At 64.8% G+C, this 173,550-nt stretch carries 146 protein-coding genes, 7 tRNA genes, 1 rRNA gene, 1 other RNA gene and 1 pseudogene; 55 read left to right on the forward strand and 101 right to left on the reverse strand.

Annotated elements, in window-relative coordinates:
- From QCE62_RS08395 to QCE62_RS08410, 4 genes and pseudogenes are all read right to left on the reverse strand, one after another.
- Window positions 1-186 (reverse strand): annotated as a pseudogene (locus tag QCE62_RS08395) (acetyl-CoA C-acetyltransferase); the annotation flags it as partial.
- 92 nt (window positions 187-278) lie between these two features.
- Entirely contained in the window at window positions 279-2,342 is a 2,064-nt protein-coding gene (phaC, locus tag QCE62_RS08400) for a class I poly(R)-hydroxyalkanoic acid synthase (protein WP_309916523.1), read from the reverse strand.
- 330 nt (window positions 2,343-2,672) lie between these two features.
- Complete coding sequence (gene pgeF, locus QCE62_RS08405) at window positions 2,673-3,506, reverse strand: peptidoglycan editing factor PgeF (protein WP_309916524.1); 834 nt, start codon at window positions 3,504-3,506, stop codon at window positions 2,673-2,675.
- Complete coding sequence (locus QCE62_RS08410; protein WP_309916528.1) at window positions 3,503-4,699, reverse strand: RluA family pseudouridine synthase; 1,197 nt, start codon at window positions 4,697-4,699, stop codon at window positions 3,503-3,505. Before QCE62_RS08410 ends, pgeF begins: the two co-directional genes overlap by 4 nt.
- Before the next feature lie 162 nt (window positions 4,700-4,861).
- Between QCE62_RS08410 and QCE62_RS08415 the strand changes: the two genes are divergently transcribed.
- A complete protein-coding gene (locus tag QCE62_RS08415; protein WP_309916531.1) occupies window positions 4,862-5,698 on the forward strand; it encodes an outer membrane protein assembly factor BamD in 837 nt (278 codons plus the stop codon).
- A 96-nt stretch (window positions 5,699-5,794) separates the two neighbouring features.
- Here QCE62_RS08415 and QCE62_RS08420 read toward each other — a convergent pair whose 3' ends face one another.
- From QCE62_RS08420 to QCE62_RS08440, 5 genes are all read right to left on the reverse strand, one after another.
- Window positions 5,795-6,289: a hypothetical protein gene (locus tag QCE62_RS08420; protein ID WP_309916534.1), complete on the reverse strand. Its 495-nt coding sequence runs from the start codon at window positions 6,287-6,289 to the stop codon at window positions 5,795-5,797.
- A gap of 12 nt (window positions 6,290-6,301) precedes the next feature.
- Entirely contained in the window at window positions 6,302-7,051 is a 750-nt protein-coding gene (locus QCE62_RS08425; RefSeq protein WP_309916537.1) for a hypothetical protein, read from the reverse strand.
- Window positions 7,052-7,255: 204 nt separating this feature from the next.
- Window positions 7,256-9,484, reverse strand: a complete 2,229-nt coding sequence (locus QCE62_RS08430; protein ID WP_309916539.1) for an ATP-dependent DNA helicase — start codon at window positions 9,482-9,484, stop codon at window positions 7,256-7,258.
- 90 nt (window positions 9,485-9,574) lie between these two features.
- Entirely contained in the window at window positions 9,575-9,760 is a 186-nt protein-coding gene (locus tag QCE62_RS08435; RefSeq protein ID WP_309811527.1) for a DUF465 domain-containing protein, read from the reverse strand.
- Window positions 9,761-9,873: 113 nt separating this feature from the next.
- Complete coding sequence (locus QCE62_RS08440) at window positions 9,874-10,689, reverse strand: colicin transporter (RefSeq protein ID WP_309916542.1); 816 nt, start codon at window positions 10,687-10,689, stop codon at window positions 9,874-9,876.
- Between the two features lie 328 nt (window positions 10,690-11,017).
- On the opposite strand from QCE62_RS08440, the gene QCE62_RS08445 reads away from it, so the two are divergent.
- Complete coding sequence (locus QCE62_RS08445) at window positions 11,018-13,357, forward strand: Tex family protein (RefSeq protein WP_309916545.1); 2,340 nt, start codon at window positions 11,018-11,020, stop codon at window positions 13,355-13,357.
- Window positions 13,358-13,430: 73 nt separating this feature from the next.
- On the opposite strand, the gene QCE62_RS08450 is transcribed toward QCE62_RS08445, so the two are convergent.
- From QCE62_RS08450 to ndk, 17 genes are all read right to left on the reverse strand, one after another.
- On the reverse strand, window positions 13,431-15,323 hold the full coding sequence (locus QCE62_RS08450) for a potassium transporter Kup (protein ID WP_309916548.1): 1,893 nt from the start codon (window positions 15,321-15,323) through the stop codon (window positions 13,431-13,433).
- A gap of 280 nt (window positions 15,324-15,603) precedes the next feature.
- Complete coding sequence (locus QCE62_RS08455; RefSeq protein ID WP_309916550.1) at window positions 15,604-16,164, reverse strand: phosphoribosyltransferase; 561 nt, start codon at window positions 16,162-16,164, stop codon at window positions 15,604-15,606.
- Window positions 16,165-16,266: 102 nt separating this feature from the next.
- Window positions 16,267-17,613: an adenylosuccinate synthase gene (locus QCE62_RS08460; protein ID WP_309916553.1), complete on the reverse strand. Its 1,347-nt coding sequence runs from the start codon at window positions 17,611-17,613 to the stop codon at window positions 16,267-16,269.
- 166 nt (window positions 17,614-17,779) lie between these two features.
- On the reverse strand, window positions 17,780-18,931 hold the full coding sequence (locus QCE62_RS08465) for an ATP phosphoribosyltransferase regulatory subunit (protein ID WP_309916557.1): 1,152 nt from the start codon (window positions 18,929-18,931) through the stop codon (window positions 17,780-17,782).
- A gap of 120 nt (window positions 18,932-19,051) precedes the next feature.
- A complete protein-coding gene (locus QCE62_RS08470) occupies window positions 19,052-19,243 on the reverse strand; it encodes a DUF2065 domain-containing protein (RefSeq protein ID WP_309811530.1) in 192 nt (63 codons plus the stop codon).
- A gap of 54 nt (window positions 19,244-19,297) precedes the next feature.
- A complete protein-coding gene (gene hflC, locus QCE62_RS08475; protein WP_309916561.1) occupies window positions 19,298-20,200 on the reverse strand; it encodes a protease modulator HflC in 903 nt (300 codons plus the stop codon).
- Window positions 20,201-20,211: 11 nt separating this feature from the next.
- Window positions 20,212-21,603 carry an FtsH protease activity modulator HflK gene (hflK, locus tag QCE62_RS08480; RefSeq protein WP_309916564.1) on the reverse strand — a complete coding sequence of 464 codons (1,392 nt, stop codon included), beginning with the start codon at window positions 21,601-21,603 and terminating at the stop codon, window positions 20,212-20,214.
- A gap of 59 nt (window positions 21,604-21,662) precedes the next feature.
- Window positions 21,663-22,991: a GTPase HflX gene (gene hflX / locus QCE62_RS08485; protein WP_309916567.1), complete on the reverse strand. Its 1,329-nt coding sequence runs from the start codon at window positions 22,989-22,991 to the stop codon at window positions 21,663-21,665.
- 84 nt (window positions 22,992-23,075) lie between these two features.
- A complete protein-coding gene (gene hfq / locus QCE62_RS08490) occupies window positions 23,076-23,312 on the reverse strand; it encodes an RNA chaperone Hfq (RefSeq protein ID WP_035930711.1) in 237 nt (78 codons plus the stop codon).
- Window positions 23,313-23,545: 233 nt separating this feature from the next.
- On the reverse strand, window positions 23,546-24,886 hold the full coding sequence (der, locus tag QCE62_RS08495; protein WP_309916570.1) for a ribosome biogenesis GTPase Der: 1,341 nt from the start codon (window positions 24,884-24,886) through the stop codon (window positions 23,546-23,548).
- A 392-nt stretch (window positions 24,887-25,278) separates the two neighbouring features.
- Window positions 25,279-26,424, reverse strand: coding sequence for an outer membrane protein assembly factor BamB (gene bamB, locus QCE62_RS08500; protein ID WP_309916572.1), 1,146 nt, complete (start codon window positions 26,422-26,424; stop codon window positions 25,279-25,281).
- A gap of 123 nt (window positions 26,425-26,547) precedes the next feature.
- A complete protein-coding gene (locus QCE62_RS08505; protein WP_309916575.1) occupies window positions 26,548-27,177 on the reverse strand; it encodes a tetratricopeptide repeat protein in 630 nt (209 codons plus the stop codon).
- Window positions 27,178-27,292: 115 nt separating this feature from the next.
- Window positions 27,293-28,642, reverse strand: coding sequence for a histidine--tRNA ligase (gene hisS / locus QCE62_RS08510; protein WP_309808494.1), 1,350 nt, complete (start codon window positions 28,640-28,642; stop codon window positions 27,293-27,295).
- A 6-nt stretch (window positions 28,643-28,648) separates the two neighbouring features.
- Window positions 28,649-29,977 (reverse strand): flavodoxin-dependent (E)-4-hydroxy-3-methylbut-2-enyl-diphosphate synthase, encoded by a 1,329-nt coding sequence (gene ispG, locus QCE62_RS08515; protein WP_309916578.1) that lies wholly within the window; start codon window positions 29,975-29,977, stop codon window positions 28,649-28,651.
- Between the two features lie 145 nt (window positions 29,978-30,122).
- Window positions 30,123-31,238 (reverse strand): helix-turn-helix domain-containing protein, encoded by a 1,116-nt coding sequence (locus QCE62_RS08520; RefSeq protein ID WP_309916581.1) that lies wholly within the window; start codon window positions 31,236-31,238, stop codon window positions 30,123-30,125.
- 171 nt (window positions 31,239-31,409) lie between these two features.
- On the reverse strand, window positions 31,410-32,549 hold the full coding sequence (gene rlmN / locus QCE62_RS08525; RefSeq protein WP_309808498.1) for a 23S rRNA (adenine(2503)-C(2))-methyltransferase RlmN: 1,140 nt from the start codon (window positions 32,547-32,549) through the stop codon (window positions 31,410-31,412).
- A 151-nt stretch (window positions 32,550-32,700) separates the two neighbouring features.
- Window positions 32,701-33,126 (reverse strand): nucleoside-diphosphate kinase, encoded by a 426-nt coding sequence (ndk, locus tag QCE62_RS08530; protein ID WP_309808499.1) that lies wholly within the window; start codon window positions 33,124-33,126, stop codon window positions 32,701-32,703.
- A gap of 343 nt (window positions 33,127-33,469) precedes the next feature.
- Between ndk and QCE62_RS08535 the strand changes: the two genes are divergently transcribed.
- Window positions 33,470-34,168: a Bax inhibitor-1/YccA family protein gene (locus QCE62_RS08535; protein ID WP_309808500.1), complete on the forward strand. Its 699-nt coding sequence runs from the start codon at window positions 33,470-33,472 to the stop codon at window positions 34,166-34,168.
- Window positions 34,169-34,249: 81 nt separating this feature from the next.
- On the opposite strand, the gene rlmD is transcribed toward QCE62_RS08535, so the two are convergent.
- The 6 genes from rlmD to surE (QCE62_RS08565) form a co-directional block, all read right to left on the reverse strand.
- On the reverse strand, window positions 34,250-35,575 hold the full coding sequence (gene rlmD, locus QCE62_RS08540) for a 23S rRNA (uracil(1939)-C(5))-methyltransferase RlmD (RefSeq protein WP_409017848.1): 1,326 nt from the start codon (window positions 35,573-35,575) through the stop codon (window positions 34,250-34,252).
- A gap of 150 nt (window positions 35,576-35,725) precedes the next feature.
- Complete coding sequence (locus QCE62_RS08545; RefSeq protein ID WP_309916586.1) at window positions 35,726-36,502, reverse strand: 3'-5' exonuclease; 777 nt, start codon at window positions 36,500-36,502, stop codon at window positions 35,726-35,728.
- A gap of 42 nt (window positions 36,503-36,544) precedes the next feature.
- Window positions 36,545-37,654, reverse strand: coding sequence for an RNA polymerase sigma factor RpoS (rpoS, locus tag QCE62_RS08550; protein ID WP_309916589.1), 1,110 nt, complete (start codon window positions 37,652-37,654; stop codon window positions 36,545-36,547).
- 12 nt (window positions 37,655-37,666) lie between these two features.
- A complete protein-coding gene (locus tag QCE62_RS08555; protein WP_309919730.1) occupies window positions 37,667-38,635 on the reverse strand; it encodes a peptidoglycan DD-metalloendopeptidase family protein in 969 nt (322 codons plus the stop codon).
- 5 nt (window positions 38,636-38,640) lie between these two features.
- Window positions 38,641-39,741: a protein-L-isoaspartate(D-aspartate) O-methyltransferase gene (locus tag QCE62_RS08560; protein ID WP_409017812.1), complete on the reverse strand. Its 1,101-nt coding sequence runs from the start codon at window positions 39,739-39,741 to the stop codon at window positions 38,641-38,643.
- Window positions 39,711-40,469 carry a 5'/3'-nucleotidase SurE gene (gene surE / locus QCE62_RS08565; RefSeq protein ID WP_309916596.1) on the reverse strand — a complete coding sequence of 253 codons (759 nt, stop codon included), beginning with the start codon at window positions 40,467-40,469 and terminating at the stop codon, window positions 39,711-39,713. The genes QCE62_RS08560 and surE (QCE62_RS08565) overlap by 31 nt, the downstream gene beginning before the upstream one ends.
- Window positions 40,470-40,571: 102 nt before the next feature.
- On the opposite strand from surE (QCE62_RS08565), the gene QCE62_RS08570 reads away from it, so the two are divergent.
- Window positions 40,572-41,546, forward strand: a complete 975-nt coding sequence (locus tag QCE62_RS08570) for an NADPH:quinone oxidoreductase family protein (protein ID WP_309916599.1) — start codon at window positions 40,572-40,574, stop codon at window positions 41,544-41,546.
- 19 nt (window positions 41,547-41,565) lie between these two features.
- Here the strand turns inward: QCE62_RS08570 and QCE62_RS08575 are convergent, their stop codons facing one another.
- The 10 genes from QCE62_RS08575 to ffs all read right to left on the reverse strand — a co-directional run bounded on the left by QCE62_RS08575 (window position 41,566) and on the right by ffs (window position 50,734).
- A complete protein-coding gene (locus QCE62_RS08575) occupies window positions 41,566-42,537 on the reverse strand; it encodes a glycosyltransferase family 9 protein (protein WP_309916602.1) in 972 nt (323 codons plus the stop codon).
- A 287-nt stretch (window positions 42,538-42,824) separates the two neighbouring features.
- Window positions 42,825-43,649: an ABC transporter permease gene (locus QCE62_RS08580; protein WP_309808509.1), complete on the reverse strand. Its 825-nt coding sequence runs from the start codon at window positions 43,647-43,649 to the stop codon at window positions 42,825-42,827.
- Between the two features lie 12 nt (window positions 43,650-43,661).
- Complete coding sequence (locus QCE62_RS08585) at window positions 43,662-44,492, reverse strand: ABC transporter ATP-binding protein (RefSeq protein WP_309916605.1); 831 nt, start codon at window positions 44,490-44,492, stop codon at window positions 43,662-43,664.
- Window positions 44,493-44,495: 3 nt separating this feature from the next.
- Window positions 44,496-45,533, reverse strand: a complete 1,038-nt coding sequence (locus tag QCE62_RS08590) for an ABC transporter substrate-binding protein (protein ID WP_309916608.1) — start codon at window positions 45,531-45,533, stop codon at window positions 44,496-44,498.
- Window positions 45,534-45,594: 61 nt separating this feature from the next.
- On the reverse strand, window positions 45,595-46,800 hold the full coding sequence (locus tag QCE62_RS08595; protein ID WP_309916611.1) for a CaiB/BaiF CoA-transferase family protein: 1,206 nt from the start codon (window positions 46,798-46,800) through the stop codon (window positions 45,595-45,597).
- A gap of 32 nt (window positions 46,801-46,832) precedes the next feature.
- Window positions 46,833-47,057: a DUF1653 domain-containing protein gene (locus tag QCE62_RS08600; protein WP_309916615.1), complete on the reverse strand. Its 225-nt coding sequence runs from the start codon at window positions 47,055-47,057 to the stop codon at window positions 46,833-46,835.
- A 13-nt stretch (window positions 47,058-47,070) separates the two neighbouring features.
- Window positions 47,071-47,667: a recombination mediator RecR gene (gene recR, locus QCE62_RS08605; RefSeq protein WP_309916617.1), complete on the reverse strand. Its 597-nt coding sequence runs from the start codon at window positions 47,665-47,667 to the stop codon at window positions 47,071-47,073.
- Between the two features lie 41 nt (window positions 47,668-47,708).
- Window positions 47,709-48,035, reverse strand: a complete 327-nt coding sequence (locus QCE62_RS08610; RefSeq protein WP_014191628.1) for a YbaB/EbfC family nucleoid-associated protein — start codon at window positions 48,033-48,035, stop codon at window positions 47,709-47,711.
- A 90-nt stretch (window positions 48,036-48,125) separates the two neighbouring features.
- On the reverse strand, window positions 48,126-50,471 hold the full coding sequence (gene dnaX / locus QCE62_RS08615) for a DNA polymerase III subunit gamma/tau (protein ID WP_309916620.1): 2,346 nt from the start codon (window positions 50,469-50,471) through the stop codon (window positions 48,126-48,128).
- Window positions 50,472-50,635: 164 nt separating this feature from the next.
- Window positions 50,636-50,734, reverse strand: an RNA gene (gene ffs / locus QCE62_RS08620) — signal recognition particle sRNA small type.
- 354 nt (window positions 50,735-51,088) lie between these two features.
- Here ffs and trxA point away from each other — a divergent pair.
- The 10 genes from trxA (at window position 51,089) to QCE62_RS08670 (ending at window position 67,429) form a co-directional block, all read left to right on the forward strand.
- A complete protein-coding gene (gene trxA / locus QCE62_RS08625) occupies window positions 51,089-51,415 on the forward strand; it encodes a thioredoxin TrxA (protein ID WP_008349330.1) in 327 nt (108 codons plus the stop codon).
- 258 nt (window positions 51,416-51,673) lie between these two features.
- On the forward strand, window positions 51,674-52,939 hold the full coding sequence (rho, locus tag QCE62_RS08630) for a transcription termination factor Rho (protein WP_309808516.1): 1,266 nt from the start codon (window positions 51,674-51,676) through the stop codon (window positions 52,937-52,939).
- A gap of 122 nt (window positions 52,940-53,061) precedes the next feature.
- Entirely contained in the window at window positions 53,062-53,898 is an 837-nt protein-coding gene (locus QCE62_RS08635; RefSeq protein WP_309916623.1) for a zinc-dependent peptidase, read from the forward strand.
- A 148-nt stretch (window positions 53,899-54,046) separates the two neighbouring features.
- Entirely contained in the window at window positions 54,047-54,301 is a 255-nt protein-coding gene (locus tag QCE62_RS08640; RefSeq protein ID WP_050452857.1) for a type B 50S ribosomal protein L31, read from the forward strand.
- Window positions 54,302-54,563: 262 nt separating this feature from the next.
- Window positions 54,564-56,327 (forward strand): glycosyltransferase family 39 protein, encoded by a 1,764-nt coding sequence (locus QCE62_RS08645; RefSeq protein WP_309916625.1) that lies wholly within the window; start codon window positions 54,564-54,566, stop codon window positions 56,325-56,327.
- 40 nt (window positions 56,328-56,367) lie between these two features.
- Window positions 56,368-57,729 (forward strand): MATE family efflux transporter, encoded by a 1,362-nt coding sequence (locus tag QCE62_RS08650; RefSeq protein WP_309919733.1) that lies wholly within the window; start codon window positions 56,368-56,370, stop codon window positions 57,727-57,729.
- Window positions 57,730-57,830: 101 nt separating this feature from the next.
- Window positions 57,831-63,806, forward strand: a complete 5,976-nt coding sequence (locus tag QCE62_RS08655; RefSeq protein ID WP_309916627.1) for an MG2 domain-containing protein — start codon at window positions 57,831-57,833, stop codon at window positions 63,804-63,806.
- Complete coding sequence (gene pbpC / locus QCE62_RS08660) at window positions 63,769-66,057, forward strand: penicillin-binding protein 1C (protein WP_409017813.1); 2,289 nt, start codon at window positions 63,769-63,771, stop codon at window positions 66,055-66,057. Before QCE62_RS08655 ends, pbpC begins: the two co-directional genes overlap by 38 nt.
- Window positions 66,058-66,202: 145 nt before the next feature.
- Window positions 66,203-66,772 (forward strand): helix-hairpin-helix domain-containing protein, encoded by a 570-nt coding sequence (locus tag QCE62_RS08665; RefSeq protein WP_309916632.1) that lies wholly within the window; start codon window positions 66,203-66,205, stop codon window positions 66,770-66,772.
- A 180-nt stretch (window positions 66,773-66,952) separates the two neighbouring features.
- Window positions 66,953-67,429: a YidB family protein gene (locus QCE62_RS08670; protein WP_309916635.1), complete on the forward strand. Its 477-nt coding sequence runs from the start codon at window positions 66,953-66,955 to the stop codon at window positions 67,427-67,429.
- A gap of 33 nt (window positions 67,430-67,462) precedes the next feature.
- Here QCE62_RS08670 and QCE62_RS08675 read toward each other — a convergent pair whose 3' ends face one another.
- The 4 genes from QCE62_RS08675 to QCE62_RS08690 all read right to left on the reverse strand — a co-directional run bounded on the left by QCE62_RS08675 (window position 67,463) and on the right by QCE62_RS08690 (window position 72,587).
- The gene (locus QCE62_RS08675; RefSeq protein WP_309916638.1) at window positions 67,463-68,821 is read right to left on the reverse strand and encodes a HipA domain-containing protein; all 1,359 of its coding nucleotides are present in this window, start codon (window positions 68,819-68,821) and stop codon (window positions 67,463-67,465) included.
- Window positions 68,811-69,116: a helix-turn-helix domain-containing protein gene (locus QCE62_RS08680; RefSeq protein ID WP_309916641.1), complete on the reverse strand. Its 306-nt coding sequence runs from the start codon at window positions 69,114-69,116 to the stop codon at window positions 68,811-68,813. Before QCE62_RS08680 ends, QCE62_RS08675 begins: the two co-directional genes overlap by 11 nt.
- A 214-nt stretch (window positions 69,117-69,330) precedes the next feature.
- Window positions 69,331-71,928 carry an ATP-dependent chaperone ClpB gene (gene clpB, locus QCE62_RS08685; protein WP_309916643.1) on the reverse strand — a complete coding sequence of 866 codons (2,598 nt, stop codon included), beginning with the start codon at window positions 71,926-71,928 and terminating at the stop codon, window positions 69,331-69,333.
- 143 nt (window positions 71,929-72,071) lie between these two features.
- Window positions 72,072-72,587 (reverse strand): Rrf2 family transcriptional regulator, encoded by a 516-nt coding sequence (locus QCE62_RS08690; protein WP_309916646.1) that lies wholly within the window; start codon window positions 72,585-72,587, stop codon window positions 72,072-72,074.
- Window positions 72,588-72,890: 303 nt separating this feature from the next.
- On the opposite strand from QCE62_RS08690, the gene QCE62_RS08695 reads away from it, so the two are divergent.
- Window positions 72,891-73,460 carry a group III truncated hemoglobin gene (locus QCE62_RS08695; RefSeq protein WP_309916648.1) on the forward strand — a complete coding sequence of 190 codons (570 nt, stop codon included), beginning with the start codon at window positions 72,891-72,893 and terminating at the stop codon, window positions 73,458-73,460.
- A gap of 15 nt (window positions 73,461-73,475) precedes the next feature.
- Here the strand turns inward: QCE62_RS08695 and moaE are convergent, their stop codons facing one another.
- The 3 genes from moaE to glp are packed head-to-tail and all read right to left on the reverse strand — an operon-like array spanning window position 73,476 to window position 75,461.
- Window positions 73,476-73,940, reverse strand: coding sequence for a molybdopterin synthase catalytic subunit MoaE (gene moaE, locus QCE62_RS08700; protein WP_309916652.1), 465 nt, complete (start codon window positions 73,938-73,940; stop codon window positions 73,476-73,478).
- 1 nt (window position 73,941) lies between these two features.
- Window positions 73,942-74,199, reverse strand: coding sequence for a molybdopterin converting factor subunit 1 (moaD, locus tag QCE62_RS08705; RefSeq protein ID WP_309808528.1), 258 nt, complete (start codon window positions 74,197-74,199; stop codon window positions 73,942-73,944).
- Window positions 74,200-74,213: 14 nt separating this feature from the next.
- The gene (gene glp / locus QCE62_RS08710) at window positions 74,214-75,461 is read right to left on the reverse strand and encodes a gephyrin-like molybdotransferase Glp (protein ID WP_404987356.1); all 1,248 of its coding nucleotides are present in this window, start codon (window positions 75,459-75,461) and stop codon (window positions 74,214-74,216) included.
- A gap of 283 nt (window positions 75,462-75,744) precedes the next feature.
- Between glp and QCE62_RS08715 the strand changes: the two genes are divergently transcribed.
- The 6 genes from QCE62_RS08715 (at window position 75,745) to QCE62_RS08740 (ending at window position 80,892) form a co-directional block, all read left to right on the forward strand.
- On the forward strand, window positions 75,745-76,290 hold the full coding sequence (locus tag QCE62_RS08715; protein WP_309808529.1) for an NUDIX hydrolase: 546 nt from the start codon (window positions 75,745-75,747) through the stop codon (window positions 76,288-76,290).
- A gap of 50 nt (window positions 76,291-76,340) precedes the next feature.
- On the forward strand, window positions 76,341-77,072 hold the full coding sequence (gene aat / locus QCE62_RS08720; protein WP_309916659.1) for a leucyl/phenylalanyl-tRNA--protein transferase: 732 nt from the start codon (window positions 76,341-76,343) through the stop codon (window positions 77,070-77,072).
- Between the two features lie 147 nt (window positions 77,073-77,219).
- On the forward strand, window positions 77,220-78,047 hold the full coding sequence (locus QCE62_RS08725; RefSeq protein ID WP_309808531.1) for an arginyltransferase: 828 nt from the start codon (window positions 77,220-77,222) through the stop codon (window positions 78,045-78,047).
- Between the two features lie 78 nt (window positions 78,048-78,125).
- Window positions 78,126-79,148: a quinone-dependent dihydroorotate dehydrogenase gene (locus QCE62_RS08730; protein WP_309916662.1), complete on the forward strand. Its 1,023-nt coding sequence runs from the start codon at window positions 78,126-78,128 to the stop codon at window positions 79,146-79,148.
- 125 nt (window positions 79,149-79,273) lie between these two features.
- Window positions 79,274-80,074, forward strand: a complete 801-nt coding sequence (locus tag QCE62_RS08735) for a cystine ABC transporter substrate-binding protein (RefSeq protein WP_309916666.1) — start codon at window positions 79,274-79,276, stop codon at window positions 80,072-80,074.
- Window positions 80,075-80,232: 158 nt separating this feature from the next.
- The gene (locus tag QCE62_RS08740) at window positions 80,233-80,892 is read left to right on the forward strand and encodes an amino acid ABC transporter permease (protein WP_309808535.1); all 660 of its coding nucleotides are present in this window, start codon (window positions 80,233-80,235) and stop codon (window positions 80,890-80,892) included.
- Window positions 80,893-80,910: 18 nt separating this feature from the next.
- Here the strand turns inward: QCE62_RS08740 and QCE62_RS08745 are convergent, their stop codons facing one another.
- The 4 genes from QCE62_RS08745 to QCE62_RS08760 all read right to left on the reverse strand — a co-directional run bounded on the left by QCE62_RS08745 (window position 80,911) and on the right by QCE62_RS08760 (window position 85,239).
- Window positions 80,911-81,900 carry a Gfo/Idh/MocA family oxidoreductase gene (locus tag QCE62_RS08745; protein ID WP_309919736.1) on the reverse strand — a complete coding sequence of 330 codons (990 nt, stop codon included), beginning with the start codon at window positions 81,898-81,900 and terminating at the stop codon, window positions 80,911-80,913.
- Between the two features lie 161 nt (window positions 81,901-82,061).
- Complete coding sequence (locus tag QCE62_RS08750; RefSeq protein WP_309916668.1) at window positions 82,062-82,823, reverse strand: FCD domain-containing protein; 762 nt, start codon at window positions 82,821-82,823, stop codon at window positions 82,062-82,064.
- 504 nt (window positions 82,824-83,327) lie between these two features.
- Window positions 83,328-84,479 (reverse strand): glycosyltransferase family 4 protein, encoded by a 1,152-nt coding sequence (locus QCE62_RS08755; RefSeq protein ID WP_309916671.1) that lies wholly within the window; start codon window positions 84,477-84,479, stop codon window positions 83,328-83,330.
- Between the two features lie 223 nt (window positions 84,480-84,702).
- Complete coding sequence (locus QCE62_RS08760; RefSeq protein ID WP_309808539.1) at window positions 84,703-85,239, reverse strand: GNAT family N-acetyltransferase; 537 nt, start codon at window positions 85,237-85,239, stop codon at window positions 84,703-84,705.
- A gap of 374 nt (window positions 85,240-85,613) precedes the next feature.
- Here QCE62_RS08760 and QCE62_RS08765 point away from each other — a divergent pair, with 374 nt between their 5' ends.
- From QCE62_RS08765 to QCE62_RS08775, 3 genes are all read left to right on the forward strand, one after another.
- The gene (locus QCE62_RS08765) at window positions 85,614-86,639 is read left to right on the forward strand and encodes a DUF1839 family protein (RefSeq protein ID WP_309916675.1); all 1,026 of its coding nucleotides are present in this window, start codon (window positions 85,614-85,616) and stop codon (window positions 86,637-86,639) included.
- Window positions 86,640-87,651: 1,012 nt separating this feature from the next.
- A complete protein-coding gene (locus QCE62_RS08770; RefSeq protein ID WP_014191659.1) occupies window positions 87,652-88,398 on the forward strand; it encodes a Crp/Fnr family transcriptional regulator in 747 nt (248 codons plus the stop codon).
- Window positions 88,399-88,429: 31 nt separating this feature from the next.
- Window positions 88,430-89,845, forward strand: a complete 1,416-nt coding sequence (locus QCE62_RS08775; protein WP_309916678.1) for an undecaprenyl-phosphate glucose phosphotransferase — start codon at window positions 88,430-88,432, stop codon at window positions 89,843-89,845.
- A gap of 83 nt (window positions 89,846-89,928) precedes the next feature.
- Here QCE62_RS08775 and rpiA read toward each other — a convergent pair whose 3' ends face one another.
- The 6 genes from rpiA to rnr all read right to left on the reverse strand — a co-directional run bounded on the left by rpiA (window position 89,929) and on the right by rnr (window position 96,582).
- Window positions 89,929-90,618 carry a ribose-5-phosphate isomerase RpiA gene (rpiA, locus tag QCE62_RS08780; RefSeq protein WP_309916681.1) on the reverse strand — a complete coding sequence of 230 codons (690 nt, stop codon included), beginning with the start codon at window positions 90,616-90,618 and terminating at the stop codon, window positions 89,929-89,931.
- Window positions 90,619-90,682: 64 nt separating this feature from the next.
- Window positions 90,683-91,078, reverse strand: coding sequence for a SirB2 family protein (locus tag QCE62_RS08785; RefSeq protein ID WP_309916683.1), 396 nt, complete (start codon window positions 91,076-91,078; stop codon window positions 90,683-90,685).
- Between the two features lie 21 nt (window positions 91,079-91,099).
- Entirely contained in the window at window positions 91,100-91,930 is an 831-nt protein-coding gene (locus tag QCE62_RS08790; RefSeq protein ID WP_309919739.1) for an N-acetylmuramoyl-L-alanine amidase, read from the reverse strand.
- 8 nt (window positions 91,931-91,938) lie between these two features.
- A complete protein-coding gene (locus QCE62_RS08795; protein ID WP_309916686.1) occupies window positions 91,939-93,147 on the reverse strand; it encodes an HNH endonuclease signature motif containing protein in 1,209 nt (402 codons plus the stop codon).
- 12 nt (window positions 93,148-93,159) lie between these two features.
- Window positions 93,160-93,903: a 23S rRNA (guanosine(2251)-2'-O)-methyltransferase RlmB gene (rlmB, locus tag QCE62_RS08800; protein WP_309916689.1), complete on the reverse strand. Its 744-nt coding sequence runs from the start codon at window positions 93,901-93,903 to the stop codon at window positions 93,160-93,162.
- Between the two features lie 114 nt (window positions 93,904-94,017).
- Entirely contained in the window at window positions 94,018-96,582 is a 2,565-nt protein-coding gene (rnr, locus tag QCE62_RS08805) for a ribonuclease R (protein ID WP_404987310.1), read from the reverse strand.
- 215 nt (window positions 96,583-96,797) lie between these two features.
- Between rnr and QCE62_RS08810 the strand changes: the two genes are divergently transcribed.
- From QCE62_RS08810 to QCE62_RS08840, 7 genes are all read left to right on the forward strand, one after another.
- Window positions 96,798-96,884: transfer RNA gene (locus QCE62_RS08810), tRNA-Leu, on the forward strand.
- A 172-nt stretch (window positions 96,885-97,056) separates the two neighbouring features.
- A tRNA-Leu gene (locus tag QCE62_RS08815) sits at window positions 97,057-97,143 on the forward strand.
- A gap of 607 nt (window positions 97,144-97,750) precedes the next feature.
- Complete coding sequence (locus tag QCE62_RS08820) at window positions 97,751-99,682, forward strand: DUF2957 domain-containing protein (protein ID WP_309916691.1); 1,932 nt, start codon at window positions 97,751-97,753, stop codon at window positions 99,680-99,682.
- Between the two features lie 42 nt (window positions 99,683-99,724).
- Window positions 99,725-100,966, forward strand: a complete 1,242-nt coding sequence (locus tag QCE62_RS08825; RefSeq protein WP_309916692.1) for a DUF2957 domain-containing protein — start codon at window positions 99,725-99,727, stop codon at window positions 100,964-100,966.
- Between the two features lie 19 nt (window positions 100,967-100,985).
- Window positions 100,986-101,816, forward strand: coding sequence for an OmpW family outer membrane protein (locus tag QCE62_RS08830; protein WP_309916696.1), 831 nt, complete (start codon window positions 100,986-100,988; stop codon window positions 101,814-101,816).
- Window positions 101,817-101,833: 17 nt separating this feature from the next.
- Window positions 101,834-104,293, forward strand: coding sequence for a DUF6351 family protein (locus QCE62_RS08835; RefSeq protein WP_309916699.1), 2,460 nt, complete (start codon window positions 101,834-101,836; stop codon window positions 104,291-104,293).
- A gap of 319 nt (window positions 104,294-104,612) precedes the next feature.
- Window positions 104,613-105,839, forward strand: a complete 1,227-nt coding sequence (locus QCE62_RS08840; RefSeq protein ID WP_309916702.1) for an MFS transporter — start codon at window positions 104,613-104,615, stop codon at window positions 105,837-105,839.
- 73 nt (window positions 105,840-105,912) lie between these two features.
- Here the strand turns inward: QCE62_RS08840 and QCE62_RS08845 are convergent, their stop codons facing one another.
- On the reverse strand, window positions 105,913-106,263 hold the full coding sequence (locus tag QCE62_RS08845) for a hypothetical protein (RefSeq protein WP_309916705.1): 351 nt from the start codon (window positions 106,261-106,263) through the stop codon (window positions 105,913-105,915).
- A 497-nt stretch (window positions 106,264-106,760) separates the two neighbouring features.
- Between QCE62_RS08845 and QCE62_RS08850 the strand changes: the two genes are divergently transcribed.
- The 9 genes from QCE62_RS08850 (at window position 106,761) to QCE62_RS08890 (ending at window position 117,655) form a co-directional block, all read left to right on the forward strand.
- Window positions 106,761-109,265, forward strand: coding sequence for an acyl-CoA dehydrogenase (locus QCE62_RS08850; protein ID WP_409017814.1), 2,505 nt, complete (start codon window positions 106,761-106,763; stop codon window positions 109,263-109,265).
- Between the two features lie 66 nt (window positions 109,266-109,331).
- Complete coding sequence (locus QCE62_RS08855; RefSeq protein WP_309916708.1) at window positions 109,332-110,768, forward strand: 3-oxoacyl-ACP reductase; 1,437 nt, start codon at window positions 109,332-109,334, stop codon at window positions 110,766-110,768.
- A 14-nt stretch (window positions 110,769-110,782) separates the two neighbouring features.
- Window positions 110,783-111,682: a MaoC/PaaZ C-terminal domain-containing protein gene (locus tag QCE62_RS08860; RefSeq protein ID WP_309916712.1), complete on the forward strand. Its 900-nt coding sequence runs from the start codon at window positions 110,783-110,785 to the stop codon at window positions 111,680-111,682.
- Window positions 111,679-112,974: an acetyl-CoA C-acetyltransferase gene (locus tag QCE62_RS08865; RefSeq protein WP_309916715.1), complete on the forward strand. Its 1,296-nt coding sequence runs from the start codon at window positions 111,679-111,681 to the stop codon at window positions 112,972-112,974. The genes QCE62_RS08860 and QCE62_RS08865 overlap by 4 nt, the downstream gene beginning before the upstream one ends.
- Before the next feature lie 75 nt (window positions 112,975-113,049).
- The gene (locus QCE62_RS08870; protein WP_309916718.1) at window positions 113,050-114,798 is read left to right on the forward strand and encodes an AMP-binding protein; all 1,749 of its coding nucleotides are present in this window, start codon (window positions 113,050-113,052) and stop codon (window positions 114,796-114,798) included.
- Between the two features lie 17 nt (window positions 114,799-114,815).
- Window positions 114,816-115,727 (forward strand): DUF1571 domain-containing protein, encoded by a 912-nt coding sequence (locus tag QCE62_RS08875; protein WP_309916721.1) that lies wholly within the window; start codon window positions 114,816-114,818, stop codon window positions 115,725-115,727.
- A gap of 208 nt (window positions 115,728-115,935) precedes the next feature.
- Window positions 115,936-116,178 (forward strand): hypothetical protein, encoded by a 243-nt coding sequence (locus tag QCE62_RS08880; RefSeq protein ID WP_309916724.1) that lies wholly within the window; start codon window positions 115,936-115,938, stop codon window positions 116,176-116,178.
- 90 nt (window positions 116,179-116,268) lie between these two features.
- A complete protein-coding gene (surE, locus tag QCE62_RS08885) occupies window positions 116,269-117,057 on the forward strand; it encodes a 5'/3'-nucleotidase SurE (protein WP_309916727.1) in 789 nt (262 codons plus the stop codon).
- Window positions 117,058-117,235: 178 nt separating this feature from the next.
- Window positions 117,236-117,655: a DUF2147 domain-containing protein gene (locus QCE62_RS08890; protein ID WP_309919746.1), complete on the forward strand. Its 420-nt coding sequence runs from the start codon at window positions 117,236-117,238 to the stop codon at window positions 117,653-117,655.
- Between the two features lie 18 nt (window positions 117,656-117,673).
- On the opposite strand, the gene QCE62_RS08895 is transcribed toward QCE62_RS08890, so the two are convergent.
- From QCE62_RS08895 to QCE62_RS08915, 5 genes are all read right to left on the reverse strand, one after another.
- Entirely contained in the window at window positions 117,674-118,063 is a 390-nt protein-coding gene (locus QCE62_RS08895) for a transposase (protein WP_309916730.1), read from the reverse strand.
- A gap of 141 nt (window positions 118,064-118,204) precedes the next feature.
- Entirely contained in the window at window positions 118,205-119,302 is a 1,098-nt protein-coding gene (gene zapE, locus QCE62_RS08900) for a cell division protein ZapE (protein WP_309916733.1), read from the reverse strand.
- Between the two features lie 104 nt (window positions 119,303-119,406).
- A complete protein-coding gene (lpdA, locus tag QCE62_RS08905; protein ID WP_309916736.1) occupies window positions 119,407-120,837 on the reverse strand; it encodes a dihydrolipoyl dehydrogenase in 1,431 nt (476 codons plus the stop codon).
- A 90-nt stretch (window positions 120,838-120,927) separates the two neighbouring features.
- Window positions 120,928-122,229, reverse strand: a complete 1,302-nt coding sequence (gene odhB / locus QCE62_RS08910; protein ID WP_309916739.1) for a 2-oxoglutarate dehydrogenase complex dihydrolipoyllysine-residue succinyltransferase — start codon at window positions 122,227-122,229, stop codon at window positions 120,928-120,930.
- An 84-nt stretch (window positions 122,230-122,313) separates the two neighbouring features.
- A complete protein-coding gene (locus QCE62_RS08915) occupies window positions 122,314-125,178 on the reverse strand; it encodes a 2-oxoglutarate dehydrogenase E1 component (RefSeq protein WP_309916743.1) in 2,865 nt (954 codons plus the stop codon).
- A 428-nt stretch (window positions 125,179-125,606) separates the two neighbouring features.
- Here QCE62_RS08915 and QCE62_RS08920 point away from each other — a divergent pair, with 428 nt between their 5' ends.
- Window positions 125,607-126,146 carry a hypothetical protein gene (locus QCE62_RS08920; protein WP_309916746.1) on the forward strand — a complete coding sequence of 180 codons (540 nt, stop codon included), beginning with the start codon at window positions 125,607-125,609 and terminating at the stop codon, window positions 126,144-126,146.
- A 134-nt stretch (window positions 126,147-126,280) separates the two neighbouring features.
- Here QCE62_RS08920 and typA read toward each other — a convergent pair whose 3' ends face one another.
- Entirely contained in the window at window positions 126,281-128,107 is a 1,827-nt protein-coding gene (gene typA / locus QCE62_RS08925) for a translational GTPase TypA (RefSeq protein ID WP_309808573.1), read from the reverse strand.
- Between the two features lie 407 nt (window positions 128,108-128,514).
- On the opposite strand from typA, the gene QCE62_RS08930 reads away from it, so the two are divergent.
- The 4 genes from QCE62_RS08930 (at window position 128,515) to QCE62_RS08945 (ending at window position 133,525) form a co-directional block, all read left to right on the forward strand.
- Window positions 128,515-129,030 carry a MarR family transcriptional regulator gene (locus QCE62_RS08930; RefSeq protein WP_309808575.1) on the forward strand — a complete coding sequence of 172 codons (516 nt, stop codon included), beginning with the start codon at window positions 128,515-128,517 and terminating at the stop codon, window positions 129,028-129,030.
- Between the two features lie 75 nt (window positions 129,031-129,105).
- Entirely contained in the window at window positions 129,106-130,635 is a 1,530-nt protein-coding gene (locus tag QCE62_RS08935) for an efflux transporter outer membrane subunit (protein WP_309916748.1), read from the forward strand.
- A gap of 54 nt (window positions 130,636-130,689) precedes the next feature.
- Window positions 130,690-131,952, forward strand: a complete 1,263-nt coding sequence (locus QCE62_RS08940; RefSeq protein ID WP_309916751.1) for an EmrA/EmrK family multidrug efflux transporter periplasmic adaptor subunit — start codon at window positions 130,690-130,692, stop codon at window positions 131,950-131,952.
- 13 nt (window positions 131,953-131,965) lie between these two features.
- Complete coding sequence (locus QCE62_RS08945) at window positions 131,966-133,525, forward strand: DHA2 family efflux MFS transporter permease subunit (RefSeq protein ID WP_309916754.1); 1,560 nt, start codon at window positions 131,966-131,968, stop codon at window positions 133,523-133,525.
- Between the two features lie 65 nt (window positions 133,526-133,590).
- On the opposite strand, the gene truB is transcribed toward QCE62_RS08945, so the two are convergent.
- The 9 genes from truB to QCE62_RS08990 form a co-directional block, all read right to left on the reverse strand.
- Window positions 133,591-134,529: a tRNA pseudouridine(55) synthase TruB gene (truB, locus tag QCE62_RS08950; protein WP_309916757.1), complete on the reverse strand. Its 939-nt coding sequence runs from the start codon at window positions 134,527-134,529 to the stop codon at window positions 133,591-133,593.
- Between the two features lie 3 nt (window positions 134,530-134,532).
- On the reverse strand, window positions 134,533-134,919 hold the full coding sequence (rbfA, locus tag QCE62_RS08955) for a 30S ribosome-binding factor RbfA (protein WP_309808585.1): 387 nt from the start codon (window positions 134,917-134,919) through the stop codon (window positions 134,533-134,535).
- A 95-nt stretch (window positions 134,920-135,014) separates the two neighbouring features.
- Entirely contained in the window at window positions 135,015-138,014 is a 3,000-nt protein-coding gene (gene infB / locus QCE62_RS08960; protein WP_309916759.1) for a translation initiation factor IF-2, read from the reverse strand.
- A 93-nt stretch (window positions 138,015-138,107) separates the two neighbouring features.
- Complete coding sequence (gene nusA, locus QCE62_RS08965; RefSeq protein WP_309808590.1) at window positions 138,108-139,583, reverse strand: transcription termination factor NusA; 1,476 nt, start codon at window positions 139,581-139,583, stop codon at window positions 138,108-138,110.
- Window positions 139,580-140,038 (reverse strand): ribosome maturation factor RimP, encoded by a 459-nt coding sequence (gene rimP / locus QCE62_RS08970; RefSeq protein WP_309916762.1) that lies wholly within the window; start codon window positions 140,036-140,038, stop codon window positions 139,580-139,582. The genes nusA and rimP overlap by 4 nt, the downstream gene beginning before the upstream one ends.
- Window positions 140,039-140,397: 359 nt before the next feature.
- Window positions 140,398-142,305, reverse strand: coding sequence for a 23S rRNA pseudouridine(2605) synthase RluB (gene rluB / locus QCE62_RS08975; protein ID WP_309916765.1), 1,908 nt, complete (start codon window positions 142,303-142,305; stop codon window positions 140,398-140,400).
- Window positions 142,306-142,436: 131 nt separating this feature from the next.
- Complete coding sequence (scpB, locus tag QCE62_RS08980) at window positions 142,437-143,405, reverse strand: SMC-Scp complex subunit ScpB (RefSeq protein WP_309916768.1); 969 nt, start codon at window positions 143,403-143,405, stop codon at window positions 142,437-142,439.
- Between the two features lie 335 nt (window positions 143,406-143,740).
- Window positions 143,741-144,976, reverse strand: coding sequence for a pyridoxal phosphate-dependent aminotransferase (locus QCE62_RS08985; RefSeq protein ID WP_309916771.1), 1,236 nt, complete (start codon window positions 144,974-144,976; stop codon window positions 143,741-143,743).
- An 85-nt stretch (window positions 144,977-145,061) separates the two neighbouring features.
- Window positions 145,062-145,964 carry a LysR substrate-binding domain-containing protein gene (locus QCE62_RS08990; RefSeq protein WP_309919749.1) on the reverse strand — a complete coding sequence of 301 codons (903 nt, stop codon included), beginning with the start codon at window positions 145,962-145,964 and terminating at the stop codon, window positions 145,062-145,064.
- A gap of 427 nt (window positions 145,965-146,391) precedes the next feature.
- Here QCE62_RS08990 and QCE62_RS08995 point away from each other — a divergent pair, with 427 nt between their 5' ends.
- Window positions 146,392-146,793 (forward strand): transposase, encoded by a 402-nt coding sequence (locus QCE62_RS08995; protein WP_309808600.1) that lies wholly within the window; start codon window positions 146,392-146,394, stop codon window positions 146,791-146,793.
- A gap of 247 nt (window positions 146,794-147,040) precedes the next feature.
- Window positions 147,041-147,298, forward strand: a complete 258-nt coding sequence (locus QCE62_RS09000; RefSeq protein WP_309916774.1) for a hypothetical protein — start codon at window positions 147,041-147,043, stop codon at window positions 147,296-147,298.
- A gap of 299 nt (window positions 147,299-147,597) precedes the next feature.
- Here the strand turns inward: QCE62_RS09000 and QCE62_RS09005 are convergent, their stop codons facing one another.
- Entirely contained in the window at window positions 147,598-147,909 is a 312-nt protein-coding gene (locus QCE62_RS09005; protein WP_309916776.1) for a hypothetical protein, read from the reverse strand.
- A 337-nt stretch (window positions 147,910-148,246) separates the two neighbouring features.
- Here QCE62_RS09005 and QCE62_RS09010 point away from each other — a divergent pair, with 337 nt between their 5' ends.
- Both QCE62_RS09010 and QCE62_RS09015 read left to right on the forward strand, forming a co-directional pair.
- Entirely contained in the window at window positions 148,247-148,900 is a 654-nt protein-coding gene (locus tag QCE62_RS09010) for a YdcF family protein (protein ID WP_309916778.1), read from the forward strand.
- Window positions 148,901-149,216: 316 nt separating this feature from the next.
- Window positions 149,217-149,462 carry a hypothetical protein gene (locus tag QCE62_RS09015; RefSeq protein ID WP_309916781.1) on the forward strand — a complete coding sequence of 82 codons (246 nt, stop codon included), beginning with the start codon at window positions 149,217-149,219 and terminating at the stop codon, window positions 149,460-149,462.
- A 111-nt stretch (window positions 149,463-149,573) separates the two neighbouring features.
- Here the strand turns inward: QCE62_RS09015 and QCE62_RS09020 are convergent, their stop codons facing one another.
- Window positions 149,574-149,993 (reverse strand): gamma-glutamylcyclotransferase family protein, encoded by a 420-nt coding sequence (locus QCE62_RS09020; RefSeq protein WP_309916784.1) that lies wholly within the window; start codon window positions 149,991-149,993, stop codon window positions 149,574-149,576.
- 161 nt (window positions 149,994-150,154) lie between these two features.
- On the opposite strand from QCE62_RS09020, the gene QCE62_RS09025 reads away from it, so the two are divergent.
- The gene (locus tag QCE62_RS09025) at window positions 150,155-151,006 is read left to right on the forward strand and encodes a helix-turn-helix transcriptional regulator (protein WP_309916787.1); all 852 of its coding nucleotides are present in this window, start codon (window positions 150,155-150,157) and stop codon (window positions 151,004-151,006) included.
- A 7-nt stretch (window positions 151,007-151,013) separates the two neighbouring features.
- On the opposite strand, the gene QCE62_RS09030 is transcribed toward QCE62_RS09025, so the two are convergent.
- The 7 genes from QCE62_RS09030 to gltX form a co-directional block, all read right to left on the reverse strand.
- Window positions 151,014-151,478, reverse strand: a complete 465-nt coding sequence (locus QCE62_RS09030) for a GNAT family N-acetyltransferase (RefSeq protein ID WP_309808616.1) — start codon at window positions 151,476-151,478, stop codon at window positions 151,014-151,016.
- A gap of 175 nt (window positions 151,479-151,653) precedes the next feature.
- Window positions 151,654-151,730, reverse strand: a tRNA-Asp gene (locus QCE62_RS09035).
- A 77-nt stretch (window positions 151,731-151,807) separates the two neighbouring features.
- Window positions 151,808-151,883 (reverse strand) — tRNA-Glu (locus QCE62_RS09040).
- An 83-nt stretch (window positions 151,884-151,966) separates the two neighbouring features.
- Window positions 151,967-152,043 (reverse strand) — tRNA-Asp (locus QCE62_RS09045).
- Between the two features lie 69 nt (window positions 152,044-152,112).
- Window positions 152,113-152,188, reverse strand: a tRNA-Glu gene (locus tag QCE62_RS09050).
- A gap of 164 nt (window positions 152,189-152,352) precedes the next feature.
- A tRNA-Ala gene (locus QCE62_RS09055) sits at window positions 152,353-152,428 on the reverse strand.
- A 151-nt stretch (window positions 152,429-152,579) separates the two neighbouring features.
- The gene (gene gltX, locus QCE62_RS09060) at window positions 152,580-153,989 is read right to left on the reverse strand and encodes a glutamate--tRNA ligase (protein ID WP_309916790.1); all 1,410 of its coding nucleotides are present in this window, start codon (window positions 153,987-153,989) and stop codon (window positions 152,580-152,582) included.
- A 310-nt stretch (window positions 153,990-154,299) separates the two neighbouring features.
- On the opposite strand from gltX, the gene QCE62_RS09065 reads away from it, so the two are divergent.
- Entirely contained in the window at window positions 154,300-155,232 is a 933-nt protein-coding gene (locus QCE62_RS09065) for a patatin-like phospholipase family protein (RefSeq protein ID WP_309916793.1), read from the forward strand.
- Window positions 155,233-155,325: 93 nt separating this feature from the next.
- On the opposite strand, the gene iscX is transcribed toward QCE62_RS09065, so the two are convergent.
- The 10 genes from iscX to QCE62_RS09115 form a co-directional block, all read right to left on the reverse strand.
- Entirely contained in the window at window positions 155,326-155,523 is a 198-nt protein-coding gene (iscX, locus tag QCE62_RS09070) for a Fe-S cluster assembly protein IscX (protein WP_309808622.1), read from the reverse strand.
- 14 nt (window positions 155,524-155,537) lie between these two features.
- On the reverse strand, window positions 155,538-155,879 hold the full coding sequence (fdx, locus tag QCE62_RS09075; protein WP_061138726.1) for an ISC system 2Fe-2S type ferredoxin: 342 nt from the start codon (window positions 155,877-155,879) through the stop codon (window positions 155,538-155,540).
- Between the two features lie 27 nt (window positions 155,880-155,906).
- The gene (gene hscA / locus QCE62_RS09080; protein ID WP_309916795.1) at window positions 155,907-157,772 is read right to left on the reverse strand and encodes a Fe-S protein assembly chaperone HscA; all 1,866 of its coding nucleotides are present in this window, start codon (window positions 157,770-157,772) and stop codon (window positions 155,907-155,909) included.
- Between the two features lie 36 nt (window positions 157,773-157,808).
- The gene (gene hscB / locus QCE62_RS09085; RefSeq protein WP_309916799.1) at window positions 157,809-158,339 is read right to left on the reverse strand and encodes a Fe-S protein assembly co-chaperone HscB; all 531 of its coding nucleotides are present in this window, start codon (window positions 158,337-158,339) and stop codon (window positions 157,809-157,811) included.
- Between the two features lie 83 nt (window positions 158,340-158,422).
- Window positions 158,423-158,746 (reverse strand): iron-sulfur cluster assembly protein IscA, encoded by a 324-nt coding sequence (gene iscA / locus QCE62_RS09090; protein ID WP_309808632.1) that lies wholly within the window; start codon window positions 158,744-158,746, stop codon window positions 158,423-158,425.
- A gap of 81 nt (window positions 158,747-158,827) precedes the next feature.
- A complete protein-coding gene (gene iscU / locus QCE62_RS09095; RefSeq protein ID WP_309901630.1) occupies window positions 158,828-159,256 on the reverse strand; it encodes a Fe-S cluster assembly scaffold IscU in 429 nt (142 codons plus the stop codon).
- A gap of 45 nt (window positions 159,257-159,301) precedes the next feature.
- The gene (locus QCE62_RS09100; RefSeq protein ID WP_309916802.1) at window positions 159,302-160,525 is read right to left on the reverse strand and encodes an IscS subfamily cysteine desulfurase; all 1,224 of its coding nucleotides are present in this window, start codon (window positions 160,523-160,525) and stop codon (window positions 159,302-159,304) included.
- Between the two features lie 88 nt (window positions 160,526-160,613).
- Entirely contained in the window at window positions 160,614-161,141 is a 528-nt protein-coding gene (gene iscR / locus QCE62_RS09105) for a Fe-S cluster assembly transcriptional regulator IscR (RefSeq protein ID WP_309916804.1), read from the reverse strand.
- A 129-nt stretch (window positions 161,142-161,270) separates the two neighbouring features.
- Complete coding sequence (locus tag QCE62_RS09110; protein ID WP_309916807.1) at window positions 161,271-161,753, reverse strand: low molecular weight protein-tyrosine-phosphatase; 483 nt, start codon at window positions 161,751-161,753, stop codon at window positions 161,271-161,273.
- Window positions 161,754-161,873: 120 nt separating this feature from the next.
- Complete coding sequence (locus tag QCE62_RS09115) at window positions 161,874-163,094, reverse strand: patatin-like phospholipase family protein (protein ID WP_309916809.1); 1,221 nt, start codon at window positions 163,092-163,094, stop codon at window positions 161,874-161,876.
- 325 nt (window positions 163,095-163,419) lie between these two features.
- Between QCE62_RS09115 and QCE62_RS09120 the strand changes: the two genes are divergently transcribed.
- Entirely contained in the window at window positions 163,420-164,265 is an 846-nt protein-coding gene (locus QCE62_RS09120) for a 23S rRNA (adenine(2030)-N(6))-methyltransferase RlmJ (RefSeq protein ID WP_309916812.1), read from the forward strand.
- A 20-nt stretch (window positions 164,266-164,285) separates the two neighbouring features.
- Here QCE62_RS09120 and QCE62_RS09125 read toward each other — a convergent pair whose 3' ends face one another.
- Window positions 164,286-164,657 carry a hypothetical protein gene (locus QCE62_RS09125; protein WP_309916814.1) on the reverse strand — a complete coding sequence of 124 codons (372 nt, stop codon included), beginning with the start codon at window positions 164,655-164,657 and terminating at the stop codon, window positions 164,286-164,288.
- Window positions 164,658-164,779: 122 nt separating this feature from the next.
- On the opposite strand from QCE62_RS09125, the gene QCE62_RS09130 reads away from it, so the two are divergent.
- A complete protein-coding gene (locus tag QCE62_RS09130; RefSeq protein ID WP_309916816.1) occupies window positions 164,780-165,178 on the forward strand; it encodes a DUF305 domain-containing protein in 399 nt (132 codons plus the stop codon).
- 101 nt (window positions 165,179-165,279) lie between these two features.
- On the opposite strand, the gene QCE62_RS09135 is transcribed toward QCE62_RS09130, so the two are convergent.
- Both QCE62_RS09135 and cueR read right to left on the reverse strand, forming a co-directional pair.
- Window positions 165,280-165,426: a DUF3563 family protein gene (locus tag QCE62_RS09135; RefSeq protein ID WP_309808650.1), complete on the reverse strand. Its 147-nt coding sequence runs from the start codon at window positions 165,424-165,426 to the stop codon at window positions 165,280-165,282.
- Window positions 165,427-165,656: 230 nt separating this feature from the next.
- On the reverse strand, window positions 165,657-166,043 hold the full coding sequence (gene cueR / locus QCE62_RS09140; protein ID WP_309916818.1) for a Cu(I)-responsive transcriptional regulator: 387 nt from the start codon (window positions 166,041-166,043) through the stop codon (window positions 165,657-165,659).
- Between the two features lie 99 nt (window positions 166,044-166,142).
- Here cueR and QCE62_RS09145 point away from each other — a divergent pair, with 99 nt between their 5' ends.
- Together QCE62_RS09145 and QCE62_RS09150 are read left to right on the forward strand one after the other, a co-directional pair.
- Window positions 166,143-166,349, forward strand: a complete 207-nt coding sequence (locus tag QCE62_RS09145) for a cation transporter (protein ID WP_309916821.1) — start codon at window positions 166,143-166,145, stop codon at window positions 166,347-166,349.
- The gene (locus QCE62_RS09150) at window positions 166,346-167,284 is read left to right on the forward strand and encodes an SDR family oxidoreductase (RefSeq protein WP_309916823.1); all 939 of its coding nucleotides are present in this window, start codon (window positions 166,346-166,348) and stop codon (window positions 167,282-167,284) included. The genes QCE62_RS09145 and QCE62_RS09150 overlap by 4 nt, the downstream gene beginning before the upstream one ends.
- Here the strand turns inward: QCE62_RS09150 and QCE62_RS09155 are convergent.
- The 4 genes from QCE62_RS09155 to rrf form a co-directional block, all read right to left on the reverse strand.
- Window positions 167,278-170,682: an error-prone DNA polymerase gene (locus tag QCE62_RS09155; protein WP_309919751.1), complete on the reverse strand. Its 3,405-nt coding sequence runs from the start codon at window positions 170,680-170,682 to the stop codon at window positions 167,278-167,280. The two genes, QCE62_RS09150 and QCE62_RS09155, sit on opposite strands and share 7 nt — an antisense overlap.
- A gap of 106 nt (window positions 170,683-170,788) precedes the next feature.
- Complete coding sequence (locus QCE62_RS09160) at window positions 170,789-172,363, reverse strand: DNA polymerase Y family protein (RefSeq protein ID WP_309916825.1); 1,575 nt, start codon at window positions 172,361-172,363, stop codon at window positions 170,789-170,791.
- Window positions 172,311-173,171 (reverse strand): translesion DNA synthesis-associated protein ImuA, encoded by an 861-nt coding sequence (gene imuA, locus QCE62_RS09165; RefSeq protein WP_309808659.1) that lies wholly within the window; start codon window positions 173,169-173,171, stop codon window positions 172,311-172,313. Before imuA ends, QCE62_RS09160 begins: the two co-directional genes overlap by 53 nt.
- A gap of 252 nt (window positions 173,172-173,423) precedes the next feature.
- A 5S ribosomal RNA gene (gene rrf, locus QCE62_RS09170) occupies window positions 173,424-173,536 on the reverse strand.
- Window positions 173,537-173,550: the final 14 nt, after the last annotated feature.

A 173,550-nucleotide genomic window follows, 5' to 3' on the forward strand; every position in this document is an offset into this window, starting at 1 on the left:
TCCCGAGCCCGCGGCCAGCACCTGGCCGAGAATGACTTCGCTCACCTGATCCGGCTTCACGCCTGCGCGTTCGAGCACGGCCTTGATGACCGTTGCGCCGAGTTCCGGCGCCGCGATCTTCGCGAGCGAGCCGCCGAATTTGCCCACCGCCGTACGCGCGGCCGATACGATCACTACGTCAGTCATTTCAGTTTCCTTTGGCATCGATTGTTAATGCATTGGCCCGGGCATGATCCGCGCGCCCATGAGCGCCACGGCGCGCCACTCAGAACTCACACTCAGGCATCGCGCTCCAGCACGTAGCGGCCCGGGGCGGCCTCGATCACCGGGTACGCCTTCGAACCCTGCGCCGCCGCCGGCTTGACCTGCTCGCCCGCGTTCGCCGCGAGCCAGGCGGACCACGTGGGCCACCAGCTGCCGGGATGCTCCGCCGCGGCGTCGAACCAGGCGTCCGCGGATTCGGGCAGCGCACCGGTGTCGCCGTCGACCATCCAGAAGCTGCGCTTGTTCTTCGACGGCGGATTGATCACGCCCGCAATATGTCCCGACGCGCCCAGCACGAAGGTCCGCGGACCGCTGAGAATGGGCGTCGAAGCATACGCCGACTTCCACGGCACGATGTGATCCTCGCGGGAGCCGTAGATAAACGTGGGCAACGCGAGCCGCGAGAGATCGATCTTCTCGCCGCATACCGTCAACGCATTCGGTTCCTTCAGCGCGTTTTCCAGATACGTGTTGCGCAGGTACCAGACGCACATCGGCCCGGGCAGGTTGGTCGAGTCGCTGTTCCAGAACAGCAGGTCGAACGCCTGGGGCGTGCGTCCTTTGAGATAGTTATCGACGACGTAGTTCCACACCAGATCGTTCGGGCGCAGATACGAGAACGTGTTGGCGAACTCGACGCCGCGCATCAACCCCGCCGGCGCGCCGTTCTTGCCGCCGATCGCCTGCTCGCGCAAGCGCACGTGCGACTCGTCGACGAACACATCCAGCACGCCCGTGTCGGAGAAGTCGAGCATCGAGGTGAGCAGCGTCATCGAGGCCGCCGGCTCCTCGCCACGGGCCGAGGCCACCGCGAGCGCGGTGGCGAGAATGGTCCCGCCGATGCAGAAGCCGAGCGTATTGATCTGTTCCTCGCCGGTGATCGCCTGCACGACGCCGATGGTCTCGAGCACGCCCTGTTCGACATAGTCGTCCCAGGTCTTGTGCGCGATCGACTGGTCCGCGTTGCGCCACGACAGGATGAACACCTGATGGCCTTCATCGAGCCCATAGCGCACGAGCGAGCTTTCGGGCGAGAGATCGAGGATGTAGAACTTGTTGATGCACGGCGGCACGATCAGCAGCGGCCGCGCATAGACCTTCGGGGCGCGCGGCTTGTACTGGATCAGCTGTACGAGTTCGTTCTCGTACACGACCGAGCCTTCGGTCGACGCAATGTTCTTGCCGACCGCGAAACCCGATTCGTCCGATTGCGAGATCTTGCCGCGCTGCATGTCGGCGAGCAGGTTCAGCATGCCCTGGCGCAGGCTCTCGCCCTTGCTTTCGATGAGCGTCTTCTGCGCATCGGGATTCAGCGCGAAATAGTTGCTCGGCGATGCTGCCGCGGCCCATTGCTGCACGGTGAAACGAATTCGCTCGCGGGTCTTCGGGTCGCTCTGCACGGCATCCGCGAGTTCTTGCAGATAGCGCGCGTTCAGCAGGTACCACGCGGCGGTGAACGCATACGCGGGCGTGGTCTGCCACGAGGTATCCGTGAAGCGGCGGTCCTTCAGCGCGCCCGGGTCGATGTGCTGTTCGCCTGCCTGCCGGAGCAGTTCGGACGCATCGCGCGAATAGTTGCTTTGCAGCTGCTGGAGACGCTCGGGTGGAATCGCCGCGGTGGGGATCTTCGGCAGTGTCGGCAAGCCCTGCATCGCGGCGCCGAAGCCGGGCATGCTGCTCGCCAGTTTGGCGAACTCGGCCATGCCGTTCATCTTCGTAAAGTCGGGCATCTGCGGCATCGCGCCCGGCGCCGGAAATGCGCCTTGGAACGCGGCCGGAAAACCTTGTGGGAAGCCACCGGGGAACGCATTGGGAAATGCATTCGGGAATGCATTGGCGAAGGCGCCGAACGCCGCGAACGGCGAGGCCTCCGCAGCGGCTCCCGCCCCGGCCGCATCAGGTGCGGCATTCGTCTGCTGAGTCAGCTTCGCCCATTGCGCGGGATCGGCAACGGTACGCCAGGCGTTCAGCCATTGATCGAACGCCTGCTGTACGCCAGTCGATTCGGCCGATGCTTGAGCCGAAGTGCTGTCGGCGGTACGGGAGCGGGAAGATGAGGAAGATGTTTTGGAAGCCATACCCGCCATTGACCTGTGAGTCTCGCAAGACTGGATTGCTGATGCAGGCATCGCCGGGCTTTCCTCGACCAGCGCGCAAGTGTTGATGCGCCCTATGCGCGCCGCAAGAAACCGCCTTGCTACGCCGTGCCCGATTGATTGAATTCCGGGAACATTCTTGCTCCAGGCTATCGGGCATGTCAATGCTTCGTCCCGATTTTGCCGCAGTGCGATAAATTTTTAATTATCGTTTTCCCCCATCCGAAATATTGTATTCACAAGGGGTTTCGTCACGCCCGGGAAACGTTCGCGTGGCAGGCTGGGAGACAGGTCTGGCGGGAGTAACAGGCCTCAGTCGTTCAGCCAGATCATCGCCGCCATGCGTCCCGTCACCCGATCCCGCCGATACGAATAAAAGCGCCTCTGCTCCGTCACCGTGCAATGCGTGCCGCCGTCGATGCGCGCGTCATCGACGCCCAGTTCCGCGAGCCGCTGCCGCGCCAGTGCATAGATGTCCGCGAAGTACTTGGCCGGCGCACCGCCCGCGGGCCGGAAGGCGGCCGTGGTGGCGTCGCGCCGGGCGGCCGGCGCCGCGCTGGCGAACGCCTCGAGCACGTCCTCGCCCACCTCGAACGCCGACGGTCCGATCGCCGGCCCGAGATACGCATGCAGCCCGGCAGGCGACACGCCCGCGAGCGTCGCCACGCGTTCAGCCGTCCGTTCGATGACGCCGCCCGCCAGACCACGCCAGCCCGCATGCGCCGCGCCGACCGCGCGGCCCGCGTCGTCGCAGAACAGCACCGGCAGGCAGTCCGCCGTCATCACGACGCACACGACGCCCGCGCGATCCGTCACGCTCGCATCCGCGCGCGAGCGTTCGCCGAACACGAGGCGGTCGACCACCGCATGCGCGTCCTCGACCTGCGCGCCGTGGATCTGCTCGAGCCATGCGGCGTGCCGCGAAGGCGTCAGCGCCAGCGCGCGGCGCCGGTTCTCCGCGACGGCCTCAGGCGCGTCGCCCGTCGAGAAGCCCAGGTTGAGGCCGCCCGCGCCGGAGCCGTCGTCGAACGGCGCGGCGCTCACACCGCCCGCGCGCGTCGTGACGAACGCGCGCACGCGCGGCGACACCTTCCATTGCGGCCACAGACAAGCGCCGTGATCCAGTGCGGCAACGTGATGCTTCATGCTTCGTCGTCCTCGTAATCGTCGTCGTCCCAGTCTTCGTCGTCTTCGCCGATGACATAGACTTGCGCGAACTCCGGATCCTCGTCGGAGTCGATCTCCTCGTCCTCCCCGAAGCCGAGCGCGGCGGAGAGCGTCTCCATGTCCTCGGGCACATCGGCGCGCCAGTGCACCGGCTTGCCGGTCGCCGGATGAATCAGGCCGAGGCGCCACGCATGCAGCGCCTGACGGGCGAAGCCGTCCGGCAGCGGCGTGACGGAACGCTTGCCGCGCACGTGCCCGTACAGCGGATCGCCCAGCAGCGGATGACCCGCAGCCGCGCAATGCACGCGGATCTGATGCGTGCGGCCGGTTTCGAGATCGCAATGGATCGCGCTCACCGGCTGGTTGTGCCACAGGGTTCGCTGGATGGTCTTGAAGTGCGTGCGCGCCGGCTTGCCCGCGGCGCTCTGCACGACCGCCATGCGCTTGCGTTCGCGCGGATCGCGGCCGATCGGCGCGTCGATCGTGCCTTCGTCGCGCATGTTGCCCCACACGAAGGCCACGTATCGGCGCTTCACCGTGCGCGCCTGCAACTGACGCACGAGGTCGGTCTGCGCTTCGAGCGTGCGCGCGACCACCATCAGTCCCGAGGTTTCCTTGTCCAGCCGATGCACGATGCCCGCGCGCGGCAAGCCGGCCGCCGCCGCGCCATAGCGATGCAGCAGACCGTTCAGCAGCGTGCCGCTCCAGTTGCCCGCAGCCGGGTGCACGACCATGCCGGCGGGCTTGTTGATGACCACGAGCGACTCGTCTTCGTAGACGACATCGAGCGGCACCGGTTCGGGCGTGAACGCGAGTTGTTCGGGCAGGAGGTCCGGCACGAGCGTGATGGTCGCGCCGAGCGGCACGGGCTGGCGCACTTTCGCACCGGCGCCGTCGACCTGCACGCGCCCTTCTTCGATCCACCCCTGCAGCCGGCTGCGCGAGAATTCCGGAAAGAGTTTCGCGAGCACCTTGTCGAGGCGGTCGCCGGCGAGTTCGTCGGGCACGTGCGCGACGCGCGGCGGTTCTGCGTCCGTGCCCGTCGTGCCTGTCGTGCCCGTTGCGCGGGGTGCGTCAGGGTTTGCATCGGGCCGCGCTGCGTCGTCGCCGGTGGCGCTTGGGCTATAATCTTTGAGTCGGTCTTTGGTACGACGGGTACTTGAGCGGGTCATTTGAACAAGATTCGGCAGGACTTGCCGTAGAAAACCGCGCATGGAAACGCGCGTAAGGATCCACGCAAACGCCGCACGCGAAAACCGCGAGACATTGCGCGAGCGGCGGCGCCGGACACACAGCTGGACACAGCGAGAATCAGCCAGGAACACCAAGCACTGATGCGAGCCTTCAACACCATTCATCAATCGATGCGTCAAACGATCAAGTATCTTGCGCTGGCCGCCAGCGTCGCGATCGTCGCAGCCTGTCACGGCCTGCCGGAGAAGACCGACGAAACCGCGCTGTGGAACAACAACAAATTATATACGGAGGCCCAGGACGCGCTTTCCGGCAGCGACTGGGGCAAGTGCGCGAAGTACTTCGAGGCGCTCGAAGGCCGTGACCCGTTCGGCCACTTCGCGCAGCAGGCGCAGATCAACGTCGCGTATTGCAACTGGAAGGACGGCGAAACCGCCAACGCCGACCAGGCCATCGACCGCTTCATCAAGCTGCATCCGGATCATCCCGATATCTCGTATGCCTACTACCTGAAGGGCATGATCCACTTCAACGACGACCTGGGCCTGTTCGGCCGCTTCTCGGGTCAGGACATGAGCGAGCGCGATCCGAAGTCGCTGCGCGAGTCCTATGACGCGTTCAAGGTGGTCGTCGACAAGTACCCGCAAAGCAAGTACGCGCCGGACGCCGCGCAGCGCATGCGCTATATCGTCAACGCGCTGGCGTCGCACGAGGTGCATGCGGCGGACTATTACTATCGGCGCGGCGCGTATGTCGCGGCCATTAACCGCGCGCAGCTCGCCATTCGCGAGTACAAGAACGCGCCGGCCACCGAAGACGCGCTGCACATCATGATGCTGTCCTACGGCAAGCTCGATCAGCCGCAACTCGCCGACGACACCAAGCGCGTGCTCGCCGCTACGTTCCCGGACAGCCCGTACGTGACCGGCAAGCGTCGTCAGGGCACGGACGACAAGCCGTGGTACCAGATCTGGTAAGCGGCGCATGAAAGCAGGACATCGGTCCTGCACGCTTCCCGGAAACGGCGCGCGATCGATGATCGCGCGCCGTTTTGTTTATGCGCCGGCCGCTGGCTAACTTACGAAGTTCCACATGAGGCGGCCACTGCGCGAACGCAGCCAGACGTCATAGCGGGAGACGAAGTCCTTGTAACTGGCGTGACAGGTTTCGGACAACCGCAGCAGCCAGACGGCATACGAGAAGTTATCTGCGTTGGCTATCTTGTCCACGGGCGGCAGACGCGCGAGGTCGGCGACGTCCATGCCGATTGGTCCAGGGACCATCGCTGCGTACTTCTGGTCCGTCGACGTATGCGCCATCGCATGACGCCACTCGTGCGTGAAGACCTGCGACATCCGTGACTTCAGGCTCGACGGCGGAACAGATTCGGCCAGCGTCTTGATGCCCTCGTCATAAACGGTGAGCTGGACGTCCTCCAGCGCATCATCCACCTGTGCGATCCCCCCGGCCGCGCGCGCAGGCGTATGCGTCGTCATGACCGTCGAGGGACTGGTCGCGCCGTCCGCCTTGGTCAGGACGCTCCTGAAGTCGAGGTGCGAATAGTTCAATCGTGCCGGGTACTATTGCGTGCGCTCGACCAGCTTGAGGAAGTTCTGCCTGTCCGCGGTCCGCGCGCGGCCCCAGAAGATCTGCAGCACCTTGTCGACCCTCGCCAGATCGCTCGCTGTGGTGCTCTTCACCATTCTCCGGGCCACCGCGAGACTCGCTTCGGCGCAGTCCGCGCCGTCGAACAGCAGCACTCGCAGTTCGCGAGCCCTTGCAATCGGCATCCCGTGGACGCGGTCAAGCGGAATCGACGCTCCCCGATAGCGCCTCCACAGGTTTCTGAAGCCGGTGCCGTGCCGTCCGCCCGAAGCGAACACCAGTGACCAGCGGGAATCGACCCATTGCACGGGCGCACCGTACGACACCAGATTGCCCGCGGTCGGATTCGCGAGCCGGTAACTGCCGTAGTTCGCATCCCAGTCGACCTGATAGACCGCTTCGACGTCCTGGAAAGCGGCAGCGGCATGGTGATAGCGGTTGAAAAGACTCTCGGCGATTCGCGTTGCCATTCTGGGAACGACTTCGCGCGTGACCGCTAAAAAATCGAAGTGATCGTTCCGTTGAAGCGCTTCTTCCAATTCTTCCGGACATGCTTCTTCCGTTTCGCTTTCCTCGGTCTCTTCGGTGTCGAAAGTCGCGTCGTGCAACGCTCTCTCCCAGGCCGGATCTACCGGGCCATGGGTCGAGGAATTCGTTGCAGAAGGATGAGCCTGATTGCCGCGAGGACGGCGCAATCTCAGTTCGCTTTCCGAAGCAAATGGCATTGACCGACTCTCCCGGGAATCTGATCCCGCAGACAATGCCTTGGCCAACGAGGTCTGGCAGGAACAGAAAATCGGTCGTCTAAACGGCGAATCGAAGGATCGGAAATGCGTGTTCCGCAAAACAAACGCAGCAAGAAATGGAGATCTTCAGAGGCAGCATTCTCCGGCGTGAGTGCAATGACGGGATAGCTGCCGTTCAAAACACTACTCGGCCAGCTCCGTCTTCCACTTTGCCGCATCGCTGAAAAATTCACGCACCACGTCCAGTTCACGCGTGCGCTTGAACGGCGGCAGGCTTTGCCAGATGCGCCGGCCATACGGTTTCTCGACGAGACGCGTATCGCAGATCATCAGCACGCCGCGATCGGTCTCCGCGCGAATCAGCCGCCCCGCGCCCTGCTTGAGCGTGATGACCGCCTGCGGCAGCTGATGCACCGCGAACGGACTCAAACCCTTCTTCGAGAGCGCGTCCAGCCGGGCCGCGAGCACGGGATCGTCGGGCGGCGCGAACGGCAGCTTGTCGATGACCACCAGCGACAGCGCATCGCCGCGCACGTCCACGCCTTCCCAGAAACTCTGGCTGCCGACCAGGATCGCATTGCCGTAGGCGCGGAAGCGGTCGAGCAACTCGGTCCGGCTGGCATCGCCCTGTACGAGCAGCGGATTGTCCCAGCCACGGCGCTCGATCACCTCGCGCAGCCGCGTGGCAATGCGGTCGACCGCGCGCAGCGTCGTACACAGCACGAACGCGCCGCCGCCCGCCGCCTCGATCACCGGCAGCGCGGCTTCGAACACGGCATCGGTGAACTGCGGCGACGACGGCTGCGGCAGATTGCGCGGCACGTACAACAAGCCTTGCGACGGATAGTCGAACGGGCTCGGCAGGGTCATCGAGCGGCGCGAGTTGAGGCCCATCTGCGCCGCGTAATGCGTGAAGTCGCCGCGCACCGAGAGCGTCGCCGACGTGAAGATCCACGCGCGCGGCACGCCCGCGCGCTGCTTGGCGAAAATCGGCGCGACCGACAACGGCGTCTCGTGCAGCTGCACCGTGTGCGAGAACACTTCGATCCAGCGCACCATCTCGTTCGGCTCTTCCTTCGCGGCTGCGACGGCGGTCTGTTCGTCCGCGACGACCGCGCGTTCGAGCGAGGTCGGCGGCGTGGTCCAGCCGGCCAGCAGGTCCTGCAGTTCGCGCGCGCGGCGCACCAGCGCCTGCAGCGATTCGGCGCGCTCCGCATGCGACGACAATGCCGCCGCCAACGCCGCAAGATGCGTTTCGAGCGTGTCGAGCGCCTCGAACAGCGCATGACCGTCGGGCAACTGGCCGAGCGACAGGCGCACCGAATCTTCCTTGAACACCAGCCGCAAGTCGCGCGCTGCGCGTTCGAGCGCGGCGCCGAGCTTGGTCCAGTCGGCGGCGTCGCGGGCGTGCGAGAGACCTTCGGCGACCGTATCTCGGGCGAGTTCGAGCAGCTGCGTGGTGGACAGCGTGTCGCCGAAGAACAGCGTGGCCGTTTCCGGCAACTGATGCGCCTCGTCGAAGATGATCGTGTTGGCCATCGGCAGGAGTTCGGCCATGCCGGTGTCGCGCAGCATCACGTCCGCGAAGAACAGATGGTGATTCACCACGACGATGTCCGCCTGCTGCGCTTCCTTGCGCGCCTGCATGACGAAGCATTCCTTGTAGTGCGGACAATCCTGGCCGAGACAGTTGTCGCGCGTGGAGGTGACCATCGGCCAGACCGGCGAATTCTCCGGCACGCTCGCGAGTTCGGCCTTGTCGCCGGTGCGCGTGATCTTCGCGAACCGCACGATCTCCTGCAAATGCGACGTGTCCTGACGCGTTGGCAGACGGCCGTTGTCGGCCGTGCGCTCGAGATAGTAGTGGCACAGGTAGTTTGCGCGGCCCTTCAGCATCGCCACCGACACCGGCACCGCCAGCGCGTCGCGCACGGTGGGGATATCGCGCTGGAACAGCTGGTCCTGCAGATGTTTCGTGCCGGTCGAGACGATCACCTTGCCGCCCCACAGCATGGCCGGCACGAGATACGCATAGGTCTTGCCCGTGCCCGTCCCGGCTTCGACGATCAGCGTGTTCTCGCCGCCGTCGATGGCCGTCTTCGCCGTTGCGATGCCCAGGTCTTCCGCCGGGGGCGCGTCGGGGTCATGCGGCTTGTCCGACGGTCCGAGCCTGCGCGCGGGGCGGCGCTGCGCCTCGAACATCGCGGGCTCGGGCATCGCGCGGCCGGAGGCCTCCATGGCGGCGGCGACCGAGCGCGCCATTTCGATCTGCGAGGCACGCGGCCGATAACCGTCGATGGCGCGCGCAAGCAGTCCCTGCGCCGCGAAGATGGCGTCGAGTTCGACGGCGCGCTTGTCCGTGAGCGCGTGCGGCGCGGGGACGTCGTCGCGAGAGGGTGTGGGTGCGTTCAAGGCGTGCTCAATCCTGCGGGGTTCCGGCGGCGGGTGCGGGAGGCGCCGCCGCCGGCATGCATGGGCATGCGCCGCCGGCGGCGCGCGGCGTCAGTGCGCGTCCGGGTCCAGCTGCAATTGCAGCAGGAGAATGGTGTCCTTCACCTTGAGCTTGCGCTTCTTCAAGCGTCTCAACTCGAGGTCTTCGATGCCCGACATCTTGTCGATCAGGATGTCCAGGCTGTGATGCTCTTCCTGCAACTGCGCGATGCGATCGCGCAGCAATGCGGCATCCATGGTGGGTTGTCGGGGTGCGTTCAAGCGCTGCTGCATGCTCGCCTCCTTTCATCCGCTCTTGCATCCGCTTCTTGATCTGCTTCGCGCGTGCCCGCAACACGGACACGCATGCGCTACTTGCCCTGCTGCTGTTGCTGCTGTTGCTGCTGTTGTTGCTGGCGCTGCTGGTCTTCAGCGGCCTGCTGCGCCTTTTCCTGCTGCTTCCTTGCTGCTTCCTTCTGACGCGCCTCGACTTCGGCGCGATGCTGCGCGGCTTCCTGCTGCTTCTGTTCGTAACGCTGCGCCTTCAGATCCCGGTCCTGCGCGTCCTGCACGCCGCGTGCGCGCGCATCGTCGAGTTGCTTCTGGTAGTCCGCCTGCTTGCGATCGTACGCCGCCTGATTGGCCGCGCGCTGCGGCGCCTCGGCCTGGCGCTGGGCGGCTGCCAGCGCGTTCTGGCGCTGCTTCTCATCGAACGATTGCTGGCTCGCACGTTCGTTGGCCGCGCGCTGCGGCGCTTGAGCGTCGTACTGCGCCTGCTTGATCGCGGTCTGCTGGTCGCGCTGGCGGGCGCGCTCGGTGCGCTGTTCGTCGTCGAGCGCGAGCTGGTCCTGACGGATCTCCTGGCGCGTCTCGCGCATCTCGTTGCGCGCATTGTCGAGGCAATGGTTGACGAAGAAATTGCTGTAGCAGTCGTGCCGCTTCACGCCAAAGCGATAGTCGTTTTCCTCGGTGCGCTTGTTCAACGCTTGCTGCCGTTGCGTGAATTGGGCCTTGAGCACGGCGTCGGGGTCTTGCGTGTCGCTGGAATTGCTGGAGGATGAGTCGTCGAGTGGACGGGTGCTGACGGCGGTATCGGGAGAAATGGGCTTCGGCGTCTGCGCACGCGCATGATCCGGCACGAAGGCGGCAAACAGCATGACTGCCGTGGCGAACCTGACCACCGTCATGGTCGAGGCAGTCGACGCGGCGCGTGCGCCTTCAGCTGCGCCGGCGTGGCCTGCAGCCGAGCCGGAATGGGCGGCGCGAAAAAAGCGTAATGTGGGCAAAGGAATGAACGGCAACGTGATCAGGAATCAGATGCGAAGCGGCTTGGGCGATGCCCAAATTCTATCACCGCACGCCGGAGGGCTCTGCCATTTATGGCAAAATGCCCCGCTCCAGCAACCCGGTCCGAACCGGCTCGTCACGCGGTCACGTGCCCGCCGCGCCTCGCTCACAGCAGGCTCGTGCGTGCGGCGCGATGCCTGCCGGCGAGCCCGAGAACAGCGCAGACACATGACGGAAACCGTAGCACTCAAGATCGTACAGCGCATCGCCACCGAACTCACCGTGCAGCCGCGCCAGGTCGCCGCCGCCGTGCAGCTTCTCGATGAAGGCTCGACTGTCCCGTTCATCGCCCGGTATCGCAAGGAAGTCACCGGCAATCTCGACGATACGCAACTGCGCACGCTCGAAGAGCGCCTGATCTACCTGCGCGAACTCGAAGAGCGCCGCGCCACGATCCTGTCGAGCATCGACGAGCAAGGCAAGCTCAGCGACGAATTGCGCGGCGCCATCGAAGGCGCGGACAGCAAGCAGGTGCTCGAAGATCTCTACCTGCCCTACAAGCCGAAGCGCCGCACGCGCGCGCAGATCGCCCGCGAAGCCGGTCTCGAACCGCTCGCACAGGCGCTGCTCGCTGATCCGACACTCGACCCGCAAGCCGAAGCCGCAAAATTCGTCGATGCCGAAAAAGGCGTCGCCGACACCAAGGCCGCCCTCGACGGCGCACGCGACATTCTCTCGGAACAGTTCGGCGAAACGGCCGGCGTCCTCGGCAAGCTGCGCGACCATCTGTTCAATCAGGGGCTCGTGATGTCGAGCGTGGTCGACGGCAAGCAGAACGAGGAAGGCGAGAAGTTCCGCGATTACTACGACTACAGCGAAACGGTCCGCACCGTGCCCTCGCACCGCGCGCTCGCGCTGTTTCGCGGCCGCAATGCGGGCGTGCTGAGCGTCAAGCTCGGCCTCGGCGAGGAGCTCGACGCGCAGGTTCCGCATCCTTGCGAGGCGATGATCGCGCAGCAGGTGGGCATCGCCAACCGCGGCCGCGCCGCCGACAAATGGCTGTCGGACGTCTGCCGCTGGTGCTGGCGCGTGAAGGTGCAGCCGCACATCGAAACCGAGCTGCTCACGCAACTGCGCGAGCAGGCCGAGCACGAAGCCATCCGCGTGTTCGCGCGCAACCTGAAGGATCTGCTGCTGGCCGCGCCGGCGGGCCCGAAGGCCGTGATCGGACTCGATCCGGGCCTGCGCACGGGCGTGAAGGTCGCGGTCGTCGATCGCACCGGCAAGCTGCTCGCAACAGACACCATTTATCCGCACGAGCCGCGCCGCGACTGGGATGGCTCGCTCGCGAAACTCGCCCGCATCGCGCAAGCGACGCAGGCCGAACTGGTGTCGATCGGCAACGGCACGGCCTCGCGCGAAACCGACAAGCTCGCAAGCGAACTGATCGCGAAGCATCCGGAATTCAAGTTGCAGAAGATCGTGGTGTCGGAAGCGGGGGCGTCGGTGTATTCGGCGTCGGAACTCGCGGCAAAGGAATTCCCGGAACTCGATGTCTCGCTGCGCGGCGCCGTGTCCATCGCGCGCCGTCTGCAGGATCCGCTCGCGGAACTCGTCAAGATCGAGCCGAAGGCGATCGGCGTCGGCCAGTATCAGCACGACGTCAATCAGCGTGAACTGGCGCGCTCGCTCGATGCCGTCGTCGAGGACTGCGTGAATGCCGTCGGCGTCGATGCCAACACGGCGTCCATCGCCCTGCTCGCCCGCGTGTCGGGACTCAATGCAACGCTCGCGCGCAATATCGTCGAGTTTCGCGACGCCAACGGGCCGTTCCCTTCGCGCGAGCATCTGAAGAAGGTGCCGCGCCTCGGCGACAAGACCTTCGAACAGGCCGCGGGCTTCCTGCGCATCAACAATGGCGACAACCCGCTGGACCGGTCGTCGGTGCACCCGGAAGCGTATCCGGTCGTCGAACGCATGCTCGCCAAGATCAAGAAGCAGCTCGGCGACGTGCTCGGCAAGCGCGAGGCGCTGACCGGGCTGTCGCCGGCCGAGTTCGTCGATGAGCGCTTCGGCCTGCCCACCGTGCGCGACATCCTCGCGGAACTCGAGAAGCCCGGCCGCGATCCGCGCCCCGAGTTCAAGACGGCGACCTTCAAGGACGGCATCGAGAAAATCTCCGATCTCGTGCCGGGCATGATCCTCGAAGGCGTCGTGACGAACGTGGCCGCGTTTGGCGCGTTCGTCGATATCGGCGTGCATCAGGATGGCCTCGTGCACGTGTCGTCGATGTCCACGAAGTTCATCAAGGATCCGCACGAGGTCGTGAAGGCCGGTCAGGTCGTCAAGGTGAAGGTGCTGGAGACGGATGTGAAACGCCAGCGCATTTCACTGACGATGCGTCTCGATGATGATTTCCCGTCTGCGTCCGCCGGCAGCGGTTCGGGTGCGCAGTCGCGCGGCGGACAGGATCGTCAGGACCGACGCTCGGGCCAGCGTCCGCAGCAGCGTCGCGAGCCGGAGGCGGCAGGCGCGATGGCCGCGGCGTTCGCGAAGCTGAAGCGCTGAGGGCTTCGGCGCCAAACGAAAACCCCACGTTCGCACGTGGGGTTTTTGCTTTCTTACGCGAAAAGAATCCGCGTCAAATTTCGATTTTGGTACCCAACTCCACCACCCGGTTCGCCGGAATGCTGAAGAAATCCGTAGGCTTCGCGGCGTTCTGATGCATCCACGCGAACACCCGCTCGCGCCACACCGACATGCCCGGCAGTTCCGTCGGCACCACGGTTTCGCGCGCCATGAAGAACGACGTGTCCATCAGCTCGAAGATCATCGCGTGCGTGCGCGTGATCTGTTCGAGCACCGCCTTCACATCGGGCGTTTCGTTGAAGCCATAGGCCGCCTTCACGAGAAACAGTCCGCCGCCGATGTCCTTCACTTCGAGCCGGTGCGCGTCGTCCACATAGGGAATGTCGCGCGTCTGGAAGTTCATGAATAGCGTGCGCTCGTGCAGCACCTTGTTGTGCTTCAGATTGTGCAGCAGGCTCACAGGCACCAGCGAGTCGCTGCCGGTGAGATAGATGGCCGTGCCCGACACGCGATGCGGCGGATGCGCGAGCAGACCCTGGAGGAAAGGCATCAGCGGGATACCGTCGGCGGCCGTGCGGTCCTTGACGATCATGCGGCCCTTGTACCAGGTCATCAGCAGGAAGAACAGCGCGCCGCCGATGCACAGCGGCAGCCAGCCGCCCTGCTCGATCTTCAGCAGGCTCGCGCCGAAGAATCCGATGTCGATGGCAAGGAACACCGCGATCATCGCGCCGACCAGCCAGCGGCTCCAGCCCCACAGGTTCACCATCACGACCGACACGAGGATGGTGGTGGTCAGCATGGTCGCGGTGACGGCGAGGCCGTAGGCCGCCGCCAGGTTCTCCGAGCTCTTGAAGCCGACCACGATGCACAGGATGATGAACAGCAGCATCCAGTTCACGAGCGGGATATAGATCTGCCCGATCGCCAGTTCGGACGTATGCAGGATCTTCATGCGCGGCACGTAGCCCAGCTGGATGGCCTGGCTCGTCAGCGAATACGCGCCCGAGATGACCGCCTGCGAAGCGATCACGGTGGCAACAGTGGAGAGGATCACGAGCGGCAGCAGCGCCCAGTCGGGTGCGAGCAGGAAGAACGGGCTTTCGATGGCCTTCGGGTCGTGCATCAGCAACGCGCCCTGGCCGAAGTAGTTGAGCAGCAGCGACGGCATCACCAGCATGTACCAGCCGCAGCGGATCGGCTTGGCGCCGAAGTGGCCCATGTCGGCATACAGCGCTTCCGCGCCGGTCAGCACGAGCACGACCGAGCCGAGGACGATATATGCCTGCAGCACGTGTTGCGCCATGAAGGAGAACGCGTAATAGGGATTCAGCGCGGCGATGATGCGCGGTTCCTTCACGATATGCGCCGCGCCGAGCACGGCGAGCGTGACGAACCACACAAGCATGATCGGGCCGAACAGCCTGCCGACCACCGCCGTGCCGTGCCGCTGGATCCAGAACAGCGCGATCAGGATGGCGATGGTGATGGGCAGCACATAGGGCGACAGCTTGGGCGCGGCGATCTCGAGGCCTTCGACCGCGGAGATCACCGACATGGCCGGCGTGATGACGGCGTCGCCGTAGAACATGCACGCGCCGAAGATGCCGAGCATCATCAGCACGCCCGAGATCTTGCCGGATTCCTTCACGCTGCGCAGCGCGAGCGTGGTCATGGCGAACACGCCGCCTTCGCCGTTGTTGTCGGCGCGCATGACGAACAGCACGTATTTGACGGCCACCACCATGATGATGGCCCAGAACAGCAGGGAGATGACGCCGAGAATGGAGGCCTCGGACAAGCCGATGCCATGCGACGGGCTGAACGCCTCTTTCAGTGAATACAGCGGGCTGGTGCCGATGTCGCCGAAGACGATGCCAATGGCCGCGACCGTAAGCGAGGGCAATGACTGTTTATGCTCGTGCGCGTGAGTCGTTGTGGTCATAAAAGCGGGATATCCGTCCAGGGCGGAAAAAACGAACGCCATTCTATCGAACGCGGCATGCCGGAACATCTTGGCTGACCGCGCTGGGCGCGCCGGCGCAGACGCGAGTGAGAGTTTAGCATCGTGCCCCGTGCGCGTTGGCGCGGGCGCGCGTGACCTTTCGTGACGCCTGCGGCCCAGCGCGCATGCCAAAACGCCGTTGCATCCCGGCATCGAGCCCGGACGAACGGCGTTGTTTCATGCATGCGCGGCAATCAGGCGCTGAATGCAGCGCGGAGCGTCATTCGCGCCCGTTCTGCAGGCCGCGCTTAATCCACGCACCCAGATTGTGCGGACGCACCGTGTCCCACTCCTCGAACGGCTGATGAATCCACGGGTTCGTTTCGAGAAACTGCACGTGATAGTCGGGCTTCACCTTCGAGCACGCCTTGTACCACAGCACCGCCGAGCGCACCGCCGTGATGTCCGGATAGCGCTCCTTCAGATGCTCCTGCACGCGCGCCAGCGTGACGCCCGAATCGACCAGGTCGTCGACCAGCAGCACATTGCCGGAGAGGTCGCCGCGCGTCATCGTGATGTACTGCGCGATGTCGAGCGCGCCCTGCTCCGTGCCGGCGGCTTCGCGGTACGAACTCGTCGCGAGAATGGCGAGCGGCAGGTCATAGATGCGCGAGAGCTGGTCGCCGACGCGCAAGCCGCCGCGCGCGAGGCACAGGATCTTGTCGAACTTCCAGCCCGATTCGTGCACCTTCAGCGCGAGCAGTTCGATCAGCCGGTGGTATTCGTCCCAGCCGACCCAGAGGTTCTTGTCGTCGTTGCGCGGATCCGTCATCGCGATCATGGTGAGGCTCTTCAAATTCAAGTGTTATATGCAAAATGTGGCCGCAGAGGCGGCCACATTCTTTACAGCGTCCGTTCAGGGAAGCCTAAGCTCGCGTGGAGCTCAGACCTTGAACGGGTGACGCAGCAGGATGGTTTCGTCGCGGTCCGGACCGGTCGAGACCATGTCGATCGGCACGCCCGCCACTTCCTGCACGCGCGTCAGGTACTTGCGCGCGTTTTCCGGCAGGCTGTCCCATTGCGTGATGCCGATCGTGCTTTCCTTCCAGCCGCCGAAGGTTTCGTACACCGGCTCGCAACGCGCCACTTCCGACGCGCCGCGCGGCAGGATGTCGACCTGCTTGCCGTCGAGCGTGTAGCCCGTGCAGAGCTTCACTTCGTCGAGTCCGTCCAGCACGTCGAGCTTGGTGATGCACAGGCCCGAAATGCCGTTGATCTGGATGGAGCGGCGCAGCGCGGCCGCGTCCAGCCAGCCGGTGCGGCGCGGACGGCCCGTGACGGAGCCGAATTCCTTGCCGACGGTGGCGAGCGTCAGACCGACCTGTTCCTGGCGCGCGGCGTTGTCGGCGTCGTACAGTTCGCTCGGGAACGGGCCCGAACCGACGCGCGTGCAATACGCCTTCGTGATGCCCAGGATGTAGTTCAGGCGCTGCGGCCCGATGCCCGCGCCCGCCGTGGCCGCGCCCGCAACGCAGTTGCTCGACGTGACATACGGATAAGTGCCGTGGTCGATGTCGAGCAGCGTGCCTTGCGCGCCTTCGAACAACAGGTTGCGGCCGGCGTGGTTCTCGTCGTAGAGACGGCGGGAGACGTCGGTGACCATCGGCGCGAGACGGTCGGCGTAGCCGAGCATGGTCTCGAGGGTTTCCTGGAAGTCGACGGCCTTCGCGCCGAGATACTGCGTCAGCACGAAGTTGTGGAAGTCGAGTGCTTCACGCAGGCGCTCTTCGAACACGGTGCGGTCGAACAGGTCCTGCACGCGCAGGCCGCGGCGCGCGACCTTGTCTTCGTAGGCCGGGCCGATGCCGCGACCGGTCGTGCCGATCTTGCCGGCGCCGCGCTTGGCTTCGCGCGCCTGGTCGATGGCGACGTGATACGGGAGGACGAGCGTGGCGGCTTCGGAAATGAACAGACGCTTCGACACGTCGATGCCGGCGACTTCCAGTTCGTCGATTTCCTTGAACAGCGCTTCCGGCGACAACACGACGCCATTGCCGATGTAGCAGGCCGTGCCCGCGCGCATGATGCCCGAAGGAATGAGGCGCAAGATGGTTTTCTTGCCGCCGATGATGAGCGTGTGGCCGGCGTTATGACCGCCCTGGAAACGGACGACGCCCTGGGCGTGGTCCGTCAGCCAGTCGACGATCTTGCCCTTGCCCTCATCACCCCACTGGGTGCCCACCACGACGACGTTGCGCCCCGGGTTCACATTCACTGCACTGGCAGACATGTTGATTCGTTAGCTGGTTAAAAACGCATTTTACCTATGTTCGCGAAAGGTTCCGAGTTTTTCGGGATGCGATTCGCGATTCCTTCACGCACGCGCCATTGGAATGTGCTACCAAAAACCCTTGCCGATCAAGCGATTGTATTCATCGCCGGTTCCGGGCAAACGTTCAGGACCGCGCTTCCACCGTCCACGCGCCGTCGCGCTCGACCAGCACGCGATCGAAGGCGAATTCGTCCAGATCGTGTTCATGGCCGGGCAGCGCCTGGATCACCACCTCGCCCGCGTCGCGCAGCGCGGCAATGGCTACGCGCAGCGGTTCGTCGTGCCTCCACGGCGCCAGGATCGCGCTGCCGCGGGCATCGACGGGAGAAATGCGCGCCACTTCCCGCAGGTCGAGCGAGAAACCCGTCGCGGGCCGCGCACGGCCGTACGCGAGACCCACATCGTCGTACCGGCCGCCGCGCGCAACCGCGTTCGGCACGCCATCCACGTACGCCGAGAACATCACGCCGCTGTGGTACGCGTAGCCGCGCAGGTCGGCGAGATCGATCATCAGTTCCGCGCCTTCCACCTGGCTCGCGAGGAACGCGAGGTCGTCGAGGGCGCGGGAGATCACCGGCAGGTTCGGCAGGCGGCCCCGCGCAATCTGCAGCACCGACGCATCGCCGTACAGCGAAGGCAGCGCCCGCAAAGCGTCGCGCGGCACCGGGCCGAGATGCGCGGTGAGCTCGTTCAGGCGCGGCACGTCCTTGGTGGCCAGCGCGTCATAGAGCGCCTCGCCGAGCGATACCGCTGCCGGCTCCAGTTCGAGCAGCGCCGCCAGCACGCCCGCGTGGCACAGGTCCAGCCGCACCTTGCGCAGTCCGGCCAGATGCAGCGAATCGAGCATCAGCTGCTGGATTTCGAGATCCGCTTCCAGTCCGGCGTGGCCGTAGATTTCCGCGCCGATCTGGATCTGCTCGCGGGTCGCGTGCAGGCCGCGCGGACGCGTGTGCAGCACGACGCCCGCATAGCAGAGACGCGTGACGCCCTGCCGGTTCAGCAGATGCGCGTCGATGCGCGACACCTGCGGCGTGATGTCGGCGCGCAGGCCGAGCGTGCGCCCGGACAATTGATCGACGAGCTTGAAGGTGCGCAGATTCAGGTCGCTGCCGCCGCTCGTCAGCAGCGATTCGAGGTATTCGAGCATCGGCGGCATGACGAGCTCGTAACCGTACGAGCGGAACCGGTCGAGCAGGCGGCGGCGCAGCTCTTCGATCTTGCGGGCTTCCGACGGCAGGACGTCGGCAATATTCTCGGGAAGCAACCAGGTGGACATCGATACGTTTCCTACGGGACGCAAGGTATTGCGCTCAGTGCGCGGGCTTGCGGACAACAACGGTCAGGGACGGAAGATCAAGGACAAGACAGGTCAAAAGCCGGCGTGGCGCCGCGTGCTTCACGTGGCGATCAGCAGCAGGATGAGCCCGAGCACCATCGCGATCAGCCCGCCGATGCGGATGTGGTTCACCGGCCGCTCCGCGATGCGGCGAAACGTGTCGCGCCAGGCGGTCGGAAACACGAAGGGAAACATGCCTTCGATGATGAGCATCAGCGCAACAGCGAGCAGTAACGTCTCGGCCATGTCCAGGAAATCGAAGATGCAGCGCGACCGCGGATAACCGGTCGCGCCGCGCGGGCAGGATCAGCGCTTCGCCGTGGCGGGCGCGGACGTGTCCGGAAGGCCGCCGGTCGGGCTCTTCATGAAGCGGAAGAAGTCGCTGTTCGGATCGACGATCATCACGTCGCCCGGCTTGAACGTCTTCTTATACGCTTCGAGGCTCTGATAGAACTGGTAGAACTGCGGATCGCGCCCGTAGGCGTCGGCCGCTATGCCCGCCGCCTTGCTGTCTCCTTCGCCCTTGATCGACTGCGCCTGGCTATAGGCATCGGCGAGAATCTGCTGCTGTTCGCGCTCCGCGTCCGCCTTGATCTTGTCAGCATCCGCCGTGCCCTTCGCACGCTCGTTCGCCGCCGCCTGCTGGCGCGCCGCGATCATGCGCTTGTAGACCGAATCCGCCACCGCCGACGGAAAGTCGATGCGCGTCATCTGCAGATCCACGAGCTGCACGCCGAACGCCGCAGCCGCGGCTTCCACGCTCTTCTGGGCATCGCTGGCCAGGGTTTGCTGGTTGCCGAGCGCGTCGGTGAGCGAGCGCTTCGCGAAGCCGCTCGCGAGCGCCGTGCGCGCCAGCGCCGTGATGCGCTCCTGCGCCGTCTGCGTGTTCTTCTCGTTGCTTTCGAACAGCTTGAGCGGATCGGCGACACGGTACTTGATCACCGTGTTGACCATCACTTCGTTCTTGTCGGCGGTGGTGAAGCGGTCGGCGCCGGATTCGTCGATGGTGAGCGTGCGCGTGTCGATCAGCGTGAGCGTCTGGAACGGCGGCGGCAGCTTGAAGTGCAGGCCCGGGCCCGCGACGCGCGGATTGCCTTCGCCATGCGCGGCTACGACGCCGGCATGCCGTTCGTCGACGGTAAAGATCATCGACGAGCCGATGAACAGCACGATGACGACCGCGACCACGAGCGCAATGATTCGGTTCATGTTCGCGCTCCTTACTGCAGGTCTTCGGAACGGCTGCGCGAGCGGAACGCATCGCGCGAGCGCAGCGGGTCGCTCGCGCTTGCGCCGCTGGCCGCGCTGGCCGCACTGGCCACGCTCCCGGGCGCGGCAGCGGCCGGCGCCGATGCGGGCGTTGCGCTCTGCGCGCGCGCCTGCTGTCCATCGGCGGCAGCGTTGGCCGCAGCCGGGGCGCTGGCGCCGTCGGCCGCGTCCTTCGCCTGCTGGCGATTCGCTTCAACGAGCTTGTCGAGCGGCAGATACACCACGTTGTTGCCTGCCTTGCTGTCTACGAAAACCTTCGTGGTGCGCGAATAGATCTGCTGCATCGTGTCCAGGTACATGCGTTGGCGGATGACCGCGGGCGCCTTCGAATATTCGGCGTAGACCTCCTTGAAGCGCTCGGCGTCGCCCTGGGCCTGCGTGACTTCGCGATTGCTGTAGGCGGTGGCTTCGTCGACCATCTTCGCCGCGTCGGCCTTCGCGCGCGGCAGGAGTTGATCGGCGTAGGCTTGCGCGGTGTCGCGCGCGCGTTCGTTGTCCTGGCGCACGCGCGACGCTTCCTCGAACGCCGACTGCACCTGCTGCGGCACCTGCACGCTCTGCACCGCGACGCCGGTGACCTGCAGGCCGGTGCGGTAGGCGTCGAGCGAACGCTGGATGGCGTCCATCAGCCGCGTGCGCAAGGCCTCGCGATCCTTGTAGAGCATGTCGTCGGTGCTGAGGCCGCCTGCAATCTCGCGGATCGCCGCCTGTGCGGCCTGCACGACGCTCTGGTCGGGATCGAGATTGCGGTAGAGGAAGTCGGTGGCCGAGCGGATCTGGTACTGCACGGCAAAGCGCACGTCGACGATGTCCGCGTCGCGGGTCAGCAGCGAGGCATCGCGCACGTTGCCCTGCGACAGCGCGGTGCCGCGGCCCACTTCCACCGAGCGGATCTGCGAGGTATCGACGATTTCGTTCGACTGGAACGGATACGGCAGACGCCAGTGAATGCCCTGCTGAACCGTCTGGCGATACTGGCCGAACTGCGACACGACGCCGACATGACCGTCCTGCACGACGAACACGCCGCTGCCGAGATAGATGGCGATCAGCACGCCGATGACGATACCCAGCCCGATCTTGCTGCCGCGGCCGTTCTCGCGCGGCGCGCCGCCGTTGCCGGGCTTGCGGCCGAACAGGCCGGCCAGGCGCCGGTTGAAGTCGCGCCACATTTCGTCGAGGTCGGGCGGACCGTCGTCCTTGCCGTTCGGACGCTTGCTGTCCTGCGGACGCTTCGTGTCGTTCTTCACGCCATTGCCGTCGCCCCGCCCCCAGCGCGGATCGTTGATCGAAAAGACGGCAGGGTTGGCTTGCCGGTTAGTCCGCTCGTTGTAGTCGTTCACTCAGTGATTCACCATTAGACAGCCGGGTCGATTCCGGGCCGGTTCCATTCCGATGCGGATCACTGTCCGTGTTCGGGAACCGTGTGGTCGTCACGTTGATCGGCAGGCCGCTGGTCGCCGGGCTGCGCGTTCGTGTCGTGTGTGGCGTTTGACCCGGACTGCGTGGATTGCGTTGCTTCGGACTTTGCTGCGGACCTGGCTTCAGACGCCGCCTTGAAGTTCGCACCGGATTCCGCTTCGGATTCTTCCTGCGCGTCCGGGAATTCCGCGAGCACACTGGGAAGGCCCGCTTCCGTTTCCCCGGTCTCCGCGGCGGCAATTTCCGCGATTGCGGCGCGCAGTGCATCGAGTCCCTGACCCGTGCGCGCACTCAAGAAAACGCGCGAAATATTACCATACTCGTCCCTTTCGACCGCCTCGCCGCGGGCCGCAAGCTCCGGCACGGCGTCGATCTTGTTGAAGACGAGAATCTGGCGGATTTCGTCCGCGCCGATGCCGCGCAGCACTTCGTTGACCTGGTCGATCTGATCGAGCCGCACCGCGCTCGAGGCATCGACGACATGCAGCAGCAAGTCTGCGTGAATGGTTTCCTCGAGCGTCGCGCGGAACGCCGCGACCAGTTGGTGAGGCAACTCGCGGATGAAGCCGACCGTGTCCGACACGACCACGTGCCCCGCTTCCTCGCCGAGATACACGCGGCGCGACGTGGTGTCGAGCGTGGCGAAGAGCTGGTCGGCGGCGTAGGCCTGGGCCTTCGTGAGCGCGTTGAAGAGCGTGGACTTGCCCGCGTTGGTATAGCCGACGAGCGACACCGACATGGTCCGGTTGCGCACGCGCTGGCGACGCTGCGTGCCGTGCTGGCGACGCAGTTTCTCGAGCCGCGCCTTGAGCGCCTTGATGCGCTCGCCGATCAGGCGGCGGTCGGTTTCGAGCTGGGTTTCGCCGGGGCCGCGCAGGCCGATACCGCCTTTCTGGCGCTCTAGGTGAGTCCAGGCGCGAATCAGGCGCGTGGACAAATACTGGAGTTGCGCGAGTTCGACCTGCAGCTTGCCTTCATGGCTGCGGGCGCGTTGCGCGAAGATATCGAGAATGAGGCTGGTACGGTCCACCACGCGGCGGTTCAGCGCGACTTCGAGATTGCGTTGCTGCGCGGGCGCGAGGGCGTGATTGAAAATGACGAGTTCGACGTCGTTCGCTTCGCACTGCAGACGCAGTTCCTCGACCTTGCCGCTGCCGATGAACATCTTGGCATCGGGACTCGAACGGCGGCCGGTGAGCGTGACGGCGGGATGAGCGCCCGCACTTTGTGCGAGCAGGCTGAGTTCTTCAAGACTGGCTTCGAAATCGATTTTGCCGAAGTCGATGCCGACAAGCGCTGCGTTGATCAAATTGATATGTTTAATTTTTGAAGCGACCGGCGAGTTGCTTAATATTGCTATTCAAATGGCATTAAGCGCCGGTCGCAACATGGTTTAGGACGTTTCGGCGTCCGGGTGGAAATTCACCGGGCGGGCCGGCACGACCGTGGAAATGGCGTGCTTGTAGACCATCTGGGTGACCGTATTTCGGAGCAACACGACATACTGGTCGAAGGATTCGATGTTGCCTTGGAGCTTGATGCCGTTCACCAGATAGATGGAAACCGGCACATGCTCTTTACGCAGTGCGTTCAAAAACGGGTCTTGTAACAATTGCCCTTTGTTGCTCATAGCAAACTCCGTATATTTTTTTGCAGGTTGGAAGTATTGTGGACGAAGAAAAAGAGATCCGCCGACAATCGCTACACTATAGCTGATTTTCACTGATTGACGTTTCGGCGCCAGTCGGCCAAAAGGCCAGCAGCGCACCGCGCAGCGGGCCTTTCAACGGGGTTCGCGGCGGCCCCAACAGCAGCCTTGAAGCCCCTTCGCCGACGCCGGAACGCCGGACTTTCACGCGGTTCTCACTCCTTGTCCGCGTAAGGGTTTCGACTTGATCGAAACTCTATGCGAAGTGGAGTGCCCACCAGCCCGAAAGTTTCCCGGAAGCGCCCTTCCAGATAACGTTTATAGGTATCCGTGATCGCGTCGAGCGCGTTGCCGTGCACGACGATGATCGGCGGATTCTGTCCGCCCTGATGCGCATAGCGCAGCTTGGGACGGACCGGGCCGCGCCGGCGCGGTTGCTGGAATTCCACTGCGTCGATGAGGGCGCGCGTGAGCTTCGGTGTCGGCAGCTTCGCCATTGCCGCGGCATAGGCTTCGTCGACCGATTTCAGCAGCCCGCCGATGCCGGTCTTCTCCAGCGCCGAAACGTAATGGAATTTAGCAAAGTCCAGAAACTTGAGCTTGCGCGTCAGGTCGGCCTTGGTGCGCTCGCGCACATGTGAATCCAGCCCGTCCCACTTGTTCACGCCCACCACCAGCGCGCGGCCCTGCTCCACCACGAAGCCCGCGATGTGCGCGTCCTGCTCGGAGATATCCTGCTGCGCATCGAGCAGCAGGATCACGACGTTCGCATCCGAGATGGATTGCAAGGTCTTCACGACCGAGAACTTCTCGATGGCCTCGAACACCTTGCCGCGCCGGCGCAGGCCTGCCGTGTCGATCAGCGTGTACTTGCGGCCCTGGCGCTCGAAATCGACGTAGATCGAATCGCGCGTCGTGCCGGGCATGTCGAAGGCAATGACGCGCTCCTCGCCAATCAGCGTATTCACGAGCGTCGACTTGCCGACGTTCGGACGCCCGACGATCGCAATCTTGACGCCGTGCTGCGCCTTCTCCGCTTCGGTTTCTTCCGGCTGGTCGGCATAGGCGATGTCGAGCGCGTCGTTGATCATCTCGGTCACGCCGTCGCCGTGCGCCGCCGAAATCGCGCGCGGGTCGCCGAGGCCCAGTTCGTAGAAATCAGCCGCGACCGCCGAGTACTTCATGCCCTCGGCCTTGTTCACGACCAGGAAGAGCGGCCGGCCGGTCTTGCGCAGATAATCGGCGATGGCCTTGTCCTGCGGCGCGAGCCCGTTGCGCCCGTCGACGATGAACACCACGATGTCCGCTTCCTCGACCGCCTGGCGCGTCTGGCGCGCCATCTCGTGCAGGATGCCGTCCTTCGCGACGGGCTCGAAGCCGCCGGTATCGACCACGAGGTACGGGCGCTCGCCGCCCACGCGGCCCTCGCCGTAGTGGCGGTCGCGCGTCAGGCCCGGCAGGTCGGCGACGAGTGCGTCGCGCGAGCGCGTGAGCCGGTTGAAGAGAGTCGATTTCCCCACATTGGGGCGCCCGACGAGGGCAATCACGGGTTTCATCTGATGTTGTTCAAGGTTGAACGCTAGGCGGACACGGTACGCGCGGCAAAAAGATGTCGTGCGTGCTTCTGTGCCCCTGCGTTGCTACGCCGCGCAGTGGCTGCGCCTGTCGAAAATTAGCATGGTTTCGGCTTGCCGCACGCACGTCGCGCCGGCCGTTCCGAACTCCGGCGTTCATAAATGCCGGTCGCCTCCCGGGAGGCTTTCTCCGTCGCTGCTGGACGCGCGGCGGGTGCGCGCGCCTCGTTGCAGTCGTCCCGCTCTTGCGTGCGGGTTGTATCGCGGTGCGCGCATGGCGCACCGCTTGTTTCTCGTGCGGCCCGTCGTGGCGGGCCTGCCGCGCCGCGTGAGCGGCGCGCGTACAGCGTGTTGGCCGGAACGAAGTCTCGCGCTTAGTTGCTCGGACGGAAACCGTAGATGTCGCCGTCGTGCGTCTGCACCACGAGCGTTTCGCCGGCCAGCACGGGCGCCGCGGTGATCGCGCTGCCGTCGGTCGACGCGCGGCCGATCATCGTGCCATCGTCCGTGTTCAGGAAGTGCACGAAGCCCTTGTAGTCCCCCACCACGACCGCGCGGCCCAGGATGTACGGCACGCTGACGCTGCGGTTCTTCAGCACGTCGGACTTCCACAGTTGCGAGCCGTCCGACGCGCGGAAGGCGTTGACCACCGACCAGTCGTCGCCCGCCGCGACCACCTGCTCGCTCTGCGCGAGGCCGCTGTCGCTCGAGAAGTTCTTCTCCCACACCGGCTGGCCCGAGTTGGCATCGAAACAGCCGATACGGCCCTGGAAGGTCACCGCGCAGGTTTGCGCACCGACCAGTCCCGGCGCGCCGGTCACGTCGTTGATGCGCTCGACTTCGGTCACGCCCTTCGGGTAGGACACGGGCGCCTGCCAGTAGGCGTCGCCCGTCTGCAGGTTGATGGCCGCGAAGGTGCCGCCCGGAAAGCCCGCCAGCACCGCCTGGTTGCCCGCGAAGGTCATGCCGGCCGCGACGCGCAGGTTGAGCGGCACGGCGCGCAACTGGAACACCCACTTCTGCTCGCCGGTTTGCGCGTTGAAGGCGATCACCTTGCCGTCGATCGTGCGCACGATCACGAGATCATTGCCGACCAGCGGCGGGGACACGATTTCGCCCGGCGCCGTGGCGGTCCACAGCTGCTTGCCGTCGGGACCGAGCACGTCGACCTGGCCTTTCAGGCCGCCGACCGCCGTCAGGTTGCCGTCGCTGCCCACACCCGCCGACAGGTCGTCCTTGAGCTTGATGCGCCAGACGTCCTGACCGGTCTTCGCATCGATCTTCGCGACCGAACCGTTGGCGCCCGCCGCGTACACGTAGTCGCCCACCGCGACCGGCGAGAACAGATAGCGGCCCGCCTTGCCGACGCTCGCCTTCCACGCCTGGTTGACGGTCAGCACCGGCTTGAAGTCCGCGAGCGGCACCGGTTCGCGGCGTTCATCCTTGGTCGACGAACAAGCGGTCAACAAGACAGTCATCGCGCAGGCGAGCGGTACGGCGTAGCGTTTCAAAAGAGTCATCAGTGGACGCAATGTGGAAAGTTGAACGGGTTGGTCGGTGTGCGCGCCGCGCCGCGCGTGCGGCGTTCGGACGCGGCGGCCTGCACACGCGGCCGATGCTTGAGGGACGAACCGGCGCGAACCTTAGCCGCCCAGCGCATCGAGCTTGAACTGGACCAGCTGACGCGCGGACGTGTCGTTCGCGGGCAGCGCGTCGAGCGCGACCTTGTAGGACGCGCGCGCATCGTCGCGCTTGCCCTGGGCCGCCAGCAGGTCGCCGCGGCGATCCGCGATGACGCCCTTGAACGCGTCGAGCGGAGCATCCGCGAGCAGCTTCAGGCCGGCGTTATAGTTCTTCTCGTCGAGCAGCACGAGCGCCAGGCGCAGCTTCGCGATCTGCTTGTACTCGTCGTCCTTCGCGTGGTCGATGACCCATTGCAGCTGGGTCTTCGCGCCGGCCGCATTGCCCGCCGCGTACAGCGACTTCGCCGCCGCGAGCGCGCCCATTTGCGCGTAGGCCGTGCCGCCGAACTTGTCTTCCATGTCCGACGCCATCCGTGCGACCAGCGCCTGGTCGGGGCCGTTCACGGCCTGCTGCAGATGGTCGTATAGCACGGAGGCCTCGGCTGCCTGGCGGCGCTGCCAGAAATTCCAGCCGTTGTAGCCGGCGGCCACGATGAGCACCGCAAGCACGATCCAGGTCGTGGCGTTACCCCATTTGGCCCACCAGGCTTTTACGCTTTCAATCGATTCTTGTTCGTCGTGATAGCTCATCGTCCAGCTGATCCTTACTGCGTTTCATGACCCGCAACGAGTGCCGCGCGCGATGCCGGCGCGGCGCGCCCCGGCGGATGCGTACGGCTGACTGACTCCAAACTTTGCCTAAAATTTAGGCAGCGTCGTCATCGGCGGTTGCAACCATCGCATTGATTAGGTATTCGGTCAAGTCTTCGGCCGGCACGTTGACCTGCGCGTTCTTTTGACCGTCGGCGCTCTCCGCGCCCGAGCGGCGCAGCGGCTTCACACCGATCAGACCCTGCGCCAGTTCGTCCTCGCCGAGCACCACGGCAAACGCCGCGCCGCTCGCGTCGGCCTTCTTCATCTGCGACTTGAAGCTCGCGGACGCGCCGTCCGGGCTGCAGTGAAGGATCACGTCGAGGCCCGTGTCGCGCAGACGTTCGGCGACGATGAACGCCTGCTCCGCCGCCTGTTCGCCCTGATGCACGACGTACACGTCCGTGCCGTCGTCTTCCGGCACGAGCTGCTCTTCCTTCAGCAATTCGAGGATGCGCTCGACGCCCATTGCCCAGCCGCACGCGGCCGTCGGCTTGCCGCCGAGCTGCTCGATCAGCGGGTCATAGCGGCCGCCGCCCGCGACGGTGCCCTGTGCGCCGAGCTTGTCGGTGACCCATTCGAACACGGTCAGGTTGTAGTAATCGAGACCGCGCACGAGACGCGGATTGACCGTGAACGGAATGTTGTTCGCCTTGAGCAAACGCTGCACGCCGTCGAAATGCTTGCGCGATTCCTCGCCGAGGAAATCGACGAGCTTCGGCGCGTTCTGCGCGATCTCCTGCAACGCCGGATTCTTCGTGTCGAGCACGCGCAGCGGGTTCGTGTAGAGACGGCGCTTCGCCTCCTCGTCGAGGACGTCGACGTGCTGTTCGAGATAGGCGATCAGTTCCTTGCGATGCGCCGCGCGCTCGTCCGCCTGGCCGAGCGAGTTGAGCTCGAGGCGGATGCCGGTTAGCCCGAGGTCGTCCCACAGGCGCTGGCACATCATGATGATTTCGGCGTCCGTGTCCGGACCCGCGAAGCCGAGCGCTTCCACGCCGACCTGATGGAACTGCCGATAACGCCCGCGCTGCGGACGCTCGTGACGGAACATCGGGCCGATGTACCACAGGCGCTTCGGGCCGTCGTACAGCAGGTTGTGCTCGATGGACGCGCGCACGACCGCGGCGGTGTTTTCCGGGCGCATCGTCAGATGCTCGCCGTTGAGGGCGTCGGTGAAGCTGTACATCTCCTTCTCGACGATGTCCGTCACCTCGCCGATACCGCGCGTGAACAACTGCGTATGCTCGATGATCGGCGTGCGGATGTTCTGATAGCCGTATGCGCGCAGCATCGACTTGACGGTGGTTTCGAAGAAATCCCACAGCGCGGCATCCTGCGGGAGGATGTCGTTCATGCCCTTCACGCCCGTCAGTTTCTCGAGCCGCTTCTTCTGTTCAGTCATCTGTCTTTAGAGTGATGCCGTGGACGTCTCTTCGCGCGCGCCGGCCTTCTGGCCATACGTGCGCTCGACGTAGTCGCTGACGATTTGCTGGAATTCCTCGGCGATGCGCTCGCCGCGCAGCGTCTTCACCTTCACGCCGTCGACGAAGACGGGCGCCGCCGGATTCTCGCCCGAGCCCGGCAGGCTGATGCCGATGTTCGCGTGCTTCGATTCGCCCGGCCCGTTGACGATGCAGCCCATCACCGCGACGTGCATCTTCTCGACGCCGGCGTATTTCTCGCGCCAGTCGGGCATCGAGCGGCGCAGGTAGTTCTGGATCTGCGACGCGAGTTCCTGGAACAGCGTGCTGGTGGTGCGTCCGCAGCCGGGGCAGGCGATGACCATCGGCGTGAAGGAACGCAGGCCCATGGTCTGGAGGATTTCCTGGCCGACGACGACTTCGCCCGTGCGCGCGCCGCCCGGCTCGGGCGTCAGCGAAATGCGGATGGTGTCGCCGATGCCTTCCTGCAGCAGCACCGACAGCGCCGCCGTCGACGCGACGATGCCCTTCGAGCCCATGCCCGCCTCGGTCAGCCCGAGGTGCAGCGCGAAGCTGCAGCGCTGCGCGAGTTCACGATACACGGCGATCAGGTCCTGCACGCCGCTCACCTTGCACGACAGGATGATCTTGTCGCGGCCGAGGCCCAGTTCGACGGCGCGTTCCGCCGAGCCGATGGCCGACTGGATCAGCGCTTCGTACATCACGCTCTGGAGTTCCCAGGGCGTGGTGCGCGCGGCGTTCTCGTCCATCATGCGCGCGAGCAGGTCCTGGTCGAGGCTGCCCCAGTTCACGCCGATGCGCACCGGCTTGTCGTACTGGATCGCGGCTTCGATCATCTGTGCGAACTGCGTGTCGCGCTTGGCGCCCTGGCCGACGTTGCCCGGATTGATCCGGTATTTCGACAACGCTTCCGCGCACGCGGGATGATCGCGCAGCAGCAGATGGCCGTTGTAATGAAAGTCGCCGACGAGCGGCACGCTGACGCCCATCCGGTCCAGCTGGTCGCGCACGTGGGGCACGGCCGCGGCGGCTTCGGGCGTATTGACCGTGATGCGGACCAGCTCCGAACCCGCCTGCGCGAGTTCCTTGATCTGGATCGCGGTGCCGATGGCGTCGGCGGTGTCGGTATTGGTCATCGACTGCACGCGCACCGGCGAATCGCCGCCGATGGTGACCAGTTGGCCGCCCCAGCGCACGTCGACCGCGTGCGACGCGCGGCGCCGCAACGGACCGCCGAACACGGGTTCGGCCGAACAGATCTTGCTGCTGATCAGGGATTGAGCTTCGGATTGCATCGCATGACCCTTTGGAAACCTTGCCGCCCGTTGCGGCATCCGGTTACGTCTGTGGAACCTTGAACGGGCGGCGCGGCTTGCGTCGCGACACCCCTGTTTCGTTTGTTGCTTGCGCTTGTTGCCTGCTTTTGTTGCGTGTGCGTGCTCAGGGCAATGAAAGACGCGCGACGTTGCCGCGTGCGGCGCTGTAGCGCTTGGCGTCGACGGGCTCGTCGTCCACCGACAGCGACTCCACGCCCTTCACGTTGCCGACGGTCACCTTGAACGGCGGCTCGCCCTGCACCCGCTGCGTGTTGCCGGCGCGCACGAGTCCGGAGTACAGCTCCTTCCCGTCCTTGCCGCGCACGCTGAACCAGCTGTCTTCCTTGACCTTCAGTTCGACCGCGCCCGAGCCGCTGCCGGCCACCGCCGGTGCGGAACTGGCCACGGCCGCCGCGGGCGCTGCCGTCTTCGGCGCCGACGCAGCCTGATTGGCCTGGCCCTGCACCGCTGACAGCGCCGACGACGACGCCGGCAACGCGTTCGTGCCGAGCGGACGCGGCATCGGCTGCTCGCCGGGTGCGGCGGCGACTTCCGGCAGCGAGGCTTCGCCCGTGTTGGCGGCGGCGGCTTCGTCCGGCGTGGCTGCCGACGACGATGCCGCATGGTCCGCCGAATCCGCGCCCGCCGAGGCGCCGACGCCCGTGGCCGACTTGAGGCGCGCGAGCCAGTTGCTCGACTCGCCGCCGGTATGCCAGGTGACGAGCGCGGCGAGCACGACGAGGACGGCCAGAATGCCCCACATCCACGAGCGCTTGCGGCCTGTCGAATTGCCGAGGGGCACCGAGACGCGGCCGCGCGGCATGTCCGCGCCCGCCGAGACCGGTACTTTCAGATTTTGCCCGACCACGCCGGCGTCGCGCCGGAAAGCCTGCGTGAACGGCGCGGGATCGGCGCCAAGGATTTTCGCGTAGCTGCGCACGATGCCCGCCGCGAAGGTGCGGTCGGGCAAATGGCTGATGTCGCCGGCTTCGAGCGCGAGCAGTTTCGGTGTCGAGACCTTGAGGCGCGCGGACACGTCATCGATCGACCAGCCCTTCGCCTGCCTGAGCTGCGCGAGACGCGCGCCGACTGCCGGAATGGAGTCCAGCGCCCCCGCCTGGCCCGCATTCGATGCCGCGCCTTCCGCTCCGGGTTGTCCGTCGCGCGGATCATTGCGCTGCACGTCGGACGAACTGCCGGAATGGCTGCTGAAAGGCGTCGGATGTTGCGGCTCACTCATGCCAAATTCCTCGCATCGATTCTTTTATATAGCGCCGCGGTGATGTGCGTTTCGAAATACGTGAACGATACAACCCGGGCGTCATGGCAGACCGCTTTATAACAAAATGTTCGGCTTCGCGTGGTCCGGCGTCCGGTTTCGGCGCGCCGGCTTCGCGCCGCATCGGACACATCAGACAGCCCGTACCTCGATGACCTTGCCCTGCGCCCGGCTCGTGCGCTCCGCCAGCCGCGTCCGGTCCTGCACCGCGCCCGCGAGCTGGCCGCATGCCGCGTCGATGTCGTCGCCGCGCGTCTTGCGCACCGTCGTCACCACGCCGGCATCCATCAGGACCTGCGCGAAGCGCTTGATCTGCTCGTTCTTCGAACGCGTCAGACCCGACTCCGGGAATGGATTGAAGGGGATCAGGTTGAACTTGCACGGCACGTCGCGCGTGACGGCGAGCAGTTCACGGGCATGCGCTTCGGTGTCGTTGACGCCGTCGAGCATGCAGTATTCGAACGTGATGAAATCGCGCGGCGCCACCTTCAGATAACGCTGGCACGCGGCCATCAATTCGCGCAGCGGGTACTTCTTGTTCAGCGGGACCAGCATGTCGCGCAGCGGATCGTTCGGCGCATGCAGCGACACCGCGAGCGCCACCGGCAGGTCGGCCGCGAGCCGGTCCATCATCGGCACGACGCCCGAGGTGGACAGCGTCACGCGACGGCGCGACAGGCCGTAGGCGTTGTCGTCGAGCATCAGGCGCATGGCCGGCACGACGGCGTCGTAGTTCAGCATCGGCTCGCCCATACCCATCATCACGACGTTCGTGACGACGCGCTCGCCCTTGCCCGGGCCGCCCACGTCACGGCCGAGCGACTTGCGCAGCGCGAATTCCGCCATGCGCAGCTGGCCGATGATTTCGCCGGTGGTGAGGTTGCGGGAAAAGCCCTGCTTGCCGGTGGAACAGAACCGGCAGTTGACCGCGCAGCCCGCCTGCGACGACACGCACAGCGTGCCGCGCGTTTCTTCGGGAATGAACACGGTTTCGACCGCGTTGCCATTGCCGACGTCGATCAGCCACTTGCGGGTGCCGTCGGCGGAAACGTGGTCTTGAATGATGTCGGGCATCGCCATGTTGGCGCGGCCCTTGAGTTTTTCGCGCAGCGATTTGGCCAGGTCCGTCATGCCGTCGAAGTCGTCGGCACCGTATTGATGGATCCAGCGCTGCAATTGCTTGGCGCGAAACGGCTTCTCGCCCAGGCTGTCGCAGTAGGCGACGAGTCCGGCGGCGTCGAGATCGAGAAGGTTGACGGTGTTGCTCGTCATGTCGAGATATGCCATTTCAGATTGCGAAGCCCGGGCGGCTTCTTCGAAGTTTGGCCCGGGACCGTTCGCGCCAGTTCCTGCGGTATTACGACTTCAGTGCGTCGCGGCGCGATGCCGCGCCCCTTGACCGGCGCGGCGACGTACGCAGCGATTAACGCGAGTAGACGTTCACTTCCGGGAAGAAGAAGGCGATTTCCTGACGCGCGGTTTCAGCGGCGTCCGAACCGTGCACGGCGTTCGCGTCGATGCTGTCGGCGAAGTCAGCGCGGATCGTGCCCTTGTCGGCCTTCTTCGGGTCCGTTGCGCCCATCAGGTCGCGGTTCTTGGCGATGGCGTTTTCGCCTTCGAGCGCCTGGATCATGACCGGGCCCGAAACCATGAACTCGACCAGATCCTTGAAGAACGGACGTGCAGCGTGCACGGCGTAGAACTTTTCCGCGTCGGCGCGCGACAGATGAACCATGCGCGACGCAATGATCTTGAGGCCCGCGTTTTCGAAACGGCTGTAGATCTGGCCGATAACGTTCTTTGCCACTGCGTCCGGCTTGATAATCGACAGGGTGCGCTCGATCGCCATGAAAAACTCCAAAAAATGAACGGTTTACGAATTAAAACGAATCGACAATTGTAGCACGAAGCAAGGTATGATTGCGATTGAAACCTTACGGCGCCGTAAGCATCAAACCCCGGACGGCCTGAACGGCGGCATTGCCCCGCCTTGGCCATCCGGGCTATTGAAATCGTTGCGCTGCGGGGCCATATTGGAGCGAAGCGCCGCATTGCAACAGGGGCATGGCAACCTCTGCCCCACGCCCGCAGCGCCGCGTCCTAATGCAGGTTTAAGTCCGCGCACCTTATCATTGGTGTGTGACGGATGTGGCGGGAAACCGAATCACAGACAATTGGAGCAAGGAGAAACCATGAACGAATCCCCCTACGGCTTCGGCCGCAACGGCAGCATCACTTCGGTTGAGACGCGCAACCGGGTGCTGCGCAACACGTACTGGCTGCTCGCGCTCTCCATGGTGCCGACCGTGCTGGGCGCCTGGGTCGGCGTCGCAACGGGCTTCTCGCTGTTCGCGGCGTCCAGCCCGGCCATGAGCTTCATCGCGTTCCTGGCCATCGCCTTCGGTTTCATGTTCGCCATCGAGAAGACGAAGAACAGCGGCGTGGGCGTCGCGGTGCTGCTCGGGTTCACGTTCTTCATGGGTCTGATGCTCTCGCGCCTGCTGAGCTTCATCCTCGGTTTCTCGAACGGCCCGCAGCTGATCATGATGGCCTTCGGCGGCACCGGCGTGATCTTCGCCGCCATGGCGACCATCGCCACGGTCAGCAAGCGCGACTTCTCGGGCCTCGGCAAATTCCTGTTCATGGGCGTGATCGTCATCCTGCTGGCGGCCTTCGCGAACGTGTTCCTGCAATTGCCCGCGCTGATGATGACCATCTCGGTGCTCGCCATCGTGATCTTCTCGGCGTACATGCTGTTCGACGTGCAGCGCGTGGTGAACGGCGGCGAGACCAACTACATCAGCGCCACGCTCGCGATCTATCTCGATCTGTACAACGTGTTCACGAACCTGCTGGCGCTGCTCGGCATCTTCGGCGGCAACCGCAACTGATCGGCTAGCGGCGATACAAGAGAAAACGGCCTGCGATTCAAATTCGCAGGCCGTTTTTTTACGTCTGAGCGAATCGCTCAATCAGTCCCGCTCGAACAACGCGATCGATTCGACGTGCGACGTATGCGGGAACATGTTCACCACCCCGGCGCCCTTCATCCGGTAGCCGCCTTCGTGCACGAGCAGGCCGGCATCGCGCGCGAGTGTCGCCGGATTGCACGACACATAAACAATGCGCTTGGGCAACGGCCCGTCGCCGCTCTGCGCGATGTCCGCGAGCGCCTTCGACACCGCCAGGGCACCTTCACGCGGCGGATCGATCAGGAACTTGTCGAAGTGGCCGAGCGCGCGCAGGTCCTCGGCGGTGACTTCGAACAGGTTGCGGCACGCGAACGAAGTATGGCCGTCGACGCCATTCGCCTTCGCATTCTCGAGCGCGCGCGTGGTCAGCGCCTCGCTGCCTTCGATGCCCACCACTTCCCGCGACACCCGCGCCAGCGGCAGCGTGAAATTGCCGATGCCGCAGAACAGGTCGAGCACCCGGTCCGAGCGCTCCGGCGCCAGCAGCGACAGCGCCCGCGCCACCAGCACGCGATTGATCTGGTGATTCACCTGCGTGAAGTCGGTCGGCTTGAACGGCATGCGGATCGCGAACTCCGGCAGCGTGTACGCCAGTTCCTGATCGAGCGGATAGAACGGCACCACCGTGTCCGGGCCTTTGGGCTGGAGCCACCACTGGACGCCGTGCTCGTCGGCGAAGGTGCGCAGCAGCACTTCGTCGGCCTCGGTCAGCGGCTCGAGAATGCGCAGCACCAGCGCCGTGACATCCGTGCCCACCGCCAGCTCGATCTGCGGCATGCGATCGCGGATCGACAGCGACGCCACCAGGTGACGCAGCGGCACGAGCATCGCGGAGACGTGCGGCGGCAGCACTTCGCAGCTCGTCATGTCGGCGACATAGCTGCTCTTGCGTTCATGGAAACCGACCAGCACGCCGCCCTTCTTCTCGACGTGCCGCACGGTCAGGCGCGCGCGATAGCGATAACCCCACGACGGTCCGTGGATCGGCCGGAACATGGTTTCCGCGCGCAGTTTCGACAGGTGTTCTAGATTGTCCTCGAGGACGCGCTGCTTGACGGCGATCTGCGCGCGCACATCGAGATGCTGCATCGAGCAGCCGCCGCAGATGCCGAAGAACGTGCATTTCGGCCGCGTGCGGATCACGCTTTCGCGCAACACCTTGACCACCTGCGCCTGCTCGAAGCTGGGCTTCTTGCGGTAGCTCGAATAGCTCACCCGTTCGCCCGGCAGCGCGCCTTCGACAAAGATCACCTTGCCCGGCTCGCCGTCCTCGGTCACGGTGCGGCCGACGCCGCGCGCTTCCGCGTCGAGAGAAACGATCTCGATCTCGGGCGCGACGAAGTTCGGATCGGGGGTGACGGATTTCGCCGGCGCGGCGCGGCGGCGATGCGAAGTTTTTCGAGCGGTTTCAGACACCTGCGTACTTCCTGACTGAACGAGTGAGCAAAGGCGGGATTGTAGACGAACGCCGCGCGCTCACTTCGCAAACGCCGCCAGATATTCCTGCCAGTGCGGCGACGTCTCCTTCGCGAGCGCGGCTTTCACGAGGCCGATTTCGTCCGCATACTCGTCCGCCGTCAGGCCGCCGCGCATCAGCTGGAAGCGGCAGTACATCAGGTAGGTATTGACGACGTCGGTCTCGCAGTAGTTGCGGATGTCCTCGATCTGCCCGTCACAGTACGCATCCCACACCTTGCCGCCGTCCATGCCGAGCTTGCCGGGGAAACCACACAGCTTCGCGAGCGCGTCGAGCGGCGCGTTGGCGCGCGCCTGATACATCGCGAGCACGTCCATCAGGTCGGTGTGCCGTGCGTGATAGCGGCTGATGTAGTTGTTGAACTTGAATTCCCGGTCGTCCTGGCCCAGGTCCCAATAACGCGGCGCCGCGATGCCATGCACCAGCGCCCGGTAATGGAGCACCGGCAGGTCGAAACCGCCGCCGTTCCACGACACGAGCTGCGGCGTGTACTTCTCGATCACGCGATAGAACGACTGGATCAGCGCGGCCTCGCCGTCGTCGGTCGTGCCGAGCGAGCGCACGCGAAAGCCGTGGTCGTCGCGAAACACGCAGGAGATGGCGGCCACGCGCTGCAGATGATGCGGCAGGAAGTCGTTGCCGACGCGCTCGCGACGCGCTTCGAACGCATGTTCGGCGACTTCGCGGTCGGACAGGTCGTCGGGCAGGTCTTCGAGGCGGCGAATGCCGTCGACATCGGGGATCGTCTCGATGTCGAATACGAGAATCGGTGTCATTGAATCCTGGAACGCGGCGCCCCTTGGACGCCGCCTTGAGCGTTAAAGCACGGCGTCCTTGCGAACGCCGTTGGAAGCGAAAAAGCGCTTGAGCCGCACGAGCGCCTCTTGCTGGATCTGGCGCACGCGTTCGCGCGTCAGGCCCATTTCGTCGGCGAGCTCTTCGAGCGTCGCGGGCTCGATATGGTTGAGCCCGAAGCGCCTTTCTATCACATGACGATGCTTGTCGGACAGCCGCGACAGCCACAGCCGCGTCAGCGATTCGAGTTCGCGGTGCTGCACTTCGGCATCCGGCGACTGGCTCTGGTCGTCCGACAGCAAGTCCAGCAGGCTGCTGCCCGGATCGAGGTCGAGCGGTGCGTCGAGCGACGCGGTGTGTTCGTTGAGCGCGAGGATATCAGTGACTTCCTCGGGCGTCTTGCCGGTGAGGTAGGCGATGTCGTCGATGCTCGCGTCGCGGCGTTCCGGCGCGACCGCATCGTTCGAATTGGCCGAATTCCTCTCCAGATGACGTTTCGCGCGCAGCACCTGGTTCAGTTCGCGGATCACGTGCACCGGCAGACGCACCGTGCGCGCCTGATTCATGATCGCGCGTTCGATACTCTGGCGGATCCACCAGGTGGCATAGGTCGAAAAGCGAAAACCGCGTGTCGGGTCGAATTTCTCGATGGCGTGCATCAAACCCAGATTGCCTTCCTCGATCAGATCGAGCAGCGGCACGCCGCGATTCAGATAACCCTTTGCAATACTCACGACGAGCCGCAAGTTGCGCTCGATCATGACTTGCCGCGCGTCGAATTCACCGGCCTTGGCGAGACGCGAATAGCGCTGCTCTTCTTCCACGGTGAGCAGCGGCTTCACGCTGATGCGATTCAGATAATGCTGAATGGTGTCGGCCGTGAGTTCGGCCTGCATCAGCGAGCGGAAGTCGTCGGGGTCGGGCGCGGAATCGTTTGCGCCCTCGGCCGCTTCTTCGCCGCGCTTGCCGCGGCTCGAGCCTTCTTCCTCGGAATCGGATTCTGAGTCGACTTCGACGTCGACATTGTCGGCGTCGTCGTCAGTATTCGAAGCACCGTCTTCCACCGACACTTGCAAAGGTCGGCTGATCGTCTCAGTCTCGGCTTGCGGCAGGCGGCGCTTCGTTTTTGGCATGATGATTTCGCTCTATTGCGGCGGCAAATACTTCAGTGGGTCAACAGGTTTACCCTGCCGGCGAACTTCGAAATGCAACATCACGCGATCCGAATCACTGTTCCCCATCTCAGCGATTTTCTGCCCTTTAGTGACCGCGTCTCCCTCTTTTACCATCAAAGCGCGGTTATGTGCATACGCGGTGAGAAAAGTTGCATCGTGCTTGATGATAATGAGGTTGCCGTAGCCGCGCAGCCCATTTCCGGAATACACCACCCGGCCATCCGCCGACGCATTGACCGGATCGCCCGCCGCGCCGCCGATGTTCAAGCCCTTGTTGCTCGCCTCGCTGAACGTGTTGAGGATCGGGCCCCGCGCCGGCCAGATGAAGGCCGGCTGACCCGCCGGCGCCGTCGCGCCCGCATCGGCGCCCGGAACGCCCGGCGTCGAGCCTGCCAGCGCACCCGCGACCGTACCTGCTGCCGTTCCCGGCGCCGCGCCCATGCCCGAATTCGGACCGTAGTACGGCGGCTGCGCCGTGGCACCCGGCTGGGGCGTCGTGGCATAGCTGTTGGCGCCGTTGAGCGGCTGCGCCTGCACGCCGCCGCCGGTGATCGGCGCGGTCGCTACACCCGGCGTCGCGGCGGCGAGATTCGCGCCCGGCGGCGCCACGCGCACCAGCTGGCCGACTTCGATCTGGTTCGGGTTGGTCAGGTTGTTCCACGTCGCGATGTCGTGATAATTCTGACCGTTTTCGAGTGCGATCCGATATAGGGTGTCGCCCGGCTTCACACGGTAGAAGCCCGGCGGCGGCGGACCGTTGTCCGGCGTCTGCGCCGCCGTCGTGCTGAGGGGCGCGCCCGTTTTGTCGACGACCGGCGCCATGTCCATGCGTGTCGAACACGCCGCCAGCACGGACAACGCCAGCACGCATACGCCGCGCTGCGCCGCGCTCACGCGTTGGTCTGCCGTTCCTTCTCGCAAAGCACGCAAGATACTCATCGGTGTCAAATCACTCCGGATTTTAAGGGTACAAAGAAAACGCGATCGAGCTGCTCTTCTCGCCATTGTGTGGCCGAGACGCGGGTGACGAGCGTCAGCACCTGCGACTGCGCGGCCTGCGATCCGACCGGCGCGACGAGCCTGCCGCCCACCGCCAGTTGATCGAGCAAGGCCTGGGGCACATCGAGGCCCGCGCAGGCGATCACGATGGCGTCGAACGGCGCGGCGGCGGCGAGTCCCAGCCGGCCGTCGCCGTAATGCAGCCGGATGTTCGGCACGCGCAGCGGCCGCAGATTGAGCTTGGCACGCTCGGACAGCGGACGCACGCGCTCGATCGAATACACCTCCGCCGCCACCTGCGACAGCACCGCCGCCTGATAGCCGCAGCCCGTGCCGATTTCCAGCACCTTGCTCAGGCTGCGTCCGGTCGCGACGAGTTCGATCATGCGCGCGACGACCGACGGCTTCGAAATAGTCTGGTGATGACCGATGGGCAGCGCGGCGTCTTCATACGCCTGCGCGGCAAGGCCGGGATCGACGAACATGTGGCGCGGCACCACGGCCATCGCGTTGAGCACGCGCGGGTCGGTCACGCCGTTTGCGCGCAGCCGTTCGACCATGCGCGCCCGCACCCGTTCCGACGTGAGCGTCTGCGTGCTGGCCAGCGCGACGTTGGGCGCGCCTTTCTTCGTGCCCGGCGACGCGGCGTTCAGGTCGCGGCCGGATGCGCGCGGCGCGTGTGCTCCATGTGCCGCGTGGGCCGCGTGGTGCGTGTGTGCCGCCGGATGCGTCTTCGCCGCGCTGCGCCCCGCGCCCGTTGCAGACGGCGCACCGCCACGCGCGGGAAACACCGACGTGGCCGGCTTCGCGGACGCTGCTGCCGTCGCGGGGTTTTTCATCGTCGCGTTCGCGGTGCGCGCGGGCGCCGGCTTCGGCTGTGCGGCGGGCTTGAGCGTGGCCGGCTTGGGCGTGGCGGCGGGTTTCGCACGCGCATCGGCGGCGCGGTTCGCGGGCTTGCGCGGCTCGCGAACCAGATCCGCGAGCGCCAGCGGAAAGCGCTTGGCGCGCTCGTCGCTCATGTGCGGCCGCTCCCGGCACGCGCCCATTCGCGCGTCTCGGCCAGGAGTTTCGTATGCGTGAGATCGAGTTGCAGCGGCGTGATGGACACGAAGCCATTCGCCACCGCGTGGAAATCGGTGCCTTCACTGGCGTCGAGCGCGTCGCCCGACGGACCGATCCAGTAGATCGGATTGCCGCGCGGATCTTCCTGGCGGATGACCGGCTGCGACGGATGGCGCTTGCCGAGCCGAGTGACCTTCCATTCGCCGAGCTGATCGTACGGCAGGCTCGGGATGTTCACGTTGAGCAGCGGATGGCCGGGCATCGGATGCTCGAGAAAATGCGCGACAATCTCCGCCGCCACGCGCGCCGCGTCTTCGAGATGCAGCCAGTCGCGGCCGACCAGCGAGAACGCAATGGCCGGAATGCCGAACATGAAGCCTTCGGTGGCGGCGGCGACCGTGCCGGAATACAGCGTGTCCTCGCCGACGTTCTGCCCGTTGTTGATGCCCGACACCACCAGGTCCGGCTGCTGCTCGAGCATGCCGGTCAGCGCGATATGCACCGAATCAGTGGGCGTGCCGTTGACGAAATTGAAACCGTTGGGCGCCTGATGGATGCTCAGGGGCCGCGACAGCGTCAGCGAGTTGGACGAGCCGCTGCAGTTCTGCTCCGGCGCCATCACGGTGACTTCGCCGAGCGGCTGCAACACGTCGTGCAGCACGTTGATGCCGCGCGCCAGATAACCGTCGTCGTTGCTGAGTAGGATTCGCATCCGGCGATTGTAACCGAGGAACCTTGGCGCGACGACGCCCTCCGGACTCGCTCCGGGCGCCGTCCCTGCCCTACACTGAAGCCTCTTCAACGAGGAGATGCCATGCGCGCCGTACGCTGCAACGAACACGGATTGCCCGCCACGCTCGCCATCGAGACGCTGCCTGACCTGCATCCGGAAGCAGGCGAACTCGTCATCGACGTGAAAGCCGCCAGCGTGAACTTCCCCGACGTGCTCATCATCCAGAACAAGTACCAGTTCAAGCCGCCGCTGCCCTTTACGCCGGGCGCCGAGTTTGCGGGCGTCGTGCGTGCAGTGGGCGCCGGTGTCGCCGGCTTCGCGCCGGGCATGCGGGTGGCCGCCTACACGGCGCATGGCGCGTTCGCCGAACAGGCGCGCGTCAACGCGGCGGACGTGATCGCGCTTCCCGACAATCTCGATTTTTCCGCCGCCGCCGCGTTCATGCTTGCCTACGGCACGTCGTATCACGCGCTGGTCGATCGCGGCGCATTGCAGCCCGGCGACACGCTGCTCGTCCTCGGCGCGGCGGGCGGCGTCGGGCTCGCGGCGATCCAGATCGGCAAGCTGGTCGGCGCGCGGGTGATCGCGGCGGCGTCGAGCGCCGAGAAACTCGCGTTCTGCCGAGAGCACGGCGCCGACGAGGTCATCGACTATGCGCACGAAGACTTGCGTGAACGCATCAAGACACTCACCGGCGGCAACGGTCCGGATGTGATCTTCGACCCCGTCGGCGGCGCGTATGCCGAACCGGCGTTTCGCAGCATCGGCTGGCGCGGGCGTTATCTCGTCGTGGGCTTCGCCAACGGCGAGATTCCGAAGCTGCCGCTCAACCTTGCATTGCTGAAGGGCGCGAGCGTGGTCGGCGTGTTCTGGGGGCATCACATGAAGCATGAGCACGCACTCGCCGAACAAGAGTTCGCCGCATTGATCGAGTGGATCAAGACCGGCAAGCTGCGTCCGGTCATCACGAAGCGCTATACGCTCGACCAGACGCCGCAGGCGCTCGACGACATGATGAACCGTCGCGTGACGGGGAAGATCGTGATCGAGATGTGAGCGTGGTGGAACGAAGACGCTAAGCGTCCGGGAGGATGCGCGCGTGGGCGCGGTCGACGTCACGCCGCATGTAAAGCGGGTAATCGGCGGGACGCAGATGAGCGCCCTGCAGATCGCTGAAGGCCGACATCACGCGATGCACCGTCAGCAACTGTTTCCACAAGCGTTCCTTCAGGGCCGCGAACGGCACCACCGAGGGCGGCAGCACCACCGCGCCCGGTCCCCAGCCGGGCCGCCAGGAGCGCGCGAGGCCGCGCCGCATGAACAACGTGAGCGTCGGCACGCCGATGGCCGACGCAAGATGCCCGAGCCCGGAATCGTTGCCGATGAACCAGCCCGATTCGGCGATCCACGTGGCGACATCGCCCAGGCGCGTGAGCGCGTTGAGTTCGTGGCCTTCGCGCGGAAGGTCGTCCCAGCCGGCCAGCTCGGCGGGCGCGACCAAGAAGCTCGGCAGCAACTGACGGCGAGAGAGCGCGCGTGACAACGCCAGGAATTTGTGACGCGTCCACATCTTTTCTGGATGACTGCCGGTGGGATGGATGACCACGCGATGCGCGACCCGTCCGCGCACGACGCCGGGCGGCACGACGAGCCCGTTGGAGCGCGTGACGTCGCGCAGCTGCAGCACGTTGACGCCGATATCGACGACGCGGTCCACCATGTGCTTCGAGCCGCCGTACTCGGGCAGCTCGGACAGGCACAGAGTGCGTCCGGTGCGGCTCAACGCGGAACCGTAGCTGGTAGGCTGCAGCTCGATGACCGTATCGAATGCGCCGAGATGCACAGCGGGACAGGCCTCGGCCTGCGTCCCTGCCCGTCCGACCTTTACATGAGGCAGCCAGTCCGCGAGTTGCTCTGCGACCCAGCCGAACACCACCGGACGATAGCCATTGCGGACGAGATTATTGACGAGAACGAGCCCGATCAGGCTGTCTCCGATCGGCTGTGGCAAGGCCACGGCAACCGTGATGTCGGCTGGCAATCTCATGCTGGACGGGCGCAAACACGTGAGTGAACGCCGCGCCAGCGGATGACACGCTGCGCTCAGGAATGCGGCAGGCGTGGGTCGCTTCATGGCGCGGTAAGTGAGCCGAACCTTGCAGCGATGCGCCGGACGTATGCAGCCTCGCCGCCGATTCAGTCTCCCTCAACGACCATAACCGAATTGCGCCAGGCAAACTGACATGTTTTGTCGCGCCCGTCGGCAGATAGGGCGACCGCGGCAACATCGCGGCCGCTATCTGACCATCCCAATGTGACACGCGGCATCACGGCCTAGAGTTTTTCCGTGTCGCCGCTCTTGGGCTGCCACTTCATGAGGCGCCGCTCGGCCAGCGCGACGAGGCCGTCGAGCACGAGCGCGAACGCCGTCAGCACGAGGATGCCGGCGAACACCGTGTTGATGTCGAAGGTGCCTTCAGCCTGCAGGATCAGATAGCCGACGCCGCGCGCCGAGCCGAGATACTCGCCGACCACCGAGCCGACGAACGCCAGCCCCACCGAGGTATGCAGGCTGGAGAACACCCAGCTCGTCGCGCTCGGCAGATAGACGTGCCGCAACAGCTGCTTGCGGTTCGCGCCGAGCATGCGGGCGTTGGCGAGCACGACCGGGCTCACTTCCTTCACGCCCTGATAGACGTTGAAGAAGACGATGAAGAACACCAGCGTGACGCCGAGCGCCACTTTCGACCAGATGCCCAGGCCGAACCACACCGCGAAGATGGGCGCGAGAATCACGCGCGGCATCGAGTTGGCGGCCTTGATGTAGGGATCGAGGAGCGCACTGGTCAGCGGCGCGAGCGCGAGCCACAAGCCGACGCCGAGACCGGACACCGTGCCGATCACGAACGCCAGCACGGTCTCGATCAGCGTCACCCACAGGTGCACGTAGATTTCGCCGCTGGTGAACCACTCCCAGATGCGCACCAGCACCTTCTGCGGCTCGCCGAAGAAGAACGCGGCCTTGGAGGCGTCGTCGAAATAGAAAGGCGGCAGGAGCGTCGGGCTCGTCAGCACGTACCAGAGCACGAAGCAGGCAAGCAGCAACAGCCATTGCCACACGATGAGATTCCCGCGATTCGGGCGCAGCTTGTTCCACATGGTCGTTTGGTCTTATTCGGCGGCGGCGGGCTTCAGCTGCTGCTGGTAGCCCTTCAACACTTCCTCCCGCAGCACGCCCCAGATCTGCGCGTGCAGTTCGACGAAGCGCGGATGCGAGCGGATCTCGGCGACATCGCGCGGACGCGGCAGGTCGATCCTGAACTCGCCGATCGGATGCGTCCCCGGCCCCGCCGCCAGCACGACGACGCGGTCCGACATCGAGATCGCTTCGTCGAGATCGTGCGTGATGAACAGCACGGCCTTGCGCTTGGCGGCCCACAGGTCGAGCAACTCGTTCTCCATCAGCTGGCGCGTCTGGATGTCCAGCGCGGAGAACGGCTCGTCCATCAGGATGATGTCGGGATCGAGGATCAGCGTCTGCGCCATCGCGACGCGCTTGCGCATGCCGCCCGACAGCTGATGCGGATAACGGTCGCCGAAACCGCCCAGGCCGACGCGCTTGAGCCATTTCTCGCCGCGCGCGTCGGCGTCGCGCTTCGACATGCCGCGGAACACGAGGCCCGCCGTCACGTTGTCGAGCGCGGAGCGCCACGGCATCAGGCCGTCGGCCTGGAACATGTAGCCCGCGCGCCGGTTGATGCCGTCGAGCGGCTCGCCGAACACCTTCACGGCGCCCGTCGAAGGCGCGAGCAGTCCCGCAGACACGTTCAGCAAGGTCGACTTGCCGCAGCCGGTCGGCCCGACGACGGAAACGAATTCGCCCGGCGCAATCGCGAGGCTGGTATCGCGGACCGCGGTATAGCGGTCCTTGCGGCTCGCGCGCGACACGAACGTGCAGGTGACGTCGGCCAGTTCGAGCGCGGGTGTGGAAGACGAGGACATCGGTCAGGCCTTGACGTTGGCAAGCGCCTTCTTGACGAAGTCGTTGGTCCAGGTCTTCGAGAGATCGATCGGCTTGCCCTTCACGGTTTCGTCGAAGGCCTGCAGGGTCTTGAGCGAGGTCGCGGGGCCGTCGGCGGGCATCAGCCCGTCCGGCGAAAGCGCTTCCTTCACGTGCTGCCACGAATCGAGATAGAGCGCACGATCGCCGAGCAGATAGCTTTCCGGCACCGTCGCGATCAGGTCCTTGCCCGATGCGCTCTGCAGCCACTTGAGCGCGCGCACCATCGCGTTGGTCAGGGCCTGCGTGGTGTTCGGATTCTTCGTGATGAAGCTCTGCGACGCATACAGGCAGCCGGCCGGCATGTTGCCGCCGAACACCTTGACCGTGTCCGCGAGCGTGCGCGTGTCCGAGACGATGCGGATCTCGCCCGCGCGTTCGAGCTTGGTCATGACCGGATCGAGGTTGGCGATGGCGTCGATCTGCCCCGACTCCAGCGCGGCGATCGCGCCCGCGCCCGCGCCGACGCCGATGAACGCGACGTCGCTGGCCTTGAGGCCGGCCTGCGCGAGCACGAAGCTCGCCATGATCGAGGTGGACGAACCCGGCGCCGTCACGCCGATCTTCTTGCCCTTCAGGTCCGCGACCGACTTGTAGTTTGGCATCGTCTTCTTCGAGACGGCGAGCACGATCTGCGGCGCGCGTCCTTGCAGCACGAATTCGCGGAAATACTGGTTCTTGGCCTGCAGCAACAGCGTGTGTTCGAACGCGCCGGACACGACGTCCGCGCTGCCGCCGACCGCCGCCTGCAATGCCTTCGCGCCGCCGGCGAAGTCGGAGATTTCGACTTCGAGCCCTTCGTCCTTGAAGTAGTTGCGACGCTCGGCGATGGTGAGCGGCAGGTAGTAGAACAGGTTCTTGCCGCCGACGGCGATCGACACCTTGCTCTGTTCGGGTTTGGCCTGGGCGAAGGCGAGCGGCATGTTCGAGAGTGCGCCACCCGCGAGCACCGCGCCGCTCGCGAGGAAGGTTCTGCGTTTCATCGTTCTAGTCTCCTGGACTTTGTTGTTGTCTCTCGCGTGCGAGAACGCGTTGAGGCCGGGTTCAGATCACCTTGGCCGCGCGCAGCCGCGCAATATCGTCGGCATGATACCCGAGCGTATGCAGGACTTCATCCGTATGTTCGCCGAGCTGCGGTCCGAGCCAGCGGGTTTCGCCCGGCGTCTCGGAGAGCTTCGGCGTGACGTTCGGCAGCGTGATCTCGCGGCCGTCCTGCCACGGAAAGCGTTGCAGCATCTGGCGCGCAATGTACTGCGGATCGGTGAACATGTCGGCGACGCTGTAGATGCGGCCCGCCGGCACCTCGGCCGCGTTGAGCACGGCGAGCGCCTCGTCGATGCTGCGCGTCGAGAGCCATGCGGCAATCGCCGCGTCGATTTCCTGCGTGCGCGGCACGCGGCCGTCGTTCGAGGCGAGCGTCGGGTCGTCGGCGAGATCGGCGCGCTCGATGGCGTTCATCAGGCGCTTGAAAATCGGGTCGCTGTTGCCGCCGATCACGATGCTGCCGTCGCGGCACGGATACGTATTCGACGGCACGATGCCCGGCAGCGACGCGCCGGTGCGCTCGCGCACCATGCCGTACACGCCGTATTCCGGCACCACGCTTTCCATCATGTTGAAGACGGCCTCGTACAGCGCGACATCGACGACCTGCCCCTTGCCGCCGTTCACCTGCTTGTGATGCAGCGCCATCAGCGCGCCGATCACGCCGTGCAGCGCCGCGATCGAATCGCCGATCGAAATGCCGATGCGCGGCGGCGGCAGATCCGGATAGCCGGTGATGTGGCGCAGGCCGCCCATGGATTCGGCGATCGCGCCGAAGCCCGGCCGGTCGCGATACGGGCCGGTCTGGCCGTAGCCCGAAAGCCGCACCATCACGAGCCCGGGGTTCTCGGCCGAGAGCGTCTCGTAGCCGAGCCCGAGCTTTTCCAGCAGGCCGGGACGGAAGTTCTCGATGACGACGTCGGCTTCCTTCGCGAGCCGCCGCACGATCTCCTTGCCCTCTTCGGCCTTGAGATTCACCGTGACGGATTTCTTGTTGCGCGCCTGCACCGCCCACCACAGCGACGTGCCGCCGACTTCCGGATAGAGCTTGCGCCATTTGCGCAAGGGATCGCCGCCGTTCGGGTCTTCGATCTTGATGACCTCGGCGCCGAACTCGCCCATGAAGCGCGCGGCGAACGGGCCGGCGATCAGCGTGCCGAGTTCCAGCACTTTGACGCCGGCAAGCGGTCCGGACGTGGTGCTCATGACGTGTCTCCTTCGATTGTTCTTGTGCGGGCTCAGAGCGGCATGTCGAGCGGCTTGAAGCGCGGGGCGCCGTCGGCGAGGGTTTCGTTGAACATCGCCGCGGGGCGCACCCACAGGCCGCGTTCATGCGGCCACAGATGCTCGTAGACGATCATCGCTTCCTCGGTTTCCGAGTGCCGCGCGACGCCGATCACGCGATACAGCCCGCCCTTGTAATGCCGATGGGTGGCGAGCGCGAGGGCTTCGGTTTCAGTCATCGGATCAGGTCCTTCATACGGAGCGCCGATCGAGCATCGCACGCGCGATGGTGCCCGCATCGACATATTCGAGTTCGCCGCCCACCGGCACGCCGCGGGCGAGGCGCGTCACTTTCAGGCCGCGCGCCTTGAGCGTCTGCGCGAGATAGTGCGCGGTGGCCTCGCCTTCGTTCGTGAAGTTGGTCGCGAGCACGACTTCCTGCACGATGCCGTCGAGCGCGCGGCCGATCAGACGTTCAAAGTGGATTTCCTTCGGTCCGATGCCGTCGAGCGGACTCAGCCGTCCCATCAGCACGAAATACAGGCCCTTATAAGTGAGGGTCTGCTCGAGCATGATCTGGTCGGCGGGCGTTTCGACCACGCACAGGAACGTGGAGTCGCGCTCTTCGTCGCTGCAGACTTCGCAGATCTCGGCTTCGGTGAAGGTGTTGCACTTCGCGCAGTGCTTGAGATGCTCGGTCGCGAACAGCAACGACGCGCCGAGTTTCTCGGCGCCGGCGCGGTCATGCTGCATCAGGTGATACGCCATGCGCTGCGCCGATTTCGGGCCGACGCCGGGCAGCGCGCGCAGCGCCTCGACCAGCGCCGCCAGGGCGGAAGGTTGTTTCATGTGTCCTCGTGACGCGCCGGCCAGACGTCCGGCGCGCGGGTTCAGAACGGCAGCTTGAAGCCGGGCGGCATGGGCATGCCGGCCGTCATGCCGCTCATCTTTTCCTGCGTGGTGGCCTCGGCCTTGCGCACGGCGTCGTTGAACGCGGCGGCGACCAGGTCTTCGAGCATGTCCTTGTCGTCGGCGAGCAGGCTCGGGTCGATCGAGACGCGCTTGACGTCGTTCTTGCAGGTCATCGTCACCTTGACGAGACCGGCGCCCGACTGGCCCTCGACCTCGATCAGCGCGAGCTGGTCCTGCATCTTCTTCATGTTTTCCTGCATCTGCTGGGCCTGTTTCATCAGCCCGGCGAGTTGATTCTTCATCATGGTTCGGCTCCTTCCTGGAAAACGTGTGGCGGACGGGTGCGCGCGCGATCACGGCGCCCGGTATTCAATGCGGCTGCACGGCGTGCTTCGTCAAGACGGATTCGCGCCCGTCGCGGCGATCGGCTTGATCGATCCCTGCACGATGCTCGCGCCAAAATCGCGGATCAGCGACTGCACGAACGGATCCTGCGTGATTTCCTGCTCGGCTTCCTGCTGGCGCCGGGCGCGCGCGGCGGCATCGAGCGCGGCGGCGGTGCGGCGTGCGGGCCCGACGTTGACGTTGACTTCGAGCGCACGGCCGAGTTTCTCGGCGAGCGCGGCCTTGAGCTTCGCGACGTGCGCGGCGTCGGTGTACATCTGCACCGGCACCGCGAGCGTGAGCGATGAGGCGTCGCAGGCGGTGAGTTCGCTGTTGAACGCGAGCTGGTACGCCACGCCCTTCAGCGGCAGATCGACGGCGAGCGCGGCCCACTCGAGCGTCAGGCCGAGCGCATCGAGCGGGACGGCGGGCGGCAGCGGCGTCGTGTCAATCTTCGGTTGCGGCGCCGACCGCACGGACGGCTCGCCGCCGAAGTGCAGGTCGTCGGGACCGCTGTCGAACGCGGGCACGAAGCCGTCGTCGGGCGCCATGAAGTATTCGTCTTCCGAGCCCGGCGGCGGGTAGTCGTCGGACGGCATGTCTTCCCACGGCGGGACGACTTTCGACTTGCCGGCGGGGGCGGCTTCTGGCTTGGCTTCGGGCTGCGCGGGCTGCCCGGTTGCTGCGACGGCATCGCGGCGCGCGGCGGGAGCCGGCACGGGTACGGCGGGCTTGGGTGCGGCCTTCGGCGCAGGCTTCGGCGTGTTTTCCGCCGCAGCGGCCCCACGCGTACCGCGATCCGATGAAAGGCGCATGCCCGCGCTGCGCAGCACTTCGAGCGCCGCGCTCGCACCGCCCGCCGCACGCGGCGCGGCGGGTTCGGCGCGCGAGGCGCGAGCGGCAGCAGGCGCCGCTTCCTCAATGGCTTGCCGCGCCGCTTCGGGCATGGGCTTGTTGGCGACGGGCACCGCTTCGGGTTCAGGTTCAGTCGCAACCGGCACCGCTTCGCGTGCTTCAGCGGCTTCCGGCTGTACTGTCGGCGCCTTGGCCGGCGCGGCTACCTTCGGTTCAACCGCCGGTTGCTGGGACTCCACAACAGGCGCCTCGGCTTCGGCAACCGGCGCCGCCGCCTTTGTCTCGACAGACACCGCAGGCTTCGGAACCGGCGCCGGGCTGACCGCGCGCTCGGCCATCGCGCCGGCCAGCGCCGCGCCGCGAACCGGCCTGGCAGGCGCGGGCGCGCTCACCGCGACACCGCCGCCGCCTGGACCGCCGGCGGGCTCGAACGCGAGCATGCGCAGCAGCGTCATCGTGAAGCCGGCGTATTCGTCCGGCGCGAGACCGAGTTCGCCGCGGCCTACCGTTGCGATCTGATAGAAGAGCTGCACCTGTTCGGCGGACAGCATCTCGGCGAAGCGGCGGATGTCGGCGGCTTCCGGCCATTCGTCCAGCACCGACGACGGCGCGAACTGCGCCCACGCCACGCGATGCAGCAGGCTCGCCAGATCCTGCAGCGCGGTGGAGAACGACAGGCTGCGCAGCGCCATTTCGTCGGCGATGTCGAGCACGAGCGCGCCGTCGCCGGCGGCGAGCGCGTCGAGCAGACGGATCAGATAGCTCTGATCCAGTGCGCCGAGCATGCCGCGCACGGCTTCTTCCGTCACCTGATTGGCCGAATAGGCGATGGCCTGATCGGTCAGCGAGAGTGCATCGCGCATGCTGCCGTCCGCCGCGCGCGACAACAGCCGCAGCGCCTGCTGCTCGAACGCGATGCCCTCTTCCTTGAGGATGTTCTCCAGATGCCCGACGATATGCCCGGCTGGCATCTGCTTCAGGTTGAACTGAAGACAGCGCGACAGCACTGTGACCGGAATCTTCTGCGGATCGGTGGTGGCGAGGATGAACTTGACATGCGGAGGCGGTTCTTCCAGCGTCTTCAACATGGCGTTGAAGGCGTGGTTCGTGAGCATGTGCACTTCGTCGATCATGTAGACCTTGAAGCGGGCATCGACGGGGGCGTACACGGCGCGTTCGAGCAGCGCCGCCATCTCATCGACGCCGCGATTGCTCGCCGCATCCATTTCCACATAATCGACGAAGCGCCCTTCGTCGATTTCCCGGCACGCGCGGCATACGCCGCACGGCTTCGAGGTCACGCCGGTTTCGCAGTTGAGCGCCTTCGCGAAGATCCGCGAGAGCGTCGTCTTGCCGACGCCGCGCGTGCCCGTGAAGAGATAGGCGTGATGCAGGCGGCCGCCGTCGAGCGCGTGCGTGAGCGCACGGACGACGTGCTCCTGGCCGACGAGCGACTCGAACGATTTCGGCCGCCATTTGCGTGCGAGAACTTGATAGGTCATGCGCGAAATTGTATCAGCAACGACCTGGCGCAACGCCCGTTCCGACAGGGCCCGCGCGGGCGCAAGCATGCCGCTCGCAGACGCGACAATGCCGCATTCGTTGCCGCACGAGCAAGAGCCTGAAAACGCGAGGGGATGAGAAAACGAGGGGAGATAAAGCGGAAGGTGACGAGCCTGACCCTCGGCACTGGTGGAAAGCGGCTGTGGCTGCTTCGTTCCCGACCTGACCAGGTTGACCACGCCACCATGCGAGGAGGCCCGTCACATCGAATTGTATCATGCAACGTCGAGCGCCCGGAAGGCTTGACGCGAAACGCATGCATCCGACGCAATGTTCAGAACGCCTCTTGTACTTGGGGATTTCACCCTCAGATCATCGCTATCGGCACCCGGCAACGGATAGCAAAGTAGGCTAAGATGATGAGTGAATCATCCACAGGCGGCACGCATTGGTGCATCGCGGCCCTCTGATGGAACATTTGCCGCCGTTCGCCCTCGGTTTCGGCGCACGGCGAGCCGGTTTAGTCGCGCTCAGCGGCGACGTGGTCTCCTTAAGTTTTGATCTATCGTGGCGAGCATTCAAACGCGGGCCTCGAATCAATAGAGGTATTCAGACAATGAGCGAATCAATCAAGCACATCAGCGACGCTTCTTTCGAACAGGATGTCGTCAAGTCCGATAAACCTGTCCTGCTCGATTTCTGGGCCGAGTGGTGCGGTCCGTGCAAGATGATTGCCCCGATCCTCGACGAAGTCGCGAAGGATTACGGCGATCGCCTGCAGATCGCGAAGATCAATGTGGACGAACATCAGTCGACGCCGGTCAAGTTCGGCGTGCGTGGCATCCCCACGCTGATCCTGTTCAAGAACGGTGCAGTCGCCGCGCAAAAGGTCGGCGCATTGTCGAAGTCGCAACTTACCGCGTTCCTCGACAGCAACCTGTAACAGCGCCATCGGCGGGCCCGGTCTGACACAGCGCCCGCCATGCCACCCGCGCCTTTACCAGCGCGCGTTCGTGGTACAGCCGATGTTGTCGCACGACAACATCGGCCGAAAAGCCCCGCCCAACGCCCACCCGAGGCTCAAGCGGCGTGTGCTATGCTAGAATCACAAGAGTTCAAGAAGTATTAAGTCTCGAGCGGTTCCGCTCACCTCTTCTCCCAAATCTTTCGTCGCACCTCTTCTCCCTGGCGGGAAATCCGTATGCATTTATCCGAGCTCAAGTCTCAGCACGTATCGGCACTGATCGAGATGGCCAATGGCCTCGAGATCGAAAATGCGAACCGCCTGCGCAAGCAGGAATTGATGTTCGCAATTCTTAAAAAGCGCGCCAAGGGCGGCGACACGATTTTCGGCGACGGCACGCTCGAAGTGCTGCCCGACGGCTTCGGCTTCCTGCGTTCGCCCGAGACTTCTTATCTTGCGAGCACGGACGATATTTATATCAGCCCGTCGCAAATCCGCCGTTTCAATCTGCACACCGGCGACACGATCGAAGGGGAAGTGCGCACGCCGAAGGACGGCGAGCGGTATTTCGCGCTGGTGAAGGTCGACAAAGTCAACGGGCAGCCGCCCGAGGCCTCGAAACATAAGATCATGTTCGAGAACCTCACGCCGCTGCACCCGAACAAGCCGCTGCCGCTCGAACGCGAAATGCGCGGCGAGGAAAACGTCACGGGCCGGATCATCGACATGATCTCGCCGATCGGCAAGGGCCAGCGCGGCCTGCTGGTCGCATCGCCGAAGTCGGGCAAGACCGTGATGCTCCAGCACATCGCGCACGCCATCAAGCAGAACCATCCGGACATCGTGCTGTTCGTGCTGCTCATCGACGAACGTCCTGAAGAAGTCACGGAAATGCAGCGCTCGGTGAAGGGCGAAGTGATCGCCTCCACCTTCGACGAACCCGCCGCGCGTCACGTGCAGGTCGCCGAAATGGTCATCGAGAAAGCCAAGCGCCTGGTCGAGATGAAGCACGACGTCGTGATCCTGCTCGACTCCATCACGCGTCTCGCGCGCGCCTACAACACCGTCGTGCCGGCTTCGGGCAAGGTGCTGACGGGCGGTGTCGACGCCAACGCGCTGCAACGGCCGAAGCGCTTTTTCGGTGCGGCGCGCAATATCGAGGAAGGCGGTTCGCTGACCATCATCGGCACGGCGCTGATCGAGACCGGCAGCCGCATGGACGACGTCATCTACGAAGAGTTCAAGGGCACCGGCAACATGGAAGTGCACCTCGAGCGCCGTCTCGCGGAAAAGCGCGTCTATCCGTCGATCAACCTGAACAAGTCGGGCACGCGTCGCGAAGAACTGCTCATCAAGCCGGACCTGCTGCAGAAGGTCTGGGTGCTGCGCAAGTTCATCCACGACATGGACGAAGTCGAAGCCATGGAATTCCTGCTCGACAAGATTCGCCAGACGAAGAACAACGCCGAGTTCTTCGACATGATGCGCCGCGGCGGCAGTTGATCCACCGCGCTGCGCACTTCAGAGAAAACCGCCTGCCCGCCAGGCGGTTTTTTTACGCCCGACGCCGGCCGGCCTCCGTACACTCCGTACAATCCGGTCTGTCGAAGCCAACCGCTCATCCGATGGCCAACCTCCTTTCCCGCTGGTTCGGCGCGCAACGCCGCGAGCGCGCGCTGCGCAAGTACGCGATCGACGACACCCTGTGGCAACGCACGCTCGACACCTATCCGTGCTTCGGCCATCTGGACGACGCGGATCTCGGCCGCCTGCGTGAAACCGCGAGCCTGTTCATCGCGCAGAAGGAATTCTCCACCGCGCACGATCTCGAACTGACCGACGCGATGATCGTCTCCATCGCCGCGCAGGCCTGCCTGCCGGTGCTGAATCTCGATCTCGACCTGTATCGCGGCTGGGTGGGCGTGATCGTGTATCCGGGCGAGTTCGTCATCCGCAAGACGGTGGAGGATCAGGACGGCGTGGTCCATGAGATCGAGCACGATGCGAGCGGCGAGGCCTGGGAAGGCGGTCCGGTCGTGCTGTCATGGGAAGACGCGCAGATGGCCGATGGCTCGGACGCCTACAACGTGGTGATCCACGAGTTCGCGCACAAGCTCGACATGGTGACGGGCGAAGCCGACGGCCATCCGCCGCTGTTCCGCCGCTGGCATGCGCCGCTCGACACCGCCGCCTTCGCCGATATCTTCGACAACGCCTACGACCAGTTCTGCGCGCGCGTGGACGCGGTGCCGGAGCGGCGCTGGAGCCGCTTCGAGCGCGAATCGCTGATCGACCCTTACGCGGCGGACCATCCGTCCGAATTTTTCGCGGTATGCAGCGAGGCGCTGTTCGTCACGCCGCGGGCCTTCGAGGCGGAGTATCCCGAGCTCTACCGGCTGCTGGCGCGCTATTACCGGCAGGACCCGGCGGGCACGGGCGCGCTTGACTCCGCCCGCGCCTGACGAAAAACCTCGCGAAGAAGTGTCAACCAACTGATTTTCTGGCATAATCGCCGTTTTTCGACCCTAGGCAAGTGACTCGCGCCGGACGCTTCAGGGCGTTTTCAGACAAGCGCAGCGGGTTGGCTACCGCCAGATACCAGGAAAGACCATGAAAGAAGGCATTCACCCGAATTACCGCGAAGTCCTGTTCATCGACATGTCGAACGACTTCAAGTTTGTGACCCGTTCGACCATCCAGACGCGCGAAACCGCCGAATTCGAAGGCAAGACCTACCCGCTCGCGAAGATCGAAGTGTCGTCGGAATCGCATCCGTTTTACACCGGCCAGCAGAAGATCATGGACACGGCCGGCCGCGTCGAAAAGTTCAACAACAAGTTCGCACGCTTCTCCACCAAGAAGTAAGTCGGGCTTCACGGACTCAGCAAAAAGGGCAGCTCTCGCTGCCCTTTTTTGTCGCCGGACGCTTTGTGTTCCGGTCTGCATCGGCACTGCGCGCGGCATCGTCCTTGCTCGGACAGCACGATTGCATCACCCCGTTACGGCAAATTCCATCGACGCGCCGGTAATGCCGCCGCGCGACTACAATGCCGGTTGCTCGAGCCCCGCTGCACCTGCGGCCGAAGCCAGCGCCGCCACCGGGACCGTTTTCCATACAGCCTATCGCATGCGATCCGTCGTTCGTCTGACTGCCTCCGCCACCAGCGCCCTGCCGCGCTGGCTGTTGCTTGCCATCTGCATCGTCTATGCGTCGTTCGGGCTGTTCGGGCGCGATCCGTGGAAGAACGAGGACGCGGCCGGCTTCGGCGTGATGTGGACCATGGCCAACGGCGATGCCCGCGACTGGCTGCTGCCGAATCTCGTCGGCAAGGCGCCCACCGCCGATGGCCCGCTGATGTACTGGCTCGGCGCGTCCGCCATCCGCCTGCTGAGCCCGTGGGTCGATGCGAGCAACGCCTCGCGCGTGGTCACGGGCCTGCTCTTCTGTCTCGCCTGCGCCTTCGTGTGGTACTCGGCCTATCTGCTCGGCCGCCGCGACGAAGCCCAGCCGTTCAAATACGCGTTCGGCGGCGAACCCGAGCCGCGCGACTACGGCCGCACGCTCGCCGACGGCGCCCTCCTGATCCTGCTCGCCTGCTTCGGTCTCGCCGAGCGCGGCCACGAAACCACCGCACAGCTCGCGCAGTTCGCCGGCACCGCGATGCTGCTCTACGGCCTCGTGCGCAGCCTCGACAAGCCTGTTCAAGGCGGCCTCGTATGGGGCGCGGCGCTGGGCGTGGTGGCGCTGTCGAGTTCGCCGGTACTGGTGTTCGCGCTGCTGCTCTGCACCCTCGCGATGACGATCATCGTCAAGCAGGTGCGCGCCCGGCCGCTGATCGTCTACGGCCTGCCGGTCGCGGTGCTGCTGATCGCTGCCTGGGTGCTCCCCGCTCTGCACTTCTACCCCGACGACGGCGAATGGTGGCTGCGCCAGTGGTGGCGCAACAGCTTCTCCTTCTTCTCCGGCACGCCCGGTTCCATCTTCGGCTACGCGATCAAGAACCTGCCGCTCTTCACCTGGCCGGCCTGGCCGCTCGCGCTGTGGGCCTTCGTCAGCTGGGGCGGCATGCGGCGCTCGCCGCACGTGGGCGTACCGCTCTCGATCATCGGACCGTTGCTCGTGCTGGTCGTGCTGCAGGCGCATGAAACCAACCGCCTCTTCATGCTGCTGCTGCCGCCGCTCTCGGTGCTCGCGACCTTCGCGCTGCCTACGCTTAAGCGCGGCGCGATCAATGCCATCGACTGGTTCGCGATGTTGAGCTTCACCGTCATCGGCACGCTGGTCTGGCTCGTGTGGACGGCCGGCATTTTCGGCTTCCCGGCGTCGATGGCCCGCAATCTCGCGCGTCTCGTGCCCGGCTTCCATCCCGAGTTCAAGCTCCTTTCCTTCGTCTGCGCCGTGGCCGTGACGGTCTGCTGGTTCCTGCTCGCCCGCTGGCGTCTCGCGCGGCATCCGAAGGTGCTGTGGCGCAGTGTCGTGCTGTCCAGTGCAGGCACCACGCTGATGTGGGTATTGCTCATGACTTTGTGGTTGCCCGTGGTCAACTACAGTCGGACGTATCGCGATGTCGCGGAGCAGATCGCGGATCATCTGCCGCCGGATTACACGTGTATCTCGCCGGTGCGTCTCGGCGACGCGCAGATCGCGACCTTCGCCTATTTCGGCGGCATGCATTTCGCGTTCGACGAGGATTGCGACGTGATCCTGCGCCAGGACCGCGCGGATTACGGCGAACCGTCGTCGCTGTCGGCATTCGAGTGGAAGCTGGTGTGGGAAGGCCGGCGCGTCGCCGACCGGGACGAGCGCTTCCGCCTGTACGTGCGCATCGAGCGTCCGACGCCGCCGCCGCCAAAGCCGCTGCGTCCGAGAAGCCTGCGCCGGAAGCAGTGACGCGATGCCCCTGCTGACGCCCCCGGCCAGCACGACCGGCATGCTGAGCGACGTGCGCAGGATCGCCGCGCTGGCGTGGCCGGTGCTGATCGGCCAGCTGGCCATCATCGCGTTCGGCGTGATCGACACCGCGATGGTCGGCCGCTTCTCCGCCACCGATCTCGCCGCGCTCGGCCTCGGCGGCTCGATCTATATCTCCGTGTATATCGGCCTGACGGGCATCCTGGTGGCCTTGCAGCCGATCGCCGGCCAGCTCTTCGGCGCGGGCCGCGAGAGTGAGATCGGCGAGGAGACGCGTCAGGCGCTGTGGCTTGCCGCCGCGCTCGCCGTGATCGGCTTCGTGCTGCTCTATCACCCCGAACCGCTGCTCTCGCTCGCGAAAGCGCCGCCCGCGCTGCACGACCGCACGGTCGACTATCTGCGCATCCTGTCGTTCGGCCTGCCCGCGAGCCTGGCGTTTCGCGTCTACAGCTCGCTCACCAATGCCGTCGGCAAGCCGCGCCTCGTGATGTTCCTGCAAGTTGGCGGGCTGCTGCTCAAGTTTCCGCTCAACAGCTGGTTCATCTTCGGCGGTGCGGGCGTGCCGGCGCTCGGCGGTCCCGGCTGCGCGCTCGCGAGCACGTTCATCAACTGGGCGCTGGCGATCGTCGGCATGACGGTGCTCGTGCGCTTCGAGTTCTTCCGCCCGTTCGGCATCTTCTCGCAGTTCTGCTGGCCGGTCTGGCGGCGTCAGCTCGCGCTGCTGCGCCTCGGCATTCCGATGGGTCTCTCCTATCTCATCGAGGTGACCTCGTACACCTTCATGGCGCTGTTCATCTCACGCTTCGGCACGACCACGCTCGCCGGCCATCAGATCGCGGGCAATCTCGGCGCGGTGCTGTACATGACGCCGCTGTCGATCGGCATTGCGTCGTCGACGCTCGTATCGCAGGCGCTCGGCGCCGGCCGCTATGACGACGCGCGCTCGATCTCGCGCCACGGCATCGGCGTGGCGTGCGTGCTGGCGCTGGTCTATGGCGTGATTCTGGTCGCGGCGCGCCCGCTGATCATCGCCGCCTACACGCCGGATGCGCACGTCATCGCGGCCGCCATGCCGCTCGTGCTGATCATCTTCTTCTATCACCTGTGCGACGCGCTCCAGGTCACGACCGCGTTCGTCCTGCGTGCCTACAAGGTGACGCTCGTGCCGACGCTGATCTATGCGGTCGCGCTGTGGGGCATCGGGCTGGGCGGCGGCTACCTGCTCGGCTTCGACATCGGCGGCGGCGTGCCGGAGTGGCTGCAGGGCGCGCGCGGCTTCTGGATCGCCAACTCGGCGAGCCTGGGCGTCGCGGGCATCGGCCTGTTTCTCTACTGGCGGCGCGTCAGCCTGCGGCGCGTCGCGCGAGTCGATGCGGACTGACGCAGCCGGAGCGTCATAAAACACAACCGGGATCGATTGGTAGAAAGAATGACGTAAGCGTCCAGTAGAATTTCGCGTCGAGAGCATCTCGGAGCGAGTGGATGAGCCGCATAACAACGTCACAAAAAAAGTGGATTCTGGCTGCAACCGGGTTGATCGCCGCGCTCGGTTTCGGCGCGTCGATGCATCGGGCCGATGCCGCGCGCATCGCGAGCGTGTCGCCGCAGGGCAAGGTCGCGCAGGTGCGCCAGGTCGTCGCGAAGTTCGATGAACCGATGATCGCCTTCGGCAATGCAGCCGCCGCCGCACCGGGCAAGCTGGTATGCAGCGGCGCGGCCACGGCCGGCTCGGGCCGCTGGATCGACGCCCGCACCTGGGCCTTCGACTTCGAGAACGACCTGCCGCCGGGCGTGCGCTGCACGCTCGATCTCGCCGACACCCTCAAGTCCGTCGCGGGCAATGCGCTGTCCGGCCCGCGCCACTTCGCCTTCCAGACCGGTGGTCCGTTCGTCACGCGGGTCTTGCCGGGATATGGCGACATCGAAGAGAACCAGGCTTTCGTGCTGCGCCTGAACGGCCCGGCCACGCCGGCTTCGGTACGCGAACACGTGTGGTGCGAATCCAGTGCGCTCGGCAACCGCATTCCAGTGCGCCTGCTCGACGATGCCACCCGCACCGCCCTGCTCAAGCATTTCCGGCTGGAGAAGGAAGCCGGCAACGTGCTGACGCTCGCCTGCCAGCAAACCCTGCCCTCGGCAGCCAAGATGCAACTGGTCTACGGCGCGGGCGTGACCGGTCCGAGCGGCATGGCCAACGAAGTCGAGAAGCGCTTCGACTTCACCGTGCGCGAGCCCTTCACCGCGAGCTTTTCGTGCGAGCGGGAAAACGCGCAGGCGCCCTGCACCCCGCTGCGGCCGCTGCGTCTGAACTTCAGCGCGCCGATATCGCGGGCGGACGCGCAGAAGTTCGTGCTGCGCGGGCCGAAGGAAACGGCTGCGCCTCATTTCGACGACACCGACAAGGACGCGGAAGTGAGCGCCGTCGAGTTCACGGCGCCTTTGCCCGAGCACGCCGATCTCACCATCGACGCCCCCGCGAATCTCAAGGACGTCAGCGGCCGCGCGCTCGCCAACGCCGACCTGTTCCCGCTCAAGACCGCGACCGCGCCGATGCCGCCGCTCGCCAAGTTTTCGTCGGGCGCGTTCGGCATCATCGAGCGCTTTGCCGAGCCCGGCATGCCCGCGATGCTGCCCGTCACGCTGCGGCATGTCGAAGCAGATCTGCATGTGCAGGGCCTGAATTCCGGCACCGCGCAGATCACGAAGCTCAAGCTCGATGCCGACCGCGACATCCGCCAATGGATGCGCGCCGTCGATCAGTTCGACGGCATCTCCATGCCGCGTTCGATGATCGAGGAACGCATGCCGGAGATGCTTCGCAACGGCATCCGTCCGGTCGTGATTCCGAACAGCGACGGCACGGTGTCGAAGGATCCGCAGATCGACGTGCGTTCGCTGTCGATGCTTGCCGGCCGCGCGGGCGTCGAGACCTTGACGCTGCCCGCCGCCGATCCCAAGGCGCTGCGGCCCTTCGAGGTAGTCGGCATTCCGCTCACCAAACCGGGCTTCTATGTCGTCGAACTGCATTCGCCGGCATTGGGCGCGTCGCTGCTCGGCAAGCCGCAGCCGATGTACGTGCGCACCTCGGTGCTCGTCACCAATCTCGGCGTGCACTTCAAGCAGGGCCGCGAGAACAGCCTGGTGTGGGTGACGTCGCTGGATCACGGCAAGCCCGTCGCCAACGCCGATGTGCGCGTGACCGACTGCAACGGCGATGAAATCGCCACCGCGAAGACGGACGCGCAAGGCATCGCTAAGGTCGATAAGACGCTGGCCGCCGCGCGTGAATGCAACGAGAACAGTCTCGCGTGGAGCGGCTTTTTCGTCTCGGCGCGCGTGAACGACCCGGTCACGGGACCGGACATGGCGTTCGTGCTGTCCGACTGGAATCGCGGCATCGAGTCATGGCGCTTCAACGTGCCGACCGACATGAGCACCACGCGCAGCGTGCGCGCGCATACCGTGTTCGACCGCACGCTGCTGCGTGCCGGCGAGACGGTGTCGATGAAGCATCTGCTGCGCGTCGAGACGCTCAACGGCTTCGCGTTTGCGCCCGACAATCCGGGCCGCGTGACGATCCGGCACACCGGCAGCGGCCAGACCTGGCACATGCCGCTCACATGGGCGGCGGACCACAGCGCCGATTCCGCCTTCACCGTGCCGGTCGCGGCCAAGCTCGGCGAATACACGGTGACGCTGGACAACGGCGCCATCGCCGCGCCCGGACAAAAGAACGGAGACGACAACGACGCCGACGACAGCGGCGTCACGCAGTCGTATGAATCGGGCAGTTTCCGGGTGGAGGAATTCCGCCTGCCGGTCTTCAAAGGCTCGATCACCGCCGGCGACGGCGCATCGCCCGGACTGGTCGCCGCGCAGGACGCACCGGTCGCGGTGCGGATGGAATACGTGCAGGGCGGACCGGCATCGAATCTGCCGGTGCAGGTGTCGGCGCTGGTGCGCGACGTCGCGCCGCCGTTCGCCGCGCAGTACGACGCGTACAGCTTCGCGCCGTGGCGCAAGCCGTCCGGCGACGGCGCGAGCGCGCCCGCCGAGGACGGAGACAGCGAGCAGCAAGCCGACGCCACAACGAAGCTCATCGCCGACAAGCTGCGCGTGACGCTCGATCGCGACGGCGCCGGCAAGCTCACCATCAAGCCGCTGCCCGCGGTGGAAGCGCCAAAACGCCTCGCGCTCGAAGCGAGCTTCGCCGATCCGAACGGCGAGATCCAGACCATCAGCGGCGGCACGACGCTGTGGCCCGCCGCCGTGGCGGTCGGCGTGAAGGCGGGCCATTGGGTGTCGGTCGGCGGCAAGCTGCCGGTGCAGGCGCTGGCGCTCGATCTGCAAGGCAAGCCGCGCGCGGGCGTCGCCGTGGAAATCAAGGCCGTGGCGCGCATCATGTCGAGTTCGCGCAAGCGCATGGTCGGCGGCTTCTATGCGTATGACAACCACACCGAAATCAAGGATCTCGGCGCGCTGTGCAACGGCAAGAGCGACGATCACGGCATCGTCTCGTGCGACGTCGCCATCAAGGAGCCCGGCAATGTCGATCTGATCGCCATCGCGAAAGACAGCGACGGCCGCGCGGCCAACGCCAGCACCTCCGTGTGGGTCACGCGCGCGGACGAACTGTGGTTCGGCGGCGAGAACACGGACCGCATCGACGTCCTGCCCGAGAAAACCAGCTACGAGCCCGGCGAGACGGCGCGCTTCCAGGTGCGCATGCCGTTCCGCTCGGCCACGGCGCTCGTCGCGGTGGAGCGCGAGGGCATCGTCGAGACACGGGTGGTCGAACTGAACGGCCGCGACCCGACGGTCGAACTGAAGGTCGGGGAATCGTGGGGGCCGAACGTGTACGTGTCGGTGCTCGCGATTCGCGGACGCATCCGCGACGTGCCGTGGTACTCGTTCTTCACGTGGGGCTGGAAAGCGCCGCTCGACTGGGCCCGCGCGTTCTGGTACGAAGGCCGCCAGTATCAGGCGCCGACGCCGCTCGTCGATCTGTCGAAGCCCGCGTTCCGCTACGGACTCGCGTCGATCAAGGTCGGCACGGCGTCGCACCGGCTCGCGGTCAGCGTGACACCGGACGCAAAGTCCTACACGGTGCGCGGCAAGGCGCACGTGCAGGTCAAGGTGGCGCTGCCCGACGGCAAGCCCGCGCCCGCGGGCACGCAGATCGCCGTCGCGGCCGTGGACGAAGCGCTGCTGGAACTGATGCCGAATCAAAGCTGGGACGTGCTCGACGCGATGCTCCAGCAACGCGCATACGGCGTCGAAACGGCGACGGCGCAGATGGAAATCATCGGGCGGCGTCACTTCGGACGCAAGGCGGTGCCGGCGGGCGGCGGCGGCGGTCATGCCGCCACGCGCGAGCTGTTCGACACGCTCCTGCTGTGGAACCCGCGCGTCACGCTCGATGCGCAAGGCGAAGCCACGGTCGACGTGCCGCTCAACGATGCGCTGACGCGCTTTCGCATCGTCGCGGTCGCGGCGGTGGGCGCGGGGCGCTTCGGCACCGGCAGCGCGTCGATCCAGAGCACGCAGGATCTGCAGCTCATCTCGGGATTGCCGCCGCTGATCCGCGTCGGCGATGCGTTCCGCGCGCAGTTCACGCTGCGCAACACCACGCCGCGCGCGATGCGGGTCGTCGTCACGCCGCACGCCGGAGCGCTGGCGCTCGACGCGCGCACCGTGGAACTCGCCGCGAACGCGTCGCAGGACGTGGCGTGGGACGTCACGATGCCCGACATCCCGGGTGTCGCGCCATCCGCGAGTCTCGCGTGGGAGGTCAGCGCGGCCGAACAGGCCGGCCCCAAGGCAAGCGACGCCGTGAAGATCACGCAGCGCGTTGTCCCGGCCGTTCCTGTCACCGTGCAGCAGGCGACCCTCGCGCAAGTGGAAGGCTCGCTCACGCTGCCGGTCGCGCCGCCCGCCGATGCCATCCTCTCGGGCGACGGCGCGGTACGCGGCGGCATCGCGGTGTCCTTGCAGCCGAAGCTCGCCGACGGCCTGCCGGGCGTGCGCCGCTGGTTCGAGCGCTATCCGTACAACTGCCTGGAGCAGCAGACCTCGCGCGCGCTCGGTCTGATGGACGCGGCGCAGTGGCAGGCGGTGCTCGCGAAGATGCCGACCTATCTGGACCGCGACGGCCTCGCGAACTACTTCCCGCCCGCCGATGACGAGCGTCCCACCGGCAGTCCCGCGCTCACCGCGTACCTGCTGGCCGTATCGGACGAAGCGGCGCGGCTGGACAGCCGCTTCGCCCTGCCCGCCGACCTGCGCGGACAGATGGCCGCGGGCCTGGCGAATTTCGTCGAAGGCAGGATCACGCGCACGTTCTGGGCGCCGCGCAACGATCTCGACTACGAGAGACTCGCGGCCATCGAAGCGCTTTCGCGCTACGGACTGGCGCAGCCGCGCATGCTCGGCTCCATCACGGTCGCGCCGGATCAATGGCCAACCTCCGCCGTGCTCGACTACTACGCGATCCTGTCGCGCGTCGACGGCATCCCCGAGCGCGACGCGAAACGCGCTCAAGCCGAGCAGATCACTCGCGCACGGCTCACGTATCAGGGCACGCGCGTCGGCTTTTCGACCGAGCGCGACGACGATCTCTGGTGGCTCATGACCGGCACCGAAACCAATGCCGCGCGTACGGCGCTGCTCTTCGCCGACGCGCCGGGCTGGAAGGAGGAGATGCCGCGCATCGTCGCGGGGCTGCTCGCGCTGCAGAAGAACGGCGCGTGGCAGACCACCACGTCGAACCTGTGGGGCACGCTGGCCGTGAGCCGGTTCTCGCAGTTGTTCGAGAGCACGCCCGTCACCGGACACACGTCGATCAAGCTGGGCACGGCCGCGCAGGACATCGGGTGGAACGGCCCGGTCAAGCCCGAGAAGGCGCGCAGCGTGCTGCTGCCGTGGACCACCAGCTCGCTCGCGCTGACGCAGGACGGGACCGGCAAACCCTGGGCAACCGTCGAAAGCCTGGCGGCGGTCGCGCTGAAAGCGCCGTTCGCAGCGGGCTACCGCATCTCGAAGACGCTGACGCCCGTTGATCCCGCAGTGAAAGGCAAGCTCTCGCGCGGGGACATCGTGCGTGTGCATCTCGACATCGACGCGCAAAGCGACATGACCTGGGTCGTCGTCAACGATCCGGTGCCCGCCGGCGCGACGATCCTCGGCTCCGGGCTCGGCCGCGATTCGGCTGCCGCGACCTCGGGCGAGAAAACGGCGGGCGGCGCGTGGCCGACGTTCGTCGAGCGCGGCTTCGAGGGCTATCGCGCGTATTACGACTATCTGCCTAAGGGGAAGATCCAGGTTGAATACACGATGCGGCTGAACAATCCCGGCACCTTCGGCGTGCCGCCGACGCGCGTCGAAGCGCTCTACGCGCCCTCGGCGTTCGGCGCGCTGCCGAATGCGCCGATGGTGGTCGAGCCGCTCGCCGCGAAGTAGACGCATGAGACGCGCCGCGCTCCTTGCCCTCTTCACGCTGCTGAGCGCAGCGGCGCATGCGGCGCCGCGCTTCGACGAAGTGCGCGCGGCATGGCGCAGTTCCGACTGGGTCCTGCTCGCCCGCGACGGCACGCCGCTGCAGCGCACCCGGATCGACACGCGCGCGCGGCGCGGCGACTGGGTCGCGCTCGCGGATGTGTCGCCGGCCCTGCGCGAGGCGATCGTGGTATCGGAGGACAAGCGCTTCTACGAACACGCCGGCGTCGACTGGCGCGGCGCGGCGGCAGCGGCGTGGGGCAATCTCTGGAACACGCGCACGCGCGGCGCATCGACGGTGACGATGCAACTCACCGGCCTCATCGACGACAACGGCAAGCCGGCCGGACGGCGCTCAATCGGCGAGAAGGCCGAGCAGACCATCGGCGCGCTGTGGCTCGAACGCAGCTGGCGCAAGGACCAGATTCTCGAGGCCTATCTCAACCTCGTGCCGTTTCGTGGCGAGATCGTCGGCCTGGCGGCGCTGTCGCAGACGCTGTTCGGCAAGGCGCCCTCGGGGCTCGACGAGCGCGAGTCCGCCCTCACCGCCGCGCTGATCCGCGCGCCCAATGCGTCCTACGTGAAGGTCGCGGCGCGCGCCTGCGTGATCCTGCGCGACATGCAGGCGCTGCACGGCGCAGGCAAAACCGCTTCCGCCGATCCGTGCATCAATCTCCCGGCCTACGTGCAGCTGGCGCTGAGCCGCACGGCCTCCGCGCCCGCATTCGCACAGGGCGACGATGCCCTCGCGCCGCATCTCGCGCGGCGCATCGCGAGCGAAACGCATCCGGCGGCAGGGGCGCGCGTGCGCTCGACGCTCGATGCGCGCCTGCAGCGCTTTACCCGCGCCACGCTTCAGCGCACGCTCGCCGAGCTGAATGCGCGCGCGCGTCCGCGCAACGTGCATGACGCGGCGGCGGTCGTGATCGACAACCAGTCGGGCGACGTGCTGGCGTGGGTCGGATCGGCGGGCGCGCTGTCGAACGCACCCGAAGTCGATGCGGCGCTGGCCGCGCGTCAGGCCGGCTCCACGCTGAAGCCGTTTCTCTATGCGCAGGCGATCGACGAGAAGCGGGTCACCGCCGCGACGCTGCTCGACGATGCCCCGCTCGATCTCGCCACCGGCGGCGGCCTGTATATCCCGCAGAACTACGATCACGACTTCAAGGGATGGGTGAGCGTGCGCACGGCGCTCGGTTCGTCGCTGAACGTGCCGGCGGTCCGCACGCTCGTGATGGTGACGCCGCACCGGTTCGCGAAGACGCTGGTCGCACTCGGCCTGCCGCTCACGCAGGCCGGCGACTACTACGGCTTCAGTCTCGCGCTCGGCAGCGCGGACGTGACGCTGGCTTCGCTCGTCAACGCGTATCGCACGCTGGCGAACGGCGGCGTCGCGCAGCCTTTCTTCGATGTCGCCGACCACGCGCCCGCGCCTGCCGGCACGCGCGTGTTCAGCGCGGATGCAAGCTACATCGTCACCGACATCCTCGCCGACAACAACGCGCGCACCCGCACCTTCGGCTTCGACAGCGTGCTCGCGACACGAAGCTTCAGCGCGGTGAAGACCGGCACGAGCAAGGACATGCGCGACAACTGGACGGTGGGCTTCACATCGCGCTACACCGTGGGCGTGTGGGTCGGCAATGCCGACGGCCAGCCGATGTGGGACGTGTCGGGCGTGACCGGCGCGGCGCCGATCTGGAACGGGATCGTCAATTATCTGAACCGGCGTTCCGCGAGCCGTGCGCCACAGGCTCCGGCGGGCGTGGTGCGGACTACGGTCAGCTATCAGGACGATGTCGAACCGACGCGTGGCGAATGGTTCGTGCGCGGCACGCAGATGAGCAGCATCGCGCTCTCGGCTAGTGCGCTGCAAAGCGGGCAAGGCACGGGTAGCGGCGTGGATGCGCAGGCCGCACGCATCGGCGCGCCGACCAACGGCACCATTTTTGCGCTCGATCCGGACATTCCGCCCGCGCGCCAGCGCGTCTGGTTCGAACGGAGCGCGAGCAGCGCACGGCTCGCGTGGCGTCTCGACGGCAAGCCGTATGGCCAGGGCGCGCGCGCGGCGTGGCTGCCGTGGCCCGGACGGCACGTGCTGGAACTCGTGGATGGGCATGGACAGCCGGTCGACACGGTCGCCTTCGAAGTGCGCGGCGCGTTCGCGCGGGCGCAGGAACCGCCGCGTCATCCGTCGGGCAGCGCGCCGCGTTAAGGCACATGCGGGAACGTGCGGCAGGACGTGGGCCGTGCGAGCCGTCATCGTTCGGGACGGATTTGCCCTATTCTTAACGGCATCCTCTTCTCCGGCCCGGACCTATCGATTCGTCATCTGTTTCTCTCAAGCCTGGAGTGCCGTCATGCTGAAAAAGCTGCTGATGTTGTGCTTTGCGTTCATGCTGTCGATCGGAGCGGCCTTCGCCGCAGTCGACGTCAATACCGCCGATCAGGCCGCGCTGGAATCGGTGAAAGGACTCGGGCCGGTGAAGTCGAAGGCGATCGTCGATGAACGCACCAAGAACGGTCCCTTCAAGGACGCCGACGATCTCGCGACGCGCGTCAAGGGGCTCGGCACCAAGTCGGTGGCCAATCTCGAGCAGAATGGCCTGACGATCGGCGGATCCTCGCTTCCGCCGTCCGGCAAGACTGCCAGGCCGACCACGACCCAGGGCGGCAGCGCCGCGCCGAACTCGACGGTGAAGTCCTCGACGGCGGCCACCGCCGCAACCTCGCCCGCCGCGACCACCGCGCAGACGCCGGCCGCCGCGCCTGCTTCGGGCACGAAGGCATCGAAGAAGTCGAAGAAGGACAGCGCAGCGGCGGCAGCGGCGGCATCGGGTCCGGCCATGGCGGCCAGCGAAGCGAAACCCGCCAAAGCGAAACGCAGCAAGAAGGACAAGGCCGCCAGCGCCGCGGCTGCCAGTCAGTAAGAGTAAGGTCGTGCCGGGAACCTTGGCGAAGGCAGTCTGCCTCTGTCCATGTAGCCCGGGTGATCGTCGTCGCGCGGCCCGGAAGGACAGGGGCCGCCGCCCGCGCCGCCGCGGACCCGTTTCTTTCGGGACACGGCGGCACGGTCGAATCCCTCCCTCAACCCCTTCAGTGAGACCGTCATGAGCCTGTTCGATATCCTCGCCTCCTCCCTCGGCAATTCAGCGCAACCGAACGGTCAACCCGGCCAACCTGGCCAACCCGGCCAGACTGGACAAGCCGCGCTGATCGCGGCGGCCCTCGAATTCGTCAACAGCCAGCCGGGCGGCATCATGGGGCTGATTCAGCGCTTCCACGAGCACGGTGCGGGCGATATCGTCCAGTCGTGGATCGGCACCGGCGAAAATCAGCCGATCAGCCCCGACACGCTCAACAACGTGCTGGGCCACGACAATGTCGGCGCGCTGGCGCAGAAGGCCGGCGTGTCCGGCGATCAGCTCTCGGGCATGCTGGCGGCCGTGCTGCCGCATGTCGTCGATCGCGCAACGCCGAACGGCGAAGTGCCTCCCGAAGGCAAGCTGGACCTGACCGGCGTGCTCGGCTCGCTCGGCGGGCTGGCAGGCCTGTTCGGCAAGAGCGAAGAACCGAAGCAAGGCTGAAGCGGGCCTGCTTCGCGCCGTCCGCGCATGGCTTCAGCGCGCGGACAGCCTGCGCGTCATGTCCGCGATGATCGTATGGCGGATCACGCGCAGACAGGTCAATTCTCCGCCGAGCGTCGCGGCCAGCGCTGGCCGTTCGGCCAGCAGCGCCGCGTTTTCCTGCTCGACGCGCGCGTACAGCCCAGCGGCGGCGCTGGTTATGGCGTTCGTCAGCGCGTCCAGCAAGCGCTGGGCGGTCTTGCCCGCGATGCCCAACACCTCGCCCGCCCGCAACAGCAGCGCGCGATCAAAATCCTCGTAGTGACGCGCGCCGAGTATGTCCCAGGCAAACGTGGCGCGCTTCGGCCAGTCGGTCTTCTGATAGGACGGCGTGGCATACGCTGCGACGCTCAGCAAGTCGTAGAACGGCGCAAGCTGGATGCCCTCGCTCGACACGAGGAAGCTCAGGTTCTTCAAATGCGCGTCCGAATTGCCGACCAGCACGTTGAACACCAGCCATGAAAACAAGCGGGTCCGCGCCGCCGCCTGGTTGCGGCAACGCGCGGCGAGCGTCGCGAGCTGCTCGACGCTGCCCTGCTCGTACTTGAAGGTGCGCGCGAGATCGAGCAACTGGCATGCGTCGATGCTATGCAGCCGGCGCCATGCGCCCGCGCGTGACTCGCGGTCGAAGCGGTCGATCAGATACACGGGCGACGGCACATAGCGCCGGTGGACCTTCGGTACGCCGAGCCGAAGCATGTCGGCGAGCGTCATCACGAACCATTCGTTGATGACCGAATGGGGATAATCATCGGCATCCTGATGATTCGGCTTCAGGATGTGCGTCGACGGCGTGCTTCCGGCGGGTTCATGCAGCGCGCCGTCGCGCAGCATGACGGCCAGCTTGTGCTGCGCACCCGCGAGCGACATGCGCTTGATGGCGCCATGCGTAAGCGGCACGCGCGGCAAGGCGTCGATGCGGGCCTGAAGGGCTGCGTCGGGCAGCGGGCGCGCCGTTGCCTCGCTCGTCTCGCGCGCGCCCGGAGGCATGAGCGTGACCGACCCCGCCGATTCCGCGCCATAGTGCGCAAGCAGTGCGAACGCGTCGGCTTCGTTGCGGATCGAGGCGTCGCGTGCCAGCAGCGTACGCTGACCTTCCTCCGGCAGCAGATTGTCAAAGTACCACTGCACCGCGCGGCGCGTGCTGCCGTCGCGCAGCGTCTTGGCCTGCAACGGCAGCGCCGGACTCAACGGATAACTCCCCACATGGTCGCGCCATGAAGGCAGATAGGTGAACGACCAGATGTCGTCGTCGGCATTGAGCAGGCCGACTTCCATGTCATTGATGCTCGCGATCAGGCTGCGGCGGGTTTCGGACGGCGCGTTATCCGGCGCTTCGGCTTCAGGACTCATCGTTGTCCTCGCGCGCGCGCCGCCGTTGTTCACGTCCATGGCGTTTGATCGCTTCGCCGGCAAACAGCGCGCCGGCTTCGTCGGGGATATCGACCGTCAGGCGCACGCCCAGGCCTTCCAGCACCTGGAACAGCTTGCCCCATTGCACGCTTTCGGCGCCGCTCTCGATCTTGCCGAGAAAGCTCTCGCTCACGCCGATGCTGCCGGCAGCGTCATCCTGACGCAGCCGCTGGGCCTTGCGGGCCGACCGCACCGCCACGCCGATGTCATGTGGATTTCGGATCTCGATCTTCATAAAAATCCTTTCGATCGACGAGATTATACTGGCAAACGCCTGGTCTTCTCGAAAATCCAGTCGATCGACGAGATTTCATGATTTTTGCATTCCCTATGACGAAAATCCTTTCGATCACATGGATTTAAGCCGAAATAAAAAAGGCAACGAACTGCTTCGTTGCCTTTTTTCTTCGTTTCGCAGGGACCGTCCCGCAAGACGGTCCCGCCTGTCGTCAGTGAATCACGCGGTCGAACACGAACTTGCCCTCGCGCACATCCACCGGAATGACGTCCTTTGGACCGAAACGTCCGGCGAGGATAAGCTTGGCGACCGGATTCTCGATCTCCTGCTGGATGGCGCGCTTCAACGGCCGTGCGCCGAACAGCGGGTCGTAGCCCACCTTGCCGATCTGCTCGAGCGCCACATCGGACACTTCCAGCTGCATGTCCAGCTTCGCAAGACGCTCCTGCAAGCGCTGCAACTGAATCTTCGCAATCGATTCGATGTTGCTGCGATCGAGCGCATGGAACACGACGACGTCGTCGATCCGGTTCAGGAACTCCGGCCGGAAGTGCAGCTTCACTTCTTCCCAGACGGCGTCCTTCACCTTCTCCTGCGGCTCGCCGACCATGCCCTGGATGACTTGTGAACCGAGGTTCGAGGTCATCACGATCACCGTGTTCTTGAAGTCGACGGTGCGGCCCTGGCCGTCGGTCATGCGGCCATCGTCGAGCACCTGGAGCAGCACGTTGAAGACGTCCGGGTGCGCCTTCTCGATTTCATCGAGCAGGATCACGCTGTACGGCTTGCGACGCACGGCTTCGGTCAGGTAACCGCCTTCCTCGTAACCGACGTATCCCGGCGGCGCGCCGATCAGCCGCGCGACGCTGTGCTTCTCCATGAACTCGCTCATGTCGATGCGGATCAGATGGTCTTCCGAATCGAACAGGAACGACGCGAGCGCCTTGCACAGTTCAGTCTTGCCGACGCCCGTCGGCCCGAGGAACAGGAACGACCCATACGGCCGGTTCGGATCCGAGAGCCCCGCGCGCGAGCGGCGAATGGCGTCCGCCACCGCGCCGATGGCCTCGTCCTGGCCGATCACGCGTTCATGCAGCTTGGACTCGATCTGCAAGAGCTTCTCGCGTTCGCCCTGCATCATGCGCGCCACCGGAATGCCGGTGGAACGCGACACGACTTCCGCGATTTCCTCCGCGCCGACCTGCGTGCGCAGCAGGCGCGGCCGGGTCGGATTGTTCTGCTCCTGCGACTCGGCTTGCGTCACCTGCTTGAGCCGCGCCTCGAGTTCCGGCAGCTTGCCGTATTGCAGCTCGGCGACCTTCTCCAGCTTGCCTTCGCGCTGCAGACGGGTGATGTCGGCGCGCACCTTCTCGATCTCTTCCTTCAGTTGCGCGCTGCCCTGCACCGCGGCCTTTTCCGCCGTCCAGATTTCCTCGAGGTCCGAATACTCGCGGTTGAGCCGCTCGATTTCTTCCTCGATCAGTTGCAGGCGCTTCTGTGACGCTTCGTCCTTCTCCTTCTTCACCGCTTCACGTTCGATCTTCAACTGGATGAGACGACGGTCCAGCTTGTCCATCTCTTCGGGCTTCGAATCGATTTCCATCTTGATGCGGGACGCGGCCTCGTCGATCAGGTCGATGGCCTTGTCCGGCAGGAAGCGGTCAGTGATATAGCGATGCGACAGCTCCGCCGCCGCGACGATGGCCGGGTCGGTGATTTCCACGCCGTGATGCAGTTCGTACTTCTCCTGCAGCCCGCGCAGGATGGCGATGGTCGCCTCCACCGACGGTTCGTCGACGAGCACCTTCTGGAAACGACGCTCCAGCGCCGCGTCCTTCTCGATGTACTTGCGGTATTCGTCGAGCGTCGTGGCGCCGATGCAATGCAGTTCGCCGCGCGACAAGGCCGGCTTCAGCATGTTGCCCGCATCCATGGCGCCTTCGGCCTTGCCGGCGCCGACCATGGTGTGGATTTCATCGATGAAGACGATGGTCTGGCCTTCGTCTTTCGCGATGTCGTTGAGCACGGACTTGAGACGTTCCTCGAACTCGCCGCGATACTTCGCGCCGGCGAGCAGCGCCGCCATGTCGAGCGACAGCACGCGCTTGCCCTTGAGCGTCTCCGGCACTTCGCCATTGACGATGCGCTGCGCCAGCCCTTCCACGATGGCCGTCTTGCCGACGCCCGGCTCGCCGATCAGCACCGGGTTGTTCTTGGTGCGGCGCTGGAGGATCTGGATGGAGCGGCGGATTTCGTCGTCGCGGCCGATGACCGGATCCAGCTTGCCCGCACGGGCGCGTTCCGTCAGGTCGACGGTGTATTTCTTGAGCGCCTCGCGCTGGCTTTCGGCGTCCTGGCTGTCGACCTGCGCGCCGCCGCGCACCGCGTTGATCGCCGCTTCGAGCGCCCGGCGCGTGAGGCCGTGCTGTTTCGCGAGGCGGCCCGCTTCGCCACGGTCGTCCGCGACGGCGATCAGGAACATCTCGCTCGCGATATACGTGTCGTTGAGCTTCTGCGCTTCCTTGTCGGCGGTGTTGAGCAGGCCGGCCAGGTCGCGGCTCACTTGCACGTTGCCGTCGGTGCCCTGCACCTGCGGAAGGCGCGTAATGGCGTCATTGAGGGCGGTCTGCAGCGCTTGCACCTGCACGCCCGCGTGCGACAGCAACGAACGCGCGGAACCGTCCTGCTGCGCGAGCAATGCCGACAGCAGATGAACCGGCTCGATGTACTGGTTGTCGTGGCCGACCGCCAGGCTTTGCGCGTCCGAGAGCGCTTCCTGGAATTTGGTGGTGAGTTTGTCGATTCTCATTGGGTTGAAGCTCCGATTCTGAATACTTCCAAAATGAGGCGCTTCGGGCCGGTTTCAAGCACGAATTCGCTCGTTGACGGCGTTTTTTTGTGTTTTCTACGATCGACGGCGGGCCCGCTCGCAATGAGAGAAGACTGCGGCGTTCAGGTTTCATTCAGCGAAGAATCGCGAATCGGAATGAATTCACCCGCCGGCAAGGGCGCCAGATTCGGAATGTTCAGCAGCCGCGCGAGTTCGTTGGACGGATGGGCGAGTTCGCCGATCGTGTGCTTGTCCAGTTCGGCGAGGAAAGCGTCGCGAGCGGCCGCGAATACACCCTGCAAACGACAGTGCGACTGGATCACGCAGCCCTTATGACCCGTCTGGCCTTCGTCCGCCGGTCCGAAGCAGCCGACGATCGCAAAGTCATTCTCCGTCTTGCGCACGATCTCGCCCACCGTCAGCGCGCCCGAGTGTTCCGCCAGCCGCAGCCCGCCGTTGCGGCCTCGTACCGTTTCCACCCAGCCCAGTTCGCCCAGTTGCTGGACGATCTTCATCAGATGGTTTTTAGAGATGCCGTAGGCGTCGGAGATTTCCTGGATCGTCGAGAGACCGGCGGGACGGACGGACAGATACAGCAGGACTCGCAATGCATAATCGGTGTAATCGGTCAGTCGCATGTTCGCGCGAAGTGGGTGGCGCCCAAGGGCGCGTCGGTTGTTCGAGGCCACGCTTGGCCGGAAGTCCGCATGAGGACAAGGGCGATGCCTTGCAGCAAGGTTTTGGGCCTTAATATCGGCACGCGGCGCCCAGATGGGCCGAGCCTGGCAAGAGTGACGCAAAAGCACGCCAAACAAACACCAGGCATGCAATTCGGACACTTTCGGATGCACGAAACCGTCAAGACGAAAGCGTCATTCTGCTTCATCTTGAAATAGTTCGTCAGAAAATTCTCTTTACCGAACCAATCGACCCATCCCACGATGGAACCGCTGCCCACATCACCAATGACCGATTTCCCGACTCCCGCACAAACCGTCCCGCGCGAACGCGAGCCCAGTGCAGACAATGTGCGCGCCCTCGTGGAGGCGTTTTATCGCCGCGTCGACGACGATCCACTGCTCGGCCCGATCTTCTCGAACGCGCTCGAAGGCCGCTGGGACGAACATCTCAGCAAGATGACGAGTTTCTGGTCGAGCCTCGTGCTCGGCACGAAGGACTATCGCGGCAACGTGCAGGAGGCGCACCGGCCGCTCGACGGCATCGAGCCGCGTCATTTCGCGCGCTGGCTGTCGCTCTTCCTGAACACGGTCGAGGCGCGCTACGAACCCGGCGCCGCCGTGCAGTTCATGGAACCGGCGCTGCGCATCGCGCAGAGCCTGCAATTGAGCAAGTTCGGCTGGGACTATCAGGTTCCTGCCGAGCAGCAGGATTTGCTCGCGGCGCTCAAACGGCGACGCAGCGGCGACCAACCGGAGCCGCGTTTCCCCGAGCGTCCCGGCGCCGAGGCGTTTCCGGCGCGCTTCGTCGGCAAGCCCGTGGACCGCTCCTGACGCCCCTCGGTCCGCTCAGGTCTGCCAGCGGGTGAGCGCGCGATCGTCGGACTCGCGTGCATCCACCCAGCGCTCGCCGGCTTCAGTCTTTTCCTTCTTCCAGAACGGCGCTTGCGTCTTCAGATAGTCCATCACGAACGCGCACGATTCGAACGCGTCCGCCCGATGCATCGCGGTGGTCGCGACGAGCACGATCTGATCGAGCGGCTTCAGCTTTCCCACGCGGTGCACGATCAGCACGTCCGAACCCTGCCAGCGCTCGCGCGCCTGGGCCGCGATGGCTTCCAGCGACTTCTCCGTCATGCCGGGATAGTGTTCGAGCTCCATGGTTTCGACGACGCTGCCTTCGTTCAGGTCGCGCACCGTGCCGACGAAGCAGGCGACCGCGCCCACCTTGGGATTGTCGGCACGCAGGGCGGCCACTTCGGCGCTGATGTCGAAATCGCCTTCCTGTATGCGGATTCGAGAGGTGCTCGTCATGTCAGCCGCCCGTGACCGGGGGAAAGAACGCCACCTCGCAGCCTTCGGTGATGCGCTGCGACGGATCCGTCATCACGTGATTGCATGCCATGCGCAACGCGCGGCCCTCGGCCAGCGTGTCCGCCCACGCGCCGCCGCGCAAACGCAGCCAGGTGCGCACGTCGCCGACATTGACCACGGATTCCGGCACCGTCACCGTTTCGTTGGCGACGCCCAGCGCCTCGCGCACACTCGCAAAAAATCTCAGTTCGACTTTCATGTCCAGCCTGATCCTTACCGCATGAGTTCTGAAAACGGGATGAAGCGCACGCTCTCGCCGGCGCGGATGGCGTGGTCCGGCGGGTTGTCGATGAGGCCGTCGCCCCAGACGGTCGAGGTCAGCACGGCCGAGCTCTGATTGGGAAAGAGATCGAGGCCGCCCGCTTCGTTCACGCGCGCGCGCAAAAATTCGTTACGGCGATCGCCCTTCTTCTGGCTGAAGTCGGCGCGCATCGAATAGACCCGCGGCGCGACGTCGGTCACCCCCGCGAGCCGCAGCAGGAACGGACGCACGAACAGCAGGAAGGTGCAGAAACTCGACACCGGATTGCCCGGCAAACCGATAAAAAACGCTTCGCCGCCGCGCTCCGCCGCGGCGCCTTCGCGCCGCACCGCGCCGAAGGCGAGCGGCTTGCCCGGCTTCATGGCGATCTGCCACATCGAGATATGGCCTTCAGCCTCGACCGCGGGTTTCACATGATCCTCCTCGCCGACCGACACGCCGCCGCACGTCAGGATGAGATCGTGACCGGCGGCCGCGCGCCGCAGCGTCTCGCGCGTGGTGTCGAGCTGGTCCGCGACGATGCCGAAATCGGTCACTTCGCAGCCCAGCCGGCCGAGCAGCGCGCGCAGCGTGAAGCGATTCGAGTTGTAGATCGCGCCGGGTTCGAGCGGTTCGCCGGGCATGCGCAGTTCGTCGCCGGTGAAGAAGATCGCGACACGCACCGGCCGCACCACGTCCAGTTGCGCGCAGCCCACCGACGCAGCCAGACCGAGCGCCTGCGGCGTCAGGCGCGTGCCCGCCCGCAGGATGACCGAGCCGCGCTCGATATCGGCGCCCTGCCGCGTGATCCATTCGCCCGCCTTCGGCGTCTGCGTGAAAGTGGCGCGGCTGCCGGTTCCGGTCTGCGTCGCCTGCACCATCTCCTGCATCACGATGGCGTCCGCGCCGGGCGGCACCGTCGCGCCCGTGAAAATGCGCGCCGCGGTGCCCGCCGCGAGCGGCTCGGCGGCCTGTCCCGCCGGAAGGCGCTGCGAGACCTCGAGCGTCACGGGCGCGCCGTCGGCCGCGCGGGCGAGGTCGGCGGCGCGGACCGCGTAGCCGTCCATCGAACTGGTGTGCATCGGCGGGACGTCGAGCGGCGAGATCACATCGGCCGCGAGCACGCGATGGGCGGCGTCGAGCGTATCGATCCGTTCATGGCCGTCCACGCGGCGCGCGGCATCGAGCAGGCGGCCGAGTGCGGCGGCGGTGGCGAGCATCGGAGGACGGGATGAAGCGGCAGGCGTGGATGACATGGAGATCGCTCCGGGCGCGCGACGCCCGCGTGAAGGTCGGGCGGCCGGCGCCCGCATGGATGAATGGATGAGTGGAAGCACTGATTCTGGTCAACTATTGTAACGACAAGCCCGGCCACCCGGCAGGCGCAAGCGCTTCCGCATCAAGCCTGCCGGGCCGATGCCGCACTCGCGCGCCGCCGCGACCCGTGCCTTGAACGCCCCGGTGCGGTGATACACTCGCACCACACTTTCCACCGCCATTTCCATGAAATTCTGCTCCGTCTGCGGCCACGAAGTCGGCCTCGCCATTCCGCCCGGCGACAACCGCGAGCGTTACGTCTGCGAGCACTGCGGCACGATTCACTATCAGAACCCGCGCAACGTCGTGGGCACGGTGCCGGTGTGGGACGACAAGGTGCTGCTGTGCCGCCGCGCGATCGAACCGCGCTACGGTTACTGGACGCTGCCGGCCGGCTTCATGGAGATGGAAGAGACGACGAGCGAAGGCGCGTCGCGCGAAACGCTGGAGGAAGCCGGCGCGCGCGTCGAGATCCAGAGCCTGTTCTCGCTGCTCAACGTGCCGCACGTGCATCAGGTGCATCTGTTCTATCTCGCGCGCCTGCTCGACCTGGACCTCGACCCCGGCGAAGAAAGCCTGGAAGTGAAACTGTTCGCGGAGAGCGAGATTCCCTGGGACGAGATCGCTTTTCCGACTGTCGGCCAGACGCTGCGTTTCTTCTTCGCCGACCGCGCCGCCGGCAATTTCACGCTGCATACCGGCGACATCTTCCGCACGCTGCGCGACGGCTGATCTTCACTTCATAGCGACCTCGCTCCCGCCCGCCGCCTCCTTTCGAGAACATGGTTCCCTGGCTCGTTGACGACGATCCCTTTCCGCCTGTCGAACGTGCGCTCGGCGCGTCGAGCGGCGCGCCCGGCTTGCTTGCCGCAAGCGCGGACCTGCTGCCGTCGCGGCTGATCGATGCCTATGGACGCGGTATCTTCCCGTGGTATTCGGATGGCCAGCCGGTGCTGTGGTGGAGCCCCGATCCGCGCATGGTGCTGTATCCGGCGGAGTTCAAGGTGTCGGATTCGCTGCGCAAGACGCTCAAGCGCGTGCTCCGCGATCCGCTCTGGGAAGTGCGCGTGGACCACGATTTCGCCGCGGTGATGCGCGCCTGCGCCGACACGCCCCGCGACGGCCAGCGCGGCACCTGGATCACCAGCGATATCGTGGATGCCTACACGACGCTGCACCGCGCGGGCAGCGCGCACAGCATCGAAACCTGGCACGACGGCGTGCGCGTGGGCGGGCTTTACGGGGTGTCGTTCGGGCGCATGTTCTTCGGCGAATCAATGTTCGCGCACCGTACCGATGCCTCGAAAATCGCGCTTGCGGCACTCGTCGGACACTTGCGTCGTCACCAGATTGTGATGATAGACTGCCAGCAGAACACGTCGCATCTGGCGTCGCTCGGGGGCCGTGAGATTGCCCGCCGTGCGTTCGTCACGCATCTGAGGCGCGCGGCGGCGGAACCGGCCATCGGCTGGCGCTTCGACAAATCCGTCTTGCTCGAAGTGCTGGCACGCTGAATGCCTCCAGCGTGATGACCCGGTCATGCCTGGGTTTTTCCTTGAGCAATCACCGAAACGCAATCACCGAAACGCCGTCACCGCACGCGCGCCGCAGCGCGCGTAACGGCTGGCCAAGACGAGACGACGCCTGCGAGAGCCGCTAACGTGACACATCCGAACGAGCTGCCGCTGTCACCGCTTTCCGCGCTGCAATTCTATGCAACAGCGCCTTACCCGTGCAGTTATCTGGACGGGCGCGTCGCACGCTCGCAGGTCGCCACGCCGAGCCATCTCATCAACTCCGACGTCTACACCGAACTCGTCAAGGCCGGCTTCCGGCGCTCCGGCGTGTTCACCTATCGTCCTTATTGCGACGGCTGCCGCGCCTGCGTGCCGGTGCGCGTGCCGGTCGCGCGCTTCGTGCCGAACCGGGCGCAGAAACGCGTATGGAAGCTGCACGGCAACCTGATTGCGAGCGTCGCGCCGCTGCACTACGACGAGGAACATTACGCGCTCTACATGCGCTATCAATCGGCGCGGCATGCCGGCGGCGGCATGGACCGCGACAGCCGTGACCAGTACGAGCAGTTCCTGCTGCAAAGCCGGATCAATTCGCGCCTGGTCGAATTCCGCGAGCCGGCGCATCCGGGCCATCCCGACGAACCCGGCGAGCTGCGCATGATCAGCATGATCGACATCCTCGGCGACGGGCTCTCGTCCGTGTACACCTTCTTCGAGCCGGACCAGCCGAAGACCAGCTACGGCACCTTCAACATCCTGTGGCAGATCGAGCAGGCGCGCAGCCTCGACCTGCCGCACGTCTATCTCGGCTACTGGATCCGCGAAAGCGAGAAGATGGCCTACAAGGCCAATTTCCGCCCGCTCGAAGGCCTGATCGACGGCGCCTGGAGCCTGCTCGATCCGCTCAACACGCAGTCCGCCGGCACCTTGCCGATGCCCGGGCGCATCCACGCTCCGGGGCAGCCCCGCTAGGCGTTGAAAAAAACCACCGGAAGAAGCCGCTAAAATAGCGGCCTCAAACAATAATTCGCCCTCGCCGGCGTTCCTTTCGTGTTCAGTTCCCTTTATCCGCTCGCGCGTTCGCATCTGTTCAAGATGGACGCGGAAGACGCACATCACCTGACCCTGCGCATGCTGGGCGCGGCCGGCCGCACCGGCCTCGCCAGCGTACTCGCCACCCGTGGCGCCGATTCGCCCCGCACCGTCATGGGCATCACGTTCCGCAATCCGGTCGGGCTCGCGGCCGGCCTCGACAAGGACGGCGCCTGCATCGACGGGCTCGCCGCGCTCGGCTTCGGCTTCATCGAAGTGGGCACCGTGACGCCGCGCGCGCAGCCCGGCAATCCGCGTCCGCGCATCTTCCGCCTGCCGGAAGCCGGTGCGCTCATCAACCGGATGGGCTTCAACAACGGCGGCGTCGACCAGTTCGTCGCCAACGTGCAGGCCGCGCGCTATCGCGGCGTGCTGGGTCTCAACATCGGCAAGAACGCCGATACGCCCATCGAGCGCGCCGCCGACGACTATCTCTACTGCCTCGAACGCGTGTATCCGTTCGCGAGCTACGTGACCATCAACATCTCCTCGCCGAACACGAAGAACCTGCGTCAGCTGCAAGGCGCGGGCGAACTCGATGCCCTGCTCGGCGCGCTCAAGGACAAGCAGCAGCGCCTGTCCGACCTGCACGGCAAGCTCGTGCCGCTCGCGCTGAAGATCGCGCCCGATCTCGACGACGAACAGATCCAGTCGATCGCGGGCACGTTGCTGGCTCACGGGATCGACGGCGTGATCGCCACCAACACCACGCTGTCGCGCACCGCCGTCACCGGCATGCCCAACGGCGAAGAAGCCGGCGGCCTGTCCGGACGGCCGGTTTTCGACGCATCCAACGAAGTGATCCGCAAGCTGCGTGCGGAAGTCGGCACGGAGGTGCCGATCATCGGCGTAGGCGGGATTTTCTCGGGCGCGGATGCACGCGCCAAACTCGCCGCGGGCGCGTCGCTCGTGCAGGTCTATACCGGGCTCATCTATCGCGGCCCGGCGCTCGTCAAGGAATGCGTCGAAGCCCTCGCGTGAGGAATATAGAAATGAACAAACGATCTGACACGGCGATTGCATTTTCACTATGATCGCCGCACTTGTCGTTGCATGAAGGGAGGGGCTCGACGCCCTCGCCCTGGCCACCAGAGGAGAACAACACAATGAAACTGTCCACGCTCAGGAAACTCGTTGCCGCCAGCCTGATCGGCGCGGCCTTCACCGCCGTCACCAGCGCCGCGCACGCGGAAGACCTGCTCGATCAGGTCAAGCAGCGCGGCACGCTGCGCATCGGCCTGGAAGGCACCTTCCCGCCGTTCAACTCGAAGGCGACCAACGGCGAACTGGTCGGTTACGACGTCGACATCGCCAAGGCCGTCGCCGCCAAGCTCGGCGTCAAGCCGGAATTCGTCACGACCGAATGGAGCGGCATCATCGCCGGCCTGCAGGCGGGCAAGTTCGACGTGATCGTGAACCAGGTTGGCATCACCGATGCGCGCAAGCAGACGCTCGATTTCTCGCCGGCCTACACGTATTCGAACGCGCAGCTGATCCAGCGCAACGACGACAAGCGCGAGTTCAAGTCGCTCGATGAACTGAAGGGCAAGAAGCTCGGCGTCGGTCTCGGCACGAACTACATGGACATGGCGAAGTCGGTGCCGGGCATCGACGTGAAGACCTATCCGGGCGCGCCCGAGTATCTGCGCGACCTCGCCGCCGGCCGCCTCGACGCCGCGCTGAACGACCGCCTGATGCTCGCCTACCTGCTGAAGAACTCGCAGTTGCCGCTGCGCACCGGCGCGAATGTGGGCCCGGGCAATCCGTCGGGCATTCCGTTCAAGAAGGGCAATCCGAAGTTCGCCAAGGCGATCGACGACGCGATGACCCAGCTCGAAGCCGACGGCACCTTCACGAAGATCTCGGACAAGTGGTTCGGCATCGACGTGACGAAACCGGCCAGGTAAGCCGCATTTTGCAGGGGCGCTTGAGGGCGGCATCGGCGACGGTGCCGCCCTTGCCTTTTGCCGCGACGGTTTAAGATGGGCCCTTCGTGCGCGCCGCCAAGGCCGGTTGCGCTCGAACGCGATGCCAGTTGCACCCTTTCCTCACTGCATTCCCGTTCATGTCCACGACTTCCCTGCTCGTCCAATCGGCGCCCGTCCTGGCGCAAGGCGCGGTACTGACGATCAAGTTCGCGCTCTACTCGATGTTCTTCGGCCTCATCGCGGCCGTCGTGCTGGCGTTGATGGGCATCAGCACCAACCGCACGCTGGTCGCGCTCGGGCGATGCTATGTGAGCGTCATGCGCGGCACGCCGCTGCTCGTGCAGATCTTCGTGATCTATTACGGCCTGCCGAGCCTCGGCATCTCGCTCGAGCCGACGCCCGCCGGCGTGATCGCGCTGTCGGCGAACGTGGCCGCGTATCTGTCGGAAAGCATGCGCGGCGCGATCCTCGGGATCAACAGCGGCCAGTGGCTGGCTGCTTATAGCCTCGGCTTGTCGCGCACGCAGACGCTGCGCTTCGTGATCGGGCCGCAGGCGCTGCGCATCGCGGTGCCGAGCCTGTCGAACAGCCTGATCAGCCTCATCAAGGACACGTCGCTGGTGTCGGTCATCACCGTGACCGAACTCCTGCGCAGCGCCCAGGAAGTGATCGCGGCGACCTACCAGCCGCTGCCGCTCTATCTCGCGGCCGCCTTCGTCTACTGGGTGCTGTGCAGCGTGCTGGAATTCGTGCAGCGGCGCTTCGAGCGGCGTCTCGCGCTGCCCGGGCGTCATTGAACGCGCACGCCGCCGGTTTCAGTCGGTTTCGAAGGGAAAGCGCAGGTTCAGGTCGCGCCGCGCGGCATCGATGATGGCGATCATGCGCATCGAGGTCGCGTGGGACATGATCGGGCTTTCGGTTGCGCCTGCGCGCAGCAGCTCGCAGAAATGGGCGGTTTCGTAGTTGAGGCCGCCACCGCTGAAGGGCTCGTCCAGCTCGACCTTGCGGCCATCCGTGTAGGCGATGGTCGCGCGCACCGGATTCCACCAGTTTTCATGGATGGTCACGGTGCCGCGCGTGCCGCCGATCAGCGCATCGCCGCGGCCTTGCAGATCCAGACCGCAGAACAGCTGCGCGATGCCGCGCTCGTGGCGCACGTTCAGGCTCGCGAAGACATCGACGCCCGTCTCCCCCAGCCGGCCGATGGTCTGCACGTCGAGTGCCTCGCCGAGCCAGTCGACCGCGAGAAATGCCTCGTAGACGCCGATATCCAGCAGCGCGCCGCCGCCTGCCTCGAGCGAGAACGACGGATGATCGGACGGCACGTTGGCGATCGAGCAGCCCGCGCGCACCAGCCCGATCTCGCCGATGCCGTCCGCCTGCAAGTGCGCGCGCAGGCGCTGATAGAGCGGATAGAACGGCGGCTTCATCGCTTCCATGAAGAGCAGCTTCGTGGCGCGGGCCGCGTCGATCATCTGCTGCAGCGCGCGCGCATTCACGGCAGCGGGCTTCTCGCACAGCACCGGCTTGCCCGCCGCGAAGGCGCGCAACGCATAGTGCGGATGGCTGTCCTGCAGCGTCGCGATGTAGAGCGCGTCGATGTTGTCGAGCAGCGCGTCGAAGCTTTCGCGGGCCTGTGCGCCGCAGCGGCCGGCGAGCGCACGCGCCGGCTCCTCGCGGCGCGACCAGACGCCCGCGAGACGCGCGCCCGGCACGTGCGCGAGACTGTCGGCGAAGCGCTGCGCAATGCGTCCTGCGCCGACGATGCCCCAGCGCACCTCGCGCGTGCCGCTGTCGATAGTGATCTCCGGCAAAACTCCCTCCTTGTGCGATGTTCGTCGTGCGACGCAGTGTGCCTGATTGCATGGCATGGCGATTTCACGAAAGGCGCAGACGACAAAAAGCCGGGACGTGTCCCGGCTCTCTGCTCGGCGAGCGCTTTGCTCAGGCGCTGTCTATCGACCCTTCACGCCGCCCCGGCCGACGCATTCACGTTCGGCGTGGCGGGCGCGGGCTGGCTGTTGACGCGCTCCAGCGAGAACGCACGGCCCACTTCCTCGGCCGCCAGGTCCACCAGCGCTCGCGTCGCGGCCTCGGCGGCGCCCGGATCCTTCGCCTCGATCGCCTCGACCACGCTGCGCTGCGCGGCGAGCGTCGCTTCGCGCACGGACTCGATACCGTCGACGATCGGGTTCACCGTCACGAGCGCGCCGCGCACGATGGCCGTCATCTGGCGGAAGAACTGGTTGCCGCTCGCGGCCACGATGCGCGTGTGCAGCACCTCGTCGGCCGCCTGGTACTCAGGCTCGCCGACCTGCATGCCCGACAGCGCATCGAAGGCATCGCGGATGCCCGCGATCTCGTCGGGCGTCGCGCGCGCCGCCGCCAGCGCCGCTGCGCGCGGCTCGATCAGCATCCGGAATTCGATTACATCGCGCAGAAAGGTTTGATCCGGCTTCGCGCGAAAGCGCCAGCTGACCACGTCCTCATCGATCAGGCGCCAGTCGCTCATTGGACGGATGCGCGTGCCCGTCTTGGGCCGCACATCCAGCATATGCCGCGCCAGCAGCATCGAGAGCGCCTCTCGCATGACGGTGCGGCTGACGTCGAACTCTTTCGAGAGGATGTCTTGCGGCGGCAATATCGCGCCGTATTTCTGCTCGACGATCCCGGAGACGAGTCCGTCCATCACCTTTGCCACCAGCGATCGCTCTTTGTTTTCATCCATCTCGCTTCTCCCCTTCTCGCCTGATCCGTAGCCGTGTGTGTGGGCGCATCACTTTCGCTTTCCCCGGACTGCGAAAGGCACGACGAACGACCCTCAGTCAATTCGTCATGCTTGATACGTTGCGTCTTCGTTGCTTCGAATGCCAGTTAGGAAATTCCTGACAGGGTAATCCCTTTGGCTTCGACGTCGACGTTGGTGTGTCGTTCTTACCGCTTCACGCCGCCGTGGCACGTGTCCGTCCTGCGCTTGCGCCGCGCGCGCGCCGGCATTCGTCAGGGAAACTGAAGAATGGCGGCGTCGCAGCGCGGCGCAAGCGGTCGATCTGGCGGCCCGGACGACGGTCGGACCGTTCATGCACTCATTTGAGCAAGCATCTCGTAGGCTTTCTGTGCGAACGCGAACGCTCCTCTGTTGGCATGTGTCTTTTGTATGATCCGCCGCTTGCGCCAGGCGGATGTTCAGCCGGTGTTTTGTGCCGCTTTTGCCGATTCGCCGGGTTTCCGCTCATACGGCGCCATCGGGTGCGCGAGCGCGGCGCGCGTCCATCGCGCCCTGGCGGCGGCGCAGCGATTCGCGCTCAGCGAGCGTGTGCTGATAGATCGCCATGTATTCGCCGCTCACCCGTTCCACCGAAAGCTGCTGCAGGTTTTGCCGCGCGCGCGCCGCGTACTGGCCGCGCGCCTGGCCGTCGATCAGCAGCCAGTGCAGCTTCGCCGCCGCCTGTGCGGGCTCGCCCGGCGGCACCAGCACGCCCGCGGCGCCGCCGTCCAGCATTTCCGGAATGCCGCCCACGCGGGTCGCGACGATCGCGCAGCCGGCCTCGCGCGCCTCGGCGATCACCAGCGGCGACGGATCCTGATGCGACAGCAGCGCGAACACGTCGGCGCTGGCGAGATACGGCCGCGCATCGGCGACGAAGCCCGTGAAATGCACCGCTTCCGCGATGCCGAGCTCGGCCGCGAGCGCTTCCATGGAGCCGCGATCGGGACCGTCGCCGACGAGGTAGAGATGCGGCTCCGGCAGGAATTCGGTCTGGCCGGCGGCCTGCTCATGCACATGCGCAAATGCCTGCAGCAGATCCGCGATGCCCTTGCGCCGATACATCCCGGCCACGCACACGATGTTCGGGTGCCGCAACCTCACCGGCCGGGCGGCGGGCCGCAGGACGAGGCGCGGCGCGCCGACCGCGCCGTTGAGGACGATCGACAGGCGTCCGGCGCCGATGCCGCGCGCCTCGAGATCGTCCGCCACGGCCTGGCTGACGGCGACCATGCGATCGCCGGCACGGACCAGCGCTGCGCTCTTCTGCAACTCGTGATGCACCGTGGTGACGAGCGCGAAGCGCCGCCGCATGCTGCCGAAGCGCGAGATGAGCGCGCCGGTCATCATGTGCGCGTGCACGATGTCCGGATCGAAGCGGTCGATGAGGCGATTGAAGCCCGCGATCATCGACGGCACGCGCCAGGGCTGGCGCGACTGCTGCAAGGGAATGTGCGTGATGCCGTGGCGCCGCAACAGCGGCTCGAATCCGCCTCCCGACGATGCCACCACGACCTCCTGGCCCATGCGCGCCTGCACGCAGGCAAGGTCGACCATCATGTTGACGGTGCCGTTGCCTATCGTCTGCGCATGGTTGGCGAGATGGACTATTCGCATGAAAGTGTCGTTTGCACGCGCGCCGGCTTGCGCCGGCGGCGTTGTTCTTATTGTGGTCGAGGCGTGTTTCGGAGCGGCGCTTGCCGCCCTGTGTGGTTGTTCTTGCCTCGATGCCCGACAGGCTCTCGCCCGTGATGCCGCCGGTGTTTCGGCCATGCCGTGCGCTTGCCCGGCGGCCGCTGCCCTTACTTACCTATGTTGCTGAACCTTTCCTTGCGGACTGCTACAGCAATTCGAACGTGCTCGTGTAGTCGACGGGCCCCGCGAACTGCACGCGGGACGGGCTCGCCGTTTCGCGCGACTGCCGGCTCTTGCGCGTGAGACCGATGAACGGCATGCCGTGTTCGAGGAACGGTCCTTCGGTCTTGCGAAAGCCGAAGGCTTCATAGAAGCCGCGCAGACTCACCGGCGCCGTCAGGCGCACGCCGCGGCCCGGCCAGCGTTCGGCGGCCACGGCCAGCACGCGCTCGATCAGCGCATGCGCGGTGCCGTCGCCGCGGCGCAGCGGGCTCGTCAGGATCTTGTCGACCACGACTTCAGGTTCTTCCGCATCGCCTCCGTGAATGCGCGCATAGGCGAGCACCGGCATCGAGCGGCTCATGTCTTCCGCCGCGAACACATGCAGGCCGGTTTCATCGCGTCCATCGGGATCAAGATGCACATGCGACTGTTCGACGACGAACACCGCACTGCGCGCGCGCAAAATCAAATAAAGCTCACGCGCAGTGAGTTGTTCGAAATCCAGCGTTTTCCAGTTCATTGATTATCTCCAGGCGAGACCGGGATTAACCGGCGTTGCGACGATTCAACCTTACGTCCCGGCCCCTCGTGGCACAGTGCGCCATCGCACCGACCCGAAACGCCGCGCCGCTTCAAATAGGGCCGACCACACGCAAAAGAGGCGTCCGGGGAAACAAAGACGCCAGCTCGACCAACATGGCCTCACGCGACTGTCCTTCATCGGTCAGCCGCGTGCGCGCGCATGCGTCGATAGCACTCGCGTCATCCGGCACCTTCATGGGAAAATCAAAATGCATACCGCCATCGAACGCGACAAAGACGCACAACCACAAGCCCGCCCGCTTTGCGCGCCCGCGGTATCGGACGCCGGTTTTCCCGGTCCGAGGTAACGGCATGAGCGCGTTCCATACGAGCGGTGTGACGGGATCGAACGCGGGACGTTCCCGCGTCGTGTCACTCGACCCTCTGCGCCTGCGTGCACGGCGTCATCATGCGCATGCGCTGCATCGCGGTGAGCGCATCTGGCGTGAAGGCATGGCGCCCGTGGACCTGTGGATCGAACTGCTGCACGGCAACGGCTTCGAACCGCGCGCGGCGCTCGCATTCAGCGTCACTCAGGACTTCGAAGACGACCAGTTCACACTCGGCAAACTTCCTCCCGACGATATCGAAAAGCTCTATGGCCTGCAGGTGCAGGAACTCGCGGTATTCGACTCGCTCGAAGAACGCGCGCTCGTGCAGACACGCCGCGCCAACATCGTCCTGCTCGAGACGGATGCCTTCTTTCTGCCCGATACCCGTGCCGATGCCTATCATCGCGAACATGCGCGCACGACCATCGGCGTCGATGTGATCGATCCCGGTGCGCGCCGCCTGGGCTACTTTCATCACACCGGTTATCACCTGCTCGACGGCGCCGACTATGACGGCATCCTGCGCCCCGCCGCGACATCCGCGGCGCTGTTTCCCCATGTCGAATTCGTCAAACATGTGAGAGATGCACTGACGGGCACACCACTCGCGGAGACCTCGGCCGACCTGCTGTGCATGCATCTGCTGCGCCGCCCGCTGCATAACCCGATCTCGCGCTGGCGCCAAGCGTTTCCCGCACACGTCGAAACCATGCTCGAACGCGGCGAAGCGTATGCGCGTCACTATGCGTTCAACGTGATGCAGCAGCTCGGCGCGAACTTCGAATTGCTGGCGCACTACCTGCAATGGATGCGCGAGCAGGGCTTCGACATTCCGTTGTCGGCGCATGCGGGCGCACGCAAGATCGCCAGCGAGACGATGGTGTTGCAATGCCGTCTTGCACGTGCGTTGTCGCGTGGCCGAGAGGACCTTTGCGATGCTTCGTTCGACATCATCGAAGAGGCCTACGCACGAGTCGTTCCTCCACTTGCCGATATCGTCTGTTGATCATTCAAAACGCATTCGACAAGGCAATCGGACTCGAGATGAGTCGTGTTTTGAAGCATTCGCTTTAAAACACGTTTGAGCCTATGTTTCAAGGGCTTTTTCAATCGCTTACCTGATACGGCTCAAGCGTGAAAACATGACGCCGTGATGTCGGCCAAGCATCTTTTGCGCTTGTCGAATGACACAGCGCCAGCATTGTCCTCGATGAAACATTTCGGTGCATCGGAGCAATGTGCGTTCATGCTCGCCGCATGGCTTTGATCCGACGATCGCAGAGCAAACGTTTTACGATCGCCAAGGCAATCCGTGTTGCGGTCGTGCCTTCATGCAAGCGGCGTGTGGGCCGTCATTCAACTGCGGAACCGTCGAATGCATGCCCTGGTCAAGTTCTGCTTCCCGACACTTTTCATCACGTGCAACGCACGCAACGTTTCCGCGCGATGCGCATTTTCATGGCTGCTTTCCTGGTGCGAGCGCAAAGCCTTACCCATCAACGACTCCACAGGAATCAACAGGCGCCTTTCGTACAACGTGATCGCTGCCCCACTCAAGCCATGGAACACGGATGAATCATTTTTCTTTGACCCTACGAAAGAAGGAGTGATGTTCAGGCTCTGTCGAGTGACGATGCTTGTTGCGTGGTCCTCTGGCCTGTCTTTCCCTCCTTCGGAAGGGATTGGACTGATGAAACGAATCGGGGCGCACACGGATTCCTAAGACCACCCATGTTCAATACTGAAACAAAAACGGTGCGCTGCGGTGCATCAAGAAATTGTCCCGTGCAACGAGGCCCCGCCAGCATTGCGATTGCCCACACTGGCACAGTCCTCGCTATAAAGCTCTCGCGGTCCGAAAGGCGGCCAGAACAAAAACAGAACGCCGTCGACGGATTGCTACGGGGCTGGGATGAAGCGTTTTCGATCAAGGCCGCACGAGCGATCGATTCAGAGAACGGTCACACCAGTAAATAAAAATGTGAAGCGCAACGCGCGAAGTTACGAGAGAACCAATCATGCTGACCCTCCAGTCCGACCTGCACGGCAATCACCTGCTTGGCGCACTTCCGGCCCACGAATGGCAGGCACTGACTCCGCATCTCGAACTCGTCCAGCTGCGCACCGAACAACTGCTGTGCGATTCTGGCCAACGCATCCACCACGTCTATTTCCCGACCACGGCGATCATCTCGCTGCTCCATACGATGGAAGACGGTGGCTCGGTCGAGATCGCCGCGGTGGGCCGCGAGGGCATGACGGGCGTGCCGGTGCTGACGGGCGGTGAAACCATGCCGACGCGCGTTCAAGTGCAGTGCCCCGGTTTCGCGTATCGCATGAGCGCGCAAGCGCTGCGCGAGCAGTTCGGCCGTTCCGACTTCCTGCGCCGCCTGATGCTGCTCTACATGCAGGCGCTGCTGACCCAGGTCGCGCAGACTGCTGCATGCAACCGTCACCACTCGCTCAACAAGCAGCTGTGCCGCTGGCTGCTGATCGAGATCGACCGCACCGCGTCGAACGAACTCCAGGTGACGCAGCAACTGATCGCCGACATGCTCGGCGTACGTCGCGAAGGCGTGACCGAAGCGGCCGGCAAACTGCATGACGCGGGCCTGATCCATCACAGCCGCGGCTGCATCAAGGTCGTCGATCGCGAAGGCCTCGAAGCCCGCGCCTGCGAGTGCTACGGCCTCGTGAAGCGTGAATTCGACCGGCTGCTGCCGCGTCTCCGTGCCACCGAGGCAGCATCGGCCTCCAGCGTTTAATGGTTCAATGATGCAAGCTAAAAATCAAAACATGTTTGCGTGGTCGGCACGCTGCCTGGACGTATCGCTGATCGTGGCCGGCGGCCTGATCGCGCATTCGATGCGCTTCGCCACCCTCGACATCAGCGACATCGAACGGCTGCTGACTGCTTTCAACTGCGTTCTCGCGCTGCTGCTGTTCCCCGCGTTCGGCGTGTACGACACCTGGCGCGGCAAGCCCCTGCCGGTCATGCTGGCGCGCGTGACGCTCGCCTGGATGGCCGTGGTGGCCGCGGGCCTGCTGCTGGCCTTCACGCTGCACCGGATGGATTCGGTATCGCGGCTTTGGTTCGCCTATTCGACGGTCATTACCGGCGCATTGATCATCGGCATCAAGTGCGCGGTGTACAGCAGCCTGCGTGCGATGCGCGGACGCGGCCTGAATCAGCGCAGCGTCGCCATTGTCGGCGCGCAGGGTTTCGCCCGCACGTTGCTCGCGCATCTGAGCAGCACGCCGGAACAGGGCTTCACGCCGGTCTGCCTGCTCGACACCACCGGCGACGAGGAACTGCACGCCACCGGCGTCAGGCACGCGCCGACGAGTGCGATCGGCACAGGCGGTTCGCGCCTGCCGGTGCTGAACGACTTCGACGAACTCGTCGCCAAGGTGCGCGCCGAGGAAATCAACGAAGTGTGGCTCGCGTTGCCGCTCTCGCAGGAACATACGATCTATCGCTTCGTGCACGCGTTGCGGCATGACTTCGTGAACCTGCGGCTGATTCCCGATACGCGCAGCATCTCGCTGTTCAACCATTCGATGACGGATGTCGCGGGCCTGGCGACCATCAACCTGACGACCTCGCCGGTCAGCACGCTGCGCATGTGGCCGAAGCTCCTGTTCGACAGGCTGTTCGCGGCGACCGCCCTGCTCGCGCTCTCGCCTCTGCTGATCGGGATCGCGATTGCGGTGAAGTCGACCTCGAAGGGACCGGTGTTCTTCACGCAGAAGCGTAAAGGCGCGGACGGACGGCCCTTCCCGATCTACAAGTTCCGCTCGATGGCGGTGCACAAGGAAACCACCGGACACGTCACGCAGGCGACGCGCAACGATCCGCGCGTGACCAAGGTCGGCGCGTTCCTGCGGCGCACGAGTCTCGACGAGCTGCCGCAGTTCCTCAACGTGCTGTTCGGCCATATGTCCGTCGTGGGTCCGCGTCCGCATGCGCTCGAACATGACGACCTGTACAAGGATCTCGTGTACGGCTACATGTTCCGCTATCGCATCAAGCCGGGCATTACGGGCTGGGCGCAGGTGAACGGCTATCGCGGCGCGACCGAGAAGGTCGAGAAGATGCAGAGCCGGGTGAAGTTCGACCTGTTCTACATCCACAACTGGTCGTTCTGGTTCGACGTGAAGATCGTCGCAATGACGATGTTCAAGGGCTTCATCGGACGCAACGCTTACTGATCCGGTCTCTCCAGAAGAAAGAAGGCCCGGCGCTGCGAAGCGCCGGGCCTTTGTTTTTGTGCTGCGTTGCTGCGTGGCGGAGGTTACGCGTAGTCGATGCGCTCGACGCCCGACTCGGCGCCGAGCAGGCAGAGATCCGCGCCGCGCGCCGCGAACAGCCCGACCGTCACGACGCCCGGCCATGCGTTGATGCTGGCTTCGAGGGCGCGGGGATCGTCGATGGAGAGGCCTTTCACGTCGATGATCTCGTTGCCGTTATCAGTGATGAACGGCGCGCCGTCCTTTGCCACACGCAGCACGGGCACGCCGCCGAGCGCCGCGAGCCGGCGGCCGATCGCGGTGCGCGCCATCGGCACGACTTCGACCGGCAGCGGGAAAGTGCCCATGACGGGCACGCGCTTGCTCGCGTCGGCGATGCACACGAACACGTCCGCGACCGACGCGACGATCTTCTCGCGCGTGAGCGCCCCGCCGCCGCCCTTGATCATGGCGCCGCTGGCGTCGATTTCATCGGCGCCGTCCACGTAGACCGGCAGCGACTCGATCTCGTTCAGGTCGAACACCTTGAAGCCGTGGCCTTCGAGCCGCGCGGTGGTGGCGAGCGAGCTCGACACGGCGCCGCGATAGCGCGCCTTCGAGCGGGCGAGCGCGTCGATGAAGCAGTTGGCCGTGGAGCCGGTGCCGACACCAATGATCGCGCCTTCCGGCACGTTCGCGTTCACGTAGTCGGCGGCGGCCTGGCCGACCCGTTGCTTGAGTTCGTCTTGAGTCATGGGAGGGTGCTGCGCGAGAGGAGAAACTGGAATTTTATCGGAGTGCGCGCGGGACGCACGCCGATCATGCCCAGGCGCGCAGGAAGCCGAGCGGATCGTGGCTGTGCGCCACCGATGCGATGTATGCGAACACCACGATGGCCAGCACCCCGTAGACGGCGCGCGCGCCTTTGGTGCGGCCGCGTTTCAGGGCCAGCGTGCCGAGCACGACATAGACGACGAGTCCCGCGATCTTCGCGCCGAGCCAGGCGGCGTTCGCGGAGAAGCCGATGATCGCGACCAGGCCGATTGCGCTCAGCAGCAGCAGCGTGTCGACGATGTGCGGCAGGACTTTGGCCGGGCGCGTGTGGAGCAGGCGTGAGCCGGTGAGCATCCAGATCCAGCGCAGCACGAAGCCGGCGATGGCGAGGCCTGCGCAGGTCATGTGGAGCGTGCGCAGCGTGAGGAAGGTGTCGCCCATGGCGGTTAGTGGGTTAGTGGGTTAATGGTTGAAGTACTTGTCGAGCAGCGCCTGGGCGATGGCGTCGCTTTCGGCATCCGCGTTGCCCGCATAGTCGGACGGCCGGAAATGCATCTGGAACGCGCTGAAGACGCGGCGCGTCCTGTCGTCGAGCACGCCGTCGGTGGCGACGTCGTAGCCGTAGCGCTTCAGCTTCTCCTGCAGCGGCTGCACGTCGGAAGGCGCTTTCGGATCGCGGCCCGCGAGATGCGCGGCGACGGCGTCGGCATCGGGCCATGCGCCCACGCCGGCATCGTACAGCGTGCGCCAGGGAAAAAGCGGCCCCGGATCGATCTTGCGCTGCGGCGCGATGTCGCTATGGCCGACGACACGGGTCGGCGGGATGTGATAACGCGCGACGATGTCGCGGGAGAGTTGGATGAGAGCGTCGACCTGCGCGGGCGGATAGGGTTGCCACTTGCCTTCGCTGAGCGGACCGGTCGGACCGATAGGACCAAGGTTCACGTTCTCGATGCCGATCGAGGACGCGTTCAGTTCGGTCGCGCCTTGCCATGAACTGACGCCCGCATGCCAGGCGCGCTTGTCTTCCGGAACCAGCTGGTAGACGACCGGCTCGCCATGCTCGATGCGCGGCGCATCCGGCACGACGTAATGGACGCTCACCTGATCGCCGGTGAGCACCGCGAGCGAGCCGGCTTCGTCGATCTCGGTGTAGTGCATCACGAGGAAACGGATGCGGGAGTCGGCGTTCTTTGCGGGGTGGGTCAGGTCGGCGATGTAGGTGCCCCGGTCGAGGTGGGTGGGGGTGCAGGCGGTAAACCAGCACGGCAGGAGCAGCGCTGCACAGCTCATCGCGCGTCTCACGAGTCTCGCTCCCTATCCGACTGCACGAGCATCCAGTGCGTATGAAGCGCGTGGATGCTAGGACGATGTAAAGGATTCGCCGGCAAGCGAAGCACCCTTCCTTCCAACTCACTGTACTCACTGCGTTTCAATTGTGGTGCGATCGAGACTTCGTGAGTCATCGGATCGATAGCGATCAACAAGCGGTCATAAAGCGTATGCAAGTCTGCGCGCAGCAGCAGGCCGTTTTGCACGTCGTTCGTCTTAGGGCCCAGATACCGGGTGATATGAGCGGCCTCTAGCACCTCTTCGATATCGCAATGTGTCAACGCGCAACGGCGCTCATAGGCGTCCAGAAGAGCATTGCGAAAGGCCGGTTGACCCTGGCGCATGACAATGGCGGTCAACGTCTTCTTCCGCGCGTCCTCGAAACTAGAGGGATTGAAGACGCCACTTGCTTCGACTTGTGCTTCGGCTTCCGCCTCAATTGCTACGTCGAGACCCTCCGCAGCATCGATGTTCCGTGCCAGTAGAAAACTCGTCGGTGACGATTCCGCATGCGTTACGTAGTCGAACGGACCTTCGTATCTGAATGCCGCGCCTGAATGTTCGCTTTTCTTAGTCCGATAGAAAACTAGCAGCTCCAGACCGCGTGAGCGATGTTCAGTGATGAGCGAATCGGTACGTCCCGAGCTTTGCCCTTGCCAGTGCAAGACATCGCCTTCCAACTTGTCGACATATTGCACGCGGTCTGCAGTCTTCGATTCGGTGACAAAGAGCAGAACGGAATTCGAGCCCTTTGGGCGAAAGACACCGGTGTTGATCGTCGCGTCGCTGGTGTCCAGAATTCGCTTTAACGCAGCGCGCGTATAGACGCCACCGATAGTCAGGAGCTCGGACACACGCGTGTCACGGCGGTCCTCAAGGTCTGACGGCGCGTCGTCCGAACGCGCGAATTCGAATCCCAGTGCTTCGAGCCTATGCCGAACAGTAGCCGCGCCACCACTGAAATCAGCAGCCTTGAGGGGGCCGTGGGCTGGATACTGTTTTCCGTACGCGACTCCTGCAATTGCCGTCGAGTCGTACAGCTTTCCGCCGATCTGGAGGAAGTACCCGCGGGCCTCCTTGAAACCATATTTTTGAAGGAAAGCAGCCCGCCCGAGGCGATCGAATTCATCCACCGCAGCGAGCACCGCGCTGCGGTCGTCGAGACGTTCAAATGCCATGGACAGTCGACCTTACTTCTTCCCCTGTCTCTGCCTCACCGCCTCAAACAAACACACCCCGCTCGCCACCGACACATTCAGACTTTCAACCGTCCCCGCCATCGGGATATTCATGATCTCGTCGCAGGTTTCGCGCGTGAGCCGGCGCATCCCCTCGCCTTCCGCGCCCACCACGATCGCCACCGGGCCGTCCAGCTTCGTCTCGTACAGCGACGCCGTCGCCTCCCCCGCCGTGCCGATCACCCACACGCCCGCGTCCTTCAGTTCGCGCAGCGCCCGCGCCAGATTCGTCACCGTGATGTACGGCACGCTCTCGGCCGCGCCGCTCGCCACCTTCGCCGCCGTCGCGTTCAAGCCCGCCGACCGGTCGCGCGGCGCGATCACCGCATGCGCGCCCGCCGCATCCGCGACGCGCAGGCACGCGCCGAGATTGTGCGGATCGGTCACGCCGTCCAGCACCAGCAGCAGCGGCGTGCCCGAAATGCCGTCGAGCAGTTCGGCCAGATTCTGCGCGAGCGGCAGGTCATTCGCGCGCGCCACCACGCCCTGATGCTGGATGTTGCCCGCCAGCCCCCAAAGACGCGACTCGTCCACCGCGATCAGCCGCACGCCAGCTTCCTTCGCGGTCCGCAGAAAGTCCTGCATGCGCCGATCCTTGCGCGACGGGTCGTACAGCACCTCCTCGATCGACGATGCATCCGCCCGCAAGCGTGCGGTGACTGCGTGAAATCCGTAGAGAACCTTGAGACGTGACATGACTGATTCGAACCTTCGCTGAAAACTATAAAAACACGACGCGGCCCGAAGCACGAAGCATCGGACCGCGCGTAATGGCTCGCGGCGCGGACTGCACGCCGCTCGATAAACGCTTCAGCGCTTCTTGCGCGCCGGCCGCCCCTGCGACGCCGACTTCGACGCCGCGCCACGCTTCTTCGCCGCACCGCCGCGCGCGCCGGCCGCCAGCGTCGCACCCTTGTTCGTGCCGCCACGGGTACGCGTGCCGGGCACGGCATCGTCGTCGACCAGCGAGTCGGACAACGGCCGCACGCGCGCACTTGAGCCACCACCGCCCGCCGCGTCGCTCACCGCCGCTGCAACACGCGCCGGCGGCTTGACCGGCACGTCGCGCACGAGACGGAAGTCGATCTTGCGTGCATCGAGATCGACACGGCTCACCTGCACGCGCACACGATCCGACATCCGATAGCGAATGCCCGTGCGCTCGCCGCGCAGCTCGTTCTTGATCTCGTCGTACTGGAAGTAATCCGAGCCGAGCTCGGTCACATGCACGAGCCCTTCGATGAACAGCGAATCCAGCTGCACGAAGATGCCGAACGACGTCACGCCGTTCACCATGCCGCCATATTCCTCGCCGAGCTTGTCGCGCATGAAGTAGCACTTGAGCCAGGCTTCGACGTCGCGCGAGGCTTCGTCGGCGCGGCGCTCATTCGACGAGCAATGCAGCCCCAGCTCTTCCCAGATCGCGACGCTGTTGCGCGCACGACCGCGCGCCGTGTCGTCGGCCTTCTGCATTTCGCGCGCGGCCTTCGTGAGACCCGTGCTCAGGAACACCTCGTGGCCGATCTCCGGCAGATACTTCTTGCCCTGCAGGATGGCGTAGATGGCGCGATGCGTGAGCAGGTCGGGATAACGGCGAATCGGGCTCGTGAAGTGCGCATACGCCTCGTACGCCAGACCGAAGTGACCGATGTTGTCCGGGCTGTACACGGCTTGCTGCATCGAACGCAGCACCATCGACTGGAGCATCTGCGCGTCGGGCCGGTCGCGGATCTGCGCGATCAGCGCGGCGTAGTCGCTCGCGTGCGGCTTGGCGCCGCCGGTCAGCGTCAATCCGACGCCGCGCAGGAAGGTGCGCAGGTTCTCCAGCTTCTCTTCGGTCGGCCCTGCGTGCACGCGATACAGGCCCGGATGCTTGTTGCGCTTCAGAAAATCCGCCGCGCAGACGTTCGCCGCCAGCATGCATTCCTCGATCAGCCGGTGCGCGTCATTGCGATGACGCGGCACGATCTGCTCGATCTTGCCCTGCGAGTTCACGACGATATACGTCTCCGTCGTATCGAAGTCGATTGCGCCGCGTTTCTGCCGCGCCGCGTGCAGCGACTTGTAGACGCCATGCAGGTTCTGCAGCTGCGGCAGGATGTCGGCGCGCTTCGCGGCTTCCGGTCCCTTGGTGTTGGTGAGCACCGCCGCGACTTCGGTATAGGTGAGCCGCGCCGCCGAATGCATCACGCCCGGATAGAACTGATAGGCCTTGATCTCGCCGCGCGCGGTGATGACCATGTCGCACACGAGCACGCAGCGGTCGACCTGCGGATTCAGCGAACACAATCCGTTCGACAGCTTCTCCGGCAGCATCGGAATCACGCGGCGCGGGAAATACACCGACGTGCTGCGGTCGAGCGCATCGACGTCCAGCGCCTCGTTCGGGCGCACGTAATGCGAGACATCGGCGATGGCCACCAGCAGGCGGAAACCCTGCCCGCGTCCGACCGTGACCGGCTCGCAATACACGGCGTCGTCGAAGTCGCGCGCGTCTTCGCCGTCGATCGTGACGAGCGGCACGTCGCGCAGATCCACACGATGGCGGATGTCCACCGGCCGCACTTCGTCCGGCAGCTTGGCCGCCAGCGCGAGCGCGGCGTCGCTGAACTCGTGCGGCACGCCATACTTGCGCACGGCAATCTCGATCTCCATGCCGGGATCGTCGATATCGCCGATCACCTCGACCACCCGTCCCAGCGGCTGCGAATGCCGGCTCGGGAAATCCGTCAGGTCGACGGACACGACCTGCCCGACCTTCGCCTTCTTCGGGTTCTGCGTGATGAGGATGTCGTGGCCGATACGCTTGTCTTCGGGCACGAGAATCAGCGCGCCGTTCTCGTTGATGAGCCGCCCGATGATGCGCTTGTTGGCCCGATCCGTGACCTCGACGATATGCCCTTCCGGCCGCCCGCGACGGTCATAGCCGACGATGCGCGCCAGCACGCGGTCGTTGTGCATGACCTTCTGCATTTCGCCGTTGGGCAGGAAGAGGTCGTCCTGGCCGTCGTCGCGAATCAGGAAGCCGAAGCCATCGCGATGGCCCTGCACGCGGCCCGCAACGAAGTTCGATGGATGAGTGAGTTGATAGTGGCCACGTTTGTCGAGCCGGATTTGCCCGTCTCGTTCCATGGCCGCCAGGCGCTTGAAAAATCCTTCACGCTCCTGGCGTTTGATCGACAGCGCCTCGGCGATGTCGTTCGCGGCATGCGGAGTCTCGCTCGTGCGCAGCACGCCGAGAATCTCTTCGCGGCTGGGAATCGGATACGGATATTTGCTCAAGGGCTTGATCGTGTTGTTCTCGTTGGGCTGGAAAGTCGGCCGTCGTGTGTTGCCGTTCGCACCTGCTTCCGCGTTTGCCTCGTTCGCTGGCATCGTGCGCTTGATTCGGATTGATTCTAACACCCGCCATTCGGACGCCACGGACCTCACCGCCCGCTCCACGGCGCCCGGCAAGGCTGCGGACGTCTCCGGTGGAAACGCTTGACAGACTCGATACGGTCGATATAATTGCGTTCTCTGCTGTTGAGCAACCCGCCAAAAACGGTCTGCACCAACGAATTGAAGAAATTGAAGCAGAGCACACCCTTGCCCAGGTGGCGGAATTGGTAGACGCACTAGGTTCAGGTCCTAGCGGTGGCAACACCGTGGAGGTTCGAGTCCTCTCTTGGGCACCAGATGTTTGAAAAAGCCACCTTCGGGTGGCTTTTTCATTTTATGCAGGGATCGTGTTTCCGGACGGCTTCAGGTGGGTGCTTCAGGTGGGTTTTTGAACATCTCCAGTCGTCAGACTTTTCAGTTGACACGGTTTCGGTTCCCGCTACAATAGCGGGCTCGCTGTACCCCTTGGCCCAGGTGGCGGAATTGGTAGACGCACTAGGTTCAGGTCCTAGCGGTGGCAACACCGTGGAGGTTCGAGTCCTCTCCTGGGCACCAAGGTCCTCTTTCGCGAGACGCTGATCGAAGCGCATCGCACGCAAGAACCCCACGCACTGACGTGGGGTTTTTCGTTTCCGGCCGTGTTTTTTTTCGCGGCTCGGATCTGAGCACGTCACATCAAATCATTCCGCCACCTGCGCGACTTCCTTCGCGTTGATCGCTCACGTCGAGGCATGCTCCGCCCCTATGCGCAGCGCTGGCTGGAATTCGAGCCGTGGCGCGCTACCCCTCTTCCCTGTTTCAGTCGGAATTTAATTCACGATTTTCCTAGTGACAATAATGGTGCAACGGTTCCGTTTTTTAATTCAATTCACCCGATTATCCACAGCATCTGATTTAGAAGATTTCATCGATTGACACCGAAAACCGCCTTTATCAGAATCCAGCTTCAGAATGCTGACCGTTATAAGTCATTACGAAAAATCTTCCGTCAATCGCCATGCTGCGGACGCATGGAACGAATTTCAATCATGAGTGTTATTGCATGACGTTCGAAATAATGAATTCGACGTTCGCATTCGGCGAACGATATTGAAACATAAAAGCTGCGTCAGCCGATAATCGACGGCGCGCTCAATTAAAAATGAAAATCAGGAGACGTAGAATGGCGCTCCGCCATTTTAGAAACCGGTTCGCCTGCGTTGCCGCTCTCGCCACTTTGGCGTCGTGCAGCGACGGGAATGTCAGCCAACCCGCCGCCATCAACGTGCCGCAGTGTTCGGGATCGGCGTGCGGAGCGCAGGGACAGCCCGTTTCCGCACCAACGAGCAGCGCACAGCTTTGCCCGGCGGATCAGGCCATATCCGGCAGCACCTATTTGGGCGGGACTGGAAGCGGCGAGGTGGTGAGTCTCCATCTCGACGCGACAGCAATGACCTACACGCTGAAGTGGCTGGAGTCGTCGGTGCCGCTGGCTGCGGGTACGCTGACGCCCACTCGGAAGGGCGTGACGATTTCCGGCAATCTGACCCATCCGCCCGCGGGCACGCTTCCGACCGCTCAACAAACCCGTTGCGCATTCGTGCTGATGCCTGGCAGCAGTGACTCCGGCTATTCCACGTCGAATGATTTCAATCAAGCCAATCCACCGACGATTCTCCTGGGCTTCGGCATCGCGGGGGGCGGCATTCCCGGCGCGACGATGGAATTCGACGGATATTCGGCCATGGCGACAGTCGCGCAGAATCCCGGCTTACAGCAGTTTTTGAGTATTTTGGCGAATGCGAATGATTTGCAAACCGCCAGCGCGTTTCTGAATAATGTGATCGCGCCGCCCTTCAGTTTCGCGGGAATCGGCTGGGCGTTTATCCGAGGAGGCTTTGGTGCGGTTGGCATTACTCCGGATCAACTGAACATGGTGCAGCAGGTCCTGATCGCGCTGCAAACACCGGCTTTACAGCAAACCTTGGCCGAGGTTAAAAGTACCCTGAATACGAATCCCCAAAGTCTGAATCCGCTATTGAGCATCTTGAAAGTTCCTTCCATGGTTGGTGCGGTTCCGAACCGGCACGTCGATTTTTATCCGTTCGTCGGTTTCTCCAGTGTCTCGATGAATCCGGCAGACGTTCAGGGAACGTATAACGGGCTGCTATACCATGTCGTGCCGTCGGGTGGCTATGCAACCAGCGGCACAATCACCCACGAATCATTTGACAAAGACGGACATTGCACGAGCACGAATGCCGCCAATCCGAATTACACGTCCAGTGCCACCGGCTGTCTGACCACCGGCGGCGACTGGGCTATCAACCCGGCGGGGTACTTCGACAGCGCAGCGGCACCTCAGATCGGCACGCAATTCAGTGCGCTTTTCAGCCCGTCCCAGATCCAGTCCGTCGTTGCGACGATCAACGGCATAGCCGGCGCCTTGAGCAATCAAGGCCTCCTCGGCACTGTGGGACTCGTGGACCCGGCCATCGTGCCTGTCCTGCAGCAGACGGCCCAGGCCCTCAGCGGCACGATCCCCCTGCTCTCCGCGATGACGCTGCCGAAGGCCGGCCTCATTGCATCGGCGCATATGGTTCTGGGCCAGTTGAACGGCGCAACCATTCCGGTGATCGTGCGAACCGGCCTCATGATTCCCGGCACCGCGCCTTACTTCACCAACGCACAGGTCGACGACGAATCCGGCATCGCCGTCCTGAGCCACGCAACCGCACTGAAGAGCGGCGCGATCGACGGCACTTATGCTGGGGCCGACTCCAACTTCAAGTACACGGGAACGGTCATCAACGGCGCCACCGGATCGTTCATCGACCCGACATCCCAGCAGCCTGAAACCGCATTCACGCTCGACTATGGGCAGTCGACGCCCGGCGTCATTCACCTCGCAGAGAGCGGCAATGCGCCGTACCAGGGCGACTTGATTGCGGCTGGCGGCCTGTACGCGGCCTTGATTCAAGGCTCGGCGAACGGCGGCCTCGCGTCGACCTCGTCCGGAATCGGGATGGGCGCCGCCATCACACCGGCTGCGGCCTCGCCCTACTTCAGCGTAGGCGCGCTTTCCGGCGCGGCCGCCCAGCCTGGCAATCCATAAGAAGACAGGCGCTTCCAAACGGAAGCGCTGCGGAGGAGATCCATGAAGAACACCATCAGAACGACGATGGCGGGCGCCGCGCTTTTGCTCTCGGCGTGCGGAGGGGCGACCGACAACACGGCGCCGCTGGTCCAGGCGCCGCTGTGTCCGTCGTCGCTCGACTACGGGACGGTCTTCACGGGCGGGGCCGGCGACGGCGAACTGGTCAGGATCCAGCTCGACACCACCCGGCTCACCTGGCAGGTCACCTATGTGGCGTCGCCGATCCCGCAAACGCCGGGCACCGTGGTGCCGACGCGCGCAGGCACGCTCGATAGCGGCACGCTCACCCCGGAAACGCAGCTCGCGACGCAAAGCCTCAACCGCTGCGCGTACCGGCTGAATGGCGCGAGCCTCGACCCTGCACGGCCGGCGCGCGTGTTCGTCGGCGACGGCGTGATCGGCGGCACCATTCCGGGCAAGGAGCTGGCGTACGCGGGCAACGGCGGCCAGGGCGCCATCCCTGACACGACCTTTCCCTACTTCCCGTTCATCGGGTTTGCGACGCTCGATACGGATCTGGCCGACATCACCGGAACGTACAACCAGATCGGCTACGCCCAGGTGCCCTCGCAGAACTTTGCGCCGACGACCATCAACGCCAGCGTGACGATCAATCCGGACGGCAGCTGGTCGCGCTGCGACACGACAGGCCTCTATGCCGGCACATGCAGACAGCCGGGCACGAACCTGACGGCCTCCTCGAACGGCAGCGGCGCGTTCGAGACGGATCACTACCAGGGGCAGATCCAGCCGACGCTGGCGCCGGTGGCGCAGGCGAAGGGCTACCTGATCGTCGGCACATTGCGAGGCCAGCGGGTGCCGATCATGATCCGCACCGGTGCGGCGAACCCGGGCACGCAGCCTGACGCGAACGGCGTCCCGCCCCTGACCGCCGACGACGAATCGGGCATTGCCATCCTGGCGCCGCAGACGAAGCTTGCGTCGGGATCCCAGAACGGCGAGTACATCGGCGCCGACAGCCGGTTCGACTACCGCGCGACCGCGCTCGCCGACACCCGGGCCACGCTGTTCGATCCGTTCAACGCGTCCCAGGCCTCGTTGGCGACCGTCCTGACGCTCGACTACACGCAGACGCTGCCGGGCGCGATCAGTACCACGCACGCGGATGCGGCCAGCGCAACGCCCACCGGCACGTTTCTTTTCACAGGAGGCGTGTTTGGCTTCCTCGACATGTCCACCCCCGCGTCGCCCTATTTCCTGATCGGCGCGTTCGTGCAGTGAAGGGAACCCGGAGCCTTCGATGAAACGAATCTTTCATGCCATGGCGTGTGCGGCGTTCCTGCTGCCCTGCATCGCGTCGGCACAAAGCGCGGGCAGCAACGTCGTGTCGCTGGGATGGCTGCATGCGTTTCCGCAAGACAGCAGCAGCTCGCTGACCACGTATGTCGCACCCACGCCCATGAACGGCGCGCTGGGCCTGCCGCCGTCGTTCAATTCCCCGGGAACCGGGCTGAGCGTCGGGCAGGCCGACACGCTCGGCATCACCTTCTCCCACTTTCTGACGGATCAGTTTGCCGTCACCGCATTGGCCGGCGTGCCGCCGAAGTTCCAGGTGTACGGAAGCGGCACGATTACCCCACCCGGCCCGGCAGGCACGCTGGGCACCCAGAACATCGGCCTCGGGGCGGTCAATCCCGTCGTGAAGTCCGCGCGGCTGTGGAGCCCGGCTGTCATCCTGCAGTATTACATCGGACAGCCAACTTCCCGATTCCGGCCCTTCCTCGGCGTCGGCGTCTCGTACAACTGGTTCAGCGACGTCCAGCTTGGCAACAACTTCATCGCGCAGACGCGTAACACGCTGGGTCAGGTTCTGGCGGCGGGCGCAGGAAAACCCGGTCCGACGCAGGTGTCGGGCGATGCGTCGTCGTCATGGCAGCCGGTATTCAACGCGGGCTTCCTGTTCAACATCACGGAGCACTGGGGATTGCTTGCATCGCTGTCCTATATCCCGTTGAAAACCACCTCTTCGGTGACGATCAAGGCCGCCGACGGCACGACACTCGCGGTGTCCAAGTCCGACCTGAAAGCGGATCCCCTGATCACGTTTCTCGCCGTGTCCTACAAATTCTGAACAATCGGGAAATCGCGATGGCAAGTCGAATTCAATCCCTTCGCCAGACCGGGCTGCTGGCATTGGTGTCATTGCTGCTGGCCGGGTGCGGCGGCGGTTCGGGTTCGACCGGCTCGACCGGCTCGTCTTCGAGCCCCTCGACCGATACCGGGACCTCTGGAAACAATCCCGCCGCAGTCGCACCCAGTGCGCCTCCGCCCGTCATCAAGGTGCTGTCCGGGCGCGCGGATCTGGTGAGCGGCGGCAACGCCCTGATTGAACTGGATCTGCCGCAAGGCGCGAACGCGCAGAACATCTATGTATCGCTGAACGGCATCGACGAGCGCAAGGCGTTCGCCTATGACGCTTCCGGTAGCTACATCGGGCTCGTGACCGGCCTGTCGCCGGGGTCAAACACCTTATCGGTATCCGGACCGGGTTTGACGACCGCGCAACAGACCCTCATCGATCACCCCCTGGGGGGGCCGATATTCTCCGGGCCCCAGATTCAGCCTTGGCCCTGCCAGCCGGGAGCGACCGACGCCCAGTGCAACCAGGCGCCCATCTACAGCTGGCTATATCTGTCGACCAATCCGTCACTGCAAGGGCTGCAACCCTACAACCCGGTTCGGCCACCCCAGGATATCGCCTCCGTCACGACTGAGCAGGGCGTGACGGTGCCGTTCATCGTCCGGGTGGAAACGGGCTATCAGGACCGCAGCCAGTATCAGATCGGGACGCTTTACCAACCGGCGCTGGCGTGGACCGCGATCAGCCCCCAGCCGCAATTCAATCGCAAGCTCTATATCACGCACGGCAGTCTGTGCGGGATCTTCTTCGGTGCGTCTGCCAATCCGTCGGTCGTCACTGACGGCTCTTCCGCCGCCAATGACACTGTGCTTTACGCGCTAGGGAAAGGATTCGCCGTGCTGAGCACCGCACTGGCCAATAGCGCCGTCGATTGCAATGTCGCCATTCAGGCTGAATCTCTCATCATGGCCAAGGAATATTTCATCAAGAACTATGGCCGCTTGCGCTACACCATCGGGATGGGCGTGTCTGGCGGCTCGCTGGCCGAGCAATGGGTTCAAAATGCCTATCCCGGCGTGTATCAGGCGTTGCTGGCATCCGCCGCCTTCCCTGATGCCTGGGGATCCGCCGCGCAAATGGCGGATAACCATCTGTTGCTGAGCTACTTCGGCCAGAACAGCGTCAGCGCCGGCGGGATTGCCTGGAGCCCGCAGGCCCAGCAGGCCGTCTACGGGGATATCGGCAGCCCGTGGGGTGCGCAGGGCATCGCAGCGGCAGCCTCCGCACTGAGCGGTGTGCCGACAGCGCTCCCTTCTACGCTGCTCGGCTTGATCGGAAGCAACCTGATTCCTGCGAACGTCGATCAGAATATCTACTTGACGGATCTTGCGTTTTTCTCTGCCGTCTATCCAAATGGCGCCTCTGCTTCGCCAACCGCCGTCGGTTCATGCCCGGGGATTAAAAACCCTGCCATCATCTTTAACGCGGACACCAACCCCAGCGGCGTTCGATGCGGCATCACCGATTGGGCCGTCAACATCTTCGGCCTGCGTGCGCAAGGCGTCTGGTCGGCAACCGAACAAGCGCTGGGTCACGGTTTCGCGGGCCGTCCGTACGACAACGTCGGGGTGCAATACGGATTGAACTCTCTTCAGAACGGGGCGATATCGCTGGCGCAGTTTCTCGATCTCAACCAGAACGTCGGCGCCCTGGACATCAATGGCGTTCCCACTGCGACGCGCGTGATGGCGGACGAGCCTGCGCTCCAGAATGTCTATCGGGCCGGCATGATCAACGAAGCCAATCACCTCGACGCCACGCCGATCGTGGATTGCCTCGGCCCCAACCCGGCTGGGCACGACACCTCGCGCACGTTCGCGCTTCGAGCTCGGCTGGATCATGCCTTCGGGAATCACGCCAATGATGTGATATTCGGTGGTCCGACTTTACTTACCGGTGACGCGACCTGCTTTCTGAAAGCGTTCAAGACGCTGGAAACCTGGCTGAACAACATCGAGGCCGACGCCAGTGCGCTATCGCTCGCGCAGAAAGTGTCGGCGGACAAGCCCGCGAACGCTGTAGACAGTTGCTTCGATTCAAGCGGCAACGTTCAGCCCGGGCTGTGCAGCAACACCGTCATACCGGTCTATCAGACGCCGCGCATCGTGGCGGGGCAGTCCGTTGCGATGGATGTCAACAAGTGCGAGCGCAAACCGCTGAACCGGTCGGACAATTACGGTCCGATTCCATTCAGCGATCAGCAGTGGGCCCAGATGCAGGCGATATTCCCTGCCGGAGTCTGCGACTTCTCTCAGCCCGGCGTCGATCAGACCGGGGCCGTTCCGTGGATGACGTACCAGAACCCGGACGGATCGGTGATCTACGGCGGCCAGGCAATGCCTCCCGCTGCACGGAACTGGAGCGTCGGCTGGGCCAGCCCGGCATTCGCTCAGTCTCTGTATCAATAATGAATTCCGCCGGTATGCAAACCGGCGTCACATTTGGAGACTCTTCAGAACCTTGCAATCTCTCGAGATGTCTTCTTTCATTAATGATTCACATGTTCACCGTGATTAACAGATTTGAATGACTCGTGTATTAATTGATTCAGATTCACTGCCAGCCTTTTCCGAACGAAAGCAGTTTGATCAAGCATGAGTTGGCCGGCCGCCGTAGACTCGCGGTTGCGCGGGGCCGCTGAGCCGTCGCGCCTGCGGGCGGCGCATTTATTGCTGCGTCGCTCCCTGTTGATCTGCCAATTCGAATCAAACAATTCCAACGGAGCACGTGGCAATGAACTGGACGCGCGAACAGAGAAACGTAACGATCGCCGCTTATCTGGGCTGGACACTCGACGCATTCGATTTCTTCCTGATGGTCTTCGTATTGAAAGACATCGCCGCCGAATTCAATACGAAAATCCCCGACGTCGCATTCGCCATTACGTTGACGCTGGCCATGCGCCCGCTCGGCGCGCTGATATTCGGACGCCTCGCCGACAAGTTCGGCCGCCGTCCAACGCTGATGATCAATATCGCAATCTATTCGATGCTGGAGCTTCTCTCCGGCCTCTCCCCAAACCTGATGACGCTGCTGATCCTGCGCGCGCTGTTCGGCATCGCGATGGGCGGCGAATGGGGCGTCGGTTCCGCGCTGACGATGGAAACCGTGCCGCCTTCCGCGCGCGGCTTCGTGTCCGGCCTGCTGCAGGCGGGCTATCCCAGCGGCTACCTGCTGGCCTCGATTGTTTTCGGGGTGCTGTATCAGTTTGTCGGCTGGCGCGGCATGTTCTTCGTTGGCGTGATTCCCGCCCTGCTCGTGCTTTACATCCGCGCGCATGTTCCCGAGTCCCCCGCGTGGCGCGCGATGGAGAAGCGCCCGCGCCCGAGCCTCATTGCCACGCTCAAGCGGAACTGGACATTGTCGCTCTACGCAATCGTGCTGATGACCGCGTTCAACTTCTTCTCGCACGGCACGCAGGATCTCTATCCGACCTTCCTGCGCGAACAGCATCATTTCGATCCGCACACCGTGTCGGTCATCACCATCGTGCTCAACATCGGCGCGATTGTCGGCGGGCTGTTCTTCGGGTCGCTGTCCGAGAAGATCGGGCGGCGTCTGGCGATCTTCATCGCCGCGCTGATCGCGTTGCCGGTGCTGTACCTCTGGGCGTTCTCGACGACACCGGTCATGCTGGCGATCGGCGCGTTCCTCATGCAGATCTCCGTGCAGGGCGCGTGGGGCGTGATTCCCGTGCATTTGAACGAAATCTCCCCCGACGAGATTCGCGCGACCTTCCCCGGACTCGTCTACCAGCTCGGCAACCTGCTGGCCGCCGTCAATGCGACGATGCAGGCTGAGATCGCGACATCGCACGGCAACAACTACGGCATGGCCATGGCGATTGTCGCGGGCGTAGTCGCGGTGGTGATCGCGGGGCTCATCTTCTTCAGCCGCGAACGCAGGGGTATCGACATGACGCGATCGGCGGAAAGCGCGGGCGCCGGCAGCTAGACGCTGTGCGCAACGCGCGACCGTAAAGGCGCGCGGACCGCATCCGCGCACCGCGCCCGCCCTTCCACCACTGCTATGCCTTGATCTCGCCCTTGAGCGCGAGCATCCGCAGGCTCTCGAACGCGCTGGCGTCCGGCGGATGGCCGGCGCATGCCTCCCGCTCGCGTCGCAGGCGATTCAGGATGCGCTCGGGCACGCCGAGTTCGTGGCAGATCGCAGCCGGCGGGATGGCCTGCTCCAGACAGACTAGACCGATGAACCTCCCGACGGACGTCAGGCGTCCGCCAGGATCCCGATACAACGAGAAGCCGCTATCGCAGCCGGCGGCCTGGATTGTCGCGATCAGCGATTCGTCCAGCGGCACGCGCAGGTAGCGGCATGCACCGTTCATCCCGAAGAAAATATAGAGCACGTAGCCCTGCATGCAGGCCCAGTCCGGAAACGTGGCTTCAACCGGAACAGCGCCTATGTTTAGCCTCTCCAAGTGATCCAGATTATTCGAGTTCAACTATGCTCCTCCAACCACGTGCACGTGCAGGTGGTCGCAACTAGAAGCACTCCGAGTTGTGACTGGCTGTGGTGAACTCCGGCAAGATGAACCCACAGCGCCCTTTTGATCCCCGCTCCGCGCGGGGATCGATATCGACCGGTGGCACACCGGCCTTCCAGGCCATGCGCAGGACCGAACCCACCCATTCTTGCTCGCCCGGTCCCAACTCGAAACGCGAAATTTCCCCATTTTGAGTTTTTCAGAGTTATCGCAGCTGGAGCGGCATAGCTCCCGATCAAGCCTCTGCCTGACCGCTGGCCTCCAGGCCGTTCATCTGTTTAGAGGCACGCATCAAGACGTACGGCACATGACGTGCTGCGTCAATGACATGGACAGCCTCGCGCTCGAGGCTTCGGGTCTGGGAGGCCGTGATGCTGGCTCCGTACGTCGTCATCTTCCTGCTGCTTGCCGGCGCGCTGGCGTTCTGCCGGGCACCCGCGCTTGCGTGGCTCGCGGCACTCGCACTCTGGGTCGGCGCGGGCCCCTTGACCGGCGTGACGGGAATGGCGGCAGCGGCATTGCTGGCCATCGTCTTCGTGCTGCCCGCAGTGCTGCTGGCGATCCGCCCGCTGCGCCGCGCGTTGCTCAGCCGGCGCGTGTTCGCCCTGTTCCGCCGCATCCTGCCGGAGATGTCCTCGACCGAGCGCGACGCCATCGAAGCCGGCACGGTCTGGTGGGACGCCGAGCTGTTCTCCGGACGCCCGCACTGGGATGCGTTGCTCGCGCACGGCGCGCCGACGCTCACGCCGGAGGAACGCAGCTTCATCGACAACGAATGCGCGCGGCTGTGCGAGCTCGCCAACGACTGGGACACCACAGCGGTCTGGCAGGACCTGTCGCCGCAGGCATGGCGCTACGTGAAGGAGCAAGGCTTCCTCGGCATGATCATTCCAAAGCGCTACGGCGGAAAGGCCTTCTCGGCGTATGCGCATTCGCAGGTCATCATGAAGCTGTCGACGCACTCATCGGCGGCCGCCGTCTCCGTGATGGTCCCGAACTCGCTCGGTCCCGCCGAACTGCTGCTGCACTACGGCACCGAGGAACAGAAGAACCACTATCTGCCGCGGCTCGCGCGCGGGGAAGAGATTCCCTGCTTCGCGCTGACGAGCCCCTACGCCGGCTCCGATGCAGCCGCGATTCCCGATGTCGGCATCGTGTGCCGCGGGCTGCACGAAGGACGCGAGACGCTCGGTTTCCGCGTCACCTGGAACAAGCGCTACATCACGTTAGGCCCGATCGCCACTGTGCTCGGCCTCGCGTTCCGCGCGCTCGACCCGGAGCATCTGCTCGGCCCTGACGACGCGCCCGGCATCACCTGCGCGCTGATCCCGACGCGGCATCCGGGCGTGCATATCGGCCGGCGCCACTGGCCGTTGAACGCGGTCTTCCAGAACGGCCCGAACTGGGGCACCGACGTCTTCATCCCCCTCGACTGGGTCATCGGCGGCCGCGCGCAAGTGGGCCGCGGCTGGCGCATGTTGATGGAATGCCTGGCCGCGGGCCGGGCGATCTCGCTGCCGTCGTCGAATGTCGGCATGGCCAAGCTCGCGGTGCGCGGCACCGGCGCGTACGCAGCGGCGCGGCGCCAGTTCCGCACGCCGGTTGGACGCTTCGAGGGCATCCAGGAAGCGCTCGGCCGCATGGGCGGCAATCTCTACGTCATGGACGCCGCGCGCCGCCTGTCGGCGCAGGCGGTGGATCTCGGCGAAAAACCGTCGGTCATCTCCGCGATCGCGAAATTCCACATCACCGAGCGCGCCCGCAAGGTCATCAACGACGGCATGGACGTCGTCGCGGGCAAGGGCATCTGCATGGGGCCGTCCAACTTCCTGGCGCGCGCCTACCAGCAGATGCCGATCTCGATCACCGTCGAAGGCGCGAACATCCTGACGCGCTGCCTGATCATCTTCGGCCAGGGGGCGATCCGCTGCCATCCCTACGTGCTCAAGGAAATGGCCGCGGCGCGCGAGGCCGATCACGCACGTGCGCTGCACGCGTTCGACGACGCCTTCTTCGGCCACGCGAGCTTCCTCGCGTCCAACGCGCTGCGCAGTCTGGTGTACGCGTGCGGCGGCGGCGCGCTGATCCGCCGGCCGGCGCGTGCCGATGCGCGTCTCGCGCCGTACTATCGCGCGGCGACCCGGCTGTCGACCGCCTTCGCGTTGTGCGCCGATGTCTCCATGCTCGTGCTGGGCGGCGAACTGAAGCGGCGCGAGCGTCTGTCCGCGCGGCTGGGCGACATCCTGTCGCAACTCTATCTCGTCTCCGCGACGCTCAAGCGTTTCGAGGACGAGGGCCGTCAGGAAAGCGACCTGCCGCTGGTGCGCTGGGGCGTCGAGGACGCGCTGCATCAGGCGTGCATGGCGTTCGACGGCCTGCTCGCCAACACGCCCAACCGCCCGGCTGCCGTGTTGCTGCGTACGCTGGCGTTCCCGTTCGGCCTGCCGCACGGACCCTGCGCCGATGCCCTCGGCAACGAAGTCGCGCGCCTGCTGCAAACGCCGGGCGAGGCGCGCGAGCGGCTGGTCGCGGGTGCGCACGTTTCGCCGAACGAGCACGATCCGATCGCGCGCGGCGAGAAACTGCTGGCGCTGACGCCCGCTGTCGCCGCCCTCGAAACCCGTCTGCGAGATGCCGTGAAAGCCGGCCAGATTGCCCCGCTGCCGCAGAGCCCGGACGCCGTCGAGGAGTGGGCGCGGAACACCGCGGCGCGCGGCCTCATCGATGCGGGCGAGCGGCGGCTGCTGGCCGAATGGGCCGTCCATGCGCGCGAAGCCGTGAAAGTCGATGATTTTTCTGCAGACTTCGGTATCCTCGAAGCATTGCAGAAACGTCGCGAGGCGCTCGAACAGCAGGCGCCCGAGACGATCGCCTGAACTGCGGCCCGTGCCCGTCGATCCTGGAGACCTCCTCCGCGCCGCCCGACGACCGAACGCCAATCGATGAAAGACCGCTACCTCGACTTCGTCAATTCGCCTTTCGGCACGAGCATTGCCCGCTCGCTCGGGCTGCCGCGTCCCTCCATGCTGCGCCGCCTCCGCCCCGGTGAGCCCGAATTCCACGGCCTCGCTGCAATTGGCGCGGGGCCGTCGCCCGCTCTCTTCGACGCCCTGATGAACGTGCTCGCCGCGCTCGGCATGACGGGCGTCGCGCACGCTAGCGCGGCCGGCTGGCTGCCGGTCGCCGCACGCCACGGCGCGATGAGCGGACGCTTCGAGCCGCGCCCAAGCGGCGCGCACGACAATGACCGCGTGCAGGCCTTGATCTTCGACGCGACCGGCATCGGGGACAGCAGCGAGCTTCACGCGCCGTATGCCTTCTTCCACGACGCGCTGCGCTCGCTTGCGAAAAGCGGACGCATCGTCGTGCTGGGGCGGCCGCCCGGGACCTGCGCGAACGTCGCCGCCGCCACCGCGCAACATGCGCTGGAAGGCCTGGTGCGCTCGCTCGGCAAGGAGGCGCGCAACGGCATCACGTCGAACCTGCTGCGCGTGGCCGAAGGTGCGGACCTCGAAGCCGCGCTGCGCTTCTTTCTCTCGCCGCGCTCTGCTTATGTGTCGGGGCAAGTGGTCACGCTCGAGACATCGTCCAACCCTTCCGTCGCACCTGTCGACTGGAGCCAACCGCTTGCGGGCCGGCGCGCGCTGGTGACGGGCGCGGCGCGCGGCATCGGCGCGGCGATCGCCGCGGTGCTGGCCGGACATGGCGCGATCGTCACCGGGCTCGATGTCGAGGCCGCCCGCGACGCGCTCGACCAGACCATGCTGTCGATCGAGGACGCATCGCCCTCGGGCGGCGCCCATGCGGCGCTCATGGCGGACATCGCCGCGCCCGAAGCGCCCGCGGCCATCGCCGCCGCGCTGCGAGCCGCGGGCGGCATCGACATCGTCGTGCACAACGCGGGCATCACGCGCGACAAGACCATTGCGCGCATGAGCGCGGAACTGTGGGACAGCGTGATCGACATCAACCTGCTGGCGCAGGCGCGCATCGACGAGGCGCTGCTCGCCGGGAACGTCCTGCAGCATGGCGGACGCATCGTCGCGGTGTCGTCGATCAGCGGCATCGCGGGCAATCGCGGCCAGACCAACTACGCGACCTCGAAAGCCGGCGTGATCGGCCGCGTGCATGCGCTGGCGCCGCACCTTCGCGCGCGCGGCATCACGATCAACGCCGTGGCGCCGGGCTTCATCGAAACGCACATGACCGCGCGCATGCCGTTCGGCGTGCGCGAGGCGGGCCGGCGGCTCAACTCGATGGGCCAAGGCGGCCTGCCCGTCGATGTCGCCGAGACCGTCGCCTGGCTCGCGAGCCCGGGCAGCGCGGGCACCACGGGCAACGTGGTCCGCGTGTGCGGCCAGAGCCTGATCGGCGCGTGAGGAGCCCGCCCGCCATGCACGCACCAACCCTGCCGCGCGCCCGCACCGTCGTCGTCGAGAGCTTGCCGCCGCCCGCCCGGCTCTACGGCCGCGCGCTGCCGGGATTGTTCCGGCGCGGCCACGCGCCGCAACTGCCCGCCATCCGGCTGGTGCGGCCCGACGTCAAGCTCGACCCCGAGGCCATCGGCCGTTATGCGCGCGTCTGCGGCTTCATTCCCGAGCAGGGCGTGCCGCTCACCTTTCCGCACGTGCTGGCGTTTCCGCTGCATCTGATGATGCTGACCGATCCGTCGTTTCCGTGGTCCGCGCTCGGCGTCGTGCATCTCTCGAATCGCGTGCACCTGCGCCGTCCGCTGATGGCGGGACAGGCGCTGCGCATCGAAGTCGAATGCGGGCCGCTGATGCCGCATCAGAAAGGTCAGGCCTTCACGCTGCACACACGCATTTTCCGGCGCGGCGAAGCTGTCTGGGATGGCGACAGCGTCTACCTGAAGCGCGGCGTGCGCAGCGCGAGCGCCCCTGATGCGCCGGATGCGGTCGCGGCAGTCGCCCGCCCGCTGCTTGCACGCGAGGCGCGCTGGCAACTGCCGCCGCAACTGGGCCGCGACTACGCGAAAGCATCCGGCGACTTCAATCCGATCCATCTGCACATGCTGACGGCGAAGGCGTTCGGCTTTCCGCGCGCGATCGCGCACGGCATGTGGACGCTGGCGCGCACGCTCGCGGCGTTGCATCCGGTCAAGGCGCTGGCGGCCGGCCACGCGCACGGCGATTTCAAGACGCCGCTGTACCTGCCCGGCGAAGCGACGCTGTGGAGCGCGGCGCCCTCGTCCGTCGCACGCGATTTCGAAGTGCGCGATATCGCAGGCGACGTTCCGCACCTGCGCGGCCACTTCGAATGGGAGCTGCCATGAATGCCGTGCGCCGTGTCGCGATCATCGGCAGCAACCGGATTCCGTTTGCGCGCGCGAACACGGCATATGCGAACGCGTCGAATCAGGACATGCTGAGCTTCGCGCTGCAAGGGCTCGTCGATCGCTTCGACCTGCACGGCATGCGCGCAGGCGAAGTAGCCGCGGGTGCCGTCGTCAAGCATTCGCGCGACTTCAACCTGACGCGCGAGGCAGCGCTCTCGACCACGCTCGCGCGGGAAACGCCCGCCTACGACGTGCAGCAGGCCTGCGGCACCGGCCTCGAAACGGCGATCCTGGTCGCCAACAAGATCGCCCTCGGGCAGATCGAGATGGGCATCGCGGGCGGTGTCGATACGGCCTCCGACGCGCCCATCGCCGTGAACGAACGGATGCGGCGGATCCTGCTCGAAGCGCATCGCGGGCGTTCGGCGGCACAGCGCGTCGGCGCACTCGCGAAGCTTCGGCCCGGCATGTTCTTCAAGCCGCAATTGCCGCGCAACGCGGAGCCGCGCACCGGACTCTCGATGGGCGAGCACTGCGAGCTGATGGCCAAGCGCTGGAAGATTTCGCGTGAGGCCCAGGACGCGCTCGCACTGGAAAGCCACATGAAGCTGGCCGCTGCCTATGCGCACGGATTCTTCAACGACCTGATGACGCCCTACAAGGGACTCACGCAGGACAACACGCTGCGGCCCGACCTGTCGTCCGACCGGCTCGCGCAACTGAAGCCTGTCTTCGACCGCGACGCCGGCACGCTCACCGCGGGCAATTCGACGCCGCTCACCGACGGCGCCTCGGCGGTGCTGCTCGCGTCCGAGCAGTGGGCCGCGGAGCGCGGGCTGCCGGTGCAGGCGTTCCTGAGCTTTTCGGCGACGGCGGCCGTCGATTTCTTCGACCAGCGCGAAGGCCTGCTGATGGCGCCCGCCTACGCAGTGCCGACGATGCTGGCGCGCGCCGGCCTCACGCTGCAGGACTTCGACTTCTACGAGATTCACGAAGCCTTCGCCGCGCAAGTGCTGTCTACGCTCGCCGCATGGGAAGACGACGAATACTGCCGCACCGCGCTGGGCCTGGACGGCCCGCTAAGCGCGCTTCCGCGCGAGCGTCTCAACGTGAACGGCGGCTCGCTTGCGACCGGCCATCCATTCGCGGCGACGGGCGGACGCATCGTGGGCACGCTCGCGAAGATGCTGGCCCACGCGCCGCCGCGTGCCGATGGCCAGCCGCTGCGCGGCCTGATCTCGATTTGCGCGGCGGGCGGCCAGGGCATCGTGGCGATACTGGAGCGTTGAGCGGCACGCAGCAGAAGCACCAGCAGCAGTAAAAATAAAAGGCGCGGCGGGTCAGGCGCGCCAACGGAGACACGCATGAGCCCGGGACACGCAGGGCCGCGCGCGGCGTTCGAGCCGCACGCGACGGACGGCATCTGGTACGCGTCGTATCCGCCGGACGTGGCGCGCGAGATCGATCCCGAACGCTATCGCTCGCTCGCGCATTTCTTCGACGACTGCGTCGCGCGCTTTCGCGATCACATCGCCTTCGTGAGCCTCGGCTCCGAGATGAGCTTCGCGACCCTCGGCGCGCACGCGCATTCGTTCGCGTCGTATCTGCAAGGCATCGGCGTGAAGCCCGGCGATCGCGTCGCGCTGATGATGCCCAATACCCTCGCCTATCCCGTCACGCTCTTCGGCACGCTGCTCGCGGGCGCAATCGTCGTCAACGTCAATCCGCTCTATACCGTGCGCGAGCTCGGTCATCAACTGAAGGACAGCGGCGCGCAAACGGTCGTCGTGTTCGAGAACTTCGCGAAGACCGTGCAGGACGCGCAGCCGGGGACGCGCGTGCGCAATGTCGTCGTGACCGGCATCGGCGATCTGCTCGGCGGCGGCCTCAATCTCAAGGGCCGCGTGCTCGATCTCATCCTCCGGCATGTCAGGAAACAGGTGCCCGCCTACGTCCTGCCCGATGCCGTGCGCCTGCCGCAGGCGCTCGCGCGCGGCACGCGGCGCCGCTTCGAACCCGTGCGCGTGGGTCTCGGCGACATCGCGTTCATCCAGTACACGGGCGGCACCACCGGCACCGCGAAGGGCGCGATGCTCACGCATCGCAACGTGATCGCCAACCTGCTGCAGGCACTCGGCTGGGCGCGCAGCCGGCTCGTCGACGGGCGCGAGATCGTCGTCACGCCCTTGCCGCTCTATCACATCTATTCGCTGACGGTGAACGCGCTGACCTTCCTCGCAATCGGCGCGCGCAACGTGCTGATCGTCAATCCGCGCGACCTGCATGCGCTGATGCGCGCGCTGCGGCACGAAGACTTCACGGCCATTACCGCGCTCAATACGCTCTACAGCGCGCTGCTCGACAACGACGAGTTTCGCCGCCGTGACTTCTCCTCGCTCAAGCTCGCGATGGCCGGCGGCATGGCGACGCAGCGCACCGTAGCCACGCGCTTCAAGGAACTGACGGGACAGACGCTCATCGAAGGCTATGGCCTGACCGAATGCGCGCCGCTCGTCTGCGCCACGCCGCTCGATGCGCACGGCAGTCATGCATTCGACGGCACCATCGGGCTGCCGGTGGCCTCCACGCTCGTGCGTCTGCGCCGCGAGGACGGCATGTGGGCGGCAGTCGATGAAGCGGGTGAACTCTGCGTGCACGGCCCGCAGGTGATGAAAGGCTACTGGAACCGGCCGGAAGACACCGCGAAAGTCATCGACGCCGACGGCTGGCTCGCCACCGGCGATATCGGCGTGATGGATGCGCGCGGCTTCATCCGTCTCATCGACCGCAAGAAGGACATGATGATCGTGTCGGGCTTCAACGTGTATCCGAACGAGATCGAGGACGTGCTCGCCGCGCATCCGAAGGTGCGCGCGGTGGCGGCGGTCGGCGTGCCGGACCCGGTGACCGGCGAACGCGTGAAGGTGTTCGTCGTGAAGCGCGATGCATCGCTGACGATGGAAGAACTGGTGAAGTTCGCCCGTTTACACCTGACCGGCTACAAGGTGCCCGCCTTCGTCGAGTTCCGCGACGCGCTGCCGCAGACGACCATCGGCAAGGTGTTGCGGCGCGAATTGCGCGAAAGCAACGCACCGACGAACCCGCCGGACTGATCATCGGAGAGAACCTGATGCCGCACACGCGACGCCGTGGCGCTTCGACCTTGCGAAACGCCTGCGCCGCGCTTCAGGCGTGTGCGATTTTCGCGGGCGCAACCGTGCCCTCGCTTGCCTATGCCCAACTGCCTGAGGCGCCGCCAGTTGCGTCCGCCGCGCTGCCCGCGAATCTCGACGCAGCCGCGCAAGCACAGTGGCTCGCGCAGGCGGCATCGACCGGCGCACTCGCGAGGCTCGACGATGCCCAGCTCGTCGCGTTGTTCCGCGCGCTCGATCCGGGCGCGCTGCCGCGCTATCTGGAGCAAGGCTTGAGCGCCTTCGCGTCCTACGAGTTCACGATGGTGCGGCGCGAGCGCATCAAGGGCGTGTGGCCGAAGCGCGCCGATCACATGCTCGTGCGGGTGACGCGCGAACCGTTGCGCATCTATGCGCGCTGGCTGCCCGACGGCGCGCACGCGGGCCAGGAAATCATCTATGACGACTCGAAACGTCCCGACCAGCTCTACGGCCATCTGGGCGGCTTCCTGGGCGTGCTGCCGATCTGGACTTCGGTGAACGGCGCGCTCGCGCGTTCGCAGTCGAACCATTCGATCCGCGAACTGGGCGTCGAGGCGATCACCCGGCGTTTCATCGACGAGGGACAGCGCTTTGCGGAAGCGGGCATCACGCAGCCGGCGGATATCGAAGTGAAGACCGTGCGCGGCGTGCGCGTGGTGGCGCTCACCTACGAAACGCCGACCGGTCAGCCGGCGTTCTATGCGAAAAAGGAAGTGCTCGGCCTCGATCTCGAGCGCCCGTTCTTCCGCTCGCTCGAATCCTTCGACAACGACGGCGAAATTTTTGAAAGCGTGGTGTTCGAGCGCGTCGAGCCCATGACGTTCGACGACCTCACGTTCGACCCGAAAAACCCCGACTATCGCTTCTGAGCGCGACGCTTGCGAGGCGGCGCAATGTTCGCGCGAGACGTGACATTCACTGTAACAACTGCGGCGGTCATGGAGCGCGATTTTTAAGTCTCGCCTAAGTGTCGGCCGATAACCTGCGCGCATTCCATCGACATCAAAGCACGCGCTACACCCCGGTATCGCCAGGGCCAAGGCGCCGCACATCGTCATGCACACTTGAGGAAATACAATGAACTTCGTCCGTCCGGCTTCGGCTCCCGTGCGAGCCATCAAGCGGCTCCTCAGCCATCACGAAATCGCCACGCTGCTCCTGCTGCTGCACGCGCCCATCGATGTCATGGCGGCCACGCCCGATGTCGCCTCGCTGCAGGAATACGGCTATGTCGAGATCGTGTCGCCGGACGCGAGCGGTCCCAAGGTGCGCCTGACCGAAAACGGCAACGCTGTCCTGCGCGGCCTGGGCGTCAAGTAAGCCCGTTGTATCAGGGACGCGAAGACCCCGTCATTCGAACTCTGCAATAATCGGTCGATCCCTTTCACCATCGACCAGGAGTGATTCGCGATGTCCGCCTCTTCGCCCATCTTGCAACGCGTGCTCATCACCAACGACGACGGCATCGACGCCCCCGGACTGGCCGTCCTCGAGGCCGTGGCGTCCGAACTCGGGCACGAGGTCTGGGTGGTCGCGCCGGAGCACGACCAGAGCGGCACCTCGCATTCCATCAGCCTGCATTCGCCGCTGCGCGTGTCGCGCCGGAGCGAGCGGCGCTTCGGCGTGCAGGGCACGCCCGGCGACTGTGTCGTGATGGCCGCGCGCCACCTCATGAAGGACGCGCCGCCCACGCTCGTGCTGTCCGGCATCAATCGCGGCGCGAACCTCGGTGTGGAGACGATGTTCTCGGGCACCGTGGGCGCCGCGATGACGGGCTTGCTGCTCGGCTTGCCTTCCATTGCGCTCAGCCAGACCTTTCGCGATCGCGACAACGTCCGCTGGGACACGGCGCGCATGCTCGCGCCCGGCGTGATCCGGCAGTTGCTGGCGATCTCGCACGACGCGCCCACCTGCCTGAACGTCAACTTCCCCGACTGCGATGCCTCCGCCGCCGGACCGCTCACGGTCACGCGCCAGGGCGTGGGTCTGGTCGAGGGCATCGACGTGGTCGCCGAGGTGGATCCGCGTGGCATCGACTATCACTGGCTGCGCTTCCAGCGCGGCCCGCGTCCGAATTCGCCCGACAGCGAGACCGCGGTAGTGGGTTCCGGGCGTGTCGCGGTGACGCCGCTGCACTTCGATCGCACTGACGAGCGCACCTTCGCCACGCTTCAGGCGGGACTGGCGTGCAAGGGCTAAGGCGCACCCGCGCGAGGGCGACTAGAAGCTTCCCTCTCGAATCCGCGAGTCGCTTTCCCGTATGCTGAGCCGGTCCGGCGGCGGCATGCGCGTGCCCGGCCGGCCACAATCAAAATCAGAACAAGGAGGCAACATGAGCCGTTTCATCAGTCCGCGCGGCGTGCGTCCCCTGCTCGGCATGCTGTGCGCGATGCTGGCCGCCAGCGCGTTTGCGCAGAACGCCACGCCGGTCGGCACCTGGCAAACCATCGACGATCAAAGCGGCAAGCCGAAGGCGATCATCCAGATTGTCGACGAAGGCAACGGCCAGCTGTCCGGCAAGGTAGTGCGCGGCATCGGCGAATTCGATCAACCGGACAAGCGCTGCACCGCCTGCACCGACGAGCGCCGCGATCAGCTGATCAAGGGCATGACGATCATCACGGGCATGCGTCAGGACGGCGACACGTGGGACGGCGGCCATATCCTCGATCCCGAGAACGGCAAGCTGTACAAGTGCAAGATGAAGCTCGACGACAACGGCCAGAAACTGGTGGTGCGCGGGTTCATCGGCGTGTCGCTGCTGGGTCGTTCACAGACCTGGCTGCGGCAGCAGTAAAGCCGACGGGCGGCGGGCTCAAGCCGCCTGCCGTTCCGCCACTTCGGCCTGCACCTCTTCGAGCACACACGAAGCCGTGTGTTCGAATTCCGCGGGCACGCGCATGCGCGACATCATCAGCGTGTACAGCGACTCACCCGATGGCCCGAACAACTGCGTCATCACGCGCAACAGCACACCTGATTCATACCAGGCCTTGAAACGCCGATGACACGTCTGATACGACGGGTACTTGCGCGGCAACGTGGACCACGACGCGCCGCTGTACATCACCCACAACACGCCATTGAGCACCGCGCGCGTATTGGCGAGCGGCCGGCCACGCAACTCCGAGCGCGGCCGTAGTTCGGGGAGCAGCGGCGCCACCATCTGCCATTCATCGTCGGACATATCGCGGTAGGGCTTCACGTTCATCTCTCCAATCGCTGACTGATAACCGGGATCGACAATACCGAGTCCCTGCCAGCCCGCACATCAGAGTGATCCGAATCTTGAAAATGCCCTCTAGCCTTACGCCGTTTGGACGGTCGTCCTTCGCCTGTTCTCTTATTAATTGAATGTAATATCCGCGACCCGGCGTGGCGCTTCGAGGTATTCCTTCGACTGCATTTCGACGATCCGCGAAACAGTGCGCGTGAATTCGTTCGCCATCGGTCCTTCGACGTAAAGCTCCTCCGCAGGCACCGCGGCGGACATCAGCAGCTTGACCTTGTGGTCATAGAACACGTCGATGAGCCAGGTGAAGCGGCGCGCTTCCGAGGCCATGCGCGGACTCATTTGCGGAACGTCGGACAGGATCACCGCGTGGAACCGGTTCGCCAGTTCGAGGTAGTCGTTCTGCGAGCGCGGACCGCCGCACAGCGTCGCGAAGTCGAACCAGACGACACCATCCGCGCGACGCAGCGCCTTGATCTCGCGCTTCTCGATGTGCAGGATCGGACTTTCGTCGGGCACCGCCGCGAGCTTCGCGAAGTCGGCGCGCAGCGCCTCGCTCGCCGCCGCGCCGAGCGGCGTGTGATACGCCTTCACCTGCGACAGCGTGCGCTTGCGGTAGTCGGTGCCGGCATCGACGTTGAGCACGTCGAGATGCTCCTTGAGCAACTCGATGGCCGGCAGCAGGCGGTCGCGATGCAGCCCTTCCGGGTACAGGGTGTCCGGCTCGTAGTTGGACGTCATCACGAACTGCACGCCCGCCTTGAAGAGGCGGTCCAGCAGGCGATAAAGGATCATCGCGTCGGCGATGTCGGACACGTGGAACTCGTCGAAGCAGATCAGCCGATAGCGCTTCGCAATGCGTTTCGCGACTTCGTCGAGCGGATCGGCCTGGCCTTTCAGCTCTTCCAGCTGGCGATGCACCTCGCGCATGAACTCGTGAAAATGCAGGCGCGTCTTGCGCTGCACCGGCACGACCGCATAGAAGCTGTCCATCAGGAAGCTCTTGCCGCGCCCGACGCCACCCCACAGATACGCGCCGCGCGGCAACTCCGGGCGCACCAGGAACTTCTTCAGCGCGTTCGAGCGGCGCGCCTTGTAGGCGACCCATTCGTCATAGCAGCGTTGCAGGCGCGCGACCGCCGCGAGCTGGGCCTCGTCCGATTGATAACCCCGCGTGCGCAGTTCGTTTTCGTAGTATTCGGTGACGTTCATGATGCCGCGTCTGTGCGTCGATGACGTTGAAAATGACGAAGGCGAGCGGTTTGATCCGCTCGCCTTCGTTGCGATGCCTTGCGTATTGCCCGAAGCCGAGCTGCTTACATGTTCAGCGCGCGCTTGTCGACGGCGAGCGCCGCTTCACGCATCACTTCCGACAGCGACGGATGCGGATGGCAGATCCGGCCGATGTCTTCCGAGGCTGCCTTGAACTCCATCGCCACGACCGCTTCCGCGATCAGGTCCGACGCGTCCGCCGCAATCACGTGCACGCCGAGGATCTCGTCGGTCTTCGCGTCCGCGATCATCTTGACGAAGCCTTCCGCACGGCCAATACCCAGCGCGCGGCCGTTGGCCATCATCGGGAACTGGCCGGTCTTGATCTCGCGGCCTTCGGCCTTGAGCTGCTGTTCCGTCTTGCCGACCCACGCAATTTCCGGTTCCGTGTAGATGACCCACGGCACGCAGTTGTAGTCGATATGCGGCTTCTGACCGTCGATGATCTCCGCCACCGCCACGCCTTCGTCTTCCGCCTTGTGCGCGAGCATCGGGCCGCGCACCACGTCGCCGATCGCGTAGACGCCCGGCACGCTGGTCGCGCAGTGATCGTCCACGTCGATGAAGCCGCGCTCGTTGGCCTTCAGGCCGATGGCTTCCAGACCGAGGTTGTCGGTATTCGGCACGCGGCCGATCGACACGATCAGGCGATCCGCTTCCAGCTCTTTCGCATTGCCCGCGTTGTCCGTGTAGGCGATCGACACGCCCGCGTCCGACGTCTTCACTTCGCCGATCTTCACGCCGAGGTGAATGTCCAGACCCTGCTTCTTGAACTGCTTGGCGGCTTCCTTCGCCAGCGCTTCGTCTGCTGCGCCAAGGAATTGCGGCAGTGCTTCGAGCACCGTCACGTCCGCGCCCAGGCGGCGCCACACCGAACCGAGTTCCAGACCGATCACGCCCGCGCCGATCACGGCGAGCTTCTTCGGCACGGCGTCGAACGACAGCGCGCCTTCGTTGTCGGCGACGATCTTGTTGTCGACCGGAATGTTCGGCAGATGACGCGCCTTCGAACCCGTCGCGATGATCACGTTCTTTGCCGTGACGACTTCCGTCTCGCCTTCGCCCGACACTTCGATCTGCACGCCGGCGTCGTTCTTGCCGGTGAACTTGCCATGGCCCTTGAGCCAGGTGATCTTGTTCTTGCGGAACAGGAATTCGATGCCCTTGGTCATCTTCTCGACGATGCCGTCCTTGCGGGCGAGCATCTTCGAAACATCGAGCTTCACGTCCGACACGGTGATGCCGTGATCGGCCAGATGCTTCGACGTGTTTTCGAACTCCTCCGACGACGCCAGCAGCGCCTTCGACGGAATGCAGCCCACGTTGAGGCAGGTGCCACCGAGCTTCAATGCGCCCGCCGGGTTCTTCCACTTCTCGATACACGCAACCGTCTTGCCGAGTTGCGCTGCGCGAATCGCCGCGATATAGCCGCCCGGGCCCGCGCCGATCACGACGACATCAAATTCCTTGGACATGACTTTCCTTGATCGTGACTCCGCTCTTGCGGAGACGCCTTTCCGAAGGCGCGCGCGAGCCTATCGCGCGCGCCCGAAGGCACTGGGTTCTTACAGGTCCAGCAGCAGACGGGCCGGATCTTCCAGCGCGTCCTTCATCGCGACCAGCGACAGCACGGCTTCGCGGCCGTCGATGATGCGGTGGTCGTACGACATGGCGAGATAGTTCATCGGACGGATGACGATCTGGCCGTTCTCCACGACCGCGCGTTCCTTCGTCGCGTGCACGCCGAGAATGGCCGACTGCGGCGGGTTGATGATCGGTGTCGAGAGCATGGAGCCGAACACGCCGCCGTTCGAGATGGAGAACGTGCCGCCCGTCATTTCCTCGATGGACAGCTTGCCGTCCTTGGCCTTCTGGCCGAATTCGGCGATCTTCTTCTCGATGTCGGCGAGGCTCATCTGGTCTGCATTGCGCAGGATGGGCACCACGAGGCCGCGCGGCGAACCGACCGCGATACCGATGTCGAAGTAGCCGTGATAGACGATGTCGTTACCGTCGATCGACGCGTTCACGAGCGGGAACTTCTTCAGCGCGTGCACGGCAGCCTTCACGAAGAACGACATGAAGCCGAGCTTCACGCCGTGTTCCTTTTCGAAGCGGTCCTTGTACTTGTTGCGCAGCTCCATGACCGGCGCCATGTTGACTTCGTTGAACGTCGTCAGGATGGCGTTGGTCTGCTGCGACTCGAGCAGACGCTCGGCGATACGCGCGCGCAGACGCGACATCGGCACGCGTTGTTCCGGACGGTCCTTGAGCCACTGGTCGGCCGAACCGGGTGCGCTGACTTGCGGCAGAGCCGGCTTCGCGGCCTTTGCAGGCGCCGCAGCGGGAGCCGGAGCGGCAGCCTTCGCAGCGGGTGCGCCCGCTTGTGCGGCGAGTGCGTCGCCCTTCGTGATGCGGCCGTCGCGGCCCGAGCCCGACACCTGATCCGCCGACACGCCCTTCTCGGCCAGGATCTTGGTCGCAGCCGGCGATGCGGCGCCGCCCGTCGATGCGCCGGCGGCAGCAGCCGGAGCCGATGCCGTGGCGGCAGCCGGTTCGGCTTGCGGCGCGGGCTTCACTTCGGCGTCGCCGGCAGCGGCGGCGGCGGGTGCTTCGCCGGCCTTCGCTTCGGTGTCGATCTTCGCGATGATTTCGTCGGCGGTGACGATGTCGCCGTCATGCTTGATCACTTGCGCGAGCACGCCGGCCGACGGCGCGGGCACTTCGAGCACGACCTTGTCGGTCTCGATTTCGATGAGGATTTCGTCCTGGGCGACAGCCTCGCCCGGCTTCTTCTTCCACTGCAGCATGGTGGCTTCCGAGACCGACTCGGAAAGCTGGGGAACCTTGACTTCTACGATAGCCATTTCTGTATTGTCCTGATGCGTGTTCGTGTGTGTTCGAGCGAAGAACCGGCGAGCGTGCGCTCAGCCGGTTCCTTCAAGCGATGCTTACTTCGCGATGACCTGCGCGCCCTTCAGGCGGCCGAACGCGCCTTCCACGAGCGCCTTCTGCTGCTCGTAGTGCTTCGCGTAGTAGCCGACCGCGGGCGAGGCCGAAGCCGGACGGCCGCTGTAGGCGAGCTTCATGCCTTCGCGCATGCCTTCGCGCAGATGGTGCTCGATGTAGAACCAGGCGCCCTGGTTCTGCGGCTCGTCCTGCACCCACACGACTTCCGTCGCGTTCTCGTACTTCTTGAGTTCCGCGTCGAACTGCTTGTGCGCGAACGGATACAGCTGTTCGATCCGGACGATCGCGACGTCGTTCGCCTTCGCTTCACGGCGATGCGCGACGATGTCGTAATACACGCGGCCCGAGCAGCAGACCACGCGCTTGACCTTCTTCGGCTCGATGCTCTCGTCCACTTCGCCGATGACCGGCTGGAACGAACCCTTCGCCAGTTCCGACAGGTCCGACACCGCTTCCTTGTGACGCAGCAGCGACTTCGGCGTGGCGATGATCAGCGGCTTGCGGAACAGGCGGATCATCTGACGGCGCAGCAAGTGGAAGATCTGTGCCGGCGTCGTGGGCTGGACCACTTGCATGTTGTGGTCCGCGCACAGTTGCAGGAAGCGCTCGATACGCGCCGACGAGTGCTCCGGACCCTGGCCTTCATAGCCGTGCGGCAGCAGCATCGTGAGGCCCGAGACACGGCCCCACTTCACTTCGCCCGACGAGATGAACTGGTCGATCACGACCTGCGCGCCGTTCACGAAGTCGCCGAACTGCGCTTCCCACGCGACGAACGTGTTCGGCTCGGCGGTCGAATAGCCATACTCGAAGCCGAGCACGGCTTCTTCGGACAGCACGGAGTCGATCACCGTGAACTTGGCCTGGCCTTCCGCGATGTTCTGCAGCGGAATGTACGTGCCGTCGTTCCAGCGCTCGCGGTTCTGGTCGTGCAGCACCGCGTGACGGTGCGTGAAGGTGCCGCGGCCCGAGTCCTGGCCGGTCAGACGCACGGCGTAACCCGATGCCACCAGCGACGCGAACGCGAGATGCTCGCCCATGCCCCAGTCGAGCTTGGCTTCGCCGAGCCCCATGGCACGGCGGTCGTTGATGACACGCTCGACCAGCGGGTGAACCTTGAAGTTTTCCGGAATCGTCGTGATGCGCTCGGCCAGACGCTTGAGTTCAGCGAGCGGCACGGCGGTGTCGGCCGCGTCGGTCCACTTGCGGTTCAGGAACGGCACCCAGTCCACCGCGTACTTGCTCTTGTAGTTCGAGAGCACCGGATCCACCGTGTGATGGCCTTCGTCCATCGCCTGGCGGTATTCCTTGACGAAGTTGTCCGCGTCCGCTGCCGTGATGACGCCTTGCTGCACCAGCTTCTCGGCGTAGACCGCGCGCGTGCCCGGATGCTTCGCGATGGTCTTGTACATCAGCGGCTGCGTGACCGCCGGCGTGTCCTGCTCGTTGTGACCCAGCTTGCGGAAGCAGATGATGTCGACGACCACGTCCTTGTGGAACTTCATGCGGAAGTCGATGGCCAGCTGCGTAGCCAGCACGACCGCTTCCGGGTCGTCGCCGTTCACGTGCAGCACCGGCGCTTCGATCATCTTGACCACGTCCGAGCAATACAGCGTGGAGCGCGCATCGCGCGGGTCCGACGTCGTGAAGCCGATCTGGTTGTTGATGACGATATGCAGCGTGCCGTGCGTGCCATAGCCGCGCGTCTGCGCGAGGTTCAGCGTTTCCATCACGACGCCCTGGCCGGCGAATGCGGCGTCGCCGTGCACTTGCACCGGCAGCACCTGCAGGCCTTCGTCGTCGCCGCGGCGGTCCATACGGGCCTTCGCCGAACCTTCGACCACCGGGTTCACGATTTCCAGGTGCGACGGGTTGAATGCGAGCGACAGGTGGACCGGGCCGCCTTCGGTGGAGACGTCCGACGAGAAGCCCTTGTGGTACTTCACGTCGCCGGCCGGCAAGTCATCGACGTGCTTGCCTTCGAATTCGGCGAACAGGTCCGCCGGCATCTTGCCGAGCGTGTTGACCAGCACGTTCAGACGGCCGCGGTGAGCCATGGCGATGACGATTTCCTGCACGCCGCTCTTGCCGCCGTGACGCACGACTTCGTCCATCGACGCGATGAAGCTCTCGCCGCCTTCCAGCGAGAAGCGCTTCTGGCCAACGTACTTGGTGTGCAGGAAGCGCTCGAGGCCTTCGGCGGCCGTCAGGCGGTTCAGGATGTGCTTCTTCTTGTCGTTCGAGAAGTTGGGCGTGGAGCGGATGGATTCCAGCTTTTCCTTCCACCAGCGCTTCTGTTCCGGGTCGCTGATGTACATGTACTCGGCGCCGATCGTGCCGCAGTACGTGTCGCGCAACGCCTTGACGATGTCGCGCAGCGAAGCCTGCTCGAAACCGAAGTACAGGTTGGTCGCGTTGAACACCTGGTCCATGTCGGCTTCGGTGAAGTCGTAGAAACCGGGTTCGAGTTCGGGAATGGCGGGACGCTCGCGGCGCTTGAGCGGGTCGAGATTGGCCCACTGAGAACCGAGGAAGCGATAGGCGCCGATCAGCGACTGGACGTAGACCTGCTTGCGCGCAGTGGTGAGGTCGCCGGTGCTGGCGCTTTCGCGCGGCAGGAAGGCATTGGCCTTCGCGCGCTGGGCGAAGGATTCGACGATGGGGCCGTGAGCCACGTCGTTGTGCGCCGTGCCGTCGGAGGCGGGCACGTTCTGCAACGCGTCGAAATAGGCGCGCCAGGTCTCGGGCACTGACGCAGGATTATCGAGATATTGCTCGTACAACTCTTCGACGTACGGAGCATTACCGCCGAACAGATAAGAGTTCGACTGGAATTGCTTCATCATTTTACGCTCACCTTTCTTCGAGTTTCTCGAGGAAGTGCGGGTTACAAAACCTTCCGCGCCACGGCCTGACCGTTTAGCGGATTGCGCGAATCAAGTCTGCTTGGAAGGACCTAATAGCACTAGCTAATCTGAGAAGCATAGCACAGAACACCATTGCTCTGAAGTTCAGGAAGCCCGCAAACGCTTGTCCCATGCCGACGACCGGGATTGCAAGCGGCACTTTGCCGTCGCGCGCCGCGGGTTTCGACGCACGCTGAAGCGCGCGGCGCGGTATCCGATTGACACCGCGACCGACCTCACGCTTTGCACACTGCATTACCCGAGCGAACTACGTCGCGACGGGTCGGAACGCGGCAAGGATCGGACATTCCGAACCGTGGCGCTTTCGGATCGCAACCCAACGCACGCAATGTGCTTCAGGAGTGAATATGCTATCCAGCTTCAATTTTTCAAACGCTTCGTCCCAGTCTTATCAGGGCATGTCGGGCGCGCCTCTCGCGCCGCGGGTCGTCACCACCCGATCGGGTACCACGCAGTCGTCTTCCGACACCGGCAGCAACTACTCGACCTCGTCCTCCTCGTCGGTCAGCGCGCCGCCGACTCCTTATCCATTGACGCCGACCGCTTTCTACGGCTCGGACTCCAACACGGACGAGTTCTCGTCGATGATGAACGACCCGAATGTGGTGGCCCAGATGCGGGACGCAGCGGTGGACCGGGCGGGGCAGATTCTCGCGGCACAGGGTGCGCAGCAGGTCGCACCGCAGATCGTGCAGCCGCAGATTGTTCAACCGCAGATCGTTCAACCGCAGATCGTCCAGCCGCAGGACACGCAGGCTCAGGCTCCCGCCGAGCAGCAAACCCAGGGACCGCTGACGGCAGCGCTCCATGATGTGGCGAACTTCGGACAACACGTCCTGCAAACTGCTCTTCAGCCCCTTGCCGGTCTTGCTGATCTGGTGAAATAACCCGCCGTGCGATAGCTCAGGCAAGAAGCGATTGCCCAGGCTTCGCGCCTGAGACAAAAAAACCCGGCGGTGCATGACGCACCGCCGGGTTTTTCATGACTCGCTACGCGCCGCAAACCGCGACGCGCGTCCTGTTACTCAGCGTTGGCTTCGCGGCTGGCGCGGCGACGCTCGTGTTCCTTCAAGTGACGCTTGCGCAGACGGATGTTCTGCGGCGTCACTTCGACCAGCTCGTCATCGTCGATGAATTCGACCGCGTACTCCAGCGACATCGAGATGGGCGGCACGAGGCGCACGGCTTCGTCGGTGCCCGAGGCGCGCACGTTGGTCAGCTGCTTGCCCTTGATCGGGTTCACGACGAGGTCGTTGTCGCGGCTGTGGATGCCGATGATCATGCCTTCATACAGCGCATCGCCCGGCGACACGAACATGCGGCCGCGATCCTGCAGCTTCCACAGTGCATAGGCGACAGCCGCGCCGTCGTCCTGCGAGATCAGCACGCCGTTGCGGCGCTCGCCCACCGAGCCTTCCTTCACGGGCGCATACGAATCGAACGTGTGGCTCATCAGGCCCGTGCCGCGCGTGAGCGTCAGGAACTCGCTCTGGAAGCCGATCAGGCCGCGCGCCGAAATCTTGTACTCGAGACGCGTGCGGCCGCGGCCGTCCGACGTCATGTCGAGCATTTCGCCCTTGCGACGGCCCAGCTCTTCCATCACGCCGCCCTGATGCTGGTCTTCGATATCCACCGTCAGGTTTTCATACGGCTCGCACTTCACGCCGTCGATCTCCTGCAGCACCACGCGCGGACGCGACACCGCGAGCTCATAGCCTTCACGGCGCATGTTCTCGACCAGAATGGTCAAGTGCAGTTCGCCGCGGCCCGACACTTCGAACGTGGTTTCGTCGCCGGTGTCCTTCACGCGCAGCGCGACGTTGTGATTCAGTTCCTTCGTCAGACGGTCGCGAATCTGGCGGCTCGTCACGAACTTGCCTTCCTTGCCCGCGAGCGGCGACGAGTTCACGAGGAAGTTCATCGTCAGCGTGGGTTCGTCGACGGTGATCATCGGCAGCGCGTCGGGCTGTTCCGGCGAGCAGATGGTCACGCCAATGCCGATTTCCTCGATGCCGTTGATCAGCACGATGTCGCCGGCCTGCGCTTCCTCGACCTGCACGCGCTCGAGGCCGTGGAACGACAGCACCTGGTTGATCTTGCGGTTGAGGATCGCGCCGTCCGGACCCGAACGCACTGCTACCTGCATGCCGGGGCGGATGCGGCCGCGCGCCACGCGGCCCACGCCGATGCGGCCCACATACGAGTTGTAGTCAAGCGAGGTGATCTGGAGTTGCAGCGGGCCGTCCGGATCGGCCGGACGGACGGGAACGTGCTGAAGAATGGCTTCGAACAGCGGGCGCATCGTGCCTTCGCGCACTTCCGGATCCAGGCCGGCGTAGCCGTTCAGGCCCGACGCGTAGACGACCGGGAAGTCGAGCTGTTCTTCGGTGGCGCCAAGCTTGTCGAACAGGTCGAAGGTCTGGTTGATCACCCAGTCGATACGCGCGCCCGGACGGTCCACCTTGTTGATCACGACGATCGGCTTCAGGCCGAGCGCGAGCGCCTTCTTCGTGACGAAACGCGTCTGGGGCATCGGGCCTTCGACGGCGTCGACCAGCAGCAGCACGGAATCGACCATCGACAGCACGCGCTCCACTTCACCGCCGAAGTCCGCGTGTCCCGGCGTGTCGACGATATTGATGTGCGTGCCTTCGTATTCGACGGCGCAATTCTTGGCCAGAATCGTGATGCCGCGTTCCTTTTCGATGTCGTTCGAGTCCATGACCCGCTCGGCGACCTGCTGGTTTTCCCGGAACGTGCCCGACTGGCGGAGCAACTGGTCGACGAGCGTGGTCTTGCCGTGGTCGACGTGGGCAATGATGGCAATATTGCGGAGGGCGCGAGTCATATAGAGGTATCTTGGTTGTGCGCCGTCGAGCGAATCCCGAATCCCGTTCAAGGGATAGGCGAGACTTCTGTGCCCGGCAGCCCCTCAAGAACCGTCATGCAAGCATGACTTCGCGGGCTCGGCGCGGTGAGAACCGTAAATTATAGCACGCACAAATGTCGTTTCCTCGCAATGGGACGCAACCCGGGACGCAACCCGGGACGCAACCCGGGACGCAACCCGGGACGCAACCCGGGACGCAACCCGGGACGCAACCCGGGCCCGTTTGCCTGCCGCGCCCGCATGGCTGCCCCGCCACCTGAAGTCCCCACGACTGTTAAGCCTTTTCCGAAAACATTCTTGCAGCCCGGGAGACGCTTACTTATAATCCTGCCTAGTCAACTATTGCAAGCGCACCAAGTTTTCTCATGAGCGACGCCCCGAAATCCACCGCGATCAGCGAATACGTGCTCAACGAGAGCGTCGGGTATCTGATCGGCCGCGTGCGCTCGACCATGTGGAACATGGTCACGCAGCACACCACTTCCGAACTCAACATCACCGGCACGCAGGCCAGCATTCTCTTCATGCTGGCGGTCGGCAAGTGCGTGACGGCCGCCGATATCGCCCGCGAGTACGGCATCGACGCCAGCGCGGTCACGCGTCTGATCGACCGGCTGGAGAAGCGCGGACTGCTGTCGCGGGTACGCAGCGAGGAGGACCGGCGCGTCGTGCGGCTCGCGCTGACCGACGAAGGCCACGCCACCGCCGAGCGGGTGCCGGCCATCTTTACACGCGTGCTCGATCACCTGCTTACCGGCTTCACACCCGAGGAAGCGGGCTTCCTGAAAAGCATGCTCCGGCGCATCCTCGCGAACTCGTGCGACCCGTCGGTGGCCGGCCTGGCCTGCGCCACCGACCGCGCTGCCAGTTCCTTGCGATGACAAGCAAATCGCCGATCGTCAGCTTGCAAAATGATTGCAATGTCCATTATTGATGTTCATCTCGAGAGACGGGAAATGAAACACCTCTCCTTGTCCGCGCTTCGCTCCGGAGCCCGGCCGCTCAGCCGCGCCAGAAGCGCCGCCGTGGCTGCGGCGGCCGCCTTCATGGTGGCGGGTTGCGCGAACTACGCCGGCATTTCCAGCGACAAGACCATCGCCACGCCCGACCATTTCGCGGCCACCGAAAGCGTGCCCGGCCAGGGCGGCCAGTGGCCGACGCTCGACTGGGCCCGACAGTTCGGCGATCCGCAACTGCCGCAGCTGATCGACGAAGCGCTCGCCGACAGCCCGACCATCGCGCAGGCGCAGTCGCGTATTGCCAAAGCGTCTTCGTACATCGAAACCTCGCGCTCGGCGCTGTATCCGAAGGTCAACGGCTCCTATTCGTGGACCCGCGAACTCTATTCGGGCAATGCACTCTTCCCGCCGCCCTACGGCGGCACCTGGTTCAGCGAAAACAACGTGCTGGCGAGCGCGTCGTGGGACCTCGACCTGTGGGGCAAGAACCGCGCACGGCTGAATCAGGCGGTCTCGCAGCAGAAGGCCGCCGAAGCCGACATGCAGCAGGCGCGCGTGACGCTCGCGGCATCGGTGGCGCGGACCTATAACCAGCTCGCGCTGCTCTACGCGCTGCGCGATGTCGCCGCGCGCGAGATCGCCAACCGCCAGGATGTCGGTCGCATTACCGACGGACGCGTTGCGGCCGGCATCGATACGAACGTCGAACGGCGCACCGCGGAAGGCAATGTCGCGACCAGCCAGACGAATCTCTCGGAACTGGACGGCCAGATCGAGACGGTGCGCTATCAGATCGCCGCGCTGCTCGGCAAGGGTCCGGACCGCGGCCTGCAGATCGCGAAACCCGCGCTCGATCAGAAAGTGGACGTGACCCTGCCCGACAACGTGCCCGCCGATCTCGTCGCGCGCCGCCCGGATATCGTCGCCGCGCGCTGGCAGGTGGAAGCCGCGACGCACAACATCAAGGAAGCGAAAGCCGAGTTCTTCCCGGACATCAATCTTGCGGCCGGCTTCGGCTTCGATGCGTTCGGCTGGGGCCGCTTCCTGCAATCGAGCAGCCGCCAGATCCAGGCGGGGCCGGCGGTGCATCTGCCGATCTTCGACGCCGGCGCCCTGCGCGCCCAATTGAAGGGCCGGTACGCCGACTTCGAGGGCGATGTCGCGAACTACAACCAGACGCTGATCAACGCGATGAACGATGTCGCCACCAACATCTCGGCCATCCGCTCGCTCAACAAGCAGACCGCCGATGCCCAGCGCGCGCTCGCAGCCGCGGAGAGCGCCTATCAGCTCGCCGTGATCCGCTACAAGGCGGGACTCTCGCCGCAGTTGCAGGTGCTGAACGCCGATTCGAACCGGCTCGCCAACGAGCAGACGTTGACCAACCTGCGCCTGAAGCGCACCGACTTGCAGATCGCGCTGATCAAGGCGCTCGGCGGCGGCTTCGACGCCACCAGCAGCAATCTCGCGATCGACGGCAGCGGGCAGCAGCAGGCAGCGAATCAGGCCACGGCGCCGGCGCAATAAAGCGCACAAACAGAATACGCATCAGGACATAACAGGAATACTCGGAGTCATTTCATGAGCGACCCTCAACAAAACGCCGCGGCCGCGCCCGCGCAGAAAGCGGGCAACGGCAAACGCCGCCGGCTGATGACGCTGATCGTGCTCGTCATCATCCTCGCGGCCGTCGCGTACGGGCTGTACTACTTCCTCGTCGCGCGCTTCCACGAGAGCACCGACGACGCCTACGTGAACGGCAACGTCGTGCAGATCACGCCGCAGGTCGTGGGCACGGTCATCTCCGTGAACGCCGACGACACGCAGACCGTGAAGGTCGGCGATCCGCTGGTCACGCTCGATCCGGCGGATTCGAAGGTCGCGCTCGATCAGGCCGAAGCGAACCTCGCGCAGACCGTGCGCCAGGTCCGCACCTTCTTCGTCAACAACAACCAGTACGAAGCGCAGATCGCGCTGCGCCGCTCGGACCTCCAGCGCGCACAGGACGACCTGAAGCGCCGCATGATGGTCGCGCAGACCGGCGCCGTGTCGCAGGAAGAGATCTCCCATGCGCGCGACGCCGTGCGCGGCGCGCAGGCATCGCTCGATGCGGCCCAGCAGGAACTGGCGTCGAACCGCTCGCTGACCGCGAACACGACCATCGCCGATCATCCGAACGTGCTGGCGTCCGCCGCCAAGGTGCGCGACGCGTACATCAACTTCGCGCGCAACACGCTGCCGGCGCCGGTGACGGGCTATGTGGCGAAGCGTTCGGTGCAGGTCGGCCAGCGCGTCTCGCCGGGCAATCCGCTGATGGCCATCGTGCCGCTGAACGCCGTGTGGGTCGATGCGAACTTCAAGGAAGTGCAGTTGAAGCACATGCGCATCGGCCAGCCGGTCGAGCTCACGGCCGACCTGTACGGCTCGGGCGTCGTGTTCCATGGCAAGGTGGTCGGCTTCTCGGCCGGCACGGGTTCGGCGTTCTCGCTGCTGCCCGCGCAGAACGCGACGGGTAACTGGATCAAGGTCGTGCAGCGCCTGCCGGTGCGGATCGAACTCGATCCGAAGGAACTGGAGCAGCATCCGCTGCGCATCGGCCTGTCGATGGACGTTGACGTGACCATCAAGAACGACCAGGGCGGCCAGCTCGGCAATGCGCAGAACACGGTCTATCAGACCAACGTGTTCGACAAGTACGGCGCGGAAGCGGACCAGGAAATCGCGCGCATCATCCAGCAGAACGCGGGCACCGGCACGGGTTCGCAAGGGGCGGCAGCGTCGACCTCGTCGAGCAAGCCGCGCGGCAAGGCGACCCAGTCCGCCTCGGCCACCAAGCTGATGTAAGCGGACGCGCGTCATGTCTACGCAAAACGTCGTCCATCCGCCGCTGTCGGGCGCGAAGCTCGTCATCGGCACGATCGCCGTGTCGCTCGCGGTCTTCATGAACGTGCTCGACACGTCGATCGCGAACGTCTCGATTCCGTCGATCTCGGGCGACCTCGGCGTGTCGTCGGACCAGGGCACGTGGGTCATCACGTCGTTCGCCGTCGCCAACGCGATCTCGGTGCCGCTCACCGGCTGGCTCACGCAGCGCATCGGCCAGGTGCGGCTGTTCCTCGGCTCGATCATCCTGTTCGTGATCGCGTCCTGGCTGTGCGGCCTCGCGCCGACGCTGCCCTTCCTGCTCGCCGCACGCGTGCTGCAGGGCGCCGTGGCCGGACCGATGATCCCGCTGTCGCAGACGCTCCTGCTCGCGAGCTATCCACGCGAGAAAGCGCCGGTCGCGCTGTCGATGTGGTCGATGACCACGCTCATCGCGCCGGTCGCCGGGCCGATTCTCGGCGGCTGGATCTCCGACAACATCTCCTGGCCGTGGATCTTCTACGTGAACATCCCGGTGGGGATCATCGCGGCGGGCGCGACCTTCGCGATCTTCCGCGACCGCGACTCGGCGATCCGCAAGGCGCCGATCGATTCGGTCGGCCTGGCGCTGCTCGTGATCTGGGTGGGCTCGCTGCAGGTCATGCTCGACAAGGGCAAGGACCTCGACTGGTTCAACTCCACGACGATCGTCGTGCTCGCGCTGGTCGCGGTGATCGCGTTTGCGTTCTTCATCGTGTGGGAGCTGACGGCCGAGCATCCGGTGGTCGACCTGTCGCTGTTCGCGCTGCGCAACTTCTCGGGCGGGACAATCGCGCTGTCGGTGGGCTACGGGCTGTACTTCGGCAATCTGGTGCTCTTGCCGCTCTGGTTGCAGACGGTCATCGGCTACACCGCGACCGACGCGGGGCTCGTGATGGCGCCGGTCGGAGTGTTCGCGGTGCTGCTCTCGCCGATCACCGGCAAGTTCCTGCCGCGCACCGATCCGCGGCGCATCGCGACGGCCGCGTTCATCGTGTTCGCGCTGTGTTTCTGGATGCGTTCGCGCTACACCACGGGCGTCGATACCTGGTCGCTGACCTTGCCCACGCTGATCCAGGGCATCGCGATGGCGGGCTTCTTCATTCCGCTCGTGTCCATCACACTGTCGGGGCTGCCGGGGCATCGCATTCCGGCGGCGTCGGGTCTGTCGAACTTCGTGCGAATCATGTGCGGCGGCATCGGCACGTCGATTTTCTCGACGGCGTGGGAGCACCGGACCATCGTCCATCACGTGCAACTGACGGAACAGGCCAACGCCTACAATCCGAACTTCGCGAATTCCATGCAGCAGCTGCACGGCATGGGGCTCTCGCAGGAACAGACCTACGGCCTGTTCAACAGCATGGCGACCCAGCAGGCCGCGCAGCTCGGGGTGAACGACATGTTCTACATCTCGGCGGGGATCTTCATCGCGCTGATCGTGCTGATCTGGATCACGCGGCCCGAACGCTCGGGCGGCGGGGATTCGGCGGCGGCGGCATCGGCTGCGCATTGAGCGGGTTGCGGATGCTTTGGGTGCTGCAATGAAAAAAGCCTGGATGAAAATCCAGGCTTTTGTCTTTATTGGGCCGTGACGATCAACCGTTCCGGCGCCAGCACGCCCTCGCCCGCGCGCGCCACGCCCAATAGCCGGCCGTCTTCCTGCGTGTAGACCCGCACGCGTCCGTCCTCGAACGGCATGGAGACAAGGTCCGCAAGCCGCAAACGCTGGCCGTGCAGGAAGCGCTTCGCCGCGTCGCTGTCGAGGCGAATCTCGGGGAACGTGGACAGCAGCGCGTCCACCGGCTGCAGCCGTTCGTCGCGTTGCGCTTCGCTCAGGCTGGCGAGCGCATCGAGCGTGACCGCATGTTCGAGCGTCAGCGCGCCGACGCCCGTGCGCCGCAACGCCGTCAGATGCGCGCCGCACTCCAGCGTCTCGCCGATGTCCTCGGCAAGCGTGCGCACGTACGTTCCCTTGCTGCACGTCACGCGAAACGTCACGAGCGGCAACGCGCACGCCAGCATCTGCAACGCGTGGATCGTCACCGGACGTCCCTCGCGCTCCACGGTCTGACCCGCGCGCGCGTATTCATAGAGTGGCTTGCCGTCGCGCTTCAGTGCCGAGTACATCGGCGGAATCTGCACGATGTCGCCGAGAAACCGTTGCATCGCGTCGACCACGGCCGCTGCGTCGCAAGTCACGTCGCGCGTCTGCACCGCCTCGCCTTCGGCGTCGCCGGTGGTCGTGCGCACGCCCAGACGCATGGTCGCCTCGTAGGTCTTGTCGGCTTCCAGCAGATCCTGCGAAAACTTCGTCGCCTCGCCGAAACACAAGGGCAGCAAACCCGTTGCGAGCGGATCAAGCGTGCCCGTATGGCCGGCCTTCTTCGCGAGGTAGATGCGCTTCGCCTTGATCAGCGCGTCGTTGCTCGAGAGCCCGAGCGGCTTGTCCAGCAGCAGCACGCCATCCAGCGCGCGGCGCGGAAGCTTCGGCCGCGACTGTTTCTCCGAACCGCTCATGACTTACGCGCCTTCCTGACCGTCGTCGGCGTCTTTCGCGCGCGTCGCGTTCGCTTCGTCGATCAGGCGCGACATCTCCACCGCCTTCTCGATCGTCTTGTCGTAATGGAAATGCAGCGTCGGCACCGTGTGGATGTGCAGGCGCTTGAACAGCAGGTTATGCAGATGCCCGGCCGCGTGATTCAGCCCTTCCTGGGTCTGTTGCGGATCGCCGGTGAGCGTCGTGAAATAGACTTTCGCATGCGCGTAGTCGGGCGTGAGCTCGACGCTCTGGATCGTCACGAGCCCGATGCGCGGATCCTTCACTTCGCGCATCAGCTCCGACAGGTCGCGTTGAATCTGGTCCGCAATCTGCACATTGCGGTTCGCGGAGGTCTTTCGTTTAGCCATGATGTTGTTTCCGTATCTCTTTCGCGCCGCTGCAAATGAAAAAGGCGGAGCGAGCCTTCAGGCCCACCCCGCCCTCTATCCAGCGGCTCAGCGCATTACAGCGTACGTGCCACTTCGGTCACTTCGAAGACTTCGAACTGATCGCCTTCGACGATATCGCTGAAGTTCTTGATCGACATACCGCACTCGAAGCCCTGACGCACTTCCTTGACGTCGTCCTTGAAGCGCTTGAGCGAATCCAGCTCGCCGGTATGGATCACGACGTTGTTGCGGATCACGCGCACCGACGAGGAACGCTTGACCACGCCGTCCGTGACCATACAACCCGCGATCAGGCCGACCTTCGGCACGCGGATCACCTGGCGCACCTCGACCATGCCCGTCACCGTCTCGCGCTTCTCCGGCGCGAGCATGCCGGACATTGCCGCCTTCACCTCATCCACTGCGTCATAGATGATGTTGTAGTAGCGGATGTCGATGCCGTTCGCCTCGGCCACCTTGCGCGCCTGAGCATCTGCACGCGTGTTGAAGCCGATGATGACCGCCTTCGAAGCCGTGGCCAGGTTGACGTCCGACTCGCTGATCGCGCCGACGGCGCTGTGCACGATCTGCACGCGCACTTCGCTGGTCGAGAGCTTGAGCAGCGACTGCACCAGCGCTTCCTGCGAGCCCTGCACGTCCGCCTTGACGATGAGCGGCAGGTTCTGCACTTCGCCTTCGCCCATTTGCTCGAGCATGTTCTCGAGCTTGGCGGCCTGCTGCTTGGCCAGCTTGACGTCGCGGAACTTGCCTTGACGGAACAGCGCGATTTCGCGCGCCTTGCGCTCGTCCGGCAACACGATGACTTCCTCGCCCGCCGCCGGCACTTCCGACAGACCCTGGATTTCCACCGGGATCGACGGACCCGCCGACTTCGTGGGCTTGCCGGTTTCGTCCAGCATGGCGCGCACGCGGCCGTATGCACTGCCGGCCAGCACCACGTCGCCGCGGTTCAGCGTGCCCGACTGCACGAGGATGGTCGCGACCGCGCCCTTGCCCTTGTCCAGCTTCGCTTCGATGACGAGACCCTTGGCGGCGGCTTCCACCGGCGCGGTGAGTTCCATCACTTCGGCTTGCAGCGAGACGTTTTCCAGCAGATCGTCGATGCCCTTGCCGGTCTTCGCCGACACTTCGAGGAACGGCGAATCGCCACCGTACTCTTCCGGCACCACGCCTTCCGCGACGAGTTCCTGCTTCACGCGGTCCGGGTTGGCATCCGGCTTGTCGATCTTGTTGATTGCGACGACGATCGGCACGCCGCCCGCCTTCGCGTGAGCGATGGCTTCCTTCGTCTGCGGCATCACGCCGTCGTCGGCGGCAACCACCAGGATGACGATGTCGGTTGCCTTCGCACCGCGCGCACGCATGGCCGTGAAGGCCTCGTGACCCGGCGTGTCGAGGAAGGTGATGACGCCACGCGGCGTGTCGACGTGATAGGCGCCGATATGCTGCGTGATGCCGCCCGCTTCGCCCGCCGCCACTTTCGCGCGACGAATGTAGTCCAGCAGCGAGGTCTTGCCGTGATCGACGTGACCCATGACCGTGACGACCGGCGGACGCGGCACCTTCTCGGCCGTGTCTTCCGTGGCTTCGCCTTCGATCAGCAGCGCTTCCGGGTCGTCCAGCTTCGCCGCGACCGCGCGATGGCCCAGTTCCTCGACGACGATCATCGCCGTTTCCTGGTCCAGCACCTGATTGATCGTGACCATCTGGCCGAGCTTCATCATCACCTTGATGACTTCCGAAGCCTTCACCGACATCTTGTGCGCGAGATCCGCCACCGAGATGGTTTCCGGCACGTGCACTTCACGCACGATGGGTTCGGTCGGCGCCTGGAACGACGTGTTCTGGTCCTGATGCTTGCCGCGACCCTTCGGACCGCCGCGCCAGCCGCGATCGACACCGCCGCTGCTGTCGCCGCGTGTCTTGATGCCGCGGCGCTTCGATGCGTCGTCCTGCCAGCCGCCCTTGCCGCCGGCCTTCTTCTTGTCGCCGGCGCCTGCGGGCGCCGTGGATGCGGGCGCCGCCGTGGCGCCGGGCGCCGGGCGCTTCGCCACTGCCGGACGGGCCGCTTGCGCACCTTCCGGCTTGGCCGGCTTGTGCAGCGTGCCCTTGGCCTCGGCGGCCTTCGCCGCTTCGGCCGGCTTCGCGGCGGGCGCCGGTTCCGGCGCCTTCACCTGCGCCTTGCGCGGCGTGTTCATCATTTCGCGGATGGCGCGCGCTTCGGCTTCGGCCGCCGCACGACGCTTCGCGATGGCTTCCTGCTCGAGACGCGCCTTTTCCGACGCAGCGCGTGCGTCTTCTTCCGCCTTCTTGGCGGCTTCGCGTTGCGCGGCGCGTTCGCTGGCGGCCTTTTCTTCGGCAGCCTTTTCCGCGGCTTCGCGCTGCGCGTCTTCGTTCTGCTTGGCCTCGGCCGTTGCCTGGGCGCGCGCTTCTTCACGCGCTTCCTCGCGGGCTTCCTGACGCGCGGTCTGCGCTGCACGGGAGATTTCCGCCGCCTGGGCTGCGGCCGCCGCACGGCGCTCCGCTTCCTCTTCCTGCTTGCGACGTTCGGCTTCCGCCGCTTCCTCGCGGGCACGGCGCTCGGACTCTTCCTGCTCGAGCTTCGCCTGACGCTCCTTCAGCTCGCGCTCTTCGCGCTCGAGCTGCTCGGCGGCGTGGCGCGCTTCTTCCTCGCGCCGCTGCAGTTCGGCTTCGTCGACCTCGGGTTCCTCGACGTGATTCGACGCCGCTTCGCCCTGCTCCATGCCGGGCTCATCGCGCTTCACGAACACACGCTTCTTGCGCACCTCGACCTGAATGGTGCGAGCCTTACCCGTTGCGTCGGATTGCTTGATCTCCGACGTATGCCGGCGGGTCAGAGTGATCTTGCGTTTGTCGGCATCGGCGGAACCGTGCGACTTGCGCAAATGATCGAGCAGGCGCGCCTTGTCCGTCTCGGAGAGATCGTCGTTCGCGCTCGCTTTCTGTACGCCAGCCGCCTGCAGTTGTTCCAGCAGTACGCCTGCAGGCATTTTTAGTTCCGCGGCAAATTGGGCTACGTTGTTACTCGCCATTCATTCCTCTTGATGCAAGGACAGATCCTTGCGGTTAGATCGGGGTCACGCGGCCAGACAGGCCGCCAAATATCAGTGCGCCATGGTCATTTCTCACTGGAACCAGTGTTCACGTGCTTTCATGATCAACGCCTTAGCGGCATCCTCTTCCATACCGGTCATTTCAACCAGTTCGTCGACTGCCAGTTCCGCGAGGTCGTCGCGGGTCTGAACCTGATGCTCGGCGAGTTTCGCGAGCAGCTCGTTGTCCATGCCTTCGAGACTCTTCAGATCGAGCGCGACGCCTTCCACCTTCTCTTCATTGGCGATGGCCATGGTCAGCAGCGCATCGCGCGAGCGGTTGCGCAGCTCGTGCACGGTGTCTTCGTCGAAGGCTTCGATTTCGAGCATTTCGTTGAGCGGCACGTACGCGATTTCTTCAAGGCTCGTGAAGCCTTCGTCGATCAGGATGTCGGCGACTTCCTCGTCCACATCCAGACGCGCCATGAACAGGTCGCGCAACTTGCCACGCTCTTCGTTCTGCTTCAACGCCGATTCGTCCGGCGTCATGATGTTGATCTGCCAGCCGGTGAGTTCGCTTGCGAGTCTCACGTTCTGGCCTGCGCGGCCGATGGCGACGGCGAGCTCGTTCTCGTCCACGACGACGTCCATAGAGTGCTTTTCTTCATCGACGACGATGGACTGGACGGCTGCCGGCGCGAGAGCGCCGATCACGAACTGCGCGGGATCTTCCGACCATAGCACGATGTCGACGTTCTCGCCACCGAGCTCATTGCGCACGGCCTGCACGCGCGAACCGCGGATGCCGACGCAGGTACCGATGGGATCGATGCGCTTGTCATAGGCGATCACGCCGATTTTCGCACGCACGCCGGGATCGCGCGCAGCCGCCTTGATTTCCAGCAGGCCTTGTTCGATTTCCGGCACTTCGAGTTCGAACAGCTTCATCAGGAACTCGGGCGCGGTGCGCGAGAGTTCGATCTGCGGGCCGCGCGCGGTGCGGTCGACCTTCGCGATATAGGCGCGCACGCGGTCGCCCACGCGCAGGTTTTCCTTTGGGATGAGCTGGTCGCGGCGCAGCAGCGCCTCGACACGGCCCGATTCGACGATGAAGTTGCCCTTGTCCAGGCGCTTCACCGAGCCGGTCATGATCTTTTCGCCGCGCTCGAGGAAGTCGTTCAGGATCTGCTCGCGTTCGGCGTCGCGCACCTTCTGCAGGATGACCTGCTTGGCGGCCTGCGCACCGATGCGGCCGAATTCGATGGAGGGAATCGGCTCTTCGATGAAGTCGTCGACTTCCGCGTCGGCCTTCTGTTCCTTCGCTTCGAACAGCAGGATTTCCTGATCCGGCTCCTGCAGACCGGCTTCGTCCGGCACCACGCGCCAGCGGCGGAAGGTTTCGTGCTCGCCGCTTTCGCGGTCGATCGCGACGCGGATGTCCACGTCTTCTTCGAAGAGCTTTTTCGTAGCAGAAGCAAGCGCAGCTTCCAGCGCTGCGTACACGACGTCCTTGTTGACGTTCTTTTCGCGTGCCAGCGCATCCGCCAGCATCAATACTTCGCGACTCATTGTTTGCGGCTCCTAAAGTCAACCTTGGGGACGAGACGTGCGCGATCGAGGTCCGCGAGCGTGAAATCCAGCATCGCGGCGCCGTCCTTCCCTTCAAATTCCAATCCGATCGTTTCGCCTTCGGGGGCGTGCAAGATGCCACGGAACGACTTGCGCCCGTCCAGCGGTTTTTTCAACGTGATGGCGACTTCGCTTCCCGCGAAGCGCTCGAAATCGGCCAGCTTCTTGAGCGGCCGATCGAGGCCCGGCGACGAGACTTCGAGCCGGCCGTAGTCGATGTTCTCGACTTCGAACAAATATTGGAGCTGGCGCGTGACCTTCTCACAGTCTTCGATGGCGATACCGGCCGGCTGGTCGATATACACACACAGCAACCCGCCTCCCGACCGATCGAGATCGACAAGCTCGTAGCCGAGGCCCGAGACCGTGGTTTCTATCAATTCCGTCAGTTGCACAGTAACTCCAAGGTGTTCGCGCGCTCCACGCCGAAACACCCGCGGGCAGCGCCTACATGCGGGCGCGCACCCCTGCTCCCGAGATGCCGAACCGAAAAGCCAAAAAAAAATGGGCCAATGCCCATCTTTTTCAACCAGGTCGCACCCGGGCAGCAGAAAAACTACGTGCCCAGCGACTTCGTAATTTTAGCCGTTTTTCGCGACGAACGCAAACGTATAGCACGCTTTCAGGCCCGTTGAAGCCCTGTTGATGCCGCTTTCAACGCGTCTGATCCCGGTGCTGCAAGGCCGCTTGCCGTCGCTGCGCGCGAGAACGAAGGCGGGCTGGCGCTTGCTCGCTCCCGCCCTCGCTCCGCGTCTTAACGCCCGCGCGAGCGATTGCGCGCACCGCGATTCGCGCTACCTGGCTTGCCCTGCCCGCCGGCCGGCTGACCACCGCCACCCGAGCGATTGCCGCGCGGTGCGTTGTTGCCCGGACGCTTGCCGGCGCCGGCCACACCCTGCGTATTGCCTTGCGGACGCGCGCCGCGCTGCCCCGGCCGGCCGCCGCCATTGGTGCGATTGCCGTTCGGCTCCTGGCCGATGCGATTGCCGTTCGGCTCCCGGCCGCCACGACGGCCTGCGCCGCCGCCATTGCCCATGTTGCCCGCGTTGCCCGTATTGCCGCCGAGTCCGCCCATGCCGCCGAGGCCGAAGCTGCTGGCCATGCCGCCCGGCTGTCCGCGGCGGCCGCCACGACCCGGCGTGGTCTGCTGCGTCATCCGCGAATGCGAGCTCAGCACCGGTTCGCGCGTGATGAAGCCCATCGACGTCTGCATCGGGTCGGGCTGCACGCGCGGCGCGGACTGGCGTCCGCCCTTGTCCTCCGTCGGCAGCTTCAGTCCGACCGACGCCATCAGGGTGCGCACCTGATTGTCCTCGAGCTCTTCCCAGCGGCCGCGCTTGAGACCGCGCGGCAGTGCGATCGGGCCGTGACGCGTGCGGATCAGGCGGCTGACCATCAGGCCTGCGGCCTCGAACATGCGGCGCACTTCGCGATTGCGACCTTCCGCCAGCGCAACGTGGTACCAGTGATTCGTGCCCTCGCCGCCGCCGTCCTGGATGCGCAGGAAGTTGGCGGGGCCATCGTCGAGTTCGACGCCCTTGAGGAGCTTCTGCTTCATCCCTTCCGACAGCTGCCCGACCACCCGCACCGCGTATTCGCGTTCGACGCTATAGCGCGGATGCATGAAGCGGTTCGCCAGATCGCCGGAGGTCGTGAGCAGCAGCAGGCCCTCGGTATTGAAGTCGAGACGGCCGACAGCGAGCCACTTGGCCGTCTTCATCGACGGCAGCTTGTCGAAGACGGACGGACGGCCTTCCGGGTCCGCATGGCTGACGATCTCGCCGGTCGGCTTGTGGTACAGCAGGATGCGCGGCGGCTTGCTGGCGAGCTTGCGGCGGACCGGCTTGCCGTTGATGCGCACCTGATCGGTCGGCATGATGCGCTGGCCGATGTGCGCCGGCTCGCCGTTCACCGACACGCGCCCCGCGATGATCAGCTCTTCCATGTCGCGACGCGAACCCATGCCCGCGTCGGCGAGCACCTTGTGCAGCTTCGGCGCGTCGTCGTCCGGCTCCAGCACGCGCTTCTGCTGCTGGACCGCGCGGCCGCGACGCAGCATCGGTGCGCGGACGCCGCCGGTGTTGTCGGCGTCGAAGGCCGGCGAGGTCACGTAGGCGAAGACATCGTCGACCGCTGCGGCCGCGGCGCTTTCCACCGTCGCGGGGCCGCCGTCATTGCGCTTGCCGCGCTTCTGCTGCGGCTGGGCCTGCTTGCGGCGCGCGCCTTCGCGGGCGGGCTGGGCCGGCGCGGCGGCCTGGCCGGCGGTGTTCGCGGCCTCGACCGGCGCTTCGCCGCTGGCCTCGCCCGCTTCTGCACGCGGGTTCTTGCGACCGCGCGGCTTTGCGCCTTCCTTGCGCGGGCCCTTGGCGTTCGGATCCTTGCGCGGCGTACGCACCTGGGCTGCCACGACGCCGTCCGGCGGCGTCTCGGTCACGGCGGCCGGCGCGTCCGGCGACGCTTCGCCGCCCTTCGTCTTCGCGACAGCGCGACGCCGCGCGATCAGGCTGCGCGGCCCGCGGCGCAGACCGCGGCGCGGACGATCGTCGCCCTCGCCATTCTCGTCGCTGCGCGTGCGTTCGCCGGCATCGGCCGACTCGGGTGCATCCGCGTCATGCACGCGGCGTGCGGATTCAGGCGAATCGCTGTCGTGGGAGTGTGTCAAAACAACCTCAAATGTCGAATTGCGCGCCCATCGCGGGCGCGACAAAAAATCCGCTGATCGGTCCGGCTGGTCGTCTCGAAATGTTCTTTATGGAGAGCCGGGTTCCGGAACAGGGGCCATGCGTCTTTGCGTCAGGCGCGGCGCGCCTTCGGTTCTTCGGAGTCGTCGTCCAGTTCGTCTTCGAACACTGGACCCGTGTCTTGCGCGTCGTCGCGCGGCGCCGGAGTCAGAGCCGGCGCGGTGTGCGCGTCCTGCGCGGTATTCAATTGCTGCGGGTGAAGCTCGGCGGGGACCGCCCGGGTCGGGTCGATGTCCTCCGCTGCGGCCTGCGCAGGTTCCGTACCCTGCCCGACGGGTTCATCGTGTGCCGCGTGTCCTTCGTCTTGCTCGCCCTGTCGTCCATCGACGACCGCGCCGGGCCCCTGCGATTCCTCTTCCGGCGCGGCGGACCCGCTTGCCGCGTCGAGCGGCTTATCGGCGTTGACCGGCGCCTCAGGTTGATGTTCCGCGGCAGCGGGCGCATCCACGGCCACGCTTTCGGGGAATTCGATCGAATGCTGCGCGAGCAGCGACGCTTCGAATTGCGCCGATGGATTATCCAGTGCCGGCAGTTCGTCGAGCGCGCTCAGGCCGAGGTCGTCGAGAAACTGCTTGGTCGTGGCATACAGCGCCGGACGTCCCGGCACATCCCGATGACCAATGACTTCGATCCAGCTGCGATCTTCCAGTTGCTTTACGACCTGCGTGTTCACCGTCACGCCCCGAATCTCTTCGATATCGCCCCGCGTCACCGGCTGCCGATAGGCAATGATCGCGAGCGTTTCGAGAACCGCGCGGGAATACTTGGGCGGCTTTTCAGGATGCAGGCGGTCGAGATAACTCCGCATCGCCGGCTTGCTCTGAAAACGCCAGCCCGAAGCAAGCGCCACGAGTTCCACGCCACGGCCCGACCAGTCGGCCTGAAGCGCTTCGAGCAAGGTGCGCACGGTGTCCGCCGAGATGTCGTCGGCGAACAGCTTGCGCAAATCATGCAGCCTCAGCGGTTCCTGCGCGCAAATCAGGGCAGTCTCGAGGACGATCTTCGCCTCTTGGGTATTCATGCAGCTTGGGTCAACCCTGTATGGTCAATGATTCGATTCAAAGCGAGCTTGAGCAGATTCGAACGCCACCGGAGCGGTGCGAACGATAAAGCTGTACGCGGAATTTCAAGACGCGCTCGCCCGATTTCTCGCCCGATCGGAACCGGTCATATTGATTGGGAGCACGCACCGGGGAGAGGCAGCATTGGGCGTTCGGTGAGCGAGCGCCGGGCCAGTCCAGCCGGTCGAGGTGGCGCTTTCCAAGACGAAAGCGCGTGACTGAGCGCCATATTACGCAAAAAGAACCGGGGCGTAAAGGTGAAGCAGCATCGCGACCGAAACTCACTCGAAGGCGCCTACGCCGCGCCGCGCGCCGCCAGGAAGCGCCGCAGACGCTCGACGCCCTCATCGAGGCGCGCCGGATCGCAGGCGTAGCACCAGCGCACGAAACCTTCGCCCTCTGCGCCGAACGCACTGCCCGGCGCGAGACCGAGTCCGGCGTCGCGCACCAGCGACTTGCACAGGTCGAGGCTGTGCGCCGCGCCCGGGAGCGAGAAGAACAGGTACATCGCGCCGTCGGGCGCGCGCACGTCGACGCCTTCGATGCCCTGCAACGCGCTCACGAGGTGATCACGGCTCGCGCGCAGATCGGCGACGAGCGACTGCGTGAAGCTCTCGCCCTCCGCGACGGCGACCACGCCCGCTCTCTGCACAAACGACGGCGCGCACGACGTGTTGTATTCCACCAGCTTGCCGAGATCGTCCATCAGTTGAGTGGGCGCGACGAGCCAGCCCAGGCGCCAGCCGGTCATGAGCCACGCCTTCGAAAAGGAATTCACCGCGATCACGCGCTCGTCGCGCGCAGCGAGATCGAGGAAGGAAGGCGCGGCGCCGCCGTCATCGCCGTAATAGAGACGCTCGTAGACCTCGTCCGCGACGATCCAGATGCCATGGCGCCGGCAATGTGCCAGGACGGCGCGCTGGTCGTCGCGGCTCATGGTCCAGCCGGTGGGGTTGTTGGGCGAGTTGATCATCAGCATGCGCGTGTCCGGCGTGAGCGCAGCCAGCAAGCGGTCGAGATCGAGCGTCCAGCCATGTGCGCCGTAGCTCAGCGACACCGTTTCGACGCTCGCGCCCAGAATTTTCGGAATCTCGACGAGATTCGGCCACAGCGGCGTCACCGCAACCACGCGATCGCCCGCGCCGACCACCAGCTGGGCCGCGAGCATCAGCGCGTTCACGCCGGCGCTCGTCACGGCGACGTGATCCACCGAGGTTGCGCCGTGCAGTCCGCTCACGTAAGCAGCGAGCGCCTCGCGCAGCGGCGCGATGCCGAGATTGTGCGTATAGAAGGTGTCGCCGTCGGCGAGCGCGCGGCTGGCGGCGTCGCGAATGAAGGGCGGCGTCACGCGGTCGGATTCGCCAAACCAGAACGGCAGCACGTTCGCGACGCCGAATCCCGCGTTCGCCACTTCACGGATCTGCGACGGGCGCAGCGCCCGCACGGCATCGCGGGCATTCGGCGCACCGAACCCGTGCGCGCCGCCGAGTTGACTCAGTTCGCTGATCACTGCTCCTTCCGATTCACTCATTACCCGCCCCGTTGCATTGTCAATTCAGGAAATCAAGTCTAACGCGCGCCTGCCGGTTTAGCGGCGCGCACCGGTTCAAGCCCGTTCAAATCAGATCTTCCGCGCGCCGCGGCAGCGAAGCGATCAGCGACCAGACCGATTCAGCCGCCGGCGACAGCGAACGATCGCGCCTGCGCACCAGTTCCACTGTGCGCTCCGCGCGCGGTTCGAGCGGCAACGCCACCAGCGACGACTCCGCCGGCAACGGCAGCGCGAGCCACGGCAGCACGCTCACGCCGACGCCCGCCTCGACGAGCCCGAACACCGTCGCCGAATGCCCCAGCTCCTGCACGACCTGCGCGTCGACGCCGTGCTCGCGCATGACGGCATCGATGAGCGGCCGGCTGCCGGAGGCGTAATCGAGCATCACGAGGCGCTCGCCGGCGAGCTTTTCCCATGGCACGGCGTCCTGGCGGCCGAGCGGATGATCGCGCCGCGCCACAAGACAGAACGAATCGGTCATGACGGGTTCGCCGTACAGGTCATCCGACGCAAACGGGCCGATCACGACGCCGAAATCCACCTCGCCCGATTTGACCTTGCGCAGGACGTCGGACTGGACGTCGTCGCGCAGGCCGAGCGAGATCAGCGGGAACTGCGTCAGGCACGAGGCGACGACGCGCGGCATCAGCCGGCACGCGATCGTCGGACTCGCCGCGACGATCACCCGCCCGCGGCGCTGTTGCCCCAGGTCGCGGACTTCGCGCAGCGCCTCGTCCAGATCCGCGAGCAGCCGCGACACTGTACCGACGAGGTTCAGGCCGACATCGGTCAACTGCACTTCGCGGGTCGTGCGGTCGATCAGCTTGAAACCGATCTCGCCTTCCAGTTCCCGCACACAGCGGCTGACGGCCGACTGCGTGAGGCCGATTTCATCGCCCGCGCGACTGAAGCTGCGCAGCCGCGAGACCTCGATGAAGACACGCAGCTGTCGCAGCGTCACGTTCAAGGGCGCGTTCATTCCGATCGCTCATCAATATTGTCGTTTGAGTCGGATTATAGGTCTGAGCAGGCTGAATGCTTGCGCGAACGTACGTTTCGCTGCGGTGCAGCATATTCTGGAAACGCACGCCGGATGGGCCTATTGCACTGGATTGGTGATTGTCCCGATTTCTTAATTGGTTCATTTCGGGTCTGATACGGGCCATGCTGACATCGCGTCAGCCTACTGCCATGCGGGTTTCCCGGATTTCGCGACACGCATGGCACGGTTCTCGCATTTCATTGCGCACAGAGGTCGGAGTCGTTACACGGAAGAACGAAATGGTTGTTCACCGTCATCCGCTCCGGCCTTTCCTGGGTATTCGTTCATCGGATTCCGACCAGAGTGCGCGGCGCGGGGCAGCGCACCGGGGTTAGCTTCGCTGAGGTGAGATATGGTGCTGTTCGACGATTTGAGAGATAACGAGTGGGCGCTGGTTGAGGCGTTGTTCTGTGCCGAACCGGCGCGTAGCGAGCGGCGCGGCCGTCCGCGCGTCGAAGCGCGTGCGGTGGTCAATGCCGTGTTGTGGGTGCTTTCGACAGGCGAAGGCTGGTCGAAACTGCCCGGCCGGTACCCTTCCCCGCCGACCTGCCGTCGACGCTTCGACGAGTGGCAAGCAGACGGCACGCTGGCCGAGATCGTCAAGCGCCTTGCGGGCAATGGCCGCGAAGTGTCGCTGCGTGGCCGCATCGGTTCGAGCGCCGCCAAGCCGCCTACGCCGCCGAGCCGCGACCGCCTGCGCGGCGCGTTCTGGACCAACCCGGAATCGTGGCGCGCGCCAGCAAAGATGGCCTGACCATCGCGCCTTGCCGAGGCCGTCGTCAGACGGCCTCGATGCATCATCGTCCTGCTGCGCAAGCTTGCCTTGCGCCCTGTCTGTTCTCTCCATCGGTTATCCGTGCGGCTCTGTACGCTAGCAGACGTCGTCGGCGCGCACGTGGAGCGAAACAACTCTTTACTATTCCTTACAGCGCGGAAGCGGTCCGACGCTTAACTTGGTGAATGATCGAACCAGCCCCACGCGGGCTTGGAGGGATTTCGCCATGAAAGCATCGACTCTGCTCGTCCACGGCGCGCTGGTTGCGCTGATGAGCACGACGGCGATGAGCCAGGCTCAGCCGCCGCCTGCCGCGTCCGATTTTCATGTCAGCACCAAGGCAGCCATGGAAGCACCGCAGGGCGGTCCGCGCACACGCGGCGTAACGCCTCCGGCGCCCCGTGGCGACCTGCGCGGCGATATCGCCAGCAACGTGCGCGCACGCCCCGATGCCGAGCGCGACGGACGGCCGCAGCATCACTGAGCTCCAGACTTCATCAGGTGCGCGCGCGACGCGGCTGCGTTCGCGCGAAGAGACGACGAGAAGGAATCCCGCTCGTCAGCGACAGTCACAGGTTTTGCCGTGCACGTAGCGTGGCAACAGTGAGATCCGGAATGCCCGTATCCTCGTGATACGGGTTTTTTTTGGCTGCGGCTCCGGCGGAAGCGCCGCGCTCCAGCGGGTTCGTCCGGCCCGTACAGGCGAACAGGCGAAGCCTCTCCCTCGGCCTTCGCCGATCGCTTGCCGCCCGAAGCAGGACGACGAAAGCGCTGTCCTGCGGACTAGACCTTCGCCTCCGCCAGCGTTTCCTGCCCGCCGAACGTGTAGCGTTCCGTGCGGCGCAGGTCCCAGTCGGTGGAGCGCTCATTGCGCGAAAGTCTCGAGAATTCGTTTTTTCCCCGCTCGGTCACGACAGCGATGTCGACCGGGGCATGAAAGCCTGGCGCGGGCGCGACGGTGCGCTGACGGGTCAATTCCAGCAGGCCGAGCGCGCGCAGGAGATCGAAGACATTGGGGCGTTTCGCCCAGGGAACCTGACGATACTGCGCTCGGCGAAGTGCTTCGAGTACGGCTTCGTTGGAATACGTGGTCATCTCGTTCTTTCTTCCTATGCAGCCATGACGACGCTCGTGACGGTCGCAAGACGGTCCGCGACGTCGACTAAACGCGGCGCGCCGAATCTCGTTTGCGAGCAAGTCGACTCGCAGCCGAATGTTTGGCCGCCGCTTGCGTTAGGTGCTGCTTTCTATTACAAGCCCCCGATGAGAGCGCGCTGATCACACGCTTTGCTGCCAACCCGCCGATGCGCCCGGTTGTGCGCGATGACGAAACGATTTGTCTTAAAACCAATACGTTACCCCAATCAAATTGGTTCTATTCACTTTATTCCTGCTTTTTTTTGCATCATTCGCGCTATGGCGACGCCGTCGCGTGCAGATCGCAATCGTCACGGCGGCGCTGGCGTGGGGCATCGGAGCGGGCTGGTTCGCCGCGCCGCTGCTCGCGGTGGCGCAGCGCGGCTACACCCGCACGGCCGCGCCTGACTTCGCTCCGGACACGATCATCGTGCTGATGGGCGGCGGAACCGATCGCAGCGACACGGGGCTCGTGCCCAAGCCCGACTCGATGCAGCGCATTGCGGCGACAGCCGCGCTGTACCGTGAATGCCGGGAAGCGGCGCGATCGTGCAAGGTGATTGTGAGCGGCGGGGATCCCGAACATCACGGCCAGGCCGAAGCCGACAACTACGCGCCCTATGTGCTCGCCCAAGGCGTCCAGCCCGATGATCTGGTGCGTGAGAACCAAAGTCTCAATACCTGGCAGAACGCCCGCAATGTCGCTGCCATTGTGGGCCGCGCACATGACAATCGTTTGATCATCGTAACCTCCGCCTATCACATGCGGCGTTCGCTCCGCGCGTTTCAGGCATTCGGCTTCGATCCCCAGCCCTACGTGTCCAGTGCCCGGCACGGCCACGTCACGCTCCTGCCGCGTCTCGGAAGCTTCGAGACGAGCGAGATCGCGCTGCACGAACTCGTCGGGCTGGCGCGCTTCGGGGTGTATCGGTGGCTGCACCTGTATTGAACCGACGTCGCGAAATCGGACGAATCGTCTGAAAAGCGCGGATGATCGGCCGTATCGATTGATCAGTACTAGCAACTGAAACAATCCGCCGATATGATTTTCAACGGTCAAAACTGGCAAGGCGCTGGATTGGCGCCGGACATTGCCCGACACGTCTGTCCTGTTCCGCGCCTATCATAGGAAGGTCCGGATCGCGGACACTCGGCTTCAAGAAGGTCGGTTGCCGGCGCGGGAGCGTTTATTGCTCACACCCAAAGCGTTTTTCCACCGGATCGGACAGGCGATTCCCGGGTTCAACACCTACTAGGAGGTAACAATGAAGAAAGTGTCCCTGGCTGTTCTGTTGTCCCTCAGTGCAATCGCGACAGGCGCTTATGCGCAGAGCGATCAAGGCGTGACCATGAGCACCGATCCCGCCAAGATTTCCGACATCGAAACGCGTGCGCAAAACCTGCAGTCGCAGCAGGACAACATGCAAAACATGCATTCGCAATCGTCGTCACACAAGTCGATGCATCACAAGAAGTCACACAGCAAGCCGATGAGCGGCTCGAGCCAGTAACGATCGAACCGCCCTTTTTGCTTCGGGGCCATTCACGCCGCCTTTGATGCGATGTCGCGTCAAAGGCGGCGCGGACTCATGCAGCAGCGCTTCCTGCATTTGGCATAGCGCTTACTTGACCCGGCTGGCGCGATGGGTGACCCAGTCGCCGCTCTCAATGCGCGACAGACCCGCTACCGCCTGCGCCGTGACGGGATAGATCATGCAGTCGAGCCGGTCTCGACGACCATCCAGTTCCACCTCTACATTCAGCCGGTGCGCCCGGAACAGTCCTTCCACGCCCGGATAGACTTCCTCGATCTCATCCAGCACCGGCACGAGCGCATCTTCGATGCGATACACATCGCCGTGAACCGGTTGTCCCTCGTCATCGATCACGAGGCCCGGGTAGGCGCCAAAATCGAAAAGCTCCCCATGAACGTGCGCCCGGCCCAGACATTGGGGAGCCGCAATGCCATGCCGTTCGGCCGCCTGGTTGATATCGTTCGCCTCGCCCGCGCGCAGCGTGCCGTACACGAAAACGTATTGCATCGGGAATGCCGCTCCTGTCGTTGAATTCATCGATGGCGAATTATGCGCCCGCCACGTGCGCCTGCGAGCCGGGCCAAACAAGGCTGCTTTCGGCTAACATCGTCGGCTGATGGCGGCGTGTCGGCGCGCGGCCAACCTGCATCTCCACTCATCAGGCACACATGATCAACCTGGTCGAAGCGGCATCGTCGGACGAGGAAGTCGAGCATCTCGACATCCCGCCCGAGCATGCGCCCACGCTCGCCCATCCGATTCGCGTACGCTCCAGACCCGTGCCCTATGGCGTACGTATCGCCCTGCACACGCATCCGTGGGCGCAGGTCGCCTACACGTCGCGTGGCGTGTTGCGCGTCGCGACCGTCGATTCGACCTGGATGGTGCCGCCTTCCCGCGCCATCTGGGTGCCGCCGAATGTCACGCACGAAGTGGTGATCGTCGAGGATGCCTATCTGCGCACCCTGTATGTCGATGCGAGCGTGGTGCCGGCAGGCCTCGGTGCGTGCCGCGTGGTGGAGGTGTCGGCGCTGCTTCGCGAGGTGATCGCCGCCCTCGATGACGCTTCCATCTCCCCGGAGCGAGAACGGCTGCTCGGCACGCTCGCGCTGGACGAGATCATCCGCTCGGAACCCCTGCCCCTCTCGGTGCCGATGCCCAACGAAAAGCGCCTGCGCGCGCTGTGCAACGCCGTGCTCGCCGAACCGTCTCATTCCGATCTGGAGCGCTGGTCGTCCGAGGCGGGCGCAAGTCCGCGCACCATCGCGCGGCTGTTCAGGCGGGAGCTCGGCGTCAGCTTTTCGCAGTGGCGCCAGCAGGCCGTGCTTGCACGCGCCATTCCGTTGCTGAGCCAGGGGCGTCCGCTCGCGCAGGTGGCGCGCGAACTCGGCTATCAGAGCCAGAGTGCCTTCTCGGCGATGTTCCGTCGCGCATTCGGCGAAAGTCCGCGTGCGTTCTTCGCGCGCGACAACGGTGACAGCCCTGAAGATCGCAGCACGCGCGATCCGGACGGCGCGTGAAGTCTGGTCAGACGCGTCGCACCATATGACGGATCGCGCCGAGTTGCGCGAGACGCGGCCCCGCCAGCCGATAGCCCATGCGCAGGTAAAGCCGTGCTGCGGGGTTGTCGACGAACACGCGCAACTGGCATTCGGCCAGCCCACGCGCCCGCGCCCAGCGATGCGCCGTGTTGAGCAGGAACGTACCCGCGCCGCGCCCGCGATACCCTTGTGCGATCTGCACGTCACGAATATGCAGCGAGTCACCTTCTTCGGTCACGCGCATGACGCCGATGGGCGTGCCATCTGCCTGCAGGATGAAATTTTCGGATTCGCGCCAGCTGGAAAGAAAGAGATCGCCACGCCAGACGAGATTGTGGCGTCGATAGTAGCCGGCCATGTTGTCGTGCATGAGCGCTTCGGCGAATGCGAAGTCTGCCATGGTCGCCTGGCGTAATTGATACAGCGAGAGGTCTTCGGTGGGATCCAGCATCGCGGGTGCGGGCACGAGAACAAGTGCCTCAACACTAAGTCAGCGCGGGCAGGCTGGCAATGGCCATTACTACGGGCGATCGTCCATTCGGCCGAGTACGAAACGGAAGGCGGCCATGAACAGAATCCAGCAGGCAAAAAAAATCCAGCCCGGAGGCTGGATTTCTCTTTACTGCTGGCGGAGCGGACGGGACTCGAACCCGCGACCCCCGGCGTGACAGGCCGGTATTCTAACCAACTGAACTACCGCTCCACTTTCTTGTAATCGGCGCACCGATCCGCCGTGTCATCGACGAACCTTGCAGCGCTTCTGGCAGCCGCCGATCAATCTGGCGTCCCCTAGGGGATTCGAACCCCTGTACTCACCGTGAAAGGGTGATGTCCTAGGCCTCTAGACGAAGGGGACTTCAACTTCTTGCAAACTGCGGCGAAAAAAAACCGGCTCTCAATAGCCGGAGTGTTTTTGCTCGCAGTATTCAAACCAGGTGTTGGCGGAGCGGACGGGGCTCGAACCCGCGACCCCCGGCGTGACAGGCCGGTATTCTAACCAACTGAACTACCGCTCCACTTTCTTGCTATCGATCCGCCGTGTCACCGACGAACGCTGCAGCGCTCTCTAGCAGCCGCCGATAATCTGGCGTCCCCTAGGGGATTCGAACCCCTGTACTCACCGTGAAAGGGTGATGTCCTAGGCCTCTAGACGAAGGGGACAGAAACTTGTTGACTCTGTCTTACTACTGTCTCGCCAACTTACTTTCTGCCGGTCAGCGAAGACCGAAATTCTATACAACTTCGTGCTGTTTGTGAAGTATTTTTTGCGACTTCCAAGTTTCTGGAGAACAACTTCGCCCTACTTCACCTTGCTTGACTGTTCTTGGTGGAGGTAAGCGGGATCGAACCGCTGACCTCTTGCATGCCATGCAAGCGCTCTCCCAGCTGAGCTATACCCCCTTGCAGAACAGAAACGAGATTGTATAGGGCGTTTTCGTAGTTGTAAATACCCTCTGACGAACAAATCGCAAATTATTTGGCTCATCTCGTGCAGTTGCACGCAATCGATGGAGCCCGGCGCTTTCCCACGCGCGCCGGGCCCGCGGAAACATCAACTCGCCGCCTTTCCCAAGCGATTCACGACAACATCGCGACCGAACAGCATCAGCACGGCATCGATGGACGGCGTGTGCGTCGTGCCTGCCACCAGCAGTCGCACCGGCATTGCGAGCTGCGGCATCTTGAGCTTGTGTGCGCCGAGCGTGGCCTTGAGCGCCGCCGCAATCGCTTCCTTGTTCCATTCCACTTCGGCGAGCGCCGTGCACAGATCGGCGATGGCCGGACGCACCGCATCCGTCACGTGTTGCGCATACGCGTCCGGTTCGATCACCGGCTCGCGATAGAACATCGCGGCGTTATCGGCGATCTCCTTCACCGTCGATGCACGGTCCTTCAGCAGCCCGATCACCTGATCGAGCGGCGCGCCGGCAGCGAGCGCGGCGGCATCGATGCCGCCGGCGAGCAGGAACGGCCGGGTCAACTCCGCCAGGCGCGCGTTGTCGGCTTCCTTGATGTAATGAGCATTGAGCCAGTTGAGCTTGTCGTGGTCGTACTGCGCGGGCGACTTGCCGAGATGCTCGAGATCGAACCACTCGACGAACTGCTCACGCGAGAAAATCTCCGCGTCGCCATGCGACCAGCCGAGGCGCGCGAGATAGTTCACCACCGCTTCCGGCAGATAGCCGTTGTCGCGATAGCCCGTCACGCTCATCGCGCCGTGACGCTTGCTCATCTTCTCGCCCTGCTCGTTCAGCACGGTCGGCAGATGCGCGTACACCGGCGTGTCGCCGCCGAGCGCGCGCAGGATGTTGATCTGGCGCGGCGTGTTGTTGACGTGATCGTCGCCGCGGATGACGTGCGTGATCTTCATGTCGAGATCGTCGACGACCACGCAGAAGTTATAGGTCGGCGTGCCGTCGGGACGCGCGATCACGAGGTCGTCGAGTTCCTCGTTCGAGATCTCGATGTGGCCTTTCACCGCGTCGTCCCACGCGACGGCGCCCGTCAGCGGATTGCGGAAGCGCACCACCGGCTCCACGCCTTCGGGCACCGGCGGCAGCACCTTGCCCGGCTCGGGACGCCAGGTGCCGTCATAACGCGGCTTTTCGCCGGCGGCGCGCTGGCGCTCGCGCAGGGCGTCGAGCTCTTCCGTAGACATGTAGCAGTGGTACGCCAGCCCCTTCTCGAGCATCTGCGCGACGACCTCGCGATAACGGTCCATGCGCTGCATCTGATAGAACGGGCCTTCGTCGAAATCGAGTCCGAGCCAGTCCATGCCTTCGAGAATTGCGTCGACCGAGGCGTCGGTGGAACGCTCGAGATCGGTGTCCTCGATGCGCAGCACGAAGGTGCCCTTCATCTTGCGCGCGAACGCCCACGGATACAGCGCGGAACGGATGTTGCCGAGATGGATGAAGCCGGTCGGGCTCGGAGCGAAGCGTGTGCGGACTGGGGTGGTCATTGCTGTGTACTCGATGAGGGCGCCGCCGCCGCGCGGCCAACCCGGAGCGGGCGGCGCACGGCCGAGGCCGGAATGCGATCTGGCGGGCCGCGTGCGCGACGGCCGTCGGAGACGGCCAGCGCACGGCGTGGCGCACGAAACACCCGCACGCGAGCCCGCCCAAAATGAGCCGAAATTATACTCGCCGGCCGCATCGTGTCGGCCCGCGAGCCTTTGCTTTATGATGTGCGCGCCTGATCGTCACCTGTCCACGAAACCTCCCCGACGCCTCGCGCCATTCGTCCGGGACCCGCTGCATCCGGAGCACGCCTTGAGTTCATCGTCACCCCGTCTTTCACGCCGCGCGTTCTCGCTCGCGGCCGCCTCGTCCGTTCTTGCCGCCTGCACCACGACCAGCAGCGGCGTGTCGGGCGAGACCGCATCCGCGCCGCCACCCCGGCAGGAACCGCAGCGGCCGGTGCGCATCGGCCTGGCGCTGGGCGGCGGCGCGGCGCGCGGCTTCGCGCATATCGGCGTGATCAAGGCGCTCGAAGCGCGCAACCTGCACGTGGATCTCGTCGCCGGCACGAGCGCGGGTTCGGTGATCGCGGCGCTGTATGCATCGGGCATGAACGGCATCGCCATCAACAAGCTCGCGCTGACCATGGACGAAGCCTCGATCAGCGACTGGGCCATGCCCTTCCGCACGCGCGGCATCCTGCAGGGCGTCGCGCTGCAGAACTACCTCAACAAGACCCTCGACAACCGGCCGATCGAGAAGATGGCGCGGCCGCTCGGCATCGTCGCCACGGATCTCAGGAACGGCCAGCCGATCCTCTTCCAGCGCGGCAATACGGGCATTGCGGTGCGTGCGTCGTGCAGCGTGCCGTCGATCTTCGAGCCGGTGAAGATCGGCGATCGCGAGTATGTGGACGGCGGCCTCGTGAGCCCGGTGCCGGCCGCGTTCGCGCACAAGATGGGCGCGGACTTCGTGATCGCCGTCGACATCTCGGCGCGCCCCGAAAGCGGTCTCACGACGAGTTCGTTCGACGTGCTCATGCAGACTTTCACGATCATGGGCCAGACCATCAAGGCCTACGAGCTCGACAAGTACGCCAACGCGGTGATCCGCCCGAATCTCAACGCGATGAGCAGCAGCGACTTCAGCCAGCGCAACGTGTCGATTCTCGCGGGTGAAGAAGCGGTGGCGAAGATGTGGCCGACGCTGCAACGCCAGTTGCAGGACAAGGGCGTGCGCGTCTGAACATCGGAACATCTAAACGCAACGGGCGCAAAAAAACGGCGGCTTCCTGTGCGAAGCCGCCGTTCTTATTTCAAGCCGGATCAGCGTGAGGGATCAGTAATCCGCGTCCTCGATCCACGCTGCCTGGATCGATTCCAGGATCTTCTCGTTGGACTTGTCGGGATCGTCGTCGAAGCCATCGAGCTCGGTAATCCAGCGGTGCAGGTCAGTGAAACGCACATATTGAGGATCGATATCCTGATGCGCGTCGGTGAGAGCCATCGCGATCTCCTGAGTATCTGTCCACTTCATGGGCGAGCCTCCTGTCAGTGATTTTCCTTGGCGTGATTGATGGTGTAGCGCGGGATCTCGACCACCAGATCCTCGTCGGCCGGCACCATTGCCTGACATGATAACCGCGATGTAGGTTCCAGCCCCCACGCTTTATCGAGCAGATCGTCCTCGAGTTCCTCGGACGGTTCGAGCGCGTTGAAGCCTTCCCGGATGATGACGTGACAGGTCGTGCACGCGCACGACTTCTCGCACGCATGCTCGATCTCGATGCCGTGATCCAGCAGGTTGTCGCAGATGCTCTTGGCCGTATCGGCGTCGATCACCGCGCCGTCCGGACACAGCTCGACGTGAGGCAGTACAACGATTTGAGGCATTTTTCGTAAGTTCTCGAATGGGGATGATCAGACGTCGTCGAGCTTGCGACCCGCGAGCGCGCGACGAATGCTCTTGTTCATGCGGCGCGCGGCGAATTCGTCGGTGGCCGTGGCAAGCGTCTTCGTCGCCTCCTCGATCACTTCCGGCGACTCGCCCTGCGCAACCTGTTCCAGCGCCGCGGTAAGCGTGTCGATCTCCGCGCGCTCCTGCTCATCGAGCAGTTCGCCGTCGGATGCGAGCGCCGCGTGCGTCGCTTCGATCATGCGCTGCGCTTCCACCTGCGCCTCGCGCAGCGCACGCGCGCGCATATCGATGTCGGCGGTCTTGAAGCTTTCCTCGAGCATGCGCGCGACGTCGTCGTCAGCGAGGCCATACGAAGGCTTCACGATCACCGATGCCTCCACGCCCGAGGTCTGCTCACGCGCGAACACGGACAGGAGACCGTCGGCGTCGACCTGATAGGTCACGCGGATGCGCGCCGCGCCGGCGGCCATCGGCGGGATGCCGCGCAGCTCGAAACGCGCGAGCGAGCGGCAGTCGGACACCAGCTCGCGCTCGCCCTGCACGATGTGAATCGCCATCGCGGTCTGGCCGTCCTTGAAGGTCGTGAAGTCCTGCGCGCGCGCGGTCGGGATGGTGGAATTGCGCGGGATGATCTTCTCGGTGAGGCCGCCCATCGTCTCGACGCCGAGCGACAGCGGGATCACGTCGAGCAGCAGCCAGTCGTCGCCTTCGCCGCGCCGATTGCCGGCGAGCAGATCGGCCTGGATCGCGGCGCCGAGCGCGACGACCTGATCCGGATCGAGATTGATGAGCGGCGGCTGGCCGAAGAAGGTCTCGACCGCGCGCCGGATCACCGGCATGCGCGTCGCGCCGCCAACCAGCACCACGCCCTTGATGTCCTGCGCCGTCACCTTGGCGTCGCGCAGCGCTTTCTTCGTCGGCGTGAGCGTGCGCGCAACGAGCGCCTGCGTCAGCTCGGCGAACTGCGCCTCGCTCACGGCGACATCGATTTTGCCGCCAGTCGAAAGCGTGGCCTGCACACGCGTCTCGGCCACATCCGACAGCGCTTCCTTCGCCGCGCGCACGCGGTCGAGCAGCAAGCGCACGTCTTCAGGCGCGTCCAGCGACACGCCCGCCTGCGCCAGCACGTGGCGATACAGCACGTGATCGAAGTCGTCGCCGCCGAGCGCGGAATCGCCGCCTGCCGCGAGCACTTCGAAGACGCCCTTCGTCAGCTTCAGGATGGACAGATCGAAGGTGCCGCCGCCCAGGTCATAGACCGCGTAAAGCCCTTCGGCGCCGTTGTCGAGACCGTAGGCGATCGCCGCCGCCGTCGGTTCGTTGAGGAGCCGCAGCACATTCAGGCCCGCGAGCTTCGCGGCGTCCTTGGTGGCCTGGCGCTGCGCTTCGTCGAAATAGGCGGGCACCGTGATGACCGCGCCGACGAGATCCTCGCCGAGCGAATCTTCCGCGCGGTAACGCAGCGTGGCGAGAATCTCCGCCGACACTTCCACCGGGCTCTTCACGCCGTCGATGGTGCGGATCTGCACCATGCCCGGCGCGTCGATGAAGTCGTACGGCGCGTTCTCCGCGCCTTCCACCTCGCTCTTGCCGCGCCCCATGAAGCGCTTGACCGAGACGATCGTGTTGCGCGGATCGAGAACGGCTTCTTCCTTCGCGATACGGCCGATGCGCCGTCCGCCCTTCTCCAGATAACGCACGACCGACGGCAGCAGCACATGGCCGTCCTCGTCGGGAAGCGCTTCGGGGACACTGTTGCGCACGGCCGCGACGAGCGAATTCGTCGTGCCGAGATCGATGCCGACCGCCACGCGCCGCTGATGCGGCGCCGGCGCCATGCCGGGTTCTGAGATTTGCAGTAAAGCCATCGTTGGTCTTATGGGGTGGTGACGGCGAGCGCGTCTTTACGCGTGCTCCAGCCGTTCGATTTGCGTGCCGATTTCCTGCGCCACGCGCTCGATGAACATCAGTTGCCGCACAGCCTCGCTCGCGGCCTGGTCGGACTGGCTGTCGAGCAGCGCGGCGAGCTTCGTGAAGCGCACGCGTTCCTCGTCGCGCAGTTCGTCGAGCAGCGCTTCGAGCGCGCCGACGTTCTTCGCGCCGGCCGCATCCTCGATATTTTCGCGCCATTCCATCTGCTGCATCAGGAACGCGGGCTCCATGGCCGTGTTGTTCTCCGCGCCGACGTCGATGCCGCGCAGCGACAGCATGTAGCGCGCGCGCTTCAGCGGATCGCGCAGCGTCTGGTACGCCTCGTTCGCGCGCGTGGCCCATTGCATCGCGAGGCGTCGCTGGGCGTCGCCGGCCGCGGCGAAGCGGTCGGGATGCACCTGCGCCTGGACGGTGCGATAGGCGTCGTCGAGGGTCTGCTGCTCGATGGCGAAGGTCTGCGGCAGGTCGAAAAGCGCGAAGTGGGTGTCGTTGAGCGAAGCCATGACGATGATGAGGTTTCAGGTTGCGCGAATGAAAAAGGCGGCCCGCGCCGCCTCTTTTGCCGTTGCTGCCGGCGCCCTGCGTGTCACACGCGGAACGATTCGCCGCAGCCGCACTCGTCCTTCGCGTTCGGGTTGTTGAAGCGGAAGCCTTCGTTCAGCCCTTCGCGCGCAAAGTCCAGTTCGGTGCCGTCGAGATACGGCAGGCTCTTCGGGTCGATCACGATCTTGACGCCCGCCGTTTCGAACACGGTGTCTTCCGGCGCGAGTTCATCGACGTATTCGAGCTTGTACGCCAGACCGGAACAGCCCGTGGTGCGCACGCCCAGACGCAGGCCGACGCCCTTGCCGCGCCGCGTCAGGTACTTCTGCACGTGTTGTACCGCCTTGTCCGTCAACGTGATTGCCATGATCTTTCGCTTCTCGTCGCTTTAACCGACCTTCGTCGTTCAAACGGACGTCATGCTCATGCATGGCGCCCGCGTCGAACCTTACGCCGCGTGCTGCTTCGCCTCGCCAGCTTCCGCTGCCGGAGCCGCGCTGCCGTGACGCTGCTTGTAATCCGCCACGGCCGCCTTGATCGCGTCTTCAGCGAGAATCGAGCAGTGAATCTTCACCGGCGGCAGCGCCAGTTCTTCGGCGATCTGCGTGTTCTTGATGCTCATCGCTTCGTCGAGCGTCTTGCCCTTCACCCATTCGGTGACGAGCGAGCTCGATGCAATCGCCGAGCCGCAGCCGTAGGTCTTGAACTTCGCGTCCTCGATCACGCCGTCCGCGCCGACGCGGATCTGCAGCTTCATCACGTCGCCGCAGGCCGGCGCGCCGACCATGCCGGTGCCGACCGTGTCGTCGTCCTTCGAGAACGAACCGACGTTGCGCGGATTTTCGTAGTGGTCAAGGACCTTGTCGCTATAAGCCATTTTCAATCTCTCCTGTATTCGGTGTCGCGTGCGCTCAGTGCATGCTCAATGAGCGGCCCACTGGATGCTCGAGATGTCGATGCCGTCCTTGTGCATTTCCCAGAGCGGCGACAGGTCGCGCAGTTTGGCAATCTTGTTCTTCAGCAGGTTGATGACGTAGTCGACGTCCTGCTCGGTGGTGAAACGGCCCACCGTGAAACGGATGGAGCTGTGTGCGAGTTCGTCGTTGCGGCCGAGCGCGCGCAGCACATACGAAGGCTCCAGCGACGCCGACGTGCACGCCGAACCCGACGACACCGCGACGTCCTTCACTGCCATGATCAGCGACTCGCCTTCGACGAAGTTGAAGCTGATGTTGAGGTTGTGCGGCACACGCTGTTCCATGTCGCCGTTCACATACACTTCTTCCATGTCCTGCAGGCCTTTCAGCAGACGGTCGCGCAGCATGCGGATGCGCTCGTTTTCCGTGGCCATCTCTTCACGCGCGATGCGGAACGCCTCGCCCATGCCGACGATCTGATGCGTCGCGAGCGTGCCCGAGCGCATGCCGCGCTCGTGACCGCCGCCGTGCATCTGCGCTTCGATGCGCACGCGCGGCTTGCGACGCACATACAGGGCGCCGATGCCCTTCGGACCATAGGTCTTGTGCGCCGAGAACGACATCAGGTCGACCTTCAGCTTCTGCAGGTCGATTTCGATCTTGCCGGTGGCCTGCGCCGCGTCGACGTGAAAAATGATGCCCTTCTCGCGCGTGATCTCGCCGATCGCCGCGATATCCTGGATCACGCCGATCTCGTTGTTCACGTTCATCACGGAAACGAGGATCGTGTCCGGGCGAATGGCCGCCTTGAACTTTTCGAGGTCGATGAGACCGTCGTCCTTCACGTCCAGGTACGTGACTTCGTAGCCTTCGCGCTCCAGCTCACGCGTGGTGTCCAGCACGGCCTTGTGCTCGGTCTTCACGGTGATGAGGTGCTTGCCCTTGCTCTTGTAGAAATGCGCCGCGCCCTTGATGGCGAGGTTGTCCGATTCCGTCGCACCCGAGGTCCAGATGATCTCGCGCGGATCGCAGTTGACGAGCGCCGCGACGTTCTCGCGCGCTTCCTCGACTGCACGCTCCGCATCCCAGCCGTACTGGTGGCTGCGCGAGGCCGGATTGCCGAACTGCTCGCGAAGATACGGGATCATCTTGTCCACCACGCGCGGGTCGACGGGGGTCGTCGCGCTGTAATCCATGTAGATGGGCAGGTGGGGAATATCGTTGTTCATCAGTCGCTCCGGGAAAATCGGTCAAAGCTCCGGCTGGGACGCGCCTTGCATCATCACGCGCACGGCTCGTGCCGCGCGGCGGCGCAGGTCATCCGGCCAGATTGAAAATGGAATTCGGACCCTTGGGCACCACCCGCGTGGCCTCGACGCCGGACGAATCCGTGCGGCGATCGCGCAGCACCGACGCCGAACCCTCACGCGCACGCTGCTGGTCGACCAGATCCTTCAACGAAACGGAATCCAGATACTCGACCATCTTCTGATTCAGCGTTGCCCACAGCTCGTGCGTCATGCAATGGCCATCGTGCTGCTTGGTGCCTTCGCACGCGCCCTTGCCGCCGCATTGAGTGGCGTCGATGGGCTCGTCGACGGCGATGATGATGTCCGCCACCGTGACGTTTTCCGCGCGGCGCGCAAGGTTGTAGCCGCCGCCCGGCCCGCGGACCGATTCGACGATCTCATGGCGCCGCAGCTTGCCGAAGAGCTGCTCGAGATAGGAAAGCGAGATGCGCTGGCGCTGACTGATGCCTGCCAGCGTCACCGGGCCCTGCTCCTGGCGCAACGCCAGGTCGATCATCGCCGTAACGGCGAAACGGCCTTTCGTGGTGAGTCTCATAATGGGGAGCTAACGCTAATACTCGATGATTTTCGTCAAGTATAAATATCCCACAGTTTTAGTCAAGTATCCCGGGCGAGATAAGTAGTTTTTTAATTCCCGTTCCGATTGATGGATTGCTGCCGAAAGTTACGCGGAAAGTTGGGCCTGCAGTGCTCTCAGCAAGCCCTCGCAGGCGTCCTCGCATTGATCGAGCACGGTCTCGAAACCCGCCTCGCCGCCGAAATAAGGATCGACCACGACACGACTGTCCTTGCGCGTGCCGAAGTCCATCAGCAGGCGAATCTTGTCGCGATGCTCGGGCGGACAGATGGCCATGAGTGCGGCGACGTTGGCGTCGTCCATGGCGACGAGCAGGTCGAAGCGCGCGAAATCCGCGGCGCCGATCTGCCGCCCGCGCAGCATCGAGAGGTCGTAGCCGCGCTTCTTCGCGGCCTTCTGGGCGCGCGAATCCGGGGCGTCGCCGATCTGCCAGTCACCGGTTCCGGCCGAATCGATCACGATATGGCCGGCCAGGTTCGCGCGCTCGACGAGATGCCGCATCACCCCTTCCGCACTGGGCGAGCGGCAGATATTGCCGAGACAGACGAAGCAGACCGAGATCGGAGTCATTCGGAGTCGAGGAAACGTGATGGCGGTGGTGTCAGCAGGACGCCGCCCGAAGCGCTCCGGATTATACAAAGAGGGAGAATTTTCCGCTCAGGACGGCCTCCCGGGCTGCGCGTGACCCGTTCAAGGCTCGTCGCGATGGATATCGTGGGTGGCGAAACGCGCTTCTCCGTTCGGCATCTCGAGCCAGTCGCGGTGGGCGAGCGTGCGGCGGATGTCGGACAGGCCGCTTTCCCAATGTTCCTGCATCGTCGACAGCCCGAACTGATAGTCCTTGAAGTGGCCCTCGTACTCCTTCTGGCGGTAGATGAGGTGGATGATGTTGTAGCGCTTCGAGCACGCGAGTTCCTCCGCGCGCCGGCACCATTCGTCGTTCTTGCGAATCTCCTCGGGCACCAGGTCGAGCACGTGCTGCAACACGTTGCGGGCGCGCTGGGAGCGCTGCATCTGGTCGGTCACGAGACGCGTGCGGCTGGAATACTGCACGTCCTTCACGCGCCCCATCACGTCGACGATACTGTCCGGCACCGGACCGCGCGCGCTCCATAGATCGACCTGGAAAGCGAGCGTGTCACGGCGCGGCGTGGCCATGGCCACTTCGTAGAGCGGCGTGTTCGACATGAGTCCGCCGTCCCAGTAAAACTGCCCGTCGATCTCGACGGCAGCGAAGCCCGGCGGCAAGGCCCCGGACGCGATGAAATGCTCGGCGCGCAGGCGGATCTGCGTGTTGTCGAAATAGGCGAAGTTGCCGGTCGCGACGTTCACCGCGCCGACCGACACGCGCGTCTCGCCTGAATTGATGCGGTCGAAGTCGCACAGGCGCTCCAGGGTGGCCTTGAGCGGTGTGGTGTCGTAATAGCTGGCGGTTTGCGGCGAACCGGAGGCAATGGGCGACGGCGGCGGAAAGCGTGGAATGAAGAAGCCCTTCTGCCCTTCCACGAGCGCGCCGAACGCCTGCCAGGCGGTAAACGCCTTGCGGATTTCGTCGGCGGAGTCGAACAGCGCCCTTTCGACGAGACCCGGCAGCGGGAAGCCGAACGCCGGCTGGCAGATGGTTTCCCAGAACTCGAGCAGCCGAGTCACGCGCTGTTCCGGCGCGTTTCCGGCGATGATCGCCGTGTTCAGCGCACCGATTGAAATGCCGGCGATCCAGTTCGGATGAATCCCTGTTTCGTGCAGGCCCTGGTAGACGCCGGCCTGATAGGCGCCGAGCGCGCCTCCGCCCTGCAGCATCAGCGCGACCGTCTCGTAGGGCGGCAAGGCGATGGCCGGCGCCGCGCTTTCCGCAGCCTGCTGCCTGACATTTCCCCGTGACACTGCATTCTGATTTTCGATTTCCGACATTCCGCGTACGCCTCCTCGTTGCATGGAACCGTCATGACGCACGCTGGTTGTACGGCGCGCGTGAGTGAACGACATCGAAGCAATGACACCATTCATCGGCGCCGCCATCAAGCTGGCCGATCGGCCTAGGACAATTCGTGCAGGTTCGCGACCCTGCCCATTCGGCCGACTGTCACGACGCGGCACGCCGGGTTATTGTGCATGAAGGCCGTGACGCACTGACGCAACCCGGGCTCCGGCGCGGCCGGTGGTCTCGGCTAGAATGAACGCCCTTTTTCGGGCTCCGTTTCATTGTTGCCTTTCATGCCTTCGCGGGCCTTTCGTCATGCTCAGTTACCGTCACGCCTTCCACGCGGGCAATCACGCCGATGTCCTGAAACACGCCATCGTCATCCAGATGCTTCAGTACCTTGGGCAGAAGGACAAATCGTACTGGTACATCGACACGCATGCAGGCGCCGGCGTCTACGCCCTCACCGAGGGCTTCGCCGCGAAGAACGCCGAGTTCGAGACGGGTATCGGCAAGCTGTGGGAGCGGGATGATCTGCCGCCGTTGCTGGCCGACTATGTCGCGGAGGTCAAGGCGCTGAATCCCGACGGCGCGATGCGTTTCTATCCCGGCTCGCCCTATCTCGCCTGGCGCACCATGCGCGAGCAGGACCGCATGCGTCTGTTCGAGCTGCACAGCACGGAGATCGACGTGCTGCGCCACAATTTCCGCGACGCAGGCCGGCGCGCAATGATCTATGCCGGCGACGGCTTCGACGGCATCAAGGCGCTCCTTCCGCCACCGCCGCGGCGTGCACTCGTGCTGATCGATCCGTCGTACGAGGACAAGCGCGACTACGCACGTACGCTGGAATGTCTTCAGGAAGGTCTGAAACGGTTCGCAACGGGAACCTATGCAGTCTGGTATCCGCTCGTGACGCGCGTGGAATCACAACGGTTCGCGGACCAGCTGAAGGCCATTCGGCCGAATGGCTGGCTGCACGCCAGCCTCACCGTCAGAAAGCCGCCTGCGGACGGGCTGGGCCTGTTCGGCAGCGGCATGTTCGTGTTGAACCCGCCGTACACGCTCGCACGCGACCTGAAGGAAGCATTGCCTCGCCTGGTCGAGCTGCTTGGCGAAGACAGTGGCGCTTCGTTCAAGCTTGAACATCGCGGCGATTGACGCCGTCTGCGTGCAAGTCCTTATGGATGAGGCGCAACTGGCGCGCGGCTGCGTCCTCCGCGTCCTGGTTGAGTGGGCACGCTGCTCTGGCCGGCGCCCGGATACTCGACATAAGGCGAAACGACGATCGGCGGCTGGGCCTCCTGCGGCGGCCCCTGCAAGGTCTGCATCGGCACCATGCCGGGACCGCCGAGCGCCCCGCTTTGCAGCACCGTGCCGCTCGCGCCGCTGTGAATCCCGGTTTGCGTATCGAGCACTAGCGGTTCGCCTCCGGCCTTTGCTTGCACCGGGCTGAACCAGCACAAGCCCGCAGCGAACGCGGCGGGGGCGGCCAGTGCGGCACAAGCGCGCACCGTGCGCATCAGAAGGAATGCCGGACGCGGGGTCGTCATGGAATGGCGCATCGCTCGCTCTTTATGTAGACGAAATCGCTTTACATTACCGCGGTGGCAAGCTTTAGGCTAGGCGCCGTTGCCCGAAACAGCACCCGAATGGCCCTTCTCCAGGAGAAACGATGAAATCAACAAAAATCGCGCTTGCCGTTCTCAGCGCCTGCCTGAGCGCAGGCGCAATGGCTCAGGATGCGCCGGCCGCGAGCGACGCCATGCCCGGCATGAACATGGAGCAGCACACGCCGAAACCGACCGACGTCTCGTCCACCGCCGCCTATCAGGCCGCGGACCAGAAGATGATGTCGGGGATGTCGGGCATCGAGTACACGGGCGATCCGGACCGCGATTTCGTCGCGCACATGATTCCGCATCACTTGGGCGCGGTGGAGATGGCGAAGGTGGAGCTGAAATACGGCAAGGACGCGAAGCTGCGCAAGCTGGCGAAGGACATCATTGCCGCGCAGGACAAGGAGATTGCGTTCATGAAGCAATGGCTGGAGCAGCATCCGCGCAAGCAGTAACGCGTGTACGGCCTGGACTTGCGTCACCCGGCGACTTGCGTCCGCGCCGGCCAAAAACAAAAGCCCCGCGATGCGGGGCTTTTTGCTTTCACGACTGACGCTTACGCGTTGTAGCCGTTGGATTCCAGCGAGCGGATACGCTGTTCGAGCTGGACGATATCCGTCGATTCCGACAGATACGCTTCGCGACGACGCTGCTCAGCGGCTTCAAACCAGATGCTCAATTTTTCGATGATGTACGCAACCATGATGTGCTCCAAGGTATCTAGACGATCCCTGGCGGCTGGGTCAGGGATTACCCGTTAGGGAATACCCGGATTATAAGGAAGTTTTGTGGCGCTGTGTTAGGAAATGCTTGAATACTGTGCATTCTGTTTCGGAATGGTGCGGAGTTGGATGGCCTTCAAACTGCTGTTTTTTATGAAGATTCCAGCTTTCAGCCATCCACCGGCCGTTATGAAGGCACAATTATGGTGCATTACTGCGCCAGCTTGTCCAAAATCGGGCAATCCGGCCGTTCATCGCCGTGACAGTGGTTGGCAAGGTGAGCCAGCGTTTCGCGCATCTCGGTCAGCTCGGCAATGCGCCGGTCGAGTTCCGCGACATGCTCCATCGCAATCGATTTCACTTCCGCGCTCGCGCGCGTCCGGTCGTGCCACAAGGCCAGCAGCCTGCGAATGTCCTCGACCAGAAATCCCAGCCGGCGCGCCTGCCGCACGAAGCGCAACGCATGCACTTCCTGCGCGCCGTAGACGCGATACCCCGACGACGTCCGCCCCACCGGATTAAGCAATCCGACGCTCTCGTAGTAGCGGATCATCTTGGCTGTCACGCCTGAGGCGCGGGCCGCTTCGCCGATGTTCATCGAGTGCTCCCTGGAAAAAAGTCACTTTGACTCTACACCTTCCCACGATGGCAAGGTATACGATGTACTTCATCGAGCTCTTTGACGAGGAAAACCGCAATGACCGAATTCGAAGTTCAAGGCATGAGCTGCCAGCACTGCGTGGGCGCTGTGACGCGCTCCATCAAGGAAATCGATCCGCAAGCACAAGTGCGCGTGGATCTGGAACGTGGCCGCGTCGCGGTCGAATCGGAGCAATCGGCCGATGCGCTGAAAGACGCCATCGATGAGGCCGGCTATACGGTGGTCAGCGTCGCTTCGGCATGAGCGGCGACCAGGCTTTCACCGTCGCGCTGATCGGCGCGTCAGGCTTGCTCGGACGAGCAGTCGCCGCCGAACTGGCGCGCGCGGACAGTGCCAGAACATGGCGCGTCGTCCCCACTGCGCGCAGCCGCGCCGGTGTGCATGATGTCCGGCTCGATCTGCTCGACCACGACGCCGTCCGCGCTTTCCTGAAAGACCTGAAGCCGGATGCGATCGTCGTCGCGGCAGCCGAGCGGCGGCCGGACGTGTGCGAAAACGATCCCGCGCTGGCCCGCGCCCTGAACGTGGACGCATTGCGCGAGATCGCCCGCGAGGCGCGCGCGACCGGCGCATGGGTACTGTCGATCTCGACCGATTACGTGTTCGACGGCACCTCGCCGCCCTATCGTCCCGACGACGCTCCCGCGCCACTCAACGCCTACGGGCACAGCAAGCTGGATGGCGAGCGCGCGCTGCTCGAATGCGATCCGGCGTCCTGCGTGCTGCGCCTGCCGCTGCTTTACGGGCCCTGCACCGACTGGAACGAATCCGCGGTGACGAGCCTGACGCCCGCTATCGTCGCATCGGCCGATGCCGCGCACCCCGGCGCGCCGATGGACGCCTGGGCGACGCGCTATCCGACCTTCACGCCCGACGTCGCCGTGGTGATCCGCGGCATGCTCGAACATCATGCGCGCGGCGGGACGATTTCCGGCATCACGCACTGGTCCGGCGACGAGCCCATGACGAAGTTCGACATCGCCGGACACATTGCGCGGACCTTGAAGCTGGACGCGCGGCTCATCGCGCAGCACGCCCCGACCGACGCGACGCCGCGTCCGCGCGACTGCCATCTCGAGTCCGCCCGGCTGGAAGAGTTGGGTATCGGCAGGCGCACGCCGTTCAATCATGCGATCGCCGGCCTGCTTGCCAACTATCCGGACCTTCCAGATCAGTGAAAATCGCGGCTCGGCGCGGCAAGGCGGCCGAGCAGCGCGCTATGGTCTTCGAGCCGCTGCGCCACCAGGTGCCGCACGTCGCCGTCCTTTTGCCAGACGCCGTGCACGCCAAGCAAGGACGCGCCCAGCAGCACCTTGCGCTGCTTCTCGACGAGCCCCGGCCACACGATCACGTTGATCGAGCCGCTTTCATCCTCGATCGACACGAAGATCGTGCCGTTCGCCGTGCCCGGCCGTTGCCGCACGGTCACGATGCCGCACGCCCGCACGAAGCGCCCGTTGGCGGTCTTCTCCAGCTCGGCTGCGCTCTTGAAGCGCATGCGCGCGAGCCTGTCGCGCAGCAGCGCCAGCGGATGACGATTGAGCGTCAGCCCGAGACTCGCGTAATCGTCGACGATCTCGCGCCCCTCCGACGCTTCCGGCAACGCGAGCGGCATTTCGCTCATCGGCGCGTCGCGCAGCAGTTCCGGCGCGCGCTGCTGCGCGGTGACCGCCCACCACGCCTGACGCCGATGCCCCGCGATGCTCGCCAGCGCATTGCCGGCCGCCAGCGCTTCGAGCTCGCGGCGGGAGAGCGCCGCGCGGCGCGTGAGGTCGTCGACATCGGCGAACGGCGCCTGCGCCCGCGCGGCCATGATCCGTTCGGCCGCCGCCTGCGACATGCCCTTGATCTGCTGCAAGCCGATCCGCACGCCCGGCCCCGTCGCGCCGTACTGCCGTGACGGCAGCTTAACGCGCGCGGCCAGCCGGCGCGCTCCGCGCCGCATCGTCTTGCGAAAGATCTGATCCGACGATGCCGCTCCATAGAACTGCTGGCGGCGCTGCTCCTTGCCGGCATCGAAGACGAGACGCTCGCCGTTGCCCGAACGCGCCTCCAGCACCGACTCCCAGTCACTCAGCGAGACATCGGGCGGGAACACGTTCACGCCGTGACGCTGCGCATCCTGCACGAGCTGCGACGGCGAATAGAAACCAAGCGGCTGACTGTTCAGCAAACCCGCCAGGAACGCCGCGGGCTCGTAACGCTTGATCCATGCGCTCAGGTAGACGAGCAGCGCGAAACTCGCCGAATGGCTTTCCGGAAAGCCATATTCGCCAAAGCCCTCGATCTGCTTGCACACGCGCGCAGCGAAATCGTGCTCATAGCCGCGCGCCAGCATTTTCGTCATCAGATCAGCCTGATATTTCTCGAGATGACTGCCGCGCCGCCAGGCTGCCATGGCGCGCCGCAACTGATCGGCTTGTTCGGCGGTGTAGCCGGCAGCGACCATCGCGAGCTTCATCACCTGCTCCTGGAAAATCGGCACGCCGAGCGTGCGTCCAAGAACCGGCCGCAACTCCTCTTTCGGATATTCCTCTTCTTCGAGTCCCTGCTTGCGACGCAGATACGGATGCACCATGCCGCCCTGGATGGGTCCGGGCCGCACGATCGCCACCTCGATCACGAGGTCGTAGTATTTGTTCGGCCGCAGGCGCGGCAACATGCTCTGCTGGGCGCGCGATTCGATCTGGAACACGCCGACGGTATCCGCCCGGCAGCACATCTCGTAGACCGCCTTGTCCTCGCGGCGAATGTGGTGGACGCCAAAATCCGGAATGCCCCGGCGCAATGCGACGAATTCCAGCGCGCGACGGATCGCCGACAGCATGCCGAGCGCGAGCACGTCGACTTTCAGGAGTTTCAGCTGGTCGATGTCGTCCTTGTCCCACTGGATCACGCAACGGTCCTTCATCGCGGCGTTTTCGATCGGCACGAGCCGCGACAAGCGTTCCCGCGCAATCACGAAGCCGCCGACGTGCTGCGACAAATGCCGCGGAAAGCCGCGCAACTCGCGCGTGAGCCGGATCAGATGCTTGGTCACATGGGAGTCGTCGCTGAAGCCGGCCTCGCGCAGATAGCCCGCCACCGCCGACGGTCCGTCCCACCACTGCTGCGACTTGCCGATCCGCTCGATCAGCGACGCATCCAGCCCGAGCGCCCGGCCGACGTCCTTGAGCGCGCTGCGCGTGTGATACGTGATGACCGACGCTGCCAGCGACGCGCGATGCCGCCCGTACTTCCGGTAGATGTACTGGATCACTTCCTCGCGGCGCTGATGCTCGAAATCGACGTCGATGTCCGGCGGCTCGTTGCGCGCCTGCGAAATGAAACGTTCGATCAGCAGCCCCATGCGGACCGGATCGAGCTCGGTGATGAACAGGCAAAAACAGATGATCGAATTCGCCGCCGAGCCGCGTCCCTGGCACAGGATCTTCTGGCTGCGCGCGAACGAGACGATGTCATAGACCGTCAGGAAATACTTTTCGTACTTCAGCGCCGCGACAAGCGCGAGTTCCTTGTCGATCAGTCCGATGGTGTCGGCATCCAGTCCGTCTGGCCAGCGCACGCGCGCGCCTTCCATCACGCGCTTGCGCAGATAGCTGGCGGGCGTTTCGTCGCGCGGCACGAGTTCTTCGGGATATTCGTATTGCAGTTCGTCGAGACTGAAAGTACAGCGCGCGGCCAGCCTGAGCGTTTCCCGGATCGCCGCCGCCGGATACAGCGCCCCGATGCGCAGCCGCGTGCGCAGGTGCCGTTCCGCGTTCGCTTCGAGCGCATAGCCGCATTGCGCGAGCGGACGGCCGAGGCGGATGGCGGTCAGCGTGTCCTGCAAGGGCTTGCGCGAGCGCGCGTGCATCAGCGCGCCGCTGGCCGCGACGAGCGGCAAGCCGCTCGCTTCGGCAATCACGCGCGACGCGGCGAGACGTTCGTCATCGCTGCCGTCCTGCCAGAGCTCCAGGGCAAGCCACGCGCGCCCGGCGGCGAAACCGGCCAGCCAGTGCGCGCGATCGAGCGTTTCGGCGAGCGTCGCCGAACGCTGCGGCACCAAGATCAGCAGGCAGTCGTGCAGATGCTTCAGATGGGCGATGTCGCCGCGCAAGTCGGTGGCGTCGAGCGCACTCGACGATGCCGCCGGATTCGTGAAATCCTCCGGGCCGAGTCGATAGCGCCCCTTCGGCGATCGCGAGCGCGCCAGCGCTATCAGTTCGGACAGGTTGCCGTAACCGGCCCGATTCGTCGCCAGTGCAATCAGGGTGCAGAAAGGACTGCCATCGGCATCCGTCAGATGCAGTTCACTGCCGATGATCAGCTTCAGGTGCTGCCTTTTCGGCGGCGGCTCGCCGGCCTCGCTGGCGGCTTTCGCGGCCGCCTCCGCTTGCGTTTCGATGTCCTTGATCGCCGCATGCGCGCGCACGACGCCCGCGAGCGAGCATTCGTCGGTGATCGCGAGCGCGGTGTAGCCATGTTCGAGCGCGGCGGCAGCCAGTTCCTGCGGATGCGATGCGCCGCGCAGAAACGAAAAGTTGCTCAGGCAATGCAGCTCCGCATAGTCGGGCAACAACGCGGAAGCGGACATCGAACCGAGGAAGGTGCGCTTTTCGTTGCCTGCGCCCTCGCCTTCGTCGCCCTTGTCGCCTTCCTCCAGGCCGATGATGTCGTTCAGATCGTCGTCCATCCCGGCATCATCCGAAAAAACCGTGCAGGAACCAGAAGCCCGTCAGGCGCTCGCGATACACCCAGAACATGCGGCCTTGATCGTCCCCGGCGACGTAGTAATCGCGCTGCACACCGTTGCCGTCCCACCAGCCCGCCTCGATACGCTCCGTTCGGCTGATCAGCTTCAGCGGCCGCCGGTAAAACGGCCGCTCGTTGCGCAACATCAGCTTTTGCGGGGTGTCGAGGATCCACGCCGGACGCGGCTGCGACGGCACCGCGCGATCCGGCAGTTCGAGAGCGGCGTCGATGGGGGTTTCGGCTTCTGTGTCGGCTTCTTTCTCGACCGGCGCGGTCTTTTCAGTTTGCTTCTTCTTGCGCTTCGGCTTCGCTTCACTCGCCGGCTTGTACGCCTCGACCGTCATCGCCGCCTCCGGACGATGATCGTCATGTTCGACCAGCTGCACCACGTTCTCCGCGCCCAGCCGCGCGCTCAGACGCTCGAGCAGCTGCGCCAGCGAATCGCTCTCGGAACCGGGCAGCGGGAACAGCGTGTCGGGCGGCGGCGCATGCTCGCTGACCTTGTCGGCCAGCAGCTTCATTTCGATCACCGGCGCGGCCAGCGTCGTCTGATTGAGCTTTTCGCGCAGCAACCAGAGGATGTGTTCGGCATCGCGTGTCGGCACGGCCCACGCCACCTTGAAGGTGGATGTCTTCGGCGCATGACGCGCGGCCAGTTCATGTTCGAGCAGCAACGAAAACTCGCTGACCGCCGCGTGATGCGCGCTCAGCCAGCCGGCCAGTTGCAGCACGAGACGACGCGCCGCGAACAGCAAGGCATCGGCGCTTTCCACGCGCGCCTGCAACTCGAGCCGCGCCTCGAACGATGCCGGCGCGCAGAACGCCTCGCGTGGATCGGGCGCCTGCCCGTATGCCTGCGCGAGCCATTGCAGGATGCCCGGCCCGAAGCGGCGCGCGACGCCCTTGCGCGGCAACTGGCGCAAATCGGCGAGTGTCGCGCAGCCGATCTGCTCGAACACGTCGCCATGTGAATGCGCCGACGGCACCAGCGATACGGGCAAGGTGTCGAGCACCTGCACGAGCGTCGTTTCCTTCACGATGCGCACGCGCCGCGCCACCCGCCGCGTGCGGGCGTGCGCGAGCAGCCACGCGCCCCAGGCAGTCGGCGCGCAGCCCATGCGCGAGGTGAAGCCGCAGCCCTTGATCGTCGCCGCGGCCTTCGAAAGCAAGGCGCGCAATCCGCCGAAGAGACGCATGCTCGCGCCGACTTCCAGCAAGACGGTGTTCGCGTGCGCCAGCACGACCTTGGGCGTGAACGCGAGCAGCGCCAGCGCCACGGCTTCGAGGGCGCGCTGCTCGGCGTTGAGATCGACGGCGAGCAGCGTCAGGCGCGGCGCGAGTGCGAACGCGTGCGAGCGCGTGCTGCCGGGACGCACGCCGAGCCGGAACGCGACGAGATCGGGCATCAGGATGCGGGCGTGATCGGCGAGCGCGAAGCAGGACTGCTCGGGATCGTCGAGACTGCCGGCATCATTCGCCGATGCCGCTCCAGGCGAGATCGGGCTGGCCAATGCTGAGGGCATCGATGGCGGCCTGACTGCTTCGAGCGATAAAAGCGGCAATGTCACCGCTATCCACAACATGTTTGACCTCTCGTGCTTTCCTGCTGAGATGCGCGCGGCGAATGTGTTCGGGCAGCGCGGGCAACTGCAGTGGCAAGCTCAATTGCAACGGTTTGCCCAGTAACGGACCTCGCCGCTTGATGATGTCGATTTCCAGCATGACGGCCTGCATCCACTCGCGGCGGTTCATGGTCTGAGCGTGCGCGGGAAGGCGCGGCTTGCAGACCATGCGCAACGGCGCCGCCGACGATTGCCGGGCTGCCTTGAGCGGCCGGAACAGAAACGCCAGCGACTGCGCTTCCTGAGCGGCGACCTGCAAGCGCCGCAGCGCCTCGGGACGCACTTGCGGCAGCCAGACCAACACGGCGCCAATGCCTTCCTGCTTCAACGATTGCTCCGCGGCCCACAGCGTGTGCTCTTCCGGCGCCTTGACCCAGACGAGCTTGTTCACGGCGATGTTCATTGCCTTGAGGGCAGCGAAGTTGGGCGTCCAGGGAGGCGCGACGAAGATGACCGACCGGCCTTTGCCGACCGTCAACTCGCGGAGCGTGCGCGCAAGCAGCCTGATTTCCCCGACGCCACTCTCTTCGATCAGCAGTTCGGTGACCATGCCCGGCATCCAGCCGGTGCCGGGCAAGAGCAGATCGAGCATCCGATAGCCGCTCGAAACGACGTTCGATTCGGGATCGTTGATCGGACTGCCCTGCCAGAGCTGACGCTGCAGATGCGATGTCAGCCCGATATCGAGCAATGAAAGTGCGGCACCCATGAGCTTTCCCCGTCCGCAAATGCTCGGATCTGCCCAAGGCTTGAGCATCCGATGGCCTGTGGTTTTACTGTATATTTATACAGTATTTGTTGCGGAAAGGTAAACGGCAAGAGGCGTGCGGAAAGCGCGCTGAGGGGAGGAAAAAGTGGGGATGAGGGTGGGCAGCGCTGAGGTGCGGGCGGGTCAAATGTGCGCCCTGAAACGCAAAAACCCCACCTTTGTGGGGTGGGGTTTTTGTTTGGAGCATGAGGAGCCTGACGATTACCTACTTTCACACGGGGATCCGCACTATCATCGGCGTGGAGTCGTTTCACGGTCCTGTTCGGGATGGGAAGGGGTGGTACCGACTCGCTATGGTCATCAGGCATGACTTGTTGTT

This window comes from Caballeronia sp. LZ033, from assembly GCF_031451265.1.
Classification (GTDB): Bacteria; Pseudomonadota; Gammaproteobacteria; order Burkholderiales; family Burkholderiaceae; genus Caballeronia.

Coding starts and splice junctions, on each gene's coding strand:
- phaC (WP_309916523.1), bottom strand. CDS start 2,342: ATGGCTTCCAAAACATCTTCCTCATCTTCCCGCTCCCGTACCGCCGAC.
- pgeF (WP_309916524.1), bottom strand. CDS start 3,506: ATGAAGCATCACGTTGCCGCACTGGATCACGGCGCTTGTCTGTGGCCG.
- QCE62_RS08410 (WP_309916528.1), bottom strand. CDS start 4,699: ATGACCCGCTCAAGTACCCGTCGTACCAAAGACCGACTCAAAGATTAT.
- QCE62_RS08415 (WP_309916531.1), top strand. CDS start 4,862: ATGCGAGCCTTCAACACCATTCATCAATCGATGCGTCAAACGATCAAG.
- QCE62_RS08425 (WP_309916537.1), bottom strand. CDS start 7,051: ATGCCATTTGCTTCGGAAAGCGAACTGAGATTGCGCCGTCCTCGCGGC.
- QCE62_RS08435 (WP_309811527.1), bottom strand. CDS start 9,760: ATGGATGCCGCATTGCTGCGCGATCGCATCGCGCAGTTGCAGGAAGAG.
- QCE62_RS08440 (WP_309916542.1), bottom strand. CDS start 10,689: ATGACGGTGGTCAGGTTCGCCACGGCAGTCATGCTGTTTGCCGCCTTC.
- QCE62_RS08445 (WP_309916545.1), top strand. CDS start 11,018: ATGACGGAAACCGTAGCACTCAAGATCGTACAGCGCATCGCCACCGAA.
- QCE62_RS08450 (WP_309916548.1), bottom strand. CDS start 15,323: ATGACCACAACGACTCACGCGCACGAGCATAAACAGTCATTGCCCTCG.
- QCE62_RS08455 (WP_309916550.1), bottom strand. CDS start 16,164: ATGATCGCGATGACGGATCCGCGCAACGACGACAAGAACCTCTGGGTC.
- QCE62_RS08460 (WP_309916553.1), bottom strand. CDS start 17,613: ATGTCTGCCAGTGCAGTGAATGTGAACCCGGGGCGCAACGTCGTCGTG.
- QCE62_RS08465 (WP_309916557.1), bottom strand. CDS start 18,931: ATGTCCACCTGGTTGCTTCCCGAGAATATTGCCGACGTCCTGCCGTCG.
- hflC (WP_309916561.1), bottom strand. CDS start 20,200: ATGAACCGAATCATTGCGCTCGTGGTCGCGGTCGTCATCGTGCTGTTC.
- hfq (WP_035930711.1), bottom strand. CDS start 23,312: ATGAGCAACAAAGGGCAATTGTTACAAGACCCGTTTTTGAACGCACTG.
- der (WP_309916570.1), bottom strand. CDS start 24,886: ATGAAACCCGTGATTGCCCTCGTCGGGCGCCCCAATGTGGGGAAATCG.
- bamB (WP_309916572.1), bottom strand. CDS start 26,424: ATGACTCTTTTGAAACGCTACGCCGTACCGCTCGCCTGCGCGATGACT.
- QCE62_RS08505 (WP_309916575.1), bottom strand. CDS start 27,177: ATGAGCTATCACGACGAACAAGAATCGATTGAAAGCGTAAAAGCCTGG.
- hisS (WP_309808494.1), bottom strand. CDS start 28,642: ATGACTGAACAGAAGAAGCGGCTCGAGAAACTGACGGGCGTGAAGGGC.
- ispG (WP_309916578.1), bottom strand. CDS start 29,977: ATGCAATCCGAAGCTCAATCCCTGATCAGCAGCAAGATCTGTTCGGCC.
- QCE62_RS08520 (WP_309916581.1), bottom strand. CDS start 31,238: ATGAGTGAGCCGCAACATCCGACGCCTTTCAGCAGCCATTCCGGCAGT.
- rlmN (WP_309808498.1), bottom strand. CDS start 32,549: ATGACGAGCAACACCGTCAACCTTCTCGATCTCGACGCCGCCGGACTC.
- ndk (WP_309808499.1), bottom strand. CDS start 33,126: ATGGCGATCGAGCGCACCCTGTCGATTATCAAGCCGGACGCAGTGGCA.
- QCE62_RS08535 (WP_309808500.1), top strand. CDS start 33,470: ATGAACGAATCCCCCTACGGCTTCGGCCGCAACGGCAGCATCACTTCG.
- QCE62_RS08545 (WP_309916586.1), bottom strand. CDS start 36,502: ATGACACCGATTCTCGTATTCGACATCGAGACGATCCCCGATGTCGAC.
- rpoS (WP_309916589.1), bottom strand. CDS start 37,654: ATGCCAAAAACGAAGCGCCGCCTGCCGCAAGCCGAGACTGAGACGATC.
- QCE62_RS08555 (WP_309919730.1), bottom strand. CDS start 38,635: ATGAGTATCTTGCGTGCTTTGCGAGAAGGAACGGCAGACCAACGCGTG.
- QCE62_RS08560 (WP_409017812.1), bottom strand. CDS start 39,741: ATGGGCGCGTGCCGGGAGCGGCCGCACATGAGCGACGAGCGCGCCAAG.
- surE (WP_309916596.1), bottom strand. CDS start 40,469: ATGCGAATCCTACTCAGCAACGACGACGGTTATCTGGCGCGCGGCATC.
- QCE62_RS08570 (WP_309916599.1), top strand. CDS start 40,572: ATGCGCGCCGTACGCTGCAACGAACACGGATTGCCCGCCACGCTCGCC.
- QCE62_RS08575 (WP_309916602.1), bottom strand. CDS start 42,537: ATGAGATTGCCAGCCGACATCACGGTTGCCGTGGCCTTGCCACAGCCG.
- QCE62_RS08580 (WP_309808509.1), bottom strand. CDS start 43,649: ATGTGGAACAAGCTGCGCCCGAATCGCGGGAATCTCATCGTGTGGCAA.
- QCE62_RS08585 (WP_309916605.1), bottom strand. CDS start 44,492: ATGTCCTCGTCTTCCACACCCGCGCTCGAACTGGCCGACGTCACCTGC.
- QCE62_RS08590 (WP_309916608.1), bottom strand. CDS start 45,533: ATGAAACGCAGAACCTTCCTCGCGAGCGGCGCGGTGCTCGCGGGTGGC.
- QCE62_RS08595 (WP_309916611.1), bottom strand. CDS start 46,800: ATGAGCACCACGTCCGGACCGCTTGCCGGCGTCAAAGTGCTGGAACTC.
- QCE62_RS08600 (WP_309916615.1), bottom strand. CDS start 47,057: ATGACTGAAACCGAAGCCCTCGCGCTCGCCACCCATCGGCATTACAAG.
- recR (WP_309916617.1), bottom strand. CDS start 47,667: ATGAAACAACCTTCCGCCCTGGCGGCGCTGGTCGAGGCGCTGCGCGCG.
- QCE62_RS08610 (WP_014191628.1), bottom strand. CDS start 48,035: ATGATGAAGAATCAACTCGCCGGGCTGATGAAACAGGCCCAGCAGATG.
- dnaX (WP_309916620.1), bottom strand. CDS start 50,471: ATGACCTATCAAGTTCTCGCACGCAAATGGCGGCCGAAATCGTTCGAG.
- trxA (WP_008349330.1), top strand. CDS start 51,089: ATGAGCGAATCAATCAAGCACATCAGCGACGCTTCTTTCGAACAGGAT.
- rho (WP_309808516.1), top strand. CDS start 51,674: ATGCATTTATCCGAGCTCAAGTCTCAGCACGTATCGGCACTGATCGAG.
- QCE62_RS08635 (WP_309916623.1), top strand. CDS start 53,062: ATGGCCAACCTCCTTTCCCGCTGGTTCGGCGCGCAACGCCGCGAGCGC.
- QCE62_RS08640 (WP_050452857.1), top strand. CDS start 54,047: ATGAAAGAAGGCATTCACCCGAATTACCGCGAAGTCCTGTTCATCGAC.
- QCE62_RS08645 (WP_309916625.1), top strand. CDS start 54,564: ATGCGATCCGTCGTTCGTCTGACTGCCTCCGCCACCAGCGCCCTGCCG.
- QCE62_RS08650 (WP_309919733.1), top strand. CDS start 56,368: ATGCTGAGCGACGTGCGCAGGATCGCCGCGCTGGCGTGGCCGGTGCTG.
- QCE62_RS08655 (WP_309916627.1), top strand. CDS start 57,831: ATGAGCCGCATAACAACGTCACAAAAAAAGTGGATTCTGGCTGCAACC.
- pbpC (WP_409017813.1), top strand. CDS start 63,769: ATGCGCCGATGGTGGTCGAGCCGCTCGCCGCGAAGTAGACGCATGAGA.
- QCE62_RS08665 (WP_309916632.1), top strand. CDS start 66,203: ATGCTGAAAAAGCTGCTGATGTTGTGCTTTGCGTTCATGCTGTCGATC.
- QCE62_RS08670 (WP_309916635.1), top strand. CDS start 66,953: ATGAGCCTGTTCGATATCCTCGCCTCCTCCCTCGGCAATTCAGCGCAA.
- QCE62_RS08675 (WP_309916638.1), bottom strand. CDS start 68,821: ATGAGTCCTGAAGCCGAAGCGCCGGATAACGCGCCGTCCGAAACCCGC.
- QCE62_RS08680 (WP_309916641.1), bottom strand. CDS start 69,116: ATGAAGATCGAGATCCGAAATCCACATGACATCGGCGTGGCGGTGCGG.
- clpB (WP_309916643.1), bottom strand. CDS start 71,928: ATGAGAATCGACAAACTCACCACCAAATTCCAGGAAGCGCTCTCGGAC.
- QCE62_RS08690 (WP_309916646.1), bottom strand. CDS start 72,587: ATGCGACTGACCGATTACACCGATTATGCATTGCGAGTCCTGCTGTAT.
- QCE62_RS08695 (WP_309916648.1), top strand. CDS start 72,891: ATGGAACCGCTGCCCACATCACCAATGACCGATTTCCCGACTCCCGCA.
- moaE (WP_309916652.1), bottom strand. CDS start 73,940: ATGACGAGCACCTCTCGAATCCGCATACAGGAAGGCGATTTCGACATC.
- moaD (WP_309808528.1), bottom strand. CDS start 74,199: ATGAAAGTCGAACTGAGATTTTTTGCGAGTGTGCGCGAGGCGCTGGGC.
- glp (WP_404987356.1), bottom strand. CDS start 75,461: ATGCTCGCCACCGCCGCCGCACTCGGCCGCCTGCTCGATGCCGCGCGC.
- QCE62_RS08715 (WP_309808529.1), top strand. CDS start 75,745: ATGAAATTCTGCTCCGTCTGCGGCCACGAAGTCGGCCTCGCCATTCCG.
- aat (WP_309916659.1), top strand. CDS start 76,341: ATGGTTCCCTGGCTCGTTGACGACGATCCCTTTCCGCCTGTCGAACGT.
- QCE62_RS08735 (WP_309916666.1), top strand. CDS start 79,274: ATGAAACTGTCCACGCTCAGGAAACTCGTTGCCGCCAGCCTGATCGGC.
- QCE62_RS08740 (WP_309808535.1), top strand. CDS start 80,233: ATGTCCACGACTTCCCTGCTCGTCCAATCGGCGCCCGTCCTGGCGCAA.
- QCE62_RS08750 (WP_309916668.1), bottom strand. CDS start 82,823: ATGGATGAAAACAAAGAGCGATCGCTGGTGGCAAAGGTGATGGACGGA.
- QCE62_RS08755 (WP_309916671.1), bottom strand. CDS start 84,479: ATGCGAATAGTCCATCTCGCCAACCATGCGCAGACGATAGGCAACGGC.
- QCE62_RS08760 (WP_309808539.1), bottom strand. CDS start 85,239: ATGAACTGGAAAACGCTGGATTTCGAACAACTCACTGCGCGTGAGCTT.
- QCE62_RS08765 (WP_309916675.1), top strand. CDS start 85,614: ATGAGCGCGTTCCATACGAGCGGTGTGACGGGATCGAACGCGGGACGT.
- QCE62_RS08770 (WP_014191659.1), top strand. CDS start 87,652: ATGCTGACCCTCCAGTCCGACCTGCACGGCAATCACCTGCTTGGCGCA.
- QCE62_RS08775 (WP_309916678.1), top strand. CDS start 88,430: ATGTTTGCGTGGTCGGCACGCTGCCTGGACGTATCGCTGATCGTGGCC.
- rpiA (WP_309916681.1), bottom strand. CDS start 90,618: ATGACTCAAGACGAACTCAAGCAACGGGTCGGCCAGGCCGCCGCCGAC.
- QCE62_RS08785 (WP_309916683.1), bottom strand. CDS start 91,078: ATGGGCGACACCTTCCTCACGCTGCGCACGCTCCACATGACCTGCGCA.
- QCE62_RS08790 (WP_309919739.1), bottom strand. CDS start 91,930: ATGAGCTGTGCAGCGCTGCTCCTGCCGTGCTGGTTTACCGCCTGCACC.
- QCE62_RS08795 (WP_309916686.1), bottom strand. CDS start 93,147: ATGGCATTTGAACGTCTCGACGACCGCAGCGCGGTGCTCGCTGCGGTG.
- rlmB (WP_309916689.1), bottom strand. CDS start 93,903: ATGTCACGTCTCAAGGTTCTCTACGGATTTCACGCAGTCACCGCACGC.
- rnr (WP_404987310.1), bottom strand. CDS start 96,582: ATGCCAGCGAACGAGGCAAACGCGGAAGCAGGTGCGAACGGCAACACA.
- QCE62_RS08820 (WP_309916691.1), top strand. CDS start 97,751: ATGGCGCTCCGCCATTTTAGAAACCGGTTCGCCTGCGTTGCCGCTCTC.
- QCE62_RS08825 (WP_309916692.1), top strand. CDS start 99,725: ATGAAGAACACCATCAGAACGACGATGGCGGGCGCCGCGCTTTTGCTC.
- QCE62_RS08830 (WP_309916696.1), top strand. CDS start 100,986: ATGAAACGAATCTTTCATGCCATGGCGTGTGCGGCGTTCCTGCTGCCC.
- QCE62_RS08835 (WP_309916699.1), top strand. CDS start 101,834: ATGGCAAGTCGAATTCAATCCCTTCGCCAGACCGGGCTGCTGGCATTG.
- QCE62_RS08845 (WP_309916705.1), bottom strand. CDS start 106,263: ATGCAGGGCTACGTGCTCTATATTTTCTTCGGGATGAACGGTGCATGC.
- QCE62_RS08850 (WP_409017814.1), top strand. CDS start 106,761: ATGCTGGCTCCGTACGTCGTCATCTTCCTGCTGCTTGCCGGCGCGCTG.
- QCE62_RS08855 (WP_309916708.1), top strand. CDS start 109,332: ATGAAAGACCGCTACCTCGACTTCGTCAATTCGCCTTTCGGCACGAGC.
- QCE62_RS08860 (WP_309916712.1), top strand. CDS start 110,783: ATGCACGCACCAACCCTGCCGCGCGCCCGCACCGTCGTCGTCGAGAGC.
- QCE62_RS08865 (WP_309916715.1), top strand. CDS start 111,679: ATGAATGCCGTGCGCCGTGTCGCGATCATCGGCAGCAACCGGATTCCG.
- QCE62_RS08870 (WP_309916718.1), top strand. CDS start 113,050: ATGAGCCCGGGACACGCAGGGCCGCGCGCGGCGTTCGAGCCGCACGCG.
- QCE62_RS08875 (WP_309916721.1), top strand. CDS start 114,816: ATGCCGCACACGCGACGCCGTGGCGCTTCGACCTTGCGAAACGCCTGC.
- QCE62_RS08880 (WP_309916724.1), top strand. CDS start 115,936: ATGAACTTCGTCCGTCCGGCTTCGGCTCCCGTGCGAGCCATCAAGCGG.
- surE (WP_309916727.1), top strand. CDS start 116,269: ATGTCCGCCTCTTCGCCCATCTTGCAACGCGTGCTCATCACCAACGAC.
- QCE62_RS08890 (WP_309919746.1), top strand. CDS start 117,236: ATGCTGTGCGCGATGCTGGCCGCCAGCGCGTTTGCGCAGAACGCCACG.
- zapE (WP_309916733.1), bottom strand. CDS start 119,302: ATGAACGTCACCGAATACTACGAAAACGAACTGCGCACGCGGGGTTAT.
- lpdA (WP_309916736.1), bottom strand. CDS start 120,837: ATGTCCAAGGAATTTGATGTCGTCGTGATCGGCGCGGGCCCGGGCGGC.
- odhB (WP_309916739.1), bottom strand. CDS start 122,229: ATGGCTATCGTAGAAGTCAAGGTTCCCCAGCTTTCCGAGTCGGTCTCG.
- QCE62_RS08915 (WP_309916743.1), bottom strand. CDS start 125,178: ATGATGAAGCAATTCCAGTCGAACTCTTATCTGTTCGGCGGTAATGCT.
- QCE62_RS08920 (WP_309916746.1), top strand. CDS start 125,607: ATGCTATCCAGCTTCAATTTTTCAAACGCTTCGTCCCAGTCTTATCAG.
- typA (WP_309808573.1), bottom strand. CDS start 128,107: ATGACTCGCGCCCTCCGCAATATTGCCATCATTGCCCACGTCGACCAC.
- QCE62_RS08930 (WP_309808575.1), top strand. CDS start 128,515: ATGAGCGACGCCCCGAAATCCACCGCGATCAGCGAATACGTGCTCAAC.
- QCE62_RS08935 (WP_309916748.1), top strand. CDS start 129,106: ATGAAACACCTCTCCTTGTCCGCGCTTCGCTCCGGAGCCCGGCCGCTC.
- QCE62_RS08940 (WP_309916751.1), top strand. CDS start 130,690: ATGAGCGACCCTCAACAAAACGCCGCGGCCGCGCCCGCGCAGAAAGCG.
- QCE62_RS08945 (WP_309916754.1), top strand. CDS start 131,966: ATGTCTACGCAAAACGTCGTCCATCCGCCGCTGTCGGGCGCGAAGCTC.
- truB (WP_309916757.1), bottom strand. CDS start 134,529: ATGAGCGGTTCGGAGAAACAGTCGCGGCCGAAGCTTCCGCGCCGCGCG.
- rbfA (WP_309808585.1), bottom strand. CDS start 134,919: ATGGCTAAACGAAAGACCTCCGCGAACCGCAATGTGCAGATTGCGGAC.
- infB (WP_309916759.1), bottom strand. CDS start 138,014: ATGGCGAGTAACAACGTAGCCCAATTTGCCGCGGAACTAAAAATGCCT.
- nusA (WP_309808590.1), bottom strand. CDS start 139,583: ATGAGTCGCGAAGTATTGATGCTGGCGGATGCGCTGGCACGCGAAAAG.
- scpB (WP_309916768.1), bottom strand. CDS start 143,405: ATGAATACCCAAGAGGCGAAGATCGTCCTCGAGACTGCCCTGATTTGC.
- QCE62_RS08985 (WP_309916771.1), bottom strand. CDS start 144,976: ATGAGTGAATCGGAAGGAGCAGTGATCAGCGAACTGAGTCAACTCGGC.
- QCE62_RS08995 (WP_309808600.1), top strand. CDS start 146,392: ATGGTGCTGTTCGACGATTTGAGAGATAACGAGTGGGCGCTGGTTGAG.
- QCE62_RS09000 (WP_309916774.1), top strand. CDS start 147,041: ATGAAAGCATCGACTCTGCTCGTCCACGGCGCGCTGGTTGCGCTGATG.
- QCE62_RS09005 (WP_309916776.1), bottom strand. CDS start 147,909: ATGACCACGTATTCCAACGAAGCCGTACTCGAAGCACTTCGCCGAGCG.
- QCE62_RS09015 (WP_309916781.1), top strand. CDS start 149,217: ATGAAGAAAGTGTCCCTGGCTGTTCTGTTGTCCCTCAGTGCAATCGCG.
- QCE62_RS09020 (WP_309916784.1), bottom strand. CDS start 149,993: ATGCAATACGTTTTCGTGTACGGCACGCTGCGCGCGGGCGAGGCGAAC.
- QCE62_RS09025 (WP_309916787.1), top strand. CDS start 150,155: ATGATCAACCTGGTCGAAGCGGCATCGTCGGACGAGGAAGTCGAGCAT.
- QCE62_RS09030 (WP_309808616.1), bottom strand. CDS start 151,478: ATGCTGGATCCCACCGAAGACCTCTCGCTGTATCAATTACGCCAGGCG.
- gltX (WP_309916790.1), bottom strand. CDS start 153,989: ATGACCACCCCAGTCCGCACACGCTTCGCTCCGAGCCCGACCGGCTTC.
- iscX (WP_309808622.1), bottom strand. CDS start 155,523: ATGAAGTGGACAGATACTCAGGAGATCGCGATGGCTCTCACCGACGCG.
- fdx (WP_061138726.1), bottom strand. CDS start 155,879: ATGCCTCAAATCGTTGTACTGCCTCACGTCGAGCTGTGTCCGGACGGC.
- hscA (WP_309916795.1), bottom strand. CDS start 157,772: ATGGCTTTACTGCAAATCTCAGAACCCGGCATGGCGCCGGCGCCGCAT.
- hscB (WP_309916799.1), bottom strand. CDS start 158,339: ATGGCTTCGCTCAACGACACCCACTTCGCGCTTTTCGACCTGCCGCAG.
- iscA (WP_309808632.1), bottom strand. CDS start 158,746: ATGGCAATCACGTTGACGGACAAGGCGGTACAACACGTGCAGAAGTAC.
- iscU (WP_309901630.1), bottom strand. CDS start 159,256: ATGGCTTATAGCGACAAGGTCCTTGACCACTACGAAAATCCGCGCAAC.
- QCE62_RS09100 (WP_309916802.1), bottom strand. CDS start 160,525: ATGAACAACGATATTCCCCACCTGCCCATCTACATGGATTACAGCGCG.
- iscR (WP_309916804.1), bottom strand. CDS start 161,141: ATGAGACTCACCACGAAAGGCCGTTTCGCCGTTACGGCGATGATCGAC.
- QCE62_RS09110 (WP_309916807.1), bottom strand. CDS start 161,753: ATGACTCCGATCTCGGTCTGCTTCGTCTGTCTCGGCAATATCTGCCGC.
- QCE62_RS09115 (WP_309916809.1), bottom strand. CDS start 163,094: ATGTCGGAAATCGAAAATCAGAATGCAGTGTCACGGGGAAATGTCAGG.
- QCE62_RS09120 (WP_309916812.1), top strand. CDS start 163,420: ATGCTCAGTTACCGTCACGCCTTCCACGCGGGCAATCACGCCGATGTC.
- QCE62_RS09125 (WP_309916814.1), bottom strand. CDS start 164,657: ATGACGACCCCGCGTCCGGCATTCCTTCTGATGCGCACGGTGCGCGCT.
- QCE62_RS09130 (WP_309916816.1), top strand. CDS start 164,780: ATGAAATCAACAAAAATCGCGCTTGCCGTTCTCAGCGCCTGCCTGAGC.
- QCE62_RS09135 (WP_309808650.1), bottom strand. CDS start 165,426: ATGGTTGCGTACATCATCGAAAAATTGAGCATCTGGTTTGAAGCCGCT.
- cueR (WP_309916818.1), bottom strand. CDS start 166,043: ATGAACATCGGCGAAGCGGCCCGCGCCTCAGGCGTGACAGCCAAGATG.
- QCE62_RS09145 (WP_309916821.1), top strand. CDS start 166,143: ATGACCGAATTCGAAGTTCAAGGCATGAGCTGCCAGCACTGCGTGGGC.
- QCE62_RS09150 (WP_309916823.1), top strand. CDS start 166,346: ATGAGCGGCGACCAGGCTTTCACCGTCGCGCTGATCGGCGCGTCAGGC.
- QCE62_RS09155 (WP_309919751.1), bottom strand. CDS start 170,682: ATGTCCGCTTCCGCGTTGTTGCCCGACTATGCGGAGCTGCATTGCCTG.
- QCE62_RS09160 (WP_309916825.1), bottom strand. CDS start 172,363: ATGCCCTCAGCATTGGCCAGCCCGATCTCGCCTGGAGCGGCATCGGCG.
- imuA (WP_309808659.1), bottom strand. CDS start 173,171: ATGGGTGCCGCACTTTCATTGCTCGATATCGGGCTGACATCGCATCTG.